The sequence below is a fragment of the Streptomyces sp. NPDC051214 genome, assembly GCF_040682375.1.
Taxonomy (GTDB): Bacteria; Actinomycetota; Actinomycetes; order Streptomycetales; family Streptomycetaceae; genus Streptomyces.
This window is the reverse complement of sequence record NZ_JBFBAT010000008.1, coordinates 55994-283848: the sequence shown is the minus strand read 5'-3', so window position 1 is coordinate 283848 and position 227855 is coordinate 55994. Positions and strand designations below refer to the sequence as shown.

Annotated in this window: 199 protein-coding genes and 1 pseudogene (2 of these 200 running past the window's edge); 99 read left to right on the top strand and 101 right to left on the bottom strand. The window is 70.9% G+C overall.

Going from position 1 to position 227855, the window contains the following annotated elements; genetic code table 11:
- The 4 genes in view from AB0M70_RS22680 to AB0M70_RS22665 are tightly spaced (at most 15 nt apart) and all read right to left on the bottom strand, a layout consistent with a single transcriptional unit that may run on beyond the window.
- Positions 1 to 1578: the 5' portion of an ABC transporter ATP-binding protein gene (locus AB0M70_RS22680; protein ID WP_365822017.1), read on the bottom strand. It extends 465 nt beyond the left edge of the window; the window shows 1578 of its 2043 coding nt (coding positions 1–1578); its start codon is at positions 1576 to 1578; its stop codon lies beyond the left edge, outside the window.
- A gap of 15 nt (positions 1579 to 1593) precedes the next feature.
- Positions 1594 to 2508 (bottom strand): ABC transporter permease, encoded by a 915-nt coding sequence (locus AB0M70_RS22675; RefSeq protein WP_365822015.1) that lies wholly within the window; start codon positions 2506 to 2508, stop codon positions 1594 to 1596.
- Complete coding sequence (locus tag AB0M70_RS22670) at positions 2505 to 3455, bottom strand: ABC transporter permease (RefSeq protein WP_365822013.1); 951 nt, start codon at positions 3453 to 3455, stop codon at positions 2505 to 2507. Before AB0M70_RS22670 ends, AB0M70_RS22675 begins: the two co-directional genes overlap by 4 nt.
- Positions 3452 to 5293 (bottom strand): peptide ABC transporter substrate-binding protein, encoded by a 1842-nt coding sequence (locus tag AB0M70_RS22665; RefSeq protein WP_365822011.1) that lies wholly within the window; start codon positions 5291 to 5293, stop codon positions 3452 to 3454. The genes AB0M70_RS22670 and AB0M70_RS22665 overlap by 4 nt, the downstream gene beginning before the upstream one ends.
- Positions 5294 to 5463: 170 nt before the next feature.
- On the opposite strand from AB0M70_RS22665, the gene AB0M70_RS22660 reads away from it, so the two are divergent.
- The 6 genes from AB0M70_RS22660 to AB0M70_RS22635 all read left to right on the top strand — a co-directional run bounded on the left by AB0M70_RS22660 (position 5464) and on the right by AB0M70_RS22635 (position 13240).
- Positions 5464 to 6681 carry an ROK family transcriptional regulator gene (locus tag AB0M70_RS22660; protein WP_365822009.1) on the top strand — a complete coding sequence of 406 codons (1218 nt, stop codon included), beginning with the start codon at positions 5464 to 5466 and terminating at the stop codon, positions 6679 to 6681.
- Positions 6678 to 8255, top strand: coding sequence for a M81 family metallopeptidase (locus tag AB0M70_RS22655; RefSeq protein WP_365822007.1), 1578 nt, complete (start codon positions 6678 to 6680; stop codon positions 8253 to 8255). The genes AB0M70_RS22660 and AB0M70_RS22655 overlap by 4 nt, the downstream gene beginning before the upstream one ends.
- Before the next feature lie 75 nt (positions 8256 to 8330).
- Positions 8331 to 9161, top strand: coding sequence for a transporter substrate-binding domain-containing protein (locus tag AB0M70_RS22650; RefSeq protein WP_365822005.1), 831 nt, complete (start codon positions 8331 to 8333; stop codon positions 9159 to 9161).
- 93 nt (positions 9162 to 9254) lie between these two features.
- Positions 9255 to 10766 carry a hypothetical protein gene (locus AB0M70_RS22645; RefSeq protein WP_365822003.1) on the top strand — a complete coding sequence of 504 codons (1512 nt, stop codon included), beginning with the start codon at positions 9255 to 9257 and terminating at the stop codon, positions 10764 to 10766.
- Positions 10767 to 10800: 34 nt separating this feature from the next.
- Entirely contained in the window at positions 10801 to 11871 is a 1071-nt protein-coding gene (locus AB0M70_RS22640) for a hypothetical protein (RefSeq protein WP_365822001.1), read from the top strand.
- Positions 11858 to 13240 (top strand): hypothetical protein, encoded by a 1383-nt coding sequence (locus tag AB0M70_RS22635; RefSeq protein WP_365821999.1) that lies wholly within the window; start codon positions 11858 to 11860, stop codon positions 13238 to 13240. The genes AB0M70_RS22640 and AB0M70_RS22635 overlap by 14 nt, the downstream gene beginning before the upstream one ends.
- Positions 13241 to 13480: 240 nt before the next feature.
- Here AB0M70_RS22635 and AB0M70_RS22630 read toward each other — a convergent pair whose 3' ends face one another.
- The 4 genes from AB0M70_RS22630 to AB0M70_RS22615 all read right to left on the bottom strand — a co-directional run bounded on the left by AB0M70_RS22630 (position 13481) and on the right by AB0M70_RS22615 (position 18870).
- Positions 13481 to 14236 (bottom strand): BTAD domain-containing putative transcriptional regulator, encoded by a 756-nt coding sequence (locus AB0M70_RS22630; protein WP_365821997.1) that lies wholly within the window; start codon positions 14234 to 14236, stop codon positions 13481 to 13483.
- 143 nt (positions 14237 to 14379) lie between these two features.
- The gene (locus AB0M70_RS22625; protein WP_365821994.1) at positions 14380 to 17211 is read right to left on the bottom strand and encodes an AAA family ATPase; all 2832 of its coding nucleotides are present in this window, start codon (positions 17209 to 17211) and stop codon (positions 14380 to 14382) included.
- Positions 17212 to 17366: 155 nt separating this feature from the next.
- Positions 17367 to 17606: a hypothetical protein gene (locus AB0M70_RS22620; RefSeq protein ID WP_365821992.1), complete on the bottom strand. Its 240-nt coding sequence runs from the start codon at positions 17604 to 17606 to the stop codon at positions 17367 to 17369.
- Positions 17607 to 17772: 166 nt separating this feature from the next.
- Complete coding sequence (locus AB0M70_RS22615; protein WP_365821990.1) at positions 17773 to 18870, bottom strand: NADH:flavin oxidoreductase/NADH oxidase; 1098 nt, start codon at positions 18868 to 18870, stop codon at positions 17773 to 17775.
- Positions 18871 to 19030: 160 nt separating this feature from the next.
- On the opposite strand from AB0M70_RS22615, the gene AB0M70_RS22610 reads away from it, so the two are divergent.
- Positions 19031 to 19396, top strand: a complete 366-nt coding sequence (locus AB0M70_RS22610; RefSeq protein ID WP_365821988.1) for a helix-turn-helix transcriptional regulator — start codon at positions 19031 to 19033, stop codon at positions 19394 to 19396.
- Positions 19397 to 19481: 85 nt separating this feature from the next.
- On the opposite strand, the gene AB0M70_RS22605 is transcribed toward AB0M70_RS22610, so the two are convergent.
- Positions 19482 to 20831, bottom strand: coding sequence for an FAD-dependent oxidoreductase (locus AB0M70_RS22605; RefSeq protein WP_365821986.1), 1350 nt, complete (start codon positions 20829 to 20831; stop codon positions 19482 to 19484).
- Between the two features lie 214 nt (positions 20832 to 21045).
- Between AB0M70_RS22605 and AB0M70_RS22600 the strand changes: the two genes are divergently transcribed.
- A complete protein-coding gene (locus AB0M70_RS22600; protein WP_365821984.1) occupies positions 21046 to 21456 on the top strand; it encodes a DUF6214 family protein in 411 nt (136 codons plus the stop codon).
- Positions 21457 to 21481: 25 nt separating this feature from the next.
- On the opposite strand, the gene AB0M70_RS22595 is transcribed toward AB0M70_RS22600, so the two are convergent.
- Positions 21482 to 22411, bottom strand: a complete 930-nt coding sequence (locus tag AB0M70_RS22595) for a LysR family transcriptional regulator (RefSeq protein WP_365821982.1) — start codon at positions 22409 to 22411, stop codon at positions 21482 to 21484.
- 139 nt (positions 22412 to 22550) lie between these two features.
- On the opposite strand from AB0M70_RS22595, the gene AB0M70_RS22590 reads away from it, so the two are divergent.
- Positions 22551 to 23789 carry an MFS transporter gene (locus tag AB0M70_RS22590; RefSeq protein WP_365821980.1) on the top strand — a complete coding sequence of 413 codons (1239 nt, stop codon included), beginning with the start codon at positions 22551 to 22553 and terminating at the stop codon, positions 23787 to 23789.
- Here AB0M70_RS22590 and AB0M70_RS22585 read toward each other — a convergent pair.
- Positions 23767 to 24420 carry a DUF305 domain-containing protein gene (locus tag AB0M70_RS22585; RefSeq protein WP_365821978.1) on the bottom strand — a complete coding sequence of 218 codons (654 nt, stop codon included), beginning with the start codon at positions 24418 to 24420 and terminating at the stop codon, positions 23767 to 23769. The two genes, AB0M70_RS22590 and AB0M70_RS22585, sit on opposite strands and share 23 nt — an antisense overlap.
- 177 nt (positions 24421 to 24597) lie before the next feature.
- Between AB0M70_RS22585 and AB0M70_RS22580 the strand changes: the two genes are divergently transcribed.
- Positions 24598 to 26100, top strand: a complete 1503-nt coding sequence (locus tag AB0M70_RS22580; RefSeq protein ID WP_365821976.1) for a hypothetical protein — start codon at positions 24598 to 24600, stop codon at positions 26098 to 26100.
- On the opposite strand, the gene AB0M70_RS22575 is transcribed toward AB0M70_RS22580, so the two are convergent.
- On the bottom strand, positions 26088 to 26792 hold the full coding sequence (locus tag AB0M70_RS22575) for a helix-turn-helix domain-containing protein (protein ID WP_365821974.1): 705 nt from the start codon (positions 26790 to 26792) through the stop codon (positions 26088 to 26090). The genes AB0M70_RS22580 and AB0M70_RS22575 overlap by 13 nt on opposite strands.
- Positions 26793 to 26984: 192 nt before the next feature.
- Between AB0M70_RS22575 and AB0M70_RS22570 the strand changes: the two genes are divergently transcribed.
- Entirely contained in the window at positions 26985 to 27230 is a 246-nt protein-coding gene (locus tag AB0M70_RS22570; RefSeq protein ID WP_365821972.1) for a DUF2630 family protein, read from the top strand.
- A gap of 54 nt (positions 27231 to 27284) precedes the next feature.
- Here AB0M70_RS22570 and AB0M70_RS22565 read toward each other — a convergent pair whose 3' ends face one another.
- The 4 genes from AB0M70_RS22565 to AB0M70_RS22550 all read right to left on the bottom strand — a co-directional run bounded on the left by AB0M70_RS22565 (position 27285) and on the right by AB0M70_RS22550 (position 30489).
- Complete coding sequence (locus AB0M70_RS22565; RefSeq protein ID WP_365821970.1) at positions 27285 to 27986, bottom strand: HAD-IA family hydrolase; 702 nt, start codon at positions 27984 to 27986, stop codon at positions 27285 to 27287.
- Positions 27987 to 28055: 69 nt separating this feature from the next.
- Entirely contained in the window at positions 28056 to 28754 is a 699-nt protein-coding gene (locus tag AB0M70_RS22560; RefSeq protein ID WP_365821968.1) for a phosphatase PAP2 family protein, read from the bottom strand.
- Between the two features lie 95 nt (positions 28755 to 28849).
- Complete coding sequence (locus AB0M70_RS22555) at positions 28850 to 29785, bottom strand: M56 family metallopeptidase (RefSeq protein ID WP_365821966.1); 936 nt, start codon at positions 29783 to 29785, stop codon at positions 28850 to 28852.
- A 134-nt stretch (positions 29786 to 29919) separates the two neighbouring features.
- Positions 29920 to 30489 carry a DUF5134 domain-containing protein gene (locus tag AB0M70_RS22550; protein ID WP_365821964.1) on the bottom strand — a complete coding sequence of 190 codons (570 nt, stop codon included), beginning with the start codon at positions 30487 to 30489 and terminating at the stop codon, positions 29920 to 29922.
- Positions 30490 to 30779: 290 nt separating this feature from the next.
- Here AB0M70_RS22550 and AB0M70_RS22545 point away from each other — a divergent pair, with 290 nt between their 5' ends.
- Together AB0M70_RS22545 and AB0M70_RS22540 are read left to right on the top strand one after the other, a co-directional pair.
- Positions 30780 to 32405 (top strand): FUSC family protein, encoded by a 1626-nt coding sequence (locus tag AB0M70_RS22545; RefSeq protein WP_365821962.1) that lies wholly within the window; start codon positions 30780 to 30782, stop codon positions 32403 to 32405.
- Between the two features lie 35 nt (positions 32406 to 32440).
- On the top strand, positions 32441 to 33028 hold the full coding sequence (locus AB0M70_RS22540) for a MarR family winged helix-turn-helix transcriptional regulator (protein WP_365821960.1): 588 nt from the start codon (positions 32441 to 32443) through the stop codon (positions 33026 to 33028).
- A 32-nt stretch (positions 33029 to 33060) separates the two neighbouring features.
- Here the strand turns inward: AB0M70_RS22540 and AB0M70_RS22535 are convergent, their stop codons facing one another.
- A complete protein-coding gene (locus tag AB0M70_RS22535) occupies positions 33061 to 33837 on the bottom strand; it encodes a FadR/GntR family transcriptional regulator (protein WP_365821958.1) in 777 nt (258 codons plus the stop codon).
- A 158-nt stretch (positions 33838 to 33995) separates the two neighbouring features.
- Here AB0M70_RS22535 and AB0M70_RS22530 point away from each other — a divergent pair, with 158 nt between their 5' ends.
- From AB0M70_RS22530 to AB0M70_RS22510, 5 genes are all read left to right on the top strand, one after another.
- Positions 33996 to 35252 carry a M20 family metallopeptidase gene (locus AB0M70_RS22530; protein ID WP_365821956.1) on the top strand — a complete coding sequence of 419 codons (1257 nt, stop codon included), beginning with the start codon at positions 33996 to 33998 and terminating at the stop codon, positions 35250 to 35252.
- Positions 35249 to 36688, top strand: a complete 1440-nt coding sequence (locus tag AB0M70_RS22525; protein ID WP_365821954.1) for an aldehyde dehydrogenase family protein — start codon at positions 35249 to 35251, stop codon at positions 36686 to 36688. Before AB0M70_RS22530 ends, AB0M70_RS22525 begins: the two co-directional genes overlap by 4 nt.
- A gap of 104 nt (positions 36689 to 36792) precedes the next feature.
- Positions 36793 to 37593 carry an SDR family oxidoreductase gene (locus tag AB0M70_RS22520; RefSeq protein ID WP_365821952.1) on the top strand — a complete coding sequence of 267 codons (801 nt, stop codon included), beginning with the start codon at positions 36793 to 36795 and terminating at the stop codon, positions 37591 to 37593.
- A gap of 43 nt (positions 37594 to 37636) precedes the next feature.
- Positions 37637 to 38005, top strand: coding sequence for a DUF3311 domain-containing protein (locus AB0M70_RS22515; RefSeq protein ID WP_365821950.1), 369 nt, complete (start codon positions 37637 to 37639; stop codon positions 38003 to 38005).
- Positions 38002 to 39537: a sodium:solute symporter family protein gene (locus AB0M70_RS22510; RefSeq protein ID WP_365821948.1), complete on the top strand. Its 1536-nt coding sequence runs from the start codon at positions 38002 to 38004 to the stop codon at positions 39535 to 39537. Before AB0M70_RS22515 ends, AB0M70_RS22510 begins: the two co-directional genes overlap by 4 nt.
- A gap of 8 nt (positions 39538 to 39545) precedes the next feature.
- Here AB0M70_RS22510 and AB0M70_RS22505 read toward each other — a convergent pair whose 3' ends face one another.
- Positions 39546 to 40151, bottom strand: coding sequence for a chemotaxis protein CheB (locus AB0M70_RS22505; RefSeq protein WP_365821946.1), 606 nt, complete (start codon positions 40149 to 40151; stop codon positions 39546 to 39548).
- A 143-nt stretch (positions 40152 to 40294) separates the two neighbouring features.
- On the opposite strand from AB0M70_RS22505, the gene AB0M70_RS22500 reads away from it, so the two are divergent.
- Positions 40295 to 42640, top strand: a complete 2346-nt coding sequence (locus AB0M70_RS22500; RefSeq protein WP_365821944.1) for a penicillin acylase family protein — start codon at positions 40295 to 40297, stop codon at positions 42638 to 42640.
- On the opposite strand, the gene AB0M70_RS22495 is transcribed toward AB0M70_RS22500, so the two are convergent.
- The 6 genes from AB0M70_RS22495 to AB0M70_RS22470 form a co-directional block, all read right to left on the bottom strand.
- Entirely contained in the window at positions 42610 to 43689 is a 1080-nt protein-coding gene (locus AB0M70_RS22495) for a DUF917 domain-containing protein (RefSeq protein ID WP_365821942.1), read from the bottom strand. The two genes, AB0M70_RS22500 and AB0M70_RS22495, sit on opposite strands and share 31 nt — an antisense overlap.
- The gene (locus tag AB0M70_RS22490) at positions 43682 to 45262 is read right to left on the bottom strand and encodes a hydantoinase/oxoprolinase family protein (protein WP_365821940.1); all 1581 of its coding nucleotides are present in this window, start codon (positions 45260 to 45262) and stop codon (positions 43682 to 43684) included. The genes AB0M70_RS22495 and AB0M70_RS22490 overlap by 8 nt, the downstream gene beginning before the upstream one ends.
- Positions 45263 to 45633: 371 nt before the next feature.
- On the bottom strand, positions 45634 to 47022 hold the full coding sequence (locus tag AB0M70_RS22485) for an NAD(P)/FAD-dependent oxidoreductase (protein WP_365821938.1): 1389 nt from the start codon (positions 47020 to 47022) through the stop codon (positions 45634 to 45636).
- Positions 47023 to 47156: 134 nt separating this feature from the next.
- Positions 47157 to 47969: an MBL fold metallo-hydrolase gene (locus AB0M70_RS22480; protein WP_365821936.1), complete on the bottom strand. Its 813-nt coding sequence runs from the start codon at positions 47967 to 47969 to the stop codon at positions 47157 to 47159.
- Positions 47966 to 48574 carry a TetR/AcrR family transcriptional regulator gene (locus tag AB0M70_RS22475; RefSeq protein ID WP_365821934.1) on the bottom strand — a complete coding sequence of 203 codons (609 nt, stop codon included), beginning with the start codon at positions 48572 to 48574 and terminating at the stop codon, positions 47966 to 47968. Before AB0M70_RS22475 ends, AB0M70_RS22480 begins: the two co-directional genes overlap by 4 nt.
- A 79-nt stretch (positions 48575 to 48653) precedes the next feature.
- Positions 48654 to 49046 carry a VOC family protein gene (locus AB0M70_RS22470; protein WP_363206463.1) on the bottom strand — a complete coding sequence of 131 codons (393 nt, stop codon included), beginning with the start codon at positions 49044 to 49046 and terminating at the stop codon, positions 48654 to 48656.
- Positions 49047 to 49139: 93 nt separating this feature from the next.
- On the opposite strand from AB0M70_RS22470, the gene AB0M70_RS22465 reads away from it, so the two are divergent.
- The gene (locus AB0M70_RS22465) at positions 49140 to 49712 is read left to right on the top strand and encodes a GNAT family N-acetyltransferase (RefSeq protein ID WP_365821932.1); all 573 of its coding nucleotides are present in this window, start codon (positions 49140 to 49142) and stop codon (positions 49710 to 49712) included.
- Between the two features lie 12 nt (positions 49713 to 49724).
- On the opposite strand, the gene AB0M70_RS22460 is transcribed toward AB0M70_RS22465, so the two are convergent.
- From AB0M70_RS22460 to AB0M70_RS22450, 3 genes are all read right to left on the bottom strand, one after another.
- Entirely contained in the window at positions 49725 to 50408 is a 684-nt protein-coding gene (locus AB0M70_RS22460; RefSeq protein ID WP_361048193.1) for a glycerophosphodiester phosphodiesterase family protein, read from the bottom strand.
- Between the two features lie 67 nt (positions 50409 to 50475).
- Positions 50476 to 50610, bottom strand: coding sequence for a hypothetical protein (locus tag AB0M70_RS22455; RefSeq protein WP_365821930.1), 135 nt, complete (start codon positions 50608 to 50610; stop codon positions 50476 to 50478).
- A 77-nt stretch (positions 50611 to 50687) separates the two neighbouring features.
- Positions 50688 to 51335 carry a PadR family transcriptional regulator gene (locus AB0M70_RS22450; RefSeq protein WP_365821928.1) on the bottom strand — a complete coding sequence of 216 codons (648 nt, stop codon included), beginning with the start codon at positions 51333 to 51335 and terminating at the stop codon, positions 50688 to 50690.
- A gap of 79 nt (positions 51336 to 51414) precedes the next feature.
- Between AB0M70_RS22450 and AB0M70_RS22445 the strand changes: the two genes are divergently transcribed.
- The 3 genes from AB0M70_RS22445 to AB0M70_RS22435 are packed head-to-tail and all read left to right on the top strand — an operon-like array spanning position 51415 to position 54097.
- On the top strand, positions 51415 to 52938 hold the full coding sequence (locus tag AB0M70_RS22445) for a phosphatase PAP2 family protein (RefSeq protein ID WP_365821926.1): 1524 nt from the start codon (positions 51415 to 51417) through the stop codon (positions 52936 to 52938).
- 46 nt (positions 52939 to 52984) lie between these two features.
- The gene (locus tag AB0M70_RS22440; protein WP_365821924.1) at positions 52985 to 53668 is read left to right on the top strand and encodes a M23 family metallopeptidase; all 684 of its coding nucleotides are present in this window, start codon (positions 52985 to 52987) and stop codon (positions 53666 to 53668) included.
- Positions 53669 to 53722: 54 nt separating this feature from the next.
- On the top strand, positions 53723 to 54097 hold the full coding sequence (locus tag AB0M70_RS22435) for a hypothetical protein (RefSeq protein ID WP_365821922.1): 375 nt from the start codon (positions 53723 to 53725) through the stop codon (positions 54095 to 54097).
- On the opposite strand, the gene AB0M70_RS22430 is transcribed toward AB0M70_RS22435, so the two are convergent.
- On the bottom strand, positions 54094 to 55329 hold the full coding sequence (locus AB0M70_RS22430; protein WP_365821920.1) for a metallophosphoesterase: 1236 nt from the start codon (positions 55327 to 55329) through the stop codon (positions 54094 to 54096). The genes AB0M70_RS22435 and AB0M70_RS22430 overlap by 4 nt on opposite strands.
- A 192-nt stretch (positions 55330 to 55521) precedes the next feature.
- Here AB0M70_RS22430 and AB0M70_RS22425 point away from each other — a divergent pair, with 192 nt between their 5' ends.
- Entirely contained in the window at positions 55522 to 56715 is a 1194-nt protein-coding gene (locus AB0M70_RS22425) for a CoA transferase (RefSeq protein ID WP_365821918.1), read from the top strand.
- On the opposite strand, the gene AB0M70_RS22420 is transcribed toward AB0M70_RS22425, so the two are convergent.
- Positions 56705 to 57949 carry an amidohydrolase gene (locus AB0M70_RS22420; protein ID WP_365821916.1) on the bottom strand — a complete coding sequence of 415 codons (1245 nt, stop codon included), beginning with the start codon at positions 57947 to 57949 and terminating at the stop codon, positions 56705 to 56707. The two genes, AB0M70_RS22425 and AB0M70_RS22420, sit on opposite strands and share 11 nt — an antisense overlap.
- Positions 57950 to 58102: 153 nt before the next feature.
- On the opposite strand from AB0M70_RS22420, the gene AB0M70_RS22415 reads away from it, so the two are divergent.
- Complete coding sequence (locus tag AB0M70_RS22415) at positions 58103 to 58549, top strand: SRPBCC family protein (RefSeq protein WP_365821914.1); 447 nt, start codon at positions 58103 to 58105, stop codon at positions 58547 to 58549.
- A 3-nt stretch (positions 58550 to 58552) separates the two neighbouring features.
- Here the strand turns inward: AB0M70_RS22415 and AB0M70_RS22410 are convergent, their stop codons facing one another.
- Together AB0M70_RS22410 and AB0M70_RS22405 are read right to left on the bottom strand one after the other, a co-directional pair.
- The gene (locus AB0M70_RS22410; RefSeq protein WP_365821912.1) at positions 58553 to 60151 is read right to left on the bottom strand and encodes a carboxylesterase family protein; all 1599 of its coding nucleotides are present in this window, start codon (positions 60149 to 60151) and stop codon (positions 58553 to 58555) included.
- A gap of 92 nt (positions 60152 to 60243) precedes the next feature.
- Positions 60244 to 60855, bottom strand: coding sequence for a TetR/AcrR family transcriptional regulator (locus AB0M70_RS22405; RefSeq protein WP_365821910.1), 612 nt, complete (start codon positions 60853 to 60855; stop codon positions 60244 to 60246).
- A 203-nt stretch (positions 60856 to 61058) separates the two neighbouring features.
- Here AB0M70_RS22405 and AB0M70_RS22400 point away from each other — a divergent pair, with 203 nt between their 5' ends.
- Positions 61059 to 62045, top strand: coding sequence for a chlorophyllase (locus AB0M70_RS22400; RefSeq protein ID WP_365821908.1), 987 nt, complete (start codon positions 61059 to 61061; stop codon positions 62043 to 62045).
- Between the two features lie 33 nt (positions 62046 to 62078).
- Here the strand turns inward: AB0M70_RS22400 and AB0M70_RS22395 are convergent, their stop codons facing one another.
- Positions 62079 to 62651: a dihydrofolate reductase family protein gene (locus AB0M70_RS22395; RefSeq protein WP_365821906.1), complete on the bottom strand. Its 573-nt coding sequence runs from the start codon at positions 62649 to 62651 to the stop codon at positions 62079 to 62081.
- 570 nt (positions 62652 to 63221) lie between these two features.
- Between AB0M70_RS22395 and AB0M70_RS22390 the strand changes: the two genes are divergently transcribed.
- The gene (locus tag AB0M70_RS22390; RefSeq protein ID WP_365821904.1) at positions 63222 to 64457 is read left to right on the top strand and encodes a hypothetical protein; all 1236 of its coding nucleotides are present in this window, start codon (positions 63222 to 63224) and stop codon (positions 64455 to 64457) included.
- Positions 64458 to 64483: 26 nt separating this feature from the next.
- Here AB0M70_RS22390 and rox read toward each other — a convergent pair whose 3' ends face one another.
- Positions 64484 to 65914: a rifampin monooxygenase gene (gene rox / locus AB0M70_RS22385; protein WP_365821901.1), complete on the bottom strand. Its 1431-nt coding sequence runs from the start codon at positions 65912 to 65914 to the stop codon at positions 64484 to 64486.
- Positions 65915 to 66108: 194 nt separating this feature from the next.
- On the opposite strand from rox, the gene AB0M70_RS22380 reads away from it, so the two are divergent.
- Both AB0M70_RS22380 and AB0M70_RS22375 read left to right on the top strand, forming a co-directional pair.
- The gene (locus tag AB0M70_RS22380) at positions 66109 to 67293 is read left to right on the top strand and encodes an acyl-CoA dehydrogenase family protein (protein ID WP_365821899.1); all 1185 of its coding nucleotides are present in this window, start codon (positions 66109 to 66111) and stop codon (positions 67291 to 67293) included.
- Positions 67294 to 67506: 213 nt separating this feature from the next.
- Positions 67507 to 68064 (top strand): TerB family tellurite resistance protein, encoded by a 558-nt coding sequence (locus AB0M70_RS22375; protein WP_365821897.1) that lies wholly within the window; start codon positions 67507 to 67509, stop codon positions 68062 to 68064.
- Between the two features lie 113 nt (positions 68065 to 68177).
- On the opposite strand, the gene AB0M70_RS22370 is transcribed toward AB0M70_RS22375, so the two are convergent.
- A complete protein-coding gene (locus AB0M70_RS22370) occupies positions 68178 to 69149 on the bottom strand; it encodes a hypothetical protein (RefSeq protein WP_365821895.1) in 972 nt (323 codons plus the stop codon).
- Between the two features lie 537 nt (positions 69150 to 69686).
- Between AB0M70_RS22370 and AB0M70_RS22365 the strand changes: the two genes are divergently transcribed.
- From AB0M70_RS22365 to AB0M70_RS22330, 8 genes are all read left to right on the top strand, one after another.
- On the top strand, positions 69687 to 70883 hold the full coding sequence (locus AB0M70_RS22365; protein ID WP_365821893.1) for a S1 family peptidase: 1197 nt from the start codon (positions 69687 to 69689) through the stop codon (positions 70881 to 70883).
- Between the two features lie 178 nt (positions 70884 to 71061).
- Positions 71062 to 72192 carry an LLM class flavin-dependent oxidoreductase gene (locus AB0M70_RS22360; protein ID WP_365821891.1) on the top strand — a complete coding sequence of 377 codons (1131 nt, stop codon included), beginning with the start codon at positions 71062 to 71064 and terminating at the stop codon, positions 72190 to 72192.
- Positions 72192 to 73244: an alpha/beta hydrolase gene (locus AB0M70_RS22355; RefSeq protein WP_365821889.1), complete on the top strand. Its 1053-nt coding sequence runs from the start codon at positions 72192 to 72194 to the stop codon at positions 73242 to 73244. Before AB0M70_RS22360 ends, AB0M70_RS22355 begins: the two co-directional genes overlap by 1 nt.
- Positions 73245 to 73325: 81 nt before the next feature.
- Positions 73326 to 74741, top strand: a complete 1416-nt coding sequence (locus tag AB0M70_RS22350; protein WP_365821887.1) for a DUF6421 family protein — start codon at positions 73326 to 73328, stop codon at positions 74739 to 74741.
- 26 nt (positions 74742 to 74767) lie between these two features.
- Positions 74768 to 75508: an SDR family NAD(P)-dependent oxidoreductase gene (locus AB0M70_RS22345; RefSeq protein ID WP_365821885.1), complete on the top strand. Its 741-nt coding sequence runs from the start codon at positions 74768 to 74770 to the stop codon at positions 75506 to 75508.
- Between the two features lie 29 nt (positions 75509 to 75537).
- Positions 75538 to 76608 carry a low specificity L-threonine aldolase gene (locus AB0M70_RS22340; RefSeq protein ID WP_365821883.1) on the top strand — a complete coding sequence of 357 codons (1071 nt, stop codon included), beginning with the start codon at positions 75538 to 75540 and terminating at the stop codon, positions 76606 to 76608.
- Positions 76609 to 76694: 86 nt separating this feature from the next.
- Positions 76695 to 77291 (top strand): transglutaminase family protein, encoded by a 597-nt coding sequence (locus tag AB0M70_RS22335; RefSeq protein ID WP_365821881.1) that lies wholly within the window; start codon positions 76695 to 76697, stop codon positions 77289 to 77291.
- A 27-nt stretch (positions 77292 to 77318) separates the two neighbouring features.
- Entirely contained in the window at positions 77319 to 78026 is a 708-nt protein-coding gene (locus AB0M70_RS22330) for a phenylalanine--tRNA ligase beta subunit-related protein (RefSeq protein WP_365821879.1), read from the top strand.
- A 5-nt stretch (positions 78027 to 78031) separates the two neighbouring features.
- On the opposite strand, the gene AB0M70_RS22325 is transcribed toward AB0M70_RS22330, so the two are convergent.
- The gene (locus tag AB0M70_RS22325) at positions 78032 to 78760 is read right to left on the bottom strand and encodes a lysophospholipid acyltransferase family protein (protein ID WP_365821877.1); all 729 of its coding nucleotides are present in this window, start codon (positions 78758 to 78760) and stop codon (positions 78032 to 78034) included.
- Positions 78761 to 78960: 200 nt separating this feature from the next.
- Between AB0M70_RS22325 and AB0M70_RS22320 the strand changes: the two genes are divergently transcribed.
- The 4 genes from AB0M70_RS22320 (at position 78961) to AB0M70_RS22305 (ending at position 82085) form a co-directional block, all read left to right on the top strand.
- Positions 78961 to 79323, top strand: coding sequence for a thioredoxin family protein (locus AB0M70_RS22320; RefSeq protein ID WP_365821875.1), 363 nt, complete (start codon positions 78961 to 78963; stop codon positions 79321 to 79323).
- Positions 79324 to 79545: 222 nt separating this feature from the next.
- Complete coding sequence (locus AB0M70_RS22315; protein ID WP_365821873.1) at positions 79546 to 80055, top strand: flavin reductase family protein; 510 nt, start codon at positions 79546 to 79548, stop codon at positions 80053 to 80055.
- A 230-nt stretch (positions 80056 to 80285) separates the two neighbouring features.
- Positions 80286 to 81071 (top strand): electron transfer flavoprotein subunit beta/FixA family protein, encoded by a 786-nt coding sequence (locus AB0M70_RS22310; RefSeq protein ID WP_365821870.1) that lies wholly within the window; start codon positions 80286 to 80288, stop codon positions 81069 to 81071.
- Positions 81072 to 81122: 51 nt separating this feature from the next.
- Complete coding sequence (locus AB0M70_RS22305) at positions 81123 to 82085, top strand: electron transfer flavoprotein subunit alpha/FixB family protein (RefSeq protein ID WP_365815360.1); 963 nt, start codon at positions 81123 to 81125, stop codon at positions 82083 to 82085.
- 60 nt (positions 82086 to 82145) lie between these two features.
- On the opposite strand, the gene AB0M70_RS22300 is transcribed toward AB0M70_RS22305, so the two are convergent.
- Positions 82146 to 83042, bottom strand: coding sequence for an endonuclease/exonuclease/phosphatase family protein (locus AB0M70_RS22300; protein ID WP_365821868.1), 897 nt, complete (start codon positions 83040 to 83042; stop codon positions 82146 to 82148).
- A 220-nt stretch (positions 83043 to 83262) separates the two neighbouring features.
- Between AB0M70_RS22300 and AB0M70_RS22295 the strand changes: the two genes are divergently transcribed.
- Both AB0M70_RS22295 and AB0M70_RS22290 read left to right on the top strand, forming a co-directional pair.
- Positions 83263 to 84555: an aldolase/citrate lyase family protein gene (locus AB0M70_RS22295; protein WP_365821866.1), complete on the top strand. Its 1293-nt coding sequence runs from the start codon at positions 83263 to 83265 to the stop codon at positions 84553 to 84555.
- A 75-nt stretch (positions 84556 to 84630) separates the two neighbouring features.
- Positions 84631 to 86328 carry a protein kinase gene (locus AB0M70_RS22290; protein ID WP_365821863.1) on the top strand — a complete coding sequence of 566 codons (1698 nt, stop codon included), beginning with the start codon at positions 84631 to 84633 and terminating at the stop codon, positions 86326 to 86328.
- A 27-nt stretch (positions 86329 to 86355) separates the two neighbouring features.
- Here the strand turns inward: AB0M70_RS22290 and AB0M70_RS22285 are convergent, their stop codons facing one another.
- On the bottom strand, positions 86356 to 87342 hold the full coding sequence (locus tag AB0M70_RS22285) for a LacI family DNA-binding transcriptional regulator (protein ID WP_365822380.1): 987 nt from the start codon (positions 87340 to 87342) through the stop codon (positions 86356 to 86358).
- Between the two features lie 235 nt (positions 87343 to 87577).
- Between AB0M70_RS22285 and AB0M70_RS22280 the strand changes: the two genes are divergently transcribed.
- Positions 87578 to 88543: an ROK family protein gene (locus AB0M70_RS22280; protein ID WP_365821861.1), complete on the top strand. Its 966-nt coding sequence runs from the start codon at positions 87578 to 87580 to the stop codon at positions 88541 to 88543.
- Between the two features lie 122 nt (positions 88544 to 88665).
- Here the strand turns inward: AB0M70_RS22280 and AB0M70_RS22275 are convergent, their stop codons facing one another.
- Complete coding sequence (locus tag AB0M70_RS22275; RefSeq protein ID WP_365821859.1) at positions 88666 to 90738, bottom strand: NPCBM/NEW2 domain-containing protein; 2073 nt, start codon at positions 90736 to 90738, stop codon at positions 88666 to 88668.
- A 267-nt stretch (positions 90739 to 91005) separates the two neighbouring features.
- Between AB0M70_RS22275 and AB0M70_RS22270 the strand changes: the two genes are divergently transcribed.
- From AB0M70_RS22270 to AB0M70_RS22255, 4 genes are all read left to right on the top strand, one after another.
- Entirely contained in the window at positions 91006 to 92274 is a 1269-nt protein-coding gene (locus AB0M70_RS22270; RefSeq protein ID WP_365821857.1) for an ABC transporter substrate-binding protein, read from the top strand.
- Positions 92275 to 92322: 48 nt separating this feature from the next.
- Positions 92323 to 93237 carry a sugar ABC transporter permease gene (locus AB0M70_RS22265; RefSeq protein WP_365822377.1) on the top strand — a complete coding sequence of 305 codons (915 nt, stop codon included), beginning with the start codon at positions 92323 to 92325 and terminating at the stop codon, positions 93235 to 93237.
- A complete protein-coding gene (locus tag AB0M70_RS22260) occupies positions 93234 to 94163 on the top strand; it encodes a carbohydrate ABC transporter permease (protein WP_365821855.1) in 930 nt (309 codons plus the stop codon). The genes AB0M70_RS22265 and AB0M70_RS22260 overlap by 4 nt, the downstream gene beginning before the upstream one ends.
- A 113-nt stretch (positions 94164 to 94276) precedes the next feature.
- A complete protein-coding gene (locus AB0M70_RS22255) occupies positions 94277 to 94453 on the top strand; it encodes a hypothetical protein (RefSeq protein WP_365821853.1) in 177 nt (58 codons plus the stop codon).
- Positions 94454 to 94569: 116 nt separating this feature from the next.
- Here the strand turns inward: AB0M70_RS22255 and AB0M70_RS22250 are convergent, their stop codons facing one another.
- Positions 94570 to 94947: an STAS domain-containing protein gene (locus AB0M70_RS22250; RefSeq protein ID WP_365821851.1), complete on the bottom strand. Its 378-nt coding sequence runs from the start codon at positions 94945 to 94947 to the stop codon at positions 94570 to 94572.
- 303 nt (positions 94948 to 95250) lie between these two features.
- Here AB0M70_RS22250 and AB0M70_RS22245 point away from each other — a divergent pair, with 303 nt between their 5' ends.
- Positions 95251 to 96294 carry an NUDIX domain-containing protein gene (locus AB0M70_RS22245; RefSeq protein WP_365821849.1) on the top strand — a complete coding sequence of 348 codons (1044 nt, stop codon included), beginning with the start codon at positions 95251 to 95253 and terminating at the stop codon, positions 96292 to 96294.
- A 9-nt stretch (positions 96295 to 96303) separates the two neighbouring features.
- Here the strand turns inward: AB0M70_RS22245 and AB0M70_RS22240 are convergent, their stop codons facing one another.
- Positions 96304 to 97665, bottom strand: a complete 1362-nt coding sequence (locus AB0M70_RS22240) for a dipeptidase (protein WP_365821847.1) — start codon at positions 97663 to 97665, stop codon at positions 96304 to 96306.
- A 135-nt stretch (positions 97666 to 97800) separates the two neighbouring features.
- On the opposite strand from AB0M70_RS22240, the gene AB0M70_RS22235 reads away from it, so the two are divergent.
- On the top strand, positions 97801 to 99003 hold the full coding sequence (locus AB0M70_RS22235; RefSeq protein ID WP_365821845.1) for a geranylgeranyl reductase family protein: 1203 nt from the start codon (positions 97801 to 97803) through the stop codon (positions 99001 to 99003).
- Between the two features lie 31 nt (positions 99004 to 99034).
- Here AB0M70_RS22235 and AB0M70_RS22230 read toward each other — a convergent pair whose 3' ends face one another.
- Complete coding sequence (locus tag AB0M70_RS22230; protein WP_365821843.1) at positions 99035 to 99523, bottom strand: nitroreductase family deazaflavin-dependent oxidoreductase; 489 nt, start codon at positions 99521 to 99523, stop codon at positions 99035 to 99037.
- 174 nt (positions 99524 to 99697) lie between these two features.
- Here AB0M70_RS22230 and AB0M70_RS22225 point away from each other — a divergent pair, with 174 nt between their 5' ends.
- From AB0M70_RS22225 to AB0M70_RS22215, 3 genes are all read left to right on the top strand, one after another.
- The gene (locus AB0M70_RS22225) at positions 99698 to 100396 is read left to right on the top strand and encodes a TetR/AcrR family transcriptional regulator (RefSeq protein ID WP_365821841.1); all 699 of its coding nucleotides are present in this window, start codon (positions 99698 to 99700) and stop codon (positions 100394 to 100396) included.
- A gap of 107 nt (positions 100397 to 100503) precedes the next feature.
- Entirely contained in the window at positions 100504 to 101760 is a 1257-nt protein-coding gene (locus tag AB0M70_RS22220) for a sensor histidine kinase (protein WP_365821839.1), read from the top strand.
- Positions 101757 to 102422 carry a response regulator transcription factor gene (locus AB0M70_RS22215; RefSeq protein WP_365821837.1) on the top strand — a complete coding sequence of 222 codons (666 nt, stop codon included), beginning with the start codon at positions 101757 to 101759 and terminating at the stop codon, positions 102420 to 102422. Before AB0M70_RS22220 ends, AB0M70_RS22215 begins: the two co-directional genes overlap by 4 nt.
- Here AB0M70_RS22215 and AB0M70_RS22210 read toward each other — a convergent pair.
- Both AB0M70_RS22210 and AB0M70_RS22205 read right to left on the bottom strand, forming a co-directional pair.
- A complete protein-coding gene (locus AB0M70_RS22210) occupies positions 102383 to 102658 on the bottom strand; it encodes a DUF6332 family protein (RefSeq protein WP_365821835.1) in 276 nt (91 codons plus the stop codon). The genes AB0M70_RS22215 and AB0M70_RS22210 overlap by 40 nt on opposite strands.
- 76 nt (positions 102659 to 102734) lie before the next feature.
- Positions 102735 to 104267: an MFS transporter gene (locus AB0M70_RS22205; RefSeq protein WP_365821833.1), complete on the bottom strand. Its 1533-nt coding sequence runs from the start codon at positions 104265 to 104267 to the stop codon at positions 102735 to 102737.
- An 89-nt stretch (positions 104268 to 104356) separates the two neighbouring features.
- Between AB0M70_RS22205 and AB0M70_RS22200 the strand changes: the two genes are divergently transcribed.
- The gene (locus AB0M70_RS22200; protein ID WP_365821831.1) at positions 104357 to 104803 is read left to right on the top strand and encodes a MarR family transcriptional regulator; all 447 of its coding nucleotides are present in this window, start codon (positions 104357 to 104359) and stop codon (positions 104801 to 104803) included.
- 12 nt (positions 104804 to 104815) lie between these two features.
- Here the strand turns inward: AB0M70_RS22200 and AB0M70_RS22195 are convergent, their stop codons facing one another.
- Positions 104816 to 105550 carry a maleylpyruvate isomerase family mycothiol-dependent enzyme gene (locus AB0M70_RS22195; RefSeq protein ID WP_365821829.1) on the bottom strand — a complete coding sequence of 245 codons (735 nt, stop codon included), beginning with the start codon at positions 105548 to 105550 and terminating at the stop codon, positions 104816 to 104818.
- Positions 105551 to 105590: 40 nt separating this feature from the next.
- Entirely contained in the window at positions 105591 to 106826 is a 1236-nt protein-coding gene (locus tag AB0M70_RS22190) for an MFS transporter (RefSeq protein WP_365821827.1), read from the bottom strand.
- A gap of 321 nt (positions 106827 to 107147) precedes the next feature.
- Between AB0M70_RS22190 and AB0M70_RS22185 the strand changes: the two genes are divergently transcribed.
- Positions 107148 to 108380, top strand: coding sequence for an ROK family protein (locus tag AB0M70_RS22185; protein WP_365821825.1), 1233 nt, complete (start codon positions 107148 to 107150; stop codon positions 108378 to 108380).
- A gap of 15 nt (positions 108381 to 108395) precedes the next feature.
- Here the strand turns inward: AB0M70_RS22185 and AB0M70_RS22180 are convergent, their stop codons facing one another.
- From AB0M70_RS22180 to AB0M70_RS22160, 5 genes are all read right to left on the bottom strand, one after another.
- On the bottom strand, positions 108396 to 109658 hold the full coding sequence (locus tag AB0M70_RS22180; RefSeq protein ID WP_365821823.1) for an MFS transporter: 1263 nt from the start codon (positions 109656 to 109658) through the stop codon (positions 108396 to 108398).
- 213 nt (positions 109659 to 109871) lie between these two features.
- Positions 109872 to 110468 (bottom strand): TetR/AcrR family transcriptional regulator, encoded by a 597-nt coding sequence (locus AB0M70_RS22175; protein ID WP_365821821.1) that lies wholly within the window; start codon positions 110466 to 110468, stop codon positions 109872 to 109874.
- Between the two features lie 82 nt (positions 110469 to 110550).
- Complete coding sequence (locus AB0M70_RS22170) at positions 110551 to 111474, bottom strand: phosphotriesterase (RefSeq protein WP_365821819.1); 924 nt, start codon at positions 111472 to 111474, stop codon at positions 110551 to 110553.
- Between the two features lie 29 nt (positions 111475 to 111503).
- Positions 111504 to 112112, bottom strand: a complete 609-nt coding sequence (locus AB0M70_RS22165) for a DUF4865 family protein (RefSeq protein WP_365821817.1) — start codon at positions 112110 to 112112, stop codon at positions 111504 to 111506.
- Positions 112113 to 112242: 130 nt separating this feature from the next.
- Entirely contained in the window at positions 112243 to 112815 is a 573-nt protein-coding gene (locus AB0M70_RS22160; RefSeq protein ID WP_365821815.1) for a TetR/AcrR family transcriptional regulator, read from the bottom strand.
- Between the two features lie 244 nt (positions 112816 to 113059).
- Between AB0M70_RS22160 and AB0M70_RS22155 the strand changes: the two genes are divergently transcribed.
- Genes AB0M70_RS22155 through AB0M70_RS22145 form a run of 3 tightly spaced genes read left to right on the top strand, consistent with a single transcriptional unit; the run spans position 113060 to position 116786 of the window.
- Positions 113060 to 113359, top strand: a complete 300-nt coding sequence (locus AB0M70_RS22155; RefSeq protein WP_365821813.1) for an SHOCT domain-containing protein — start codon at positions 113060 to 113062, stop codon at positions 113357 to 113359.
- On the top strand, positions 113356 to 114219 hold the full coding sequence (locus AB0M70_RS22150) for an ABC transporter ATP-binding protein (protein ID WP_365821811.1): 864 nt from the start codon (positions 113356 to 113358) through the stop codon (positions 114217 to 114219). The genes AB0M70_RS22155 and AB0M70_RS22150 overlap by 4 nt, the downstream gene beginning before the upstream one ends.
- A complete protein-coding gene (locus tag AB0M70_RS22145; RefSeq protein WP_365821809.1) occupies positions 114216 to 116786 on the top strand; it encodes an FtsX-like permease family protein in 2571 nt (856 codons plus the stop codon). The genes AB0M70_RS22150 and AB0M70_RS22145 overlap by 4 nt, the downstream gene beginning before the upstream one ends.
- A 38-nt stretch (positions 116787 to 116824) precedes the next feature.
- On the opposite strand, the gene AB0M70_RS22140 is transcribed toward AB0M70_RS22145, so the two are convergent.
- Both AB0M70_RS22140 and AB0M70_RS22135 read right to left on the bottom strand, forming a co-directional pair.
- Positions 116825 to 117364: an ATP-binding protein gene (locus AB0M70_RS22140; protein ID WP_365822375.1), complete on the bottom strand. Its 540-nt coding sequence runs from the start codon at positions 117362 to 117364 to the stop codon at positions 116825 to 116827.
- Positions 117365 to 117586: 222 nt separating this feature from the next.
- Entirely contained in the window at positions 117587 to 117916 is a 330-nt protein-coding gene (locus AB0M70_RS22135; RefSeq protein WP_365821807.1) for a hypothetical protein, read from the bottom strand.
- 330 nt (positions 117917 to 118246) lie between these two features.
- Here AB0M70_RS22135 and AB0M70_RS22130 point away from each other — a divergent pair, with 330 nt between their 5' ends.
- The gene (locus AB0M70_RS22130) at positions 118247 to 119341 is read left to right on the top strand and encodes a PLP-dependent cysteine synthase family protein (RefSeq protein ID WP_365822373.1); all 1095 of its coding nucleotides are present in this window, start codon (positions 118247 to 118249) and stop codon (positions 119339 to 119341) included.
- A 24-nt stretch (positions 119342 to 119365) separates the two neighbouring features.
- Here the strand turns inward: AB0M70_RS22130 and AB0M70_RS22125 are convergent, their stop codons facing one another.
- Both AB0M70_RS22125 and AB0M70_RS22120 read right to left on the bottom strand, forming a co-directional pair.
- Positions 119366 to 119854, bottom strand: a complete 489-nt coding sequence (locus AB0M70_RS22125) for an SRPBCC family protein (protein ID WP_365821805.1) — start codon at positions 119852 to 119854, stop codon at positions 119366 to 119368.
- Between the two features lie 65 nt (positions 119855 to 119919).
- Entirely contained in the window at positions 119920 to 120813 is an 894-nt protein-coding gene (locus AB0M70_RS22120) for a DeoR/GlpR family DNA-binding transcription regulator (protein ID WP_365821802.1), read from the bottom strand.
- A gap of 280 nt (positions 120814 to 121093) precedes the next feature.
- On the opposite strand from AB0M70_RS22120, the gene AB0M70_RS22115 reads away from it, so the two are divergent.
- Positions 121094 to 123391, top strand: coding sequence for a hypothetical protein (locus tag AB0M70_RS22115; RefSeq protein WP_365822371.1), 2298 nt, complete (start codon positions 121094 to 121096; stop codon positions 123389 to 123391).
- Here AB0M70_RS22115 and AB0M70_RS22110 read toward each other — a convergent pair.
- From AB0M70_RS22110 to AB0M70_RS22095, 4 genes are all read right to left on the bottom strand, one after another.
- A complete protein-coding gene (locus AB0M70_RS22110; protein ID WP_365821800.1) occupies positions 123351 to 125774 on the bottom strand; it encodes a right-handed parallel beta-helix repeat-containing protein in 2424 nt (807 codons plus the stop codon). The genes AB0M70_RS22115 and AB0M70_RS22110 overlap by 41 nt on opposite strands.
- A gap of 187 nt (positions 125775 to 125961) precedes the next feature.
- Positions 125962 to 126567: a hypothetical protein gene (locus AB0M70_RS22105; RefSeq protein ID WP_365821798.1), complete on the bottom strand. Its 606-nt coding sequence runs from the start codon at positions 126565 to 126567 to the stop codon at positions 125962 to 125964.
- Positions 126568 to 126708: 141 nt separating this feature from the next.
- Positions 126709 to 127533: an MOSC N-terminal beta barrel domain-containing protein gene (locus AB0M70_RS22100; protein ID WP_365821795.1), complete on the bottom strand. Its 825-nt coding sequence runs from the start codon at positions 127531 to 127533 to the stop codon at positions 126709 to 126711.
- A gap of 46 nt (positions 127534 to 127579) precedes the next feature.
- The gene (locus tag AB0M70_RS22095) at positions 127580 to 128005 is read right to left on the bottom strand and encodes a DUF6643 family protein (protein WP_365821793.1); all 426 of its coding nucleotides are present in this window, start codon (positions 128003 to 128005) and stop codon (positions 127580 to 127582) included.
- Positions 128006 to 128298: 293 nt separating this feature from the next.
- Between AB0M70_RS22095 and AB0M70_RS22090 the strand changes: the two genes are divergently transcribed.
- The gene (locus AB0M70_RS22090; RefSeq protein ID WP_365821791.1) at positions 128299 to 129603 is read left to right on the top strand and encodes a TerD family protein; all 1305 of its coding nucleotides are present in this window, start codon (positions 128299 to 128301) and stop codon (positions 129601 to 129603) included.
- A 9-nt stretch (positions 129604 to 129612) separates the two neighbouring features.
- On the opposite strand, the gene AB0M70_RS22085 is transcribed toward AB0M70_RS22090, so the two are convergent.
- The gene (locus AB0M70_RS22085; RefSeq protein ID WP_365821788.1) at positions 129613 to 130788 is read right to left on the bottom strand and encodes a glycosyltransferase; all 1176 of its coding nucleotides are present in this window, start codon (positions 130786 to 130788) and stop codon (positions 129613 to 129615) included.
- Between the two features lie 58 nt (positions 130789 to 130846).
- Between AB0M70_RS22085 and AB0M70_RS22080 the strand changes: the two genes are divergently transcribed.
- Both AB0M70_RS22080 and AB0M70_RS22075 read left to right on the top strand, forming a co-directional pair.
- Positions 130847 to 131632 carry an aspartate/glutamate racemase family protein gene (locus tag AB0M70_RS22080; RefSeq protein ID WP_365821786.1) on the top strand — a complete coding sequence of 262 codons (786 nt, stop codon included), beginning with the start codon at positions 130847 to 130849 and terminating at the stop codon, positions 131630 to 131632.
- A gap of 74 nt (positions 131633 to 131706) precedes the next feature.
- Positions 131707 to 132261 (top strand): hypothetical protein, encoded by a 555-nt coding sequence (locus tag AB0M70_RS22075; RefSeq protein ID WP_365821784.1) that lies wholly within the window; start codon positions 131707 to 131709, stop codon positions 132259 to 132261.
- Here AB0M70_RS22075 and AB0M70_RS22070 read toward each other — a convergent pair.
- On the bottom strand, positions 132218 to 133285 hold the full coding sequence (locus AB0M70_RS22070; protein WP_365821782.1) for an O-antigen ligase family protein: 1068 nt from the start codon (positions 133283 to 133285) through the stop codon (positions 132218 to 132220). The two genes, AB0M70_RS22075 and AB0M70_RS22070, sit on opposite strands and share 44 nt — an antisense overlap.
- Before the next feature lie 220 nt (positions 133286 to 133505).
- Here AB0M70_RS22070 and lnt point away from each other — a divergent pair, with 220 nt between their 5' ends.
- Both lnt and AB0M70_RS22060 read left to right on the top strand, forming a co-directional pair.
- Complete coding sequence (gene lnt, locus AB0M70_RS22065; protein ID WP_365821780.1) at positions 133506 to 135122, top strand: apolipoprotein N-acyltransferase; 1617 nt, start codon at positions 133506 to 133508, stop codon at positions 135120 to 135122.
- A gap of 10 nt (positions 135123 to 135132) precedes the next feature.
- On the top strand, positions 135133 to 135606 hold the full coding sequence (locus tag AB0M70_RS22060) for an NUDIX domain-containing protein (RefSeq protein WP_365821778.1): 474 nt from the start codon (positions 135133 to 135135) through the stop codon (positions 135604 to 135606).
- 18 nt (positions 135607 to 135624) lie between these two features.
- On the opposite strand, the gene AB0M70_RS22055 is transcribed toward AB0M70_RS22060, so the two are convergent.
- From AB0M70_RS22055 to AB0M70_RS22045, 3 genes are read right to left on the bottom strand one after another with little or no spacing between them, the layout of a single operon-like run.
- Positions 135625 to 137187 (bottom strand): GMC family oxidoreductase N-terminal domain-containing protein, encoded by a 1563-nt coding sequence (locus tag AB0M70_RS22055; RefSeq protein WP_365821776.1) that lies wholly within the window; start codon positions 137185 to 137187, stop codon positions 135625 to 135627.
- 22 nt (positions 137188 to 137209) lie between these two features.
- A complete protein-coding gene (locus AB0M70_RS22050; RefSeq protein WP_365821774.1) occupies positions 137210 to 138802 on the bottom strand; it encodes an APC family permease in 1593 nt (530 codons plus the stop codon).
- Positions 138799 to 140268, bottom strand: coding sequence for an aldehyde dehydrogenase family protein (locus AB0M70_RS22045; protein ID WP_365821772.1), 1470 nt, complete (start codon positions 140266 to 140268; stop codon positions 138799 to 138801). The genes AB0M70_RS22050 and AB0M70_RS22045 overlap by 4 nt, the downstream gene beginning before the upstream one ends.
- Positions 140269 to 140395: 127 nt before the next feature.
- Between AB0M70_RS22045 and AB0M70_RS22040 the strand changes: the two genes are divergently transcribed.
- Positions 140396 to 141595, top strand: coding sequence for a methyltransferase (locus AB0M70_RS22040; RefSeq protein ID WP_365821769.1), 1200 nt, complete (start codon positions 140396 to 140398; stop codon positions 141593 to 141595).
- A gap of 31 nt (positions 141596 to 141626) precedes the next feature.
- Here the strand turns inward: AB0M70_RS22040 and AB0M70_RS22035 are convergent, their stop codons facing one another.
- Entirely contained in the window at positions 141627 to 142457 is an 831-nt protein-coding gene (locus AB0M70_RS22035; RefSeq protein ID WP_365821767.1) for an oxidoreductase, read from the bottom strand.
- 127 nt (positions 142458 to 142584) lie between these two features.
- Between AB0M70_RS22035 and AB0M70_RS22030 the strand changes: the two genes are divergently transcribed.
- Both AB0M70_RS22030 and AB0M70_RS22025 read left to right on the top strand, forming a co-directional pair.
- Positions 142585 to 143517, top strand: coding sequence for a LysR family transcriptional regulator (locus AB0M70_RS22030; RefSeq protein WP_365821765.1), 933 nt, complete (start codon positions 142585 to 142587; stop codon positions 143515 to 143517).
- A 151-nt stretch (positions 143518 to 143668) separates the two neighbouring features.
- A complete protein-coding gene (locus tag AB0M70_RS22025) occupies positions 143669 to 144784 on the top strand; it encodes a glycoside hydrolase family 43 protein (RefSeq protein WP_365821763.1) in 1116 nt (371 codons plus the stop codon).
- Here the strand turns inward: AB0M70_RS22025 and AB0M70_RS22020 are convergent.
- The 3 genes from AB0M70_RS22020 to AB0M70_RS22010 form a co-directional block, all read right to left on the bottom strand.
- Entirely contained in the window at positions 144781 to 146097 is a 1317-nt protein-coding gene (locus tag AB0M70_RS22020; protein ID WP_365821761.1) for an FAD-binding protein, read from the bottom strand. The two genes, AB0M70_RS22025 and AB0M70_RS22020, sit on opposite strands and share 4 nt — an antisense overlap.
- Positions 146098 to 146129: 32 nt before the next feature.
- Positions 146130 to 147332, bottom strand: coding sequence for a histidinol-phosphate transaminase (locus AB0M70_RS22015; RefSeq protein ID WP_365821759.1), 1203 nt, complete (start codon positions 147330 to 147332; stop codon positions 146130 to 146132).
- A 106-nt stretch (positions 147333 to 147438) separates the two neighbouring features.
- The gene (locus AB0M70_RS22010; RefSeq protein WP_365821757.1) at positions 147439 to 149370 is read right to left on the bottom strand and encodes a beta-L-arabinofuranosidase domain-containing protein; all 1932 of its coding nucleotides are present in this window, start codon (positions 149368 to 149370) and stop codon (positions 147439 to 147441) included.
- Between the two features lie 168 nt (positions 149371 to 149538).
- Here AB0M70_RS22010 and AB0M70_RS22005 point away from each other — a divergent pair, with 168 nt between their 5' ends.
- On the top strand, positions 149539 to 150195 hold the full coding sequence (locus AB0M70_RS22005; protein ID WP_365821755.1) for a ThuA domain-containing protein: 657 nt from the start codon (positions 149539 to 149541) through the stop codon (positions 150193 to 150195).
- A gap of 77 nt (positions 150196 to 150272) precedes the next feature.
- On the opposite strand, the gene AB0M70_RS22000 is transcribed toward AB0M70_RS22005, so the two are convergent.
- Together AB0M70_RS22000 and AB0M70_RS21995 are read right to left on the bottom strand one after the other, a co-directional pair.
- Entirely contained in the window at positions 150273 to 150770 is a 498-nt protein-coding gene (locus AB0M70_RS22000) for a peptidylprolyl isomerase (protein WP_365821753.1), read from the bottom strand.
- A 127-nt stretch (positions 150771 to 150897) separates the two neighbouring features.
- The gene (locus tag AB0M70_RS21995) at positions 150898 to 153381 is read right to left on the bottom strand and encodes an alpha-L-arabinofuranosidase C-terminal domain-containing protein (protein ID WP_365821751.1); all 2484 of its coding nucleotides are present in this window, start codon (positions 153379 to 153381) and stop codon (positions 150898 to 150900) included.
- A gap of 263 nt (positions 153382 to 153644) precedes the next feature.
- Between AB0M70_RS21995 and AB0M70_RS21990 the strand changes: the two genes are divergently transcribed.
- The 4 genes from AB0M70_RS21990 to AB0M70_RS21975 are packed head-to-tail and all read left to right on the top strand — an operon-like array spanning position 153645 to position 158353.
- A complete protein-coding gene (locus tag AB0M70_RS21990; RefSeq protein ID WP_365821749.1) occupies positions 153645 to 154997 on the top strand; it encodes an extracellular solute-binding protein in 1353 nt (450 codons plus the stop codon).
- Positions 154994 to 155941 carry a sugar ABC transporter permease gene (locus AB0M70_RS21985; RefSeq protein ID WP_365821747.1) on the top strand — a complete coding sequence of 316 codons (948 nt, stop codon included), beginning with the start codon at positions 154994 to 154996 and terminating at the stop codon, positions 155939 to 155941. Before AB0M70_RS21990 ends, AB0M70_RS21985 begins: the two co-directional genes overlap by 4 nt.
- Positions 155938 to 156801, top strand: coding sequence for a carbohydrate ABC transporter permease (locus tag AB0M70_RS21980; RefSeq protein ID WP_365821745.1), 864 nt, complete (start codon positions 155938 to 155940; stop codon positions 156799 to 156801). The genes AB0M70_RS21985 and AB0M70_RS21980 overlap by 4 nt, the downstream gene beginning before the upstream one ends.
- Before the next feature lie 34 nt (positions 156802 to 156835).
- Positions 156836 to 158353: an alpha-N-arabinofuranosidase gene (locus tag AB0M70_RS21975; protein ID WP_365821743.1), complete on the top strand. Its 1518-nt coding sequence runs from the start codon at positions 156836 to 156838 to the stop codon at positions 158351 to 158353.
- Between the two features lie 17 nt (positions 158354 to 158370).
- On the opposite strand, the gene AB0M70_RS21970 is transcribed toward AB0M70_RS21975, so the two are convergent.
- The gene (locus tag AB0M70_RS21970) at positions 158371 to 159354 is read right to left on the bottom strand and encodes an arabinan endo-1,5-alpha-L-arabinosidase (protein WP_365821741.1); all 984 of its coding nucleotides are present in this window, start codon (positions 159352 to 159354) and stop codon (positions 158371 to 158373) included.
- Between the two features lie 375 nt (positions 159355 to 159729).
- Here AB0M70_RS21970 and AB0M70_RS21965 point away from each other — a divergent pair.
- The 3 genes and pseudogenes from AB0M70_RS21965 to AB0M70_RS21955 all read left to right on the top strand — a co-directional run.
- Positions 159730 to 159891: pseudogene (locus tag AB0M70_RS21965) on the top strand (glycoside hydrolase family 48 protein); the annotation flags it as partial.
- Positions 159892 to 159977: 86 nt separating this feature from the next.
- Entirely contained in the window at positions 159978 to 162320 is a 2343-nt protein-coding gene (locus AB0M70_RS21960; RefSeq protein WP_365821739.1) for a xyloglucanase, read from the top strand.
- Between the two features lie 119 nt (positions 162321 to 162439).
- Entirely contained in the window at positions 162440 to 163465 is a 1026-nt protein-coding gene (locus AB0M70_RS21955; RefSeq protein WP_365821737.1) for a LacI family DNA-binding transcriptional regulator, read from the top strand.
- 76 nt (positions 163466 to 163541) lie between these two features.
- On the opposite strand, the gene AB0M70_RS21950 is transcribed toward AB0M70_RS21955, so the two are convergent.
- Positions 163542 to 165443 carry a rhamnogalacturonan lyase gene (locus tag AB0M70_RS21950; protein ID WP_365821735.1) on the bottom strand — a complete coding sequence of 634 codons (1902 nt, stop codon included), beginning with the start codon at positions 165441 to 165443 and terminating at the stop codon, positions 163542 to 163544.
- 332 nt (positions 165444 to 165775) lie between these two features.
- Between AB0M70_RS21950 and AB0M70_RS21945 the strand changes: the two genes are divergently transcribed.
- From AB0M70_RS21945 to AB0M70_RS21925, 5 genes are all read left to right on the top strand, one after another.
- Positions 165776 to 166447 carry a hypothetical protein gene (locus AB0M70_RS21945; protein ID WP_365821733.1) on the top strand — a complete coding sequence of 224 codons (672 nt, stop codon included), beginning with the start codon at positions 165776 to 165778 and terminating at the stop codon, positions 166445 to 166447.
- A gap of 30 nt (positions 166448 to 166477) precedes the next feature.
- Positions 166478 to 167137 carry a pentapeptide repeat-containing protein gene (locus AB0M70_RS21940; RefSeq protein WP_365821731.1) on the top strand — a complete coding sequence of 220 codons (660 nt, stop codon included), beginning with the start codon at positions 166478 to 166480 and terminating at the stop codon, positions 167135 to 167137.
- 181 nt (positions 167138 to 167318) lie between these two features.
- On the top strand, positions 167319 to 167852 hold the full coding sequence (locus tag AB0M70_RS21935; protein WP_365821729.1) for a SigE family RNA polymerase sigma factor: 534 nt from the start codon (positions 167319 to 167321) through the stop codon (positions 167850 to 167852).
- Positions 167852 to 168730, top strand: coding sequence for a hypothetical protein (locus tag AB0M70_RS21930; protein WP_365821727.1), 879 nt, complete (start codon positions 167852 to 167854; stop codon positions 168728 to 168730). Before AB0M70_RS21935 ends, AB0M70_RS21930 begins: the two co-directional genes overlap by 1 nt.
- A 95-nt stretch (positions 168731 to 168825) precedes the next feature.
- Positions 168826 to 169680, top strand: a complete 855-nt coding sequence (locus tag AB0M70_RS21925; protein WP_365821725.1) for a pectate lyase — start codon at positions 168826 to 168828, stop codon at positions 169678 to 169680.
- 63 nt (positions 169681 to 169743) lie between these two features.
- Here the strand turns inward: AB0M70_RS21925 and AB0M70_RS21920 are convergent, their stop codons facing one another.
- The 12 genes from AB0M70_RS21920 to AB0M70_RS21865 form a co-directional block, all read right to left on the bottom strand.
- Positions 169744 to 170850, bottom strand: a complete 1107-nt coding sequence (locus tag AB0M70_RS21920; RefSeq protein WP_365821723.1) for a pectinesterase family protein — start codon at positions 170848 to 170850, stop codon at positions 169744 to 169746.
- Between the two features lie 71 nt (positions 170851 to 170921).
- On the bottom strand, positions 170922 to 172148 hold the full coding sequence (locus tag AB0M70_RS21915) for a polysaccharide lyase family 1 protein (protein ID WP_365822369.1): 1227 nt from the start codon (positions 172146 to 172148) through the stop codon (positions 170922 to 170924).
- A gap of 89 nt (positions 172149 to 172237) precedes the next feature.
- The gene (locus AB0M70_RS21910) at positions 172238 to 173050 is read right to left on the bottom strand and encodes a rhamnogalacturonan acetylesterase (protein ID WP_365821721.1); all 813 of its coding nucleotides are present in this window, start codon (positions 173048 to 173050) and stop codon (positions 172238 to 172240) included.
- Entirely contained in the window at positions 173047 to 174423 is a 1377-nt protein-coding gene (locus AB0M70_RS21905) for a sugar ABC transporter substrate-binding protein (protein ID WP_365821719.1), read from the bottom strand. Before AB0M70_RS21905 ends, AB0M70_RS21910 begins: the two co-directional genes overlap by 4 nt.
- A gap of 77 nt (positions 174424 to 174500) precedes the next feature.
- Entirely contained in the window at positions 174501 to 176057 is a 1557-nt protein-coding gene (locus AB0M70_RS21900; protein WP_365822367.1) for a family 43 glycosylhydrolase, read from the bottom strand.
- 11 nt (positions 176058 to 176068) lie between these two features.
- The gene (locus AB0M70_RS21895) at positions 176069 to 176923 is read right to left on the bottom strand and encodes a PmoA family protein (protein WP_365821717.1); all 855 of its coding nucleotides are present in this window, start codon (positions 176921 to 176923) and stop codon (positions 176069 to 176071) included.
- 7 nt (positions 176924 to 176930) lie between these two features.
- Entirely contained in the window at positions 176931 to 178205 is a 1275-nt protein-coding gene (locus AB0M70_RS21890) for a Gfo/Idh/MocA family oxidoreductase (RefSeq protein ID WP_365821715.1), read from the bottom strand.
- The gene (locus AB0M70_RS21885; protein ID WP_365822365.1) at positions 178202 to 179077 is read right to left on the bottom strand and encodes a carbohydrate ABC transporter permease; all 876 of its coding nucleotides are present in this window, start codon (positions 179075 to 179077) and stop codon (positions 178202 to 178204) included. Before AB0M70_RS21885 ends, AB0M70_RS21890 begins: the two co-directional genes overlap by 4 nt.
- A 32-nt stretch (positions 179078 to 179109) precedes the next feature.
- Positions 179110 to 180066, bottom strand: a complete 957-nt coding sequence (locus AB0M70_RS21880; protein WP_365821713.1) for a sugar ABC transporter permease — start codon at positions 180064 to 180066, stop codon at positions 179110 to 179112.
- A 107-nt stretch (positions 180067 to 180173) separates the two neighbouring features.
- Positions 180174 to 181889 carry an L-arabinonate dehydratase gene (gene araD / locus AB0M70_RS21875; protein ID WP_365821711.1) on the bottom strand — a complete coding sequence of 572 codons (1716 nt, stop codon included), beginning with the start codon at positions 181887 to 181889 and terminating at the stop codon, positions 180174 to 180176.
- Positions 181886 to 182812, bottom strand: coding sequence for a dihydrodipicolinate synthase family protein (locus tag AB0M70_RS21870; RefSeq protein ID WP_365821709.1), 927 nt, complete (start codon positions 182810 to 182812; stop codon positions 181886 to 181888). Before AB0M70_RS21870 ends, araD begins: the two co-directional genes overlap by 4 nt.
- Entirely contained in the window at positions 182809 to 183453 is a 645-nt protein-coding gene (locus AB0M70_RS21865; RefSeq protein WP_365821707.1) for a GntR family transcriptional regulator, read from the bottom strand. Before AB0M70_RS21865 ends, AB0M70_RS21870 begins: the two co-directional genes overlap by 4 nt.
- A gap of 301 nt (positions 183454 to 183754) precedes the next feature.
- Between AB0M70_RS21865 and AB0M70_RS21860 the strand changes: the two genes are divergently transcribed.
- The 5 genes from AB0M70_RS21860 (at position 183755) to AB0M70_RS21840 (ending at position 190464) form a co-directional block, all read left to right on the top strand.
- The gene (locus AB0M70_RS21860) at positions 183755 to 185056 is read left to right on the top strand and encodes an extracellular solute-binding protein (RefSeq protein ID WP_365821705.1); all 1302 of its coding nucleotides are present in this window, start codon (positions 183755 to 183757) and stop codon (positions 185054 to 185056) included.
- Complete coding sequence (locus AB0M70_RS21855) at positions 185056 to 186057, top strand: sugar ABC transporter permease (protein WP_365822363.1); 1002 nt, start codon at positions 185056 to 185058, stop codon at positions 186055 to 186057. Before AB0M70_RS21860 ends, AB0M70_RS21855 begins: the two co-directional genes overlap by 1 nt.
- Positions 186054 to 186920 carry a carbohydrate ABC transporter permease gene (locus AB0M70_RS21850; RefSeq protein WP_365821703.1) on the top strand — a complete coding sequence of 289 codons (867 nt, stop codon included), beginning with the start codon at positions 186054 to 186056 and terminating at the stop codon, positions 186918 to 186920. Before AB0M70_RS21855 ends, AB0M70_RS21850 begins: the two co-directional genes overlap by 4 nt.
- Before the next feature lie 39 nt (positions 186921 to 186959).
- Positions 186960 to 187505, top strand: coding sequence for a hypothetical protein (locus tag AB0M70_RS21845; RefSeq protein ID WP_365821701.1), 546 nt, complete (start codon positions 186960 to 186962; stop codon positions 187503 to 187505).
- Positions 187506 to 187734: 229 nt separating this feature from the next.
- The gene (locus tag AB0M70_RS21840; RefSeq protein WP_365821699.1) at positions 187735 to 190464 is read left to right on the top strand and encodes a Tat pathway signal sequence domain protein; all 2730 of its coding nucleotides are present in this window, start codon (positions 187735 to 187737) and stop codon (positions 190462 to 190464) included.
- Here the strand turns inward: AB0M70_RS21840 and AB0M70_RS21835 are convergent.
- From AB0M70_RS21835 to AB0M70_RS21815, 5 genes are read right to left on the bottom strand one after another with little or no spacing between them, the layout of a single operon-like run.
- Positions 190461 to 191174 carry a hypothetical protein gene (locus AB0M70_RS21835; protein ID WP_365821697.1) on the bottom strand — a complete coding sequence of 238 codons (714 nt, stop codon included), beginning with the start codon at positions 191172 to 191174 and terminating at the stop codon, positions 190461 to 190463. The two genes, AB0M70_RS21840 and AB0M70_RS21835, sit on opposite strands and share 4 nt — an antisense overlap.
- Positions 191171 to 193210 (bottom strand): beta-galactosidase, encoded by a 2040-nt coding sequence (locus AB0M70_RS21830; protein WP_365821695.1) that lies wholly within the window; start codon positions 193208 to 193210, stop codon positions 191171 to 191173. Before AB0M70_RS21830 ends, AB0M70_RS21835 begins: the two co-directional genes overlap by 4 nt.
- Before the next feature lie 9 nt (positions 193211 to 193219).
- Positions 193220 to 194146, bottom strand: coding sequence for a carbohydrate ABC transporter permease (locus AB0M70_RS21825; protein ID WP_365821693.1), 927 nt, complete (start codon positions 194144 to 194146; stop codon positions 193220 to 193222).
- Positions 194143 to 195177, bottom strand: a complete 1035-nt coding sequence (locus AB0M70_RS21820; protein WP_365821691.1) for an ABC transporter permease subunit — start codon at positions 195175 to 195177, stop codon at positions 194143 to 194145. The genes AB0M70_RS21825 and AB0M70_RS21820 overlap by 4 nt, the downstream gene beginning before the upstream one ends.
- A gap of 1 nt (position 195178) precedes the next feature.
- A complete protein-coding gene (locus AB0M70_RS21815) occupies positions 195179 to 196864 on the bottom strand; it encodes an extracellular solute-binding protein (RefSeq protein WP_365821689.1) in 1686 nt (561 codons plus the stop codon).
- A gap of 241 nt (positions 196865 to 197105) precedes the next feature.
- Here AB0M70_RS21815 and AB0M70_RS21810 point away from each other — a divergent pair, with 241 nt between their 5' ends.
- The 3 genes from AB0M70_RS21810 to AB0M70_RS21800 are packed head-to-tail and all read left to right on the top strand — an operon-like array spanning position 197106 to position 203100.
- Complete coding sequence (locus AB0M70_RS21810; RefSeq protein ID WP_365821687.1) at positions 197106 to 199973, top strand: glycoside hydrolase family 3 C-terminal domain-containing protein; 2868 nt, start codon at positions 197106 to 197108, stop codon at positions 199971 to 199973.
- Complete coding sequence (gene yicI, locus AB0M70_RS21805) at positions 199970 to 202237, top strand: alpha-xylosidase (protein ID WP_365821685.1); 2268 nt, start codon at positions 199970 to 199972, stop codon at positions 202235 to 202237. Before AB0M70_RS21810 ends, yicI begins: the two co-directional genes overlap by 4 nt.
- A 32-nt stretch (positions 202238 to 202269) precedes the next feature.
- Positions 202270 to 203100: a pectate lyase gene (locus AB0M70_RS21800; protein WP_365821683.1), complete on the top strand. Its 831-nt coding sequence runs from the start codon at positions 202270 to 202272 to the stop codon at positions 203098 to 203100.
- 72 nt (positions 203101 to 203172) lie between these two features.
- Here the strand turns inward: AB0M70_RS21800 and AB0M70_RS21795 are convergent, their stop codons facing one another.
- The 7 genes from AB0M70_RS21795 to AB0M70_RS21765 all read right to left on the bottom strand — a co-directional run bounded on the left by AB0M70_RS21795 (position 203173) and on the right by AB0M70_RS21765 (position 211529).
- Entirely contained in the window at positions 203173 to 204327 is a 1155-nt protein-coding gene (locus AB0M70_RS21795) for an aldose epimerase family protein (RefSeq protein WP_365821681.1), read from the bottom strand.
- A gap of 33 nt (positions 204328 to 204360) precedes the next feature.
- The gene (mmsB, locus tag AB0M70_RS21790; protein ID WP_365821679.1) at positions 204361 to 205590 is read right to left on the bottom strand and encodes a multiple monosaccharide ABC transporter permease; all 1230 of its coding nucleotides are present in this window, start codon (positions 205588 to 205590) and stop codon (positions 204361 to 204363) included.
- A 10-nt stretch (positions 205591 to 205600) separates the two neighbouring features.
- Positions 205601 to 207160 (bottom strand): multiple monosaccharide ABC transporter ATP-binding protein, encoded by a 1560-nt coding sequence (mmsA, locus tag AB0M70_RS21785; protein WP_365821677.1) that lies wholly within the window; start codon positions 207158 to 207160, stop codon positions 205601 to 205603.
- On the bottom strand, positions 207157 to 208275 hold the full coding sequence (gene chvE / locus AB0M70_RS21780; protein ID WP_365821675.1) for a multiple monosaccharide ABC transporter substrate-binding protein: 1119 nt from the start codon (positions 208273 to 208275) through the stop codon (positions 207157 to 207159). Before chvE ends, mmsA begins: the two co-directional genes overlap by 4 nt.
- Positions 208276 to 208278: 3 nt before the next feature.
- On the bottom strand, positions 208279 to 209247 hold the full coding sequence (locus tag AB0M70_RS21775; protein WP_365821673.1) for a hypothetical protein: 969 nt from the start codon (positions 209245 to 209247) through the stop codon (positions 208279 to 208281).
- A gap of 105 nt (positions 209248 to 209352) precedes the next feature.
- On the bottom strand, positions 209353 to 210372 hold the full coding sequence (locus AB0M70_RS21770) for an alcohol dehydrogenase catalytic domain-containing protein (RefSeq protein WP_365821671.1): 1020 nt from the start codon (positions 210370 to 210372) through the stop codon (positions 209353 to 209355).
- A complete protein-coding gene (locus AB0M70_RS21765) occupies positions 210369 to 211529 on the bottom strand; it encodes a mandelate racemase/muconate lactonizing enzyme family protein (RefSeq protein WP_365821669.1) in 1161 nt (386 codons plus the stop codon). The genes AB0M70_RS21770 and AB0M70_RS21765 overlap by 4 nt, the downstream gene beginning before the upstream one ends.
- A gap of 254 nt (positions 211530 to 211783) precedes the next feature.
- On the opposite strand from AB0M70_RS21765, the gene AB0M70_RS21760 reads away from it, so the two are divergent.
- Entirely contained in the window at positions 211784 to 212551 is a 768-nt protein-coding gene (locus AB0M70_RS21760) for an IclR family transcriptional regulator (RefSeq protein WP_365821667.1), read from the top strand.
- Here AB0M70_RS21760 and AB0M70_RS21755 read toward each other — a convergent pair.
- Entirely contained in the window at positions 212548 to 213066 is a 519-nt protein-coding gene (locus AB0M70_RS21755) for a methylated-DNA--[protein]-cysteine S-methyltransferase (protein WP_365821665.1), read from the bottom strand. The genes AB0M70_RS21760 and AB0M70_RS21755 overlap by 4 nt on opposite strands.
- Before the next feature lie 351 nt (positions 213067 to 213417).
- Here AB0M70_RS21755 and AB0M70_RS21750 point away from each other — a divergent pair, with 351 nt between their 5' ends.
- Both AB0M70_RS21750 and AB0M70_RS21745 read left to right on the top strand, forming a co-directional pair.
- Positions 213418 to 215439, top strand: coding sequence for an NADPH-dependent 2,4-dienoyl-CoA reductase (locus AB0M70_RS21750; protein ID WP_365821663.1), 2022 nt, complete (start codon positions 213418 to 213420; stop codon positions 215437 to 215439).
- Between the two features lie 59 nt (positions 215440 to 215498).
- Positions 215499 to 216050 carry a PadR family transcriptional regulator gene (locus AB0M70_RS21745; protein ID WP_365821661.1) on the top strand — a complete coding sequence of 184 codons (552 nt, stop codon included), beginning with the start codon at positions 215499 to 215501 and terminating at the stop codon, positions 216048 to 216050.
- A 92-nt stretch (positions 216051 to 216142) separates the two neighbouring features.
- On the opposite strand, the gene AB0M70_RS21740 is transcribed toward AB0M70_RS21745, so the two are convergent.
- Together AB0M70_RS21740 and AB0M70_RS21735 are read right to left on the bottom strand one after the other, a co-directional pair.
- Positions 216143 to 216655, bottom strand: a complete 513-nt coding sequence (locus AB0M70_RS21740; RefSeq protein ID WP_365821659.1) for a hypothetical protein — start codon at positions 216653 to 216655, stop codon at positions 216143 to 216145.
- Between the two features lie 211 nt (positions 216656 to 216866).
- Complete coding sequence (locus tag AB0M70_RS21735; RefSeq protein ID WP_365821657.1) at positions 216867 to 217865, bottom strand: fibronectin type III domain-containing protein; 999 nt, start codon at positions 217863 to 217865, stop codon at positions 216867 to 216869.
- A 212-nt stretch (positions 217866 to 218077) separates the two neighbouring features.
- Here AB0M70_RS21735 and AB0M70_RS21730 point away from each other — a divergent pair, with 212 nt between their 5' ends.
- Entirely contained in the window at positions 218078 to 218812 is a 735-nt protein-coding gene (locus tag AB0M70_RS21730) for a glycoside hydrolase family 75 protein (protein WP_365821655.1), read from the top strand.
- A gap of 10 nt (positions 218813 to 218822) precedes the next feature.
- Here AB0M70_RS21730 and AB0M70_RS21725 read toward each other — a convergent pair whose 3' ends face one another.
- The 3 genes from AB0M70_RS21725 to dhaK all read right to left on the bottom strand — a co-directional run bounded on the left by AB0M70_RS21725 (position 218823) and on the right by dhaK (position 220922).
- Entirely contained in the window at positions 218823 to 219233 is a 411-nt protein-coding gene (locus AB0M70_RS21725) for a PTS fructose transporter subunit IIA (protein ID WP_365821653.1), read from the bottom strand.
- Positions 219226 to 219834, bottom strand: coding sequence for a dihydroxyacetone kinase subunit DhaL (gene dhaL / locus AB0M70_RS21720; protein WP_365821651.1), 609 nt, complete (start codon positions 219832 to 219834; stop codon positions 219226 to 219228). Before dhaL ends, AB0M70_RS21725 begins: the two co-directional genes overlap by 8 nt.
- A 95-nt stretch (positions 219835 to 219929) precedes the next feature.
- Positions 219930 to 220922, bottom strand: coding sequence for a dihydroxyacetone kinase subunit DhaK (dhaK, locus tag AB0M70_RS21715; protein WP_365821649.1), 993 nt, complete (start codon positions 220920 to 220922; stop codon positions 219930 to 219932).
- A gap of 578 nt (positions 220923 to 221500) precedes the next feature.
- On the opposite strand from dhaK, the gene AB0M70_RS21710 reads away from it, so the two are divergent.
- The 6 genes in view from AB0M70_RS21710 to AB0M70_RS21685 are tightly spaced (at most 32 nt apart) and all read left to right on the top strand, a layout consistent with a single transcriptional unit that may run on beyond the window.
- Positions 221501 to 222850, top strand: a complete 1350-nt coding sequence (locus AB0M70_RS21710) for a hydroxymethylcytosylglucuronate/cytosylglucuronate synthase (protein ID WP_365821647.1) — start codon at positions 221501 to 221503, stop codon at positions 222848 to 222850.
- Positions 222843 to 223829, top strand: a complete 987-nt coding sequence (gene blsE, locus AB0M70_RS21705; protein ID WP_365821645.1) for a cytosylglucuronate decarboxylase — start codon at positions 222843 to 222845, stop codon at positions 223827 to 223829. The genes AB0M70_RS21710 and blsE overlap by 8 nt, the downstream gene beginning before the upstream one ends.
- Entirely contained in the window at positions 223817 to 224743 is a 927-nt protein-coding gene (gene blsF / locus AB0M70_RS21700) for a CGA synthase-related protein (RefSeq protein ID WP_365821643.1), read from the top strand. The genes blsE and blsF overlap by 13 nt, the downstream gene beginning before the upstream one ends.
- 32 nt (positions 224744 to 224775) lie before the next feature.
- Positions 224776 to 225951 (top strand): arginine 2,3-aminomutase, encoded by a 1176-nt coding sequence (blsG, locus tag AB0M70_RS21695; protein ID WP_365821641.1) that lies wholly within the window; start codon positions 224776 to 224778, stop codon positions 225949 to 225951.
- Positions 225948 to 227126, top strand: a complete 1179-nt coding sequence (locus tag AB0M70_RS21690; RefSeq protein ID WP_365821639.1) for a DegT/DnrJ/EryC1/StrS family aminotransferase — start codon at positions 225948 to 225950, stop codon at positions 227124 to 227126. The genes blsG and AB0M70_RS21690 overlap by 4 nt, the downstream gene beginning before the upstream one ends.
- Positions 227123 to 227855: the 5' portion of an ATP-dependent carboxylate-amine ligase gene (locus AB0M70_RS21685; protein WP_365821637.1), read on the top strand. The gene runs 512 nt beyond the window's last position; only the first 733 of its 1245 coding nucleotides appear in the window; the start codon lies at positions 227123 to 227125; the stop codon falls past the right edge of the window. Before AB0M70_RS21690 ends, AB0M70_RS21685 begins: the two co-directional genes overlap by 4 nt.

The window sequence follows — 227855 nt, the reverse complement described above, 5'->3', positions numbered from 1 at the left end:
GTCCGCCACCACCAGGTCGGGGGAGAGGGTCAACGCCCGCGCGAGGCCCAGGCGTTGGCGCTGTCCGCCGGAGAACTCGTGGGGGTAGCGGTGCACGGCGCCACGCGGCAGGCCCACCGAGTCCAGGAGTTCGGCGATCAGTCTCTCCTGCTCGGCACGGGTGCCGACGCCCTGGATGACCAGGGGCTCCCGGAGGATCTCGCCCACCCGCATCCGGGGGTCCATGGCGGCCGTGGAGTCCTGGAACATCAGCTGGACGCGCCGCCGGTGCGCCCGCCGCTCGGCCCGTGACATCCGCGCCGGGTCCTGGCCCTCGAAGCGCACGTGCCCGGCCGTCGGCTCCTCCAGGCCCGCGACGATCCGGCCGAGCGTGGTCTTGCCGCACCCGGACTCGCCGACCATGCCGAACGTCTCGCCCTTGCGGACCTCGAGCGTGACCCCGCCGACCGCGCTCACCGTACCCCGGGTGCGCGAGAAGGCGCCGCCCTTGAGCGGGAACTCCTTCACCAGGGAGTCGAGTTCGAGGAGTACGTCACCGGGCGCGCGCGGCGCGGGCACGGCCGGCGGCACGACGACCTCGTCCACCGACGCGTCGTCGGGCACCGGGTGGAAGCAGGCGAACCGGTGCCCGGCGCCCCGCACCTCGTCGTCCGCGAGCTGCGGCTCCTGTGCACGGCACTCGTCCGTGGCGAAGGTGCAGCGCGGCGCGAAGCGGCATCCGGTCGGGCGCACCGCCAGGTTCGGCGGCAGGCCCGGGATCGTGTGGAGCGCGGTGCCGTTGTCCGCGGCCCGCTCGGGGAGCGAGGCGAAGAGTGCCTCCGTGTAGCGGTGCCGGGGTCTGGCGAACAGGGCGCGTACGTCGGCCTGTTCGGCGACCTTGCCCGCGTACATCACCGCGACCCGGTCGACCCGGTTGGCGATGACGCCCAGGTCGTGCGTGACCAGGATCATCGCCATGCCGAGGCGTTCACGCAGGCCGTCGATGAGTTCCAGGATCTGGTGCTGCGTCGTCACGTCGAGGGCGGTCGTCGGCTCGTCCGCGATGAGCAGCTTCGGCTCGCAGACCAGGGCCATGGCGATCGCCACGCGCTGGCGCATGCCGCCGGACAGCTGGTGCGGATACGCCTTCATCCGCTCGGCCGGCTGTGGCATGCCGACCAGGCGCAGCATCTCCTCGGCCCGCGCCCACGTCTCCTTCCTGCTCAGCTCGGGGCGGTGCAGGACGAGCGGCTCGGCCACCTGCGCGCCGATGGTCATCGTCGGGTTGAGCGAGGTGAGCGGGTCCTGGAAGACCATGCCGATGGTGTTGCCCCGTACGCCGTGAAGGACCGGCGCGGGGGCCGCGGCCAGGTCCTGGCCGTCGAACAGGACACGTCCGCCGGTGATGTCGCCGCCTGGCGGGAGCAGGCCGAGGACGCTGAGCGCGGTCATCGTCTTGCCGCAGCCCGATTCACCGACGATGCCCAGGGCCTCGCCCGGGGCGAGTGCGAGGGAGATGCCGTCGAGGGCGTGGACGGTGCGCTCGCGCGAGGTGATGTCGACGCGCAGGTCGTCGATCGTGAGCAGAGGCTCGGTCATGGTGTCGGTTCTCCCTTACTTCCGCAGCCGTACTTCGAACGCGTCCCGCAGCCCGTCACCGATGAAGTTGAACGCGGCGACGACCAGGACGATCGCGATGCCCGGCGGGAAGATCAGCCACCAGTAGCCGTTCTGCGTGTAGGTGATGCCGGCCGAGAGCATCGAGCCCCAGTCGGCCGACGGCGGCGGGATGCTCAGGCCGAGGAAGGCCAGATAGCTGACGTAGAGGATGGCGTCGGCGATCTGGAAGGTGCAGTTGACGATGACCGTGCCGATCGCGTTCGGCACGATGTGCTTGAACACCGCCCGCGCACCACCGCCGCCCATCATCCGCATCGCCTGCACGTACTCGCGGTCGCGCAGCGAGAGCGCCTCGCCGCGCACCAGGCGGGCGGGGGAGAGCCAGGCGACCGAGGCGATGATGACGATGAGGACGCCCTTGCTGGGCGTGATGATCGCGGCGACCACGACGAGCAGGAACATCGCAGGGATGGCGAGCGCCGCGTCCGTGATCCGCATCATGGCCGCGTCCACCCAGCCGCCGAAGTACCCGGCGACGGCGCCGTACACGGTGCCGAAGAGCGTCGCCAACAGCCCGGCCGCGAGGCCGATCTCGAGCGACGTCTGCCCGGCGACCATCAGCCGCCCGACCATGTCGTAGCCGAGGTCGGTGGTGCCCAGGAGATGGCCGGAGCTGCCCGGTGCGAGGTTGGCCTGGGACAGGTCGGTGTGCGTCTGCTCGGTGGAGTACAGGAGCGGCCCGAGGTAGCTGAAGGCAAGGAGCAGCACCAGGACCACCACGCCCGTCAGGGCGAGCTTGTTGCCGGTGAAGACCTGGAGTGTGCGGCGGGCCAGCGAGGGCGTGGCCTGCGCCGCCGCCTCGTTCCCCGGGGCTGCCCCGGGGGTGACGTCTGCGGTCGCGGTACTCATGCCACGCTCCGGATCCGGGGGTCGAGGACGGCGTACAGGATGTCGGTGAGCAGCGAGCCGACGACGGTGGCGACGCCGACGACGAGCGTCACGCCGAGCAGGACCGGGAAGTCGGAGCCCTGCGCCGCGTTCCAGAACAGCAGCCCCATGCCGGGGTAGTTGAACATCGACTCGACGACGAGCGCGCCGCTGAAGAGCGTCGGCAGGTAGAGGCCGAGGAGTGTGGCCAGCGGAATCAGCGCGTTGCGCAGGACGTGCCTGACCATGATCCGGCGGCTCGACTGGCCCTTGGCCATCGCCGTGCGGACGTACTCCTCGGTGAGGTTGTCGAGGACCGCGGAGCGCATGTAGCGGCTGAACATCGCCACGATGCCGAACGCCATGGTGACCACCGGGAGCACCAACCCCGTGAAGTCGCCCAGGAGTTCGCGCACGCTCTCGCCCTGGGGCGCCTCCGCCGGGAGGATCGGCATCACCTGCGCGAACAGGATGATCATGATGAGGCCGAGGAAGAACACCGGCGTCGCGTAGAGGAGGAAGGCGAGTCCCGTCAGCGCGTAGTCCGACGCCTTGCCGCGCCGCACCGCCTGGAGCAGGCCGAGCGGGACGGCGATGACCACGGCGAGCGCGGTGGAGAGGACCGTCAGGAGCAGTGTCTTCGGCAGGCGCTGCTTGAGCAGGTCGAAGACCGGCGAGTTGAGCTTGAACGACTCGCCGAGGTCGCCGGTGAACAGCCGCTTCAGGTACATCACGTACTGCGCGGGCAGCGAACGGTCGTAGCCCTGCTGGTGGTTGAAGGTCTCGATCTGCTGCGGTGTGCCCTTCGGGCCGAGGATGGCGCGTGCGGGGCCGCCGGGCAGCATGTGCAACAGCGTGAAGACGATGATCGAGACCAGGAACAGCACGACCAGCGCCTGAAGGAAGCGCTTGACCAGAAAGCCGGTCACTTCTCGGCTCCCTTCTTCTTGACGTAGTACCAGTCCTGCGGTGCGAAGGTGACCGTCGGGTTCTGGCTGACGCCCCGCAGGTCGTTGCGGATCACGGAGACCTGGTAGGCGGGATTGGGCATCCACATCACCGGCAGCTGCTCGGCCAGGTACGCGCCGTACGCGTGCACGGCCTTCATGTCGGGCGAGTACTGCACGGCGCGGATGATCCGGTCGGCCTTCTTGTCGCTGTAGTTGCCGAAGTTGGCCGAGGCGCCCGTGGAGAAGAGCTGCTCGCCGCTCGGGTTGAGCGGGTAGTACCAGCTGCCGGCCGTGCCGAAGAACGACATGTCCCAGTCGCAGCCGGGATCCTTCGCCTTGCAGGGCACGGAGTTGCCGAGCACCGAGTTCAGCGGCTGCTGACGCACGGTCAGGTCGATCCCGCCCTTGGAGAGCGAGGACTTGAGCTCCTGCATCATGTTCGTGGTCTCGGTGGAGCCGGACTGCGAGAGCAGGGTCAGTTCGAGCGGCGCGTTCCTCGCGATGCCCTTGCCGCACTCGTCGGGCCCTGTCCCGGGGCGTACGCAGCGTGCGGTGCCGTCCTGCGTCCGCCAGCCGTGCTCGGCGAGGAGCCGCTGTGCCCTTCGCACATCGAAGGGGTACCGGTTCTTCTCCATCGCCTTGGACAGGTACTGGCTCTTCGGCGTCACCGGCACCGGACCGAGCGTCGGCGTGGCGCTGCCCTGCCAGATGACGTCGCTCATCGCCTTCTGGTCCACGAGGTGCTGCATGGCCTGGCGGATGTAGAGCTGGTCCATCATCGGGCCCGCGTGCGTGGAGTTGAAGTTGTAGACGATGTACGTCGCCGCCCAGCCCTCCCAGGGGTCGGTGCGGTAGCCCTTCTCCTCGAACTTCTCCTTCTGCGCCATGACCGACGGCGGGATGTAGCCGTAGTCGACGCCTCCGGAGCGCAGGACGTTGTACTCGGAGTCCGCGGTGGTGAAGGGCTTGAAGACGACCTTGTCGAGGTGCGGGCGCTGCGACTTCGGGCCGGTGTACTTCTCGTTAGGGACGATGGTGACCTGGCCGCTGTCGCGCCAGCCCGCCAGCTTCCAGGGGCCGTTGACCGTCTTCCAGAGCGGGTCCGAACCGTACGAACCGAGGCTCTTGGCGTGCCGCGTGAGCCGCGCGAAGACGGTCTTGGCGCCGGACGTGGTGCGGTCCCAGTCGCCGACCTCGCCGCCGTCGGTCTTGGCGTCCCAGGCGTGCTGGGGCAGGGCGCGCATCAGGGTGAGCTGGTTGGCGGTGAACCAGTCCGGGTTGTACGCGCGGCTCAGGTGCAGGCGCACGGTGTGGTCGTCGACGGTCTCGAACCGCTTGACGTTGTCGGGCATCGTGCCGACCGAGTAGTTGCCCCAGCTCGTCTTGTTGGCCTTGACGAGGTTGAACCAGAACTCGATGTCCCGCGAGGTGACCGGCTTTCCGTCGGACCACGTCACGCCCTCGCGCAGCGACACGGTCACCGTCTTGTTGCCGTCGCTGAACTTGGGCTCCCGGCCGAGCGTGCTCGGGCCGTGCGTGGTCAGCTCGTCCTTGTCCTTGTCCTGCACGGCGTCGTACACCGGCATGTAGAGCAGCGACTGGATGCCGTAGTTGTACGAGGCCCCGTAACCGGGGGCGCCGATCGGGAAGATCCAGTTCGGCGTCGCGGCGGGCGGCAGGGCCATCGTGGCGGTGCCGCCCTCGACCGGAGTGCCGCCCGTGGGGCCCATGTCGACGCGGCCGCCCTCCTGCGTGCAGCCGGTGACCGCCGCCGCGAGGACGAGCAGCGCCGCCGCCGCGGACCTGAATGAGCGCATGGCGATGGGCCTCCAAGGGGTACGGGGCCGGCCCCGTACCGGAGAACGACGAGGCGGCGCCCGAACGCTAGGCCGCACGAGAAAACCAAGTCAATAGCTTCATTCGGCAAGAAGTCTTAAAGTCGGCAAGGCTGGCCAACTTGCTTCGAAGAGGCCTAGTGTTCCTCCCGATGTCGAACGAACTGATCGAAGCAACTGGGGGCGGCATGGCAGGAACACCGCACGGCGAGCCGGGGTCGGCGCAGCACATCCTGCAGCTGGTCTCCTCGGGCGCCGCGTCCTCCCGGGCCGATCTCGTACGGGAGCTGGGGCTCGCCCCCTCCACCGTGTCGCTGCGCGTACAAGAACTCGTCACCGCAGGCGTGCTCACCGAATCCGGCGAGGGCGCCTCACGCGGTGGCCGCCGCCCCCGGCTCCTGCGCGTCCGGGCACAGGGCGGCGTCGCCCTCGCCGCCGACCTCGGCAGCCACCACGCGCGCATCGGCGTCGTCGACCTCGGCGGCACCGTCCTGGACGCCGTCGACCTGCCGCACGACATCACCGCCGGGCCCGAGTCCGCCGTCGACTGGCTCTGCGGCCAGGTCGCCGAACTCGGCGCCCGGCAGCGCGAGGCGGGCCGCACCGTCCGCGCCCTGGGTGTCGCCTTCCCCGGGCCCGTGCAGCCCGCCGAAGGCCGCGTCCTGAGCCCTTCCCGCATGCCGGGCTGGCACCGCTACCCGCTGCGCGACGTCCTCGCCGAACGCCTCGGCATCCCCGTCACCGTCGACAACGACGCCACGATGATGGCCGTCGGCGAGCACCGCACCGCACGCCCCGGACTCGACCACATGGTCGTCGTCAAGGCGGGCCGCGGCATCGGCAGCGGCGTCATCGTGGCGGGCCGCCCGCACGACGGCGCCAATGGCTCCGCGGGCGACATCAGCCACGTACGCATCGAGGCGGCGGGCGACCGCCCGTGCAGCTGCGGCAACATCGGCTGCCTGGAGACCGTGGCCAGCGGCGCGGCGCTCATCCGTGAACTCGCCCTGCAGGGCGTCGAGGTGGAGGACACCACCGAGCTTCTGCGGCTCGTCGCCGACGGCGACCCGCAGGCCACGACGCTCGTGCGCACCGCGGGACGGCACATCGGCACGGTCCTGTCCGTCGTCGTGAACTTCTTCAACCCCCAGGCCGTCGCCCTCGGCGGCGTCCTCGCCACCGCCGAACCGCTCGTCGCGGCCGTACGCGGTGTCCTCTACGAGCGCTGCCTGCCCCTGGCCACCGCGGACCTGGAGATCACCACCACCGTGACGGGCCGCGACGCGGGCCTCCTCGGCGCCGGACTCACCGCCCTGCGCCAGAACCTCCCGACGACCCCGGCACCCCAGGAAGAGAGCGTCCAGGCATGACCACCCCCGCGACCGTCCAGCGCCGCCTCCGCATCGGCATCGGCGGCATCGGCATCGAGTCCTCCACCTTCTGCCCGCACCGCTCCACCACGGACGACTTCCGCCAGACCCGAGGCCAGGACCTCCTGGACCGCTACACCTGGACGCGGCCGGAATCCGACCTCGCGTACACGGTCGAATGGGTGCCGCTCCTGCACGCGACCTCGCTGCCCGGCGGCCCGGTGGAAGCGGAGTCGTATCTGATCCTCAAGGACGAACTGGTCACGCGCATACGGGAAGCGGGCCCCCTGGACGGCCTGGTCTACGACATCCACGGCGCGATGAGCGTCATCGGCCTGACCGACGCCGAGGCCGACCTCACGGAAGCGGTCCGCGCCGCACTCGACGCCGTCGGCACCCCCGACGGCGGCCGCCCGATGATCTCGACCGCCATGGACCTGCACGGCAACGTCTCGCGCCGGTTCGCCGAGCCGATCGACCTGCTCACCGCCCACCGGCTGGCCCCGCACGAGGACGCCTGGGACACCCGCGAGCGCGCCGCACGCAATCTCGTGCGCTGCCTGCGCGAAGGGGTCCGGCCGCACCGCGCCTGGGTACAGGTGCCGGTGCTGCTGCCCGGCGAGAAGACCAGCACCCGCCTGGAGCCCGCCAAGTCCCTCTACGCCTCGCTCGCCGACATCGAGAGGCTGCCCGGCATCCTCGACGCCGCGATGTGGGTTGGCTACGCCTGGGCGGACGAACCGCGCTGCAAGGCCGCGATCGTCGTCACCGGCGACGACCCCGAACTGGCCGCCGCCGAGGCCGAGAAGCTGGCCCGCCGCTACTGGGACGCGCGCCGCGACTTCGTCTTCGTCGGACCGACGGGTGGCGCCGAGGAATGCATCGAGAAGGCCGTGGCCTCGGACAAGCGGCCCTTCCTGATCAGCGACTCCGGCGACAACCCCACGGCGGGCGGCGCCGGCGACCTCGCGTACATGCTGGGCAAGCTCCTGGAGAACGAGGACATCCGCTCCGGGAAGGTCACCGCCGTCCACCCCGGCATCACCGACCCGGTCGCCGTCACCCGCTGCTTCGCGGCCGGAGTCGGCGCCGAGGTCACCCTGAGCGTGGGCGGCAAGGTCGACGCACAACACGGCGGCCCGTACGAACTCACCGGCACCGTCGTGGCGTTGCAGCGCGCGACCGAGCAGAAGGACCGGGCGGAGGGCGGCGCCTACGACCGTGGCGTCGACATGGCGGCGGTGCGGACCGGTGGGGTGACCGTGATCCTGGTCGAGCGCCGCAAGCCCTTCCACACCCTCGCGGACTTCATGGGCCCGGCCGACGGCGGCCTCGGCATCGACCCGCGCACCTTCGACCTGGTGGTCGTCAAGATCGGCTACCTGGAGCCCGAGCTGCACGACATGGCCGCCGACTGGCTGCTCGCCCTCACCCCCGGCGGCGTCGACCAGGACCTGCTGCGGCTCGGCCACCACCGGGTGGAGCGCCCGCTCTACCCCTTCGACGAGGACGCGTACGACGACGGGGCGGGACCCGACCTGACGCCCACCCGGCTGGGGTCGCTCGGCAGGTGAGAAGGGGCTTCACCGACCGGATCGCTTCTGCGAAGGTGATCACTCCGAGCCGCGAACCCGTCCGGAGGAGCCCCCGTGAAGCGTGCCGCCACCCTGTCCGCCCTGGTCTGTCTGCTCGCCGTCACGGCCGCCGCGCCCGCGTCACCCGACGCCGGGCGCGGCAAGGACCGCCACCACGGCAGCCTCCTGGACGCCGTGCCGAAGTCGGGCGTCCTGAAGGTCTGCACGACCGGCGACTACCGCCCGTTCACGCACCTCGACCCCGCCGACAAGACGTACAGCGGCGTGGACATCAAGATGGCCGAGGACCTGGCGGACAGCCTGGACGCCAAGCCCACCTACGTGCACACCACCTGGGCCAACCTCACCAAGGACGTCGCGGCGGGCCGCTGTGACATCGCGGTCGGCGGTGTCTCCATCACCCTGCCGCGCGCCCGTCAGGTCTACTTCAGCGAGCCGACCCGCGAGGACGGCAAGACGCCGATCGTGCGCTGCGCCGACAAGGAGAAGTTCGGCGAGGGCACCCTCGAGGACATCGACAAGCCGGGCACCACCGTCATCGTCAACCCCGGCGGCACGAACGAACAGTTCGCGCGCGAGAACATCAAGCAGGCCACCATCAAGCAGCACCCCGAGAACACCACGATCTTCCAGGAGATCATCGAGGGCCGCGCGGACGTGATGATGACCGACGCGAGCGAGACCCGCTACCAGTCCAAGATCCATCCCGAGCTCTGCTCCCTGCACCCCGACAAGCCCTTCACCTTCTCTGAGAAGGCCTACGCGCTGCCCCGCGGGGACGACGAGTTCAAGGCCTACGTCGACCAGTTCACGCACCTGGCCACGCACGACGGGACGTACGCGGGGTACGAGGCGGAATGGATGGGTCCTGCCTCGGGGTCCTAGTCGTTCCGGTGGTTCCCGGCCGTCGCCGGTCCGGGGTTATCCCTGAGCCCGCCCCCGATGTCGTGACGGTGGCGCCGCCCTACCTTCCTGGGCATGACTTCCTACCGTGAGCGGTGCATCCACAGCCGGCAGGGCGGCCGACTCGCCTCGACCACCACCGCCGACATCGACGAGCTCGTGGCCGGGCTCAAGGACCGGCGGCGTGTGGTGCTCCACTTCCACGGTGGACTCATCGACGACACGCTCGGCTTCGCCACCGCCGCGCGGCTCGCGCCCGTGTACGAGGCGGCGGGCGCGGAGCCCGTCTTCTTCGTGTGGAGCAGCGGGCTCCTGGAGACCTTGCGGGGCAATCTGCCGCAGATCCTGAACGAGAGCGTCTTTCGTACGCTGCTCAACCGGGTCACCCGTTACGCCACCGGCACCGTGTTCCGGGAGCCGGGACAGCGGGCCTTCGGGGCGGTGACCGCGCCCGCCCCGAGGGCCGTGGCAGCCGAACTCGCCCAGGTACGGGCGGGACAGGAGCCCTACGCGCGGCTGACCGCCCCGCCCGATGTGCCGCCCCTGAACGAGGACGAGCAGCGGCAGATCGCCGCCGAACTCTCGGCGGACACCGAACTGGCCGAGCGCACCCGGGAGATCGTCAACTCGGTGACGCCGCAGGCCGGGCCCACCCCCGCAGAGCCGGCCGCCGCGGCGCGAGACGTTGTCGGGGGGCGTGCCGCGGCGGCCACACTGATGTCACCGGACGTCGTGGCCGACCTCGCGGACCGGGCGGCCACCGGGGAACGCGCCCTGGTGAGCACCGCGTTGATGGTGCGCAAGACGGTACGCGTCGTGGGCGCCGTCGTCGGCCGCTTCCGGCAGCGCAACGACCACGGGCTCTACACGACCGTCGTCGAGGAGATCCTCCGCGAGTTCTACCTCGCCAACGTGGGCGCCGCGATCTGGGACGCGATGAAGCGGCAGACCGCGGACACCTTCGCCGCCGCGGACGACGAGGTCCGTGCCGGACGCTACTTCCTGGACCGGTTCGCCGAGCTGCTCGCCACGGGCACCCGCCCCCAGGTGACCGTGGTCGGCCACAGCGCCGGCGCCGTGTTCATCGGCAACCTCCTCGAGGACCTCGTGCGCAGGCGCGCCGCGGTCGACGACCCGCTCCCCGCCGACTTCAGGCTGCGGGACGTGGTGCTCCTCGCGCCGGCCTGCACGGTGGGACAGCTCGCGCCGGTGGTCCGCCGCCAGGCCGAACTCTTCGACCGGCTGCGGATGTTCACCATGACAGACAGGGCGGAGCAGGCCGACCACCTCGTGCCGTTCCTGTACCCGAGGTCGCTGCTGTACTTCATCTCCGGCGTCCTGGAGCGCGGCCCGTCCCGGCAGTCCGCCGTCATGCCCGTCGCGGGCCTGCAGCACTGGTACCTCGACACGGCCGCCCTCGGCCCCGACTCCGACGACCTGCGCGGCTTCCTGCGGGCGGACCCCGCGCGCACGGTGTGGTCACCGGGCGAAGGCGGCCCCGGCCTGAGCGCGGGGGCGCTCAGCCACGCCGCGTTCGACGACGACCCGCAGGTCCTGGCGAGCGTGGCGGCGATGCTCGCGGACTGACGGCGCGAGGACGGAACGTAGGGGGAGAGTGGCGATGAACGACCTGCACTACGCCGTGGTCGTCGGCATCAACCGTTATCCGGCCATCAGCGACCTGCAGGCCGCACGGGGTGACGCGGTCCGCTTCCGTGACTGGCTCGTCGACCCCGAGGGAGGCGATGTGCCCGAGGACAACGTCACGCTGGTGACCGCGACCGAGGAGCAGGAACGCACCGCGGACTTCATGACCGCCGTACCGACCAGAGAGAACGTCGACCTGGCGCTCTACCGTGCCAACAGGGCGGTCCAGCAAGCGATGGAGGACCGGCCCGAGGAGGAGTGGGAGGCCGCGAGGCAGCGCACCCGGCTCTACTTCTTCCTCGCGGGACACGGCTTCCTGACACCTCCCAACAGCACCGCGCTGCTGATGGCCAACGCCGCCTTCGACCTGCTCGGCAATCACCTCGCCGTGGGCCAGTACCTGGACTGGTACGAGTCGTCGTCGCCGTTCCGCGAGATCGTCTGCTTCGCGGACTGCTGCCGTACGAGCAGCGGCAACGGCTCCATGTTCCCCTTCGGGCCGCCCTTCACCACCACGGCGGCCCCGCTGGAGAAGGTCGACTGCTTCGTGGGGTACGCCACCTCGCAAGGCGACCCGGCCTACGAGGAACAGAACGCCGACCCCGACCTCGCGCGCGGCCATTTCACGACCGCGCTCCTCGACGGCCTGGCCGGCCGCAGCGCCGACCGCAAGGGGGTCATCACCTCCGACAGCCTCGCGGACTATGTCGTACGGCATGTGGAGGACCGCACGAAGCACCTGCTGGTCCCGCAGCAGCCCAGGTTCGTCAAGGGCAGCGCTCCGATGGTCTTCGCCCGTGACGTGGAGAACGGGATGCCCTCCGTCACGCTGCGCTTCCCGGACGGGTTCCGGGGCTGGGTGCAGCTGCGCGGCGGCGACCCCGACGAGCCGCCGCTGAGGCTGCTCGTCGACGCCACGGAACGCGTCGAGAAGCTCGCGCCGGGGCTGTACCGCGCGACGCCGGAGAGCTGGGCGGCGGACGACTTCCGCAACGGTGGATTCTTCGAGGTAATGACGGGCGGTGGCAATGGTGTCCAGCTCTGAAGAGCGGCGGCGCGCACAGGAGACGAGGGCGAAGCAGGTGCCGTTCGTCGTCATCCCGGACACCCCGTCGGTCCTCGTCACGGTCACGGACTCCGCGTTCCGCGAGGTGGCGCACGCGATGGGCACCATCGACACGACGCTGCCGCCCGGCATCTACCGCATCGAGCAGCGCTTCGGCGGAGAGGTGGAGAGCCACTTCGTCGAGGTCGGCACCGAGCCGTTCACCGAGCGCCTCGCCCTGCCCCGCATGCCCACGGCCACCCCGGTCGAGGGCACGCCCACCACCCGGCAGGACCACCGCGCGGCCGCGATGCGCTGGAGCACCGAGGCGACGCACGGCGGCGGGCCGCCGACCCTGATGGTCCTCGTCCGCAACCTGCGCCGGGGCTGGCAGCTCGACCCGTTCGCCCTGGAGATCGCCGACGAACGCGGTGCGCCCGTGGACGGCGGCGCCGGGGGCTGGGAGCCGTCCGGCGGGCAGGAATGGGCGGCCTGGAGCGGTGAACTGCCGCCCGGAGGCTACCGGTTGAGGACGCGCAGGCAGCCCGCGGACGGGCTGTCCCTCGCGCAGGCGCTGCACGTGCTCGACGGGTGGACGACCCTGGTGTTCGTGAGCAACGGCCCGCAGGGACCGCAACCGCAGTTCGCCTCGATCCAGCTGGTGCCCCACGGCGTGGGCTGGCAGCCGGCCGACCGCACCCAGGATCTCGCCATGGAGGCCGCCCTTTCGGGGCTGCGGCAGGGCATCGACCTCGTGTCGACGCGGCAACTGCACGGCCTGCTCGACGCGCGCGACGTCAACCCCTTCCTCGGCATCATCGGGGCCCATGCGCTGCTGCTGCACCCGAGCCCGGACCTGGGGCGGATCGGCGGCATCCTGGAGCGGCTCGTCGAGTACGCCGCCGTCCAGCCGGACATCGCCGCGCTGTGCACCCTGCTGGACGAGCCGGTGCCGCCGGTCGAGACGCCGCCCATGCTCGCGGCCTCCTGCCGTCTGCTGGTCCGGGCGGACTCCGCGGACCCGGGGATACTCCGGGACGGTTCGCCGGCCGAGAGCGCGGCCGGACACCTGGTCGGGCGCGGGGTCTGGACGACGTGGCTCGAGCAGGAGCCCCGGCCGGGCCTCGCGGCGCGCGGCGGCCTCGTCCCGCAGGTGGCGGCGGACGCTCGCGTTGCGGGGCGCTCACGGGCCGTCGATCCGGTCGACCGGGTCCAGCGCTACGTGCACGAGATCGCGAGCGTCGAGGACCGAAGCGTCGACGACGTCCTGAGCACCATGGAGCCGAAGGACCTGTCACGCAGGACCGGGCTGCCGCACAGGGCGGTCGACCAGGCGATCGAGAAGCTCAGGCGCCCGCAGGGGGAGTGAATCCGCGGAGGGAGTGAACGGGGGACGGTGACGGCTCCGGGAGGCATCGCCTGCCGGAGCCGCCACCGTGACCGGCGTCCCCTGCCGCGCTCGGCACCCCCGTGACCGTGCGTGGCGCAACGCCGGTGGCCTGCCGGCCGCGTCCCCCAACGCGGCCGGCAGTGGCGGGTTGGCCGGCCCGAGGCCCGTGCACCCCCGAACGCGCACGGACAGCCGGGCCGGCGGTGACGTGGTGGCACGTCACCCGTTCTCGGGAAACCCTCGCCGCACCATCGTGCGGAACTGATCCGAGGGCTCGATGCCGAGCTCCGCGCGGAGCAGCCCGCGGAACGCCTCGAAATGGCGTACCGCCTCCACGAGGTTGTTCTCGGCGAGGTGCACCGTCACGACCGCACGGTGCGCGCTCTCGCGCAGCGGATCGATCCGGGTGCTCTCCAGCGCGGCCTCCAGGGCGGGGGCGTACTGCCCGTGCACGACGAGGCGGGCGGAAAGGGCTTCCAGCGCGTGCAGCCGCAGCTGATGCAGCCGCTCGCGCTCGAACACCACCCAGTCCTGGTGCCAGCCGGGCAGCAGTTCCCCCGTGCCCAGCAGGGAGGAGCACGCGACCCCGGTTCCCTCGGCCGGGGCCGCGAGTATGTGATGTGCCGTCGCGGTGAAGTCCTGGATGTCCATCCGGACCCGCCGGCTGAGCGCGAGCACCCCGGGCCGGGGGCCGCCGACGGCCGAACTCGCCGCGTTCAGGCGCCAGATGGAGGTACGCAGGCACGCCCGCGCCCGCTCCTCGGTGACGTCGGGCCACAGGGTGCCCGCGAGCACCGAACGTGTCGCGGGACCCCGCAGCCCGAGGAGGGCCAGCAGCTGCTGTCCGCCGGCGGGCACGTCGACCTGTCCGCCGCCGTCACCCTCGCCGCGGCTGAGATGAAATCCCCCCAGCAGCCGCAGACGCAGGGCCGGTGGTGCGTCGCCGCGTACCGCCGGACATTCCGTGACAGCCATCTGTGCACCCCCAGTTGTGCATCCCATCCCCTGACCAGCCAAGAAACTACGCCGGGCGGGGCAGGGGTGCCTCAGGGAACCGCCCAGGGATAACCCCGGTGTGCCGGGGCTCCGGCCAGGGGAGTGCGCCAGGTCTGCCGGGTCTAGGACGACGTGCGCCGGTCCTGGGGGGCGAAGTGCTGTACGAGCCCGATACGCGAGGTGATGCCGAGCTTCGTATAGGTGTGGCCCAGGTGGTACTCGATGGTCTTGACGCTCAGCGCGAGCGCGGTGGCGATCTGCCGGTTGGTGAAGCCCTGCGACGCGAGGCGCGCCACGGCCAGCTCCTGCGGGGTGAGGCCTTCGGCGGCGGAGTCGACGTCCGCCGTATCGTGCGCGGGCCGCGGGGGAGCAGCCCGCCCGCAGGCGTCCAACTCCCGCTCGCAGCGCGCCAGATAGGGCGTCGCCTCCAGTTCGTTCATCGTCGTGTACGCCGCCTGGAGCTGGGCCACGGCGACCGAGCGGCGGCCGATCCTGCGCAGGAACGCGCCGTGGTCGAGCTGGACGCGGGCGCGGCCGAACGGGGAGGGGATCTGGGCCGCCTGGTCGTGCGCGCGCAGGAAAGCCGCCTGGGCGCGGTCCGTCTCCCGGCGCGCCGCGTGCAGATTGCCGCGCACCCGGGCCGCGGCGGACAGCGCCCCGTGCTGCCCGCGCGCCTGCGCCCGCTCCTCGTAGGGCAGCAGGACCGCCTGGGCCTCGTCCAGGTCGCCGAGCTGGATCAGCGCGTCGACGAGCAGCTCACGCCAGGACACCACGCCCGGTTCGTTCACCCCGTCGTGCGAGGCGAAGTCCAGGAGCGGCCGCAGCGCTTCGACGACCCGCTCCGGCTCCGCGCGGGCCTCGGCGTAGGCTCCGTGCGCCGACGCCGCGTACGCGTAGGCGAGGGCGCTCTCGTCGCAGCCCGGCGCGTCCAGGGCGAGCCGCAGGTGCGCCGACGCGCGTTCCCACGAGCCGCGCGCCGAGAGGATCCAGCTGGCGATGGCGTGGGTGACGGGCTTCAGCCACGACTGCTCGCTGTCGTCGGCGATCGAGGCGGATGCCTCGGCGTGGATCAGCGCCTCGTCCCAGTCGCCGAGCCGGTGCAGGGTCTGCGCGAGCGCGGACGCCGAGAGCAGCCGCAACGGCACCGTACCCCTGCGGCAGTTGGCGACCGCGCCGAGCAAGTCGGCCCGAGCGCCGAGCAGGTCGTCCGACCAGAGCCGCAACTGACCGCGCGCAAGAAGCAGATCGATGTCCGACGGTGGCACGAGCAGCGGATCGGGAAGGTCGCCGGCGAGTTCGATGGCCTTCTTGGCGGAGCCGCTGAGGCCCAGCGCCAGGAGGTGGTTGAAGCGCAGCATCCGGCTCGGACCCTGGAGGGTGGAGAGCCGCTGGGCACGCTCTGCCCACCGGGCGGCGTCGGAGGAGCGCCCGCGCATCACGGCGGCGTAGCTCAACTGCTCCGCCGCGCGTGCCGCCAGCGAGGGGTCGCTCTCGTGGTCGCACTGGTTCCAGGCGTCCACGAGCAGGGTCTGGGCCTGCTCCATGCGGCCCTGGACCCGTGCCACGTATCCGCGCACGTAACCGCGCAGCGCCGGGTCCGCGCCGGGCGGCAGGCCCGCCGCGAGTTCCGCGGACTCGTGCACCCGGCCGTCGAGCAGCAGCGCCTCGACCGCCTCGACGGCGAGCCGGTCGCGCTCCAGGTCGGTCGTCGCCACCCGTGAGGCGTGCCGCAGGTGGGTGCCGGCCACCGCCCACTGGCCGGTGGCCGCCTCGCGCCGCGCGCAGGCGGCCAGGGCGGCGGCCAGATGCTCGTCGGGGCCCGTGGCGGCGAGCACCCGGTGGCGCAGGCTCGCGTACTCGTCGTCGACCAGGGCCGCGGCGCGCGTGTGCAGGTCGGCGCGGTGGGCGGGGCCGATGTCCTGGTAGACCGCGGCGTGGACGAGGGGGTGCGGGAAGGCGATCTCGGGCGCGGCGCCCGGGTGCGTCTCCTTCAACAACCCGGCCTTGACGGCTCGCTCGAGCGCGGGCAGGGGCGCGGTGACACGGGCGAGGGCGGCGGCCACGCTCAACGGGCAGGAGAGGCCGAGCACGCTGACGGCCTGGACGAGCCGCAGCGCCTGGGACCCGCACTCCGCGAGGTTGGCGAGCACCAGCATGGCGTACGAACGCGGCGCGGGCAGCGGTGTGGTGACGTCCCGCAGGACGTGCGCGGGCACCTGGTCCAGGAGCGCGCGGGCGTGCAGCGGATTGCCGTGCGTGTGGTCCCGCAGGCGGACGGACGCGGAGTGCGGCAACCGGTTGTTGCCCATCTGCGCGCTGAGGGAGCCGATCTCGTCCGGGCTGAGACCGTGCAGCGGGATGCGCCGGGTGCGCACGTCGGCCAGCAAACGGCGTATCCCGTCGGGCAGTTGAGGGGCCTGCGGGTCCCGGGCCGTGACGATCGCGAGGACCTTGTCGACGCGCAGCCGCCGCAGCGCGAACGTCAGCGCGTTCAGCGACGCCGAATCGGCCCAGTGGGCGTCGTCGAGCACCAGGACGACGGGGCCCTTGTCCTGCAGTTCGCTCAGCAGGTCGAGCAGTCCGAATCCCGCCGCGAGCGGTGGCAGGGTGCCGGGCGCCGAGCGGGGTGTGCGGACCAGCGAACCCAGCGAGTCCGGCAGCGGGAGCGGGCTCTGCCCCACGAACTGGGCGAGCACCCCGCAGGGCAGCGCGCTCTCGTTCTCCTCGCCGCTGGCCTGGAGCACACAGGCGTCGGCCGCCGTGTCCAGGAACCTGCGCACCAGCGCCGACTTGCCGATGCCGCCGGGTCCGTCGATCAGGACGAGCCGCGGCGCGCCCTCGCGCGCCTGGCGGAACTCCTCCTGGAGCGCGGCGAGTTCGCGCGTGCGACCGGAGAACGCCTCATGGGGCGCCGGTGCCTGGACGTGGCTGTTCAGTGTGTCGCCGGACGTCATCACCGCCCCCACCTGTCGGCACCCGGTACGGACGCCCGGACTGTGCCGGCGCAACGTGCCGGGCGCGTGGCCCTGAGCGTCCACGATGATGCCGAAACCGTTCTCGGTACAAGTGGATTCGCCACTCCCGAAGAGCCGGATCCCGCAAGGCGGCATCAGGCGCCACAGGAGTCGTCACCCGCCGCGCACGCACCGTCTCCGGACTCGGTGAGTCCGGACTCGACGGATCCGGTCTCCGTGGACGCGGCGTCCCCGGGCGGTTCGAGCAGCGAGAGCAGTTCGAGCCAGCCGTGGAACTGCGTGCGGTGGCCCGTGTCCCCTTCCTCGCAGCTTTCGCCCACCACATGGCCGTGCACGCCCCCGGGGGAGCGGAACACCTCGATGACGTAGCGCACAACGTCCTCCCGAGGGCCGGTACGGGCCCCGAACCGTGACACATCGCGACAGCGCCACGGTACGAACCCCGGACCGGCCACCGCTTCGGGGTGTCACCTAGGGATGACCCCAGTCCCCACCCTTGGCCAAGGCTGTCGGACGGGGAGCGGCGGCGTGCGGCGGGGCTCAGACCATGCGGTGGTACTGCTGGGGTGTGGCGACATCGCCGCCCAGGTCGTTCGCCGCGTGGCGGGCCCAGGAGGGATTGCGCAGGAGCTCGCGGCCCAGGAGCACGGCGTCCGCCTCACCGTTGGCGAGGATCTTCTCGGCCTGCTCGGGCTCGGTGATCAGGCCGACGGCCGCCACGGGCAGCGAGGTCTCCGCCTTCACGCGCGCCGCGAACGGGACCTGGTAGCCGGGGCCGGCCTGGATGCGGGCCCTCGGGGCGTTGCCGCCGGTGGAGACGTCGAGCAGGTCCACGCCGTGGGCGTGCAGTTCCTTGGCGAGCCGGACCGTGTCGTCGGCCGTCCAGCCCTCCCGCTCGTCCTCGGGGTTCTCCGTCAGCCAGTCGGTCGCGGAGATACGGAAGAAGAGGGGCAGCTCCTCGGGCCAGACGGCGCGGACGGCGTCGACGACCTCGAGGGCGAGCCGGGAACGGTTCTCGAAGGAGCCGCCGTACTCGTCCGTGCGGTGGTTCGAGAACGGCGAGAGGAACTCGCCGATGAGGTAGCCGTGGGCCCCGTGGACCTCGACGACCTGGAAGCCGGCGTCCAGCGCGCGCCGGGCCGCGTCGGCGAACTGGCCGACGACACCGCGGATCTCGTCCGTGGTGAGTTCGTGCGGCAGGTGGTGGCCCTCGTCGAAGGGGAGCGCGCTGGGCGCCACCGGCTGCCAGCCGTGCTCGTCCTGGCCGACCGGTCCGCCGCCCTTCCAGGGACGGTCGGTGGACGCCTTGCGGCCCGCGTGGGCGAGCTGGATACCCGGGGTGGTGCCCTGGGTCTTCAGGAAGCCGGTGATGCGGCGCAACGCCTCGACCTGCGTGTCGTTCCATATGCCGAGGTCCGCGGGGCTGATGCGGCCCTCGGGGCTCACGGCGGTCGCCTCGACGAGGATCAGGCCGGTGCCGCCGGTGGCGCGTGCCCCGTAGTGGGCGAAGTGCCAGTCGGTGGCCACACCCGCGTTCGGCCCGAACACCTCCGCCGAGTACTGGCACATCGGCGCCATCCACACACGGTTGGGGACGGTCAGCGATCGCAGGGTGTAGGGCTCGAACAGCGCGCTCACGGCGGACTCCATTCGTCATGGACTTCGGTACGGCTCGTACGATAGACCTCGTAGTACGGCAGATGTCAAACTACGATGACTCTCGTACTATGGAGCCCTTCGAGAAGACGTGAAGCCAGACGTGAAGCCAGACGTGAAGCCCCGACGAAGTGGAGCCGTCATGACGACCGCCGCACCCATCAGCAGCCGTGCGCTGGACCATCCGACGCGCGCGGAGATCCGGCTCGAGGGTGTGCTCCACGCGCTTTCGGACCCGATGCGCCTGCGCGTCGTGCGGCAGCTCGCCGGGTGCGAGCCGGGCCTCGACGGGCTCTCGTGCTCACAGATCGACCTGCCCGTCACCAAGTCCACGAGCACCCACCACTTCAGGGTGCTGCGCGAGAGCGGCGTGATCCAGCAGATCTACCGCGGCACGGCCAAGCTCAACGGCTTGCGCCGCGAGGACCTGGACGAACTGTTCCCGGGCTTGCTCGACTCCATCCTCGCCGCAGCCACAAGCCAGGCGCAGCGCACGGGGCCCGCGTAGGGCGGCCCCGTAGGGGGCGCGGGGAACTGCGCGACCAGCCCCCACCGGCCCGCGGTCAAAGATCGGCCGGTCCGCCACTCACCCCTCACCCCTCGCCGCCGCGCGCAGCGGCAAGGAGTCCCGTCCAGTCCGGGATCTTCACAGGCCCACGGCCTAGCGCAGCGCCAAGCTCCGCCTCCGCACGCTCGATCCCCAGCCAGCCCTGCCACTCGACGGGACGCAGACCGGCCTCGCGCAGAGCCCGCAGCGGATCCTCGGGCACGCCTTTGCGTACGAGAGCGGGGGCGTCCTCGAGAAGGGAGAGCACCGTCTCCTTGGCGCACGGGCGGTTGGTTCCGATCACGCCCGTCGGCCCCCGCTTGATCCAGCCCGCCACATACTCGCCGGGGGACGCGGCGCCCTCCCGCTGCACCCGCCCCGCCACATGCGGCACCGTGCCGAGCCCGGGGTCGAACGGCAGCCCCTCGATGGGCACCCCGCGATAGCCCACCGAGCGCAGGACCAGCTGCCCCGCGATGTCCTCGTACTCCCCGCAGCCCGTCACCCCGCCGCGGCCGTCCGGCAGCGTCCGCTCGAACCGCACCCCGCCGACGCGTCCCGCGGCCTCCGTCACGGCCACCGGCCGCAGGAAGAAACGGAGCCGGATGCGGCGCGGCAGATTCCGCGCGGGGCGCTCGGCCCAGCCGCGCATCACCTCGATGTTGCGGCGGCCCACCGCGGGCAGCCCCGAGGGGTCGGCGTACGCGGGGTCGAGGGCCAACTCCGCGGGGTCCACGACGACTTCGGTGTCCGGGAGTGAGCCGAGCTCGCGCAGTTCCTTGGTGGTGAAGCGTGCCTGCGAGGGGCCGCGCCGCCCCACCATGTGGACCTCGCGCACCCGGCTCCCGGCCAGCACGCCGAGCGCCGCCTGGGGCATGTCGGTGGGCCGCAGCTCGGACACGCCGCGCGCCAGCATCCGGGCCACGTCCACCGCGACGTTCCCGACGCCGATGACCACGGCGGACTCGACGCCCGCGACGAAACCGTCGGCCGTCGCGTCCGGGTGCGCGCTGTACCAGGACACGAACTCCGTGGCCGAGTGGCTGCCCGGCAGGTCCTCGCCCGGCACGCCAAGCCTGCGGTCCGCCGCGGCGCCCACGCAGTAGACCACCGCGTGGTACAGGTCGAGCAGCCGCTCCGTGGGGAAGCCGCCGGGGCCGATCTCGATGCCGCCGAGAAAGCGGACGCGGTCGTGTTCGAGGACCGTACGCAGGTTGTTCTGCAGGGACTTGATCTTCTCGTGGTCGGGCGCGACACCGTAACGGACGAGGCCGTACGGGCAGGGGAGCCGGTCGATGACGTCGACGCGCACCCCCGGCACGAGATCCTGCCGGATCAGGGACTGCGCGGTGTAGACCCCGCTCGGGCCCGATCCGACGACGGCGACCTGCAGCACGGCGGTGCTCCTTCCGCGAGGCGGCCTCGGGGGATGACCTCAGCATCGCACCCCTGTGCGTGAAGGGGGAGACGCCGTGAGGGGCGCGTCGATGCGGGCGTCGGTCCGGGCATCGATCCGGGTATCGATCCGGCCTCCCGCTCCCAAGCCGGTCGCCGCGCGGGCCCTGCGTGCCGTTCGTGACCTAATGCGATCGCACGGCTACCTTTTGATTGTGCTGGAGAGCCCCTTTCTTGGCGTTTCTGATCACTATCGACCGCATGTCGCCGAACCGCCCTCCTTTCACGTACGGCTGACCTTCGGTGACGGAGCCGCCATCGACGCGCGGGCCGTGGTGACGGAGGGGCGGATCACCCTGGAGGGCCTGCACGCTTCGCCTGCGCAACCGGGCGGCGCCTTCCCCGACGACCCGCCGCCCGCCGTGCACCGTGCCCGCCCGGCCTGGCCGCGCGGACGCGAGGGGCGGCTGAAGGCGGCTCAGGAGTACCGCGCGGCGCAGGCCGAGGGGCGTGATCCCGTCCTCGCGGTGATGCGGGCGACCGGCCGCAGCCGCCGCAGGTCCCTCAAGCTCATCGCGGCCGCCCGGGACGCGGGCGCGCTGCCCGCACGCCACCACCGCCGCTGAGCCACCGCCCCGACCGCCGCGCCGGTCACCACGCCCAGGCGGGCGTCCACGTCTCGCCGCCGCTCTGGGCCGACCGTGCCGCCGCGAGGTGGTCGCGCAGGGCGGCGAGCGCGGGATGCGGGTTGTCCCGGCGCCAGATCAGCGAGTGCGGATAGACCGGCGTGGGGCCACGCACCGCGATGCGCCGCAGGTCGTCATCGGCGGGCCAGTTGAGGCGGGTCTGCTCGCCGACGAAGGTGGACAGGGCGGGGGAGTCCGCGATCGTGTCGAGGAGGGGCTCGGTGCCGAACTCGGGTCCGGTCGCCTCGACGGTGAGCCCGAAGGCGGCGGCCAGCGCCTCGTAATAGGCGGCCCACTCGGTGCCGGCCACGAGACCGGGCATCCAGATCGTGTGCCCTGCCAGCTGCGCGGGGGTGATCGCGCGAGCGGCGGCGAACGCGTGGCCCGGCCCGGTGAGCAGCTGCACGGGCTCGTCGTACACGCGGGCGGCCTCGACACCGTCGGGCAGTTGCCGCGCGGGCAGGGTGAGGGCGCGGAACGACGCGTCGATCGTGCCCGCCCGGACGGCCGACAGGGCCGCGTCGGCGTCGAACAGTGTCACCACGTCCAGCTCGGTGCCGGGATGCGCACGGCGGAAGCCGCTCAGGAGCCCCGCGGGCGCGAGCCGCCGTCCGATCACGTCGACGCGCAGGGCCCTGCGGCCGGGCCGCACCGACGCCGCCGCCCGCTCCTCGGCCCGCAGAAGATCGCGGGCGTGGGGCAGGAACGCCTGCCCGTCGACGGTGAGCCGGGCACCGCGCGCGGTCCGGGTGAACAGCCGCACCCCGAGATCCTTCTCCAGCGCGGCCACGCGCTTGGAGACGGCCTGCTGCGTCACCGCGAGCGCGGCCGCCGCGGACTGGAACTGTCCGGCGTCGGCCACGGCGACGAAGGTGCGCACGGCAAGGAGATCCACGCACGCCATCCTAGAAGTACAACCATCGGTTGTGGCTGCTCGCGCCCAGCGGTTGTTTGACCTGCGGGCCCGTCGCCGGTTTGGATGCCGCAGGTCATGGAGGGCGGGTTCGAGGGCGAGGCGAGGGGTGGCACCGGGCATGGAGGTCAGAGGGTCCCTCGGGCGGCAGTTCGGATGGCTGTGGGCGGCGTACACGGTCAGTGCCTTCGGTACCCGGCTCGCATTCGACGCCTTCCCTCTGATCGCGATTCTGGCCCTGGACGCCGGGCCTACGGAGGTGTCGGTCCTCGCGGCTGCGGGGTTCGCGGTGGGTGCGGTGGTGGCGGTGCCGCTCGGGCCGTGGGTGGAGTTCCGCCGCAAGCAGGCGGTGATGATCGCGATGGACCTGGTCCGGTGCGCGGCGCTGCTCAGCATCCCCGCCGCGTACGCGCTCGGCCTGCTCGGCTTCGGCCAGCTCCTGCTGGTGGCGGTCGTCGTCGGCGCGGCCGACATCGCCTTCGGTGCGGCGAGCGGCGCCTGCCTCAAGGCGCTCGTACGGCCGGATCAGCTGCTCGTCGCGAACGGCCGCCTGGAGTCCACGAGTTGGACCGCCCTGATGCTCGGGCCGCCGCTCGGCGGAGCCGCGATCGGTCTCTTCGGCCCGGTGATGACAGTGGTGGCCGACGCGGTCAGCTATCTGCTCTCGGCCCTCGGGGTCCGCGCGATCGGCGGCAAGGAGCCGCACCCCGAGCGCACCGGACGGGCGACGGGCTTCCGGGCGGGCGACCTGCTCGACGGGTGGCGTCACATCCTGGCGGGCCCCGTGCTGCGCCCGCTGTTCTTCAACACGGTGCTGAACAACGGCCTGATCATGGCGACCTCGCCCCTCCTGATCGTCCTGATGGTCGGCGAACTCGGCTTCGCGCCCTGGCAGTACGGCCTGGCCTTCGCCGCGCCCTGCGTCGGCGGCCTGATCGGCTCGCGGCTCGCGGGGCGGCTCGTCGAGCGGTTCGGGCGGCACCGGGTCCTGCGCACCGCGGGGACACTGCGGGCGTGCTGGCTCATCGGCCTCGTCTTCATCGGCCCCGGTGCCGCCGGGCTCGTACTGGTCATCGTCGTCGAGTTCGGCCTGATCCTGTGCTCAGGGGTGTTCAACCCGGTGTTCGCCACCTACCGGCTCGATCACACCCCGGCGGACCGCGTCGCCCGTACCTTGTCCGCATGGTCGGTCACCAGCAAGCTCTCCATCGCGGCCATGACCGGCCTGTGGGGGCTGCTGGCCGGTGTCACGGGGCCGCGCACCGCGGTCGGGATCGCCGGGGTCCTCATCCTCGCCACACCGCTGCTGCTTCCGCGGCGCGACCACGAGCCGGACCTCACATCTTCCGCATCCTCGTGATCTCCGTCGTCTGCTGCGCGATCACGTCGTTGGCCATCTCCTCGACCTGGATGTTGTTGCCGTCGGAGAGCACATCCGTGGCCATCGTGACGGCGCCGTTGTGGTGCGTGATCATCAGTTTCAGGAAGAGCTCGTCGAACGTCTTGCCCTTCGCCGCGCGCAACTGCTTCAGCTGCCCCGCGGTGGCCATGCCCGGCATCGTGGAGTGGTCGTGACCGGCATGCTTCCTCGCGCCGCCGTGGTTCTTCAACCAGCCCTTCATGGCGCCGATCTCGGGGCGCTGCGCGGCCGAGATGCGATCGGCGAGGCGCTTGATCTTCGTGGATTGCGCACGTTTCGGGGCGAGTTCGGTCATCTTCAGGGCCTGGCCGTGGTGCGTGATCATCATCTGGGTGTAGGTGAAGTCCGCCGAGTTGGGGGCGTCGTCGTCGGTTCTCTTCTTGGCGGCGTCCTCCGCGGACATCGTCGCCGCCGTCTCGCCCGGTTTGCCGGGAGCGATGACGGAGGGCCCGGGGGCCGCCTTCTTCTCGGGTTGTGAACCAGAGTCCGAACCTCCCGAATCGCAGGCGCCGAGCGCGAGAACGGCGGCCGTGAGGAACACGGCGACGGCGGGCGTACGACGGTGGTGCACGGCTGCCTCCTGTGGCGCGCGGGGGAGTTGGGAACCGTCCTAGCACGCTTACGTGCGAGGTTGATCAAAAACTTTCATTACAGATGCGTTGCCATCTGTTGATCTGTGCATGCTGAGCACGATACTGCGGGGTGTCCGTGAACCGTTCAACTACGAACGGCGACTAGGGAGGACGCAGTGACCCTGTTGAACAATCCCCGAACACGGCGCAGACGCTTCGGCGTCGGCGCGGCCGCGCTCGGTCTGATTGCCGCGCTGTTCAGCGCAGCGCCCGCCGGAGCGACGCCCGACCCGGGCGACTCGCCCGCCGCGCCCAAGAGTGTGTCGAAGAGTGACGCCGCCGAGGCGAGGGAGGCCGTCAAGAGCGGCGAGATACCCGCGCCCGACGAGATCGTGCACTCGGCCAACATCAAGCATCTCGCCAACATCCCCAAGGACGCGCTGCCGGGGTTCAACACCGACCTCGCCTTCCAGGGGAAGTACGCCTTCGCGGGCAACTACGACGGCTTCCGCATCTACGACATCAGCAACCCGAAGAAGCCGCGGACCGTCTCGCAGGTCCTGTGCCCCGGTTCGCAGAACGACATCTCCGTCTCCGGGAACCTGCTCTTCCTCTCCACCGACTCCTCGCGCAGCGACAACTCCTGCAGCAGCACCACGCAGCCCGCGACGGAGAAGGCCTCGTGGGAGGGCATGAAGGTCTTCGACATCAGCGACAAGGCCAACCCGAGGTACGTCTCCGCCGTCGAGACCGCCTGCGGCTCGCACACGCACACGCTGGTGCCGGAGAAGCGCAACGTCTACGTGTACGTCTCCTCGTACTCGCCGAGCGCGACGTTCCCGGACTGCCAGCCCCCGCACGACGGCATCTCCGTCATCAAGGTGCCGCGCAAGGCCCCGCAGAAGGCGGCGGTCGTCGACTTCCCCGTGCTCTTCCCGGGTGAGGGCCCCGACGGCGGCGGCAACCCGGGTGGTCCCACCAACCCCGGCGTCTCCAAGACCACCGGCTGCCACGACATCACCGTGCTGCCCTCCAAGGACCTGGCCGCCGGCGCCTGCATGGGCGACGGAATCCTCTTCTCCATCAAGAACCCGGAGAAGCCCAAGGTCATCGACCAGGTGCAGGACAACAAGAACTTCGCGTTCTGGCACTCGGCGACCTTCAACCAGAAGGCGAACAAGGTCGTCTTCACCGACGAGCTGGGCGGCGGAGGCGGCGCGACCTGCGACGAGGCCACCGGCCCCGAGCGCGGCGCCAACGGCATCTACGAGGTCAAGGGCAAGGGCGACCACCGCAAGCTCGTCTTCAAGAGCTACTACAAGATCCCGCGCCACCAGGCCGCGACCGAGAACTGCGTCGCCCACAACGGCTCGCTGATCCCGGTCAAGGGCAAGGACCTGATGGTCCAGGCGTGGTACCAGGGCGGCGTCTCCGTCTGGGACTTCACCAACTCCTCGAAGCCGAAGGAGATCGGCTACTTCGAGCGCGGTCCGCTCAGCACGGACACGATCCAGACCGGCGGCTCCTGGTCGGCGTACTACTACAACGGCTACATCTACTCGAACGACATCGCCAAGGGCTTCGACGTCCTGAAGATCGACGACAAGCGGACGGACCCCGCCGAGCGGGTTCGCGTCGGTGAGCTCAACGTCCAGACCCAGCCGGACTACTTCGACTGACCGGACTGTCGCGTGAATCGCTGCGCGGAGCGCCTCGGGGACCGAGTCTCCTGCGCGGCCTGATCGGCGACGCGCGCATGTGTCCCGCCGGGCGGTTCGTCGCCCGGCGGGACCCCGAGCTCCCAGGCGAGCCCGTACCGCTGGAAGAGCTCGGCCCGCAGCGCCGACGGCGGCATCGGCGCCCCCGGAAGCAGCACCGCGAAGACCGCGCCCATCAGCAGGGCGCGCAGCAGCGGATAGTCGGTGTCCACGTCGGGCGAGCCATGGCGTACGACGGTGTCGCGGAGCAGCTCGGCGAGGTGCTGCTGCTCGGGGCAGCGCACGAATCCGTCCGCCTGCAGGATTCCCGCCATGTGCGTGCGCATCAGGAGGGGCTGGTCGCGGGCCAGGCCCAGGATCGCGTCGATGGCGCGGGCCAGGAGCTCGTCGCCGTCCGCCGTCCGCGGCTCCCGTTCGAGGGCGTCCTGGAGCGTGCGGTGCATCAGCCGGTGCACCGCTGACTGCAGGAGCTGGCGCTTTCCGGGGAAGTAGTACGACACCAGGCCGCGGGCCGAGCCCGCGCGGTCCGCGATGTCGCCGAGTGTCGTCGCCTCGTACCCGCGCTCGCTCACCAGGTCGACCGTGGCCTGCAGGAGCCGTTCCCTGGAACGCCTTCGCAACTCTTCATTGACCGATGCGCTACGCGGGGACATCCTGTAACTCCTGCGTTGACTGGCTGAGAGCCAGTATACTCAGTGTGTCGCGGACCAAGACCCTCAGTGGTCGTCTCATGGTCCGGTGCGACCTGGGGCAGGCAACACCGCGGGGGAGTGTTGCCTGCTCACAGGTGCCGATCGGCCGAACCCTCCTTACAGTGGGCCGGGGGGCCGAGGAGGCGTACTGAGATGGATCAAGAGCAGATTCTGTCCCGGATCTCGTCGATGGTCGACGACGAGCGGACGCTGCGGGAATCCCTTGCGGCGGGCGCGATCGACGAGGCGACGGAGCGCGCGAGGCTCGGCGCGCTGGAGCGTGAACTCGACCAGTGCTGGGACCTGCTGCGTCAGCGGCGCGCGAAGGCCGAGTTCGGCGAGAACCCGGACGAGGCGCGGGTCCGCCCCGCGACCCAGGTCGAGGGCTACCGCTCATGAGGCGCCCCGCACCCTGACGCGCACCGCTGCCCAGCCTTCGAGGCACGCGACATCTCAGCCCCCGTCGACGAGACCGAGGACGGGGCGCAGTCCGTCCGGCCGCCGGTCCACGGGCAGATGGTCCACGAAGTGGACGGCGCAGCCGAGTGCGGAGGCGCCTGCGTCCGCGTGCCGGTCGTCGCCCACCATCAGCGCGTCCGCGGGATCGACGCCGAGCGACTCACAGGCGTGCGCGAAGAGGCGTGGGTCGGGCTTCTGGATCTCGTGCTCGTACGACAGGGTGTACGCGTCGACGTACGGGTCCAGGCCGTGGGCGCGGAAGACGGGGCGCAGGTCCCACCCGATGTTGCTGACCACCGCGACACGGATGCCCCGCTCGCGGAGCCCGGAGAGCACCTCGGCCGCGTCGGCGTAGGGGCGCCAGGCCTCCGGCCGCATATGGCGGTCGTACAGGGCGTCGTGCAGGAGCGGATCGGGCAACGGGACCTGGCGCGAGAGGCCGGTGAACGCGGCGCGGTGCTGTGCCGCGCTGCGGTCGCGCTGGGACCACAGCTCGGCAAGGCGTTCGGGGACGTGGTCCGGCCGCGCCCCGCCCGGCAGCGCACCGGCCCGCTCGAGTCCCTCCGCCAGCCGCTCGAGCTCGGCCGCGGGAAGCGGAAGCCCGGCCTCCAGGAGCACCGCGCGCAGCCAGGACCCGGTGGACTCGATGCGGAACAGGGTCCCGGAGAAGTCGAAGAGCGCACCCTTGATCGTCATGCCAGGGATCCTCCGGGACGGGCGGAGGGGTGGTCAAGAGTGCTTTGCGGCGGGGGTGTTGGAGGGGGGCTAGGTGGTCGTGGGGGTGCTGGTGGCCGGGCGGTGTGTGTACGTGGCGATCGCGAGGGCCACCATCAACGTGCCGAGCAGCCAGCCGCCGACGACGTCCGAGGGCCAGTGCACGCCGTTCCAGACGCGGGTCACGCCGACCCCGACGACGGAGACCGCGGCGATCACGACGGCCGCGCGCCACACGGCGGCTCCGACGCCGTACAGGCGCAGCAGCCACAGGAGCAGTCCGCAGACGACCGTCGCCGTCATGGCGTGGCCCGAGGGGAACGCCGCGAAGTGCGCGGAGTCCACCGGGTCCGGCCAGCTCGGGCGCGGCTTGTCGACCGCGGCCTTGAGGCCCTGCTGCACCAGGGTGCCCACCGCGCAGGTGACCGCGAGCCACACGGCCGGGCGGTTCTCCCGGCGGTAGAGGAGCCACAGCACGGTCGCGGTGATCAGCAGGCGCATCGTCCACGGGTCCCACACCCAGTCGGTCAGGATGCGGCTGGCCTGGGTGAGGCCGTCGTGCGCGACCGCCCAGCGGTGCATGGTGCGCGCGATGTCACCGTCGAGGGTGCCGAGCGGGCCCCACTCCAGCTCGACCAGGAGGATCAGCAGGAGCGAGAGGCCGCCCAGGAGCGCGGCGACGAGCGGGGCGCGGGGCCTGCGGGGGCGGGGCGGACCGGGTGGCGAGTCGAGGGGTGCGGCGGGGTGCATGGAGAGATCCTCGCCGACGGGCGGTGCCGGGGGCCATCCCGGGGTGGTGTCCCGTGGGGTGCGCCCCGGCTTCCTCGGCCTCCGGCGGCAGGCCATCACCCCAGCGCGCGCAGCCCCGGCACGAACGTCACCAGGAGCGGGACCACCGGCACGAGCGCCGCGGCGGCCGTCAGGCGCAGCCGCCGCCCCGCGGTGAGCCGTGGCCGCGCGGACAGCAGCCGGTGCACCCGCTGCGGCACGTGGGCCTGCGGGGTCGGGCAGGGGCCGAACACGCCCCGGTCCTCGTTGAGCTCGACCAGTGCGAGGGCGATCGTCAGGCGCCCGAAGCGCCGCGAGGCCACGTCGTCGGCGGCCAGCTCGACGAGGCGGTGCATCTCGTCCCGGAACGCGGCGAAGACCGGCACCTGCGGGAACCCCGTGGCCAGCGCGCCCGAGCAGTGCAGGAGCCAGTCGTGCCGTGCCTGCGCGTGCCCCTGCTCATGGGCGAGCACGGCATCCAGCTGACGGCCCTTCAGGCGGCGCAACGCGGCGGTGGTGATGACCAGTTGCGGGGCGGACCCCGGCAGCCACCAGGCGTCGGGGCGCTCACCCTCGAGCACGACGAGACGGTCGGCGCCGGGCTCCTCGCCGGGCAACAGCGGTGCGCGCAGGCGGAGTTCGGTGCGCCCCTTGCGGCGCCTCGCCCGCGCCCGGACGATCTCGCGGGTCAGCATCGCGGCGGTCCACACGCCGCCGAGGGCCAGCGCCACGGCCGTCGCGGGAGCCCAGGAGCCGCCCGCCCCGAGCGCGTACGCGTCGACCACGTCGTGCGGCGCGGGGGCGAAGACGTGACCGCGCACGGCCTGCCATGCGGCGGCGGCGCTCAAGGTCATCGACAGGGCGCAGCACATGAGCACACCCGCCACGACGCACTGCCACGCCCACAGCGCGACCACCGGTTCACGCTCCGGCCAGTCGGCGCGTGCGATGAGGCGCGGGGCGACGACGGCGGCGAGGGCGCCCAGCAGCAACAGCGCAACGGGGAGCAACATGTGTCAAGACTATGAGGGCCGCGCCGTCGGAGGGTATGGCCTATCGCCGCAAGTGACGCACGCCACGGCCGTTCGCGGGGGTATCACCCCCTTACGGCGGCCGGGCTCGCCTCTCGCCCAAGGCCCGCGGCGGCCTACAGCGTAAGCAGCATCGCGATCATGGCGATCCCCATGGACAGGCGGCACACCATCGCCAGTTCGGTGCGGTCGCCCCACCCCATGACCGCGCCTCCGCCCCCGCCTCCGCCTTCCGCCGTCGCGAGCGTGGGCACGGGCAGCAGGCGGGCGCCCGACCACAGCACGTACCCGGCGAAGTAGAGCAGCAGTGCCCCGGTGAGCGCCGGGGCGCCCCCGCCGCCGTGGCCCGCGTGCGCAGTGGGCGTCGCGGCCATGGCCACCGCCATGTAGACCATGGCGCCCGCGCCGACCAGGTGATGCAGGTGGTGGCGGTCGCGTCGGGCCGACCACAGGGCGCGCAGCGCCGCCGCGCCGAACACGGCCGCGTACCCCAGCCAGGCCCAGCGCGGCGGGGTCAGGAGGGCCGCGGGCACCGCCATCACGGCCATGCCGAAGCCCATCAGGGCCTCGCCGCCGGCCGTCCGGCGCTGTGCCTCGATCCTGCTGCGCATCCGCAGCAGGCAGTAGGACCCGGTCGCCGCGCACAGCGCGACGAGCAGCCAGCCGGCCTGCGCCGGTCCGTGCACCGCGCACCTCCCCCATCGACGGTGTCCGCCCCTGGGGTCGATGCCCTCGCGCGGCGCGTCGTATGCGAGCGCATGGGTGTACGCGGGGAGCGCGGAGGGGGCGGACGCGGCGTGACGGACAAGACTTCCGAGGTAAATCGTTTTCGAGTAAAACACTTGCTAAGGTTCTGGGTATGAGCAGTGCACCACCCCCTTCGCCCCGCCCCTCCGAACCCTCCGGTCCCTCCGAACCCTCTGGGGCGTCTGGGCTCTCCGGCCCCTCTCGTGTCCGTCGACTCCCGCTTGCCGGTGTGCTGCGTCCGGGGAAGCCGTCCGACATCTGGTTCAAGCCCGCGTCGAGCGTGGTCGTCGCCACCGCGCCACCGAATCTGACGCTCCTCGCGCTCGGCCGCCTCGATCTGGTCATGTACACGATGGCCGGATCGTTCTGCGCCCTCTACACGCACAACCTCCCCTACGCCGCACGGGCCCGCGCCCTCGCCGGAGTCGTCGCCGGCATGCTGGCCAGTGTCGGCATCGCGATGGTCGCCGCCTCGCTCACCACGTCGGCGGCGGTGCTCGTGGCGGTCGGGGCGCTGCTCGCCGCCGCACAGAAGACGCTGTGCGACGCGACCCGCATCGGGCCGCCCGGACATCTCATCTTCACCTTCATCAGCTCCGCCACGCTGTTCGCGCCGCAGTCCATCGGGCAGGTCCCCGGTCACCTCGCCCTGACGCTCGGCGCGGGCGCCGTGGCCTGGCTGGTCGGCATGGCTCCCGCCCTGGTGCGGCCGCACGGCCCCGAGCGCCGGGCCACCGCGCGGGCCCTGCGGGCGGCCGCCGCGTACGCCGAGGCATCGGGCCCCGGCCGTGAGCGCGCCCGCCCCGCGGCGGCCGCGGCCGTCCACGCGGCCTGGCAGTCGCTGCTCGCCACCGGAGCCCGCACGGCGGCGCGCCGCGCCCTGGAGCGCCTGGTCATCCGGGCCGAGGACGCCCTGGCGGCACCCTCGTCGGCGGACCCGGCCCAGCTGCGCTCCTGGGCGACGGGCCTGCGCGGCACCGGCGCCGTGCCGCGCCCCGGCGGCGTACGGACCGACGAGGACGACGAACTCCTGGGCGTGGACGTGGAGTTGGCGGCAGAGGCGGCCAGGCCTTCCCTGTGGCGGCGGCTGGGCCCCGGATCGCCGCTGCTGCCCATCGCGCTGCGCACGGCGGTCGGCTGCGCGCTCGCCGGGTACGCGTCGCTGGCCCTGGGCGTCGGACGCCCCTACTGGGCGCTGGTCACGGCGGCGTCCCTCTATCAGGCCAACGTGACGCTCACCTGGAACCGGGGAGTGCAGCGCGTGGTGGGCAACCTCGTCGGCGTGCTCGCGTTCGCCGCGATCGTCCCGCTGGCCCACCTCAACCACGCCGCGCTGATCTTCTGCTGCCTGGCGCTCGCCTTCGGGGCGGAGGCGCTGATCGGCCGCAACTACTGGCTCGGCAGCGTGTGCGTCACTCCGATGGCGCTGCTGGTCACCGAGTTCGCCCGGTTCCAGGAGCCCGGCGAGCTGATCCTCGACCGGGTCGTGGACACGGTCGTCGGCGCGCTGCTCGGCATCGTCGCGGCGATGCTCGTCACCAACCGGCGCGCCGCCGACCACATAGAACTGGCCATAGACGCCACGGACCGGGCCCGTACCCGCGCCGAACAGGCCTTGGCCTCTCCGGCCCCCACCCCGGCCGCCCTGCGCCCGGCGCGCCGCGGCCTGACCGCCGCGCTGGTGGACCTGCGCACCGCCCACGACGCGGCGGCGGGCGAGTGGTGGCAGCGCGCCCTGCCGGACCAGCGGGTGATGATCGCCGAGCAGGCCGGACACCGTACGCTCGCGGCGACGGTACGCGGCATGGAGCAGGACGCACACGTAACGGATCAGGGCGCACACGTACGGGCGTGAAGGCCGGGCACGACGGAAGGCCGAGGACGGGGCACATGAGGGACGGCAGCAAAGGGGACCTGACGGGCGAGACGGGGACCCCTGCGGGGGGAGGGGGCGGCGCCGACGCCCCCCGCGACACCGTCGCCGCCGTCGTGCGGCAGTGGCAGGCCGTGCGGCCGGATGTCGACACAGGGCCGATGGAGGTCATCGGGCGCATCAACCGGTGTGCGGCTCTCCTGCAGCAGGCCGAGGACGCGCCGTTGCGTCGCGTGGGGCTGACCCGTCCGGAGTTCGATCTTCTCGGCGCGTTGCGCCGGACCGGACACGAGCTGACCCCGGGTGAACTGGCCCGCGAGACCTTCTCCTCGGGGGCCGCCGTCACCAAGCGCCTCAAGCAGCTCCAGGAGCGTGATTTGGTCGACCGGCGTGCCGACACCCGTGACCGCCGTGTCTCGCACGTCGGCCTGACCGACGCGGGCCGCGACCTGGTGGACTCGATCCTGCCCGACCAGCTCGCCTACGAGACCGTGGTCCTTGGCGGCCTCGACGAGGACGGTCAGGCGCAACTCAGCTCGCTGCTCGGGGAATTGCTCGGACAGCTCGAGGGCCGGCTCGGGCCGGCTCCGGGGTTCCGGGGGTGACGGGCGGCTGATCGGGTGGCGCCGCTGTCCTCTCAGTGGTCCTCGACCGACGCCGCCAGCAACTCCCGTGCCTCCGGCTCCACATGGTCCGCGTAGTACTCGTGCAGGGCCGTGCGGCCCAGCCGGGCGGCGAGAGGGCCGTCCCCCGCGGTGATCGCCGCCAAAACCTCGCGGTGGTGGGCTATGGAGCGCTCCATCCAGGCCGTGGTGTCCGTGACCCCCGCGATCTTCTTCTCGATGACCTCCACCACCGCCTCGTGCACGGCGCGTGCGCACAGGCCCAGGAGGGAGTTGCCGCTCGCCTCGGCAATGGCCCGGTGGAAGAGCGCGTCCGCCTCGCTGAACGCGTGCAGGGAGGCCGGGCCACCACGGCTGAGCGCTTCCATGCGGGTGATCTGTTCGCGCATCCGGGCGAGATCCTCCTCGCCGTGCAGGCGGGCGGCCAGACGATTGCTCTCCGCGTCCAGCACCATGCGGAACTGCACCAGTTCACCGAGCGTCGCCACGCTGGAGCGGGTCAGGCGGCCCAGGGCCTGGCTGAGGTTGTCGGGCGAGACACCGAGCACCTCGGCGCCCAGCGGGTCGCCGGGGCGGGAGCGGATCAGGCCCGCCGACTGCAGGACACGCAGCGCCTCGCGGACGGTGGAGCGGCCCACGCCGAAGCGGTTGACCAGCTCGCGCTCGGCGGGCAGCCGGGACCCCGGCGGCAGATCGCCGCTCAGGATGCGCTCCTCGATCTGCTCGGCCACCCGTTGATAGGCGCGGACCGGTGTGACCGGCCGGAACAGGTCGGCGTCGTCGGCGGCCATCGGCCCGCCCCCTCCACGGTACGTAGCTGACACGCGGTGCCGGCGCGGGAAATCCAAGATCTGGTGGTTGACCCGGCCGTGAACGTGGAGGCAGAGTACGGGAACTCAACTGGTCTGACCAGTCGACTGGCCTCGTGGTCGGCCGACTTGGAGGTTCCATGCACACCAGCTCACGTCACACCAGCTCACGTCACACCAGCTCACGCCATCCCGATGTGGCCGTCGACTCCGACGCCGTCGTCGCCTTCACCCAGGATCTGGTCCGCCTGCGTACCGTCAACGCGGCCGGGGCCACCGTGGTGGAGCAGCCCGCAGCCGACCTCGTCGCCGGGCTCTTCACCGAGTTCGGCTGGACATACGACGTGGTGGAGGTCGCGCCGGGACGCCCCAACACCATCGCCGTCATCGAGGGCGGAGGGGGCGACGGGCCGACCCTGATGTTCGAGGGGCACATCGACGTCGTCACGGAGGGGGACCCGGGCGACTGGAGCGTGGACCCCTACGGAGCGGAGATCCGCGACGGCAGACTGTGGGGGCGCGGCTCCGCCGACATGAAGTCCGGCGTCGCGGCGATGATCTACGCGGTGCGGGCCCTGCAACTGGCCGGCCCCTTCCCGGGCCGGGTCGTCATCGGCGTGCTGTGCGACGAGGAGGGGCTGATGCTCGGCGCGAAGGCGTTCGCCGCCACCCCGCTCGCGCGTGAGGTGGACGGGGTCATCGTCTGCGAGCCCGAGGGATACGAGGTGTGCACCTCGGCCCGTGGCGGCATCCGGCTCCGGCTCGATCTCGACGGGGTCATGGCCCACGGCGCCATGCCGCAGGAGGCCAAGAGCCCGATCGTCGCCGGGGCGCGCATCGTCGAGGCGCTCGCCCACGTGCAGGACTGGGCCCAGCAGCGGTACGGCACCCACCCGCACGCCGGGAGCGTGACGGTCACCCCGACCGTCCTGCACGGCGGAGACCCGGACCAGCTCAACGTCATCCCCGCACATGGGCTCGTGGGCATCGACGTACGCACGATTCCCGGCACCGACCACACCGAACTCATCGAGCGGGTACGGGAGTCCGCGATCGAAGCGGCCGGGACCGTGGGGGTGGGCGTCGGGCTGACCGTCGTCGACGACCGGCCCGCCGTCGAGATTCCCGACGACCACCCGGTGGTCACCGCGCTCGTCGAGGGGCACCGCCAAGTGCACGGCGCCGCACCGCCGTTCGGGGCGGTGCCCGGCACCACGGACGGCACCATCCTCACCCGCGACGCCGGCCTGCCGACCGTCGTCTACGGGCCAGGCGGGAAGTGGATCGCGCACCAGAAGGACGAGTTCGTCGAGGTGCGCGAGATCGTCGAGTACACGCGGGTGTACGCCGCGGCGGCGCGCTCGTTCCTGAACGGCGCGACCGGAGGTGCGCGATGACCTGCCCCGAAGGGCTGCCCGTCGGGGACGGCTGGGTGACCGCGCCCAGCAGCGGCCTCGTCCGCTTCCCGTACGACGGCGGTGTGATCGCCGAGGCGCCGATCGGCGACGCGGACCTCGCGGCACGGGCCGTCGAACACGCTGCCACGGTACGCGTGCAAGTCGCCGAGCTGCCCGCGGGGGTGCGGCGGCAGGTGCTCGCCGGGGTGGCCGGAACGCTGGCCGAAGCGGTGCCGGAACTGGTGGACCTCCTCGTCCTGGAGACCGGGAAGCCGCGGGTCGACTGCCAGGTCGAGATGGCGCGGGCGGTGGCCACCTGGCAGTCCGCCGCCGACGAGGTGGCCCATCTGCACGGCGAGACCGTGCCGTTGGACCTCCAGCCGTCCGGTGAGGGCCTCTTCGGCTACTGGACGCGGCGGCCCGTCGGCGTGGTGGTCGGCATCGCGGGCTTCAACTACCCGGTGCTGCTGGCCTCCCACAAGATCGCACCGGCGCTCGCCGCGGGGTGCCCGGTGATCGTCAAGCCGGCCCCGGCGACACCGCTCGCCACCCTGCGGCTCGTCCATCTCGTACGGGAGCAGCTCGTGGCGGCGGGTGCGCCCGCCGGAGCGGTGCAACTCGTCACGGGGGACACGGAGGTCGGCCGTACGCTCACCACGCATCCGGAAGTCGCCGCGGTCTCCTTCACCGGGTCGGCGGCGGTCGGCCACCGCATCGCGCGGGACGCGGCGCCCCGCAAGGTGGTCCTCGAACTCGGCTCCAACGCCGCGCTCGTCGTGGCCGCGGACGCCGATCTCGACGCGGCGGCCGACGCGGTCGTGCGGGGCGGGTTCTACGCCTCGGGGCAGGCCTGCATCTCCGTACAGCGGGTCGTCGTGGTGGCCGCGGTCGCCGAGGAGTTCGAGAAGCGGCTCGCCGAGCGGCTGCCGGACGTGGTGGTCGGCGACCCCCGGGATGCCGGGACCCGGGTGTCGGCGCTCATCGACGAGACGGCGACGGAGCGGGTCCTCGACTGGGTCGCACGCGCGCGGACGGCGGGTGCGCGGCTGATCGCCGGGGGAGTCCGCGACGCGGGGGGCCGGTGCATCGTCCCGACGCTGCTCGCCGACGTCCCCGACGGGGAGCCCGCCTGGGACGAGGAGATCTTCGGTCCGGTCGTCTGCCTGCGCACGGTGCCGGATCTGGACACCGCGTACGACCTCGTCAACGCGAGCCGCTACGGCCTGCACGCCGCCGTCTACACCAGCGGTCTGCGGGCCGCGCTGGAAGCGGTGGAACGCCTGGAGGTGGGCGGCGTGGTGGTGAACGAAGTCCCCGGCTACCGCAGCGACATCGCCCCCTACGGCGGCGTCAAGGACTCGGGCATCGGCCGCGAGGGCCCCAGGTTCGCGATCGAGGAGATGACGGTGACCCGGATGGCGGTCATCAGGCCTTGAGCCGGGTCGACCGTCCCTGCCCCCCGCAACGCTCTGAACCCGCAACGCCCCGCACCCACAACCGCCCCCAACCCCGGCCGCCCGGCCAGAGAGGCAGCAGCACCATGGATTACGGCAACCTGTTCCGGCTCGACGGCCGGCGCGTCGCGGTCGTGGGTGGTGCGAGCGGCATCGGTCGTGAGGCCGCCCGCGCCCTGGTCGCCCAAGGCGCGCACGTCATCGTCGCCGACCGGGACACGGAGGGCGCGGAACAGACGGCGGCGCTCGCGGTGCGCCCGGGTGATGCGGCGGACCCGCGCCTCGGTACGGCCGTCACGCACCCCCTGGACGTCCTCGACCCCGACGCCGTCCGCAGCGCCGTCGCCGCGTGGGGGCCGCTCGACGGGCTCGTCGTCACCGTCGGGGCCAACGTGCGCAAGCGCCTCGTGGACTACGGCCTCGACGAGTTCGACCGGGTCATCGCCCTGAACCTGCGCTCCTACCTCACGCTCATCCAGGCGGTCGCCCCCGGCATGGCCGAGCGCGGCCGGGGGAGCGTGGTCGGGTTCGCCTCGATGCGGGCCTTCCAGGTGGAGCCGGGGCAGGGGCCGTATGCCGCGTCCAAGGCGGGGCTGATCCAATTGCTACGGACGGCGGCCGCTGAATGGGGGCCGCAGGGCGTGCGCTTCAACGCTGTCGCGCCCGGTGTCGTCCGTACGCCGCTCACCGACCAGATCGCCGCCGACCCCGCATGGTTCGATGCCTACGCCCAGGCCTCCGCGCTCAAGCGGTGGGCCCGTGCCGACGAACTCGCCGGCGCCGTCGCCTATCTCGTGTCGGACGCGTCCACCTTCGTCACCGGCACCGTGCTGAGTGTCGACGGCGGCTGGACCGCGGTCGACGGCCGTTACGACCCGTCCGTGTGATCTGTGCCGTCGTCCGTACGCCGCCCCTCTAGGAGTTCCCCCCATGCCCCCCACAGCTGATGACGGCGCGCGACCAGACGCGCAGGACGGCGACCCGGCCGGCCCCCTGGACGGCCTTCCCACCCTCCGTGGCGTGGCCCGCCCCTCCCTCTGGCTGCTCCTCGTCCCCGTCCTCCTCTACGGCTCGGCCCCCTTCGTCGCCAACCGCATCGAGCCACGCGTCCTGGGCGTCCCCTTCCTCCTGGCCTGGGTCATCGCCGCCACGGTGATCAGCCCCCTGGTCATCTGGCTCGCCGCCCGGCTCGATCCGGCGTACCGCACGAATGCCGTCGAGCCCCTCCCGGCAGACGATCTCGCCGACGGCCTCGTGGGCACCGACACCGGCACCGACCCCGAAGGAGGCCGCCGATGAACGGCTCCGCAGCCGTCGCCACGACCATCTTCGGGCTCGCCATGGTCGCCACGATCCTGATCGGGGTGTGGAGCGCCCGCGGCCGGTCCAAGGGCCTCGCCGAGTGGTCCGTGTCCAGCCGCGGGCTCGGCGTCCTGTTCATCTGGCTGCTCATGGCCGGCGAGACGTACACGAGCTTCTCGTTCCTCGGCACCGCGGGCTGGTCGTACTCGTTCGGCGCGCCGATCCTCTACCTGGTCGCCTATCTGACCGTCGGTTTCGCCGTCGCGTACGTCGTGGGGCCCGCCCTGTGGACGTACGCGAGCCGGCACGGCCTCATCTCCATTGCGGACATCGCCGAATTCCGCTTCCGTTCACGGCCGGTGGGGATTCTCGTCGCCGTCGTCGCGACGGTCTTCATCGTCCCCTACATCCAGGTGCAGATTCAGGGCATGGGCGTCGTCGTGAACGCGATGACGTACGGCAGCGTCGACCTCAAGGTCGCCGCCGTCATCTCCTTCGTCGTGGCGGAGGTGTTCATCCTCGTGTCGGGCCTGCGCGGCTCGGCGTGGGTGAGCGCGCTCAAGGACATGCTGGTGATCGTCGCCGTCGTGTTCCTCGCGGTCTATATCCCCATGCACTACCTCGGCGGGGTCGGCGACTTCATGCAGCGCATGGTGACCGAGAAGCCCGAGTGGCTGACCTTCCCCGGGCACGAGTCGGGCGGGCGCAACGCCATGTGGTTCCTGAGCACCGTGGTGCTCAACGCCGTGACCATCACGATCTTCCCGACCACGGTCGCCGGTTACCTCAGCGCGAAGAGCCCGAACGCGCTGCGCCGCAACGCGCTGCTCCTGCCCTGGTACCAACTGCTCCTGTTCGTTCCGATGGTGGTCGGCGCGACGGCCCTGTTCGTGATGCCGACCCTGGGCAATCCCGACCTGGCCCTCTTCAGCCTCGTCACCGATTCGCTGCCCTCACCCGTCGTCGCGCTCATCGGCGTCGCGGGCGCGCTCTCGGCGATCGTGCCGATGAGTGTCTTCATGCTCTCCATCGGCACGCTGTGGGGCCGCACCGTGCTCGGTGGAGGCAACGGCGCCGACCCGCGGGCGCGCCGCCGAGCGCCCGGCAAGGCCGGTGACGCGAACGACATGCGGGCCAAGCGGCTCTCGCAACTGGTCTGCGTGGTGGCCGGGTTGATCGCTCTCGCGGGCAGTCTCTTCTACCCGAACACCCTCGTGGAGCTTTCCGTCCTGTCGTATGAGGGTCTGGCGCAGCTCGTGCCGGTCGTGCTTCTCGCCCTGTTCTGGCGGCGGTTGACCGCGCGCGCCGCGGTGGCGGGGATGCTCACCGGGCTCGCGGTGATGACCGCGCTGTGGGCCACCGACAACGACCCGTACCACGGTGTGAACGGCGGCATCATCGCGCTCGCCGCCAACCTCCTCGTGCTGCTCGCGGTCGTCTGGCTCGCCCCGGGCCCCGGGCCCGCCAAGGCATCCGCCACCGGCCCCGCTGTGCCGGACGAGAGCGCGACACAGGCGGGGGCCCGATGAGTGGCCCCTCAGCTCTGGTGCTGCCGCACGAGCAGATGGAGGCGGGAAGGGATGTGGTCGGCGTCCAGCACGAAGTCCACCCGGCCGGTCTCGATCGCGGACTTGGGCATCCCGTGGAACTTGGCCGTGGCCGGGTCCTCCACGATGACCGTGCCGCCGCCCTCCTTCACCGCTTCCACCCCACGGGCGCCGTCGCTGTCGGCCCCGGTGAGGACACAGGCGATGAGCAAGGGCCCGAATGTCTCGGCCGCCGACTCGAAGAGGGGGTCGGCGGCGGGGCGGGACATGTTGACCGGGGCTTCCTGGGACAGCGCCAGTCGGCCGTCCTCACGGACGCACAGATGGTGATCGGGCGGGGCGACGTACACCGTCCCGGGCTCCGGCAGCTCGCCTTGCTCGGCCAGCTTGACGGTCAGTGTGGTGTGGCGGGAGAGGATGGCGACGATGCGCGTCTCACGGGCACGCCGGAGGTGATGGGCCACCAGCACCGGCGCCGGGAAATCGGCGCCGAGGCCGCCCAGCAGCGCCTGCAGCCCCTCGATGCCCCCTGCGGAGGAGGCCACCACGACCGTGGCGCGCCGGGCCTGCGGCTCTTGCGGATATTCGCTGCTCACACGCGAACCCTAACTCTCCGCGGCGGCTCCTCGCGCGATGCCGCGTTCGGTGAGCCCTGCCGCGGAGGGGTTCGCCGAGCTGCTCCTGAGGGCCGTCGCGGAGGGTGCCATCCTCGTGTCGGACGACGGACGTGACCCGGCTCATGAGTGAGGCAAGCATGGCGGACAGGGACGAATTCGAGGTGCCGGGGCTCCGGGAGGCCGTGGAGATCCGGATCGACCGGTGGGGTGTCCCGCATCTGTACGCCGCGTCCCAGGACGACCTCTTCCTGGCCCAGGGCTTCAACGCGGCCCGCGACCGCCTCTTCCAGCTCGACCTGTGGCGGCGGCGCGGACTCGGGCTGCTCGCCGAGGTATTGGGGGAGCGGTACGCCGAACACGACCGAGCGGCACGGCTGTTCCTCTACCGCGGCGACATGGCCGGGGAATGGCGCGCGTACGGCGACGACACGGAGCGGGTGACGACGGCCTTCGTCGACGGCATCAACGCGTACGTGTCGCTTTGCCGCGCCGATGCGACACAACTCCCGCCCGAATTTGCCCTGTTGAACTACGAACCGGCGTACTGGCAGCCCTCCGACGTGGCCCGCATCCGCAGCCACGGCCTGCAGTACAACCTCCGCGACGAGGTCGCCCGAGCGCTCACCCTCCGCGACCACGGCCCCGAGGCGGAGGAGCTGCGCCGCCGCCGCGAGCCCGCCCCGCACCGGCTGCGCGTCCCCGAGGGCCTGGACCTCTCCGTCATCCCGGCCGACGTCCTGCGCGTGTACGACATGGCCACCACGCCCCCGTGGGCGGCGGACGCCGCACCCCGCCAGGGCCTTGACGGCTCCAACAACTGGGTCATCGCGCCGTCGCGCACCGCCACCGGACGCCCCCTCCTGGCCAACGACCCGCACCGCGGGATCGCCCTGCCCGCGCTGCGTTACCTCGCGCATCTCTCGGCACCGGGCATCGACGCCGTCGGAGCGGGCGAACCGGCCCTTCCCGGCATCTCCATCGGCCACAACGGGCACGTCGCCTTCGGCCTGACGATCTTCCCGATCGACCAGGAGGACCTGTACGTCTACCGTACGAACCCCGAGAATCCCCACGAGTACTGGTACCAGGACCGCTGGGAGCCGATGACACAGGTCAGGGAGTCGATCCCGGTGCGTGACGGCGACGCGGTCCCGGCCGACCTGTGGTTCACCCGCCACGGCCCGGTCATCCGCGAACTTCCGGAGCGGAACGCGGCGTTCGCGGTACGCGCCGCCTGGCTCGGTCCCGGCATGGCCCCCTACCTGGGCAGCATGGACTACATGCGGGCGGCGAGCCCCGACGCGTTCGTGGCGGCGATGCGACGCTGGGGCGCTCCCGGCGAGAACCAGGTCTACGCGGCCCCCGACGGCACGATCGGCTGGCGGCCCGCCGGACGCGTCCCCGTCCGCCCCAACTGGGACGGCACGCTCCCGGTGCCGGGCGACGGTCGCTACGAATGGGACGGCTTCCTGGACGTGGAGGAACTCCCCTCCGTCCGCGACCCGGCCCAGGGCTGGTTCGCCACGGCCAACCAACTGAACCTGCCGCCGACGTACCCGAACGCGGAGAAGACGGTGACGTACGACTGGTACGCACCGACCCGCCACGACCGCATCACGGAAGAACTCGGCTCGCACAGCTCCTGGACGGTCGAGGACTGCGTACGCCTGCAGACGGACTACGTGAGCCTGCCGGGACGGCGGATACAGGGGCTGCTCATGGGCCTTGAGGACAGCCGGGCCGATGTCGCCACCGCCCTCTCCCTCCTGCGCGCCTGGGACACCCGTCTCACCGCCGACTCATCTGCCGCCGCCCTTTTCGAGGTCTGGTACCGGCGGCATCTGCGGCCCGCGCTTTTGGTGCGGGCCCTCGAGGGGGTCGTGGGTGAGGAGCAGCGTGACCGGGCCCTGGCGTGCGTTCTGCCCGCCGAGGACGCGGCGGCGGATGCCCGCGTCGATCTGGAGCTTCTGGACGGTGACCCGGACCCCGGCCTGCTGCTCGGCACGCTCTCCGCAGCCGTGGACGAGCTCGTCGGGCTGCTGGGGGACGACCCCGGCGCCTGGTCCTGGGGCGCCCTCCACCACGCCCACCCGCACCACCCCATCGCCGCGCTGCTCGCCGGGCCCGCCCCGGAGTGGGCCGCCGTGGGGCCGGCCCCGCGTGGCGGCAGCGGGGACACCGTGGGAGCCGCCGCCTACGGGCCAGGGTTCCGGCAGACCGCGGGGGCCACCTTCAGGATCGTGGTGGACGTCGGCTCCTGGGACGACTCCGTGGCGATGAACTCGCCGGGGCAGTCCGGCGTTCCGGGCAGCCCGCATTACGACGACCTGTTCGCGAGCTGGGCCGCCGACGGTTCCTTCCCGCTCCTCTACTCGCGGGAGGCGGTGGAGAAGCACACGCGGCGGACGATCACCCTGCGACCGTCCGCCGCGGACGGTCAGGGGCCCGCCGACCCGAAGGGCAGGTAGTCCTCCTCGTATCCGAAACAGCGTGGGCCGGTCAGCGCGAGGCCGCCCGGAGTGATCCAGCGCGGATCGCAGCGGGCGGCGACGACGCTGACGCGCTGGCCGTACCGCAGGCCCTCCGTGGTCACCGGGTCGCCGGTCTCACTGTCCAGGACACAGATCAGGTCGGGCGTGGTCGCCACGGTCACCCCGTCGCGCGTGGCCATCAAGTGCTCGTTCTGGAAGCCGAGTTCGAGCACGCGGCCCGCGTCAGCGCGCGTTCCCTCGATGCGGGCGTGACCGCGGGCGAAGCCGCCCTCCGTGCGGCGCGCCACGTCGGCCACCCGGCCCGCCAGGAGGGGGATGCCGTTCAGGAGCGACCGGGCGGCCGCCACCGGATCACCGTGCACGGCGCGCGCCTCGCGCACCACGGCACCCAGGCGACCGGCGAGCGTCAGCGTCGCAGGGACCAGGCCGTCGGCGAGCTGATCGCCGCGCAGCACCGTGTCCGCGCAACTGATCTGGCAGCCGAGCTCCACGCACACCGCGCGGGCGATCCGCTCGGCGGCGTGGTTGTCGACGGCCTCGACGACGATGGTGTTGCCCTTGTCGTCGGCGAGCGCCATCGGCGAGTTGGAGATCCCGGCGAGGCCGGGCAGCACCATCTGCGCCTCGGGGAACGCCCGCCCCATCGCGTCCCCGTCCACCAGCGGCAGCCCGGCCCGCGCGGCGCACGCGATCGGCAGCATCGAGTTGACCCCGCCGACCTCCAGCGGCGTCAGGTGCGTGGCCCGGCGCCCGAGGTGTCTTTCCAGGGCACGCAGCGCGTCCAGGTGTTCCCGCCCGTTGGGCACCCGTTCCAGAAGGACGGTGGGCGCGCCCATGCCGGAGATGGGGACCACGGTCGCGTCGGCGTCGACCTCGTCGATGGCGACGACCCGCACCGGACCGTGCGCGCGGATCGCCTCACGGGCGAGCAGCTTGCCGATGTACGGGTCGCCGCCCCCGCCCGTGCCGAGGATGCCCGCGCCCCGCGCGATGTCGTCGAGGTTGCCGAGGGTGATCTCACGCATGGGTGACCGCCCCGGCGCCGGGCGCGCAGGCCCCACCGAGAAGCCCCAGGTCCAGATCGCCCACGGCCCTGACCCGGATGCGGGTGGCGCCGCCGGGCAGATAGGCGAGCGGCACTTCCTCGATGTCGACGACGCGTACGCTCCCGGCGCGGGCCCCGGCGTCCAGCGCACGCCCGACGGCCTCTTCCCGGGCCCCGGCGAGCACCGTGTCCCGGTGGCCGTCGGGGACGCGGAAGACCCGGTCGACCTCGCCGCCGACCTGCGCGATCGCCGCGCCCACCGCGTTGGCCACGTCGAAGTGGGCCGGCCGGCGCACATCGGTGAAGCCGGGCAGCGCGTCGGGCAGGAGGATGGAACCGCCGCCCACGACGACCACCGGCAGCATCGCGGCGGAGGTCCGCATCCGGTCCACGCCTTCGGCCAGCCGTTCGTCGACGCGGTCCAGGGCGCGTGCGGTGAACTCACGTGCCAGGTGGGCGACATGACGCCCGTGCCCGATGTCCGCGCGGCCCGCGGCCACCGCGAGATCCGTGGCCGTCAGCCGCCTGCCGCCGAAGACGAGCGCTTCCCGTGTGAGCAGATGGCCCACCGACCGCGGTCCCGTCTCGCCGTCGCGCGACACCAGGGACCCGCCGCCGATGCCGAGCGAAAGGACGTCAGGGATACGGAAGTTGGTGCGGATCCCCGCGGCCTCGCTCTCGCTGCCCGCCTCCCGCGGATAGCCCCCGCTCAGGACGCCGATGTCGGCGGTCGTGCCGCCCACGTCGACGACCGCGCAGTCCCCGATCCCGGAGAGGAGCGCCGCACCCCGCATCGAGTTGGTCGGCCCGGACGCGAACGTCGCGACGGGGTAGGCGCGCGCGAAGTCGACGTCCATCAGCGTCCCGTCGTTCTGCGACAGGAAGAACGGCGCGGTGATCGACATCTCGGCCAGTGCCTTGCCGAACGACTCGACGATGACGGTGGCCAGATCCCGCAGCGACGCGTTGATGATCGTGGCGTTCTCGCGCGCGAGGAGCCCGACCCGGCCGAGATCGTGCGAGAGCGAGAAGTGCACGCCCTCGCCCAGCTCCTCCCGAAGGATCTCGGCGGCGCGCCACTCGTCCGCCTCGGCGACCGGCGAGAAGACCGATGACACGGCGACCGAGGTGAGACCGCGTGCGGCGATGTCGGCGGCCGTCCGGCGCAGCTCGTCCGGGTCGAGGGGCGACAGCGGCCGCCCGTCGAACTCCCGTCCGCCGTGGCAGAGATAGCCGTGCCCGCCGACGGCGGCCCGCTGCCGCTCCGGCCAGTCCGCCATGGGCGGCAGGGCGGCGGTGGCGGGAAGGCCGAGGCGTACGGCGGCGACCGGGGTGAGCCGGGCGCCCTCGACGAGCGCGTTGAGGAAGTGCGTGGTGCCGATCATCACCGAGGTGATGGATTCGACGGGTGGTGCGAGGCTCCGGATCGCGCTGGTGACACCGGAGGTGACGTCGGGCGTGGTCGGGGACTTGGCGGCCGCGAGCACGCGGTCGTCGGGCCCCAGAAGGGCGGCGTCGGTGTTGGTCCCACCGACATCGATGCCGATACGCATGGTGGTGGAGTCCTTTGTGTGGCGACAGGCGGGCGGGTGATGCGTAGTACGGACGTGACGCGCGCCGTGATCAACCAGACGGCGAGACGGCGGGCTCCGGGGCGTCTCGCGGCCATCTGGTGGCTGCATCGACCTTCAGACGGCGTCCGCGTCGTTCCGGAACCCCGGAACATCGGCCTTTCGCCGTCCTGTCCAGGATCTCGGCACGCGGAAGCGGCGCCTACCCCACCACTGGTAGTCGCCGCCCGCCCGAACGACCAGGGAGGAATCCGCTGCCCCGGCGTGCGCGCGGCACCCTGCCGTGCTCCCGCGCGAAGGCCGGCGCTCGCAGCTCGCGAGCACCGGCCTTCGTGTGCACCCTGTCTGTGGCCCTACGGGAACAGCGGCTTCTCCGGGGCCATGGAGCGCGCCGCCACCTCCGACGTCATCCGCGCGTGGATCTCGTCCGGCGAGAGATAGACGTCCGTCTTCTCGAAGTCCGCCAGTGTGGCGGGCCGCTGGGACTGGAAACCGGTGCGCACGTAGTCGTCGCCCGCGAGCGCGTTGAGCCCCCAGTTCGCGGCCGTACGGAAGCGCGCGGTGACGGTCCGCAGGGCCCCCAGGTGGTAGCCGCGCGCGACGATCTGAGCGGGCAGCCCGGTCAGCTGCACGCCCAGCGGCTTCGACACGGCCTGGATGCCGCCGAGGTCCACGACCAGGCCCATGTCCTTGTGCCGGTAGGGGGTCAGGGGCGTGCCCCGCAGGGCCGCGGTGACGTTCTTGGCCGCCGCCCACCCCTGGCGCATCGCGTGCTGCGCGGTCGGCGGGCAGATCGCGTCGCCGCCCTTGGCGAGGTCCGGCACGGCCGCCGCGTCACCGAGCGCGAACACGCCGTCCATGCCCGGAACCGTCAGCTCCGGGTCGACGACCAGGCGTCCGCGGTTGGTTTCCGCGCCCAGCGTGGCGATGAGCGGGCTCGGCGCCACACCGGCGGTCCAGATCAGCGTCCGGCAGGGCAGCGCGCGCCCGTCGGTGAGGGTGACGGTGTCCTCGGTGGCCTTGTCCACGGTCACCCCGAGGGACACCTCGACGCCACGCCGCCGCATGATGTCGAGCGCCTTCTCGCCGAGCCGGTCGCCCAGTTCGGGCATCAACTTCGGTGCCACGTCGACCAGATGCCACTTGATCTCCGCGGGGTCGAGCCCCGGGTACCGCTTGGCCGCCGCGCTCGTCAGGCGGTGCAGATACGCCGCCGTCTCCGTCCCGGCGTACCCGCCGCCGACGACCACGAACTGCAGCCGGGACTCGCGCTCGAGCCGGTCCGAGCTCGCCGACGCCAGGTCGAGCTGCGAGATCACGTGGTCGCGGATCCAGGCGGCCTCGGCCAGCGTCTTCACGCCCACGGCGTGCTGGTCGACTCCGGGGATGTCGAACTGCCGGGTCACGCTGCCCGGGGTCAGGACGAGGTAGTCGTAGCGCTCCACGACCTCCTCGCCGTTGATCTTGCGTACGATCACGGCCTTCGCGCTCGGGTCCACGCCGATGGCCCCGCCCGGCACGATCGCCGTACGGCGCAGCATGCGGCGCAGCGGCACGGCGACCGACTGCGGGGTCAGCACGCCCGACGCGACATGGGGGAGCAGGGGCAGATACAGCTGGTGGTCCTGGGGGCTGATGAGCCGCAGTTCGGCGTCCTGCGCCTTGAGCGTCCGCTCCAGCTTGTGCGCGCACTCCATACCGGCGAAGCCACCGCCGATGATCAGAATCCGGGGACGTTGCATACGAGATCGCTCCAGGGTTGGGCGAGGGGTCCGGTCAATCCTCCGACGAGGGGCGGCCCGGCGCACGTCGGGTGCGCCGGGCGGGGAGCCCGAGTACCCCGCGACCGCCGGACGAATACCCCCGGACCGTCGAATCAGCCGCCTGCCCCGGCGAGCCGCAGATAGTCCCACGGATCGTGCGCGTTCAGGACGGTGAACTCCGCCGTCCGGGTGGCGATCTCCCGCAGCCGCCCCTGATTGGCGACCCGCAGCTCGGCGTCCACCTGGGCGTCGAGCTGGATGATGTCCATCAGGGGATGCGAGTGCGGGGCCTCGGCGGCGATCTCGCGGTGGTAGAAGTACGCGTCCCCGGCGTGCACCAGCCACCGCCCCCGGTCGCGCACGGCGACGGCGGCGTGCCCGGCGCTGTGCCCGCCGAGCGGCACGATGAGGAACTCCTCGCCGAGTCCCGTCAGTTGCCGGACCCCGGAGAAGCCGGCCCAGTCCTCGCCGACGCCCTCCTCGTACGTCTCCCAGCGCGGGCCGTGCGCCCAGTGCGCGGGCCGGTAGCGGCGGCTCGGCGCCTCGGTGAGAGCCGCGGTCAGCTCGGCGGCCATGAGGTGCACGCGCGCCTCGGGGAAATCGGGAAGGCCGCCGCTGTGATCGACGTCCAGGTGTGTGAGCGCGATGTGCCGTACGTCGGACGCCGCGTATCCCAGCCGTTCGACCTGCGAGAGGGCCGTCTCGGCGAAGTCCAGTTCCGGCGCGGCGAATTCGGTCCAGTCGGGGTCGAGGGACGCCAGCGGACTGCGTACGTCGTCCCGTCCGAGCCCGCTCTCGACGAGGACGAGCCCCTCCGTGTCGGTCTCCACCAGCAGGCAGTGACACACGGCGTGCAGGGGCGGCGGCCCGTCGTAGGTGGGCTCGATCTTCAGCATGGAACCGCAGTTGAGGTGATGGACCTTCACGCGCCGCTCACCGTCCCCTTCGGGTTTTCCAGGCTTCGCGCCACGACGGAGGCGACGCGTCGGGCCACCGACGTGATGACCGCGGTGTCACGCCGCACCTGCGCCAGGAGGAGAGCTCCCTGCAAGGACGACATCACGAGTTCGGCGAGTTCGGCCGCCTCGTCATCGGCGGCGCCCCAGCCGCGAAAGGCCTCCGCGAGCCCCGAGAGCCAGGAGTCGTAGGTGACCTGGCAGACGTCGCTGATGGGCCCCTCGCCACCTGCCTGTTCCAGCGCGACGGTGGCGACGGGGCAGCCGTCCCGGAAGCCGGACTCGCGCAGCCCGCGCGCGAGGAGCTCCCCGACCCCGAGGACGGCGTCCTCGGCTCCGCCCGCGCCGCCCACGACGGAGGCCATGCGCGCGCCCATCTCGCCCCCGGCGAGCGCCACGGCCTCGGCGGCCAACTGTTCCTTGCCCTGCGGGAAGTGGAAGTACAGCGACCCCTTGGGGGCGCCGCTCTCCGCGAGCACCTGATTGAGGCCTGTGGCGCCGTAGCCCTGCCGTTGGAACAGCTCGGCTGCCGTGCGCAGGATGCGGGCGCGGGTCTCTCCGCGTGTCTTGGTCACACCCGAGACAATAGACCGACTGGTCTAGAGAGAACAAGAGGTCGCACGCATGGCCGAGCGCGTACGGGCGGCCCCTGCGTCAGATTCCTGGCCGGTACCGGATCGGATGGTCCTCCGGCACCTCGACGATGACGATCTTCACGCCGTCCGGGTCCGCGATCCACATCTCGACAAGACCCCACGGCTCCTTCAGCGGCTCCCGCACCACCTCCACCCCCCGGGCCACGAGTTCCGCGTGCGCCGCCCGCGCGTCCGCCACCTGCAGCCACAACTGGAGGCCCGGAGCGGGCGGGGTCTCCGAGCGCCCGGAGACCTCCAGGTGGCCGCCGCCCAGGAAGTAGACGGTGCCGCGGTCGGGGCCCGTGCCGAACTCGCGGTAGACGGCGAGGCCGAGCGCCTCGCCGTAGAACGCGCGCGAGCGCTCGGGGTCGGTGGGCCGGAGAAGGGTCCTGCTGCTCAGTACATGCACCATGCAGCCGCACCTTAGTGGGGGGATACGCTCGACCGTGCCTCGCCCACGCCGCGTCCGACAGCGGCGGGCCAGAGAGATCGGAGAACCCGCCCCATGGACACCGCCCCGCGCCCCAGCACGAGCGACCTCACCGTCACCGCGAGCGACCTCACCTTCCGGGACGCCACCGACGCGGACGTCGACGCACTCGTCTCGCTGATCCAGTCGGCGTACCGCGGTGACGCGAGCCGGGCCGGCTGGACCACGGAGGCGGACATCCTTCAGGGGCAGCGGACCGACCCGCAGGGTGTCGTCGATGTCATCAAGTCATCCGCGAGCAAGCTGCTCACGGTCGAGCGGGACGGCGGGATCGTCGCCTGCTGCCAGCTCGAACACCGCGGGGAGTACGCCTACTTCGGCATGTTCGCGGTGAGCCCGGCGCTCCAGGGCGCGGGCCTCGGCAAGGTGATCATGGCGGAGGCCGAGCGGCGGGTCCGCGAGGCGTGGGGGGTGCGGGAGATGCACATGACCGTGATCTCCGTACGCGACGAGCTCATCGCCTGGTACGAGCGGCGCGGCTACCGCCGTACGGGAAAGATGACTCCCTTCCCGTACGGCGACGAGCGCTTCGGCGTTCCACAGCGTGACGACCTGCAGTTCGAGCTGCTCGTCAAGCCGCTGGTCTGAGCGGGGGCCGGCTCACGCCGTGAAGCGGCCCGTCCGCTTGATCTCCGGGTAGTCCGTGGTCGCCCCGTCGAGCTGCAGCGCGCGTACGAGCCGCAGATCGTCCTGCGTGTTCACGACCCAGCCGATGATGCGCAGGTCGGCCTTCTTGGCGCGCTCCACGATCTCCAGCGTCAGCCGCCTGATGTTCAGGACGAGGGTGGTGGCACCGACCGCCGTGGCGCGCTCCACGACGTCGGTGCCGTAGCGGCTGGCGACGAGAGCGGTGCGCACGCCGGGGACGAGGCGGGCGATCTCGGCGATCGCCTCGTCATGGAAGGAGATCACCTCGACGCGGCCGACCAGATCGCGCCGGTGCATCACCTCGGCGAGGGCGCGGGCGGCGGCCACGTCCTTGATCTCGGCCTGCAGCGGCGCCTTCACGGCGTCGAGGACCTCTTCGAAGACGGGGATGCGCTCCCCGCGCCCCGCGTCGAGCTCCCGCAGCTCGGCCAGGGTCTTCTCGGCGATCGGTCCCTTGCCGTCGGTCGTACGGGCCACGTCCGCGTCGTGCATGACGACGAGGGCGCCGTCCTTGCTCAGATGCAGATCGAGCTCGATGAGATCGAGGCCCGCGGCTTGCGCGGCGATGAAGGACCGGAGGGTGTTCTCGGGTTCGACACCCATGACCCCGCGGTGACCGATGGTGAGGAAGTTCAAGGGTTACTCGCTTCCGTCGACGGCGGCTCGGTGGCCGCGGGGAGGTGCCACGCGGCAAGGTCGCAGCCTAACGGCCCGCCTCCGCGAAGAAACCGCCCCTACGGGGGTGCCCGGCCGAATCGGAGTCGTCCGCTCTGCTCCCCACGATCCCGAGCAGAAGGCCGGTGATGACGGCGGCGACAAGGACGGCGCGGGTGGTCACAGGTGCACTGCTCCATACGGCGGGGTCGGCTGACCCCGCCCGTCCTACCGGCTCGGGCCCCCGCGCCGCGAGCCACGTCACCCCTGGGTGGGCGAGTCCTCCGGGGGTTGACCGAGGGGAGCGGAGGCGCCCATCTCCGTGAGGTCGACGAGCATCGCCTCGGCCAGCTCGATCTCCGCCTCGAGGCGCCGCCCGCTCCAGCGCAGGGCGATCTGCGGGTGCGTCCAGGCCGCCTCGCCGTCCGCCGCCGCGAGCGCGTCGTGCACCTCCTTGAGCTCGCCCCGCGTGTGCGCGATGTGCTCGGCCACCAGGGCCCGCAGGTGCTCCGGCGCCGCAAGGTGCCCGAGCCAGACCCGCAGGAGCAGCGGGTGCTTCAGCACGGCGGGGCCCGCGTCCCCGGCGCCCCCCGCCCAGCCGATCAGCGCGGCACGCCCCTCGGCGGTGATGGCGTACGACCGCTTCGCGCGAGGCTCCTCCGGACCCGAGCGCCGCGACGTCGCGTACCCGAGTGCCTCGAGGCGGCGCAGCTCGGCGTAGATCTGGCTGATGGCGGGGGACCAGTAGAAGTGGCGCAGTGAGGCGTCCGCCCACTTCTTCAGTTCGTATCCCGTGCGCTCCCCGGGGAAGGAGAGCAGGCCGAGGACGGCCCACGCGGTCGGCGGCAGCTCGGCGGGCCGACGCGAGGAAAGGGGACCCTGGGGGGAAGTGGAGCGGGCGACTGCCATATGACTGATTGAAGTGAACGTCACAGTCCCGGCGCAAGATGTGTGCGGTGCGAAGGACATGCGCGGGTATAGGGGGTTCATGAGTGATCTCCCGACGTCGCACCTCCGCCGACTGCTGGGCGCCACGGACCGCCTGGCGTTCCACCGTGTGGCCGCCCGGTCCTGGCCGGCGGCTCAGCCCGTCCTGCCCCGGCTGAGCCGGGCGGCCGACCACGGTCTTCTGTGGTTCGGCATCGCGGCGGGCATGTGGGTGTTCGGCGGCGCACGCGGCAGGCGCGCGGCGGTGCGGGGCGTCTCCTCGCTGGCCCTCGCCTCGGCCACGGTCAACACGCTGGGCAAGAGCGCGGTGCGCCGCTCCCGGCCGGTCCTGGACACGGTGCCGGTGATAAGGCACCTGTCGCACCAGCCGATCACCAGCTCCTTCCCCTCCGGGCACTCCGCGTCGGCTGCCGCCTTCGCCACGGGCGTGGCCCTGGAGTCGCGGGGACTCGGCGCGGCCGTCGCCCCGATCGCGGCGTCGGTGGCCTTCTCCCGCGTCTACACGGGCGTGCACTACCCCAGTGACGTCCTGGTCGGCGCGGCCCTCGGCGCGGGCGCCGCCTACGCCGTGCGCGGCATGGTGCCCTCCCGGTCACAGCTGCCGCCGCCCGCCCGGCCACGGACGGACGCGCCCGCGCTGCCGGAGGGCGAGGGCCTCGTCGTCGTGGTGAACCCCTCGTCCGGGGCCCAGCCGCAACTCATGGACCCGGTGCGGCAGTTGAAGATGGCCCTGCCCCGCGCGGAGGTGATCCTCTACGAGGAGGAAGCGGGGCCGCTGCCCAAGGTCCTGGAGGAGGCCGCCAGGGACGCCGCCCGGCGCGGCGGGGTCTTCGGCGTGTGCGGCGGGGACGGCACGGTGAACGCCGCCGTGACCCCGGCCCTGCGCTTCGACGTGCCGCTGATGGTGCTGCCCGGCGGAACGTTCAACCACTTCGCCGCCGACCTGGGCGTCGACACGGTCGCGGACGCCTGCATCGCCCTCGCCGAGGGCAGCGCCGTGCGGGCCGACGTCGGCCGGGTCAAGCCCCTGGCCGGGATCGGTCCCGACGGCAAGACGTACTCCGAGCCCGTGTACTTCCTGAACACCTTCAGCCTCGGCTCCTACCCCGAACTCGTCCGCATCAGGGAGGAATGGTCCCCGAAGATCGGCGGTCCGCCCGCGGCCCTGCTCGGCGTCGCCCAGATCCTGCACACGGGACGGCCGCTGCGCGCGGTGGTGAACGGCAAGGCCCGCTCGATGTGGATGCTCTTCGCGGGCAACGGCGCCTACCGCAGCACCGGAATCGCCCCGGTGCGCAGGCACGACCTGGCCGACGGGCTGCTCGACGTCCGCATCGCGCACGGCGGTCGCTTCGCGCGCAGCCGTCTGCTGGCCGCGGCCGTCGTCGGCCAGCTGACCAAGACCCGCCTGTACGCCTCCGCCAAGGCTCAGCGCCTGGTCATCTCGGGCCTGCCCGAGGGCACACAGATGGCGTACGACGGTGAACTCGCCCCCGCGCCCGCCGCGCTGCTCCTGGACAAGCTCCCCGAGGCGCTCACCGTGTACCGGCCGACCCGCGACTGACCGCGGGACGGGCCCGTGAGGCGTTACGCCAAGCGGAGCACTCGGGGTGCGGGCCGCTTCCGTCACCAGTGTGCTGGCCTTCATGGGCTACGACATAGACAGCCCGCGTGAAGCGGGCAGCACACGACGCGACGTACTCGGCGTCGCCGCGGTCCTCATGGCCGGCGGCGCCCTCACGGTGGCGGGACCCGCGCCGCACGCCGCCGCGGAGACGGACGGCGGCTGCGGCCTCGGCTACGACGAGGAGTTCGAGGAAGCCCTCGCCGAGGCCGACGAGGCGGTCCCCGAGAACCGGGCGCTCGTCCCGGAGAAACCACGGCGCAAGTTCGTTCTGCCGATCCGCCGGCGCTTCCGCGTCTCCGCCCGCTACGGGGTGCGCGGCAACTGGCTCGCCGGACACCACACCGGTATCGACCTCGCGGTCCCCACGGGAACCCCGGTGCACGCCGTCGGCGGCGGCACCGTGGTCCTGGCCCGCTGGTCGGGCGCGTACGGCAAGGCGGTCACGGTGCGGCTGCGGGACGGGCATTACGCCGTGTACGCGCACCTGTCGCGCATCTCCGTGCGCCAGGGGTCCCGCATCGGCACCGGCGACCGTATCGGCAGCAGCGGGTCCACGGGCCGGGCCACCGGCCCGCACCTCCACCTGGAGATCCGGGCCGAGCGCGGCTACGGAACGGACGTCAATCCGGTCAAATATCTCGCACGGCGGGGCGCCCGGCTGTTGTGAGGCCGTGATTACCGTCGAGTAAGGTCTGCCTCCCGCACACCCTCAGGAGGCAGCATGCCCTCGGCGTCCCGTTCCCCCTTGCTCCTGGCCGGTCTGCTGGCCGGGGCCGGAGTCGCGCACTTCGTCGCACCGAAGCCGTTCGACGCCACCGTGCCGCGCGCCCTGCCCGGTTCGCCGCGCACCTGGACGTACGCGAGCGCCGTCGTAGAGCTGGCCCTCGCGGCCGGCGTGGCGGCGCCCCGCACCAGGCGCGCCGCCGCGCTGGCCACGGCGGCGTTCTTCGTGGGCGTGTTCCCCGCCAACGTGCAGATGGCGGTGGACTGGCGTCACCGTCCCGCGCCCCAGAGGGCGGCGGCCTTCGGCCGCCTGCCGCTCCAGGTTCCGCTCGTGCTGTGGGCGAGGAACGTCGCCGCACGCGCCGGGTCCTAGCCGACGCCGACGCCGACGCGGCCCGCGACCGGGGTGGCGGTCGTCGTGGTGTGGGCCAGGCGCGCGGTGCGGGTGGGGACGTCGACCGTGTACGTGTCCACGGTCATCGCCCGCCCGGAGACCTTCAGGACCATGAACCCCACGTCGGAGAAGTTCTGCCAGGCGGCGGGGTGGTCGAAGTGGGCCCTGCCGTCGCCGGACTTGGCGGCGGCCCCGCAGACGATCTGCCGGGTGCCCGCCGTGCGGGTGGTGGGCTCCAGGATCTGCAGGGTGTGGTCGTGCCCGGACAGGATCAGGTCGGCGCGGCCGCACACCACCTGCTCGTACAGCTCCTTGAGGTGGATCCCCCGCGTGTAGTGGCCGATGAGGAAGCCGTCGTACGAACCGGCGCTGCCGTGCTTGCCGTTGTTCAGGTAGGGGTGGTGGCCGAGCACCACTTTCCAGCGGGCCCGGGACGCGGCGAGGGCGGAGTCCAGCCACTGGCGCTGGGCGCGCATGTAGGGGCCGTCCCACTGGTAGTGGCGCGAGGTCTGGGCGACGGTCGAGGCCACGGGGTTGGTGTCGAGGGCGAAGAACTCCACCACCGGGTCGCTGCCCTCCGCAGCCGACGGCAGGGCGACGTTGTAGTAGCGGCTCGGCATGTACCAGCGCGGGGAGGTGGTCGCGTAGGAGACCTCGCGGTCCCCGCGCGAGGGGTCGCCGCCGCTGCCCGGGATCAGACCCGAGCAGTCGTGGTTGCCGAGCACCATGAGCCAGGGGACGTCGATGCCCGTGTTGGGCGTCTCGAACTTGTCCCGGAACTCGGAGTCATGGTCGGACTCGGGCCCGTTCTCGTAGATGTTGTCCCCCAGGCCGACGGCGAGGGAGATCCCCTCATCGCGGCACACCCGCCGGGCGGCCTCGGTCACGGCGAGCTGTTCCTCGCCACCGGTCCCGGAGTCCCCGGTCACCAGGACGGCGAACTCCCCCTTGTGGTTCGGCGCTTCGGGGAGAGGGAACTTCGCCGCGCCCCGGGCTGACGCGTCCGGCGCCGCGGCGGCCTGCCCCGCGCCGAAGGGCAGCGCGGCGAGCGCGGCCCCTGCGGCGGCACCGCCGAGCAGGGTGCGCCGGTGCAGGGTGAGGGGCCCTGGTCCCCACCTGTCGGCGAGGGTCCGGGCGAGCGGCGCGTCGTCCCGCAGCCACTGCTGCTCGGTCAAGTCCGCCCGGGGCGGTATCAGTTCGTCATCGCACATCCGAGCGTTCTCCCATATCGGCGCGGCCAGGGGAAGACGATCAGACGAATTGCCGGTGGCGGCGCGGCCTCGAGTCGCTGACCGGCACCGTAAGGTCACCGGCGCCCCGGATCCACACCGCCCTGGACCACCCGGCCTAACTGACCGAGGGTGGTCAGGTCCCGCTCGCCCTGGCCAAGGAGGTCCCCGTACATGCCCGACGAGCCCCGCCCCGCTTCCCCCCTGGCCGGCACGAGGGTCGTGGACCTGTCCAAGATCCTCGCCGGCCCCTACGTCACCATGTCCCTCGCCGACCTCGGAGCGGACGTCATCAAGGTCGAGCACCCCCGGGGCGGCGACCCGACCCGCGCCTGGGGCCCGCCCTTCAACGGCCCCGATGCCACCTACTACCTGGCGGCCAACCGCAACAAACGCTCGGTGACCCTGGACCTCAAGTCCCCCGAGGGGCAGGAGGCCGTGCACCGGATGCTCGCCGACGCGGACGTCATGGTCGAGAACTTCCGCCCCGGCAGCTCACTGGCCGACGTCTTCGACTACCGCACCCTCAGCGAGCGCTACCCCCGCCTGGTGCTGCTCCACATCTCGGCGTTCGGCGACACCGGACCGCTGCGCGACGAGCCCGGCTACGACATGGTCGCCCAGGCGAGCGCCGGACTGATGTCCCTCACCGGCGAGCCCGAAGGACCGCCCGTCAAGGCCGGTTACGCGATGGGCGACCTGGGAGCCGCGCTCTTCGGCCTCATCGGCGTCACCTCGGCCCTCGTCGAACGCGAGCGCACGGGACGCGGCCAGTACGTCACGACCTCCCTGTACGAGTCCCAGCTCGCCCTGCACATCAACTGGGCCACGGGTTACTTCGCCACCGGGGAGCGGCCCACCCGCCTGGGCTCGGGCCACCCGAGCCTCGTCCCGTACCAGGCCTACGCCGCCTCCGACGGGTACTTCGTGATCGCGGTCGGCAGCGACGGGCTCTTCCGCCGCCTGAGCGAGACGCTCGGCCACCCGCAGTGGGCCGACGACCCGCGCTTCGCCACCAACCGCGCCCGCGTCACCCACCGCAAGGCCCTCAACGCCAAGCTGGAGGCCGTCCTCGTCGACGACACGGTGGCCCACTGGTGCGGCCTGCTCAAGCAGCGCGGCGTACCCGTCGCCCCCATCCGCACCCTCGACGAGGTCTACGACTGCCCCCAGACCGAGGCGCTCGGGATGGTCCAGAAGGTCGACCACCCCGACGTGGGCCCGCTCCAGCAGGTCGCCTTCCCCGTCAGCTTCCGCGGCGAGCGCCCCGCCGTACGCACCGCGCCGCCCACCCTCGGCGCGCACAGCAGGGAGGTGCTCGCCGAACTCGGCTACGACGAGGCGGAGATCGACCGCCTCAGCCGTTGAGCTTGTGCAGCGCGGCGCCCACCAGCGTCTGTACGCCCGGCAGCAGGACCGAGAGGTCCGGGGCGAACAGGGGACTGTGGTTGGCCGGCACCGCGGTGATCTTCTCGCCGAGTTCCTCGCCCGGTGCCGCGTGCCAGGCGTCCCGCGGTGTCGAGGCCACGAACCAGAAGTCGTAGGGCACCCCGGTGGGCACGAGGAGCGAGAAGTCCTCGCTGCCCATCGCGGGCCCGAAGTCGAACACGCCTTGGGCGCCCAGCAGTTCGCGGTGCACGGCCGCGATCTCCGCGTCCAGTGCCGCGTCGTTGACCGTGGCGGGGAAGCCGGCGCCCAGGTTCACCTCGGGCGGCGTCGGACACCCGGCGGCCTGGCATTCCCCCTCGACGATGCGGCGGACGGCGGCCAGGACCCGCTCGCGCACCTTCACGTCCTGCGTCCGGAGATTCAGGCCGAGTCGGGCCTCCGCGGGGATGATGTTGGGTCGCTGGCCGGCGTGGAACTGCCCCGTGGTCAGCACCACCGAGTCCGCCGCCGAGACCTCGCGGGACACGACGGTCTGCAGCCGGGTGACGATGTACGCGGCCGTCACCACCGGATCGACGCTCGCCTCGGGCCGCGAGCCGTGTCCGCCGACCCCCGGCACCACGATGTGCACGTCGTCGGCGGCCGACATGATCAGCCCCGGTGTGTGGGAGACGAAACCCGCGGGACCGGGGGCGACATGCTGGCCGAAGACGGCGTCGGGGCGCGGGAAGCGTTCCTGGAGCCCGTCGGCGACCATGGCCCGCGCTCCGCCGCCCGCCTCCTCGGCGGGCTGCCCGATCACCACGAGGGTGCCCGACCAGGTGTCCCGTGCGGCCGCGAGTGCTTCGGCGGCGAACGTCAGCCAGGTGACGTGCATGTCGTGGCCGCAGGCGTGCATCACTCCGTCGACGGTGGAGGCGTACGCGAGCCCCGTGGTCTCGGTGACCGGCAGCGCGTCCATGTCGCCGCGCAGCCACACCACGGGCCCCTCGCCGTTCTCCAGGACACCCACGACGCCGGTCCCGCCGACCCCGGTGGTCACCGCGTACCCGGCGGAGCCCAGCCGTCCGGCGAGGATTCCGGCCGTGCGGTGCTCCTGGAAGGAGAGCTCGGGATGGCGGTGCAGGTCCTGGTACAGCTTCTCCAGATCTGGTGTCTTCAGCCCTGAGGTGAGGTCCAGGGCCAGACTCGCTGCGGCGGCTGCGGTGGGCATGCGGCTCCTTGCGCTCGAAGCATTCGAGGGACGGAATCACCCTTTCGGTCACCCTCGCACAGGGCGCGGCGCCCGGCATCGGCCGCTTCGGAAGGTGCGGCAGATCGCAAAGTGCAAAAATCGGCCCATACCCCCACTAGGAGTGTGGTCAGCGTGTCCCGGAACCGCCGTCTGATCCTGGCCTCACCGGCCGAGGTCTGGAGTCTGCTGTCCGACGGACGCCGGTACGGGGAGTGGGTGACGGGGACCCAGGAGGTTCTCGCCGTGGACCCGCACTGGCCCGCGGTGGGCGCCCGCCTGAAGGTCCGGGTCGGCGTCGGCCCGCTGGTCCTGGACGACACCTGCGTCGTCCGCATCAGCGAACCGGAGAGCCGCCTGCAGCTGGAGGCGAAGGCGGGCCCCCTCGGCGCGGCCCGCATCGCCATGAACCTGGTCCCCTGGGGCGAACACACCCTCATGATCCTCGACTGGCACCCGCTGCGGGGCCCCGGCACCCGGATGCACGGGCTCCCCGTGGACTACGTGATCGGGGTCCGCAACGGCATGATGCTGACGAAGCTGGCCAGGGTCGCCGTGGGGGAGCACGGCCGGAACGTCTGAGGCTCAGCCCAGCGACTTCCAGAAGGCGTACTGATGGTCCTCGGCGAAGTCCACCGGGTGGATGCCGCCGGGTCCCGAGGCCAGGGACTGTGTGTTCGGGGCGCTGGGAGTGGTGGGTTTCCAGGAGGCCTTGCCGGTGCGGGCGAAGTCCGTCCAGATGCGGATCATCGCGTCGGACAGGCCGCGCTGGGCCACGTCGAGCTCTTCGTAGTCGTCGAGCTCGAAGAGGTAGGGCAGCTCGAAGAGGTGCCCGGCACCGGCCGGGAAGCCGGGCTTTGGGTACATCGGGTCCGCGTACCAGGGCGTCCCCTTGTCCGCGAACTCGTAGGAGTACGTGGGGACATGGCGGGCGAGTGCGCGGCCGGTCTCGATGGCGGGCTTGGCGTAGAGGGCGTCCGTGAGGGGGGCGGCGAGCGCCAGGGCGGGGGAGTCGTCGTAGGCGTGGACGGGGTAGCGCTCCAAGACGGTCGCGGCCTTCTTCTTGCCGAACTCCTCCTCCAGGCGGGCCCGATGGTCGGCCGTGTCGATCGTCGCGCCGGGGTCGCCGGTGGCCTGCTTCTTGGCGAGCTCCATGCCGTAGACCATCGACCGCATTTCGTCACGGTTGGTGCCCTGGAGGACCGGGACCTTGTTGAACCGGCCCGTGGCGAACGCCTGCTCGGGCGTCAGGGGCAGCAACTCGCCCCCGTAGACGGGGGAGTAGCGCGGGCCCTGGCCGAAGGGGTGGATCAGGTGCTCGACGGGCGCCTTGCGCCAGCCCTTCACGCCGGGCTTCTTCTCCAGGGCGGCGGCTGTCTCTCTGCCCTGCCGCAACGCCGCCTCGCGGTCGGTCTTGCCGTCGTCGCTCGTGCAGGGGCCGCTCTGCGAGATGACCCGGTCGAAGAGTCCGGCCGACGAAGGGGCGACCAGATGGGCGCAGGTGCTGTGGGACCCGGCGGACTCCCCGAAGAGGGTGACGTTGCCGGGGTCGCCGCCGAAGGCGGAGGCGTTGTGCCGCACCCAGCGCAGGGCCGCCTGCTGGTCGAGGAAGCCGTAGTTGCCGGACTCGCCGCGCCGTGTGCTCTTCTCCAGGCCCGGGTGGGCGAGGTAACCCAGTGCCCCGAGGCGGTAGTTGACGGTCACGACGACCACGTCTCCTTGCGCGGCCAGCCGTTTGGCCCCGTGCATGGCACCCTCGCCGTCCGTGTGGTCACCGCCGTGCAGATAGACCATCACCGGGCGGGGCCGGGTGGGTTCGGCGCGTGGGGTGGTGACGTTGACGAAGAGGCAGTCCTCGTTGTCGGACGCGGGCCCCGCCGGCGGGACGAGACCGGTCTGCGGGCAGCCGGAGCCTGGCTCGGTCGCGTCCTTGACGCCCTGCCACTTCTTCGCGGGCGCGGTGGGCGCCCAGCGCCGCTCACCGGTGGGCGGGGCCGCGTAGGGGATGCCCTGGAAGGTGCGCACGTCGGAGGTGACGGTGCCGCGTACGGCGCCCTTGTCGGTCCGCACCACCGAACGCCCGGTGCTGCCGCCGGAGTCGGCGGTCGCCGTGCAGGTCAGGGCGGCCATGGTGCCGATGGCGAGCGTGCCGGTGATTGCTGCGTGTGCTGTTCGCTTCAACATGTAGACGAGCGTATGGATCGGGAGATCGGGCGAGCAGCCGGACAGCCACCGGTTGCGGGGTGGTGCCTGCCCCACCCCGTGGGGTGGGGGAGTCAGGAAGGCTGTGTGCGTCGAAGTCCCCGGAGGAGCAGGGCGATCAGGCGGCGGGAGTCGTAGCGGTCGGGGTCGCTGTCGTGCCCGATGCAGAGGTTGCCGATGCCGCGCATGAGTTCGTAGGCGCGGGTGCCCGGCTCGATCTCGTCGGCGTCGGCCGCAGCTTGGAGCAGTTGCTCGCAGACGGGCACCAGACGGTCGAGGAAGTACGTGTGCAGCGCCTCGAAGCCGCTGCTGTCCGACTGCAGGGCGTTGGCGAGCCCGTGCTTGGTGACCAGGAAGTCGACGAAGAGGTCGACCCACTGGTGGAGCGCGGTCAGGGGGGAATCGGCATCCGCCAGCAGGGCCGGGCCCGCCTCGGCGCACGCCTCGACCTGGTGGCGGTAGACGGCGACGACGAGATCGGACCGGGCGGGGAAGTGGCGGTAGATCGTCCCCACCCCGACGCCCGCCCTGGCCGCGATCTCGCGGATCGGTGCGTCGACACCGGAGGTCACGAACACCGCGGCGGCGGCGGCAAGCAGCGCCTGTTCGTTGCGCTGTGCGTCGGCCCGCTTGCTTCGGGGCGCGCTTCGGGCCGGCACCTCTCCGGAGTTGCTTGCGGCGGGCATCGCGCTCTCCTTCCCGGGGTCCGGGGGATCGTTGACAAAGCGGAACGCTGTTCCGTATCGTCGGAGCTGTAATCGGAACGGCGTTCCGCTTGCAGCATATCCGAAGCCGGACGCTTCTCGCCGTCCGCCTCCCCGCCTCCCCGCCTCCCTGACCGCCGTCCCGCACGGGCCCGGCAGCGAAGGCCACCGAAGGGACCCGCACCATGAGCGCATCGAATGCCACGACTGCTACCGCCGCTGCAGCCGACACCGCCGACATCCTCGGCTCGCCCAGCCCCGTCCTCTCCGTCAGCCCCGTGGTCCTTCCGGCGCCCGACCGGGCCGTCGACCTGGAGGTCCGGGTCTCCGCCCCCGTGACCGGGAGCGACCTGCCGGTCATCCTCATCTCGCACGGCCAGGGCTTCTCGAACCACCTCTCCTCGCTGAACGGCTACGCCCCGCTCGCCACCTTCTGGGCGGCGCACGGCTTCGTCGTCATCCAGCCCACCCACCTGAGCTCACGCACGCTGAGCCTGGACCCCGACACCCCCGGCGCGCCCCTGTTCTGGCGCTCGCGCGCCGAGGACATGAAGCGCGTCCTCGACCAGCTCGACGTGATCGAGACCGCCGTCCCGCAGCTGCAGGGGCGCGTCAACCGCGACAAGGTCGCGGTGGCCGGGCACTCGATGGGCGGGCACACCGCGAGCCTGCTCCTCGGCGCCCGGCTCACCGACCCGGAGGACGGGACGGAGGTGGACCTGTCCGACCCGCGCGTCAAGGCGGGCGTCCTGCTCGCCGCGCCCGGCAGGGGTGGTGACGCCCTCACCGAGGAGGTGGCCAAGAGCTACCCGTTCTTCTCGACCACGGACTTCTCCGGGATGGCGACACCGACGCTCGTGGTCGCGGGCGACAAGGACGACTCCGCCCACCTGACGGTCGCGGGCGCGGACTGGCACGCCGATCCGTACGCCCTCGCTCCGGGACCCAAGGCCCTGCTCACCCTGTTCGGGGCGGAGCACGGGTTGGGCGGGATCTCCGGGTACGACGTCGCCGAGACGACGGACGAGAACCCCGCGCGCGTGTCCGCGGTCCAGCGCCTCACCTGCGCCTATCTCCGCAGCGAGCTCCGCCCCGGGGACACCGCCTGGCAGACGGAGCGCGAAGCGCTGGCGGCCGCCCCCGACGCGATAGGACACATCGTGTCCAAGTGAGTCCGTGGGGGGCGGCCTTCGGGGCTCGCGGCCTCAGCGGACGACGTCGAAGACGTTCTTCTGCAGACCGTTGGCGTAGGCCTCGTGCTCCACGAGCCGCAGCTTCTGGGCGTCCTTGTCCGTGTCGCTGAACAGGCGCTTGCCCGCGCCGAGCAGCAGCGGGAAGACGAGCAGGTGGTAGCGGTCGATCAGACCGGCGTCGGAGAGGTTCCGGTTCAGGGTGGCGCTGCCGTGCATGATGATCGGGCCGCCCTCGGTCTTCTTCAGGGCGGCCACCTCGTCCAGCGAGCGCAGGATCGTGGTCCCGCCCCAGCCCGACACCAGGTCCCCCTCGGCGAGGCTGGTGGAGACGACGTACTTCGGCATCTCCTTGTACTCGGCGAACTCCTCCATGCCCGGCCACACGGGGCTGAACGCCTCATAGCTGACCCGGCCGAACAGCATCGCCGTGGCCTCCTGCTGCTCCCGGCCCTTGATCTCATATGCCTCGGGGAGGAACTCCACGTCCTTGAAGGTCCACCCGGAGTTCCGGTATCCGGGCTCGCCGCCCGGCGCCTCCACGACACCGTCGAGCGAGACGAAAGCGGTGCTGATCAACGTACGCATCTGAGGCTCTCCTGAAAGTCCGGTCGTGGTCGCCGCTTCATCATCGCGGTTACGGGGGTACTGACCGCGGCTCCCACAAAAACTAATCGGCCACCCTCCGGAACCCGGGCGGGGGCAAGGTCAGGACAAGGTCATCCCGGAGGGTGGAAAGGCGTTGTCCGGCTCTGCCTGCTCGTTCTACCCTGTCGCCGAGGCCAGCCCCCAGCCCCCGGACCGGCCCGACCGCTCGGCGACTCAGGCTGCCGGGTCCGTACTTCCTTGCAGCGGACGCATGGACACCGGCTCGTCCCGCCGGCCGTCGCGTCAGGGGGCCACTCCCGCGGTTCCCGGGCGCCGGTCGGTGCGGACACCCGCTCCTGGGGTACCAGGGGGAGCCTGCCCCCAGGAGCGCCGCGGCCGCCGCCGCCGAAACCGGCGGCGGCCGCAGGCTCCGGCACTGTCCGGAGCACCCCCCTCCTTACCCGCCTTGCATGCCCCGACACCCCCGCTGCCACAGATCGCGGGTCCAATGCGCGCCCGTTTTGGGGGAGTCGGCGGGGTGAAAGGGGGAACACCGCTGCCGCCCCCAAGATGAGCAGCGGATACGGTGCTCTGGTGACTGATGGGGAGGGGACGGTGCCCGGGACCGCGCTGCTGATTGCGGCGGCGCCGGTCGGCAAGGCCCGTATGGTGGATGCGGCTTCCGTGCTGCCCGTGCTCGCCGCGGTGTCTCCGGCGGTGCTCGCCGGTACCGCGACCGCGAGTGTCGTGGAGCTCGCGGACCCGCTTGATCCGCAGACCGTGCTGACCCGGCTGCGTGCGGCCGCGATGGCGCCGGGGCCTTTGACGGTGTACCTGGTCGGCCAGCTGCATCTCGATCGCCGTCAGCGACAGCAGCATGTCGCCCTGGCGCGGACCACGGCGGCGACGGTGCGCTACACCGGATTCCCCTGGCACTGGATCGCCCAGGAGCTGCGGCTGCGCCCGCCCGGCAGCACGACCGTCATCGCCGATCTGCATGCCGACGCCGACAGTTGGCAGCAACTAGGGCAGCGCCCCCTGGACGTGGGCGCGGGCGTGGCGCTGTACGGGCGCGTCGCACCGCCGCCCGGTCGGCGTGCCGTCGCGGTGCCCTCGTACATGAAGGCGCTGGCGACGGTCCTGCGCAGCGGGCACCGGCCGCCGCTGCCGGAGCTGCATCAGCACGTCGCGTCCCAGACGGCGGAGGAGGGCGCGGCCGACGTCATGCTGCTCAGCGCCGACCCCGCCCTCCGGGCCTTCCCCGTCGGCGCCTACGGAGGCATGCACGACCGTGCGCCATCGCCCGCTCAACAAGTGACGGTGCCCGCCCAACAGCAGGCGCCCGCCTCCGCACCCGCTGCCGTGCCGGAGGTGCCCGACGCGGACCCGCACGCGGCGATCACCAAGGCCGTGGAGGCGGGACGGCACGGCGAGGCGGCGGCCATGGCAGCCGCCTGGGAGCAGGAGGCGCTGCGTACGCACGGGCCCTCATCGCCCGAGGTGGTGCACTGGATGGAGGTCCGCGGGCATCTGGCGATCTTCGCCAAGGACCCGGGACGCAGCTGCGAGATCTGGCTCGCCGTGGTCTCCACCCGGCTCACCGCGGGCCAGGCCCCCGACGCCCCCGACGTCGAGGCCGCCGCGGATCTGGCCCACCACCAGTGGGAACAGATCCGCGACCCGGACACCGTCCGCGAACTCGGCCCCGCCCTGGTCGCCTTGCGGCGCCGCGTGCCGGGCCGTCAGCGCGGCACGGTGAACCTCGTCCAGCAACGCCTCGTGCAGTTCCACACGCAGGTCGGCTGAGGACCGGACGAGTTCACCGCGTACGCCTACGCGGTTGTCGGCGCGCCGAACCACTTGGGCAGCAGGTCGAGCAGCTCCTGCTGGTCCTCACCGACCCACGCCACATGACCGTCCGGCCGCAACAGCACGGCGGGCACGTCCAGTTCCTCGGTGACGTCGACGACATGATCGACCCGGTCGGCCCACCCGGCGACCGAGAGCCGGCCGGTCTGGTCGAGCAGCACCCCGCGGCCTTCATGCATCAGCCCGTACAGATGCCCTTGCTTCAACTGCACGTCCCGCAGGCGCCGCCCGAGGAGTTCATGGCCCTCGCCGAAGTCGTAGCTGACATCGACCGCGGTGATCATCCCGGTCACGTACCGGTTCACCTCCTCGAAGTCCATCAGCTTGGCGAACAGCTCCCGCAGCGCCGTCGCACCCGGATCGGACCCGAGCATCGCGATCTGCGCCCGGGTGTTGTCAAGGACGCGGGCGCCCACCGGGTGCCGTTCCGCGTGGTAGGTGTCGAGGAGCCCCTCCGGCGCCCAGCCGTCGACCGCCGCGGCCAGCTTCCAGCCGAGGTTGAACGCGTCCTGCACCCCGAGGTTGAGCCCTTGACCGCCGGTCGGCGGGTGGATGTGTGCCGCGTCGCCCGCCAGCAGCACCCGGCCGACCCGGTAGCGCTCGGCCTGCCGGGTGGCGTCGCCGAACCGGGAGAGCCAACGCGGCGAGTGCACGCCGAAGTCGGTCCCCGCGTGAGCCCGCAGCTGCTGCTTGAAGTCGTCGAGGGTCGGCTCCATCGCGCGGTCCTCGGTCACCCCGTCGGCCGGGACGACGACGCGGTACACCCCGTTCTCGCCGGGGCTCAGGCCGAACCGCAGCTGCGTCTTGTGGACTTCGGCGACGGCGGCGTCGATGGTCGCCTGATCCGCGGTCACCTCCATCTCGCCGAGGAGGGTCTCGACCGAGGCGGGCACGCCGGGGAAATCGACGCCGAGCAGCTTGCGCACGGCACTGCGGCCGCCGTCGCACCCGACGAGGTAGCGCGAGCGCAGGTGGGTGCCGTCCGCGAGCTCGGCACGCACCCCCTCCTCGTCCTGGCTGAGCCCGACCACCTCGCAGCCGCGCCGGATGTCGGTGCCGAGTTCGACCGCGCGCTCGTGGAGCAGCCGCTCGGTGACGGGCTGCGGAGTGGCCACCCCGAACGGGTGCGCCGTGTCCAGCTTCTCCGGCCACGGCTTGATGATGCCGCCGAACAATCCACCGACCTGGAACTTCTCATTGACCGCGAGGAACCGGTCAAGGAGGCCACGCTGGTCCATCACCTCGACACTGCGCGCGTGCAGGCCCTGCCCGCGGGACTGCTGGGTGGGCTGCGCCGTCTTCTCCAGGACGACCGTGTGTACACCGTGCAGCCGAAGCTCGCTCGCCAGCATCAATCCGGTCGGTCCGCCGCCGACCACGATCACGTCAATCATTGTTCTCATTTCGCTGAGTTCCGGCTGAGATCGATGATTCTGCGGTACGACCGGGGCCTTGCCGCAAGGCCCCCCATGCGCTATATGTTGAGCATGGCAAGGAGTTCGCACACTCCTTGCCTTTGTCGTTGCCTCTGTCGTGCGGCGCGCGCGTTCCGGTACGGGCTTGGCTTGTCGACGAGGAGCGTCCCTGCATGAGTACGCTCGACATCCTTTCCGAGGACGAGCGATGCGTCGTCACAACGGTGCGGGAATTCGTCGAACGCGAAGTGCGCCCGGTCGTACGGGAATGGGAGCACTCCGACACCTACCCCGAAGCCCTGATCGAGCAGATGAAGCGCCTCGGCATCTTCGGCCTCGCCGTCCCCGAGGAATTCGGCGGCACACCGGTCTCCATGCCCTGCTACGTCCTTGTCACCGAGGAACTCGCCCGGGGCTGGATGAGCCTGGCCGGTGCGATGGGCGGCCACACCGTGGTCGCGAAACTGCTGCTCCACTTCGGCACGGAGGAACAGCGGCGCCGATACCTGCCGAAGATGGCCACCGGGGAGATCCGGGCGACGATGGCGCTCACCGAGCCGGGGGGCGGCTCGGACCTGCAGGCCATGCGTACCTCCGCCCGCGGGGAGGCGTGCACCGGTCCCGACGGTGGTGGATACGTCATCAACGGGTCGAAGACCTGGATCACCAACGCCCGCCGGTCCGGGCTCATCGCCCTGATGTGCAAGACCGATCCGGCCGCCGAACCCGCCCACAAGGGGATCTCGATCCTGCTCGTCGAGCACGGTCCCGGCCTGACGGTCGCGCGTGACCTGCCCAAGCTCGGCTACAAGGGCGTGGAGAGCTGCGAGTTGTCGTTCGACGACTACCGGGCGCCGTCCGACGCCGTGCTCGGCGGGGTCGAGGGCAAGGGCTTCGCCCAGATGATGAAGGGCCTGGAGACCGGGCGGCTCCAGGTCGCGGCGCGCGCACTGGGGGTGGGCCGGGCCGCGTTCGAGGACTCCCTCGCCTACGCCCAGGAGCGCGAGGCCTTCGGCGAGCCGATCTGGAGACACCAGTCGATCGGCAACTACCTGGCCGACATGGCCACGTCACTCACCGCCGCCCGCCAGCTCACCCTGTACGCCGCCCGGGAGGCGGAGGCGGGCCGCCGCGTGGACATGGAGGCAGGCATGGCCAAGCTCTTCGCCTCCGAGACGGCCATGCAGATCACGCTCAACGCCGTACGCATCCACGGCGGTTACGGCTACTCCACCGAGTTCGACGTGGAGCGCTACTTCCGCGATGCCCCACTGATGATCGTCGGCGAGGGCACGAACGAGATCCAACGCAACGTGATCGCGAGCCAGTTGATCCAACGAGGTGGCCTCGACGCGTGAGCGTGGGCGGTCCGGTAGCCCTCTCGCCCGCGGCGCTTCTGAAGCTGACCGCGGCCCGCGACCGCGCCGGGAACGACAACAGGCTCCTTCGCCCTCGTGTTCGAGTCGCCTCACCCCGGTGTCCGTGACGGAACTTCGTGGGGTGGGGAGGCGTTGGCAGGGTGACGCGTGGAACGCGCGCGGACGAGCTAACAGGTAGCCGAGGTGGCACGGATGGCGATGTGGGACCGGATCAAGGACCAGGCCAAGGGTCTGCAGCAGCAGTCGCAGGGGGGACGCAGCAGCTCCGGCGGTCACGGACGCCCGGGTTCGGGGTCGGGGTCGGGCGGCTCCAAGGCGCAGCTCGTGGGCGTGCTCAAGTCCCAGCTCGCCTCCCTCAAGACGGAGCTCAAGAGCGGTTCCTACCGCGACGCGAGCATGGCCATGTGCGCCCTCGTCGCCGCCGCTGACGGCTCGGTCGACCCGGCCGAGCGCCGCCACGTGGAGTCGCTGATCCTGCAGAACGACGTCTTGAAGAACTTCCCGCCGGAGCAGCTGCAGCAGCGGTTCAACAAGCACGTCGACCAGCTGTCGTTCAACTTCCAGCAGGGCAAGACGGAGGTCATGCAGGAGATCGCCAAGGCGGCGAAGAAGCCGACGGAGGCCAAGGCGGTCGTGCAGACCGGCTTCGTCGTCGCCGGCGCGGACGGGTACATCGCCCCGGCCGAGGAGCAGGTCCTGCGCGAGGCGTGCGCGGCGCTCGGCCTCTCCCCGCAGGAGTTCGGCCTCTGATCCACAGGCCGCACGCGCAGTGCGTGACGTGACCCGGGGTCCGCACCCACCGTGGTGTGGACCCCGGCCTGCGAAAGGCCCGAAAGGCGCGCGCGGAGGACACAGAAGAGGTCCTACGAGACCTCGTCCGGCCACTGCCAGCTCATGCCGTAGATGCCCTGCCGGCACTGCGCCGCGTACAGGTGAGCCGCCCCGGAGGCGTCCACGGTCAGGGGGCGCACCTTGCGCTGCTGGGCGGAGGCGTTCTCCCGGTAGTAGGAGTGGCAGATCGCCGGCGGCCGCTCGTGGGGGAAATGGACCTGGAGCAGATAGGCGTCCTGGTTGCCGCGTATGCCCCGCTCGTGCAGCGTCGTCGGGTGCCCCTGCGGCGCGGTGTGGATCTCGTAGTCGACGGTCGTGGTCTCGCCGAACGACAGCGGACGGCCGAAGCCGATCTGCAGCATCACTCCGCCCGAGACCGCGTCCTGCCGCATCGATTCCAACTGGCCGCAGTGGACGATCGCTTCGGGCGGCCCGGCGTCGGGATCGTCCAGGAAGTGCAGATTGATCAGCCGGTCGGGACCGTCGCAGACGGCGCGGACCAGGTGGTTGATGGTGAGTCGGCTGACGCAGCCCTGCCGGTCCAGGTGCAGGACCTCGCGGGTGAGGAGTATGGCGATCCCCTGGTTGAAGCGCGGGAACGCGTCACCGAGCGCCTGCTCCTGCCGGGACGCGCGCCCGTAGAGACGGCGCGTCGCGTGCTCGTCGACACGTACGGCCGGACGGCGCCCGCGCGGACGCTGGGATCGCAGCAGACCGGAGAGTTCTCCGGGCGCCAGGTCGAGGATGCTCTCCAGCGCGACCACGGCGCGCAGTGAGTCCGAGCGCTCGGGGCGGGTGCGGTCGCGCTGCCAGTAGCTGAGGGTCGCGGGCGTGAGCCGGATGCCGCGGGCGGTCAGCCGCTCGCAGATCCGGTCGAGGGGGAGCCCGCGGCGGCGCACCGCCTCGCGCAGGGCCACGGCGAACGGAGCGGGCGAATCCGTCGAAAAGGCCGCCCCCGTACCGGATTCCGCGTCGTCCGACGTCAGCTCGGATGAGACCGTCACGAATTTCGCCTCCCGGCATGACAGATGACGAGCCGCACTCCCGGAGCAGATGCATCTGCCCGATGAATGCCGTTGTGCGTCACGCCTGGGCATGGCCGGACACGGGCGGCGACGGACATAAAGAATGCGCGGCCTGACGCCTCGCCTACCAAACATCGCCGGACCGCGTACGTCAATATCCGTCACGCCGATTCCGCATCACGTATCGGCGTCGTCACGTATCGGCATCGGGCGATCGGCAGCTCAGAGACGGTCAACTCCCGCTCCCGAGCGCTCCGCTGCGCACGCGAAGGGGGTTCCGCTTCCCACGCTCCACGCCCGTGGACGCGCATTAAGTGTTTACCCCTTTCGCCTTAAGGGCCGGTGCCTCGCCATGCCTTGTGCGGCCACCCGAAGGGACGGGATGGTTTCGCCCAACGGCGCGGTCCGGGAAATCCCGCGTACGGCGCCGATGGATGTTCGGTGCACCAATTGACCCCACCCCGGTGCACCGAACCTCCATATGCCACCCCCCACTTACCCTTGGAAGGCATTCCCATGGCGCATGTTCGGCATTACCTCCTCGCTGCCGCGGCAGCCGGGGCCCTGGTGGTCACGACGGGTGCCCCCGGCGCACAGGCCGACGCCACCCCGACGCCGCGCTACGAGCCGCAGATGATCGAGGCCCTGGCGGACACGCTCGGTGTCAGCGAGGCCGCCGCCGTACGACGCCTCGACGAACAGGCGGACCAGCAGCGGAGACTGGACCGGCTGAAGCGGGACGGCGTCCGGACGGACGGAGCATTCTTCGACGCGAAGGGCGAACTGACCGTCAACGTCGGCGCGTCCCGCGCGGCGGCCCAGGTGAAGGCCACCGGCCTGACCGCCCGCATACCGAGCCGCGGGGAGGCGGAGCTGACGCGCGTCACCGCCGCCCTCGACGAGGCGGCGGCCGAGCGGGTCCCGACCGGCATAGCCTCCTGGGAGGCGGACCTGGCCTCCGACACGGTCAAGGTCACCGTGGCCGACTCCACCACCCCGGCGGCGCGCGCCTTCCTCAAGGAGGCCCGCGCGTTCGGGGACACCGTCCGGGTGGTCAAGGGCGCGCAGGACCTCGAGGCGAAGGCGGCCGTCGCTCCGGGCAGCCGGATGAACATCAACAACCAGCCCGGTTCGTGGTGTTCGGTCGGCTTCGGCGCACGCAACGGCTCAGGCCGGCAGTACCTCGTCACGGCCGGCCACTGCGTGGTCGGGAACCCGGGTCTCTACTTCAACGGCTCGAAGTTCGCGACCGGCTCCACGACGCGCTTCGCGCTCGGCCAGAACAGCGTGGACATGGGCCTGGCGACGATCCAGTCGGGCTCCTCGATCACCACGGCGGTCGGCACCTGGGGCAACGGCGCCTCGGTCCCGGTGCGCGGCAGCCAGCGCGCGGCGGTCGGCGCGAACCTGTGCAAGTCGGGCTCGACGACGGGCTGGACGTGCGGACGGGTCGGCGCTTACAACGTCAGCGTCACCTACACCGACCGCAACGGCGGTCCGGACACCGTGGTCAGCGGGCTCGGCCGGTCCACGGTGTGCGTGGAGGGCGGCGACAGCGGCGGCGCGTACATCGCGGGCAACCAGGCCCAGGGCATGACCTCGGGCGGCCCGACGAACCAGTCGTGCGGCGGGGTGAACGACCAGGGCTCCTCGTACTTCCAGCCCCTGGACGACACGCTGCGGTACTACGGCCTGACGCTCAACACGAACTGACCTCCTGCGCCTGAGGATCACGCATCCCCGGGAGAGCCGTCACGGCTCTCCCGGGGATTTCTTCTGCGCGCTGCCGCGTTCTCTTGCAAGTTCGAGATCTGACGACTAGTCATATGACTGTTTGAAACAAGGGTGCCACCCGTGGCGGCACACAGCGGCTCAACCCCCTGGAGGGCACGTGAAGTTCTCCGTCATCTTCGAAGCACAGCTCGCCGACCCCACCGTCGAGCGAGAGCACCAACTCATCCGCGACAGCGTCGAACAGGCAGTACTGGCCGAGGAGATGGGGTTCGACCGCGTCTGGGCCGTCGAGCACCACTCCCTCAAGTGGTACGCCCACATGAGCGCCCCGGAGATCTTCCTGACCTGGGTCGCCGCCCGCACCAGCACCATCCGCATCGGCCACGGCGTGGTCTGCATGCCGTTCGCCTTCAACCATCCGGCGCGGGTCGCCGAGCGCGCCGCCATGCTCGACCTGCTGTCCGGCGGGCGGCTCGACCTCGGGGCGGGGCGCGGCGGAACGCTCCAGGAGACCTCGCTCTGCGGCGTCGACAAGGAACGCACGACCCAGGAGGTCGAGGAGGCGCTGCAGATCATCGGCAAGGCGTGGGATAGCGAGGAGCTCGAGCACCACGGCGCGCTGCTCGACATCGATCCGCACCCCATCCTGCCCCGGCCGCGCCAGACCCCGCACCCCCCGCTGTTCCTCGCCTGCAGCAGGACCGAGACCCTGACGCAGGCCGCCGAACTCGGCATCGGTGCCCTGGTGATGGGCTTCGCCGGGCCCGATGCGATCGCCGAGATGCGGGCCGCGTACGACACGGCGATCGCGGGCCGCAGCGACGCGCGCTTCGTGTCCCGCGTCGTCAACGACCACTTCTCCGTGCTCTGTCCGACCATCGTGCTCGACGACCGCGAGAGCGCCCGGAGCGTCGGCATCCGTGGCCAGCGGTTCTTCGCGCAGTCCATCGGACACTGGTACGGCGGCGCCGGCATCCCCGACGAAGCCGTGGTCGAGGGCGCTGACGAGGCGGCCGCGATGCGGGAGGCCGCCGAGCAGGTCGTCGCGCGGCTGCACGAGCACGACATCCCGGTGCGGCCCACCTCCACGGCCACCTTCAACGCCGAGCACGCCTATGGAACGGCCGACGACGCCATCGCGTACGTGGAACGGCTCCGCGACGCGGGCGCCGACGAGATCATGTGCCTCATCCAGATGGGTACCGTCCCGCAGGAGGCCTGCATGGAGACCCTGCGGCAGTGGGGCGAGAAGGTCATCCCCTACTTCCGGGCCCAGGAGGCCGGGTGATGGCGGCGCGCACCGACGGCGACCCCCTCGCACCTGGCACGCGTCCGCATCCCGCGAGAACGGACGGCGACCGCCTCGACCCGGCCGCTCGGCCCCTCGTGGACGCGCTGAGCGCCGCCTTCCCCGACCTCGGCGGCACCGTCACCGAGGCCGCCGAGGCCCGCCGCGTCCTCGCCGCGACGCCTCCCACCGGGAAGGCGTCGCCGAGCGTGGGTGCTGTCGAAGACCGGAGCATCCCCGGCCCCGCGGGCGCCCCTGACCTGCCCGTACGCGTCTACCGCCCTCCTGGGCGGGCCAACCCCCGGCCCACCGTCGTCTTCTTCCACGGCGGTGGTTACACCCTGTGCGACCTGGACACCCACGACGCCACGGCCCGCACCCTCTGCGCGCGGTCAGGAGCCGTCGTGGTCTCCGTCGCCTACCGTCTCGCCCCCGAGCATCCCTTCCCCGCGGCCACCGAGGACGCGTACGCGGCCCTGTGCTGGGCGGCGGCCCAGGCCGCGGCGGGCGGGCTCGGCAGTGATCCGGGCGCCGTGGTGACGGCCGGGGACAGCAGCGGGGGCGGTCTCGCCACCGTGGCGGCCCTGATGGCGCGGGACCGGGGAGGCCCCGCCGTGGCGCTCCAGGTGCTGATCTACCCCATGCTCGACGCGGGGCAGGGCAGCGGTTCGTATACGACGAACGCCACCGGCTACTTCCTCACCGCCGCGCACATGCGCTGGTTCTGGGAGCAGTACCTCGGCCCGGACGGTGACGGCACCCACCCCTACGCCTCGCCTCTGGGTGCGGACGTCAGCGCGCTGCCGCCCGCGCACATCGTCACGGCGGGCTGCGATCCGCTGTGCGACGAGGGTGCCGCGTACGCGGTCAGGCTGCGTCGGGCGGGGGTTCCGGTGACACGGGGGCACCGTCCGGCGATGTTCCACGGGTTCCTGGGTTTCCCGCGGCTCCTGGACGATGCGCGGACCGCGGTGGCGGAAGTGGCAGAAGCAGTCGCCTCAACGATGTCCGGCAGGAAAATCAGCGGTGATGTTGGGGGTGTCACAGGATAATTTCCCGAGCCTCCTCTTGTGGTGGAGAACCTCGCACACATACGGTGTTCTGACGCGAGGTTCTCCCGTGGAGGTTGACAAGTGACGGAAATTCTTGTGCAGAGGGTTACGGAAGGTGCGGTTCCTCCCGTGAGTGGGGGTGCCCCCATGGGAAGGGTCGTGGAGCACCCGGCTTGGCCGATGCTCAAGGAAGCCGTGGAAGAGATCCGCCCGTGGCAGTCCGCGGACGGCTCGATCGACTTCGACGCGGAGGGCGCCCCGGCGCGTTCCGTGGCCGAACTCACCGTCGACCGCGTGATATCCGGGATCGAACAGCTCGCCCCGCTCCTTCCGCACGACGCCGCGTACCACCGGGCGCTCGGCGCCGACCTGCGGCGCTGGGCCGACGGCGGTTTCCAGGTGCCGGACTTCCTCGACTCGCTGCTCGCCTTCCAGCCCGCGGCCCACCGCGAGGACGGCCTGCAGCACCTCGTGGTCTTCCCCATGTACACGCAGAACGGCAACCCGGACCGCAATTTCGAAGCGGTCGTGCTGCGCATGGTCTGGCCGGAGTGGCTGGCCGAGCTGGAGCGCACGCGCTATGACAACCCGCTGTTCTGCGGGATCACCTTCGAGGACTTCACCGCCGGGTACGACACGAACTCGGCCGTGCTCTTCCCGGAGACCATCGCCGTGCGCGAGGCCCCCGAGCGCTTCAGCTGGGGCGGCATCTTCTGTGACCGCGAGGCGGCCCGCTTCCGCCGCGTCACCGAGGCCTCCGTCGACATCCTCGGGCTCGACCTGCCCGCCGACATCCGCGAGATGATCGGCGACCAGGACCGCTGCCAGCAGGCGTTCGTCCTGTGGGACATGGTCCACGACCGCACCCACAGCCACGGCGACCTGCCCTTCGACCCCTTCATGATCAAGCAGCGGCAGCCGTTCTGGATGTACGGCCTCGAAGAGCTGCGTTGCGACCTCACCGCCTTCAAGGAGGCCGTGAAGCTGGAGGCCGAAGGCATCCCGCAGGCGCGCGACGTGCAGTACGCCGTCCTGTTCGACCGGATGTTCCGCTTCCCGGTCACCGGAGACCGCGTCAAGAACTACGACGGTCTCGGCGGCCAGCTGCTCTTCGCGTACCTGCACAAGCACGACGTCGTCCGCTGGACCGACAACAAGCTCAAGATCGACTGGGAGCGCGCGCCGCAGGTCACCAACCAGCTGTGCGCCGAGATCGAGGAGCTCTACCGCGCGGGCATCGACCGCCCCAAGCTCGTGCACTGGTTCGCCGCGTACGACCTGGTGTCCCAGTACCTCGCGCCGCACCCCGGATCGCGCTGGGCCAAGGGCCCCGACGCGCTGGATGTGCAGCTTCCGCCGAGAAAACTCGTCGACGACGTGCTTCCTGACGAGTTTCCGCTCAGCATGTTCTATGAGGCGCTCTCCAAGAAGCTCAAGCACGTGATCGCCGAAACCAAGGGCATCACCGCCGCGAGCGTCGAGCAGGTCGCCGCGTGAGCAACCGCACCAAGGAGGCGAGGACGATGTCCGCACTCGATGGAGCCGTGGTCGCGGTCGCGGGGGCAGCCGGCCCGGCAGGCCGTGCCACCCTGCTCAGGCTAGCCGAGGCCGGTGCCACGGTCGTGGCGTCCGACGCCGACGCGGCCCGCCTCGCGGAAGCCGTGGACGCCGCTCGGTACGCGCACGGCGGGGCCACCGTCATAGGCGACACCGTCGACCTGCTGGATCTCGGCGCGACCCGGGAGTGGGCCGTCCGCACCGAGAAGGAGTTCGGGCGGATCGACGGCCTGGTCCACCTCGTGGGCGGCTGGCGCGGCAGCAAGAACTTCGCCGAGACCGACCTCGCCGACTGGGAGCTGCTCGAAAAGCTCCTGATCCGCACCGTGCAGCACACCTCGCTCGCCTTCCAGGACGGCCTGCAGCGCAGCGACCGCGGCCGCTACCTCCTGATCAGCGCGGCCGGCGCCTCCAAGCCCACGGCGGGCAACGCGGCGTACTCCGCGTCGAAGGCCGCCGCGGAGGCGTGGACCCTCGCCCTCGGCGACGCCTTCCGCAAGGCGGGGGGTGAGCAGGGCCCGTCATCGGCGGCTGCGATCCTGGTGGTCAAGGCGTTGGTGCACGACGCGATGCGCGAAGAGCGGCCCAACGCGAAGTTCGCGGGCTTCACGGACGTCACGGAGCTGGCCGAGGCCATCGCCAAGGTCTGGGAGCAGCCCGCCGGAGATGTGAACGGAAAACGCCTGTGGCTGACCGAGACGCCGTGACCGCTCGCGACACCCGTGACAGAGAAGCCGTGAACCCTCCGAAGACCGACGCACGCCGCCACCACGACCCGGACGTACGGGGATTCGCGAGCGACAACTACGCGGGCGCCCACCCGGAGGTGCTCGCCGCCCTCGCCCTCGCCAACGGCGGTCACCAGATCGCGTACGGCGAGGACGACTACACGGCCAACCTCCAGCAGGTCATCCGCGGTCACTTCGGCCCCACCGCCGAGGCGTTCCCGGTCTTCAACGGCACCGGGGCCAACGTCGTCGCGCTCCAGGCGATCACCGACCGCTGGGGCGCGGTGATCTGCGCCGAGTCCGCGCACATCCACGTGGACGAGGGCGGTGCCCCCGAGCGCATGGGCGGCCTGAAGCTGCTCACGGTGCCGACGCCCGACGGCAAGCTCACGCCGGAGCTGATCGACCAGCAGGCGTTCGGCTGGGACGACGAGCACCGGGCGATGCCGCAGGTCGTCTCGATCGCGCAGAACACCGAACTGGGCACGCTCTACACGCCCGACGAGATCCGCGCCATCTGCGACCACGCGCACGGGCTCGGCATGAAGGTGCACCTCGACGGCTCGCGCATATCCAACGCCGCCGCGTCCCTGGACGTCCCCATGCGGACGTTCACGAACGCGGTCGGCGTGGACATCCTGTCCCTGGGCGGCACGAAGAACGGCGCGCTCTTCGGGGAGGCCGTCGTCGTCCTCAACCAGGACGCCGTCAGCCACATGAAGCACCTGCGCAAGCTGTCCATGCAGTTGGCCTCCAAGATGCGCTTCGTCTCGGTGCAGTTGGAGGCGCTGCTCGCCAAGGACCTCTGGCTGCGCAACGCCCGGCACGCGAACGAGATGGCGCAGCGCCTTGCCGAAGGGGTCCGCGCCGTCCACGGCGTGGAGATCCTCTACCCGGTGCAGGCCAACGCGGTCTTCGCACGCCTCCCACACGACGTGAGCGAGCGGCTGCAGAAGCAGTACCGCTTCTACTTCTGGGACGAGGCGGCGGGCGACGTCCGCTGGATGTGCGCGTTCGACACGCGCGAGGAGGACGTGGACGGTTTCGTCGCGGCCCTCAAGGAGGAGATGGCGCGCTGATCGGCGCCACTCGGTGGCTGCATAGATATACGACCGACCGCAATTGCATTGACGTGCGGTCGGTCGTATTCCTATGCTCCCGTGGCATGCAGCTGATCCAGGAAAACCCTGACCTGTCGGCGTACTTGGCCGCCGACGACGTGGTCGACCACCACCACCCGCTGGTCCGCGAGACGGCGACGGTCCTTGCAAAGTCATCCGCCGATACGTACGAGTACGCCCGCGCCGCCTTCGAGTTCGTGCGCGACGCGATCCCGCACTCGCAGGACTCCGGCCGCATGGAGGTCACCTGGCGCGCCTCCGACGTCCTTCGTGAGCGCACCGGCATCTGTACGGCGAAGTCCCACGCCCTGGCCGCCCTGCTGCGCGCCGAGGACATCCCCACGGCGTTCTGCTACCAGCGGCTGCGGGACGACAACACCAGCGGATACTCCCTGCACGGCCTCGTCGCCGTACGCCTCGACGGCGGGTGGCACCGACAGGACCCGCGCGGGAACATTCCGGCCGGGGTCGACGCGCAGTTCCGTCTCGGCGAGGAACGGCTGGCCTGGCCCGTGCACCCACAGTCCAATGAAGTGGACTATCCGGTCCTGTACGCTGAACCGAGTCCAGTGGCGCTCGGCGCGCTCAAGCAAGCCCGCGACCGGCCGCACCTCTGGCAGATCTACCCCTCAGAACTGTGACGCACGAACTGTGAGGCACGACGGACCATGACCATCGACCTGACCGTCTCCGACGAGGTCCGCGCCCTCGCGCCCGGCTTCACCCACGTCGCCGTCGAGGCCCACGGCCTCGTCAACGGGCCCAGCACCGACGCGACCTCGGCCCTGCTCGACGAGTCCGCGCGGCGCCTGGCCGAGCGGCTCGGCGACCGCGCCCCGCACGAGGACCCGCACATGGTGGCCTGGCGCGCGACCTACACCGCCTTCGGCGCGAAGCCGTCCCGTACGCGCAACTCCGCCGAGGCGCTCGCCAAGCGCGCACTCGCCGACGGCGGCCTGCCGCGGATCAACGCCCTCGTCGACGTCTACAACGCGATCAGCGTCGCCCATCTGATCCCGGTCGGCGGTGAGGACCTGGACCACATCAAGGGCGGCATGCGCCTGCTGCGGGCCGACGGCACCGAGGACTTCGTCACCATGGCCGCGGGGGAGCAGGCCGTCGAGCACCCGGACGCGGGCGAGGTCGTCTGGTGCGACGACGAGGGCGTCACCTGCCGCCGCTGGAACTGGCGCCAGGGGCCGCGCACCCGCCTCACGGAGGAGTCGGTCAACGCCATCTTCCTGCTCGAGGGGATGGGGCCGGACTCCGGCGTCGAGGAGGCGGGCGCCGAACTCGCCGAGCTGCTGGCCAAGTTCAGTCCCGGCGCGCGGCTCACCGTCCACGCGCCGGAGCGGGCGTCACAGCGCCCGGAGTAATCGATTCAGCTCGCCTCGGCGGCCTTCACCTCGGCCGGAGTCGGCGCGGTGCCGCCGAGGTGCGCCGGCATCCACCACGTGTCGTCCGGGCCCTTGGGGCGCACGGGATAGGCACGCTGCGCGGCTTCGAGGAGCTCCTGGCAGCGCTCGCGAAGGCGCCGGGTGATCGCGCCCGCGAACTGGTCCTTCGGTGCCTCGACCGGCTCACCGACGCGGATCGTGATCGGGATGTGGCTGCGCCGGAAGTTGCGCGGCTGGCCCTTGGTCCACAGCCGCTGCGTGCCCCACAGCGCCATCGGGATCAGGGGCACGCCCGCCTCCTGGGCCAGGCGCGCGGCACCGGACTTGAAGGTCTTCAGCGTGAACGAAGGCGAGATCGTCGCCTCCGGGAAGACGCCGATGATCTCCCCGGCGCGCAGCGAGTCGAGCGCGTGCTGGTAGGCCGTCTCCCCCTGCTTGCGGTCGACGGGGATGTGCTTCATCCCGCGCATCAGCGGACCGGACACCTTGTGCCGGAACACCGACTCCTTGGCCATGAAACGCACGAGACGCTTCTGCGGCAGGGCCGCAAGGCCGTCGAAGATGAAGTCGAGATAGCTGATGTGATTGCTGACCAGCACCGCGCCGCCGGTGCGAGGGATGTTCTCCGACCCCTTGCAGTCGATCTTCAGGTCCCACGCCTTGAACAGCGTTTTCGCGGCACCGATGACCGGACGGTAGACAAGCTCTGCCATGGGAGGGGATGACCCTTCGTTTCTGCCTGGGGAGGGGGTTCCCGGCGGGAAGTTACGCAGCCGTAGGTTTTTCGGCGTTGCGCAGATCGTGCCCCAAGAACGGACGGCTGACCACCCATCGTGCCCGGCAGGCGCGAGATTCTCGTCACGTCGGGAATGTTTCCGTGCGCCGGGACGCTGAAGTCGGGGACGGTTGGATCATGACGCAGGGGCGGGAGGCTGACGTGCGGATACGCGACGCGGGAGACCGGATCGCCCCGTCGGGACCGGGCGCGTGGGCGGGTCACCAACTGGGGGAGCGCGCCACGCTCGTGCAGTTCTCCAGCGCCTTCTGCCAGCCCTGCCGGGCGACCCGCCGTGTCCTCTCCGAGGTGGCCGACATGGTGCCCGGCGTCGCCCACGTGGAGATCGACGCCGAAGCCGAACTCGATCTCGTACGGGAACTGCGCATCACCAAGACGCCGACCGTGCTGGTGCTCGACGCGGACGGACAGGTCGTGCTGCGCGCGACCGGGCAGCCGCGCAGGGCCGATGTGATCGCCGGCCTCGGCAAGGCCGTGTGAGACGGCGGGGACGGGGGAGGAGGGCCATGACCCGAGGACGTCTTTCACATCGCGGAACGGACTTGACTGCACCCCGCACCTATCGCCAGCCTGCTCCCATGCCTCCGGAGCTCCTTCTCTACGAGCGCGTCCACGTGGACCTCGCCCGTCATGCAAGTGCGCGCTGTCCGGGCTGCTGAGCAGCCACGGAACCGCTCGTACCTCCTGCAGAAGGACAATTCCATGACGGCCACGCCCGATCTCCGCACCCCTCAGCTCGCCTCCCCCGACCTCCTGCGCTCGGTCTTCCGGCAGCACGCGGCCGGGGTCGCGGTGATCACCGCCCAGGGCCCCTCCGGGCCCGTCGGCTTCACCGCCACCTCGCTCGTCTCGGTCTCCGCCGAGCCCCCGATGCTCTCGTTCGGCATCGGTACGGGGGCCTCCAGCTGGCCCGCGGTCTCCGAGGCCGAACACGTCGGCGTCCACATACTCGGCGAGCACCAACTGGACCTCGCCACGACCTTCGCGCGCAGCGGCGCCGACCGCTTCGGCGGGGACACGCGCTGGTACGAGGGGCCCGAGGGAGTGCCCGTGCTCGACGGCACGCTGGCCTGGCTGGTCTGCAGGGTGGCGGCGCGGGTGCCCGCCGGAGACCACCGGATCGTCCTCGCGGAAGCGGTGGTGGGCGACCCCGCAGGGGCCGGTCGGCCGCTGCTCTACCACCAGGGGCGCTTCAACGCTCTGCGTGACTGAAAGTTCCCGGCGGGCCTTCCCGGCGCCCGATTACAGAGCGTTGGGAAGGTCACAGTTCAAAGCGCTTGCTTAGTGGGAATGCAATAGGTGTACTGGCGAGTAATATTCTGGTGGGAGCGCGGGCCGCCCCGACCGGGATCCGCCCCTTCAGGCGCCTATGCTGCCTGCAAGAAGGCAGTGGCCAGAGCAAGGCAGCAGCCCAGTAAAGACGATGCAGTAGGAGAGCCGGCGTGAGCTTGAGGATCGTTGTCACCGTGAAGTACGTGCCTGACGCCACCGGCGACCGGCACTTCGCCGATGACCTGACCGTCGACCGGGACGACGTGGACGGCCTGCTGTCGGAGCTGGACGAGTATGCGGTCGAGCAGGCGTTGCAGATCGCGGACGAGGCGGACGACGCGGAGATCACCGTGCTGACGGTGGGTCCGGAGGATGCCAAGGACGCGTTGCGCAAGGCGTTGTCGATGGGTGCGGACAAGGCCATCCATGTCGAGGACGACGACCTGCACGGCACGGACGCGCTGGGTACGTCGCTGGTGCTGGCCAAGGCGATCGAGAAGGCCGGCTATGACCTGGTGATCTCGGGCATGGCGTCCACCGACGGGACGATGGGTGTGGTGCCGGCGCTGCTGGCCGAGCGTCTGGGTGTGCCGCAGGTGACCCTGCTGTCCGAGGTGTCGGTCGAGGACGGGCTCGTCAAGGGCCGCCGGGACGGGGATGCGGCTTCCGAGCAGCTGGAGGCTTCGCTGCCGGCGGTGGTGTCGGTGACCGACCAGTCGGGTGAGGCGCGCTACCCGTCCTTCAAGGGGATCATGGCGGCGAAGAAGAAGCCGGTTGAGGCCTGGGACCTCTCCGATCTGGACCTGGAGGCCGAGCAGGTGGGCCTGGAGGGTGCCTGGACGAAGGTCGAGTCGGCCACCGAGCGTCCCGCGCGTACCGCGGGCACGATCGTCAAGGACGAGGGCGAGGGCGGCAAGCAGCTGGCTGAGTTCCTCGCGGGCCAGAAGTTCATCTGAGCCCGGCCGTCCCCCTTCCGCTTCCTCGTCTTCGTAAAGGATTGCAATCCCATGGCTGAAGTTCTCGTCTATGTCGACCACGTGGACGGTGCCGTCCGCAAGCCCACCCTGGAGCTGTTGACGCTGGCCCGCCGCCTCGGTGAGCCCGTCGCCGTCGCGCTGGGCAACGGCGCGGCGGACACCGCTGCCGCGCTGGCCGAGCACGGCGCGGTCAGGGTGCTGACCAACGACGCCGCCGAGCTCGCCGACTATCTGGTGGTGCCGAAGGTGGACGCGCTGCAGGCCGCCTACGAGACGGTGTCCCCGGCCGCCGTGCTGGTGCCCTCCTCGGCGGAGGGCAAGGAGATCGCGGCGCGTCTCGCGCTGCGCATCAAGGGCGGCATCATCACCGACGCCGTGGACCTGGAGGCCTCCGATGAGGGCCCGGTCGCCACGCAGTCGGCGTTCGCCGCCTCCTACAGCACCAAGTCGCGTGTCTCGACCGGCACTCCGGTCATCACGGTCAAGCCCAACAGCGCCGCGGTGGAGGCCGCCCCGGCCGCCGGTGCGGTCGAAGCCCTCTCCGTGTCGTTCTCGGCGCAGGCCACCGGCACCAAGGTGACCGCGCGCACGCCGCGGGAGTCGACCGGGCGTCCGGAGCTGACCGAGGCCGCCATCGTGGTCTCCGGTGGCCGTGGCGTGAACGGCGCCGAGAATTTCCACCTCATCGAGTCGCTCGCCGACTCCCTGGGGGCGGCCGTGGGGGCCTCGCGTGCGGCGGTGGACGCGGGCTGGTATCCGCACTCCAACCAGGTCGGCCAGACCGGCAAGAGCGTCTCGCCGCAGCTGTACATCGCCTCGGGTATCTCGGGTGCGATCCAGCACCGGGCGGGCATGCAGACCTCCAAGACGATCGTGGCGATCAACAAGGACGCCGAGGCCCCGATCTTCGACCTGGTCGACTACGGCGTGGTCGGCGACCTCTTCGACGTCGTCCCCGCCCTCACCGAAGAGGTCAACACCCGCAAGGGCTGAGCCTGTTCGAACGTACGAGGCCCTCACCCCGCACCGAGCGGGGGCGAGGGCCTCGCCGCGTCACAGGGTCAGTGAGGCCTGCACCGGCAGATGGTCGCTCGGGAACTGCCCGCCCTGCGAGAACGTGTTGATCACCGCCGAGTGGACCCGCACACCGGGCGTCGCCAGGATCCAGTCGATCCGGTCGCCGTCCGGCACCAGCGGCCGGTAGCCGTGGAAGGTGGCGTACGCCTTGCTGCGCTCGTCCGCCGCGTCCCATGTGTCGACGAGACCGGAGCCCAGCATCGTGTCGTAGACCGCGTTCTTGTGTGCCGCGACATTGAAGTCACCCGTGACCAGGAGCGGCAGGGACGGGTCGAGACGGGTGATCCGTTCGGTGATCAGACTCGCGGCACGCGCGCGTGCGTACTGACTCGCGTTGTCCAGGTGGGTGTTGAGAACGTACAGCTCGGTGTCCGTGCGCAGGTCGTGGAAGCGGACCCAGGTGACCATGCGGATGGAGCCGCCGCCCCAGGTGTTCGAGCCGATGACGTCCGGGGTGTCGGAGAGCCAGTAGTGGTCGTACTCGATGGGCGCGAGTCTGCGGGTGTCGTAGAAGACGCTCATGAACTCGTCGCGGCTGCCGCCCGCACGGCCGGTGCCGATCCAGTCGTAGTGCCGGCCCAGATCCTCGGCGATGTCCTGGACCTGCTGGTAGAGGCCTTCCTGAGTGCCGATGACATGAGGGCGCGCGCGGCGAAGGAGTTCCCGGGTCACCGGGCGGCGGTCGGCCCAGGTGTTGGGCGGCGTGGTGCTCGCGTAGCGGAGGTTGAACGACATGACCTCCAGGCGGCGCCCCGAGCGTTCCACGCCCTGGGCGGGCGATGCGGCCAGCGCGGTGGTGAACAGGGGCACGGCCACCGCGGCGAGCGCGGTCTGCAGGCCGAGGCGGCGCGTTACGCGGGTGTCGTTCGGCACGCGGTCTCCTTCAGTGGGTGTCGGTCAGGATGAGGTGCGGGCACGCGAGTGCGGAAGCAGGATCTGAGACAGGGGTGAACGGACGCGGTCCGGCAGACGAGAGGGTGTTGACCAGCGGGAAGGTCGCCGGATAACTTCGCCATACGGATTGTTGATTCCGTGGAGCGGAAACATCGAGTGGTCCTGAGTGTGAGGACCCGATCGTGTGGAGGGTGCAGGAATGGGTCAGCAAGAGAAGGTGGCAACGAGCCTCGCGGGCGCGGTCAGCGAGGGCATCAGCGCTTCCCTCGCCCCGGTGGACGCGGAGCTCGAGCGCCGCTACCCCGGCGACCCGGGCACCCGCCAGCCGGTCCACACCGTGTACGTCCCCGGTGAGCTCTTCGGCGCCGACACCATCCGTACGTGGGGTGACCAGGCCCTGAAGGCCCTCGACGAGCACGCTCCGGACGCCGCCTCCTTCGCGTCCGTCCTCGGCCTCGGCGACGACCTGGCCGCACCGGTCTACGACCGCGTGCGCGCCAAGCTGGAGCGCGAGCCGATCGAGGACCTGCGCATCGACTTCGAGGACGGCTACAAGGGCGCGGACGAGGACCAGGACGCAGCCCGCGCGGCCCGCCTGATCTCCGAGGCCTACAAGAACGGCACCGCGGCCCCGTACATGGGCATCCGCATGAAGTGCTTCGAGGAGAACGTGCGCGACCGCGCCATCCGCACCCTCGACATCTTCCTGTCCGGCCTCATGGAGGCCGGTGGCCTGCCCGACGGCCTCGTCCTGACGCTGCCCAAGGTCACCTACCCCGAGCAGGTCACCGCGATGGTGCGCCTCCTGGAGGAATTCGAGAAGGTACGCGGCCTCGAGCCGGGCCGCATCGGCTTCGAGATCCAGATCGAGACCAGCCAGTCCATCCTGGCCACCGACGGCACCGCCACCGTGGCCCGCATGATCGGCGCCGCCGAGGGCCGCGCCACCGGCCTGCACTACGGCACCTTCGACTACAGCGCCTGCCTCGGTGTCAGCGCCGCCTACCAGACCAGCGACCACCCGGCCGCCGACCACGCCAAGGCGATCATGCAGGTCGCGGCGGCCGGCACCGGCGTACGCGTGTCGGACGGCTCCACCAACGTCCTGCCCGTCGGCAGCACCGAGAAGGTCCACGACGCCTGGCGGCTGCACTACGGCCTCACGCGCCGCGCCCTGGCCCGCGCCTACTACCAGGGCTGGGACATGCACCCCGGCCACATCCCCACGCGCTACGCCGCCGTGTTCGCCTTCTACCGCGAGGGCTTCGAGCAGGCCGCCGCGCGCCTGTCCGCGTACGCCGCACACCGCGAGGGCGGCGACGTGGCGGACGAGCCGGCGTCGGCCAAGGCGCTCGCCGGATACCTCCTGCGCGGCCTGGACTGCGGCGCCCTCGACGTCGGCGAGGTCACCCGGCTCACCGGCCTGACGCTGGCCCGCCTGCAGCACTTCTCGGGCCCGCGCCGCGGGGACCTCACGCCCCACGGCAAGTAACTCCCGGCACGCGCTGTCACCCCTGCCCCGTAGTCTGTGAGCCACGCACAGTGGTGTCACAGGAACGGGGCAGCGGTGACTTCGGGGGATCAGGAACAGACCGGCGGTGTGGGGCGCCTGCTCGCCGGGCGCTATCGCGTGACCGCGCAGCTCGGACGCGGCGGCATGGGCGTCGTCTGGCGCGCCGTCGACGAGGTGCTCGGCCGCGAGGTCGCCGTCAAGGAACTGCGCACGTACACGGACGCGGCCGGGCCCGAACTGGCCGACCTGCGCGTGCGGATGCAGCGCGAGGCCCGCGCGGCCGCCCGGGTGCGCCACCCCGGAGTCGTCGCCGTGCACGACGTGGCGGAGGTCGACGGGCGGCCCCTGATCGTCATGGAGCTGGTCGAAGGACCCTCCCTTGACGACGTGCTGCGGGAGCGTGGCACCCTCGACCCCCGTGAAGCGGCGACCATCGGCGCCAAGGTCATGGAGGCGCTCGCCGCCGCCCACCGCGCCGGGGTCCTGCACCGCGACGTGAAGCCCGGCAACATCCTTTTGGAGACCGGTGGCCGCGTCGTCCTGACCGACTTCGGCATCGCCACGATGGACGACCCGGGCGACGGCTCCGCCACCCACCTCACCCGCAGCGGCGAACTCGTCGGCTCCCTGGACTACTTGGCGCCCGAGCGCGCCCAAGGCCAGGACCCGGGCCCCGCGTCCGACGTGTGGGCCCTGGGCGCCACTCTCTACGCGGCGGTGGAAGGCGCGTCCCCGTTCCGTCGTACGTCGACCTGGTCCACGCTCACCGCGATCGTCACCGACCCGCTTCCCGAGCCGCAGCGGGCCGGTCCCCTGATCCCCGCGCTGCGACAGCTGATGCACAAGGACCCGCAGGCACGCCCGGACGCGGGGCAGGCGGCCCTGATCCTCGCCGACGCGGCCGACGGCGCTCTCACGGCCCCGCCGGGCGAGCCCGCGCCGCGGCCGAGGGAGGCCACCGAGCGCAGCATCCCCAGCGGCCCACCGCCGGGCTTCGGACCACCGCTCGCCGCCGGGGCGGCGCCCTCCGGGGCCGTGCCGCCGCCCACCGCCACATCCCCCGAGCGTCGACCGCGCCGCGGCCGGGCGCTGCTCGCCGCGGTCGCCGTGGCCGTCGTCCTCGCGGCGACCGGCGTCACCGTCGCCCTCCTCAACGGCCGGGAGGACAGCGGAAACCAGGCCGGGCGAGCCACCGCCTCCGGAGGAGCCGCCGAGCCGGAAGCGGACAGCAGCCGGGGCGCGCTGGAGGGCGCGGGCGGGCCCAGGCCCTCGAAGCAGGGCGACGAGAAGTCCCGCAAGCCGGAGGCGAAGCCCTCCGCGGGCAAGGACGACGACCCCAAGTCCACGGACAGACCGACGACCCGTCCTCCCAAGCCCTCCACCGAGCCCACGGGGGACGGCGGCACGAGAGGCGGCGGATCCGACGGCTCCGGAGGCACGACGGGCGGCGGCGACGATCCGGCCCCCGAAGCCGCCTGCCACGCCGCGGGCGGCGGCAAGTACGACTGCTCGGTCTGGCGTACGGCGACGTCGTACACCGCGTCGGGCGCCGAGGCGGGCGTCCTGAACGCGGGCACGAACTACTTCTACTGCCAGCAGAACCTGGGCCGCCGCGAGACGCACGGCGAGTGGACGAACGTCTGGTGGGCCAAGACGGACGACGACAGCGGCAACACCGGCGTCTTCATCAGCGACGTCTACATCAAGGGCGGCGACAACGACAAGCCGCTGCCGGGCCTTCCCGTCTGCTGACCGCGCCCGCACTCCGCCCGCCGGCCGTCAGCCCGCGGGCGGCAGTTCGCCCGATCCGCGCTTGATGAGCCGCGTCGGGAGTTCGATGCGCTCCGGGGCGTCGGACGCGCCGTCCAGCTGACGGAACAGGCGCTCCGCGGCGGTCCTGCCCAGCTGCGCGGCGTCCTGGGCGACGACGGTCACGCCCGGCTGCAGCAGGTCCGCGAGCTCGATGTCGTCGAAGCCGACCAGGGCGACGGGGCGGGCGAGCCCGGCGAGGACGCGGACGACGGTCACCGTCACGCGGTTGTTGCCCGCGAAGATCGCCGTGACGGGGTCGGAGCCGCCCAGCATCGTCCTGGTGGCCTGCTCGACCCGGTCGGGGGCGGTGGGGCCGAGCGACATCCACTCGTCCTCGACGGGGATGCCCGCGTCCTCCATGGCGGCGCGGTACCCGCGCAGGCGTTCTATGGCGGTGTGGATGCGTGGCTGGTCGCCGATGAAGCCGATGCGGCGGTGGCCGTGGGCGATGAGGTGGGCGACGCCGTCGCGCGCGCCGCCGAAGCTGTCGGAGAGCACGACATCCGCGTCGATCTTCCCCGCGGGCCGGTCGACGAAGACGGTCGCGACACCCGCGGCGATCTCCGGCTCCAGATAGCGGTGGTCGTCACCGGCCGGAATGACGACGAGACCGTCGACCCGGCGCGCGCACAGCGCGAGCACCAACTCCTGTTCGCGGTCCGGGTCTTCGGCGCTCGAACCGTTGATGAGGAGCGCGCCGTGGGCGCGGGCCACCTCCTCCACGGCGCGGCTGAGCGGGCCGTAGAAGGGGTCGGCGAGGTCTTCGAGTACGAGGCCGATGCTGGCCGTGCGGCCCTTGCGCAGGACGCGCGCGCTGTCGTTGCGCCGGAAGCCGAGGGCGTCGATGGCCTCCTGCACGCGGCGCTCGGTGTCCGGGGTGACGCCCGGCTCGCCGTTCACGACACGGGAGACCGTCTTGAGGCCGACTCCGGCGCGGGCGGCGACGTCCTTCATGGTCGGACGGTTGCCGTAGCGGGGTTCGGGTCGCTCGGGTCGGCTGGCGGTCTCGGCCACGGTGCGCTGTCCTGTCGTCGACGAAGGTGAGCTGAAAGTGGTGCTTAAGTGATGTGGCGTCGAGCATAGAACCTGGACAACGTTGTCAGATGCAAGAGAGACTGTCCATCACATTCTCCGGCCTGCCCTTTCACCAGATGAGCGGCCTGCCCATTCACCAGGAGATCTGACACTGATGCACACGGACCTCGTCGCCGCGCTCGACATCGGCGGCACCAAGATCGCCGGCGCCCTGGTGGACGGGCGCGGCCGGATCCTGCTGCGCGCGCAGCGGCCCACGCCCGCGCGCGAGGACGGCGACACCGTGATGCGGGCGGTCGAAGAGGTCATCGGCGAGCTCACGCGTTCCCCGATGTGGGGCAGGGCGCGCGCGGTGGGCATCGGCAGCGCGGGCCCCGTGGACGCGTCGGCGGGGACGGTCAGTCCCGTGAACGTCCCCGGCTGGCGCGGCTACCCACTGGTCCAGCGGGTGCGCGCGGCGACGGGCGGCCTCCCGGTCGAGCTGGTCGGGGACGGCGTCGCGATGACGGCGGCCGAGCACTGGCAGGGTGCGGCCCGCGGGCACGACAACGCCCTGTGCCTGGTGGTGTCCACGGGCGTCGGGGGCGGACTGATCCTCGGGGGCAAGCTGCACCCGGGCCCCACCGGGAACGCGGGGCACATCGGTCACATCAGCGTCGACCTGGACGGTGACGCCTGCCCGTGCGGGGCGCGCGGGTGCGTGGAGCGCATAGCCAGTGGGCCCAACATCGCCCGGCGTGCGCTGGAGGGCGGCTGGCGGCCGGGGCCCGACGGCGACACGTCCGCCGCAGCGGTGGCCCTCGCCGCGCGCGCCGGTGACCCGGTCGCCGTCGCCTCCTTCGAGCGGGCGGCGCAGGCGCTCGCCGCGGGGATCGCCGCGACGGCGACGCTCGTCGAGATCGACGTCGCGGTCATCGGCGGCGGGGTGGGCAAGGCGGGGGACGTGCTCTTCGACCCGCTGCGGCGCTCCCTGAAGGACTACGCCACGCTCTCGTTCGTGCGCCAACTGACCGTGGCCCCGGCCTTGATGGGCACGGACGCGGGCCTTGTGGGGGCCGCGGCCGCCGCGCTCAGCCAGGAGGAGAGGGCCGCGGACCTGCGGCCCGCGGTGGGCAGCTGACGGCTTGGGGCCGAGGGGGTACGTTCTCGTGACCACGGTCGGGACTTACGCCCCTGCCGCTGCGGGCCGGGCTGAAGTGCTGCAGCCCGGCCCGCAGTTGCCGCTCACGCCCGCTGGTCGGTTCAGCAGCTGAGAACCGGCTCCGCCCAGTCGGCGTGGTCGGAGTCCCTGCCGTCGCCGGCGTCCGTGACGACGAGGCGTACGACCTGGGCGCCGGTGACATCGGCCGAAATCCCCTGTGCGGCATCGGCGTTGGTGAGGACGCCGGTGGACGCGGCCTTCTTTCCGTCCGCCCAGATCTCGAAGGTCACGGAGCCCTTCGGGTCCTTCTCGTCGTCCACGCCCACCTGCGCGGTGAACCTCTCGCAGGACGCGCCGGTGTAGTACTCGACGGCGCTCGCGGCGTGCACCCCGAGCCCCTTGGCGTGGACGACCCCGCCGATGGTGAGCGGATTGCCGTCGCCCGCCGCGCTCTCGCCGTTGCTGGTGTCCTTCTCGACGGGGCCCCAGCCGTTGACCGTCGACATCCAGGGCAGGTCACTGACCGCCGAGTTGCCCGCGGGCGGCGCCACGACGACATGCGCCGTCAGCGGCAGCACGCTGTCGGCACGGGTGCCCGCGGGGGAGCGGTAGGTGGTCCTGAGCGTCAGGTCGTACGCTCCCGGGGCCGTGCCCTGCGGCGCGGTCACCGACCACGACGTGCTCAGCGTCTGGTCCGTACGCAGGGAGCTCGCGGTCGAGGGGGACGCGGCCTCGATCCGCCAGCCGGAGGGGCCGGTGAAGGAGGTGGACACCTTCCGCGCGGGGGTGCGGCCGAGGTTGGTGACCTTCGACGTCAGCTTCGCGGACTTGCCGGCCTCCACCAACGGGTCACCGCTCAGGCCGAGTTCGACGGCGGGCGGGTTCTTGGCCCACTTGCCGTCCGCCGCGACGCGCAGCAGTACGGTGCCGTGCGCGGGGACGGTCGCCGCGATCTTGCCCGCGGTGTTGTAGCTCTTGTGCTTCCACAGGTCCCGCAGCGTGTACCCGTCGGCGTCGGGGAGCCCCACGGCCTGCGCCGACGTGGCGATCGACTGGGCGGTGCCCGTCTCGTTGAAGAGCGCCACCGCCCGGCTGCCGTCCTTCATCTCCTTGGCGACGACCCAGCGGCCGTCCTCCGAGGACAGGACCTCGCCCTGTTTGCCCAGGGGGTCCTGGTCGACGGCGATGACTTCCTTGTTGCCGATGATCTCGAAGGTCTCGGGTGTGGCCTTGCGCAGGTCGGAGCCGATGAGCAGCGGCGCGGCCATGATGGACCACATCGAGAAGTGCGTGCGGTACTCGGTGTCCGTCATGCCGCCGTTGCCGACCTCGAGCATGTCCGGGTCGTTCCAGTGGCCCGGACCCGCGTGCTCGGCGAGCGGCAGGTTCTGCTTCATGATCGACAGCATCGACGACCAGTTGTCGCTGATGTCGCCGGTGGTGCGCCACAGATGACCGACGTCGGCGGCCCACTCCCAGGGCTTGTTCTCGCCCCATTCGCAGATGCTGTAGACGATGGGGCGGCCGGTGGCCCGCAGCGCGTCGCGCATGGCGATGTACCGCTTCTTGGCGTCGACGCCTTGGTTGTTGCAGTTGTCGTACTTGAGGTAGTCCACGCCCCAGTCGGCGAACTGCCGGGCGTCGCTGACCTCATGGCCGAGCGCGCCGGGGAAGCCGATGTCGCTGCAGGTCTTGGTGCCCGCGCTGGTGTAGATGCCGAGCTTCAGTCCTTTGGAGTGCACGTAGTCGGCAACTGCCTTGATTCCGTTGGGGAATCGCTTGGGGTCGGGCACCAGCTTGCCGTTCGCGTCCCGGTCGGGAAGCGCCCAGCAGTCGTCGAGGTTGACGTACTGGTAGCCGGCGTCCTTGAGGCCCTTCTCGACGAAGATGTCCGCGATCCCTTTGACCATCGACTCGTCGAACTCGGCCCTGCAGTGCGTGGAGTTCCAGTTGTTGAAGCCCATGGGCGGGGTGAGGGCGAGGTTGCCGGGGAGCTTCGCCCCAGTGGCGCCGGGAGGCTTCGCTCCGGCGGCCTCGGGAAGCTTCGCTCCGGCGGTCTCGGCTCCCGCGGCCGGTGCCGCGAGGCCCGCGGCGCACAGCAGTGCGGCGGCCAGCGATCCGACGACTCTTCGACGCGTGGTGCGGGATGAGATGCGGGGGGTGCGTTGACGCATCGTTACATTCCTCCGTACTCGCAGAAGTTGGGGGCTGCATGTACGTGTCAGAGGTGCGCGCTTACGGTAGGGCGTGTTGGACTCTGTTGGAAGAGGTGCCGTAACGGTTCGAGCACCCGGACGCCGAAACCCTTGACTGCGGTGACGCTTGGGAGTGGGATCGCAACCCTTGCGTTCGGTTGTGTTCGTTTGCACCCCGAGGAGGGGGACATGGCACAGTCATCGTTCATGGGTCCTGCCACGCCTCGCAGCATGTCAGGACATCGGATGTCACGACGGAATGTCCTGCGTGGTGCCGCTGCCGGAGCCGGAGCGGTCACCCTTCCGGCCCCGCTCACGGCGTGTGGTGACGGTCCGGGCGGCAACAAGGACGAAGTCTCGATGGGGTCCAATTCCTCGGACGCGGTGCCCAAGAAGGCGTTCGCCGCCGCCTTCGACGCCTATGAGAAGAAGTCGGGGAAGACCGTCGAGGTCAACACGACAGAGCACAACGAGTTCCAGCAGAACATCACGCGCTATCTCCAGGGGACGCCGGACGATGTCTTCATGTGGTTCGCCGGCTACCGCATGCAGTACTTCGCCGAGAAGGGCCTGCTGACCGAGATCAGCGATGTCTGGAAGGGATTCAAGGGCTTCTCGGACGCGCTGCGGGAGCAGTCCACGCACGAGGGCAAGCAGTACTTCGTGCCGTATTACTACTACCCATGGGCCGTCTTCCACCGCAAGAGCCTCTTCGAGAAGCACGGCTACGAACAGGCCAAGACGTGGGACCAGTTCATCGCGCTGGCCAAGAAGACGAGCAAGGACGGCATACCGGTCGCCTTCTGCGACAAGGACGGCTGGCCCGCCATGGGCACCTTCGACTACATCAACATGCGCCTCAACGGATACGAGTTCCACAAGAGCCTGATGGCCGGCGAGGAAGCCTGGACCGACCCGAAGGTGAAGAAGGTCTTCGACTTGTGGCGTGAACTCATGCCGTACTACCAAAAGGGCGCGCTCGGCCGTACCTGGGAAGAGGCGGGCCAGGGACTGCAGCAGCGCAAGACCTCCATGGCCGTCTTCGGAATGCCGCACCCCGGCCAGCAGTTCCCGGCGGACGAGCGCGACGACATCGACTTCTTCGCCTTCCCCGAGATCGACCCGGCGCACGGCCAGGACGCCGTGGAGGCGCCCATCGACGGATTCCTGGTGGCGAAGAAGTCGAAGAACGTCGACGGCGCCAAGGAACTCCTGAAGTGGCTCGGAACACCGAAGGCCGAGGACGTCTACCTGGCCGGCGACCCCAACAACGTCGCGGTCAACGAGGGTGCCGACACCAGCAAGTACAGCCCGCTGCAGAAGAAGTCGGCCGAACTCGTCTCCGGCGCCCGGCAGATCTCACAGTTCCTCGACCGGGACACCCGCCCCGACTTCGCACAGACCGTCATGATCAAGGCGCTGCAGGACTTCATCGACAATCCCAAGGACGTCGACGGTCTGGTCAACAGCATCGAGCGCCAGAAGAAGGACATCTTCTCCTCGGACGTCAGCTGAGTAGCGGGGACCGCGCTCGTGCCGCAGAAAACCGTGCCGCGAAAAACCGTGCCGCAGAAGACCGCTCGGCGCGCCGGACGGCGGGGACCACGGCGTTTCACACGCCGTGACATCGCCGTGCTCGGCGTCCTTCTGGGAATTCCCGTCCTCCTTGACATCTTCATCATCTGGGGCCCGACCCTGGCCTCCGTCGGCCTGTCCTTCACGTCCTGGGACGGCATAGGCGACGTCCGGTGGGTGGGCGGAAAGAATTACGAGAACCTCGTCGACAACTACCCGGCGTTCTGGCCCGCCGTCCGCCACAACCTGCTGTGGATCGCCTTCCTCGGCCTGGTGGCCACGCCTTTCGGGCTGCTCCTCGCGGTCGTCATCGACCGCGGGGTCCGCTTCAGCCGCTTCTACCAGTCCGTGCTCTACATGCCGGTGGTGCTCTCGCTCGCCGTCGTCGGATTCATGGCCCAGCTGATACTCGGCACCGACCAAGGCGTGGTCAACACCATCCTGAACAATCAGAACGACCCGATCGACTGGCTCGGGAACTCCGACATCAACATCTGGATGATGATGCTGGCCGCGAGCTGGCGGCACACGGGATACGTCATGATCCTTTACCTGGCCGGGCTGAAATCCGTCGACCCCGCCCTGAAAGAGGCCGCGCAGATAGACGGCGCGAACGCCCGCCAGACGTTCTTCCGCGTCGTCTTCCCGACACTCCGGCCCGTGAATGTCATCGTCGGCGTCATCACCGTCATCGAGGCACTGCGCGCCTTCGACATCGTCTACGCGGTCAACAAGGGCCGCAACGGCCTGGAGCTGCTCTCCGTCCTCATCACCGACAACATCATCGGCGAGGCGAGCCGCATCGGATTCGGCTCCGCCATCGCGGTCGTACTCCTGACCGTCTCGCTCGGATTCATCGTGACGTTCCTGGTCCAAGAGCTGCGAGGTGCGCGCGACCGATGACAGCCGACACCCACACCACCACGCCGCTCGACGAAGACCCCGCGCCCCTCGCCGAAAAGACCGCACGCCGCAGCCGCCGCCCCGGCCGTTTCGGGGTGCACATCTTCCTCATGGCGGTGACCCTCGGCTTTCTCGCGCCCCTGCTCCTCGCCGTCTACGCCTCCTTGCGCCCGTACGGGGAGACGGCGGAGCACGGCTATTTCTCGTTCCCCAAGAGCCTGTCGTTCGACTACTACCGCCAGGCCTACAGCGATTCCGGGATGGGCAAGTACTTCACCAACACGCTGCTCATCGCCGTGCCCGCGGTCCTGATCACGCTCTTCTTCGCGGCGTTCGTGGCCTTCGCCGTGTCCCGCCTGAGAACCCGCGGCTCAATGGTCCTGCTGATGCTCTTCACGGCGGGAAACCTGCTGCCGCCCCAGGTCCTGGTCACCCCCCTGTACGTCCTCTTCCTCAAGATCCCCCTCCCTTGGTGGATGTCCGATTCGCTCACCCTGTACGACTCGTACTGGGCGATCATCATCGTCAATGTGGGGTTCCAGGTCGGTTTCTGTGTCTTCGTGCTGTCGAATTTCATGCGGACGCTGCCGAAGGAAATCCTGGAGGCGGCGATCGTGGACGGCGCGGGAGTGTGGACGCAGTTCTGGCGTATCACGCTGCCCCTGTGCCGCCCCGCGCTGGCAGCGCTGGGCACCCTGGAATTCACCTGGATCTACAACGACTTCCTCTGGGCTCTCATCTTCATCTCCAACCCCGACAAACTCCCGATCACGTCATCCCTGAACAATCTGAGGGGCCAGTTCTTCACCGACTACAACCTCCTGGCGGCGGGCTCGGTCCTGGTGGCGCTCCCCACGGTCCTGGTCTTCCTGCTCCTGCAACGGCACTTCATCGCGGGGCTGACGCTGGGGTCCGGCAAGGGGTGAGCCGTCCGCATGATCCGGCCCGTGTCATGGGCTGTCATGTCCCGCGCTGACCAGCGGGATTGAGAGTGTCGGTGCGTGGCCACCGACAACACTCGGCAGACGGAGCGCTCCACATGAAAGCCCCGAAGTACGCCCGCGTCATCCCCGGCCTGTGCTGGGACGAGAGGCCCGGTGATGTCCTGCACTGCACCCTCGGGCAGGACCACGCCGGCGACCACTTCCACGCCTACACCCGGACCAGGTGGCCCAACCGTGCCCGCGCGTCCCGGCCCGCCGCGAAGCCACGGTGAGTGCCCCGTTCACACGGGGTGTGAACGGAACGCATATATGCACCGTGCGCGCCTGCTCCCGGCAACGGCGTCCGCGAGGCAGGCTTTTGGTGCTGCCCGGACCCCGCAGCACCCACTCACTCCTGGCGCAGTGCCTCTTCCAGCGTGGAGACCGGCGACAGCATCGAAGTGAGGCCCGTCAGACGCAGGACGCGGAGCGTCAGGGCGTCGGTGCAGACGACGGCGAGGCGGGCGTCTCTGGCCTTCGTGCGGCGGCGCGCACGGACCAGCAGACCGAGGCCGGAGCAGTCGAAGAACGTGGTCTGGGTGAGGTCGATGACCACGGTGCTCGCCGTGCCGCCGGTGATGGGGTCGAGGAGCGGAACGATCTGCTGATAGGCCAACAGGTCGACCTCGCCGTGCAGTTCGACGACGACGGCGCCGTTGTGGCCGTACACGCGGGGCTGGTGATCGGAGCCCTCGTAGGCGAATTCGTTCAGTGCATCGAGTTGCACGTGTCCCCCAGTGTCGAGCATCGGCCGGATCCTCGCGTGAGCGGGGCGCATCGGAAGAGCCGGATTCAGGAGGTCACCAGGGGCTGGGGCGCCTGGCGGATCACGCTAGCGGGGGTGGGCCTGCCCCGCAGTGAGGGAACGATTCATGCAGGGTGACTGCCACCCGATGGGGTGAAGTGCGTGCGAATCGCTTGACAGTTGAGGGCGCCTTTCGGTCCAAGAAATGGCGGCCTCATCAGGGCCTGGTTTCCGTGGCAGGGTGTTGCGGGCAAGCCACAGGGGGCCAACAGAAGAGGGGGAACCGTGATCGTCTGGGTCAACGGCGCGTTCGGTGCGGGCAAGACCAGCGCCGCACGGGAACTGATCGAGCTGATCCCGAACAGCACACTCTTCGACCCCGAGGTCATCGGCGGCGGACTGCACGAACTGCTGCCCGCCAAGCGCCTCGCCGAGGTGAGCGACTACCAGGACCTGCCGCTCTGGCGCCGGCTCGTCGTGGACACGGCGGCAGCCCTGCTCGCCGAGGTCGGCGGCGTCCTCGTGGTGCCGATGACCCTGCTCCGGCAGGACTACCGCGACGAGATCTTCGGCGGCCTCGCCTCGCGCAGGATCGCCGTACGCCATGTCGTCCTGACCCCGGATGAAACGATCCTGCGCGAGCGGATATCGGGACGCCCTCTGCCGGACCTGCCGGAGGGCGACACGCGCGTACGGCAATGGTCGTTCGACCACATCGAGCCGTACCGCGCCGCGCTCGCGGGCTGGCTCGGCGCCGACGCCCACCGCATCGACACCGGCGCCCTCACCCCCTGCGAGACCGCCGAGCGCATCGCCGACGCCGTACGCACCGGAGCGGCGTCCGTCTGCGACATCGTGCAGACCCCCGAGCCCACCGCGGAAACCCTCGCGGCCGGCGTGCTGCTCTTCGACGAGCGGGACCGGGTGCTGCTCGTCGACCCGACGTACAAGGCCGGCTGGGAGTTCCCCGGCGGTGTCGTCGAACCGGGCGAGGCGCCCGCGCGCGCGGGCATGCGCGAGGTCGCCGAGGAGACGGGCATCCAACTCGCCCAAGCCCCCCGGCTCCTCGTCGCCGACTGGGAGCCGCCACGGCCGCCCGGCTACGGAGGCATGCGGTTCCTCTTCGACGGCGGGCGCCTCGACAGCGCCGAGGCGCGCCAGATGCTGCTGCCGGGACCCGAGCTGCGCGACTGCCGCTTCGTCACCGAGGAGGAGGCGGCCCGGCTGCTGCCCTCCGTGCGCTACGAGCGGCTGCGCTGGGCCCTGCGCGCGCGGGAGCGCGGGGTCACCCTGTACCTGGAGGCGGGGGTCCCGGTCGGCCCCGAATGATCTACGGGCTCAGCCTGCCGTCGCCGCGTACTTCCGGAGGAACAGCGCCTCCGCGACCGAGAGGCGCTCCAACTCCTGGGGTGACACGCTCTCGTCGACCGCGTGGATCTGCGCCTCCGGCTCGCTCAGGCCGATCAGCAGGATCTCCGCACGGGGGTACAGCGCGGCGAGGGTGTTGCACAGCGGGATAGAGCCGCCCTGCCCCGCGTACTGCATCTCCTCGCCGGGGTACGCCTCGCCCATCGCCTGAGCCATCGCCGCGTACGCCGGGCTCGTGGTGTCCGCGCGGAACGGCTGGCCCTGCCCGATCTGCTCGGTGGTCACCTGCGCGCCCCAGGGGGTGTGCGTCTCCAGGTGCGCCTGAAGCAGCTTGGTGGCCTCGGCCGCGTCCACGCCCGGCGGCACCCGCAGGCTGATCAACGCACGTGCGGCCGCCTGCACGGACGGGGTCGCGCCGACCACCGGCGGGCAGTCGATGCCGAGCACGGTGACCGCGGGGCGCGCCCAGATGCGGTCGGCGACCGTGCCCTTGCCGACCAGACGTACGCCGTCGAGGACCTTGGCGTCCTTGCGGAAGTCGTCCTCTTCGTACTGAAGACCGTCCCACACCTCGTCGCCGGTGAGCCCGTCGACCGTCGTCGAACCGTCCTCGGCACGCAGCGAGTCGAGCACCCGCACCAGCGCCGCGAGCGCGTCGGGCGCGGCGCCGCCGAACTGTCCCGAGTGCAGATTGCCCGCAAGGGTGTCGATGCGGACGCGCACCAGGGTCATGCCGCGGAGCGTGGCGGTCACCGTCGGCAGGCCGACACGGAAGTTGCCCGCGTCGCCGATGACGATGGTGTCCGCGGCCAGCAGGTCGGGGTGCTGCTCGGCGTACCGCTCGAGACCGCCCGTGCCCTGCTCCTCGGAGCCCTCGGCGATCACCTTGACGGTCACCGGGACACCGCCGTTCGCCTTCAGGGCGCGCAGCGCGAGCAGGTGCATCAGGACGCCGCCCTTGCAGTCGGCGCTGCCGCGTCCGTACCAGCGGCCGTCGCGCTCCGTCAGCTCGAAGGGCGGGCTGGTCCAGGCCGCCTCGTCGAGCGGCGGCTGCACGTCGTAGTGCGCGTAGAGCAGCACGGTGGGCGCGCCCTCGGGGCCCGGCAGCAGGCCGTACACCGACTGCGTGCCGTCCGGGGTGTCGAGCAGCGCCACGTCCTGGAAGCCCTCGGCGCGCAGCGCGTCCGCCACCCAGTTCGCGGCGGCCTCGCTCTCGCTCCTGGGGAACTGGTCGAAGTCCGCCACCGACTTGAAGGCCACCAGTTCGGCGAGCTCCGCCTTCGCCCTCGGCATGAGTGAGGCGATGGTCTCGGTGATCGGATCCGGCGACATGGGCACGCTCCTCGTGGGTGCGACGTTGTACGTACGTGGGTGTGGTGATCCTCCCACAGCAGGGTGCCCGAGGTGCCCGCCGTAGGATGCCCTGGAAAGCGCGGCCAACAGCTGGATCGGGAGCGGTAGACCAACGTGAGCAGCGAGAACTCAGCGGACGACGCGCAGTACGTATGGGACGTCGTCGTGGTGGGAGCAGGGCCCGCGGGGGCGTCGGCGGCCTACGCGGCGGCCGTCGCGGGACGCAGCGTCCTCGTCCTGGAGAAAGCCGAACTGCCCCGGTACAAGACGTGTGGCGGCGGCATCATCGGCCCCTCGCGTGACGCGCTCCCGCCGGGGTTCGAGCTCCCCTTCAGGGACCGGGTGCACGCGGTGACGTTCTCCCTGGACGGCAAGTTCGCACGTACGCGCCGCTCGAAGCAGATGCTCTTCGGGCTGATCAACCGCCCCGAGTTCGACCAGCAACTGGTCGAGCACGCGCAGAAGGCGGGCGCCGAGGTGCGCACCGGCGTCACCGTCGCGCGCGTGGAGCAGCACGGCTCCGTGGTGCCCGACCGGCGGACGGTCGCGGTGGTCCTGCAGGGCGGCGAGACGGTGCTGGCGCGCGCGGTCGTCGGGGCCGACGGCAGTGCGAGCCGCATAGGAGCACATGTCGGCGTGAAGCTCGACCAGGTGGACCTGGGCCTCGAGGCCGAGATCCCGGTGCCGCAGAGCGTCGCCGAGGACTGGGCGGGCCGCGTCCTCATCGACTGGGGCCCCATGCCGGGCAGTTACGGCTGGGTGTTCCCCAAGGGCGACACCCTCACCGTCGGTGTCATCTCCGCACGCGGCGAAGGCTCGGCCACCAAGCGGTATCTGGAGGACTTCATCGCCCGCCTCGGGCTGGCGGGTTTCGAGCCGAGCATCTCCTCCGGCCATCTGACGCGCTGCCGCAGCGACGACTCGCCGCTCTCGCGCGGCCGGGTCCTGGTGTGCGGCGACGCGGCCGGCCTGCTCGAACCGTGGACCCGCGAGGGCATCTCCTTCGCGCTGCGTTCGGGGCGCCTCGCGGGGGAGTGGGCGGTGCGGATCGGTGAGGCGCACGACGCGGTCGACGCCCGTCGGCAGGCCCTGAACTACGCCTTCGCCGTCAAGGCCGGCCTCGGCGTCGAGATGAGCGTGGGCAAGCGCATGCTCGCCGTCTTCGAGCGCCGTCCGGGCGCGCTGCACGCGGCGATCACCGGGTTCCGGCCCGCGTGGAACGCGTTCGCGAGGATCACCCGCGGTTCGACGACGCTCGGCGAACTGGTGCGCAACCACCCGCTGGCGGGGCGGGCGCTGAGCGCCTTCGACCGGTAGTCGCGGCCCGCCCGCCCGTGTGCGCCCGGCCTCACTTCGTGAGGGTGACGCGGAAGACGGGGTGGTCGCCCGCGGCCGCCTCGATCTCCGCGTCCGTGGACTTCGCGGTGACGCCCTTGAAGTACTGGTTGACCTCCCAGCCCCACTTCTCCAGGTAGCCGCGCAGCAGCGGCAGCTTCTGCGCGTCCGGGACCTCCGCGACCGTGAACGCGCGCACCTTGCGGCCCACGCGCAGCTCGCCCCCGCCCGCCGCGCGCATGTTGCGCACCCACTGCGAGTGACCGCGCGCCGAGACCAGGTACTGGGTGCCTTCGTACGTGAACGGGTTGACCGGGATGCGCTGCATCTGGCCGCTCTTGCGGCCCCGCACGTTGAGCTCGGCCGATCCCGCCAGGCTGATCCCGTGCCGCGCCAGCCAGCCGATCACGCTGTTCAGCCGCACGGCGAGCGGACTGCCCTTGAGGTAGTAGGGGGTGGAGCCCGAGGGAGAGGAAGCGGAGGAGGAAGCGGAGGGAGACATGGTGACCGCCAGAGTCGGGAGAGTTTCCGAGAGCACTGCTCTCGCTTAAGAGCAGTGTGCACGAGACAGGTGCTCCATTTCAAGAGCAGTGCTCTCTAATTTGTGCGGGGCTCACTTCACGGTGCGCTGCTCACGTTTTGGTGCACTGCTCCGAACTCGTGGCACACTGCCCGTATGAGCAGCGCCACCAGCGGGGCCAGGGCCCGCGCCCGAGTCGAAGTCACCGCCGCCATCAAGGACGAGGCCCGCAGACAGCTCGCGGCCGACGGGGCGGCCAAGCTCTCGCTGCGCGCCGTCGCCCGCGAGCTCGGCATGGTCTCCTCCGCCCTCTACCGCTACTTCCCCAGCCGTGACGACCTCCTGACCGCGCTCATCATCGACGCGTACGACTCACTCGGCGCCGCCGCCGAGACGGCGCACGCCGAGGTCGCGTCGGCCGAGCCCGTGCGGCGCTGGACGGTCGTGTGCGAAGCCGTGCGGACCTGGGCGCTCGCGCATCCCCACGAGTACGCCCTCATCTACGGCTCGCCCGTCCCCGGGTACAGTGCGCCCGCCTCCACGATCGAAGCCGCCGCCCGTGTCGGGCTGCTGCTCATCGGGATCGTGCGCGACGCCCACCAGGGGCGCGGGATCGCCGCGCAGCCGCTGCCAAAAGGGCTGCGCACGGAGGCCGAGCGCATGGCCGCCGACCTCGCGCCCGACCTGCCGCCGGCGGTGATCACGGCCATGGTCGCGGCCTGGGCCCAGCTCTTCGGACTCGTCGGCTTCGAGGTGTTCGGGCAGTTCAACCGCGTCGTCGAGGACCGTACGGAGTTCTTCTCCTACGCGGCTACGCAACTCGCCCGCGGGGTCGGGCTGTTGCAGCAGAGATGAGCCTTCGCGATCAGGGTTCCCCTCAGGGAGCTACTCCCGCGGGAGTACGCGTGATCGCCACGCCGGGGTGACGACCGGCGGCCCCCTCTCGGTCTAGCGTTGCCGCCATGGATGAGCAGCGCGAACGCGGGCGCGGCGGTCCGGCCCCGGCCTGGGGCGGACCGGCGATGTGGCGGCAGGGGCCGCCCTGGTGGAACCGGCGGGAGGACGCCGAGGGCGCCGGCAGGCTGCCGTGGCTGACGACGCTCGCGATCACCGTGTTCGTGCAGGTCGGCTCGAAGTACGCGGCAGAGGGCCAGCTCGACCGGGAGCCGCTCGATGTCTACGCCAGGCTGATCCTGCTCGTCGGCACGGCCTCGCTCCTGCTGCGTCACCGCCACCCGGTCCCGGTCGCGTACGTCACGGCCGGGACCGCGCTGGTCTATCTCGGGGCGGGGTATGCGTACGGGCCCGTCCTGATCACCGTCGCCGTCGGCTGCTTCGCCGCGGTCGTCTCGGGGCACCGGCGTGCCGCGTGGGGCGCCGTCGGCATGCTGTGGGCGGGGCATCTGCTGGTCGCCCACTGGCTCTACGCGTGGTTGCCGCCGGACGGCGACAACGCACGGACCTGGGGCGAGGAAACCGTCGTCGCCGTCTGGGTCGTCGCCATCATCGCCGTGTCCGAGCTGGCCCGCGTACGACGTGAGCAGTGGATGAAGGAGCGTGCGGAGCGCGCGCAGGCCGCCAGGCGGCGGGCCGACGAGGAGCGGCTGCGCATGGCCCGCGAGCTGCACGACGTCCTCGCGCACAGCATCTCGGTCATCAACGTCCAGGCGGGCGTCGGCCTCGCGTTGCTCGACTCCGATCCCGAGCAGGCCCGCACCGCCCTGACCACCATCAAGGCCGCGAGCAAGGAAGCCCTGGGGGAGGTCCGCCAGGTCCTCGACACCCTCCGCACGCCCGGCGACGCGCCACGCGCCCCGGCCCCCGGGCTCGACAGGCTGCCCGAACTCGTGCAGCAGGCCGCGAGCACAGGGCTCACCGTCGAGGTCGACACCCAGGGGTCCGGCAGGAGACTGGCGCCCGGCGTCGATCTCGCCGCCTTCCGCATCGTCCAGGAGGCCCTCACGAACGTCGTGCGCCACTCCGGCTCACGCCACGCGCGCGTGCTGGTGCGGTACGAGACCGCGACGCTCACCCTGCGGGTCGACGACGACGGCCCGGCCACCGGCGCCGACGCGGGCGGCAGCGGCAACGGACTCGCCGGAATGCGCGAGCGCGCCGCCGCCCTCAATGGCACGATCGACGCGGGCTCGCGCCCGGACGGGGGCTTCCGGGTCACCGCCGTACTGCCCACGCGCACGGCACCTCAGGAGGACCAGTGATCCGTGTACTGCTCGCCGACGACCAGTCGCTGGTCAGAGCCGGGTTCAAGGCGCTGCTCGACGCCCAGCGGGACATCGAGGTCGCTGGAGAGGCGGCGGACGGCGAGGAAGCCGTGCGCAAGGTGCGTGAACTGCGCCCTGACGTCGTCCTGATGGACATCCGCATGCCGCTGCTCGACGGTCTCGCCGCGACCCGGAAGATCACCGAGGAGCCGGACCTGAACGACGTCAAGGTGGTCATGCTGACCACCTTCGAGCTCGACGAGTACGTCTTCGAGGCGATCCGCTCCGGGGCCTCGGGCTTCCTCGTCAAGGACACCGAGCCCGAGGAGCTGCTGCGTGCGGTGCGCGCGGTGGTCGGTGGTGACGCGCTGCTCTCACCCGGTGTCACGCGCCGCCTCATCGCCGAGTTCGCCGCCCGCTCCAAGGAGCCCGCGAGCGCAGAGCCGCTGGGCGAGCTCACCGAGCGCGAAAGGGAGGTGATGGCGCTGGTCGGCATCGGCCTGTCGAACGAGGAGATCGCCCGCCGCCTCGTGGTCAGCCCGCTCACCGCGAAGACGCACGTCAGCCGCACGATGGTGAAGCTCGGCGCCCGCGACCGCGCCCAACTGGTCGTCCTGGCCTATGAGTCGGGTCTGGTCCGCCCCGGATGGCTCGGCTGACGCAGCGCGCGCCGGTGACGTACGAGAATCGTCACCAGGACCGCGACGAAGACGACGATCCCCACGATCTTGCCGGCCAGGACCAGCGTGCCCTGGCTGGGGGACGTCACCCCGAAGAAGAACGCCGGTGAGGCCACGGCCAGCATCGTGGCACCCGCCAGGGACGTCGCGGCGAAGAGCGCGAAACCGATCTCCACAGTGTTCGCGTCGCGCTCGGCCTGTGTCCTTCGCCCCATCTTCGAAGTGTGCGGGGCGGGCTCCCGGCGAGCAAGCAACTGCGCGCCGGGAGCGATCCGTTGATGGCCCGTCCGGTCAGTCGATGACGGCGACCGCCTCCTTCTCCGCCTCCTTCTGGACCGACTCCTCCGCCACCTTCTGGGGAGCCGACTTCGTGACGACGACGGTCTTCTGCGCCCGCCCTGCCGGCCCGGCCCGCCGCGTCCGCACCCCGGTGAGGGTGATGAGCAGGCCCGCGACCGCGATGGCCGTCACCACGATCAGGCCGGGCCGGTAGCTGTCGAGCACCGCCTGCGGTGAGGCGTCGGCGCCGTGCGAGGACGCGGTGATCACTGCGGTGACGACGGCGAGGAAGATCGCGCCGCCCACCTGGATCGAGGTGTTCAGGAGGCCCGACACCATGCCCTGCTCGTCGTCGTCCACACCGTTGGTGGCCTGGATGTTGAGCGAGGGGAAGACGAGGGCGCACGCGAAGCCGAGCAGGATCATGGACGGCAGCACCATGGACGCGTACGACGGGGTGAGGCTGACGTGCAGGAACAGCACGTACGAGGCGACGAGCAGGACGAAGCCCGCCACGATGACCCGCGGTGTGCCGAACCGGTCGATCACCGAGCCGACCTTCGTGGACGACAGGGCGACCAGGGCGCCCGCGGGCAGGAAGGCGAGCGCGGTCTCCAGGGCGGACCAGCCGAGCAGCGTCTGGAAGTACTGCGTGGCCAGGAACTGGAAGGAGACGTAGCCGCCGAAGAAGGTCATCGCGCCGATCTGCGCCCGGAGTTGAGGCCCCGAGCGCAGGACGCCGAGGCGGATCAACGGGCTCGCGGAGCGCAGTTCGATGCGTACGAAGACGGTGAGCAGCACGGCCGTGGCCAGGAACGACAGGAGGGTGCGGGCCGATGCCCAGCCGGCCTCCGGTGCCTCGACGACGGTGAAGACGAGCAGCAGCATCGCCGCCGTGCCGGTGACGGCGCCCGGCACGTCGTAGCCGCCGACGTTCTTCTCGCGTGCGCTGCGCGGGATCAGCTTGAGTCCGGCGATCAGCGCGATGACGGCGATGGGCGCCGGCAGCAGCATCGTCAGGCGCCAACTGGCCTCGGTGAGCAGCCCGGAGAGGACAAGGCCCATGGAGAAGCCGGTGGCGGCGCAGGTGGTGTAGATGGTGAGCGCGCGGTTGCGGACCGGGCCCTCGGCGAACGTCGTGGTGATGATGGAAAGGCCGGCGGGCGCGGTGAACGCGGCGCTCAGGCCCTTGATGAAGCGGCTGGCGATCAGCAGCGGCCCCGAGTCGACGAACCCGCCGAGCAGTGAGGCGAGCGCGAACACGGCGAGCGCGATCAGAAAGACGCGGCGCCGCCCGAGCAGGTCGGCCGCTCGGCCGCCCAGGAGCAGGAGGCCGCCGTAGCCGAGGATGTAGCCGCTGACGACCCACTGGAGGGTCGCGGTGGAGAGGTTCAGTTCGGAGCCGATGGAGGGCAGCGCGACGCCGACCATCGATACGTCGAGTGCGTCGAGGAACATCGCGGCGCAGAGCACGAGAAGAGTGCCCCACAGACGTGGGGACCAGCGCTCCGGGGACGCGGAGGCAGCTGTGAGCGGAGAATTCATGCGGAGCACAGTACATGCGCGTGCATTGACTGCAAGTGCATTTAATTCCGATGCAACAAAGGGCGGATTCTCTGCTACCGTGCGATGTCATGGCGGCGAAAAAGGCCGAGCAGGAGCTCAGGACGGCCGAGCAAGGGCTCGGGACGGCCGAGCAAGGGCTCGTGGACCAGTGGCGCGACATCCTCGCGGTGCACGCGCGCACCCTGTGCGAACTCGACGGCGCCCTGCGTGAGCACGGCCTCGGGGCGAGCGACTTCGAGGTCCTCGACGTGCTGTCCGAGGGCGCCGCGGCGGACGGCGACTGCGCCTACCGCGTGCAGGACATCGCGGGCCGGATCCATCTGAGCCAGAGCGCGCTGTCCCGCCTCATCGGCCGCCTGGAGAAGGACGGCCTGGTGGAGCGCGCGATGTGCAGCGAGGACCGGCGCGGGGTGCGGGTCGTGCTCACCGACAAGGGGCGCGACCTGCACGCGGAGGTACGGCCGCTGCAGCGTGCGGTCCTCGAGCGGATGCTGGCACGGCCCGAAGCCCGCTGATCCCCTCCTGCCCTACACGCCCGACTTCTCGCTCCACAGAGCGCTCAGCGCGGTGTCACCGGTGACAAGCGGGAACGCTGCGCGATTCCACAGCGCCAGATAGAGGCGCTCCGCGGTCCCCGACACCTCGCAGTCGGCCCGCCCGTCCTCACCCCGCTCCGTGACGGGCGGCTCCTGCGAGAGGCGTACGGTCCACACCGCGCCCGCTCCCGCGTCCGTTGCCCGCACCCGCAGAACCCGCGGTTCCTCCGTACGCACCCGGCTGCGTTCACGCGCGTGGAACCCGCACAGCAACTCGTCGATCCCGTCCGCGGCGAACTCCGTGCCGATCGGCGACGGCGCACCCCCGCGCGCGGACTCGGCGTCCACGCGATGGATCGTCGTCTCGTTCGCCTGTCGCCGCGCCCAGAAGGCGAGCGGCGACGGTGCGGGCAGGAAGGCCCAGCACCGCAGCTCGGGCGCGGCGGCACGGAGCGTCGTGACCAGGTCGGCGTGCGCCTGCCGGTACCAGTCGAGCAGGGCGGCGCCGTCGAGCTCCGGCGGTTCGCCCATGGGGCGCGGCGAGGCATGCTCATCGGCGACGAACGCCGCGGCCCAACGGTGCACCGTGCCCGTGTGCGACAGCAGATCGCGCACCGCCCAGTCGGGACAGGTGGCCACCTTGGCGTCCGTCCCGGCCGCCTCGGCGGCGCGGGCCAGCAACTTGCCTTCCGCATCAAGAACTTCAAGGTGCTCGGAGATCTCCATGGGCGGGATTCTGCCCGATGGAGTGGGATCGAGGGGAGGGTCAGCGGCGGGTCGTGTACCCGATGGCGGCGGCGAGACCCGCGAGGACGGCGACGCTGGTGAGGGCGATCGGCAGGGTGAACCAGTCGGCCATGAAGCCGATGGCGGGCGGGCCGAGGAGCATGCCGCCGTAGCCGAGGGTGGAGGCGGTGGCGACGCCGTTGGGTCCTGCCAGGGTGCCCGCGCGTTCGACGGCGACGGGGAAGATGTTGGCGAGGCCGAGGCCGGTGATGGCGAAGCCGACGAGGGCGAGCCAGACGGTGGGGGCGAGCGCGCCCAAGAGCATGCCGGCGGCGGCCGTGGTGCCACCGCCGACGAGTATCGGGGTCTGGCCGAGGCGTTCGAGCAGGGTGGTTCCGCTGAGGCGGCCGATGGTCATGGCGAGGGCGAAGCAGGAGTAGCCGGCGGCGGCGATGCCGGGGTGGGCGGCGAGGTCCTGTTCGAGGTGAAGGGCGCCCCAGTCGGCGAGCGCTCCTTCGCCGAAGGCGGTGCAGAGGGCGATGAAGCCGAAGACGATCACCAGGCGTCGGGTACGGGTGTCCGGGCGCCGCGGTGCACTGGCCTCGGGGTGGGCGCCGCTCGGTGAAGCCGCTGGAGTCGCCGGAGTCGCCGGAGTCGCCGGAGTCGCTGGGGTCGGCGGTTCGAGGCGCAGGAGGGTGCGGCCCGCGACGGCGGTGACGACCAGGCCGATCACGGTGAGGCCGAGGAGGTGGCGCGTGGGGGAGAGGGACCCGGCGATCAGCCCGCCGAGCCCGGCGCCGACCATGCCGCCCAGGCTGAACGCGGCATGAAAGCTGGGCATGATCGGGCGCCGCATGGCGGCCACCAGGTCGACGGCGGCGCTGTTCATGGCGACGTTGATGCCGCCGTAGCCGGCCCCAAAGATCAACAGCACGGCACCCAGCGCTAGCGCCGAGTGGGTCAGCGGCGGCAGTGCCACGCTGAGTGAGAGCAGTACACCGCAGACCACCGTTACCGGGTGGCTGCCGAAGCGGCGGCAGAGCCGTCCGGTGAGCGTCATCGTGATGACGGCGCCGGCGGACACCCCGAGCAGCGCGAGCCCGAGGTCGCTGGCCGACGCGCCGGTCTGTTCCTTGATGGCGGGGATGCGGACGACCCATCCGGCGAAGATGAAGCCGTCGAGCGCGAAGAAGACGGTGAGCGCGACACGGAGCCGGACCAGGCCCGGGGGAGTGGCCCGCGACGCTGCGGACGTGGTTTTGTTTACTAGCGGCACAAAGTCAGAGTAGAGGTGTGCCCCCGTGGCGTACAAGACGGTTCGCGTGAGGTGGCGGTCACCTGTGGGTGGAGGGGTCTGATGGGTGCGGAGTGCGGAGTGCGGAGTGCGGAGTGCCGGTGGGCCGCCAGCGGCGGGAGGCTTGCGGGTGAGTCGATGCTGTCCGGAGGTCGACATGCAGAAGATTCCCGGTTCGCAGCTCGGCGGACCGGTGTCGGGTGGGATTTCGTCGCGGCAGGGGAAGGGAAGTGGGCGGGCGGTGTACGGGCAGATGACGGCTGAACGGCGAGGCGACGTACGGATCATGGGAGACTCGCCCTCATGAACGGCAAGGCTGCCCCCCGCGTCGACGGGGATCTGTCCACGCGTACGCGCCTGGAGCGAGGGCGCGGAGCGCTCGGGCCCGCTCTCGAGCTCGTCCACACCGGGCGCGCCCCGACCCGTGCCGTACTCACCGCCGAACTCGGCGTCACCCGTGCCACGGCGGGCGCCGTCGCCGCCGAGCTGGAGGCGCTCGGCCTGATCAGGATCGACGCGAGGCCGAGCGCGCCCGCGGGGTCCCAGGGCCGCCCCTCGCACGGCCTCTCCATCGCGGAGGACGGTCCTGTCGCGCTCGCCGCGCAGGTGCACTCCGACGGTTTCCGGGCTGCGCTCGTGGGGCTCGGCGGCCGGATCGTCGCCACCGCGCCCGGCTGCGAGACGATCGACGCCGACCCCGCGCAGGTGCTCGGCTCGGTCATCGACGCGGGTGCGCAACTGCTGCGGGAGACCGGCAGGCGGTGCGTGGGCGCGGGCCTCGCGGTGCCGTCGGCCGTCGCCGAGCCGGAGGGCACCGCGCTCAACCCGCTGCACCTGGCGTGGCCCGCGGGCTCGCAGGTGCGCCAGATCTTCGCCGATTGCGTACGGGAGGCGGGGATCGCCGGACCCGCGTTCGCCGCCAACGACGTCAACCTCGCCGCGCTCGCCGAGCATCGGCACGGCGCCGGGCGTGGCGCGCGCGATCTGCTGTGCGTGGCGACCGGACACCGCGGGGTCGGCGGCGCGCTCGTGCTCGACGGGCGCCTGCACACCGGCAGTTCGGGCCTTGCGCTCGAAGTCGGCCACCTCACCGTCAATCCGGAGGGCCGCCCGTGCCACTGCGGCAGCCGGGGCTGCCTGGACGTCGAGACGGACCCGCTGGCCTTCCTCACGGCGGCGGGCCGCGAGCCGGGCCCCGAGGGGCTGTTGCTGCAGGCGCGCGAGCTGCTGCGTGACGGGGGCGGGGACCCCGCGGTCCGCGCGGCGGCCGAGGAGCTCATCGACCGCCTCGGCCTCGGGCTCGCGGGCCTGGTGAACATCCTCAACCCGGACCGCATCATCCTGGGCGGCCTGCACCGCGCACTCCTCGAGGCCGACCCCGAGCGGCTGCGCGCCGTCGTCGCCGACCGGAGCCTGTGGGGACGCAGTGGCGGCGTACCGATCCTCGCCTGCACGCTGGACCACAACAGCCTGGTGGGGGCCGCCGAGCTGGCCTGGCAGCCGGTGCTCGACGACCCCCTCGCGGCGTTGGGCTAGGGCCTTCAGAAGGTCTCAGGTGCGAGCGGCGGTTTCCTTCGCCTTCGCGGGAGCCGCGCCCCGGGGTCCGGTGGCCGGCTCCTGGGCCCCAACTCCGGTCGTGGCGGCTGAGGTTCGCTCCTCACGCAGCCGCCGCAGGTCGGGCAGCAGCGTGAGGAGGCCGAGCGCCGCGAGACCGGCGCCGATCCAGAGCGGCGCCCGCAGGCCGAACGTATCGATGGCGGGCCCGCCCACGGACGTCGCGATGATGATGCCGAGGGTGATGAACGAGGTGTGGACGGTGTTCACCAGCGGCCGGGCGTTGCCCGTGCGCTGTACGCGGGTCACCAGGGCCGGGTTCATGGTGACCCCGACAAGGCCGATGCCCATCATCAACACCACTGCCGCCACGCTCAGTTGGGCGAATATGGCGAAGCCGGCGAGGAACGCGAGGTTGAGCAGCAGTCCGGTGAGCAGGACCGGCACGGTGTGCTTGTCGGCGAACCGACCGACGACGGTGTTGCCGATGAGGGTGGCCGCTCCGTACGCGATGAGCAGGAGCGGGACGGTGCCCGTGGAGAACCCGGTGACCTCGGTGAGGATCGGGTTGAAGTAGCTGAAAGCGGAGAACGTGGCGCCGATGACGAAGGTGCTGGTGGTGAGCGTGAGCCAGAGCCGGGGGCTGCGCAGGGCGCCCAGTTCCTGGCGCAGACCGGGGCTTGCCCCGCCGCCGGCGCCCTCGGTGCCGGCGCGTTCCGTGCGGGGCACTCCGGCGAGGGTGGCGAGCGCGGCGATGACGGTCAGGCCGGTGATGGCCCAGAACGCGGCGCGCCAGCCCAGGTGTTCACCGATGACGGTGGCCAGCGGCAGCCCGAGAAGGGTGCCGAGCATCAGCCCGTTGAGGGCCACCGAGATGGCCCTGCCCCGCACTTCGGGGCGGGTGAGTTCCGAGCACATCGAGATGGCCACGCCGAAGAAGGCCTGTGACGCGATGCCGGTGATGATGCGGGCAACCAGCATGGTGCGATAGTCCGGGGCCAGAGCGGCGAGGACGTTGCCTGCCAGGAAGACCCCGAACAGGACCATCAGGGCCGACTTGTGACGCACCTTCAGCAAGGCGATCGTCAGGAAGGGCCCGCCGAGAGCCATCGCCGTGGCGAAGGCGGTGATCAAGTATCCGATCTCCGGAATCGTGGCGTCGAGTCCGTCGGCCATCTGCGGCATCAGACCGGCGACCACGAACTCACTGGTCACCATGGCGAAGATGCCGAGGGCCAGTAGATAGACGGCGCGGGGCATGGGGGCTCCTGTCGGGGATGGGGTGGCGGGTAGTTATGAATTGCTCAGTACAAAACTTATGGACTGGTCGGTGCAAAACGAGGGTGTGCGCATGCGGGGGGTGGCTCAGGGGCGAAGGGGGAGGGGGCTGAGGGGGTGGTCCGGCGGGTCGAACGAGTCAAGCCGCCAAGCTGCCAAGCCGCCAACCTGTCAAGCAGTCAGAACGTCAAAGCGTCAAACCTTCAACGCGTCCAAGGCGGTCTCGGCGATGGCCGTCAAGGCCGCGCGGTCGACGCCGCCCTGTGCGGAGATCCGCATACCGCCGATGACGGCGTTCAGGAAATGGGCCAGCTCGCCCGCGTCCCGCGTGGAGGTGATGTCGCCGCCGACCTGCCCTGTACGGATCACGGCGCTGATGGCGGCCAGCCGGACCGCGAGGTCGCCGGCGAGCATCTCGGCGGCCTCGGGGTCGCGCCCGGCCAGCTCCACCGTCGTGTTGACGGTCAGGCAGCCGATGCTGTGTCCGTCCTCGCGGCACGCGAACTCGGTGTCGATGATGTGCTCGAAGAGGGCGCGAAGGCGCGCCATCGGGGGGCGTTCCGCGTCCTCCAGGATCTCGACCTGGACGGACGTCATCGAGTCGATGTAGCGGGCCAGGGCTCGCCGGAACAGTTCGTGCTTGCTGCTGAAGGTGTTGTAGATGCTGCTGCGGCCCAGGCCGGTGGCTTCGCACAGGTCCTGGGTCGAGGTGGCCTCGTAGCCATTCGCCCAGAAGGCGTGCATCGCCGCGTCCAGGGCCCGTTCCTCGTCGAAGGTTCTCGGTCGGGCCATGTCCGTACCGTACAAGTTTTGGAACGCTCAGTGCAATATGCGAGCAGGTGGGTCTCGTCCACCCTGGCGTGCCGCGCGATCCCTACGCCCACTCCACCGCGAACGCGCGAGCCGGGTTGTCCCGCAGAATTCTTTCGACCAGCTCTTCCCCCACGGCGAGTTCGAGCCGTGGGCGCACCCTGCGCAGCAGATACGGCAGCCCTGGCCCGCCGTTCACCGCGCGGGCTCCGGCCGTCGTCGTGTCGCCGCCTAGGAGCAGCTGGTCGACGAAGCCCGCCTCGGTCAGGGCCTGTACCGCTTCCGGCATGCGCCAGTCCGTGGCGTGGTGGGCACGGGAGGGTCCGTCGAAGGCGAGGTACACGCCGGCTTCGGCCGCCTGGCGGTGGACCGCGAGGTCGGGGGAGCGGTTCAGGTGGCCGAGGATCAGGCGGTCGGGCGGGACGCTCAACTCGCCGCACAGCAAGTCGAGTACGTCCAGTGCGCCGGTGCCGAGCTCCAGGTGGACGGCGATGGGCGCGCCGGTCGCGTGGTGGGCCTCGGCCGCCGCTTTCATCGTCCAGCGGGCGTGCGCGTCCAGACCGTGGAACCCGCCCGCGACCTTGATCAGCCCGGCCCGCACGCCGGTGTCGGCGATGCCCTTGCTGATCTCCCGTGCGAAGAGGTCCGCAAGCCCGACTGTGCGGAGACGCTCGAGCAACTCCGGGGTGTAGTGCTCCGCTTGGTGCAGACCCGTCGCCGCGACAAGTCGTACGCCCGACGTCCGAGACAGCTCGGGCAGCTCGTCCGCGCGGCGCCCCATGCCATGCGGTGTCCACTGGATCAGGCTCTCGCCACCGGCCTCCCGGAAGGCCGCGAGCTCCTGGGCTGCCGCGGCCGGCGAGTCCAACTCCTGTCCCGGTAGCTGAGGACTCGACAGGAACAGGTGGTCGTGGGCGTCGCAGGTGCCGAGGACCACCGGATCGACGTCCCCGAGGACGGTGCGGACCGTGCGGACCGTTCGGGCCACACCCGACGCAACCGCCACACCCGCCGCGCTCACCACTGCTGCCCCCGGGGGAGTACGTGCCGCTCCGGCGCGGACAGGTGCAGCACCTGGAACACATCGCCTTGGCCCTGGCCATGGCGCTTGCCCTCGGGTGACGCGTGGTCCCAGACGGAGAAGTGCACGGCCTCCCACGTCCGCGGATCGATGGCCGCGGCCGCGTAGACAGCTCCGTCCTGGCGCGCCAACCGCCCGGTCTCGCGGACGAGTTCGACGGCCAGGTCGCCGACGTGCGTGCCTGCGGGGATGCGCGTGCGACGACGTATCGCCGCTTTCGCGGACGACCCGGCATTTGAGGCGACCCCCTCCACGAACGCCAGACCCGTCCAGTGCTGTACCTCCGGGCGCCCGAAGTCATCGACGATGCCCTGGAATCCGGGGCCCCAGAGGAAGGAGTTCATGCCCGCCGGGGTGTTCCAGAGGTAGAACGGCGCGTACTGGTTGACGGGGGAGCCGTCGACGCCGCGTTCGCGGATCAGGTACGCCTTGGTGCCGAGGCCCGGGTAGTTGTCCAGCAAATGCCCTTTGGATGCGACCCTGTTGCGGATGACGGTCATGTCGTAGTCGGCCGGAAGCGTGATCTCGTATTGCATCGCGTGCATGGTGGTTGGTAGCTCCTCGCGCTCAGGCCGTCGGGTACTCGTCGGCGCCCACATGGGCGTCCCAGTGCTCGGCGGGGCCTGCCTGGCTGTCGGGCCGGCTGCGTGTGATGTGCACTGCTCTTCAACTCCGCTACGGAGTAGGGCTGGTGGCGGCGAACAGCAGCGCGAGCAAGCCCCGCACCCCGGCGTCGAACGCCGCAGGTGACCCCGAGGCGCGGGCCAGCACGTAACCGCCCTGGACCGTCGCGACGACCGTCGCCGCGATCGCCTGCGCGTCGAGCGTTGCCGCGAACTCGCCCCGGCCCTTGCCTTCTTCGACGATCCCCGCGATGCGGTCCCGCAGCCAATCGAGTGTCTCGGTGACGGGTGCGCGCAGTTCGGCGCTCGCGATGACGTCCGGGTCCATGGTCAGCCGCCCGATCGGGCAACCGCGCAGGACGTCGCGCTCGCGCAACAGGTACGCCTCGATGCGTTCGTACGCCGATCCCGTGCCGCCGAGTACGCCCTCGGCCGTGGCGCGCATCTCGTCCGCCGTACGCCTGATCGCGGCGAGCGCCAGGTCGGGCTTCCCGGCGAAGTGGTGGTACATGCTGCCTTGCCCGGCGCCCGCGTGCTGCTGGATGGCCTTGGGGCTCGTGCCGACGTAGCCGCGCTCCCACAGCAGTTCGCGAGTGGACTCGATCAGACGCTCCGGGGTGCTCATGAAATCACTGTACATACTAGTAGGTACAGAGGTCTAGGTGGCGGGCTCAGCCCACCCCGGGAGCAGCCCCGCAGGCCCCGCGTACTCCCGCAGTGGTACGCGCACTGCCGCTGGCCGTACGACGACTCGGACCCCCTCGGCGCGCGAGTCTCAAGACACCGAAGACACCGCAAGACGCCGGCCAGTACACCGCAGGCACTCGCTCCCACCGCAGGCATCGCTCGCTCCCGAGGAGATGGACACCATGAACACCCTGGCGCACTTCGACGGCGGGCCCGGCCCGTGGATCCTGTTCTTCCCGCTCATCTGGGCGGCCGTCGTGATCGGCGGCGTCACCCTCCTTCGCCGCACCGTCTGGCGGGGCCGCCGCGCGCCGTGGCAGCGGGGCGGCGGCGAGCGGAACGTACGCATCGACGAGCATTCGCCCATCGCCGTGCTCGGCCGCCGCTTCGCCTCCGGCGAGATCGACGAGGACGAGTACTGGCGGCGCCTCTCCGTCCTGAACGAGGAGTTCGGACGCACCTCCAAGGGCGGTGCGGCATGACCACCCCGGCCGGAACCGGAGGCCCAGGCGCGACCACCACCAGCACCACCATCAGCACCACCACCGACAACGCCGCCCGCGTTACCGACGCCGTCAAGGTCTACGGCCGCGGCGACACCGCCGTACGGGCCCTGGATGGGGTGAGCGTCGGCTTTCCCGCCGGGCGCTTCACCGCGATCATGGGTCCGTCGGGCTCCGGCAAGTCCACCCTGATGCACTGTGCCGCGGGCCTCGACACCCTCACCTCGGGGGCTGCCCTAATCGGCGACACCGAGCTGGGCTCGCTCGACGACCGGCGGCTGACCCTCCTGCGCCGCGACCGCATCGGCTTCGTCTTCCAGGCCTTCAACCTGGTGCCGACGCTGACCGTGGCCGAGAACATCACGCTCCCGATGGACCTCGCGGGCAAGCGCCATGACGGTGCGTCAGACGAGTGGACCGACGCTCTCATCGACGTGGTGGGGCTGCGTGACCGGCTCCACCACCGGCCCGCCGAACTCTCCGGCGGACAGCAGCAACGCGTCGCCGTGGCAAGGGCGTTCGCGGGCCGGCCCGACGTGGTCTTCGCCGACGAGCCGACCGGCAACCTCGACTCGCGCTCCGGTGAGGAGGTGCTGCGCCTCCTCGGCCGCGCCGTACGGCAGATGGACCGCACCGTCGTCATGGTCACCCATGACCCGGTGGCCGCGGCCCACGCCGACGAGGTCGTCTTCCTGGCCGACGGCCGCCTCGTGGACCGGATGGCGGACCCGACCGCCGACAAGGTCCTCGACCGGCTCAAGGCCTTCGACGCGAAGGCCGCCGGTCCCCAAAACCCCCGTACCGCATCCGCATCTCACGCCGAGGGAGCCCCGTCATGAGTTCCCTCAGCGCCTCCACGCGCATCAGCCTGGCCTCGCTGCGCGGCCACAAGCGGCGCTTCGCGGGTACGTTCCTCGCGGTCATGCTCGGTGTCGCCTTCCTGGCGGGCACGCTCGTCATGGGCGACACCCTGCGCGGCAGCTTCGACACGATGTTCGGCAACGCGACGCGTGGCACCGATGCCGTCGTGCGCAGCGCCGACACCATCACCACCCCCGACGACAGCCAGGGCACCCGGCAGCCCGTCAAGACCTCGCTCGTCGAGAGAATCGAGCGGACCGACGGCGTCGCCGCCGCCGCGCCCGCCATCCAGGGCGCCGGCCAACTCCTGGGCAAGGACCGCGAACCCATCGGCGGTGAGGGCCCGCCCACGCTCGCCGGCAACTGGATCGACGACAAGGAGCTGAACGCCTACCAACTGGCCGAGGGCCGCGCCCCCGCCAAGTCCGGCGAGGTCGTCATCAACCGAGGCGCCGCGAAATCCGGCGACCTGAAGATCGGCGACACGACCACGCTGCGCACCCCCGACCCCGTCCAGGTGACGATCGTGGGCCTCGCCACCTTCGGCGGCGAGGACGGCATGGCGCAGACCACCTTCACCGGCATGACGCAGGCCGACGCCGAGAAGTACCTGACGCCGAAGCCCGGCGAGGCCGCGACCATCCAGGTGCGGGCCGGGCCCGGCGTGAGCGAGCAGGAACTCGTCGACGCGCTGAGTCCCGTACTGCCCAAGGGAGTTGAGGCGATCACCGGTGAGGCGTCGGCCGCGGAGAACACGGACGACATCTCCGGCCAGTTCCTGACGCTCTTCACCAGTTTCCTGCTGGTCTTCTCCGGGGTCGCCCTGCTCGTCGCCACCTTCAGCATCCACAACACCTTCGCGATCGTCGTCGCCCAGCGCACCCGCGAGAACGCGCTCCTGCGCGCGCTCGGTGCCTCCCGCCGGCAGGTCACGGCGGCCACCCTGGTCGAGGCGAGCGTGGTCGCCGTGATCGCGTCCGCCGCGGGCCTCGCCGGTGGCATCGGGATCGCGGCCGGGCTCCAGGCGCTCTTCCCGGCCATCGGATTCCCCTTCCCCGAGGGCGACTTGGTGATCAGCGGCCTGTCGATGCTGCTGCCGCTCGCCGTCGGCATCGTGGTGTGCCTCGGCTCCGCCCTGCTGCCCGCCGTGCGCGCCGGGCGCACCGCACCCCTGGCCGCGCTGCGCGAGACGGCGGTGGACCACTCCGGGGCCTCGCGGGGACGTGCGGTCTTCGGCACGCTCCTCGCGCTCACCGCCGTGGGTCTCTCGCTGATCGGCGTCCTCGTCAGCCCGTCCGTGTGGCTGGCCGGGGCCGGGGCCGTCCTCGCGCTCGTCGCGTTCGTGGTGCTGGGGCCGGTGGCGTCCTCGCGGGCGGTACGTGTTCTCGGCGGGCCCCTGGACCGGCTGCGCGGTGTCACGGGCGGACTCGCCCGGCGCAACGCCCTGCGCAGCCCCAAGCGCACCGCCGCCACCGCGAGCGCCCTGATGATCGGTGTCGCCGTCGTCTCGCTCTTCACGGTCTTCGGCGCCTCGCTGAAAGCGACCATGGACCAGACGGTGAACCGCTCCTTCGCCGGTGACCTCGCCATCAGCACCCCCGGCTTCGGCGCGGGCGGCAGCGGACTCAGCCCCAAGCTCGCCCCCGCGCTCGCCGAGCGGCCGGAGGTGGCGACCGCGGTCGGCCTCGGCAAGGGCGCGGCGGAGGTCGACGGGAAAGGCCGCGCCCTGACGGTGACCGACCCGGGCCCCTTCGCCAAGTCCTTCGACCTCGGCAAGGTCGACGGCACGCTGGACGGCCTCGGCACCGACGGCATCGCGATCACCCGGGAGGAGGCCGAGAAGCAGGACCTGAAGGTCGGCTCCAGGACCGAGCTCGCCTTCGCCGACGGCAAGAAGGCCACCTTCACCGTCCGCGCGCTGTACGGCCGGTCGGAGCTCGCGGGGGACTACGTCATCACCCGCGAGGCCTGGGCGCCGCACCGCATGCAGGACGCCGACAGCCTCGTCTCCGTGAGCTTCAAGGCAGGAGTGAGCGCGGACGAGGGCAAGGCCGTGGTCTCCGAGGTCGCCCAGGAGTACGGGAATCCGGATGTGCAGACACGTGGTGAGTACGCGCAGTCCGCGGCGGGCGGCATCGACATGATGCTCACGCTGGTCTACGCCCTGCTCGCGCTCGCCGTCCTGATCGCCCTGCTCGGCATCGCCAACACGCTCACCCTCGCCGTCCACGAACGGACCCGTGAGCTGGGCCTGTTGCGTGCCGTCGGGCAGACCAGGGCGCAGCTGCGGGCCATGGTCCGCTGGGAGTCGGTGCTCGTCGCCGCCTTCGGCACGGCCGGTGGCCTGGTGCTCGGCGGCTTCCTCGGCTGGGTGCTCGTCAAGGCTTCGGACGGCGCGACGAGCAGTGCCTTCGCGTTCGCGGTGCCACCCGTGCAGTTGACGGTGGTCGTCCTGGTGGGCCTGACGGCGGGAGCCCTCGCGGGTCTGCGTCCGGCACGGCGGGCCGCACGCCTGGACGTGCTGCGTGCCATCGCCACCGAGTGACGTAGGACGCGCGCTCCATGGGGGCTGTCACCGCCCGGTCAGCCGACAACGGCCGACCGGGCGGGAGCATGTCCGGGCGCGTGCCCGTCGGCGAGGGACCGCGGCCCCGCACCCAGGTCCGCGAAGGGACCCGCGGTGGCCGCGCCGTACACCGGGTGGGTGGACGGCAGTGCGACGGCCGGCGTAGGGGCCGGGAGGGTGAACCAGACGACCTTGCCCGTGTCGCCGTGCGGGCGCACCCCCCAGCTCTCGCTGACGGCGGCGACCATGGCGAGCCCGCGGCCACAGGTCGCGAACGGCTCCGCGTCGTTCACCTCGGGGAGGCGGGGATCGTGGTCGTGCACGGAGACCGTGAGGCGGTCGAGCAGGAGCTCGATCTCCACGGTGCACACCTTGTCCGGCTGTGCGTGCCGGTGCACGTTGGTCAGGAGCTCGGTCACACCGAGCGCGGCCTGGTCTATCAACGGATCGAGATGCCAGTAGCGCAACTGCGCCGATACGATTCTGCGGACCTGGCCGATCCGCGACGGCAGAGCCTGAAGCTCCACCGTGCAATATCTGCTTGGCTGGCTGATCACGACTGCGGCTCCCCGAATTGTGGTCCGGAAGAAGACGACGATCGGATCCAGCAGCGGCCGCGGGGTCTGCCGGTCGCTGTATGTGACCGGCGGGCTGGTTCGCAGCGTCATCGCCGATGAACCCAGAGTGATGTGAGACCAGAGTGACTCAGGGGGTGCGGGCGTGCAACTCGCACCGTCCCGGCCGGGAGCGCGTGGGCCCCTGCGGCGCGTGTCCTGCGGTCAGGCGGTCGCCCTGTGACCCTTGGCCCTGCGCACCGCGTCGATGAACTTGCGGACCGTGGGCGGCCCTGCCTTGCCGGGCGCCGGATCATGGTCGGCGAGGGTGAGGCGATAGCGCGTGCCGTTCAGTTCGGCAAGGGCCCGGTCGTCGGCGGCGAACCATGGCTTGCCGGCTCGCACCGTCTGTACGGGCGCGCTGTCGATCTCCCTGCCATAACTGGTCAGCAGCTCGAACCTGCCGTCGGTGATACGGATTTGACCCGCCCGGGTGAGGGAGCGCAGCCGTCGTCCGATCCGCACGCCTGTGGCCGTGAACTCCGGCTCCGCCATGACGTTCCGCCCCCTTGAGCGCTTCGGTATGTCGTTCCGTACGGGACCGCCTTCCCGTGCGGTGCAGTCTGCACGCACCTGACGTCGAGCACCAGTGCGTATGAAGACGTGGTCATAACCGGACCACATCCTCTCCCCAGTGTGCGGTGCCCCGGTGCCAGTCGGTTGTGCCAGGTGTGCCTTTGAGGGTCTCAAAGGTGTGTTTATGCAGGTGAGAAGCGTGCGGAAGGTGCCTATGATCGAGGTGTCCGGCCCGCTCCGAGCGCGGCCAGGTTGACGCCAAGGAGCCGCGCGGTGAGCACCACACAGCAGGATCAAGCCGACGAGCCGATGACCACGCTCGACGTGGACCGCAGCGACGCGGAGTACCGGGCCTGGCTCAAAGAAGCCGTGCGCAAGGTGCAGGCGGACGCGAACCGTTCCGCCGACACGCACCTGCTGCGCTTCCCGCTGCCGGAACAATGGGGCATCGACCTGTATCTCAAGGACGAATCGACCCACCCGACCGGCAGCCTCAAGCACCGCCTCGCCCGCTCGCTCTTCCTCTACGGACTCTGCAACGGCTGGATCCGGCCGGGACGGCCGGTCATCGAGGCGTCCAGCGGCTCGACGGCCGTCTCCGAGGCGTACTTCGCCAAGCTGATCGGGGTGCCCTTCATCGCGGTGATGCCCCGCACGACCAGCGCCGAGAAGTGCCGCCTGATCGAATTCCACGGCGGCCGATGTCACTTCGTGGACGACTCACGCACGATGTACGCCGAGTCGGCCGCCCTCGCCGTCGAGACCGGCGGTCACTACATGGACCAGTTCACCTACGCGGAACGGGCCACGGACTGGCGGGGCAACAACAACATCGCCGAGTCGATCTACCAGCAGATGAGGCTGGAGCGCTACCCCGAGCCCGCGTGGATCGTCGCCACGGCGGGCACGGGCGGTACGTCGGCGACCATCGCCCGCTACGTCCACTACATGCAGCACGACACCCGGCTCTGTGTCGCCGACCCCGAGAACTCCTGCTTCTTCGACGGCTGGACCCACCACGACCCGGACGCCACCAGCGACTGCGGCTCCCGCATCGAGGGCATCGGCAGGCCGCGCATGGAGCCCAGCTTCGTGCCCGGCGCGATCGACCGCATGATGAAGGTGCCGGACGCGGCGAGCGTCGCCGCCGTGCGCGCCCTGGAGCAGGCGATCGGCCGCAAGGCGGGCGGCTCGACCGGCACCGGCCTGTGGAGCTCCTTGAAGATCGTCGCTGAGATGGTGGCCGAGGGCCGCACCGGCAGCGTCGTCACCCTCATCTGCGACCCGGGCGACCGCTACCTGGACAAGTACTACTCGGACGCGTGGCTGGCCGAACAGGGGATGGACATCACGCCGTACTCCGCCGCGATCAAGTCGCTCCTGGCGAACGGGACCTGGACCTAGAAGGCCGCAACTCCGGTACGGGACTCAGGCGTTGGCCGCGGTCAGGCGGCGGTCCAGGGCGGTGACGGCGTCGCGGAAGGCGCGGCCCATGCCCGGCCTGCCGAGCTTCAGGGCGAGGCGGAACGGCGCGACGCCGTCCGCGGCGAACGTCCACTGCACGCGGGTGCCGGTCCCGGCCGGGGTGAGCCGCCACTCCTCAAGGAGGGCGCGCAGGCCGGGGGCGTTCGTCTCGTCGACGCGGTAGGCGTACCGCCGGGAGGCCTCGGCCGCGACGATCGTCTCCCAGAAGCGCGTGCCGCCCTTGAGCTGGACCTCGCGGCCCTTGGCGCCGTCCGCGCAGTCGATGGGCCGGCACAGCGTGACCGCCGTGAACCACTCGGGCCAGGCGGTCATGTCGTCGGCGAGCGCGCGGTACACCGCCTCCAGGGGCGCGCTCACCTCACGCGCGAAGACCAGACGCAACGGAGCGGACTCGACGAACCGCAGTCCCACGGGCTTCAGTCGGCGTGCCATCGAACTCAAGCCCCCAGGCGGAATCGGGTCGTTGACCGGGCACCGACACCATAGCTGGCGGCTCGTCAGATGTCTGCGGTGCTCCCGGCGTTCTCCGCCCGCCCCGCGTCCACGCCGTTTCCGAGCCGCTCGTCGGACCCCGGCTCCTCGGGCTCGCCCGTGATCACCAGACGCCGCAGACGCTCGGAGATCTCCGTACGCGCCTCCGCGGGCAGCCCCGCGTCCGTCACCAGCGTGTCGACCTGATCCAGGCCGGCGAACGAACTGAGGCCCACCGTCCCCCACTTGGTGTGGTCGGCGACCACGATGACGCGGCGCGCCGACTGCACCAGGCGCCGGTTGGTCTCCGCCTCCGCGAGATTGGGCGTGGACAGACCGGCCTCCGCCGATATGCCGTGCACACCCAGGAAGAGCACATCGAAGTGCAGCGCGCCGATCGCCTGGTCGGCGACCGGGCCGACCAGCGAGTCCGACGGGGTGCGCACACCGCCCGTGAGGACGACGGTCGCCGCTCCCTGGCGCTGGCCCGAGGTGCGCTGCGCGGAGTGGAAGACGTCCGCGACCCGCACCGAGTTCGTCACCACCGTCAGGTCCGGCACGTCGAGCAGATGATGGGCCAGTGCGTACGTCGTCGTGCCGCCGGAGAGCGCGATCGCCGTGCCCGGCGCCACCAGGGAGGCCGCGGTGCGCGCGATGTCCTCCTTGGCGTTCAGCTCGAGGCCCGACTTTGCCTCGAAGCCCGGCTCGTGGGTGCTCGCCTCCACCACCGGGACGGCGCCGCCGTGCACCTTCTCCAGGACACCCTGGCGGGCGAGGGCGTCGAGATCGCGGCGGACCGTCATGTCCGACACACCCAGCTTGCGGGTCAGTTCATTGACACGGACCCCGCCCCGGCGGCGTACCTCATCGAGGATCAAGGCGCGGCGCTGCTCCGCGAGGAGGTTCTGATTCTCACTCACGTCCGTCCCGGCCCTTCTGCCTCGTCACACCCGTCGCGCCCGTCCATCACGCTGCCTCATCCTCGCATGTGCCGCCGACAGGCGGTCCACCGCCCGATTCCGCGCGGTCACCCAGAACGGGGAGATTACGTGATGGCTGGTGTGGACGAGGTCAGGAGTGGAGATCCTTCTCCCCTGACCACGCGCACATCGGGGGAAGCGAACAGTGGCAGCTGACCACAGAGAAGAGACGGCTCTCGAACTCCTCGTCCATGGGGTGGGGGGCACGACACCCGAAGAGATGCTCGGCGATCCGCGGACCGTGCGGATCTCCGGCGACGAGACGGCGGCCGTGTTCCGCCGCGCCGAGGACGCCGACGCCGAGAAACGCCCGGACGACTACCGGGGCAAGCCGGTCCCGGAGGCGTACGTCTGGTGCAATCTGACCTCAGGCAACGGCTCGCGGGCCCTGTGGCTCCTGCTCCTTCCGTTCATGGTGGTCAACCTCGCGCACTGGATGCGCCCCACGTCACGACGCATGCGCAAGACCGTGCGGACGTACGGTCTCCTGGTGCGCCTGACCGGGCTCACCCTCACCGTCCTGCTGGTCGCCGCCGCCTGTGAGGTCGCCGTCGACCTGATCGCCTGGCAGTGCGCGGGCACTCCGGAGTGCGCCGCCGAACGCTCCTGGCTCGGCTTCCTCGCGACCGACGCCTCCGGGCACGGCGGCTGGTGGAGCCAGCCGGGACGCCGTCTCGCCTTCGCCGCCCTGCTGCCGGCCGCGCTCACCGGGCTGCTCTGGTACCTGTCCCAGCGCACCTGGAGCGCGTACGAGTCCCAGACGCCGCTGCCCCACCAGGACGACCCGGAGGAGGAGCCCGGCCGCACCGCGCTCGGCAAGCCCGGCTTCTGGTACGGGCGCCGCCTCGTGGCCCGCCTGCGCGCCGCGCACACGGCCGCCGGGTTCCTCACGGTGGCCGCCGCGGTCGGCGCCGCGGCCGCACGCCACGACCGGAAGCCCGGTGGCCCCGCGCTGTTCGACGCCCTCGGCTGGCTCCTCGTCGTGACGCTGCTCCTCGGCGGCGGCTTCGTCGCCCTGGTCGTCTGGCGCAGGGGCCGCAGCGAGAGCAGGCTCGACCGGCACCTGGACGCGAAACTGATCCGCGCGCTGCCCCTCGGCGCGCTCACCCTGCTCGTCCTGACGCTTGTGTACGCGGGATGGTCACGCCCCGGCTGGACCTCCGACGGCAGGCTCCCGGGCAACGCGACCTTCGGCGGCATCGCCCTGGTCCAAGGGCTCCTGGTCATCGCGCTCGCGGTGGCCGCCCGCGCGCTCTACCGCACGGCCCCCGACCCGCGCACCGCCCTGCGGGGCTTCGCGGGCCCCTCCGTGGCCATGCTCGCCTGCGCGCTCGGCGGCGTGATGTCCGGAGGCGGCGCCCAGCGCGTCGCCGACTGGCTCGACGGCGCGGGAGAGCCGGGCTCCGGCGGCACCATCGACGGCCCACCCGTGCTCCTGACCTGGCAGGCATCGGTCATCCCGCCCCTCCTCGTGGTCGTCGCCGCACTCTGCGGCTGGCTCGGCGTCCGCACCTGGCGACGGGCACGCCGCGACCGGGAGACCATCCCGCTCGAATACCCCGGCGAGCCGAAGGACGCGGCCCGCAGCCGCCGCATCGCGGGCACGCGCGCGCGTGCCGCCCTCACCGACCGTGCCCCCCTTCTGGTGGGCATCACCTCGGCGGTGACGCTGCTGCTCGGCGCGGGCGCCCTGGTCGGCGCCTGGGTGAGCGAGGAGGTCCCGAGCAAGGCCGCGCAAGGGCTGCCGCTCTTCTTCGAGGGCGCGGCCGAGACCTCGCAGGCGCTTGGCTCCTGGCTGATCGGCTTCGGTTTCATACTGTTCGTGACGTGGGGCCGCCGCGCCTACCGCGACGCCTCCGCACGGCGCACCATCGGCATCCTGTGGGACGTCGGCACCTTCTGGCCGCGCGCCGCCCACCCCTTCGCCCCGCCCTGCTACGCCGAGCGTGCCGTCCCCGACCTCACCTGGCGTATGCACACCTGGACCCGCGCGACGCGCGCCACCGGGGGCAGGCTCGTCATCTCAGGCCACTCGCAGGGCAGTGTTCTCGCCGCCGCTGCCGCCTGGCAACTGTGGCCCTCGGTCCGCAAGAGGGTCGCCCTGCTCACCTACGGCTCACCCCTGGAGCGCCTCTACGGCCGCTGGTTCCCCGCCCACTTCGGCCCGGCCGCCCTCGACTCCCTGCACCGCGAGGTCGACTGCTGGCGCAACCTGTACCGCAGCACCGACCCGATCGGCGGTCCCGTACGGGTCCAGGCCGAGGACGACGGACCGAAGGTCGACCACGACGCGCTCAAGGACCCCCTGGTCTACGGACGCACGGAGGAACACCCGCTGCCCGCACCGATCCTGGGCCACGGCGACTACCGGGCCGATCCCGCCTTCGCCGAGGAGCGGGCGAAACTGCTCGCCCGGCTCAAGCCCGCCGTGCCGGCCCCGCGCGCCCTCGAACCCGCAGCCGAGCCCGTGGCCGCGGTCACGGCAGCTCCGGCAGATCCTCCGGATACAGCAGGGTGAGGTCGTCCTTGCTCGGTTCCTCGAACTGGGCGACGCGGCCCGCGTGCCGCTCCACCATCGCCTCGAACGTCTGGCGCGCGGTACGGCCGTTGCCGAACGCGGGACCCTTGGGAAGCGCCGTGAAGTACTTCAGGAGGGCCTCGCCCGTCCCCGTGTCGAGGTGGTACTCATGCTCCTCGGCCTGCTGCTCGACGATCCGCAGCAGCTCCTCGGGGGCGTAGTCGCCGAAGGTGATGGTCCGTGAGAAGCGGGAAGCCACACCGGGGTTGACCGAAAGGAAGCGCTGCATCTCGGCCGTGTAGCCCGCGACGATCACTACCACGGCCTCGCGGTGGTCCTCCATCAGCTTCACCAGGGTGTCGATGGCCTCCCGGCCGAAGTCACGCCCGGAGTCCTCGGGCGAGAGCGCGTACGCCTCGTCGATGAACAGCACACCGCCGCGCGCCCGGTCGAACGCCTCCTGGGTGCGGATCGCCGTCGACCCGATGTGCTCGCCCACCAGGTCGACCCGCGACACCTCGACGAGATGCCCGCTCTCCAGGACGCCGAGCGAGGCCAGGATCTCGCCGTAGAGCCGCGCCACGGTCGTCTTGCCGGTGCCGGGAGAGCCGGTGAACACCAGATGGCGGCGCACGGACGCGGCCTTGAGCCCGGCGAGCTGCCTGCGCCGCCCCACCTCGATCATGTCGGTGAGGGCGCGCACCTCGCGCTTGACGCTTTCCAGGCCGACCAGCGTGTCGAGTTCACCGAGCACGTCCTTGGAGGAGCGGGACGGCGGCTCGGGGGCCGTGGTCGTCGCGGGCGCCAGATCCGCGCGCTGACCGGGGATCGCGCCGAGCAGCCCCACGGACTGCTTCGCCGTCTGCGGAGCCGCCTCCGGCGCCGCGGCAGCCGAGGCCGCCGCGGTCCGTACCCCGCCGCTCTCGTCGCTCGTGCAGTCCTCGACGAGCGGCCCGTCCTCCGCGAACTCGAAGCCGCCGCGCGCGCACCGCTCCGTACGGCACTTCTTGAGCGTCGTACGGCAGCCGTCGATGACGTGGAAGCCGTACCCTCCGCTGTCAGTCACCCGGCAGCCGTGCAGGCTGCCGCGGCCGCCCGCCGAGACGTAGAACCCCGCCTCCGCGGGTGAGGTGACCGTGCAGCGCTCCAGGGTGGGGTCGGCGCCCTTGGTGACGATGACGCCCGTCTGGACGCCGTCGACCGTGCAGTTGGCCAGGGTGCCGCCGCTGCCGTGGTCGCGGAACCACGCGCCGGTGGCGGCGTCGCGGATGCGGCAGTCGTCCAGCTGCGCCGTCGCGCCGTCGCTCACGGACACCGCCGTGTTGCGCACCTGGGAGAGATCGCTGTCGACGACGTCGGCGCGCGAGCCGCGGTCGAGGACGAACAGGGCGTCCGGCACGTCGTGCACCCGGCAGGACTCCAGGACGGCCGTCGCGCCGTCGCTGACCCACACCGCGGGGTAGTCGCCCGTGCTGTCGTGGATCTCGCACTGGTTGGCGTCCACGCGCGTGCCCGGGTCCCACACCGAGAGGCCGTTGCGCCCGAACTGGCGCACGGTGGAACGCGTGAGGGTCAGGACCGAACGCGAACGCAGGTCGATCGCGTTCTCCGGGATGTCGTGGATGCGGCAGTCGGCGAGCGTGAGGACCGCGTCCGTGTCGAGCGTGACGCCGTCCGACGTCGTGCGGTGCACGTCGCAGTCCGTCAGATGCGCCGCGGCCCGCCCGGTGATCTGCACGCCCGAACCCTTGACCTCGTACACCTCGCAGCCGATCGCCTCCAGGCCCGAGTGCTCACCGGTCACCGAGAGCCCCGCGCCGGACGCGTGATGCACCCGGCAGCGCTCGAGACGGGGGTGCGCGCCACCGCGCACCGCTATGCCCGACTGCCCGGCCGCGACGACCTCGCACTCCTCGAAGACCCCGCCCCCGCCGTCGAGCACGGCGATACCGATGCCACCCGGATTGTCGACCGTGCAGCGCCGCACGGTGGGCCGTGCTCCGCCGCGCACCTCGATGCCGCTGGCGGAACGGGTCACCACGCGTACGTCGATGAGTTCGGGCGCCCCGTCCTCGACGAGCAGCGCGGGCGCGGCCGAGTCCTGGCCCTCGACATGCAGGTCCTGCACCACGGCGGACGACCGGACGGTGAGCGGCACCCCGTCGGCGGGCGCGATGCGGACGGAGCCGGGGGAGCCCTCGGGGCCGCGCAGCGTCACCGCCCGCTGGACGACGAGGTTCTCGCGGTACGTGCCGGGGGCGATGGTGAGGACGTCCCCGTCGCTCGCGGCCTCCAAGGCGGCAGCGAGCGATGCGTACTCACCCGTGCGGCGCCGCCACCGCGAGGTTCCGGTGTGCGTCACCTGGACCGTGCCCTGTGCCATGGAGTTGCTCTGCCCCCACCTTGTCGTACGCGGGTCCTCACGACCTCGCGCAAGGCGCCGAAGAGTTCGGCCGGTCCACCGTAGCGCGCGCGGCGAGGGCGAGTTGACCCGATCGCCAGGCTCTCACCTGGTCATCGCCGCTCTCTCACCGGACCCGGAGGTCCATAGGGGTGCCCCGATTAGGGCTTCATGAGCCGGTGCCGGTCCGTCCCCAGTCCGGCCCCGCCTTCTCCCAGGCCTGGTCCCAGCGGTCGTGACGCCGCACCACGATGCGCCAGACGACGATCCGGCGGGCTCCCTCGATCAGTCCGGCGACCGCCGCGGCGGCGCCGATCCCGGCCAGTGCCGCGTGCGTTCCGGCGGTCGCGTCGTCCAGCGGGCGGCCGACCACCTGACCGTGCTCGTCCGTCCAGAGCCGGAATCGGTCGCCCGGGTCGGGGGACTGGAGGGCGGCCACCACCGCACCGGTGTGCGCCGTGCCGTCCGGGGCGGTCCATTCGGCGAGCACCCGGCTGTGCCGGTCGCGCGCGGAAGACGTCTCGGGATCGGGGTCGACCGGGGGGCCCGAAATCTTCTTGATCACCATGCCCGCGACCTCGTGCCGCACCTCTCGCTGTTGCCGCACCGACTGGAGCAGGGCGTCCCGCGAGGCGTCGCCGACCGCGAAGCCGGCCAGCGGCACGGAGACGGCGATGAGCAGCACGGCCACGAGGGCCAACCAGGCTTCGACGAGGTCGGTCCTGCGGCGCAGCGGATTGTGCCGCCAGCGCCAGAGCCCGACGAGTGCTCGCACAGTCCTGCACCCCCTTCCGCGTCCGTGATAACCGCAAGCGGCACGGCCCACGCGCCGACGGGAGAAAGAGAGAGCCACATCACCCTTCTCATCCACGCTCAACGACCGTGCCGGGCCTTCGAGTTCCCGAGCCGGCGTCTCTCAATCGAGGACGGTGAACGCGTCGCCGATCCGGATCGATCCGGTCGTCTCCGGCACCAGATTCTGGCCGAAGACCAGCTGGTCACCGAAGCGGCGGTGCTTGGCGAGCGTGCGCAGCGGCTCCTTGCCGCGCTCCGCGCTGCGCTGGTCGGTGGTGGTCACGACACAGCGGCCGCAGGTCTTGGCCACCCGGAAGGTGACCTCGCCGATGGCGACGCGCGACCAGTCGTCCTCGGCCCAGGGCGCCGTCCCGTCCACGACCACATTCGGCCGGAAACGGTTCATGGGCAGCGGCCCCTCGTCGGAGTGGTCGCCCTGGGCGATGAGCGAGTTCAGGGCGTCGAGGGAGGAGAGCGTGGTCAGGAGCAGGGGATACCCGTCGGCGAAGGAGACGGTCTCGCCGTCCTTGGCGTACGCCGGGTCGATGGGGCGTCTGGTCGCGGGGTCGTCGAGGTGGACGAGCCGGGCGTCCGTGTCCAGGTAGGCGCTGAACCAGGCGTGCGCCGCCGCGTCCGCGGGCACCGCCTCGACCATGTCCTTCCAGATGTCCACCGTGACGGTCTGGCCGGGCGGCGGCACGGCGACCGTCAGCGGCTCCCGGCCGGGCGCGGACATGCGTATGCCGCCGCCGGGCAGGAGCTCGGCGGCGGCCAACGCCAGCCGCGGATGCGGTCGTTGCGTGATGATGCGTCCGTCGCTGTCCACCAGGAGCCACCGCCGGTCACCCGCGAGCCCCCAGGGCTCGACGACGGCCTCACGCGGAGCGTGTCCCCCGACCGCCTTGAGCGGGTAGAAGTGGATCGAGTGCAGCGCTGGATTCGGCATGACGCCATCCTGCCAGCAGCCACTGACAGGGACGCATGCGGCCGAATCAGTAGCCGCGGTAGGGGCGGTTGTACGGGTCCTCGTACGTCGCCGGGGCCGGGCGGGGTGCCGCGGGGCGCATGGCCTCGTAGCCCGTTCCGGCCGGGGGACGCTGTTGATGCTGCTGGGGGCCCGGGTAGCCGCGCGGTGCCGACGGCTGCTGCGGGATGTACGGCGCGGGCGCCTGCTGCAGCGGTGCGGGCTGCTGCGCGTAGCCGTACGAGGGGTTGTGGTGGGACGGAGCTGCGGGCAGCGCGGGCAGGGCCGACTGCAGCGCGGGCAGGTGACTGCCCGTGTCGTACGCGGAGGGGACCCGGATCGGGGCGATCTGAGGAGTACCCCGCTCGGCGACAAGGGAGTCGTAGATCGGGGTGTCCGGGAAGGACGGCGCGGAGTAGTAACCGCCGCCATAGGTGGAGCGGGGGGAGGTCATGACACATAAGTTAAGCCCTTGATGTGCTGGTTGGGGAGACCGATAAGAGGGTTGTTTTACGTGTCGGTAGTGACCGGACGTCCCCAATGCGAGCGAACTTAGGAAAAATCGGTCGCGCAGCCGCGTAGGGATCCTGTACAAGCCAAGCTCCGTACGGGTTACCGGCGGTTGACGCACGGTTGACGTGAAGGCCGGGCGGCAGGGTGTCGAGGGTGGCCATGGGCCTGCCGGGGGTCCGGGTAATAGGTTGGTCATGAACGGGACGGCGGCCTGGCCGGACGTGGCGACTTGCGATGGGGGCGGACATGACAATGCCTAAAGGATCGAATGTTCCCGTGCCGGCACCTGCCGTGCGCGTCGAACTGGGGTGGGCCTCAGGGGCGGGGGTGCCGGACGCCGACGCGTCGGCCTTGCTGCTCGCCGCTTCCGGGAAGGTCCGCTCGGACGACGACTTCGTCTTCTACAACCAGGCGGTCCACACCTCCGGTGCGGTGCGCCACGAGGGCAAGAAGACCGATGGCGGCCGGGTGACCGACGCGCTCGTGGTGGACCTCGCGCGCGTGGAGCCCGCCGTGGAGACCGTGGTGCTCGCCGCCTCGACGGACGGCGGCACGTTCGGGCAGGTCCCCGGCCTCTTCATCCGGGTCGTCGACGCGGCGAACGGCGCCGAGATCGCGCGTTACGACAGTGAGGACGCGACCGTGGAGACGGCGTTCGTCCTCGGCGAGCTCTACCGCCGCCAGGGCGCGTGGAAGTTCCGCGCCGTCGGGCAGGGGTACGGCAGCGGACTCCAGGGCCTGGCCACCGACTACGGGATCTCGGTGGACGAACCGCAGCAGGGGCCCGCCCCTGCCCCGGCCGCGGTGCAGCCTCCGCCGGCCCCGGCGCCGGTGGCTCCCGCGGCCCCCGTCCAGGCCCCGCCGCCGCCCGCCGCGTCCCCCGCACCCGCGGGCCCGCCCGTGCGCCTGACGAAGGTCACGCTCACCAAGGACGCCCCGTCGGTCTCGCTCACCAAGCAGGGCGGCACCTCCGGCGCGATGCGCGTGAACCTCAACTGGGAGGTGCGCAAGCAGTTCAAGGGCTGGGCCAGCAAGCTCGGCCGGGCCGTGGCCATGCACGCGGACCTCGACCTCGACCTGTGCGCCCTGTACGAACTGAGCGACGGCCGCAAGGGCGTCGTCCAGGCGCTCGGCAACGCCTTCGGGTCCCTCGACCAGCCCCCGTACCTGCTGCTCGACGGCGACGACCGCACCGGAGCCGTGGCCAGCGGCGAGAACCTCACGGTCAACCTCGACCACATCAAGGATTTCAAGCGCATCGTCATCTTCGTGACGATCTACGAAGGCGCGCGCAGCTTCGCCGACCTGAACGCCACGGTGACCCTGCAACCGCAGCACGGCGCCTCCATCGACTTCTCGCTGGACGAGTGCACGGTGCCCTCCACGGTGTGCGCGCTCGCCCTGCTCACGAACAACAACGGCGACCTCTTCGTCCAGCGCGAAGCCCGCTACCTGGTCCCGGAGCGTGGCGTGAGCCCGCAGCGCACCATCGACCACGCGTACGGCTGGGGCATGAACTGGACGCCCGGCAGGAAGTAGCGGGGGGTTTCAGTTCTGCTCGGGAGCGGGGTCGGGGCGGGTGTAGGTCCGCCCCTTCCACGCCGCCCCGCGCCCCCTGTAGTGCTGCACCGCCGAATCCACCGTCATGAGGAGGTAGAGGAAAGCGGTGAACGGCAGCAGGGGAGCGAGCCAGAGAGTCTGGCGGTAGTAGCGCAGCATCGGGACGTACGTCGCCGTCATCACCAGCCACGCGATGCCGCCGAGCACGGCCGGCCACGCGCTGCCCGTGGCAAGCCCGCCCAACAGCGCGACCGGGGGCAGCAGATAGATCAGGGCGAGCCCCAGGACCGTGCCGAGCAGGATCAACGGGTTGTGGCGGAGCTGGGCGTAGGCGCTGCGCGAGACCATCCGCCAGAGGTCGCCGAGCCCGGGGTAGGGGCGCACGCTGTCGACGCGCTCCGCGAGCCCCAGCCAGATGCGGCCGCCCGACCGCTTCACCGCACGGGCCAGCGTCACGTCGTCGATCACCGCGTGCCGGATGGCGTCGGGGATCGCCGCGCGCTCGGCGGCGGCCGTGCTCAGCAGGACGCATCCGCCGGCGGCCGCGGCCGTGCGCGAGCCCTTCTTCGCGATCCAGCGGAACGGATACAGCTGCGCGAAGAAGTAGACGAACGCCGGGACGACGAGCCGCTCCCACATGCTCGCGACGCGCAGCCGCGCCATCTGCGAGACAAGGTCGAATCCGGCCGTCTCCGCCGCCGCGACCAACTCCCGCAGACTGTCCGGCTCGTGCGCGATGTCCGCGTCGGTGAGCAGCAGATAGCGGGGCGTACGCGCGCGTGCCAGGCCGATGCCGTGCCGTACGGCCCACAGCTTGCCGGTCCAGCCCGGCGGCGGCTCACCCGGTGAACCGACGGTCAGCGGCAGGCCTCCGTGCCGGTCGGCGAGGGACCGGGCCAGCGTCCCGGTGCCGTCCGAACTCCCGTCGTCGACAAGGAAGATCTCCGCCTGCCCCGGGTAGTCCTGGGCGAGGAGCGAGGGCAGGCTCTCGGGCAGCACGGCGGCCTCGTCGCGGGCGGGCACGACGACGCAGACCGAGGGCCAGACGTCCGGCTCGCGGCGCGGCGGCAGACGCAGGTCGGTGCGCCAGAAGAAGCCCTGGCCCAGCAGCAGCCACAGCCAGGCGGCAAGCGATGCGGCGGCGGTCCACACTACGGCGCTCATCCGCCGCAGTCTGCCCCACGCCGCCGGGCCCAGAAGGCCGATCGACTATGGTGACCGGGTGAAGATCGCGCTCATGGACTCCGGTATCGGCCTGCTCCCCGCCGCGGCGGCGGTACGTCGTCTGCGGCCGGACGCCGATCTCGTCCTCTCCTCGGACCCCGACGGACTGCCCTGGGGGCCGCGCACCGCACAGGACATCATGGAGCGCTCGCTCGCCGTCGCGGAGGCCGCCGCAGCACACCGGCCCCAAGCGCTGATCGTGGCCTGCAACACCTCGTCCGTGCACGCCCTGCCCGCCCTGCGCGCCCGCTTCGAACCCGGCCTGCCCGTCATCGGGACCGTACCGGCGATCAAGCCGGCCGTGGCCGGCGGCGGCCCCATCGCCATCTGGGCCACCCCCGCCACCACCGGAAGCCCCTACCAGCGCGGCCTCATCGAGGAGTTCGGCGGCGGCGTCGCCGTCACGGAGGTGCCCTGCCCCGGCCTCGCGGACGCCGTGCAGTCCGCCGACGAGGCGGCCATCGACAGGGCGGTCACCGCGGCGGCGGCACTCACTCCGCGTGATGTAAGTGCCGTCGTCCTGGGCTGCACCCATTACGAGCTGGTCGGGGAGCGTATCCGCGCGGCCCTCCAGCAGCCCGAGCTGCCGCCCCTGGTCCTGCACGGCTCCGCCGGAGCGGTCGCCGCCCAGGCGCTGCGCCGGGCCGGAGAGCTGCCGGGCCCCGGCAGCGGCACGGAAGGCGGCCTCACGGTCATCCTCAGTGGCCGCGCCGCCGAGCTGCCCCTCGCCGCCCACACGTACGCCGAGGGCAGGCTCCTCGCGGCGGCCACTCCCGCACGCTGAGTCTGCGGACGACCGGAGCGGTGACGCTCCGCGATGCCGTGCCTTCCCACCGGAACGTCGGTACTCTTCGTCGCATGAGGGACCACACCCACGGCGAGCGGGGCAGCACAGCCGACGCCCCGCCGGAAGTCTGGACCGGAAGCGCGACCAACCGCGTGCAGTGGCTGCTGGCTCTGGCCGGCGCCCTCTGTCTCGCGCTGGGGATCGAGCTGGCCGTCGACAACATGTGGACGTCCGGGATCGCCGCCCTCGCCATGTCCGTCGTGGGGTGCATCGCCGCCGGGCTGCTGATCCTGTTCGGCACCCTCGCCTTCGTCCATGTGGCCGTGACGGTCGACAAGGACTGCCTGGAAGTGCGCTGCGGGCACATGGGCCTGCCGCGCCGCCGCATCCTTCTCGCCCACGTGGTGGGGGCGGAATTCGCCCAGGTCGTCTGCCCCCGGCAGTGGGGTGGCTGGGGCTACCGCTCGCGCCCCGAGCTCGGCACCGCCGTCGTCGTCAGGCGCGGTGAGGGCCTGGTCCTCAGCCTGGGCGACGGCCGGAAGTTCACGGTCACCGTCGACGACGCCGAAGCGGCCGTACGGATCATCCGCCACCGGCTGTCCCTGGCGGGGCGCCAGGCGGTCTGATCTGCGCCGGTTCATCGCCCAGCGGTCGTGCCGTGGCGATGCCCGCGAGATAGCCCGCGCCCGTCGTCACCGCCGTGAGGCTCAGCGCGTTGCCGACCGACGCCACCGCGGCCAGCGCCGTCAGGGCCGCGCCCGCCGACAGGACGACCTGGGTGGAGCGCGGCGAGCGGTACAGCGCGTACAGAAGCCAGCAGAAGACCGCCGCGAGAAGGACCACGCCCACCAGGCCCTGCTCGGCCACCTGCTGCAACGGCGCCGAATGGGGCTTGCCGTCGGTCAGGAGATGCTCGGCCACCGTCGGGCTGGCATCGGCGAACCGGCCGGGACCCACGCCCACCGCGGGTTCCTGGCCCGCGAGCGCCAGCGCGTCCTGCCACAGCTCGACCCGGTAGCCGTCGAGCTGGCCCTCCAGGGACGCGCTCAGCCCCTCCGGCAGTACGTCATCGGCGATCGCCCAGGTCAGACCGGTCACCACTGCCGTGGCCAGGGCGAGACCCGCCAGGCCCAGGACCCTGCGCCGCATCAGCGCGGTCGCCAGCGAGCACAGCAGGATCCCGGTGCAGGCGATGACGCCGGCCACGGAACCGAGCGCCGCCGCGGCCACCGAGATCCCCACGGCAAGGAGCCGCATCGCCAGCCGCGCCGAGGCGCTGCGGGCCGCCCATGCCGCGGAGCAGGCCGCCCCCGAGGCCAGGATGAGGAGCGCCGCGGTGGCGCCGGTGTGGCCGAGCGGCGCCGCGCTGACGGGGCCCGGCGAGAGCTGCGGGGCCGCCGCGGCGAGGCCCACCCCGGCCAGCGCACCGGCACAGGGCGCGGCGACCGGCAGCAGTGCGCCGCAGATGCGGCCGCCCGCGTAGCCCGCGGCCACGGCGAGCACCGCCAGCAGCACCCCTTCGGGTTGGCCCCCGTGCACCCCCGCTGTGATCAAGGTCCAGGCTGCGCACACGCCGAGCAGCGCGCAGCCCGTCGCGTCGGACGCGCTGCGCCGTTCGTATGCCCCTGGTGGCCCGGCCGTAGCGGCCATCCCCGTTGTCCCCACCCCGTCGCCCCCCGCCGTATGACGGGCCCCGAACGCTGTGGCTCGATCCGGCCGCAGGTCAGGGACTCGGGCACACCGTAGTCGCTGGAACCGTGAGATGTGGACATCTTGCGCAGGAACGATCCGGCACTCGCATGGACAAGGCCCCCGCGAGCGGGCACGACCGTCCTGTCTTTGTCCAAGTGACGCGCCGTACACTCCCCGAGTGACCGCCACCACCACCTCCGTAGACGAGTCGGAGCAGCTCGGGCCGCGGCCCGAGCCCGTTTCGCGCAAGGCCCGCTTCCTGCGAGCGCTCGTCCCGGCCACCGCGGCGGCACTCTCCGGAGTGCTGCTCTACGTCAGCTTTCCGCCACGCACCCTGTGGTGGCTGGCCCTCCCCGCCTTCGCGGTGTTCGCGTGGTGCCTGCACGGCCGCGGCTGGAAGGCGGGCCTCGGGCTCGGCTATCTCTTCGGCCTCGGCTTCCTGCTGCCGCTCCTGGTGTGGACCGGCGTGGAGGTCGGGCCCGGACCCTGGCTGGCGCTCGCCGCCATCGAGGCGATGTTCGTCGCCCTCGTCGGAGCGGGCATCGCCGCCGTCTCCCGGCTGCCGGGGTACCCCCTCTGGGCCGCCGCCCTGTGGATCGCCGGTGAGGCGGCACGCGCGCGGGTGCCGTTCAGCGGTTTCCCGTGGGGGAAGATCGCCTTCGGGCAGGCGGACGGCGTCTTCCTGCCGCTTGCCGCGCTCGGCGGCACCCCGGTGCTCGGGTTCGCGGTGGTCCTGTGCGGCTTCGGCCTCTACGAGATCGTCCGGCTGGCGCGCGACGCCCGTGACCCACGCGCCGTACGACGGGGTGCGGCGGCAGCGGCCCTGCTCAGCGTGCTCGTCCCGGTCGCCGGTGCCTTCGCCGCGCGCCCGCTCGTCAGCGACGACGCCGAGGACGGCACCGCGACCGTCGCGGCCATCCAGGGCAACGTCCCGCAGGCGGGTCTGGAGTTCAACGCCCAGCGCCGCGCCGTGCTCGACCACCATGTGCGCGAGACCGAGCGGCTCGCGGACCGGGTGAAGGCGGGCAAGGCGAAGCAGCCCGACTTCGTCCTGTGGCCGGAGAACTCCTCCGACATCGACCCGTTCACCAACCCGGACGCCCGCGAGGCGATCGAGCGCGCGGTGAAGGCGATCGGCGCCCCCATCTCGGTGGGCGGGGTCGTGGAGTCCAAGGACGGCAAGCTCTTCAACGAGCAGATCCTGTGGGACCCGGAGAAGGGCCCCACGGATACCTACGACAAGCGGCAGATCCAGCCCTTCGGCGAGTACATCCCGCTGCGCGGCGTCGTCGGCTTCTTCAGCAGCGACGTCGGCATGGTGCGCCAGGACTTCAGCCGCGGCACCGAGCCCGGCGTCTTCACCATGGCGGGCACCGAGGTGGGCCTCGCCACCTGCTACGAGGCCGCCTTCGACTGGGCCGTGCGCGACACCGTCACCCACGGCGCGCAGATCATCTCGGTGCCCAGCAACAACGCGACGTTCGACCGCAGCGAGATGACGTACCAGCAGCTGGCCATGTCGCGGATCCGCGCCGTCGAGCACAGCCGCACCGTCACCGTCCCGGTGACCAGCGGCGTCAGCGCGATCATCCGGCCGGACGGCCATGTCTCGCAGAAGACGAAGTGGTTCACCGCCGACTCACTCGTCGAGGAGGTGCCGCTGCGTTCCTCGCAGACCCCGGCCACCCGGTTCGGCACCCTGCCCGAGGGCATCCTCGTGCTGATCGCCGCGGGCGGTCTCGGCTGGGCGGTGACGGTCGGCGTACGGGCCAGGCGCACCCGGCAGGGCCGTTAGGGTCGAGGGCATGGCAACTCCTGACTTCATCCGCACGATCCGGGCCGACGCCGGTCACCAGCTGCTCTGGCTCCCCGGGGTCACCGCCATCGTCTTCGACGACGAGGGCAGAGTGCTCCTCGGGCGGCGCTCCGACAACGGCAAGTGGTCGGTCATCGGCGGCATCCCGGACCCGGGGGAGCAGCCCGCGGCGTGCGCCGTGCGCGAGGTCTTCGAGGAGACCGCGGTGCACTGCGTCGCCGAGCGCGTCGTGCTCATCGAGGCCCTGGAGCCGGTGACCTACCCCAACGGCGACACCTGCCAGTTCATGGACATCACCGTGCGCTGCCGCGCCGTCGGCGGCGAGGCACGCGTCAACGACGACGAGTCGCTCGAAGTGGGCTGGTTCGCGCTCGACCGGCTGCCCGACCTGCACGAGGCCGGGGTCTTCCGGATCAAGCAGGCCATGGCGGAGGACCAGCCCACCTGGTTCGACCGGAGCTGACGGGCGCAGCGGGCCGGCTCAGCTCGCCTTGATCATGTCGGCGCACTTCTCGCCGATCATCATGGTCGTGATGCACGGATTGACCGCGGGCAGGAACGGCATGACCGAGGCGTCGGCTACCCGGAGCCCGGTGACGCCCTTGACGCGCAGTTGCGGGTCGAGCGGCGAGTCCGCGTCGTCCGTCGCGCCCATCCTCACGGTGCCCGCCGGGTGGTAGACGGTGTTGTGGGTCTGGCGGATGTAGGCGAAGAGCTCGTCGTCGGTCGTGGCGTTCGGTCCCGGAGCGAGTTCGGCGCCCGCCCAGTCCGCCATCGGGGCCTGCGCCGCGATCTCCCGGGCGAGCCGGAGCCCGTACGTCATGACGCGGATGTCGTGCTCGTGCGTGAAGTAGCGCGGGTCGACCTTCGGCTTGTCCCGGAAGTCGCGGGTGCGCAGCCGGACCGTGCCCATCGAACGGGCCCGGGTGACGTTCGGGGTGAGGCAGAAGGCGTTGTCGGTGGTCGGGTAGCCGCGCCGGTAGGTGTTCATGTCGAAGGGCACCGAGCCGTAGTGGAACATCAGGTCCGGGCGGTCGAGGCCCGGTTCGGTGTCCGCGAAGATGCCGATCTCCCACCACTGGGTGGAGGAGGTGACCATCGGCTGCTTCGCCTCCCACATGATCACGCCCTCGGGGTGGTCCTGGAGGTGGGCGCCGACGCCGGGGGAGTCCACCCGCACATCCACCCCGCACTCCCGCAGATGCCCGGCGGGACCGATGCCCGACAGCATCAGGAGCTTGGGCGAGTCGATGGCGCCGCAGGCCACGATCACCTCGCGGCGCGCGCTGACGCTGTCGCTGTGGATGGTGTCGGGCTGCAGGAACTCGACGCCCGTGCAGCGCCGGTTCTCGTCGAACAGCAACCGCCGTGCCTGCAGGCCGGTGCGCACCTCCAGGTTGGGCCGCTTGCCGAGGATCGGGTGCAGATACGACACCGAGGCGGATGAACGGGTGCCGTCCGGACGGGAGTTGATCTGGAACCAGTGCGCGCCGCGCTTCACCGTCGTGCCGGTGTTGAACGGGGTGGTGGGGATGCCGGCCGCCGCGCACGCCTCCAACAGGGCTGTTCCGCAGGGGTCGTTCGGCGGCACGCTCATGATGTTCACCGGGCCCGAGCGGCCGTGGTGGTCACCGGGCGCGTCGTTGGTCTCCAGGCGCTGATAGAGGGGGAAGCAGTCCGCCGCGCTCCACCCCGTGCAGCCCAGCGAGCCCCACTCGTCGAGATCCTCGGCGGGGGCCCAGAACGCGATGCAGGAGTTGTGCGAGGAGCAGCCGCCGAGCACCTTGGCGCGGGCGTGCCGCATGAAGCTGTTGCCGTTCTCCTGCGGCTCCACCGGATAGTCCCAGTCGTAACCGGACTCCAGGAGGGCCATCCAGCCCTCGAGGCGCAGGATGTTGTCGTCGCCGACGTCCGAAGGCCCGGCCTCCAGGACGCAGACGCTGACGTCCGGGTCCTCGGTCAACCGGGCGGCGACGACCGCGCCTGCCGTACCGCCGCCGACCACCACGTAGTCGTACTCGGACCGAGAGCTCTCTGCGGGCATGGTGACTCCAGATCAGCGGGGTTCAGGGGGCGGCCGGGGGCGTCGGGGGAGTGGTGGGGTCGACGGCCTCTTCTTCGAAGCGGTGCTCGGCGAGTACGCCCGCCTTGTGCCGCTGCACGAACCAGTAGTAGGCGAAGCCGCCGCAGGCCACGATGCCGATGAAGAGGAACGCGCCCCAGCGCAGGTACCAGTGCTGCGGGCCCGTCGCGTTGTAGACCTCCGCGCGGGGCCAGGCCAGGTTGAGGGACATGGCCGCGCCCCAGAGCACGGCCAGGATGTTGACGGGCAGCCCGAACCTGCCGAGCGAGAACTTGCCCTCGACGGGCTGCCACTGGCCGCGCAGACGCCTGATCAGCATCGGCAGGGTGACCAGCAGATAGGCCAGGTAGATCATGATGATCGCGATGCTCGTGATCACCGAGAAGATCTGCGGCTGGTTGATGTTGATGACCAGGATGGCGACGCCGACGACGCCGATGACGATCGCGGGCAGTACGGGGGTCTTGAATCGCGGGCTGACCTTGGCGAGCAGCGAGGAAGCGGGCAGTGTGCCGTCGCGGGCCATGGCGAACGCGAGCCGGATGCCCGCCGCCTGCACGGCGAGTTCGCAGACCGTGATGGCGACGACTACGCACCACAGCACGATCTCGCCGATCGTGGAGCCGAGCGTGCTCAGGACCACGTACTGCAGGCCGTCCACGGACAGTTCCTTCGCGTGCAGATCCGGCACGGCCAGGAGGGCGAACAGCAGGATGAGCCCGCCGATCAGGAACGAGAAGATGAGCGCCCGCAGGATCGCCCGCGGGGCGTTGCGGCTCGGGTCGAGCGACTCTTCGCCGAGCGAGGACGCGGTGTCGAAGCCGTACATCACGTACGCCGAGGCGAGTGACGCCGTCAGGAACGCGCCGAAGTAGCCGAGGTTCTGCCCCTGGCCCAGGCCGCCGGTCTCCGTGATGGCGCTGGGGCCACGCGTGATGTGGGCGGCGAGCAGCACGATCAGGACGACGGCCGCGATCAGTTCGATGAGGACGCCCGCGGAGTTGATCCGCGCCATGAGCTTGACGCCGAACGCGTTGACCAGGGTGGTGAACAGGATCAGCACGGAGCCGAGCAGCACCGCGTTCTTCGCCGCGTCGGTCGTACCGCTGCCGTCCCCGATGAACTGGAACGTGTCGGAGATCTGCGGCAGCGTGATCTGGTACGCGAGGGCGACCGCCGCCAGGGACACCATGGTGGCCGTCAGCATCATCCAGCCGCCGAGCCAGCCGATGTGCTTGCCGCCGAGCTGCTTGGCCCAGTTGTAGACGGACCCCGCGACGGGGAAGCGGGCGGCCAGCTCGCAGAAGCAGAGCGCCACCATCAGCTGGCCGACGAAGACCATCGGCCAGGACCACCAGTACGCGGGGCCGCCGAAGCTCACACCGAAGTAGAAGAGCTGGAAGGTGCCGGTCAGGATCGAGATGTAGCTGATCCCGGCGGCGAAGGTGTGGAAGTTGCCCAGGGTGCGCTTGAGTTCGGGTCGGTAGCCGAGCTTGCCGAGCGCGTCGTCGTCGTCCTGGTGCTGCTGCCGGGCGGCATCGGCGGCCTCGGCACCCTTGCCGGGATCCGTGCTCATTCGAACCACCTCTGCGGGGTCGGGGCGAGGTTGCGCCAGATGTGTTTGGCCTCCTGGTACTCGGCGAGACCGGCAGGCCCCAGCTCGCGCCCGAAGCCGGACTGCTTCATGCCGCCCCACTCCGCCTGCGGCACATAGGGATGGAAGTCGTTGATCCACACCGTGCCCGCGCGCATCCGGGACGCCACCCGGTGCGCCTTGCCGCCGTCCTGCGTCCAGACGGCGCCCGCGAGCCCGTAGACGGTGTCGTTGGCGAGCGCGACCGCCTCGTCCTCCGCCCGGAACCGCTCGACGGTGAGCACAGGGCCGAACGACTCGTCGGTGATCACGGACATGCCGGGCGTGCACTCGTCGAGCACGGTCGGCGGGTAGTAGTAGCCCTCCGAGAGAGCCGGGTCGTCGGGCCGCGCGCCGCCGCACCGCAGCACCGCGCCCTCGGCGATGCCCGCCGCCACGTACGCCTCGACCTTGTCGCGGTGTGCCGCGGAGATCAGCGGCCCGGTGCGGGCGTCGTCGTCGAAGGGGCCGCCGAGCCGGATGCGCTGGGCGCGTGCGACCACCTCGTCGACGAACCGGTCGTGCAGCGCGTCCTCGACGAGGAGCCGTGCCCCGGCCGAACAGACCTGGCCCGAGTGCAGGAAGATCGCCATCAGGGCGTAGTCGACGGCCGCCTCGAAGTCGGCGTCGGCGAAGACGATGTTGGGGTTCTTGCCGCCCAGCTCCAGGGCGACCTTCTTCACCGTGGGGGCCGCGGCGGCCATGATGCGGCGCCCGGTGACGAGCCCGCCGGTGAACGACACCATGTCGACCCGCGGATCCTCGCTGAGCGGCGCGCCCGCGGTGGGGCCCGCGCCCAGGATCAGGTTGGCGGCACCGCCGGGCAGCCCGGCCTCGGTGAGCAGGCGCATCAAAATGATGGCGGTGTGCGGGGTCAGCTCGCTGGGCTTGAGGACGAAGGTGTTGCCGGCGCCGAGCGCGGGGGCGACCTTCCAGGCGGTCTGCAGCAGCGGATAGTTCCACGGCGTGATCAGCGCGCACACGCCGACCGGCTCGTGCACCACCCGGCTGTCCACCTCCGGGCTGCCGGCGTCGACGACGCGGTCGGTGCCGCCCGCCGCCGTCAGGTTGCCGAAGTAGCGGAAGCAGTTCGCGATGTCGTCCATGTCGTACTCGCTCTCCACGAGCCGCTTCCCGGTGTCCAGGGATTCGGCGCGGGCGAGTGCGTCCTTGTCGCGTTCGAGTAGGTCGGCCACGCGCAGCAGCAGGCGGCCGCGTTCGGCCGCAGGGGTGCCGGGCCACGGCCCGGTGTCGAAGGCCTCGCGTGCGGCGGCGATCGCCGCGGCGGCGTCCTTCGGCCCTGCTTCGTCGACGGTGGCGACCAGGGTGTTGTCCGCCGGGCAGCGGATCTCCCGTGTCTGCCCGTCCACGGCAGTGGTCCATGTTCCGCCGATGAACAGCTCCGGCATGACGGCTCCTCGGGGGGATGGGATGCGCGGGTGCTCCACCAATGGACGCTATGGAGAACGGCCCGCACGCGCACCACAGGAGCCGCTGATCGGGGCAGCCGTCCCACTCCGTTAGCCTGAAGGCACGATGAACCGGCTGAGCACGTCATGGGGCGCGTACGACCTCACACGATTTCCCGAGGACCCTCGCGACCCGCTGCGCGCCTGGTCCGCCGCCGACGCCTACCTGCTGCGGTATCTCGCGGGCGAGGACGGCGGGCCCGTCGGGGCGGAGGAAACGGGCAAGCCCGTCGACCTCTCCGGCACCGTGGCCGTCGTCGGTGACCGCTGGGGCGCGCTGACCACCGCGCTCGCCGACCACGGGCCGACGCTGATCACCGACTCGTTCCTCGCGCGGGAGGCGACGCGGGCCAACGTGGCGCGCGCCGGTTTCGCGCCGGACGCGGTGCGCCTGGCGACCACCGGCGACGCCCCGCCGAGCCGGATCGACGTACTCCTGGTCCGCGTGCCGAAGAGCCTCGCGCTCCTGGAGGACCAGCTGCACCGGCTCGCGCCCGCCCTGCACGCGGGCACGGTCGTCGTCGGCACCGGCATGGTCACCGAGATCCACACCTCGACGCTCGACCTTTTCGAGCGGATCATCGGTCCCACGCGGACGTCGCTGGCCCGGCAGAAGGCGCGGCTGATCTTCAGCACGCCGGACCCGGAGCGCGACGCCGGCCCCAGCCCCTGGCCGCGCAGCTACGTCCTCGACGACGACTCCGGAGCGGGCGCGGGGCTGACGGCCGTCAACCACGCCGGGGTGTTCTGCGCCGAGCGGCTCGACATCGGCACCCGCTTCCTCCTGCAGCACCTGCCGGCCGGCAGGGGAGCCGCGGGGGCCGCCGCGCACGTCGTGGACCTGGGCTGCGGCAACGGCGTGCTCGGCACGGCCGTCGCCGTCGCCGATCCCGAGGCCACGGTCACCTTCATCGACGAGTCGTACCCCGCCGTCGCCTCGGCACAGGCCACCTTCCGCGCCAACGCCGCCGAGACGGCGCGTGCGCGGTTCATCGCGGGCGACGCGCTGGCGGACGTCGCGGCGGGCACGGTGGACCTCGTCCTGAACAACCCGCCCTTCCACACCCACCAGGCGACATCCGCCGCGACCGCCTGGCGGATGTTCAGCGGGGCACGCGCCGCGCTGCGCCCCGGGGGCGAGCTCTGGGTCGTCGGCAACCGCCATCTCGACTACCACGTGAAGCTGCGGAAGCTCTTCGGCAACGCTCAAGTCGTCGCGGGCAACCCCAAGTTCGTGGTCCTGCGGGCGGTCAAGCGCGACCGCTGACACCGGCCACGGCCTGCCCCCTTCGACCGCCTCAGGCGTCGAAGGCGGTGGCCCGGGTCACCTTCTCCCAGGCCGCAATCTCCGCACGGACCGAGTCGAGGTGGCCGACGACCGCGTCCACGGCGTCCTCGCCCAGCGGCAGGCGCAGCGGGGTCTCGTCGGCGTCGAGCGCGGTGATGATCGCCGCCGCGGCCTTCGCCGGGTCGCCGGGCTGCGTGCCGTCGCCGCCCGCGACCATCGTCCGCGTGGCGCCCGCCGTCTGCGCGTAGTCCGGGATCTCCACGGGGCTCGCGCTGGTGTTGCCGAACAGGCTCGTGCGGAACGCGCCGGGCTCCACGACCAGGACCTTGATGCCGAGCGGCCCCACTTCGGCGGCCAGCGCCTCCGACATCCCCTCGAGGGCGAACTTCGTGCCGCTGTACGCGGAGAAGCCCGCGAAGGACATCTGCCCGCCCATGCTGCTCATCTGCACGATCGCCCCCGAGCGCCGGGCCCGCATGTGCGGAAGGACGGCGCGGGTCAGCGCGGCGGGACCGAAGACGTGCACGTCGAACAGGGCGCGCAGCTCGGCGTCGGAGTCCTCCTCCAGGGCGCCGACGTGGCTGCGGCCCGCGTTGTTCACCAGGACGTCGATGCGGCCGTGCCGGTCGGTGACATCACGCACGGCGGCCTCGATGCCGGCCGTGTCCGTCACGTCCAGGGCGAGGGCCTCGACCTGGTCGGGGTGGGCCGCGACCAGGTCGTCCAGGGAGGAGGCGTTGCGCGCGGTGGCGACGACCACGCCGCCCGCGGCGACGGCCGCCTCGGTGATCGCCCGGCCGAAGCCGCTGTTCGCGCCTGTCACGAGCCATACCTTCGTCATGCCGAACTCCCTTTGTATGTAGGCCGGTTCACCGTATGTGAGCCGGTTCGCTCCTCTCCGGCTCTGTGGATCATCCTGCGGCAGAATCGGGTGGCCCGTCCAAGATCTGACGTGATAGCTGATGGTTATGGACTCACTCGGCAGGGACTCGCACGGCAGGGACGTACACAGCAGGGACCTCCGCTACTTCGTCGCGGTCGCGCAGGAGCTGCACTTCACGCGGGCCGCCGAGCGGCTCTTCGTCTCGCAGCCCGCCCTGAGCAAGCAGATACGGGCCCTGGAGCGGCAGTTGGGCGCCGACCTGTTCGTACGCGAGAGCCGAGGCGTGCGCCTCACCCGCGCGGGCGCGGCACTTCTGCCCTACGCCCAACAGGTCCTCGAGCACTGGCGGTCGGCGGTCGGAGCGGTGGAGCACGCCAAGACCGAGGAGCGGGCGACGCTCCGCGTGGGCATGAGCACGCGACCGGCCCGCGGGGGCCTCCTGCCGGCGGTACGCTCCCGCTTCGGCGACGCCCACCCGCAGGCCACGGTCCGCCTCCGGCAGGTGAGTTGGGAGGACGCCAGCGCCGGCCTCGCGGACGGCGCGGCGGACGTCGCCTTCGTCTGGCTGCCGCTTCCGGACATGGAGCGCTACGGCTGGGTCGTGGTCGCCGAGGAGCCGCGCCATGTCGCCCTCCCCGCGACGCACCGCCTCGCGGACCGGGACGAGATCGACTTCGCCGACCTCCTCGACGAACCCTTCCTCGCGCTGCCCAAGAGCGCGGGCGCGCTACGGGACTACTGGCTCGCCCTGGATGCCCGCGCGGGCCACCCGCCGCGCATCGGCGCGGAGATCGCCAGTACCGACGAGACGTACGAGGCGCTGGTGGACGGCCGCGGAGTCTGCCTGGCCGCCGCGGGCAACGCACCCCTGATCACACTGGGCGGCGTCGTCACGCGTCCGGTCCGCGGCATCACGCCCAGCCGGTTCGCCCTGGCCTGGCGCGTGGGCGACGACCGGCGCCCGCTGGTGGCCGCGTACATCAAGGCGTGCGGGGAGGCGCTCGGGCGGGCGGAGTAGGGCGGAGCAGGGAGGCGCGTCGGCCCGCCCGGCCTTCCGCGGCCTCATCTCGCCGCAACCGTTGACCTTGCCCCAACACCCCCTTACCGTTTCGGCGTTCGGAGTATCAGATGGCGTTCGAAATGGCGAACGTCGGCGCGAGGGGAGCCGCATGAACCACAGTGAAGTACCCAGCCGCAGAACGGTGTTGAGGGGGACGCTGGCCGCCGGCGCACTCGCCGCCGCACCCGCGCTCACCGCCACGCCCGCGCTCGCCCAGGCACCCGCCCACGCGGCCTCCCGGGCCCCGGCCTACCGCAACCCGCTGGTCGAGCAGCGCGCCGACCCGCACATCCACCGCCACACCGACGGCCACTACTACTTCACGGCGACGTCCCCCGAGTACGACCGCATCATCCTGCGTCGCTCACGCACCCTGCGGGGCCTGACGCGCGCGGACGAGTCCGTCATCTGGCGGCGGCACACCAGCGGCGACATGGCCGCGCACATCTGGGCGCCGGAACTGCACCACATCAACGGCAAGTGGTACATCTACTTCGCCGCGGCCCCCGCCGACGACGTGTGGAAGATCCGCATCTGGGTCCTGGAGAACGCCCACGCCAACCCCTTCAAGGGGACATGGACGGAGAAGGGGCAGCTCACCACGGCCTGGGACACCTTCTCCCTCGACGCCACCACGTTCACGCTTCCCCAAGCTCGCAACTCCGTTCGAGCAGGGGAGACCCCATTCGGCAGCCGCTACCTCGCCTGGGCGCAGTACGAGCCCGGCATGGACAACAACACCGCTGTCTTCCTCTCCCGCATGGCGAACCCATGGACCCTGACCGGCCCTCAGATCCGCCTGACCACACCTGAGTACGACTGGGAGTGCGTCGGCTTCAAGGTGAACGAAGGCCCCAGCGTCATCCAGCGCAACGGCCGCGTCTTCCTCACGTACTCGGCGTCGGCGACCGACTTCAACTACTGCATCGGGCTGCTCACCGCCGACTCCCGCAGCGACCTCATGAACCCCGCGTCCTGGTCCAAGTCGCCGGCCCCCGTCTTCACCAGCAACGACACCACCAAGCAGTACGGCCCCGGCCACAATTGCTTCACCGTGGCCGAGGACGGCCGCACCGACGTCCTCGTCTACCACGCCCGCCAGTACAAGGACATCGTCGGCGACCCCCTGCACGACCCCAACCGCCACACCCGCGTCCAGAAGCTCGGCTGGAAGAAGGACGGCACCCCGGACTTCGGCATCCCGGTCGCCGACGCCTCCTCCTAGAGCAGCGGCCCGAGGAAACGCCGCACGAAGGCGTTGCGGAACTTCCCCGCCGGGTCGAGGCGACCGGCGAGGGCCGCGAAATCGGCCGCGTGCGGATACCGGGCGCCCAGCTCGGCGGGGTCGGCCGCGAACACCTTGCCCCAGTGCGGCCGGGGCGAGAGCTGGGCCAGGTGCTCCTCGATGCGTGAGACCACCGGGAGCACGGCCGCCGCGTCGGGAACCCAGGTGAAGTGGAACGCCACGGTGTCGCGGCCGTGCGCGGGGCTGAGCCACTGGGTGTCGGCGGCGACCGTGCGCACCTCGCACACCTGGAGGACGGGCGCCACCTCGTCCCTGAGGGAGTCCAGGATGTGCAGGGCCGTCAGGGCGTGCTCGCGCGGCAGCAGATACTCCGACTGGAGCTCGGCGCCGCTGCTCGGCGTGAACTCGGCCCGGAAGTGGGGCAGCCGCTCGTGCCACGGACCCGCAACGCCCAGCTGCTGGGTGCAGTTGACGGCGGGCATGCCCGGCACCGGATGCTGCGGCGCGGACGCGGGCGCGGCCCAGGGAAAGCCCACGGGGGACTTGCCGCGCTGCTTGAGCCACACCTGGTTGAAGCGCGGCCCGCGCCAGTCGGTGAACAGGCTCACGCTGTACGCCGCCGATGTCACCGCTTCGAAGTCGAGCCCTGACAGGGGGAGTTCGCCGAACACGTGCTGGCACACTCCGAAATCCGGCTCGAGGTCGAGAGTGAGCGAGAGGACGACGCCGAGCGCGCCGAGCGAGACGACGGAGCCGTCGAACCCGTCGTCACCGCGCTGCAGGACCACCGTCTCCCCGTCGGCGGTCACCAGCTCCACCGCACGGACGCTCTCGGCGAGCGACTGATTGCCGTTCCCCGAGCCGTGCGTCCCGGTGGCGACCGAACCGGCCACCGAGATGTGCGGCAGCGAGGCCATGTTCGGCAGCGCGAGCCCGAACGACGCCACACGGCGGGCGAGTTCGGCATACCGCACGCCTCCCGACACGCGCACGGTACGCGCCGAGGTGTCCACGTCGACGGACGGCTCAAGAGCGGAGAGGGAGAGGAGCGCCGCGCCCGCCGCGTCAGGGTCCACGTCGGCGATCCGGTTGAACGAGTGGCCGCTGCCGAGCACCCGCACCTGCCGACTGCCCGCGACGAGCGCTTGCAGGGCCGACAGTGACGCGGGCCGGTGCAGCTCACGGGCCGAGAAGGTGATGTTCCCGGCCCAGTTGGTCACGGCGCCCCCGGTGCCGTCCCGGCCGGTGGTCGTGCTGCGTCGGCTGTCCGCACCTGCCCCCGCTGTTTCCATGGTCACGATGTTACGGCTCGGAGTCGGCGGCCTCAGGCCCGCATCACCAGCCGGTCCACCGCCGGGTTCCCCGAGCCGTAGGGCACCGGCAGCAGGCCGGGGTCGCCGCCCCCGGTCGCGTACAGCGCCTGTTCCAGGCCGCTGATCAGGGGCTGTACGTCGACCGGCGGGCGGACCACGAGGCGCAGGAAGCGGCTCGAACTGCCGATCTTGTTGCCGCACTCGCGCACCAGGATGCCGTGCTCCGCGAGCAGCCGGTCGCGCAGGAGCGCTCCGTCGACCCCGTCGGGCAGGCGCACGTACACGAAGTTGCCCTGCGAGGGATAACTGGTCAGTCCGGGGAGCCGGCCGAGGTGCCAGATCATCTCCTGGCGGTCGCGGCGCACCTGACGCAAGCTCAGGTCATAGGCGTGGCGGTGCTGTCGCAGCATGAACACCACCGTCTCCGCGAAGGAGTTGAGGTTCCACTTCGGCAGCGCGGCGCGCACCCGGCCCGCGAGCCCTGGGTTGGCGACCAGGTAGCCGAAGCGCACGCCGTGCAGTCCGAAGTTCTTGCCGAGGCTGCGCAGCACGATGACATTGGGCCGCAGGACCGCCTCGTCGGCGACGCTCGACTCCGGTCCCGCGTCGGCGAACTCCAGGAACGACTCGTCCACGACCACCAGGTCGAGGTCCTGCAGCGCGTCGAGCAGCGCGAGCACCGAGCGGCGCGGCAGCATGCCTCCGTCCGGGTTGTTGGGGTTGCAGATGACCGCGGTGCGGGAGCCGCGAGCCCGTACGAAGTCGACGAAGGCCGCCGGATCGAGCACGAAGCCGTCGGCCTCCGGAAGGAGGTACATGTCGACCCGCTTGCCGGTCTCCATCGACTGGTCGGTCCACCGCCCGAACGTCGGCACGGGCACCGCGAGCGCCTCGCGCACCAGCAAGTGGTCGATCCAGGTGATGAGTTCGGTCGATCCGTTGCCCATCACGACGGTCTGCGGGTTGAGCCCGAGCACGGCGCTGAGCTCGGCGGTGATGGTGTCCGCGCCGCTCGGGTAGTACGTGAGGATGTCCCGCAGCCGGCCGCCGAGCTCCTCGTACATCTCGGGCGTGGGGAAGTACGGATTGCACGGGATGCAGAAGTCGACGAGCGGCCGCCCGTTGTCCGCCGCCGCCCTGTTCAGCGCGGAGTACGAGGGGGTGTGCGCGGTGGACGCGCGGAAAAGGGCGGTGACGTTGCCCGCGTCTGCCATGGGAGGACTCCGGATGGGGAAGAGTGGTGTCTCCCGTACATACGTACGCGGGTGAGGGTGCGCTCAACTGCTGGGGCGGGTGGGCCGGGGGATCTGCTGGCGTCCGTCAGCTCCGTGGAATCCAGACCCGCATGGCCCCCTCGTCCCGGTGTGCCCACGCGTAGTAGGGCACCGCCGTCAGCGGGGCCGGTGTCCCGTCCGAGCGGCGCCGGCCGGTGGTGGTGACGACCGTAACGCCGCCCAAGAGGTCCGGGCGATGCTCGGCGACGGTGCGCGCGTCGGTTATCAGAGCCACCGCGTCCAGGCGCAGGCCCACCGGCTGATCAGCGCTTTCCAGGCAGTACACGAGGGGTCCGCGCTCGATGGCGAGGCAGCCGCGCACGGCGTCCACCCGTGGATCCGGCTCCGTGAGGCGTACGTCCAGGGCGAGGTCGAGGACGACGCGCTCGCCGGGCAGCCAGCGGCGGCGTATCCGCAGCCAGCCACCGTCCGCTTCGGTGCGGTCCTGCCGGTCCGGCGCGGCCACCGTGAACTCGGCGCACCAGGAGGGGATGCGCAGCGAGAGCGTCCAGTCGCGGTCGGCGGGCGCCGCGTCGACGGTGACCGTGACGCGGCCCTTCCACGGGTAGTCCGTCCCGACCGTGACGGCACCGCCCGTGTCCGTCGCGTACGAACCCGTCGCGTACTGGTGCAGTTGCAGGCCGTCCGCGTCGCCGCTCGCCACGTAGTGGGGGAGCGAGGCGAGCAGCCGCATGACGTTCGGCGGACAGCACGCGCAGCTGAACCAGGGGGTGCGGCGGGGCGCCTGGTCACCGGTGCGGATCTCGTGATCGTCGCGCACCTGGAGCGGGTTGACGTACAGCCAGCGGTCGCCGTCGAGGGCGACCCCGGACAGGAAGCCGTTGTAGAGGGTGCGCTCGACGAGGTCGGAGTACCGGGTCTCGCCCGTGAGCAGCGCCATCCGCCAGGACCACTGCACGGAGGCGATGGCCGCGCAGGTCTCCGCGTACGCCCGGTCCGGCGGCAGCTCGAAGGGTTCGCCGAACGCCTCGCCCTCGTGGCGTGCGCCGACACCGCCCGTGAGGTAGGTCTTCGTGCCGGCCATCGAGTGCCAGAGCCGCTCCAGGGCCTCGCGCAGGGTCGCGTCGCCGGTCTCCATGGTCAGGTCGGCGGCCCCCGCCAGGAGGTACAGCTGACGCACGGCGTGCCCCGTGACGGTCGGCGCCTTCCGCAGCGGCAGGTGGTCCTGCCAGTACGCCGGGCCCGGATCGCGGGCGCGGTCGATGCCCTGCGCGAGCAGTCCGTGGCCGCGGCGGTCGGTGAGGTGGCCCGCGAGGTCGAGGAAGCGCCGCTCGCCGGTCTCGCGGTACAGCTCGACGAGGGCGGTCTCTATCTCGGGATGGCCGCAGATCCCGTGCTTCTTCGCCGCTCCTTCGCTGGTCGTGTCCGGTCCGAAGAGGGAGTCGATGTGCGCGGCGAACCGGACGGCCACGTCCAGGAGTTCACGGCGTCCGGTGGTCCGGTGGTGGGCGACGGCGGCCTGGATCAGATGGCCCGCGCAGTACAGCTCATGGCCCCAGTCGAGCTCGCTCCAGCGCCGGTCGGGGCGGGCGACCTGGTAGTACGTCTGGAGGTACCCGTCGGGGTCCTGGGCGGCGGCGACGAGCGAGACCAGCCTCTCCACCTCCGCGGCGAGACCCTGCGGGCCCGGCTCGTCGGCCAGCTGCCAGGAGGCGGCCTCCAGCCACTTGTGGACGTCGGAGTCCTGGAACGGGAAGTCCCCGGTGAAAGCTCCCGCACCCTGCGCCGCGGCGCGCAGGTTCGCCAGGTTGCCGGCCTGTTCGAGGCGCGCGGGCCCCTGCGGGATGCTCACCGAGGCGTTGGTGTGGCGCCGGGCGGCCCAGAAACCGCCGGTGATCCGTGCGGTGGCCGCCGGGCGCAGAGCGTTGTGGGCGGGGGAGCGAAGGCGGATGGGCCCTTGCGAGCCCTGGGGCCCCTGAGGTCCCTGGGGTGCGGACGGGGGCGTGAGATCGGGCATACGTGCCATTCCTCGGTGCCATGTGCGTTCGATATCTAGAACATCGTTCGGATATCTGCTACTGGCGCAGACGCTACCGTGGGCCGCGGGGCGCGGGGGAGTGGTCGGCCGCATCCGGCACGTTCCCCTCACGCCCGGCCGCGGTCGAGGCTCCTACGATCGAGGGCCATGAGCCTCCGTCTGCTGATCTACAGCCGAACGACCGCATACCGGCACGCGTCGATCCCCGCCGGGGTCGCCGCCCTGTCTGAGCTCGCCGCCGGGATGGGCTGCGCGGCCGACGCGACCGAGGACCCGGCCGCCTTCGAGCAGGACCTTTCCGGCTACGCGGCGATCGTCTTCCTCTCCACCAGCGGCGACGTCCTCACCCCGGCCGGGCGGTCGGCGCTGCGCGCACACCGGTCGGCGGGCGGCGGTTTCCTGGGCGTCCACGCCGCGGCCTGCACCGAGTACGACTGGCCGTACTACGGAGAGCTGCTCGGCGCGCGCTTCGCCCGCCACCCCGCGCTCCAGCCCGGCCGCCTGATCATCGAGGACCACGCGCACCCCGCCACCGAACACCTCCCCGCCACCTGGGAGTTCACCGACGAGTGGTACGACTTCCGGGCCTCGCCGCGCGGTGCGGTACGGGTCCTGGCGTCCGCCGACGAGACCTCGTACGAGGGAGGCGGCATGGGCGCCGACCACCCCCTGGTGTGGTGCCATGATCACGGCGGCGGCCCGGTCTTCTACACCGCCCTCGGTCACGCCGACGAGGCGTACGCGGACCCCGTCTTCCGCGACCACATCCTGGGCGGCCTGCGGTATGTGACCGGCGTCGGCTGACTGGCCCGCGCATGGGTGAGCCCCCGCCCGGTGGGGGGCGGGGGCTCATGCACCAGGTGCCAGAGGTACCAGGGGTGCTAGAGGGTGCCGGAGGCGGAGATGGCGACCTCGGCCTTGGTGGCGCCCGACTGCGAGCCGAAGCTCTCGATCTTCTTGACGAGGGCCATGCTGTCCTCGTCCGCGACCTCGCCGAAGACGACGTGCTTGCCGTCGAGCCAGCTCGTGACGACCGTGGTGATGAAGAACTGCGAGCCGTTCGAGTCGGGGCCCGCGTTGGCCATCGAGAGCAGGCCCGGCTTGGTGTGCTTGAGCTGGAAGTTCTCGTCGGGGAACTTCGCGCCGTAGATGCTCTTGCCGCCGGTGCCGTTGCCGGCGGTGAAGTCGCCGCCCTGGAGCATGAAGTCCGGGATGACGCGGTGGAACTTCGAGCCCGCGTAACCGAAGCCCTTCTCGCCGGTGGCGAGCGCGCGGAAGTTCTCCACGGTCTTCGGCACGACGTCGTCGAAGAGGTTGAACGTGATGCGGCCCTCGGGCTTGCCGTCGATGGTGATGTCGAAATAAGCCTTGATTGTCATGGTCCTCATCCTGTCATTGCCCTGTCCCCACTCGCCAACCGAACCCCCCGAAGAGCCTGCCTTTACCCGTTTGACCAGGCATGACGGCGTTTGTGCCCCGGGCGCGCGCCGCGCCGGACGATCTTCTTCAGCCGGTTCTGACCCGCATGAAGGTGATCGAGTTCGCCGGGAACGTGTACGAGAACGTGTCGGACACCCCCCTGAACGTCGAGGTCACCGGCTTGACCGGTGTCGCGTCCTTCGTGTTCTCCGCGGCCGGGTCGGCGGCGAGCGTGGTCACCATGGCGCTTGAGTCCACCTTCGTGGCCGTGCCGAGGGTGATCTTGGTGCGCGCATCCGAGCCCTGTGCGTTGACGACCTTGACGATGAGGTCACCGGTGGCCTTGTCGCGGGTGACGACCTGCCGGAACGGCTCGGCGGGCTTGTCGTCCGTGAAGGAGCCCCACTTCTTGCCGTCGAGGAAGAGGGACACCTGCCGCCCGCGCACCTCTACGCGCAGGTCGTAGCTGCGGCCCGTCTCGATGGTCGTCGAGTCCTGGACCATGGTCTGCTTCGCGCCGTCAACGCTCTTCTCGACCGCTGACTGGGTGTTGTTCCAGCCGCCCAGGTTCCACCAGTAATGGTTGCCGGTGTCCTTGACCCCGAAGGCGACCATGAAGCCTTCCTTGCCGGACTTCTTGGTGGCCTTCACGTTCAGGTCGTAGTTCTGCCAGCTCTTGTCGCCGGCCGTGACCAGGGTGTTCTCGGCGGCCTCGTCGGACTGGACGTACGCACCGTCCTGGACGGCCCACGTGCCCTTGTCCGCCGCCTTGCTCCACTTGCCGTCACCGCCGGAGAAGTCGTCGCTCAGGAGCGTCCCGCCGTCCTCGCCGGTGACCTTCACGTCGTCGTACGCGGCGCTGGTCGCCCAGGTGGACAGGCCGACGGCGCCGGTGATGGGGCCGGACGTGGCGGGGGTGCCGGATGCCGTGGACGGCACGACCTCGTCGCCGACGTTGCGCATGAAGAGCTTCTGCGTCTCGTAGTTGGCCGAGCCCCATGACTGGTCGTTGTCGTACCAGATCATGTTCGGCTTCCACTGCACGTAGTCCTCGTTGGCGAGCAGCGGGGCGTACGAGGCGAGCTTGACGACGTCCGCGTTGCGCTCCAGGCCCGTCATGAAGGCGGCTTCGGAGAGGGCGTTGGAGAACTTGTTGCCCTGCGAGGCGTACTCACCGAGGAAGACCTTGGGGCCCTTGCGGTCGTAGGAGTCGTAGCGGTCGTTGTTCTCCAGGAACCACTGCGGGCTGTTGTAGTAGTGCTCGTCGACCATGGCTACGCCCGCGTCGCGGTTCAGCTGCCAGGCCTTGTCGAAGATCGAACCGCTGTCGTCGGGGCCGGAGTTGGAGATGACGGTGATGTCCGGGTGCTTCGCCTCGATGGCCGAGCGGAACTCCTCGAAGCGGGCGAAGAACTCCTCGGGGAGGTTCTCTTCGTTGCCGACCTCCAGGTGGGTGAGGCGGAAGGGCTTGGGGTGGCCCATCGCGGCCCGCTTCTTGCCCCACTCGCTGGTCGCCGGGCCGTTGGCGAACTCGATGAGGTCCAGGGTGTCCTGGATGTGCCGCTCGAGGAGAGCCGGGTCGTCGGTGGCCTTGTTCTGGCCGCAGCCGGTGACCAGGGCCGGCACCACGGGCAGCGGCATGGCGCCGGTGTCCTCGGCGAACTGGAAGTACTCGTAGTACCCGAGCCCGTAACTCTGGTTGTAGCCCCAGAAGTTGGCGTTGGTGGCACGCTGCTCGACGGGTCCGATGGTGTCCTTCCACTGGTAGGAGCGTTTGCGCTGCCAGCCGGACTTCTCGTCGTACGCCTCGTGGGAGCCGGTGTTGACCAGGCAGCCGCCGGGGAAGCGCAGGAAGCCGGGGTCGAGGTCGGCGATCTTCTGGGCGAGGTCCTTGCGCAGACCGTTCGCGCGTCCCTTGAAGGTGTCGCGCGGGAAGAGGGAGATCTCGTCGAGCGCGACGGAGGCGCCCGAGGTCACCGCGAGCCGGCCGGTGGCGGAGGTGCGGCCCGCCGTGAAGGACGCCTTGTACTTTGCCCAGCCGCCACGCGCGGTGACACGGCGGGCCGGAGCGAGCTCGCCGGATGCGTCGCGCAAGGTCAGAGTCAGCGGTGCCTTCTGCGCCCCGCTGGTGCGGGCCCAGACCGAGAAGTCGTAGCGCTTGCCCTTGGTGACCGCGATGCCGGTGTTGTAGCCGGAGTTGGTGACGGTCGAACCGGCGTCCAGGGAGAGGTAGTTGCGGTTGCGGGTGTTCAGGCGGCCCGCGTCGTTCACCACCTTGGCGGCGCCGGACGTGTCCCAGGAAGTCAGCGGCGTATAGGCGGTGTTGTCGGCGGTGGAGTACTCGAAGGAGCGGTTCTGGAGGAGCTCGGCGTAGAGGCCGCCGTCCGCCGCGCGGTTGATGTCCTCGTAGAAGACGCCGTACATCGAGTCGTCGATCTTCGCGCCGGTGCGGGCCGGGTCGACGTCGATGGTGTAGTCGGTGGGTTCGGCCGCGGCGGTGGGTCCCGCGGCGAGCGTTCCGGCGAGCAGGGCCCCCAGGGTGAGCCCGAGCCTCCAACGTCTGCGTGCCATGCGTACCCCAGTCCTGTGCGGTATATCGAACGTTGGTCAATGGGTCGAACGGAAACTTAGGTAGCGGAGAGCGGCGCGTCAACGCCTGGCACAGGAAGCGGCCGAGGTGGGTGCCGGGGTTCGTGATCTCGAACAACTGCCGTGAAATTCGGGGGACTTCGCCCCAGGCTCTGTCCGAACCGTTGACTGGCCCCGCGTTCGACCTTACGGTCCCGTTCGAAGTTGCGAGCAGCATTCGAAATATCGAACAGAAGTGAGCCGCAATGTCACCACCCCTCCCGAGCCGACGAGGTGTGCTCGGCGGCATCGGAGCGCTCGCCGTCGCGGGCAGCTTCGGACTCGCCGCCGCGAATCGCAGCGCGTCCGCGATCGCGTCGGACGCGGACGTACGGGTCCGCTACTGGAATCTGTTCTCCGGCGGCGACGGCGCCAACATGATCGCGATGCTCGACGCGTTCCGCGCCGCGAACCCCCGGGCCGACGTCAAGGACTCGACCCTGCAGTGGGGCAACCCGTACTACACCAAGCTCGCCATGGCCGCGTCGGGGAACCGCGCCCCCGACCTCGCGGTGATGCACCTGGGCCGGATACCCGGCTTCGCGCCCGGCCGGCTCCTCGACCCCTGGGACGTGCGGCTGCTCGCCCGGTACGGGGTGCGCGAGGCGGACTTCGACCCGGTGCTGTGGAAGCGCGCCGTGGTCGACGGCAAGCTGTACGGCCTGCCCCTCGACATCCACGCCCAGCTCTGCTTCTACCGCCGGGACGTGTGCGAGAAGGCGGGTCTGCTCGACGCGGGCGGCGACCTCGCGCAAGTCACCTCGACCGAGGACTGGTTCAAGGCGCTCAAGGCCGCGAAGAAGGCCGTCAAGGGCGACGTGCACACCATCGGCATCAAGGCCGACGAACCCAACTTCTCCTGGTGGTTCTTCCTGTCCTTCTACACCCAGCTCGGCGGCACCGTCCTCAGCGCCGACGGACAAGGCGTCACCCTCGACACCGACAAGGCCACCCAGGTCCTGGAGTTCCTGCGCCGGCACCTGACCGACGGCTACTCCACCGCGATCGGCATCGCCGACGGCGAGGCCTTCGTCAACGGCGGCGCCTTCACCTGGGAGGGCAACTGGTCGGTGCCCGTCTTCAGCGGCGCGAAACTGAAGTACGGCGCGACCCCGCTGCCGCCCGTCTTCGGGAAACCCGCCACCCACACCGAGTCGCACTGCTTCGTCCTGCCCCACCAGTCCCGGCGCGGCGGCGCCACCAACGAGGGCGCGCACCAACTGGCCGCGTACGTCGTCAAGAACGCGACGGCCTGGGCGCGCGGCGGGCACATCCCCGCCCATCTGCCCACGCTCGACGACAAGAAGTACCTGGCACTCAAGCCGCAGTCCGAGTACGTGTCCGCCATGGACCACATGGCGGTCGAGCCGCCCGCCTGGTTCGCGGGATCCACCGGCCTGCTCGCCCAGCGCATCGGACCCGTGATCACCTCCTCCAACGTCGGCTCCGCCAGACCCGACGCCACGGCGCGCCGCATGAAGGACGTACTCGAAAAGCTGGTCGCGATGAAGAACCCGATGGAAGGCAGAGCCGCCACCGAGGGAGGGTCCGCCGCATGAGCGCCGTCGACACCGCGGTGGCCCCGGCCGCCGTACGGTCCGCCCCGGCGGCGGACGCCGATTCGCTGCGGGCCCGGCTGACGCGTCGCGTGCAGCACGGCGGCTGGTTCGTGGCCCCGTTCCTCCTCCTGTTCGCGCTGTTCGTGCTGCTCCCGATCGGCCGCGGGCTGTGGCTGAGCTTCACCGACGCCAACATCTCCGGCACGGGCGAGAGCTTCGTGGGCCTCGACAACTACCGCGAGGCACTCGAGAGCCCACTGCTGTGGGACTCCCTGGGCCACAGCGCCTACTTCACCCTGCTCGTGGTGCCCTGCATCGTCGTCCTCGCGTTCCTCCTCGCGATGCTCGCCCACCACATCGAGCGCGCCACATGGCTGTGGCGGCTGTGCTTCTTCGCCCCCTTCCTGCTGCCGTCGACCGTCGCCGGCAACCTGTGGCAGTGGCTGTTCAACCCGGGCACCGGAATGATCAACCACGTCTTCGGCCTCGACACGCCCTGGCTGACCCAGAAGTCCACCGCCATGCTCGCCGTCGTGATCACCACCCTGTGGTGGACGGTCGGCTTCAGCTTCCTGCTCTTCCTGGCGGCGCTGCAGAACATCCCGAAGCACCTGTACGAAGCTGCCGCGCTCGACGGCGCGAACGCCTGGCACCGCCTCGTGCACATCACCCTGCCCATGCTGCGCAACATCACCGGCCTGGTGATCACGCTGCAGATCCTCGCCTCGCTCCAGGTCTTCGACCAGGCCGTGGTGATGCAGGACTTCGGCCCCGGGCCGGAGGAAAGCACCCGGACCTTCGTCCAGTACACCCTCGAAGAGGGCTTCACCGCCTACCGCGTGGGCTACGCCTCGGCGATCTCCATCATCTTCTTCGTGCTCATCGCGGCCGTCGCCCTCGGCCGGATGTGGCTTCTGCGCAAGCGTGAGGAGGGCGTGCGATGAGTGCCACGGCCCCGGGCAGAACCGCCGTACGCAAGAAGAAGTGGACGCCGAGCCAGATCGTGCTCACCACGCTCGGCGCCGCCGTCTCCGCGCTGTGGATGACGCCCCTGCTGTGGGCCCTGTTCACCTCACTGAAGTCGGAGACCGAAGCCGTCGAGGTACCCACCCACTGGGTGCCCGAGGAGTGGACGGGCCAGGCGTGGAAAGCGCTCTTCGAGAGCGGCAACATCACCAACTGGTTCGTGAACTCACTCGTCGTCTCGGTCTGCGTCACCTTCGTCGTGGTGTTCGTCAGCGCGCTCGCCGGGTACGGCTTCGCGCGCACCGAGTTCCGCGGCAAGAACGTGCTCCTCGGCCTCGTGATGGCGGGCCTGATGGTGTCGCCCGCCGTGCTCGGCGTCCCGCTCTTCACGACCGTCCAGTCCATGGGGATGGTCGACACCTACTGGGGCATGATCCTGCCGCAGTGCGCGCCCGCCGCGATGGTCTACATCCTCTACAAGTTCTTCCAGTCGATCCCGCACGAGCTGGAGGAGGCCGCGTACATCGACGGCGCCGGACGCTGGCGGGTCTTCTTCACGATCGTCCTTCCGCTGTCCAGGCCCTCGCTCTCGGCCGTCGGGATCTTCACGTTCATCGCGTCCTGGAACAACTTCCTGTGGCCGTACATGGTGACCAACAACCCCGACCTGATGACGATGCCGAACGGCATCGCGACCGTCATGAACTCCTACGGCATCCAGTGGGCGCAGCTCATGGCGGGCGGCCTCATGGCCGGCCTGCCCCTGATCGTCGTCTTCGTCTTCTTCCAGCGCCAGATCGTCAGCGGCGTGGCCCACACGGGCCTGGCCGGACAGTGAGCCCTCTTCCTGCAGCCCCGTCGAAAGGTCACGCATGGCCCCCCGCACCGCCCGCTTCACCCTCGACCCCGCCTTCACGGTGGGCGACGTCGACCCCCGGCTCTTCGGCTCCTTCGTCGAGCACCTCGGCCGCTGCGTCTACACCGGCATCCACGAGCCGGGCCACCCCACGGCCGACGAGGACGGGCTGCGCACCGACGTGCTCGACCTGATCCGCGAGCTCGGCGTGACCGCCGTGCGTTACCCCGGCGGGAACTTCGTCTCCGGGTGCAAGTGGGAGGACTCCGTCGGCCCCGCCGACGAACGGCCGCGCCGCCTCGATCTGGCCTGGCACTCCACGGAGACCAACCGCTTCGGGCTCTCCGAGTACATCGCGTTCCTGCGGAAGATCGGCCCGCAGGCCGAGCCGATGATGGCCGTGAACCTCGGCACGCGAGGCGTCGAGGAAGCCCTCGAACTCCAGGAGTACGCCAACCACCCCTCCGGCACCGCCCTTTCGGACCTGCGCGTCGCGCACGGCGACAAGCGTCCCTTCGGCATCCGCATGTGGTGCCTGGGCAACGAGATGGACGGGCCGTGGCAGACCGGCCACAAGACCGCCGAGGAGTACGGACGCCTGGCCGCCGAGACGGCTCGTGCGATGCGCCAGGTGGACCCGGACGTCGAGCTGGTCGCCTGCGGCAGCTCCGGCCAGTCGATGGAGACCTTCGCCGCGTGGGAGGCCACGGTCCTCGCCGAGACCTACGACCTCGTCGACCACATCTCCCTGCACGCCTATTACGAGGAGACCGACGGCGACCGGGACTCCTTCCTCGCCTCCGCCGTCGACATGGAGGCCTTCATCGAGAACGTCGTCGCCACCTGCGACCACGTGGGCGCCCGCCTGAAGTCCAAGAAGAAGATCAACCTGTCCTTCGACGAGTGGAACGTCTGGTACCAGTCCCGGCCGCACCCCGAGGTCGAGGAGAGCCTGCGCGACTGGCCCGAGGCACCACGCCTCCTGGAGGACAACTACACCGTCACGGACGCGGTGGTCGTCGGGTCGCTCCTGATCGCCCTCCTGCGGCACGCCGACCGGGTGGCCGTCGCCTGCCTGGCCCAGCTGGTCAACGTCATCGCGCCGATCCTGACCGAGCCCGGCGGCCCGGCCTGGCGGCAGACCACCTTCTTCCCCTTCGCGCAGGCCTCGCGGCACGGCCGCGGTCAGGTCCTCGACGTACGCGTCGACTCACCCGCGCACGACACATCGAAGTTCGGTGAGGTGCCCCTGCTGCACGCCACGGCTGTCCGCGCCGACGACGGCACCGTCACCGTCTTCGCGGTCAACCGCAGCCAGAGTGATTCGCTGCCGCTCGAAGTCGCCCTCCACGGCCTCGAGTTGACGTGTGTCATCGAGCACAGTGCCCTCGCCGACGCGGACCCCGACGCGCGCAACACCCTCGCGGAGCCGGAGCGCGTGACCCCGCACGGCGTCACCGGGACAGTGCTCCAGGACGGCACGCTGAGCGCCGTACTGGAGCCACTGTCCTGGAACGTGATCCGCCTGGGCTGAGTGCCGTACGCCTGGGTTCAGTAGGCGACGGGCCACCCCGAGCTCCAGTTCAGGAGGTTGACGCCGAGCTTCGGGGTGCCGTTGTCCTGGCCGTCGTAGTAGTGGTAGACGAGCAGGTCGCCGTCGGTGTCCTTCATGACCGACTGGCCGCCGGGGCCGATGTACCGGCCGTGGCTCTCCTGGACCGGGGTGCCGCCGTTGTTCATCATGCCGACGCCGTTCTTGTCGACGTACGGCCCGGTGACTTTCGCGGAGCGGCCCACCTTGATCTTGTACGTGGAGCTGGTGCCGGCGCAGCAGGTGTCGTACGACGCGAAGAGGTAGTAGTGGCCGCCGCGCTTGACGATGTAGGGCGCCTCGACGGCCTTGGTGCCGGTGGGGCGCGAGGCGAGCGAGCGGCGGGCGGTGTCGCCCGCGTACTGCTTGCCGGTCGAGGGGTCGATCCGGATCATCTTGATGCCGGTCCACCAGGAGCCGAAGGACAGCCACCACTTGCCGTCGTCGTCCACGAAGAGATTCGGGTCGATGGCGTTGTAGTCGCTGGAGGTGGCCGAGGTGTAGACGGCGCCGTAGTCGGTCCATGAGCCGGGCTCGCCGGTCGTGGAGGCCGCGAGACCGATGGCCGACTTGTTCGAGCCGAACGACGAGACGGAGTAGTACATGAGGTACTTGCCGCCGTGGTGCGAGATGTCGGGCGCCCACACGTCCCCGGTGGAGTTGTAGTTGCTCCACCAGCCCGGCCGGGTGGGGAAGGCGGAACCGCTGCGGCCGAAGGCGATCCGGTCGGTGGAGGTACGCAGCTGCAGGCCGTCGCCGGTCGAGTAGAGCAAGTACGTGCCCGATGAGGTGCGGGCCAGGGTCGGGTCGTGCACCACGATGTCGCCGGTGACCTGACCGGGGTTCGGGTAGGCCGTCGCGCTGCTCGGGACGAGGGCGAGCAGGGCGGCGGCGGGCAGGGCGACGAGGGCTCTGCGGCGGAAGGTGGTGGGGGTAAGGCTCACTCCGGTCTCCTTGGGATGGGGGGAATCAGCCGTCGAGCGCGAGCAGTTGAGCGTCCTGGGCGCACGCGAAATCGGCGCCGGAGCGTGGGCCCGAGGATTTGGCGCGCCAGCAGGAAGTCGCCCCCGGGAAGGGAAAGGTTGCCGCGTTTCTCAGATTCTTCGAGTCGCCTCTGTCGAATTAATTCGACAACTCCCTTTCGTGTGGGGGCCCTTGACATCGGGCCCGTACGCCTGAATTTTGGGAGCGCTCCCACTTGTGCTCCCGCTGGTGCTCTCACTGGTTACCCGGCTCCCCGCGCGGAGCTCACCCCCCATCGAGCCGTCAGGAGATCTCCCCGCATGTCCGCATTCCCCCCGTCCCCCCGCTCCGGCCCCTCCAGACCCGCGAACGGCTATGTCTCGCCGGACGGTATTCCCTACGACTCGACGCGTTTCAACACGCCCTGGGAAACCATGGAGAAATTCATGATCCCGTCCCATGCCGACCAGTCGACGAACAGTTTCCACAATGTGGCGAAACCAGCCACGTACGCCCCCGGCATGCACTGGTTCCAGGACGTCGAGTTCGAGCACGGCGGCAGGAACGGCTACGCGGAGCTCCTCGAACCCGGGGCGGGGTCGCGATGACGGGCCGTATGACGCGCGCCGGGAAACTGCTCGGCGCCCTCGGCCTCATTCCGGGGCTGCTGCTCGCGGCCGCCCCGTCCTCCGGGGCCGACGACGCCACCAAGAAGAAGCCTTCGGCCGCGTACACCTGGAAGAACGTCCGCATCGACGGCGGCGGCTTCGTCCCCGGCATCATCTTCAACCGTGCCGAGAAGAACCTCGCCTACGCCCGCACCGACATCGGCGGCGCCTACCGCTGGCAGGAGTCGACCCGGAGCTGGACCCCGCTGCTCGACTCCGTCGGCTGGGACGACTGGGGCCACACCGGAGTCGTCAGCCTCGCGTCCGACACCGTCGAACCCGACAAGGTGTACGCCGCCGTCGGGACGTACACCAACGACTGGGACCCCGGAAACGGCGCCGTCATGCGCTCGGCCGACCGGGGCAGGACCTGGAAGAAGGCCGGCCTGCCCTTCAAGCTCGGCGGCAACATGCCGGGCCGCGGCATGGGCGAACGCCTCGCCGTCGACCCGCACGACAACCGCGTGCTGTACCTGGGGGCGCCGAGCGGCCACGGCCTGTGGCGCTCCACCGACTCCGGGGCCACCTGGTCCGAGGTGACCGCGTTCCCCAACCCCGGCACCTATCGGCAGGACCCCTCGGACACGACCGGCTACGCCTCCGACAACCAGGGCATCGCCTGGGTCACCTTCGACGAGTCGACGGGGGCATCCGGCGCCCGCACCAAGCCCAGCACCAAGACCCGCATCAAGCCCCGTACCAAGACCCTCTACGTGGGCGTCGCCGACAAGGACAACGCCGTCTACCGCTCGACGGACGCGGGCGCCACCTGGACCCGCCTCGCGGGCCAGCCCACCGGACTCCTCGCCCACAAGGGCGTGCTCGACGCCGAGAACGGCTACCTCTACCTCGCCTACAGCGACAAGGGCGGCCCCTACGACGGAGGCAAGGGCCAGGTGTGGCGGTACGCGACCCGTACCGGCGAGTGGAAGAACATCAGCCCCGCCACCGAAGCCGACACCTACTACGGCTACAGCGGACTGACCGTCGACCGGCAACGGCCGGGCACCGTCATGGTCACCGGCTACAGCTCCTGGTACCCGGACACCCAGATCTTCCGCTCCACCGACAGTGGCGGCAGCTGGACCGGCGCCTGGAACTACGGCGCCTATCCCGAGCGCGCCAACCGCTACACCATGGACATCTCGTCCGTGCCCTGGCTGTCCTGGGGCGCGAACCCGGCGCCGCCCGAACAGAGCCCGAAACTGGGCTGGATGACCGAGGCCCTGGAGATCGACCCCTTCGACTCCGACCGGATGATGTATGGCACCGGGGCCACCGTCTACGGCACCAGGAACCTTCGGCAGTGGGACAGCGGCGGCAAGTTCACCGTCACCCCGATGGTCAAGGGTCTCGAGGAGACCGCCGTCAACGACCTCGCGGCACCCGCCTCCGGAGCGCCCCTGCTCAGCGCGCTCGGCGACATCGGCGGCTTCCGGCACACGGACGTCACCAAGGTGCCGCCCCTGATGTACACCGGGCCCAACTTCACCACCACGACGAGCATCGACCACGCCGAGGCCGAACCTGACACCGTGGTGCGCGTCGGTCAGCTCGACAGCGGGCCGCGCATCGCCTTCTCCGGTGACAACGGCGCCTCGTGGGCGGCGGGCAAGGAACCCGCGGGGGTCTCGGGCGGCGGCACGGTCGCCGCCTCCGTCGACGGCAGCCGCTTCGTGTGGAGCCCGGACGGCGCGGGCGTGCACACCAGCGGCGACCGGGGCGCCTCGTGGACGGCGGCCAGCGGCATCCCCCAGGGCGCCGTCGTCGAGTCCGACCGGGCCGACCCGAAGACGTTCTACGGCTTCAAGTCCGGCAGGTTCTACGTCAGCAGGGACGGCGGGGCGACCTTCGCCGCAACGGCGTCCACCGGTCTGCCCGCCGAAGGAGCGGCGCGTTTCAAGGCCGTACCGGGAGAAGCGGGGGGCATCTGGCTCGCGGGCGGCAAGTCCGGCGGGACGTACGGCTTGTGGCACTCGACGGACTTCGGCGCGAGCTTCACCCGCGTCCAGGGCGTCGAGGAGGCCGACACGATCGGCTTCGGCAAGGCCGCGCCGGGCTCCGCCCACCAGACGCTCTTCACCAGCGCGAAGATCGGCGGGGTGCGCGGCATCTTCCGCTCCACCGACGCCGGAAAGAGCTGGGTGCGCGTCAACGACGACACCCGCCAGTGGGGCTGGACCGGGGCGGCCATCACCGGCGACCCCCGGATCTTCGGGCGGGTGTACGTGGCCACGAACGGCCGTGGCATCGTTTACGGGGACAACTCCCGCCGCTGAGCGACCAGTCGAAGCGCTTCGACAGATCTATGGACAGCACATGGGTGTCCCTCTAGGGTCAAGAAGGCCCCAAGTCGAAGCGCTTCGCCACCGCCTCCAGACCTGCCCAGGAGAGCCGCATGGTCACCCTTGCCGAGGTAGCCCACCACGCCGGAGTCTCGGCCAGCACGGTGAGCTACGTACTCAGCGGCAAGCGGTCCATCTCCGCCTCCACCAAGGACCGCGTCGAGCGGTCCATCCGCGAGCTCGGCTACCACCCGAACGCCGGCGCCCGCGCCCTGGCCAGCAGCCGGTCCAACATCATCGCGCTGATGGTGCCGCTGCGCACCGACATGTATGTGCCGGTGATGATGGAGATAGCCATCGCCGTCGCCACCACCGCACGCACCCACGGGTACGACGTGCTGCTCCTGACCGGCGAGGAGGGCCCCGAGGCGGTCCGCCGCATCGAGGGCAGCGCGCTTGCCGACGCCATGATCCTGATGGACGTGGAGCTGCACGACGAGCGGCTCCCGCTGATCCGCGAGACCGACCGCCCCACGGTCCTCATCGGCCTGCCCGCCGACCCCACGGGCCTGACCTGCGTCGACCTGGACTTCACGGCGACCGGCGCTCAGTGCGTGGAGCACCTCTTTGGACTCGGCCACCGGGAGATCGCCGTGATCGGCGAGGCGCCCGCCGTGTACGAGCGGCACACCGGGTTCGCCGAGCGCACCCTGGAAGGGCTGCGCACACGGGCCGGGGAACTCGGCGTGCGCGTGCTGCACCGCCCCTGCGAGGGGACGTACGACGCGCTCGCCGCGACCCTGGCCCGCATCTCCGACGAACGCCCCGGCACGACGGGTTTCGTCGTACAGAACGAATCGGCCGTCGAACCCCTCCTGAGCCTCCTGCGCCAACAGGGCCGCGCCATCCCGGAAGACGTCTCCGTCATCGCCGTCTGCCCCGACCAGGTCGCCACCCAGGCATCGGTGCGCCTCACGTCGGTGGCCATCCCCGCCCAGGAGATGGGCCGCGAGGCGGTGGAACGGGTCGTCGCAAAGCTGCGGGGGCAGGGGGTGAACGAAGTCGCCTTGCTCGCACCGGAGTTGACGGTACGGGCCAGCACGGGACCCGTGGCAGGAGTCGAGAAGGTGCGCCCATAGGGCGGCGGCGACTACGGCCCCAACAGCGGCGGCTTCGACCAACTGGGCTTCGGGACGCTGCTGTACGCGCAGTAGCTCAGGGGGTGATCACGGCGGGACGCGGCGCCTTCGGCATGCCTGAGCCGATAAAGAAGCTCGGGTGTGGGGGCTGGTTGTATGCGGTGTTTTGCCAGGCCAGCGCTGTGCGGTACTGGATGTCGTGGAGCAGTGTGGTGATCTTCGCTCTTGTCTCGTGCGGGGTGGAGTAGATCCGTAGCGCCTTGTTGTCCGACGTGCGCCATACGACCTCCTCGCGCCAGTCGCCGAGGATGTCTCCGGAGAGCGCGGGGGTCGCCTTCGTGCCGTTGTTGGACGCGACCGAGGCGCCGGTCAGGAGGCGGGTCTCGCCGGATGTGCCGTACTTGTCGATGTGGGTGCCGTCGAGGAGTTCGCGCGTGGTGTCGCCGTCCCACCAGTTCACGAAGTTGACGCTGGACGGCTCGCGGCCGACCGATGTCCCGGACGGCGAGCGCAGGGTGTTGTCGGCCGCGGACCAGGACTCGGCGCCGCCCGAACCGGCGTAGATGTCGGCGGACACGCCCCGGCCGTTGTCGGAGCCCGAAGCCGTGGTCCACAAGCGTTGGCCCGTGCGGGCGTCGGCCATCCAGGAGCCCGGCTTGGAGCTGTCCTCGGAGACCTTGAAGTACTCCAGGCCCGTGTGTGAGGGGTCGAGGTCGCCGACGTGCCCGGCGTCGCCGTGACCGAGCTTGGTAGTCCACAGGCCGCTGCCGTTGTCGTCGACGGTCATCGCGCCGTAGACGATCTCGTCCTTGCCGTCGGCGTCGACGTCCGCGACCGAGAGGCTGTGGTTGCCCTGGCCGTCGTATCCCTTGCCGGTGTTCGTCGAGGAGTTGGTGTCGAAGGTCCAGCGCCGGGTGAAGGCGCCGTTGCGGAAGTCCCAGGCGGCGATGACCGAGCGCGTGTAGTAGCCGCGCGCCATGATCAGTGAGGGCCTGCTGCCGTCGAGGTAGGCGGTGCCGGCGAGGAAGCGGTCCACGCGGTTGCCGTAACTGTCGCCCCAGCTCGCCACGTTGCCCCGGGCGGGGACGTAGTCGACCGTGTCGAGCGCGGCGCCGGAGCGGCCGTCGAACATGCTCAGGTACTCGGGACCGGCGAGGACGTAACCGCCGGAGTTGCGGTGGTCGGCCGAGGCGCTGCCGATCACCTTGCCCGCGCCGTCCTTCGTGCCGTCCGCCGTCTTCGTGGCGACCTCGGCCCTGCCGTCGCCGTCGTAGTCGTACACCTGGAACTGCGTGTAGTGCGCGCCCGAGCGGATGTTCCTGCCCAGGTCGATCCGCCACAGCCGGGTGCCGTCCAGCTTGATCCCGTCGATGATCGTGTTGCCGGTGTAGCCGGACTGCGAGTTGTCCTTGGCGTTGGTGGGCTGCCACTTCAGTACGAAGTCGAGCGCGCCGTCCCCGTCGAGGTCGCCGACGGACGCGTCGTTGGCCTCGTAGGTGTACGTCACGCCGTCCGGGGTCGTGCCCCCGGCGGGCGGCGTGATGGGCACGTCCTTGTACCCGGCGCGGAACTGCACCGCGTGCACGGAGTCGCCCTGCTCGGTGCCGTCGACCACCGCGCGCACCGTGTAGTCGGCGCTGTTCGGGGCGCCCGCGTGGAAGTAATTCGTCGAACCGGTGACCGGGGACGAGTTGAGCTTCGTACCGCCTCGGTAGACGTTGAAGGCCACGTCGTCGTCATCGGTGCCGAGCCAGCGCCAGCTGATCAGATTCCCGGCGCCGGTGTGCACGCTGACCACGCCCCGGTCGAGGGCTTCCGCCTGGCGGGTGGTGGCCGCGGACGAGGTCGACGACAGGGCGATGAGCCCTCCGGCGGCGAGTGCGCCCGCGACGACGGCGGTCACCAGGACCCGGCGGCGGGCCCGGTGTGCTCTTCTGCGCCCGCGACGCTGGTCATAGTTGTGAGGGTTCTCGGCCATGGATGCTCCTGCGGGGAGAGGGAGTGCCTCGGCTGTGTCGCCACGGGACGCGGTAAAGGTTGCCGGGTACACGTCATCTTTGCCGGGGGCGAGGAGGAGTGCCCCCGGGCACGCGGTCCTGTCGATGCCGCCGGTGCCGGAGGCTGCCGCGCACCCGCAGTGCCGCTCACCACGTACGTGCCGCCTGTCCCCCGCGTGGTCGACAGAGCGCTCGAACGTCGACCGGACGGCGGCGCGCCAGCGATCCTGGTCAGTGAGCCACACCCCAACTTCTGCGCTGGGAAGGCTTGTTCACCGTATGGCACCCGGCTCGGGCGGACATCATGCCGGACATGAGCCTCGCACGCGTCGTCGACTGGATAGAACCGGGGCACCTGCCGCCCACGCTATTCGTGATCGCTACCGTCACTCTCGCTGTCGTCCTCGTTCGCGCCTACGTCGATCGCGCGAAACCTGCAGAGGACGACGAAGCAGAGACCACGGCGAAAGCCCAGCGTCGTCTCAAACGCTCGATCGTCGGCATCGCGGCAGGCGGAGTCGCCTTCGTCATCGCCGCCATCTGGGCGCCGTGGTGGATCGAGGACCGCCACCTGCGCGACAAGCGCGGTGACCTCGTCGCCAGTGCCGGGATCATCGTCACCGGCTTCCGCACCACGCTGGTTGCCGTCGCCGCGGGCGGCCTCACCGCCGCCGGCCTCTACTTCACACGCAAGAAGCACGACCTCGAACAGGAGCAGTTCCAGCACGCGCAGAAACAGTTCAAGGAGAGTCAGGCGCAGTTCGAGACCACTCTTCGAGAAACACAGGAGCGGGACATACGCCAGGACCGGATGACCCGGGAAGGCCAGGTCACAGGCCGCTATGTCGAAGCCATCAAGCTCCTCGGATCAGAGCGCGAGCACGAAGTCCTGGGAGGGATCTACTCGCTCGAACGCATCATGATCGACTCTGAGGACGACCGCTCCACCATCGTCGAAGTCCTCGCAGCCTACGTGCGCACATGACTCAACGGACAAGCCAAGGAAATCGAGGAGTTGAGGCAATCCCTCAGCCCCGGTCTTGTGCCGCAACTGCCCCTCAAGGAAGACATTCGTGCCGCCCTCCATGTCTTGGCCCGAAGCTGGAGGCGCGACGGTTCGAAGGCAGACCTGCGATCTGTCGACCTTTATGGGTGGATCGCCGGCGAGGCCGACTTCACGGGCGCCAATATGCGCCGCGCGCAACTGCAGTCGGCAGCCCTGTCCAGAGCCGGACTGCAGCACGCGCAATTGCAGGGAGCAGACCTCTCGGACGCCGTTCTTTCGGATGCGTTCTTGAGCGACGCCCTTCTCCCTGACGCGGTCCTCAACAGGGCTCAGCTCCAGGGGACATGCCTGCGGCGCGCCAATTTGCGTGGCGCCCTCCTCAAAGAGGCGAAGCTGAATGGAGCACACCTGCAGGGTGCGGACCTCCACAGCGCTGACCTGCAGGACGCGGATCTCACGCGAGCCGACTTGGATCGCGCCAAGCTCGCCGACGTGTTCATGCTGAATGTCGGACAGGTCTGCAGCGCCAACGTCTACGATTCCACCGAACTTCGCGCCGCCTTGGCCTCGGATCCAGACGTGCGGTCCCGCATCGCGGCATGCGAGGAAGCCCGTGCGCAGGGCAAGCCTCCACCGGACGCCGATCCCACCCAATTCTGGGCCAGTTAGACCAAAACGCATCGCCCTTGAGCCGGTCAGCGGTTCGGAACGGGGCCACAGACCCGCCTGAAATTCCGCACGTTGTTCGATCTCTCGCACGGACGTTGCTATGCTCGCGCACCGCGCTTCGGCGGTACGGGGGCCATCCAGCGCGTGGGTAGAGCCGCGCAAGCACAGAAAGAGGTCACCCGTGGGGACAGCCGTCGATGACGCCGCCGCCGCGGAGTTCCACGACTTCTTCGAGCGGCACTACAACGAACTCGCGCGCCTGGCGCACATGCTGACCGGTGAGAAGGACGCCGCGGACGATCTGGCGGCCGACGCCCTGGTCGCGCTCTGGAACCGGTGGGACCGCGTCAGGGCCGCCGAGCACCCGGCCGCGTACGCCCGTGGTGTCGTCGCCAACATGGCGCGCAGCCGCATCCGCAGCGCCGTGCGGGAACGCCGCCGTGTGGCCCTGTTCTGGGGGCAGCGCGCGGAGGGCGTCGACGACCCCGACGTACCCGCTGTGGTCGACGTCCAGGAGGCGTTGCGTACGCTGCCGTTCCGTAAGCGGGCCTGTGTGGTCCTGCGGCACGCCTTCGACCTGTCGGAGAAGGACTGCGCGCTCACCCTCGGGATATCGGTCGGTACGGTGAAGAGCCAGACGTCCAAGGGGATGGCGGAGCTGCAACGGCTCCTGGGTGAGCGGGCCGCATCACAACTCGTGGGAGGGAGGCAGTGATGGACGACGTACGCAAGCAGCTGCGCGATGCCGCGGCCGAGCACCGCCCCGACAGGGAACGGATGCTCGCTCGCGTCGAGCGCGGCATGGAGCGTGACGCCGTCGATCAGCTTGGTGCCGCCTCCCGCGGCAGGCCGCGCCGGCCCGCCCCCTGGCTGCGGATCGCGGGCGCGACCGCCGCCGTGGCCGGGGTCTTCGCACTCGGCGGATACGCCGTCGCCTCCCTCGTCCAGGGCGAGGACCCGCCGCCGAGCACCGTGGGCACGCCCGCCGCCCCCGATTCCCCGGCCGGGCCGAGCCCCTCCGCTTCCACGCCGGACGACGAGAACGCCGGGCCCAGCGCGCCGGCGGAGCCCGCGCAGCCGTCGGGCAAGGCCACGAAGGGCACGCCCGGCAAAGACGCGGCCCCGGACACGAAGCGGCCGCCGAAGAAGTCCGACCCGCCGCCCTCCACGCGGCGCCTGGCGCCGGACGCCAAGAGCGTCGAGGACGGTTATCTGTGGAGTGACGGCTCCGTCGACCCGCAGAGCAACGACTTCTGGGCGCAGAGCACCCTCACCTTCAAGACCGGCGAACCGCTCACCGCGCTCAGCGTCGAACTGCGTGTCGCGCAGACCGGCGGAGTCGCCGACACGGGCAACTGGCGCTCATTGCCCGCCGACGACTTCACGGTCTCCGTACGCGAGGAGGGCGATGAGCTGGTCTACCGCTGGACGCTGAAGGCGGGGCGGACCGTCCCGGAGGGTGAGCACGTCTTCGCGGGCCAGTACAACCACGCCGAAGGCGGCAGGGACGCGGGCGAGGACACCTACGCGGCCGAGGCGACCGCCTCGGGCCGGAAGGCCGCGGTGCGCGGCGACTTCGCCCGCACTTCCTAGCGAATTCCCCGCGGGGCGGCAACCTTCCGCACCCGGGCGGAGACCAGCAGACGCAAGGTCCGCAAGGTCATCCCCCCAGCGAAAGAGCGGTCCCCATGACCACGCAACCGACCCCGCAACGAGCCGAATTGCGCAGGAGCAACAAGCGCCGCCTCACCCGCCGCCGCGCCGTGGGCACGGCGGGCGGCGCGCTCCTGCTGACCGGCGCCACCCTCGGCGCCAGCGCGCTCCTCTCCCCGGCGGGAGCGGCGACCGCGGCCGCCGCCTGGCCGACCCCCACCGGCAACAAGCCCGTCACCAAGACCATCGAGGTGTCCGGTACCTACGACGGCGGACTCCAGCGCTTCTACGGCAGCGGAGACCTCGGCGGCGACGGCCAGGATGAGGGCCAGGACCCGATCTTCAAGCTGAAGGACGGCGCGGTCCTGAAGAACGTCGTGCTCGGCAAGCCCGCCGCCGACGGCGTGCACTGCTCGGGCAGCTGCACCCTCCAGAACGTGTGGTGGGAGGACGTCGGCGAGGACGCGGCCAGCTTCAAAGGCACCTCGTCCGGCGCGACGTACAACGTCACCGGTGGCGGCGCGAGGAAGGCCGACGACAAGGTCTTCCAGTTCAACGGCGCGGGCAAGCTGAACATCAGCGGCTTCCAGGTCTCGGACTTCGGCAAGCTGGTCCGCTCCTGCGGCAACTGCTCCCAGCAGTACAAGCGCACGATCATTGTCAACGACGTGGACGTGACCGCACCCGGCAAGTCCCTGGTCGGCATCAACACCAACTACGGTGACACGGCGACCCTGCGCAAGATCCGCATCCACGGGGACAGCAGCAAGAAGATCAAGCCCTGTATCCGCTACACCGGCAACAGCTCGGGCGACGAGCCCAAGGAGACGGGCAGCGGCCCCGACGGCACGTACTGCAAGTACAGCGCGTCGGACATCAGTTACCCGTAGCCGTCACGGCGGACCACCAGTGACCACGTTCCGGTCCCTGGTGGTCCGTTGTCGTCCGTGCTCTCAGCGGAGCCGAGGTGTCCAGTCCCCCAGGTAGGCGCCACGGGTCGCGGACCGGGCCTGGGCGAAAGTGAGTTGGGGACGGTTCTCCGGGACGGTGACTGCCGCGCCCGGCCCCTTGTTGTGGTATTCCGCGAACCGCTGGGCCTGCCAGGGGTGAGCGTCGCGCATGTTCGTGTACGGGGAAACGGCGTCGATGCCGGGTCCCAGGTGGGTGTCGCGCACCGTGAGCATGGGGCGGGCCGTCGTGTCGGAGCTGGGGACCCAGGGGCGGGCCAGCTTGTAGTACGCGTCCGGGGCGCCGCTCGTCACCCGGCCGCGGGTGACGAGGTAGCCGCGCGGATTGGCGAGGGCGGTGGACGGCGCGAAGACGAAGCCGTACGGCGCCGCCGCCAGGTCGCCGCGGGTGAGGGTGTGGAAGCGGCAGCGCTCGAAGACGGCGGTGGCCCGGCCGAAGACGAAGTCGACGTCGCCCTCCACGTAACAGTCGCGGAAGTACTGGCGGGCGAAGACGCCCAGGTCCACGGTGTCGGCGTAGAGGGTGTCCTGGTGGCCGAGGAACCGGCAGCGGAAGAACGCCGAGCGGTCGCCCATGACCTTGAGGGCGACCGCCTGTGTGCCGGTGTACTCGGGGTGGTCGGCGCGCAGCCAGTCGTTGGCGAACGTGATCGCGTGGGCGGTGAGACCGGCGGCCCGCACGGTCGTGGTGGCCGAGCCGCTGGTGCCGTAGGTGCCGGACCCGTCGGGCTTCGGGGTGCCCGCCGCGTTGTCGTACACGATGACCGTGTCGCGCGGGTCACCGCTCGCGCCGACGAGCGTGAGTCCCGTGCTCGTCTCGGGAACGGTCACCGTCTCGCGGTACGTCCCCGGAGCGAGGACCAGTGTCCACCCAGGGCCGGAGGCGGCGTCCACCGCGGCCTGGACCGTGGTGTGGTCGCCGCCGCCCGCCGGGTCGACGTACAGCGTCCGGCGGGTGGGGCGCCGCTCGGCGGCGCGGGCGTCCGGCGTGCGGCCGAGGGCGAGAGCGGCCCCGGCGCCCGCGCCCGCGGTGAGCAACGTACGCCTGCTGACGGGGGAGTTGAGACGGACAGGGGAGTGGTGCGAGGGCATGGCTGCTCCTTCGCCGTGCGGTCAGGAGAGGGGAGGTGGGGAGACGGGAGGTGGGGAGAGGGGGAGGCGGCTCAGCGGCGCTTGCCGGCGCCCGCGTGACGCGCGAGCAGTCCCGGCAGCTTGCGCGGGTCGTCCACCCGCGTCCGGAGGCTCGGCGTCCAGCCCGCACCCGACGGGAGGGTCTCCTCGGGGATCTCCGCGTTGTGCACGGCGATGAGATCGACGCGCTTGCCGTTGACGTAGTTGGCGTCGGCGGTGACCGGCGCCTCCTTCCACTTCTTGAGGATCTTGGCGGCGCTGACGCCGGGCGGGAGCGTGAACGCGTTCTTCTGGGCGACGAGTTGAGACTCCTGGCCGATCCCGAAGGAGTACTGGTAGCCGTTCGCGGGGACCACATAGTGGTTGTTGTAGGCGTCGACCTGACCGAAGCGGACGCGCGGCGCACGCTCGACGATGTCCCTGAAGACGTTGTGGTGGAGGGTGACCCGCAGCTTGCCGCGGTCGGTGGCGCCCGCGCTGTCACTGTTGCCGATCATCAGGGTCTTGTCGTGGTCGGCGAAGACGTTCCAGGAGGCGGTGACCAGATCAGCGCCGCGTACGACGTCCAGTTCGCCGTCGTGCTGCTGGTAGATCTCGCCGTAGTAGGACGGCAGCGAACTGTCGGGGTGCTCGCCGTCGGTGAACGTGTTGTGGTCCACCCACACATGCGTCGAGCCGTACACGACCATGCTGTCGTACTCGGAGTTCCAGGCACCCCTGTCCCCGTCCGTCGGGTCCCACTGCGGGAAGCAGTCCAGCGGGCTCTCCAGGGTGAGGTTCTGGACGACGACGTTGTCCACGCCCTGGATCTGCAGGCTGCCGCCGACGATCCCGGCGTTTCTGCCGACGCCCACGATGGTCGTGTCGGCGGGTACGTACGCCTTGATCGCCGCGGCCTGCCGCGTCGCCGACGCCGCCCGCAGGTCCTCCTGTACGCCACTGACCGGCGTGTCACGTCCCCACACGGCGGGGTCGTAGTCGGCGAGATAGCGGTCGAAGTCGTAGCCGTCGGCCTCGAACGCGGCGCAGCCCGTGGCCGTCGCGTTCAGCGTGCCCTCGACCTTGATGACGCGGGGAGCGCCCGCGTCGTCCGCGAGCGCGGCCCGCAGTTCCTCCCAGGTGGTGACGGTGTAGGTGTGCGCCGCGTCGGCCGCGGCGCCGCCGGTGGTCCCGCCGTCGGCCGACGCCCACCCGTCGCGCGGCGGCAGTACGTCGTGCCGGGAGCCGGTGGCCGAGGCCGGGGCACTGGTGACCGCCATCACCAGGGCGGTGCATCCGGCGAGCGCTGCCAGGGATCTGCGCGCGGCCACTCCGGTCGTGGTTCTCGTCGTTCTCGTCGTCCTCATCGTCACGGTCCTTCCGGCCAGGTGATCCAGGATGGGGGTATCGCGGCGTCCAGCCGCCGCACGTCCCGCGGCGCGAGCACCTTGTGGTGCAGCAGCCCGGCAGCCACCAGGCGGGCCACTTCGATCGCGCCCGGCGGATTGAAGTGTGTGTTGTCCTGCTCGGTGGCGGTCCAGTTGAAGTACGCCTTGGTCGCCTCGACGCCGAGCTTCTGCCACAAGGCGAGGGACTCGGTCTGCACGTCGAGCAGCGGCACGTTCTCCGCCGCGGCGAGCGCGCGCATCGCCGCCGGGTACGCGCCGTGGGTGGGCAGCGCGGTGCCGTCCGCGTCGAACTTCCTGCGCTCCACGGCGGTCACGAGCACCGGCCGTGCGCCACGGGACCGCGCCCCGTCGACGTACTGCCTGAGGTAGTCCTGGTACGTCGACCACGGTTCGGTGTAGCGGGTCGGGTCGGCGCTCTTCTCGTCGTTGTGCGCGAACTGGATCAGGAGGCGGTCGCCGGGCCTGATCGTCTGCAGGATCACCGCGAGCCGGCCCTCGTCGACGAAGCTCTTCGAACTCCGGCCGTTCGTAGCATGGTTGGCGACCCGCAGGCGGTCGCGCAGGAAGAAGGGCAGAGCCATGCCCCAGCCGGTCTCGGGCGCCGCGTCCGCGTACTTCTGTGCGGCGGTGGAATCTCCGGCGATGTAGAGGGTGGGCCTGGTGTCCGACGGGCGGGCGAACGCCGCCGGGGCCGCGGCCGCCGCGAGCGGAAGGCTCGCGAGGGCCGCGACCGCACGGCGTCGGCCGACGCCGTGCGCGGGGCGCGCTGTCACTTGTTCTGTTCGTTCCACTCGGCCTGAGCCTCGTTGAGCTGCTCGGCGAGGGTGTCGAGGAAGTCCTTCGCGGACATCTTGCCGAGCAGGACCTTCTGGTAGTTCGGCTCGTTGTCGGCCTTGCTGATGGTGTTCCAGTCGGGCAGGTAGTACGGCAGCTGCACGATCTTCAGGGAGCCGTCGTTGAGCGCGGCGGCGGCCAGCTTCGTGGGCTCGGCCTCGTTCACCCAGGCGTCCTTGGAGGCCGCGGTGTTGGCGGGGATGGCGCCAGCGGACTTGTTCCACTTGCTGTTGGACTCGTGCGAGGCGGCGAACTCGATGAACTTCCAGGCCGCGGCCTTCTTCTTGCTGGACTTGAACAGGCCGAGCCCGTCGACGGGGTTGGAGACCTGGACGCGGATGCCCGCGTCGGTCGTCGGGTTGGGCAGGCCGCGGAACTTGCCCTCACCGAGCGCCTTCACGTGGTCGGTGTAGGAGCCGAGGTTGTGGCTGAGCATGCCGATCTGGCCCGTGTCCCACTGGGCGTTCATCTTCTTGAAGTCGTTGTTGACGTCGGCCTCGGGGGTGTTCTTCTTGTAGAGCCCGACGTACTTCTCCAGCGCCTTCACGTTCTTCGGGTCGTTGACGGTGGTCTTCTCGCCGTCCCAGAACGATCCGATGCCGGACTGGCCGTAGGCCGCGTCGAGTGCCTGCGCGATGGAACCCTCGCCGCCGCGGATGGTGTAACCGAACTTGTTCGCGTCCTTGTCGGTGAGCTTGTCGGCCGCCTTGTAGAACTTGCTCCAGGTGGTGGGGGCCTGCAGGCCGGCGGCCTTGAACAGGTCGGTGCGGTAGTACAGGACGCCGTTGCTCGCCGACGTCGGCACCGTGAAGAGCCGGTTGCCGCCGCCCGCGGCCCGGACGCTGTCCACCATGCTCGGGTTCAGCTTGCCCTCCAGGGAGCTGCCGCTGAGCCGGTCGTCCAGCGGCTCCAGGGCGTTCTGCGCGGAGATCCCGGCGAGCATCGCGGCACCGACGCCGCCGACGTCGGGCAGGCCGCCGCCCTGGATCGCGGTGTCGTACTTGGACTGGACGCTCTCCGCGGGGATCGGGACGTACTTGACGTGGATGTCCGGGTTCTTCGCCTCGAAGTCCTTGATGATCTCCTTCCAGACGTCGGTGCGGACACCGCCGTTGTTGTCCCAGAAGGTGATCTCGCCCTTGCCGGAGCCCTCCTTGCCCTTGTCTCCGCCCGCCCCGCTGCCGTCGTCGCCGCAGGCGGTGGCGGTCAGCGCGAACGCGGCGGTGAAGGCCACGGCGGCCACCGCGCGACGGCTTCTGCTTCTGCTTCTGTTTCCGATTCCGCTTCTGTTTCCGCGGAGGGTGAGGTTCATGGTCGGCTCTCTTCGTCGGAGTACGGGTGGTGCGAGGTGATGTGCGGTGATGTGGGGTCAGGGGGTGCGGTCCGGATTCAGTGCGTGGTGATCCGGAAGTGCGTGAACAGGGCTGTCCCGGCCCCGTTCCGTCCTGCGGGGGCCGTGGCGAACAGGCCGAGCAGCGCGCCCACCCATCGCCATGGCGTCGCGGCGAAGACCTGGCCCGAGGGGCGGAAGCCGTCGCCGGTGTCGGCGGAGAAGCGGCAGCGGGCGCCCTCCGCGACGTCGATCCGCAGCCGTGCGGTGCCCTCGGGGGCGGGGCGCGGGTGTGCGGCGTCGCGCTCGCGTTCCGCGACCGCCTCCGCGAACCGGTGGACCAGGCGGACCGTACCGTCGTCGCCGCGCTCCAGGCCGATCCAGGCGAAGGCGTCGCCGAGCACGGCGAGCCCGGCCCTGGCGCCGTCGGCGGAACCGTCGAGCCGCAGCCCGACCTCGACGGTGCACGGCGTGAGCGGAAGGCGCTGGGTCAGGACGTGTGGCAGGCGGCGCAGGTCGTGGGCTGCCGTGGACCTGACGCAGGCCAGCCGCAGCCCGTCCGCCCCGTGCGAAGTGGCCCACCCCTCGGCGGGGTTGGCGGACCACTGCCACTGGCGGCCGTGCCGGCCGCCGGGGAAGTCGTCGTCGGTGGCGGGCGCGGACACGGGCTGCGGGGGCAGGTCGGGCTTCTTGTGTACGGCGACGGGGGCGCCGCCGTCCCCGATCACCGGCCAGCCGTCGGTGTCCCAGCGCATCGGCTGGAGGTGGACGACCCTGCCGTACGCGCCGCGCTGCTGGAAGTGCAGGAACCAGTCGTCGCCGGACGGGGTGCGCACCCAGCCGCCCTGGTGCGGGCCGTTGACGTCGGTGTCGCCCTGCTCCAGGACGATCCGCTCCGCGTAGGGGCCGTGAAAGGTTTGGGAGCGGAAGGCGCCCTGCCAGCCGGTCTCCACGCCGCCTGCGGGGGCGAGGATCCAGAACCAGCCGTCGTGGCGGTACAGCTTGGGGCCCTCCAGCGTGAACCAGCCGGGAAGCCGGTCGGCGTCGATCAACACCCGGCCTTCGTCGAGGAGTTCACGGCCGTCGGGGCTCATGCGGTGACCGGTGAGCCGGTTCTTGATCCCGGAGCGTGACTTGGCCCAGGCGTGCACGAGATAGGCCTCGCCGTGCTCCTCGTCCCACAGCGGGCAGGCGTCGATGAGGCCCTTGCCCGCCTTCACGAGGTGCGGCGCGCTCCAAGGCCCCCGGATGTCGGGGGAGTTGACCTGGAAGATGCCGTGGTCCGGGTCGCCCCAGAAGATCCAGAACCGTCCCTCGTGGTGCCGGATCGACGGCGCCCACACCCCGCAGTCGTGCCGTGGCGCGGCGAACGACTCCGCGGGCTCGAGGCGGTCGAGGGCGTGCCCGATCAGGGTCCAGTTCACCAGGTCGCGGGAGTGCAGGAGCGGCAGCCCCGGGGCGCGCCCGAAGCTGGACGCCGTGAGGTAGAAGTCGTCGCCGACCCGGACGACGTCGGGGTCGGACCAGTCGGCGGCGAGAACGGGATTGCGGTAGGTCCCGTCGCCGAGGTCACCTGTGCGGCCGGTGAGACCACCGGGTTTGTCCGGGCCGCTCATCCGGAGCGCGTTCACGCCGTCACCGCCTTGCGGACGAGCCCCGCGGCCTCGGTCCGGCTCGGGCGGCCGTCGGAGACGACGGTGATGACACGGCGTACGACGGTCTCACCGGGGCCGATCGGCAGGCGCCGCGCGTGGGCGAGCGAGGAGCCGACGCCGGGGTACTCCACGGTCCGCACGAACCACGGGTCACGTCGCGTCTCGGGCGTGGCCCCGGCGAAGACGAGCGTCCAGCCCTGACCGCAGAGGGCCACCCAGTCAGCCGTCGCCCCGTGCGTGGCGGCCTCGCCGTCGGCGTCCGCGGTGAACACCTCGGGCGGCCTCGTCTCCTTGGGGGCGCGCCAGAAGAAGCCTCCGTAGGCGGCGCCGGGGCGGCCGTTGGTGGCGGGGCTGCCGATCGAGATCTCCGTCGCGGCCGGATTGGTGAGGGAGAACGTGAAGTCGAGGGCCCAGGCGGACGGGGTGAGGGGGGTGACGGCGACGGTGCGCCGCTCGTGCAGCAGCTCGCACTCACCGTCGAGCCAGCCGATCTCCTCGACGAAGCCGTCGGGGTCGCGCAGCTTGAACTCCAGATGGCGCTGTTCACCGTGGTTGTCGAGCTCGGTGGGCCCCTGGTCGCGCACATAGGTGCGCCCGCCCCAGAAGTTGCGGCCCGCCACGTCGGGCACGGCGACGCCCACGCCGAGGTGGTGCGGGTGGTCGGCCGGACCGTACTCGGTGACGGGCAGGCCACCGAAGGTGCGGACGGGGTGGAGGTAGGGGCGGGGCGCGAGGCGCGGGCCGGCCGAGGGGTGGATGACGTAGCGGCCGACGGGGCGGCCCGAGCAGCGCAGCATGAGCGCGGTGTCGGTCGCGGTTCTGTTCATGGCGTACTCACCTCGGTGGGGTCTCGGCGGTGGCGGAGCGAGCGGTTTCGGAGGGAGCGGTGGAGGGGTGTGGGGTGGCGGAGTGAGCGGTGGAGGGTGCGGGGCCGGGCGGGCCGGGCAGCGCCCAGAACGTGCCGAGCTCCGCGAAGCCGCACAGCGTGTCGGCGCTCGCCGCGACGAGCCCGTCGATGCCGTGCACGACCCGGCGCCGCACGCCTTCGTGCTCGCCGGGCACCGAGCGCCAGGCCTCGTCCGGCAGGGGGAGTGGATCGGGCGCCGTGCGGACCGCCTCGACGACCTTCATGAAGGCGCCCGTCGACACCGGCGGAACCAGCAGTTCGGCATCGCCAACGAGGTGACCGACCAGGTTTTCGAGGAGATCCGTCCGCCCGTGAAGGACCTCCTCGGGCCCGTGCCCGGCGCGCTGCACGAGCACCCGGTCCTGCTTGTACCAGAACGTGATGCGGCCCCGGGAGCCGTGGACGATGACGTACGGCTCGTCGGGTCGCTCGGCGCAGAGGGTCGCGGCGACAGTGATGCGGCCGCCGCGCGCGGTCCTGATCCCCACGAACGAGGTGTCGTCCGACTCGATGGCGTTGGCGCGGAACAGCTCCGTGGCCACTTCTGCGATGTCCTCGGCCCGCGTGGACCCGTCCACCGCCAGAGCGGTGGCGACGGCGTGCGCGAGGGGGTTGGTCAGGACCCCGTCCACGACGTCCACGCCGTCCAGGCGGCGCCGCCCCGCCCACGGCGCGCGCCGGTAGTACGCCTCGTCGCGGGCCCAGGCACCCGCCGCGCCGACGCCCATCGGCTCCCCGACCGCGCCGTCGGCGACCAGGGCGCGGATGGCGGGCACGGCGTGCGAGCCGAGCGACTGGAAGCCGACCTGGCAGACCACGCCCCCGGCGGCCACCGCGTCGGCGATCCGCCGGAACGCGGCGTACGAAGGGGCGGGCGGCTTCTCCAGGAGCAGGTGCACGCCCCGCTCGGCGGCGGCCACGGCCAGGTCGGCGTGGGTGGGGATGGGCGTGCAGATGACGGCGACGGCGGCTCTGGTGGCGTCGAGCAGTCCCGCGAAGTCCGCGGACTGCGCGGGCGCGCCGAGCCCGTCGAGTTCGCCGGTGCTCAGCGGTGCGAGCTCGCTGATCCCCACGAGGCGTACGAGACCCGCCTGTTGGAGGCGCCGGATGTTCTCCAGGTGCCATCGGCCGTGCCCGCGCGCTCCGGCGAGGACCAGGGGCAGCGGGGTGCGGGGCGCCTTCGGGCCTGGGCCGGGGTTCATCCCTTCACCGCCCCGGCGCTGAACCCGGTGACCAGCCACTTCTGGATGAAGGCGAAGACGATCACGACGGGCAGGGCGGCGATGACGCCGCCGGCCGCGAGCGCGCCGAGGTCGACGCTGTCGGCGCCCATCAAGGTGGCGAGGCCGACCGGGATCGTCTGCTTGTCCTGGTTGGAGAGGAACATCAGGGCGAACAGGAAGTGGTTCCAGCTGTGCACGAAGGCGAAGGAGCCGACGGCGATCAGACCGGGTCGAAGGAGCGGCAGGACGACGGCGCAGAAGGCGCGGAAGCGTCCGCAGCCGTCGACCCAGGCGGCCTCCTCCAGGGAGTAGGGCACGTTCTTGATGAATCCGCTGATCAGGATCATCGAGAGCGGCAGCTGGAAGACGGCCTCGGCGATGATGACGCTGCCCAGCGAGTTGATCATCTGCAGGTTGGCGAAGATCTGGAAGAGGGGCACCAGCATCAGCGCGCCGGGGATGAACTGCGAGCACAGCAGCGCCAGCATGAAGCCGCGCTTGATCTTGAAGTCGAAGCGGGCCAGGGCGTAGCCGCCGGCCAGCGCGACGACCGTGGTCATCAGCATCGAGAGGACGCCGACGATGAGGCTGTTCTGGAAGAAGAGGCCGAAGCTGCGCTCGGTCCACACCTTGTCGAAGTGCTCGAAGGTGATCGGCCAGGGGAGCAGCGAGGTCGAGCCCGCCGGGCGGATCGCGAAGAGCAGCATCCAGTAGAACGGGATGAGCGTGAAGAGGAGATAGAGGCCGAGCGGGAGGTAGATCTGCCAGCGGGGGGCCTCGTCCCAGGGGCGCCGCTTCGGTGTGCGCGGGCCGCCACGGCGGGTCTCGGCGGTCGCGGTGATGTCCGCCATGGCGGCTTCCCTGTCCAGGTGCTGAGTGGTGGTCACTTCTCCTGACCTCCGAACTTGCTCAGCCGCAGATAGACCATCGAGCAGAAGAGGAGGATCACGAACGCGATGGAGGTCAGCGCGGAGGCGTAACCGAAGTCGTGCGAGTCGACGGCGATGGAGGCGATGCGCAGCGGCAGGGTCGTCGTCTCGCCCGCGGGTCCGCCGCCTGTGAGGGTGTAGAGCAGGTCGACGTTGTTGAACTCCCACACCGCGCGAAGCAGCGTGGAGAGGATGATCGCGTCCTTCAGGTGCGGCAGCGTGATGTGCAGGAACTGCCGGAAGCGGCTCGCGCCGTCCACCTCTGCCGCCTCGTACAGGTCCTTCGAGACGGACTGCAGGTCGGCCAGGATGAGGATGGCGAAGAAGGGGACGCCGCGCCAGAGTTCGGCGACCACGACGGCGGGGAAGACGGTGCTGGTGTCCGAGAGCCAGGACGTCCCGTACGAGCCGATGCCCATGTCCGCGAGGTAACGGGTGATGCCTGTCTGCGAGTTGAAGATCAGCAGCCAGATCGTCGAGGTGAGGACGCCGGAGACGGCCCACGGCGAGAAGACCATGGCGCGGGCCATCGCGCGGCCGATGAAGGTCTGGTTCACGATCAGCGCGAGCCCGAGGCCCAGGAGCAGTTGCAGGACGACCTCGACGACGACCCACTGGAGGCTGAAGCCGAGCGTCTGCCAGAACTGCGGGTCCTCGGTGAACGCGGTGACGAAGTTGTCGAGGCCCGCGAAGCCGTCGCGCCAGGGCTTGGTCGGGTTGTGGTGGCGCAGGCTGTAGTAGAAGACGCTGATGACGGGGTAGGCGATGAAGCCCACCATCAGGAGTCCGGCCGGCGCGATCAGCAGATACGGGAGCCTGCGCGGGGTCGCTCCCGTTCGGCGCCGGTGCGCACCCGGCATGCGGCGCCGGGGCGGTGGCTGCGGTGGCGCTTTCGCCACAGCTGAGGCCATGTCTGCTTCTCCGTTCTCAGGGGCGTCACACGGTCCGCGAGATGAAGCGCTTCGCAGACGTCGTTCGAGATCTCGTACAAAGAGAGAGCTGGGCACAGAGGCGGCGTTCAGCCCACGTACGGGTCGGGGACCTCGCCGTCGCGGGCCAGGAACGCGAAGTCGCAGCCGGTGTCGGCCTGGGTGATCTGCTCGTCGTAGAGCGCGCCGTAGCCGCGTCCGAAGCGGGCGGGCGGCGGCGTCCACGCGGCCCGTCGCCGGGTCAGTTCCTCGTCGGACACGTCGAGACTGAGGGAGCGCGCCTCGACGTCCAGGGTGATCAGGTCGCCCGTGTGCACCAGGGCGAGCGGCCCGCCCACGTGCGACTCGGGCGCGATGTGCAGCACACACGCGCCGTAGGACGTGCCGCTCATCCGCGCGTCGGAGATCCGCACCATGTCGCGTACCCCCTGCTTGAGCAGATGGTCGGGGATGGGGAGCATGCCGTACTCGGGCATTCCGGGGCCGCCCCTGGGGCCCGAACCCCGCAGCACGAGGACGTGGTCGGCGGTGATGCCGAGCTCCGGGTCGTTGATGGTGCGCTGCATCTGCCGGTAGTCGTCGAAGACGACGGCCGGGCCGGTGTGGCGCAGCAGGTGCGGCTCGGCGGCGATGTGCTTGATGACGGCGCCGTCCGGGCAGAGGTTGCCGCGCAGGACCGCCACGCCGCCCTCGTCGGCCAGGGGCTTGGTGCGGGGCCGGATGACCTCGGGGTTGTGCACGACGGCGCCCGCGAGCTGCTCGCGCAGGCTGTCATGGGCGACCGTGGGCCGGTCCAGGTGCAGGACGTTGGTCAACTGGGCGAGGAACGCCGGGAGTCCGCCCGCGAAGTGGAAGTCCTCCATGAGGTACTGCCCGCCGGGGCGCAGGTTGGCGAGCACCGGCACGGTCCGCGCGATCCGGTCGAAGTCGTCGAGCGTGAGCCGTACGCCGCTGCGGCCCGCCATGGCGATCAGGTGGATCACCGCGTTGGTGGAACCGCCGAGCGCGAGCACGGTGGCGACCGCGTCCTCGTAGGCGTCAGCGGTCAGGAACCGCGACAACTTAAGGCCCTGGCGGACGAGTTCGACGATCCGCAGGCCGGACGCGGCCGCCATCCGGTCGTGCCCGGAGTCCACCGCGGGGAGGGAGGAGGCGCCGGGCATCGTCACGCCGAGGGCCTCGGCCGCGGCGGTCAGCGTGGAGGCGGTGCCCATGGTCATGCAGTGGCCGGGGGAGCGGGCGAGGCCGTTCTCCAGCTCGGCCAGTTCACAGTCGCCGATGAGGCCGGCGCGCTTGTCGTCCCAGTACTTCCACATGTCGGTGCCGGAACCGAGCACCTCGTTGCGCCAGTGGCCGGGCAGCATGGGTCCCGCGGGCACGAAGACCGTCGGCAGGTCGACGCTCGCGGCGCCCATGAGCAGGGCGGGCGTCGTCTTGTCGCAGCCGCCCATCAGGACGGCGCCGTCCACCGGATAGGACCGGAGCAGCTCCTCCGTCTCCATGGCGAGAAGATTGCGGTAGAGCATCGGCGTCGGCTTCTGGAACGTCTCCGAGAGCGTGGAGACGGGGAACTCCAGGGGAAAGCCGCCCGCCTGCCACACCCCGCGCTTGACCGCCTGGGCGCGGTCGCGCAGGTGGACGTGACAGGGGTTGATGTCGGACCAGGTGTTGAGGACCGCGATGACGGGCTTGCCCAGATGCTCCTCGGGCAGATACCCGAGCTGGCGGGTGCGCGCCCGGTGGCTGAAGGACCGCAGGCCGTCCGTGCCGTACCACTGGTGGCTGCGCAGCTCGTCGGGCCTCATGCCGACCACGCCTTGACCAGGGACGCTATCTCGTCGCGCCGCTCCTCGGGCAGCACCCGGCTCGGCGGGCGCACCTCGCGGCGGCACAGACCGAGCGCCGCCAGGGCTTCCTTGACGACCGTGACGTTGTCCGCGGACTGGTCGGCGGCGCGCAGTTCCTCGAAGCGGCGGATCCGCTCCCAGACCTCCATGGCCGCCGGATAGTCGCCGGCCCGCAGCGCACGCAACATGCTCAGCGACACCTCGGGCGCGACATTGACCAGACCCGAGGTGAAGCCGGTGGCACCGACGGCCCAGTAGGCGGGCGCGTACAGCTCGGCGAGCCCCGCCACCCACACGAACCGGTCGAGCCCCGCGTCCCGCGCGAACGCGGCGAAGGCGGCGGCGTCCGGCGTGGCGTACTTCGCGCCGATCACGTTGGGGCACAACTCGCCCAGATCCGCGAGGCGTTCGCCGGTGAGGCGCGGGTTGCGGATGTAGGGGACGATGCCGAGCTCGGGCACGGCGTCGGCGATGGCGCGGTGGTAGTCGACCCAGCCGTCCTGGGACACGTACGGATGCACGGGCTGATGGACCATCACCATGTGCGCGCCGGCGTCCCGCGCGTGCCGGGCGGCGACGATCGCGGTCGGCAGGTCATGGCCGACGCCGGCCAGCACGAAGGCGCCGCTGCGGCTCGCCTCCTCCATGGTCAACTCGGTGACCAGGCGCCGCTCTTCGGGGTCGAGCGCGTAGAACTCGCCGGTGTTCCCGTTCGGGGTGAGAGTGCGCACGCCCCCGTCGGTGAGCCGCCTGACCAGGGTGCGGTAGGTGTCCTGCTCCACCGATCCGTCCTCGGCGAACGGTGTCACCGGGATCGCGACCACGTCGGCGAGCGCCGAACGCAGTGCGCCGAAGCGGGAGTCGAGGATCGGGCCGGTCATGAAAGCTCCCCTTCCGGGAACGCGCGCCGCACGAACGAGGCGATGTGGTCATGGAGTCCGCGTGCCGCCGCGTCGGCCTCGCCCGCGAGGGCGAGCCGCAGGATCTCCCGGTGCTCGGCCGCCTCCCGCTCCCAGGAGGGCAGCGTCGCCCAGGCGACGGCGGAGACCAGGGCCGCCTGGTCGCGCACCTCGTCGAGCATCCGGGAGAGCAGCGGGTTGCCGCACGGGACGTAGAGAGCGCGGTGGAACTCCCGGTTCGCCAGGGAGCGTTCGGCCGCGTCGGCGGCCGAGTCCGCACGCTCCAGTGCGTCGCGCGCCTCCTCCAGGAGGGCGCCGCTGCGGACGGTGCGCCGCAGGGCCTCCGGTTCGAGGAGCAGGCGTACGTCGTAGACCTCCTGCGCCATGGCCGCGTCCACCGTGCGCACGGTGGCGCCCTTGTACTGGCTCATGACGACGAGGCCGGTCCCGGCGAGCGTCTTCAGCGCTTCCCGTACGGGTGTCTTGGAGACCGCGAATTGGGCGGCGAGCTCGGTTTCGACGAGGGGCTGGCCGGGCGCCAACTGCCCGGTGAGGATGCGGTGCTTGACCGCCTCGAGCACGTACTGCGTGCGCGAGGGGATGGGGTGGGGCGCAAAGTTCATCGATGCTCTCAAGTCGTCGTGCGGCCGTGGTGGGGTCATCGCCCCGGGCCGTCGTGCAGTCATCGCGTATCGCGTCTCATATATGACGTACGAAGTACGACGCGATGAAGCTAGGGCGCCGCTCGCCCCGCGTCAACGTTTCGCGCAAGAAAACTCGTTCGAAATATCGGAGTTGGGAGCCGTCGGCTCGAAGCGCTTCGACTGTTATCGCCCGGACCGTTGACGTACTTACCGCGGCTCCCTACCTTGTCCCGGCAAGCGCTTTCCTAAAACGATTCAATCGCGTAGCGGAGGACGAACTGTGCCGACGAATGGGGAAGTTGACAGGCGCGGCCTGTTGAAGCTGGCCGGTGGCTCCTTGGCGGCCCTCGGGCTGACCGCGGCGGGCTGCGGCGGCGGAAGCGGATCCGGGGACGGGACCGTCACCATCCGGTACGCGTGGTGGGGCTCCGACGACCGCGCCCAGCGGATCAACCGCACCATCGAGCTCTTCGAGAAGAAGCACCCGAAGATTAAGGTCAAGACGGACTTCCAGCCCTACCTCGACTTCTGGAAGAAGTTCAACACCCAGGCGTCCGGCGGGAATCCGCCCGACGTCTTCCAGAACGCGATCGGCTTCCTGCGCAAGTACGACAAGCGCAACGTGCTGCTCGACCTGAACGCGCAGGCCAAGGCGGGCAACCTGCGCCTCGACGGGTTCCGGGCGGGCCTGGAGAAGTTCGGTGAGGTCGACGGCAAGCTGCTCGGCGTCCCCGTGGGCAGCAACTCCATGGCCCTGGTGATCGACAAGCCGGTCTTCGAGAAGGCCGGGGTCACCCCGAAGCCGGGCTGGACCTGGGACGACTTCCACGCCGCGATGGAGAAGATCCACAAGCAGGGCAGGGCGGGCGACAGCGGACTCTACGGCGTCATGTACCTCTACGACCCCTACCTGCGCCAGCAGGGCAAGGCCTTCTTCACCGAGAAGGGCCTGGGCTTCGACGAGGCCGACCTCGAGGAGTGGTGGACCAAGGGGTACGCCGGGGTGAAGTCGGGGATCTACGCCGACCCGAAGAAGGTCGCCCAGATCAAGCCCAAGTCGGCCGTGGCCGCCGAGATCGCCGCGTCCGAGTTCACCTGGGACAACTTCACCGTCCGCTACAGCGCCGAGGGCAAGAGCGAGTACGGCCTGGCCCCGCTCCCGACCACCGACGGCAAGAAGACGGGGCAGTACCTCGGCTCGCTGATGCTCAGCGGCTCCAAGCGCACGCAACACCCCAAGGAGGTCGCGCAGTTCATCGACTTCATGGTGCACGACCCCGAGGTCGCCAGGATCATGGGCTACGACCGCGGTGTGCCCACCACCACCGCGCAGTACGAGGCGTACAAGCCCGCCGATGAGAAGGACAAGGCGATCGCCTCGGTCAACAAGGAGATCGCCGCCTACGAGGAGCAGCTGGTCGACTCCGGCGTCCTGGAGACCATCACGCCGCACCCGGCGGGCGCGGACGTCTGCGAGGCGGCGTTCCTGCGCATCGCGGAGGAACTGGTCCTGGGGGAGCGGTCGGTGGACGAAGCGGTGAAGCAGTTCTTCACCGAGTGCAAGACCGCGCTCGGTTCCTGATGGGCGGCACGATGGCGTCCCTCCAGACTGCGGTGGCCGCGCCCGCCCCCGAGAAACCCTCGCCGCCGGGCGGCCGACGCCTCCCCGAAGCCGCCCGGCGGCGACGGCGGGGCGAGAACATCGCTGGGTTCCTCTTCATGTCGCCGTGGCTCGCCGGTTTCCTGCTGCTCACGGCAGGGCCCATGGCCGCCTCGCTCTACTTCGCGTTCACCGACTACAACCTGTTCGACGCCCCGAAGTGGATCGGCCTCGACAACTTCACCGAGATGTTCGGCGACCCGCGCTGGCGCAAGTCGGTGGAGGTGACGCTCTGGTACGTCGTCGTCGGCACCCCGCTCAAGCTGGCGGCCGCCCTCGGCGTGGCGCTGCTGCTCAACCAGAAGCGGCGCGGACAGGCCTTCTACCGGGCCGCGTTCTACGCGCCGTCCCTGATCGGGGCCAGCGTCTCGATCGCCGTCGTCTGGAAGGCGATCTTCTCCGACGACGCCATCGTCGACCGTACGCAGCGGGCGATCTTCGGCGTGGACGTCGGCGGCTGGACCGGCGACCCGCAGTGGATCATCTACAGCCTGGTCGCGCTCACCGTCTGGCAGTTCGGCGCGCCGATGGTCATCTTCCTGGCCGGCCTGAAGCAGGTGCCGCGCGAGCTGTACGAGGCGGCGGAGGTGGACGGCGCGGGCACCTGGCGTCGGTTCTGGAACATCACGCTGCCGATGATCTCCCCGGTCCTCTTCTTCAACGTCCTCCTGGAGACCATCCACTCCTTCCAGATCTTCGCCTCCGCGTACATCGTCGGCGGTGGAGCGGGCGGCAACGCCTGCGGGCCGGCGGACGGTTCGCTCGTCTACACCTGCTATCTCTACGTCCAGGGCTTCGAGAACAGCCGCATGGGCCTCGCGTCGGCCATGGCCTGGATGCTGCTGCTCGCGGTGGCGCTCGTGACGGCGGTCCTGTTCTGGTCCCAGAAGCGCTGGGTGCACTACGAGGAGGGCGCCCGATGACCGCGCCGCACACACAGCCCGGTCGCCGACGGCGTTCGGCCGGTTCGCTCGCCTGGCACATCGGCTCCCTGGCGGTCCTCGCCGTGGTCCTCTACCCGGTGATCTGGGCGCTCGGCGGTTCCTTCAAGCCGAACGACGAGATCGTCGGAAGCCTCGACCTGTTCCCGACCGACCCCGTCGTCGCGAACTACGCCGGTCTGGCCGACGGGATCGCCGACATCTCCATCACCACCTTCTTCTCCAACTCCCTGTTCCTGGCGCTCGGTTCGGTGGTGGGAGTGCTGTTCTCCTGCTCGCTCGCGGCCTATGCCTTCGCACGGATCAAGTTCGCGGGCCGCAATCTGCTGTTCGCCCTGATGATCGGCACCCTGCTCCTTCCTTACCACGTGCTCCTGATCCCGCAGTACGTCCTGTTCCAGAAGATGGGCCTGATCAACACCTATACACCGCTCCTGCTCGGCAAGTATCTGGCGGTCGACGCCTTCTTCGTCTTCCTGATGGTGCAGTTCATGCGCAACCTGCCCAAGGAACTGGACGAGGCGGCACGGCTCGACGGCTGCGGACACCTGCGGATCTACTGGTCGATCGTGCTTCCGCTGTGCAGGCCCGCGCTCATCACCAGCGCGATCTTCACCTTCATCAACTCCTGGAACGACTTCATGGGGCCGCTGATCTATCTCAACGACCCCTCGAAGTACACGGTCTCGCTCGGCCTGAAGATGTTCGTCGACCAGGAGGGCCTGGCCAACTACGGCGGCATGATCGCCATGTCCCTCGTCGCGCTGCTGCCCGTCCTCGCGTTCTTCCTGGCCTTCCAGCGCTATCTGATCGACGGCATGGCCACGTCGGGTCTGAAGGGCTGAGGCCGCGTGAGCGGGACATCCATCAGAAGGTCCGTCTCCATGGACCGCTTCGGCGCCTTCGCCGAATGCCTGCTGACCGGGGTGTGGATCGCGCTCGCCGCCCTGCCCCTGGTCACACTCCCCGCCGCCTTCGCGGCGGGCTCCCGGCACCTGAGTCGGCATCTGGCCCACGAGACCTCCGGGTGGCGGGAGTTCACCGCGGATCTGCGTGCGGCGGCCCGGCGCGGCTGGCTGGTGGGACTCGCCGGCTGGGCGGCGCTCGCCCTGCTCCTCGCTGACATCGCGTTCGTACGGGCGGGGCTTCCCGGTGGCACGTTCGTCGGCGCGGTCGGGGTCGTCGCCTTCTTCGTCCTGGTCGTCGCGGTGCTGCGGGCTGCCGCGAACTGGGGTCCCGGGGCATCGTGGCGCGCGCTCCTGACCGGGGCGGTGCGCCGCACGCTGCGGGACCCGGCCGGTTCGCTGGTGATCGTGTGTGGCTTCGCGGTGGTCGCGGTGTCCGCCTGGTTCGCCACGCCGCTGGCGGCTCCCGCGCTGGGGATGGTCGCGGCGGCGGCACTGGCCGTCGAACGGCGCGCCGTGCCCTGAGACCGGGCCGGTGAATCTCGCCGGGACGTGGCGGCGGGCTTCCGCCCCCCTTCCGCCTGGGCTCGCGCGGGAGGAGACCCCCCACGCCCTACCCCCGACGCCTTGTCGTCAGCTGCCGGGCTCCGGCCGGATCGCCGGACGGGTCCCAACTCCCGGCCCACCCCGGGCCGTCGGCGGATGCCGACGAGCCCTCGTCCGTCATGCCATCGAAACGACAGTGAGGACAGTCATGTCTCCGATCCCGCGCAGATCCGTGCTCAAGGCCGCTGCCGTCGCAGGCGCTGCCGCCCAGTTCAGCTGGGTGCTCGGCCGGCAAGATGCCCAGGCGGCGCCCCGGGCCGCCGAGCCGGACGACGGCCCCGTCACGATCGGCTGGCTGGAGAAGGGTGGGCTCGGTGCCGCGCCGGGCTCCACCTTCGGCGTCCCGTGGCCCAAGGGCGCCCACCCCGCCGGGCAGACGTTCGCCCTCGCCACCGCCGACGGCAAGGACGTCCCCGTACAGACGTGGACCACCGCCCGCTGGCCCGACGGCTCGCTCAAGTGGACCGCGCACGCGGTGGGCCCGGCGGCGGCAGGCGCCGAGAAGTTCACCCTCAGGACAGGGGCGCCCGCCGCACCGGACAAGAAGATCAAGGTCACCGAGACCCGCAAGGCGATCACCGTCGACACCGGCGTCATCAAGGCCGTCATCGCCAAGGACGGCGAGCGGCTCGTCGAGTCCGTCACCCGCGACGGCGTGCGGATCGCCACCGACGGGCGGCTCGTCCTCCTGCGTCAGGGCGACCTCGACGACGGCGACCGTGGCAGCGCCAAGTGGGACCGCTTCGACGGCGAGATCAGCGGAGCCAAGGCCGAGCAGGACGGTCCCGTGCGCGCCGTGGTCCGCATCGACGGCAAGCATCGCAAGGGAAGCCGCAGTTGGCTGCCCTTCAGCGTGCGGCTGTACTTCTACGCGGGCGCCGACTCCTTCCGCATGGTGCACACCATCACCTACGACGGTGACGCGGAGAAGGACTTCGTCCGCGGCCTGGGTGTCCGCTTCAGCGTGCCGATGCGCGACGCGGCGTACGACCGGCACATCCGCATCGCGGGCGAGGGCAAGGGGTTCCTGACCGAGGCGGTCAAGGGGATCACGGGCCTGCGCCGCGACCCGGGCGCCGCGATCCGCACCGCCCAGGTCAAGGGCGAGAAGCTGCCGGACCCGGCGACCTGGGACCAGCGGGTCACCACCCGCCTGCAGTACATCCCCACCTGGGGCGACTACACCCTGGCCCAGCTCTCGGCGGACGGCTTCACCCTGCGCAAGCGGACCAAGCCGGGGCACACCTGGATCACGGCCGGAGGCGGCGGCCGGGCGAGCGGATTCGGGTACGTGGGCGGGGCCGGCGGCGGGTTCTCCTTCGGCCTGCGCGACTTCTGGGAGAAGCACCCCGCCCAGCTCGACATCCGGGGCGCCGCCGGTGACGAGGCCGAGGTCACCCTCTGGCTCTGGTCGCCCGAGGCGCAGCCGATGGACCTGCGCACGTACCACGACGGCATGGGCCAGGCCACCTATCCCGAGCAGCTCGAGGGCCTCAACATCACCTACGAGGACTACGAACCCGGCTTCGGCACCCCGTACGGCATCGCCCGCACCAGCGAGCTGATGTTCTGGGCCAACGCGGCCACCCCCTCGGCGGCCACCCTCGTCGACCAGGCCGCCGCCGTCCGCACCCCGCCCCAGCTGGCCGCCGCCCCCGAACACGTGACGAAGACAGGCGTCTTCGGCGGTCTCTTCTCGCCCGTCGACCGCTCCACGCCCGCCAAGGCGACCATCGAGGACCACCTCGACTTCCTCTTCACGTACTACAAGGACCAGGCCGAGCAGCGCCGCTGGTACGGCTTCTGGGACTACGGCGACATCATGCACACCTACGACGAGGACCGGCACCAGTGGCGGTATGACGTCGGGGGCTACGCCTGGGACAACTCCGAGCTCTCGCCCGACCTGTGGCTCTGGTACGCCTACCTGCGCTCGGGCCGCGCCGACATCTTCCGCTTCGCCGAGGCCATGACCCGCCACACCGGCGAGGTCGACTCCTACCACCTCGGCAAGTGGGCGGGTCTGGGGACCCGGCACGGCGTGCAGCACTTCGCCGACAGCGCGAAGCAGCAGCGGATCTCCACGGCCGTCTACCGCCGCCCCTACTACTTCCTCACCGCCGACGAGCGGGTCGGCGACCTGATGCACGCCCTGGTCGACTCCGACGAGACGTTCCTCGTCCTCGACCCCCTGCGCAAGATCCGCACCGAGCCGTACGAACCCGACCGCAACGCCCTGTCCATCGGCTTCGGCACCGACTGGAGCGGCCTGGCGGCGGCCTGGCTCACCGAATGGGAACGCGGCGGCCCCAAGGCGGCCAAGGCCGAGGCCCGCCTCCGCTCCACGATGGAGACCATCGCGGCCCAGCCCAACGGCTTCGTCCAGGGCAGCGGCCTCTACGACCTGGACACCGGAAAGTTCGCGGTGGCCGCCGAGCCCGCCGTGAACGTCTCGCACCTGTCGGCGATGTTCGGCCTGGTCGAGATGTGCGCCGAACTCATCGACCTCGTCGACCAGCCGAAGTTCAAGGACGCTTGGCTGGACTACTGCCGCTACTTCAACGCCACCAAGGCCGAGCAGAAGGAGCGCTACGGCAAGGACTTCGGCAGCCTGCTCCTCTTCCAGGGGCACTCCCGCCAGGACGCGTACGCCGCTTCTCGGCTGAAGGACGAGAAGCTCGCGGCACGCGCCTGGCAGAAGTTCCACGACAGCGATGGCTACACGAAGGCGATGAGCTGGGCCAAGACCGACCTGGAGGGGCCTGCCGTCCTGGAGCCCGGATACGAGAACCTGCGCGTCAACACCAACGAGACCGCGCTGTTCGGGCTCGCCGCCATCCAGAACCTCGCCCTGGTCGGCGACGAACTCCCCGGCTAACCGCCGGACACCGTCAGGGAGTTGGTGGTGAAGTCCAGGCCGCCGGCCGAGCCGCTGATCTCGTAGCCGAACTGCACGTCGCCGATGGTCTCGTTGCCCATCCAACCCTTGGTGTTCTTGATCCACTTGAGGATCGGGAGGATGTCGACGGTCCCGGACGAGGAGTCGGAGGTGCGCAGGAACGAGAACACCTCGTTGGCGCCATTGGTGCCCTTGTAGACCGCCCAGGTGTGACCTCCCAGGCTCACCGTGCCCTGGGCGGTCCCGAGGGGGCCGACGTTCCCGTTGTAGTTGACCCAGAGCATGATCTCGTAGTCGTAGTCGGTGTCCCAGATGTCGTACGAGGAGTTGTAGTCGCCCGCGGACGGGACCTTGACGTTGTACGAGCTCTTCAGCGAGGACAGCGAGTCGACGGGCTTGCCGATGACCTTCTTGGAGTTGGGGTAGGACTTGATCCCGCTGGTGTTCGGGTGGTCGGCGCGCACGCTCCACTTCGTGCCCGAGTCCGCGGATATGCACTGGCTGCCCGCGCCCGAGCCCCAGATGTTGTTGTAGAGCGTGTAGCCGTTCAGGCTCGTGTTGCCCCACTGGTCGCAGGAGCTCCAGACGGCGGCCTGGGCGGGAGCGGCGGCGAGGCCGAGTGCCGCGCCCGCCGCCAGGGCGGGGGCGAGCAGCAGGCGGGTCAGGGTACGGCGGGAGTGTCGTGTCATGTGTCGTCTCCAGGGTGGGGGGAGAGGTGCCGCGGGCCCGGGGCGGGCGCGCGGTCGTCCGGTGCGGTGGGGCGCAGGACGGCCACACCGTGGCGGCCCAGGGTGATCGCACCCTCGGCCGCGCGGCCGGTCAGCAGATCGAGGTGCCGGCCTGGCAAGGGCACGGTCACCTCGTTGAGGCCGTGGTGCAGGAGGAACAGGAGAGCGCCGCGGCGTACGGCCTCCACCGCGCGGGGGAGGCCTGACAGCGGGGGCCGTACGCCTGCTTCGGCGGCCACGCGTGCGAGCAGGTCGCGCAGGGCCTCGGACTCGGGGAGCGTGGACAGGTACCAGGCGCGGTCGCGGCGCAGCAGTGCGGGAAGACCGTCGAGTTCGCCGCCCCGGTAGGCGGCGACCGTCTTCGCGCTGTCGTCGGCCTGCAGCTCCTCCGACCAGAGCGTGCCGGTGAACTCCCCGCAGTCCACGCTCTCCCCGGCCTCCAGCGGCCACCATTCGTGCACGGTGCGGATGCCGAACAGGGCGCGGAGCCGGGCGTCCATCCCGCCCGGCCGCACCCGGTCGTCCGCGTCGGCGACGCCGGTGAGGAAACCACAAATGAGGGTGCCCCCTTCGCGCACGTACGTCAGGAGGTTCTCGATCGCGGCGTCGGTGAGGAGATAGAGGTGCGGCACGGCGACCAGGCGGTACGGGGTCAGATCGTGTTCGGGGTGGGCGAAGTCGACGGGGGTGTTCGCCTCCCACAGGGCGCGGTGCCAGGCGCCGAGCACCTGCGCGTGGTCGACCAGGGACGAGGGGCGGCCCTCCTGTCCGCTCGCCCACCAGGAGTCCCAGTCGTGCAGGACGGCGACCTCCGCGGTGACGCGGGTGCCGGCCACCTCGGGACCCACCAGGGCCAGCTCGGCCCCGAGCTCCTTGACCTCCTGGAAGGTGCGGCCGTGCTCGCCCGCGTGGCTCAGCATCCCGGAGTGGAACTTCTCCGCGCCCTGCCGGGACTGGCGCCACTGGAAGTAGCAGACGGCGTCCGCGCCGCGCGCCACCGCCTGCCAGGACCAGAGGCGGTTCAGGCCGCGCGGCTTGGGATGGTTCACGCCGCGCCAGTTCACCGGCCCCGCGGCCTGCTCCATCAGCATCCACGGCCCGCCGCGCGCCTGGGAGCGCGTCATGTCCTGGACCAGCGCGCCCTGTTGGGCGCCGAGCGGATCTTTTGGGTCCGGGTAGATGTCGACCGAGACGACGTCCTCCTGCGCGGCCCACATCCACGCGTCCTGCCCCGACCACATCGGCATGAAGTTCGTGGTGACCGGCAGGTGCGGGGTGTGCGCGGTGACGATGTCCCGCTCGGCGCGGAAGCACGCGAGGAGGGCGTCGGACGTGAAGCGCTTGAAGTCGAGGACCTGAGCGGGGTTCTTCAGGTAGTGGGCGCGGCGGGGCGGCAGGATCTCCGCCCAGCTGTCGTAGCCCTGACCCCAGAAGGCGCTTCCCCAGGCCGTGTTGAGCGCGTCGATGGAGGGGTACTTCGCCCGGAGCCAGCGGCGGAACGCGACCGCCGCCTCGTCGCCCCAGTCGTAGGTGCAGTACTCGTTGTTGATGTGCCACATCGTGAGCGCGGGGTGGTGCGCGTACCGGGCCGCCAGGTCCTCGGTGATCGCGGCGGCGTAGCTGCGGTAGACGGCGCTGGAGTGCGCGAAGTGCTGGCGCGATCCCCACCACTCCACCTGCCCGTTCTCGTCCCGTGGCAGCGTCTCGGGGTGCAGCCGGCCGAGCCAGGGCGGGGGAGCGGAGGTCGGCGTGGCGAGGACGACTCCGATGCCGTGCGCGTGCAGCAGGTCCATCAGCCGGTCCAGCCAGCCGAACTCCCGGGCACCCGGCCGTGGTTCGAGTCTCGCCCACGAGAAGACCCCGATGGTGACGGAGTTGACCGAGGCCTCGCGCATCAGGCGTACGTCGTCGGACCAGACCTCCTCGGGCCACTGCTCGGGGTTGTAGTCGCCGCCGAACAGGATGCGGCCGCGGGTGGTGTCGTCGAGGGAAGGCATCGGTCGGGGTCAGCCCTTCACTGCGCCGGTGAGCATGCCCTGCTTGAAATGCCGCTGCACGAACGGGGAGAGCACGGCGACCGGCAGCAGCGCGAGGACCATCACCGCCATCTGGATGGCGAGCGGCGACAGATGTCCGGTGTTGATCGCCTGACTCAGGCCCGTCGGCCGCTGCTGCTTGATCACCAGCTGCTGCATGACGTTCTGCAGCGGCATCATGTCCGGGTCGCTGAGATAGATCGACGCGTTGAACCACGCGCTCCAGTACCCCACCGCGTAGAAGAGGGTGATGACCGCGATGACCGGGCGGGACAGGGGCATGACGATCCGCCACAGGATGCGCAGGTCGCCGGCCCCGTCGATGCGGGCGCTCTCGATCAGCTCCTGCGCCGTGCCCATGAAGAACGCGCGAAGGACGAGGATGTTGAAGACGTTCAGGGCGCTCGGCAGGATCAGCGACAGATAGGTGTCCGTGAGACCGAGGCCCTGCACCACCAGGTAGGTGGGGATGAGCCCGGCCCCGAAGAACATCGTCGCGACGATGAGCAGCAGGATCGGGCGGTGCAGGACCGACCCGGGGCGCGAGAGGCCGTACGCGCACAGGACGGACACCACCATGCTGAAGAGCGTGCCGACGACCGTGACGCCCACGCTGACCAGGGTGGCCCGCGACACCTGGCCGCCGCCCAGCAGCTCCTGGTAGTGGACGAAGGTGACGCCCCGGGGGATCACCACCAGGCCGCCTGTCTCGGTGATCGTCCTGACCGAGGAGAGGCTGGTGACGACCACGACCCACACCGGGAAGAGGACCGCCAGGCAGACCAGGGTCAGTGTCACGCCCTTGGTGGCGAGGCCCGCCCGGGTCGGGGGCTCCTCCCACACCGGACGCAGACCGGTTCGGCTGCCCGGCTTGATGCCGAAGTTGAGCACGCTCACCGCTTGTACACCCCCTGCTCGCCCATGAGGTGGGCGGCCTTGTTGGCGCCGAGCACCATCAGGAGGCCGAAGACGCCCTTGACGATGCCGATGGCGGCGCCGTAGCCGAAGTTGCCGTTGTCCAGGCCGGTGTTCCACACATAGGTGTCGAGGACCTCGGAGGCCGTGGGGCCCACGGCGGTGCGCTGGAGCAGGATCTGCTCGAAGCCGACCGTGAGCGCGTTGCCGACCTGGAGCACGAGGAGCAGGGCCACCACCGGTCGCAGGGCGGGCAGTTGGATGTGCCACATGCGCCGCCAGCGGTTCGCGCCGTCCATCGCCGAGGCCTCGTACAGGTCGGGGCTGACGGCGGCGAGCGCGGCGAGGAAGACGATGACGCCCCAGCCCGCGTCCTTCCAGACCATCTCGAAGGTGACCAGGAATTTGAACAGGCCCGGGTCGGTCATCAGGTCGAAGCCCTCGTGCCCGTGGTCCCGCAGGACCTGCGCGACCAGGCCCGCCCCGCCGAACATCTGCTGGAAGACCGTGATGACCAGGACCCAGGAGAAGAAGTGCGGCAGATAGAGGATCGCCTGCGCGACCGCGCGCACACGAGGGCGCACGAAGCTGTTGATGAACAGCGCGAGCGCGATCGGCAGCGGGAAGAACAGCGTCAGCTGGATCGTGAAGATCGCCAGGGTGTTCCTGACCGCCTGCCAGAACAGCCGGTCCTCGACCATGTGCCGGAAGTGCTCGACGCCGATCCAGGGGCTCTGCGTCATCGCCTGGAACGCGTTGTCGGCGATGTACGGGTCGTAGTCCTGGAAGGCGACGACGTTGCCGATCAGCGGCACGTAGTTGAAGACGAGCAGGAGAAGCAGCGCGGGCAGCACCATCAGGAGCAGTACGCGGTCGCGCCGAAGGCGGTGGCGCAGCGGGACGCGGGCAGGGGTCTTCTTCTTGGTGGGGAGCGCGCCCCCCGCGGCCTCGGCGGGCTCGGCGGGTGCCCGCCCGGGGGTGCTCTCGCGTGCGTGAGCAGTGCTCTGCGCCATGTCAGGACGCCGAGTCGCCGGTCGCCCCGGTCTCGTCGAGCAGCTTCTTGTACCAGTCGCGCAGCTTGTCGCCGCCGCCCGACTTCCAGTCCGAAGCCGCCTGCTGCATGTCGGAGACCTTCTTGCGGCCCCGCACGATGTCCTTCTCCAGGTCCTCGAACTCGGCGTTCAGCTCGGTGTACCGGGTCGGCTCGATGATCATCATGCCGTGGAAGAGCGGCTTCTTGGTGTGCGCGCCCTGGCGCTGCTGCCACCCGACCATGCCCTCGGTGACGTCCGGCAGATCGGGGTAGGCGACGAAGGGCGCGGGCGACGCCAGATACTCGTACGTCGAGAAGACCTCGTTGTTGCCCCTGCCGTTCTTGGTGAGGACGCCGTCCTTGTACGTGTGGTGGACACCCTCGACGCCGTACATGCGCAGGCGCTGCTCCTTGGAGCCGTAGGGCGCGGCCGTGAAGTTGGCGAGGGCGAGGATGTCGCGGACGGTCTTCTCGTCGGCCTTCTCGCTGATGAACGTCCAGATGTCGGCCGGCGGACGCGCGTACAGCGTGGGGGCCCCGCCGTCGGGGGCGAAGTAGTCGAACGCCTCCATGCGGAACTTCTTGTTGTCCACGCGCTGCACGGCCGCCTTGCCGTACCAGTCGGAGAGGTCCTGGCAGTACATCCACACCTTGCCCGCCGCGCACAGGTCACCGATGCTGCCGGTCTCGGCCTTCGCGTCGGGGTGGACGAAGCCGGCCGAGTAGAGCTTGCGCGACCACTCCAGGGCTTCGAGGTACTCGTCGGTCTCGTAGCGGTTGACCAGTTTGCCGCCGACGCGCTTCCAGTAGTACGGCTTCTCGGGCAGCACCCCGAAGATGTTCCAGGCGGCCCAGGACATGTCACCGCACGCCCACACCTTGCTCTTGGGGGCGTTGAGCTGCTTGCACAGGTCGTAGAACTCCTGGGCGCTGGTGGGAGCTTCGAGCCCCTCCTTCTCGAAGAGGTCGGTGCGGTAGAAGGGCGCGATGTTCGGGGTGGTCGCCGAGGGCATCGGCAGGCCGCGCAGCTTGCCGCCGAAGATGGAGCGCTGCCAGGCGCCGCTGGGGATCGCCGCGAGGTTCGGGTACTCCTTGACCTTGTCGCCGCTCAAGTACGGCCCGAGGTCGAGGAACTTGTTGGCGACGGCGCTCGGTATCTTGCCGGTCAGTTCCCAGCCGGGCACGACCACGGCGTCCGGGACTCCGCTGGAGGCGAGGACGGCGCCCAGCTTCTGGCCGTACGTGTCGCCCTGCTGGTTCTGCCACTTGACGCGGACACCGGCGGCCTTGTCCATCGCCGTCCAGTAGGGGTTGCCCTGCTTTGGCACGTTCCCCCAGATCGGGGCCATGACGGTGAACTCGCCGCCCTTGCCCAGCTTTTGGGGCACCGAGGTCTTCAGCTCGGACGCGGGCAGGGCCTTGATGAAGCCCGCGGCCGAGCCGTTCTTGGCGGGGATGTCCGGGCTGACGAGCTCCGACGCGGTGTACGCGGGGAGCAGGTCCTTGAGCTTCTTCCCCGTCGTGGTGCCCTCGTTGTTCGACCCGCTGCCCCCGCAGGCCGTGAGCAGAGGTGCTCCGCCGGCCACCGCCATCGCGGCGAGGCCCGAGGAGGCGAGGAAAGATCTCCGGCTCGAACGAGAGCTGCTGGAGAGGGAGTTCGGCGTCATTGCGTCAACCCTTCGTGGCGCGTGCCCGGACACACGGCGGTCACCGCCGGTCGGCTTTCGAAGCGCTTCGATATTGCTGCGAGGTTAAGTGAAGGCATGGGCTGTAACAAGGGGTGTCGCGCGAATGCTGCCTTGACATCGGCTGGAGCTGCGCCGAGCATCGAAGCGCTTCGAAGAACACGTCGAAGAATGACCACGAGTGCCTTCCGCCGTGCCCGCCGCTCGCCAAGGGGATCCGCACGTGACCGCAAGCCCGCCACCTTTCCGTGACCCCGAACTGCCCCTGGACCAGCGCGTGGACGACCTGCTGTCCCGGCTGACCACCGACGAACGTGTCGCGCTCCTGCACCAGTTCACGCCCCGCGTCGAAAGACTCGGCATCGCACCGTTCCGCACCGGACAGGAGGCCCTGCACGGCGTCGCCTGGATGGGCCCCGCCACCGTCTTCCCGCAGGCCGTCGGGCTCGGGGCCACCTGGAACGACGACCTCGTGCGCCGCGTCGGCGAGGCCGTCGCCACCGAGGCACGCGCCATGCGCGCACGGGACGACCGTGTGGGCCTCAATCTCTGGGCGCCCACCGTGAACCTCCTGCGCCACCCGCTGTGGGGCAGGAACGAGGAGGGCTACTCCGAGGACCCCTGGCTCACCTCCGCGATCGCCGTCGCGTACACCCGGGGCCTGCGCGGCGACCATCCCCGCCACTGGCGCACCGCTCCCGTGCTCAAGCACTGGCTGGCCCACAACAACGAGACCCGCAGGGACACGTCGTCCGCCTCCGTGCGCCCGCGCGTCCTGCACGAGTACGACCTGCGGGCCTTCCGTGCCGCCGTCGAAGCGGGTTCCGTGGCCGGGGTGATGCCCGCGTACAACCTGGTCAACGGCCGCCCCAACCACCTCTCGCCCTACCTCGGCGAGCACCTGCGCACCTGGACCGGCCAGGAGCTCCTTGTCTGCTCCGACGCGGGCGCGCCCAGCAACCTCGTGGACTCCGAGAAGTACTTCGACACCCACGAGGAGGCCACCGCGGCGGCCCTCGTCGCGGGCGTGGACAGCTTCACCGACCACGGCACCGACGCGAGCATCATCACCGGACGCATACAAAGGGCCCTGGAACAAGGCCTGTTGACCCAGCAGAACATTGACACGGCGGTCCGCCGCCACCTGTCCGTCCGCTTCCGGCTCGGTGAGTTCGACCCCGGCCAGGGGCCGTACGCGGACCCGGCGACGCACGCCTTCGACACCCCCGGACACCGCGCGCTCGCCCAAGAGGCGGCCGAGCAGGCCGTCGTCCTGCTGAAGAACGACGGGCTGCTCCCGCTGGAGGAGGGAACCCGGATCGCGGTCGTCGGACTCCTCGCCGACGCGTGCAAGACCGACTGGTACAGCGGCACCCTGATCCACCGCTCCACGCCCCTCGACGGACTGCGCGACCGGTTCGGCGCCGAAGGCGCGGACAGGGTCACCTTCACCGAGGGCGTCGACCGGGTGCGCCTGAAGTGCGCGGCCGGCTGGCTCCACGTGCCGCCCCACGCGGAGGACGAGCGGGTCGGCGGCGCCGAGATCGCCCTGGACCCGGCGCTGCTCGCGGGCCGCACCGACCTGCCGCCGCTGACCTGCGGCCCCGAAGCCACCGAGTTCGCCCTCGTCGACTGGGGATGCGGCGCGTGGACGTTGCGCGCCCCCGACGGCCGCTATCTGTCGGTCGCCGACGACGGCTTCGTGCGCGCCTCGGCGGACCGCCCCGGCGGCTGGGTCGTACAGGAGACATTCGCGCTGGTCGGACACGGGGAGGGGTACCTCATCACGCACACAGGGACGGGTGGGTACGTCTCTGTCGCCGCCGACGGCGTGAAGGTTGCCGACGAGCCGGAGGTCTTCACCATTGACCTCGTGGAACGCGGCGAGGACGCCGTGGCCCGTGCCGCCGCGCAGGCCGACACGGTGATCGTCGTCGCCGGGAACGACCCCCACATCAACGGCCGCGAGACCGAGGACCGCACCACGCTCGCCCTGCCGCCCCACCAGGAACGCCTGTGGCGCGCGGCCCGCGCCGCCAACCCCCGCACCGCGCTCGCCCTGGTCTCCGCCTACCCCTACGCGGTCGCCGACGCCCAGGCCGAGCTGCCGGCGCTGCTGTGGAGCGCGCACGGCGGACAGGCCGCGGGCACCGCGCTCGCCCGGGTGCTCGCAGGCGACGTGTCCCCGGCCGGGCGCCTCCCGCAGACCTGGTACGCCGCCGACACCGACCTGCCGGACCTGCTCGACTACGACATCATCGGCTCGCGGCAGACCTATCTCTACTTCGACGGAGGCCCGCTCTACCCCTTCGGGCACGGCCTGGGCTACTCCTCCTTCAATTACGAGGATTTGGTGGCCGAGCGCGAAGGGCACGTGCTCCACGTCGCGTTCACCGTCACCAACACCGGGCCCCGCGACGCGGACGAGGTGGCCCAGCTCTACACCCGGGCTCCCCAGGAGGCCGCCTCGCTCTTCGCCCTGCCGCACCGGCAGCTCGCGGCGCACCGCCGCGTCCACCTCGCGGCCGGCGCCTCCTGCCGTCTGGAGTTCCGACTGCTGCTGGCCGACCTGGGGTTCTGGGACGTGCGGCACGACCGCTGGGCTTTGGCTCCCGGTGCGTACGAGATCCTCGCCGGGGCCTCCAGCGCCGACATCCGGCTCAGCGCCACCGTGGACGTCGACGGTGCCCCGATCGCCGCGAGGCCGGTGCGGCGAGCGGGCCTCGCGGTGACCGGTTACGACGAACAGCGCGGCACCGACATCGTCGACCGCGCCAGGACGTCGGGTGACGCCGTACGGCCACTGGACGACGCAACGGGTGAACTCCTGTTCCGTGCCTGCGACTTCGGCGAGGGGGTGAGCGGTGTGTCGGTCGAGGCCGCGGGGTCCGGAGCCGTCGACCTCATCTCGGGCAGCACCGCCACCACCGTCACCGTCCCCGCGACCGGCGGCACCTACGACTACGCCACGCTCACCTCCGGGTTCACCGTCTCCGGAGTGCGCGATCTGCGCGTGCGGCTGCGCGGCCCCCTGCGGCTCGCCCGGCTCGCCTTCACCGCCACCACCGCCCGTCCGAGGGAGACCGCATGAAGTTCACCGACGGCTTCTGGCTGATGCGTGACGGGGTGCGCGCCTCGTACGCGACCGAGGTGCGCGAGGTGCGCGAAGGCGAGGGGCGGTTCACCGCGTACGCCGCCGTCCACCGGGTCCGCGAGCGCGGCGACACCCTCAACACGCCGCTCGTCACCGTCGAATGCTTCTCGCCCGCCGAGGGCGTGATCGGCGTACGGGCGACGCACCACGCGGGAAAGGCCGCCCACGGGCCGGAGTTCGGCCTGAACGCCACCGAGGGCGCGGGGCTCGTCAAGCGCGAGGGCACGGTCACCGAACTCACCAGCGGACCGCTCACCGTACGCCTCGACAGCGACGAGCCCTGGGGCCTCACCTTCCTCGACGCCGACCGGCAGCGACTGACGGCCGTCGAGCGCAGGGGCACCGGATTCGCCACCGCGCCCGACGGCAGCCACCACATGATCGGTCAACTCGCCCTGGGAGTGGGGGAGTACATCTACGGACTCGGTGAACGCTTCACCCCGTACGTCAAGAACGGCCAGATCGTCGACATCTGGCAGGCCGACGGCGGCACCAGCAGCGAGCAGGCCTACAAGAACATCCCCTTCCACCTCTCCTCGCGTGGCTATGGCGTCTTCGTGAACCACCCCGGCAAGGTCTCGTACGAGATCGGTTCCGAATCCGTCGGGCAGGTCCAGTTCAGCGTCGAGGACCAGACGATCGAGTACTTCGTCATCGCCGGGCCCACCCCGAAGGACGTCCTGCGCCGCTACACCGCGCTCACCGGCCGCCCCGCGCTGCCGCCCGCCTGGTCGTTCGGACTGTGGCTGACGACCTCCTTCTGCACGCCCTACGACGAGGAGACCGTCACCGCCTTCGTCGACGGCATGGCCGAGCGTGACATCCCGCTCGGTGTCTTCCACTTCGACTGCTTCTGGATGCGCGAGTACCAGTGGACCGACTTCCGCTGGGACCCCGAGGTCTTCCCCGACCCCGAAGGCATGCTGCGCAGGCTCCGCGAACGCGGCCTGAAGATCAGCGTGTGGATCAACCCGTACATCGCGCAGAGATCCGCGCTCTTCGCCGAGGCCGCCGAACAGGGCTACCTCGTCAGACGGCCGAACGGCGACATCTGGCAGTGGGACCTCTGGCAGCCCGGCATGGCCCTGGTCGACTTCACGAACCCGGCCGCCCGCGAGTGGTACTCGGGCCACCTGCGGACCCTGCTCGACCAGGGCGTCGACTGCTTCAAGACGGACTTCGGCGAACGCGTCCCCACCGACGTGGACTGGCACGACGGCTCGGACCCCGCGCGCATGCACAACTACTACGCGCAGATCTACAACAGCACGGTCTTCGAACTCCTGGAGAAGGAACGCGGCCCCGGGGAAGCCGTCCTCTTCGCCCGCTCCGCGACGGTCGGCGGCCAGCAGTTCCCCGTGCACTGGGGCGGCGACTGCTTCGCATCCCTTGGCGCGATGGCCGAGTCACTGCGCGGCGGCCTCTCCCTCTCGCTGTCCGGCTTCGGCTTCTGGAGCCACGACATCGGCGGCTTCGAGGGCACCCCGGACCCGGCGGTCTTCAAACGCTGGCTCGCCTTCGGCCTGCTCTCCTCGCACAGTCGGCTGCACGGCAACGTCTCCTACCGGGTGCCGTGGGCGTTCGGTGACGAGGCCGTCGAGGTGGCCCGGAAGTTCACGCGGCTCAAGCACCGCCTCATGCCGTACCTGTACGCGGCCGCCGTCGAGGCCCACCGCACGGGCGTCCCCGTCATGCGTCCGATGCTCCTGGAGTTCCCTGCCGACCCCGCGTGCCGCACCCTGGACCGCCAGTACATGCTGGGCCCCGACCTCCTGGTCGCCCCCGTCTTCACCGCCGAGGGCGACGTCGAGTTCTACGTGCCCGAAGGCACCTGGACCCACCTCCTGACCGGCGAGACGGTCCAGGGTCCGGGCTGGCGTCGGGAGACCCACGGCTTCGACAGCCTCCCCCTGTATGTGCGCCCCGGCGCGCTGCTCCCGCTGGGCGCCGACACCCGGCGGGCGGACGGCGACTGGCTCCAGGACCTCACGCTCCTGCTCACCCCGGAGGCGGAGGGTACGCAGATCACCGTGCCGGACCTGGCGGGGCGGCCCGCGGCCGTCTTCCGTGCCGCACGGGACGGCGCGGAGGTCGAGGTCACCGTGGAGGGGAGCACACGCCCCTTCACCGTGCGGACGGCGACGAACTGGCCGGACCTGGGCGGCAACCCTTCGGCGAGCGGCGGCGACAAGGAAATGTAAGCCGACCCTCACCGAAGGAATGAACCGGGAACATGACCCCACGAGCGAACAAGCGCAGCCGTCATCGCCGAGGTCTCACCAAGCGCCGTGCCGTCGTCGGCGGCATCGCCGCGCTCGGCATGACCGGCGCCGCCCTCCTCACCACCACCATGATGCCGACCGCGGGGGCGGCGACCGCCTGGCCCGAGGCCAAGGGCCAGAAGCCGACGTCGAAGACCATCGAGGTCTCCGGCACCTACGACGGCGGCCTCAAGCGCCACTACGGCACCGGTGCCCTGGGCGGCGACGGCCAGGACGAGGGCCAGGACCCCATCTTCAGGCTGAAGGACGGCGCGACACTCAAGAACGTCGTCCTCGGCTCCCCGGCCGCGGACGGCGTCCACTGCTCGGGCAGCTGCACGCTGCAGAACGTGTGGTGGGAGGACGTCGGCGAGGACGCGGCCACCTTCAAGGGCACGTCGGCGGGCTCGACGTACACCGTGTACGGCGGTGGCGCGAAGAAGGCCGACGACAAGGTCTTCCAGTTCAACGGCGCGGGCAAGCTGGTCGTCACCAAGTTCCAGGTCTCCGGCTTCGGCAAGCTGGTGCGGGCCTGCGGCAACTGCTCCAAGCAGTACCAGCGGAACATCATCGTGAACGACGTCGACATCACCGCCCCCGGCAAGTCCATCGTCGGCATCAACACCAACTACGGTGACACGGCCGCCCTGCGCACCATCCGCGTCCACGGCGACAGCGGCAGGAAGATCGCCACCTGCGACCGCTTCACCGGCAACAACACCGGCGCCGAACCGCGCAAGACGGGCACGGGCCCCGACGGCAAGCACTGCAGGTTCACGTCCGCGGACATCAGCTACAAGTAGCGGAAACGGACACGGACAGGGACACAGCGATGCGGCACGGCCCCACCGGGCCGTGCCGCATCGCCTTTAGGCTCAGCGTGCCGAGAAGCTGTGCACCGTGCTCGACCGGTAGGTCTGGCCGGGGCGCAGCACCGTCGAGGGGAACTTCGGCTGGTTGGGGGAGTCCGGGAAGTGCTGGGTCTCCAGGCACATGCCGTCCCCCTGCCGGTAGGTGCGCCCGGAAGGCCCGGTGAGGGTGCCGTCCAGGAAGTTCCCGGAGTAGAACTGCACGCCGGGCTCGGTCGTGGCGATCTTCAGGGTGCGCCCCGACCCCGGGTCCCGCAGCGTCGCGAAGTGTTCGGGGCGCCGGGTGATGCCCTTGTCCAGGGTCCAGTTGTGGTCGAAGCCCTTGGCGGTCACCAGCTGGGGGTGGGAGACGCGGATGTCCTCGCCGACCTTCTTCGCGCGCCGGAAGTCGAAGGGCGTGCCCGCCACCTTCGCCAGCTCGCCCGTCGGGATGAGACCGGCGTCGGTGGGCGTGAACCGGGATGCGGCGAGGGCCAGTTCGTGGCCCATGATGTCGCCGCTGCCCTCGCCCGCCAGGTTGTAGTACGTGTGGTTGGTCAGGTTCACCACGGTGGCCTTGTCCGTGGTCGCCGCGTAGTCGATGCGCCAGTCGCCGCGCGCGTCGAGCGTGTACGTGACGGTGACCCGCAGCGTTCCGGGGTAGCCCATCTCGCCGTCGACGCTGGTGTAGCGCATGCGCAGGCCGACGCCGGAGGAGTCCTGGAACGGTTCGACGTGCCACACCCGCGTGTCGAAGCCCTTGGCCCCGCCGTGCAGGCTGTTCTCGCCGTCGTTCACGGAGAGCTGGTGGGTCTTGCCGTCCAGGGTGAAGCGGCCCTTGGCGATGCGGTTGCCGTAGCGGCCGATGAGTGCGCCGAAGAAGGTGGTTCCGGCGACGTACGCCTCGATGGTGTCGTAGCCGAGGGACACGTTGGTGTACCGGCCGTGGCGGTCCGGGAGTTCGAGGGACTGCACGATGCCGCCGTACGAGAGCACCTTCATGCGGGTGCCGCCGTTGGCCAGGGACCAGCGGTACACCTTGGTGCCGTCGGCCAGCTTGCCGAAGAGCTCCTTGGTGGGCGTACGGCCGGAACCCGGTGACGCGTACGCGGTGCCGGCGACGGCGGCGGTGAGGCCGGCGGCTGCGGCCGATGCCAGGACGGTGCGTCTGCTCGTTTCCATGTGCGGCTCCAGACAGGGGAGTTGGGGAGAGGACTAGCGGCCGACCTTGCGCTTGTTCCAGACGTCGAAGCCGACCGCGGCGAGCAGCACGAGCCCCTTGATGACCTGCTGGTAGTCGGTGCCGATGTTCACCAGGGACATGCCGTTGTTGAGGACGCCGAGCACCAGGCCACCGATCACGGCGCCCATCACCGTGCCGACGCCGCCGCTCATCGACGCGCCGCCGATGAACGAGGCCGCGATGGCCTCCAGTTCGAAGTTCAGGCCCGCCTGCGGGGTGCCCGCGTTCAGGCGCGCCGCGTACACACAGCCCGCGAGCGCCGCGAGCACGCCCATGTTGACGAAGATCAGGAAGGTGACGCGCTTGTCCTTGACGCCGGACAGCTTCGCCGCCGCCTTGTTGCCGCCGAGCGCGTAGACGTGGCGGCCGACGACCGCGTTGCGCATCACGTAGCCGAGGGCGATGAGCAGACCGCACATGATGAGAAGCACGACGGGTACGCCGTGGAAGCTCGCGAGGGTCAGCGTGAAGGCGATGACGGCGGCGGAGACCGCCACCAGCTTGGCCACCCACAGGCCCGTCGGCATCACGTCGAGGTCGTAGGCCAACTGCTGCTTGCGGCTGCGCCATTCGCGGAAGAGCAGGAACGCGACCGTCACCGCGCCGAGGAGCAGCGTCGGGTTGTGGTACTGCGTGTACGGGCCCATCTCGGGGATGAAGCCCTTGGCGATGTTCTGGAAGCCCTCGGGGAACGGCGAGAGCGACTGGCCCTCCAGGACGATCTGCGTGAGACCACGGAAGAGCAGCATGCCGGCCAGGGTCACGATGAACGACGGGATGCCGACGTAGGCGATGAAGAACCCTTGCCACGCGCCGGCGACCGCGCCGATGAGCAGCGAGAGGACGAGCGCGAGCACCCAGGGCATGTCGTGCTTGACCATCATCACCGCCGACATGGCGCCGACGAAGGCGACCAGGGAGCCGACGGACAGATCGATGTGGCCGGCGATGATGACGATCATCATGCCGATGGCCAGGATGAGAATGTAGCCGTTCTGCTGGATCAGGTTGGACACGTTGTTCGGCAGGAGCAGCGTGCCGTCGGTCCAGATCTGGAACAGGATGACGATGAAGGCCAGGGCGACGAGCATGCCGTACTGGCGCATGTTGGAGCGCACGCTCTGCAGCAGCAGGGCACGCGTGGACTCCTTGGCGGACGGCGTGGACGACGCGTCACGTGGTGGCGTGGTCGTGGTGGTCATGGCGGATGCCTCAGCTTCTGTTCTGGGTCATGTGGCGCATCAGGAGTTCCTGGGTGGCGTCCGCGCGGTCGACCTCACCGGTCAGCCGGCCCTCGGCCATCGTGTAGATCCGGTCGCACATCCCGAGCAGCTCGGGCAGTTCGGAGGAGATGAACAGCACCGCCTTGCCCGAGGCCGCCAGCTTGTCGATGACGGTGTAGATCTCGTACTTCGCGCCGATGTCGATGCCGCGGGTCGGCTCGTCGAGGATCAGGACCTCGGGGTCGGCGTGGATCCACTTGCTCAGGACGACCTTCTGCTGATTGCCGCCCGAAAGCCGCCCCACCTGCTCGAAGACGGTGGGGGCCTTGATGTTCATCGACTTGCGGTAGCGCTCGGAGACCGAGCGTTCCTTGTGCTCGTCGACGAAGCCGTCCTTGCGCCGCATGCCGGAGAGCGAGGCCAGGGAGATGTTGCGGTTGATGTTGTCGATGAGGTTCAGGCCGTACTGCTTGCGGTCCTCGGTGACGTACGCGATCCCCGCGTCGACCGCGGCGGGCACGTTCTTCGTCACGACCTCGCGCCCGCCGACGGCCACCGTCCCGGTGACGTACTGGCCGTAGGAACGCCCGAAGACGGACATCGCGAGCTCCGTGCGGCCCGCGCCCATCAGGCCCGCGATGCCGACGATCTCGCCGCGCCGCACCGTCAGGGACACGTCGTCGACGACCTTGCGGTGGTGGTCGACCGGGTGCCGCACCGTCCAGCCCTCGACGGACAGGGCGAGGGAACCCGCGTCCTCGCCCTCGTAGGGCGTGCGGTCGGGGAAGCGGTGGTCGAGGTCGCGGCCGACCATGCCGCGGATGATGCGGTCCTCGGACAACTGCGGTGCGGAGGACGGCGTCTCACGCACCGTCAGGGTCTCGATGGTCTGCCCGTCACGCAGGATCGTCACCGAGTCGGTGATGGCCCTGATCTCGTTCAGCTTGTGCGAGATGATGATGCAGGCGATGCCCTGCTCGCGCAGCTCCAGGATCAGGTCCAGGAGTTTCGCGCTGTCCTCGTCGTTCAGGGCGGCCGTCGGCTCGTCCAGGATGAGCAGCTTCACCTCCTTGGACAGAGCCTTGGCGATCTCGACCAGCTGCTGCTTGCCCACCCCGATGTCGGCCACCGGGGTCTGTGGCTTCTCCTTCAGGCCGACCCGCTTGAGCAGCGCGCTCGCCCTGCGCAGGGTGTCGTTCCAGTCGATGAAGCCCCGGGTGCTCTGTTCGTTGCCCAGGAAGATGTTCTCGGCGATGGACAGGTACGGGACGAGCGCAAGCTCCTGATGGATGATCACGATGCCGTGCTTCTCGCTGGCGCGGATGTCCTTGAAGGCCATCCGCCGGCCCTCGAAGTGGATCTCGCCGTCGTAACTGCCGTGCTCGTGGACGCCGCTGAGGACCTTCATCAGCGTCGACTTGCCCGCGCCGTTCTCGCCGCAGATCGCGTGGATCTCCCCGGGGCCCACGGTCAGGTTCACGTCGGAGAGCGCCTTGACGCCGGGGAACGTCTTGGTGATGCCGCGCATTTCAAGCACGGGCCCGCTCATGAGAGCTGCCCGGCCTTGAAGTAACCCTCGTCGACCAGGAGTTGGGTGTTGGACTTGTCGATGCTGACCGGGTCGAGCAGGAAGGACGGCACGGTCTTCTTGCCGTTGTTGTAGTCCTTGGTGTTGTTCACCTTGGGCTTCTTGTCGTTCAGGACCGCGTCCCCCATGGCCACCGTCTGCGCGGCCAGCTTGCGGGTGTCCTTGAACACCGTCTGCGTCTGCTCGCCGCGGATGATGGACTTCACCGACGCGAGCTCCGCGTCCTGCCCGGTGATGACCGGCAGGGGCTGGCTCTTGGAGCCGTATCCCGCGCTCTTCAGCGCGGAGATGATCCCGATCGAGATCCCGTCGTACGGCGAGAGGACCGCGTCGACCTTCGCGGAGCCGTAGTTCTTGCTGATCAGGTCGTCCATGCGCTTCTGCGCGGTGCCGCCGTCCCAGCGCAGCGTGGTGGCCTGGTTCATCTTCGTCTGCTTGCTGCGGACGGTGAGCTGACCGCTCTTGAAGTACGGTTCGAGCACCTTCATGGCGCCGTTCCAGAAGTACTTGGTGTTGTTGTCGTCCGGCGAGCCCGCGAACAGCTCGATGTTCTTCGCGTCGCCGCCCTTCTCGGGCTTGCCCAGCTTCAGCTTGTCGACGATGTACTGGGCTTCCAGGCGGCCGACGCGCTCGTTGTCGAACGACGCGTAGTAGTCGACGTTCTCCGTGCCGAGGATGAGGCGGTCGTACGAGATCACGGGGATGTTCGCGTCGGCCGCGCGCTGCAGGACCTCGGTGAGCGCGGAGCCGTCGATGGCCGCGACCACCAGGAGGCTGCGCCCCTTGGTGATCATGTTCTCCAGCTGGGCGATCTGGTTCTCGACCTTGTCGTCGCCGTACTGCAGATCGGTCTTGTAGCCGGCCTTCTCGAACTGCTCGGCCATGTTGTTGCCGTCGGCTATCCACCGCTCGGAGGACTTGGTGGGCATCGCGAGCCCGATGGTGCTGCCCTTGCCCTCGTCCGGTTGGTAGCGGCTGCCGCCCTTGGCCTCCTGGCCGCAGGCGGTCAGTGAGCCGAGGAGTACGACGGTGGCCACCGCGGCGGTGAGCCGCAGGCGGGATATGCGGGTTCTCATGGATCAGTCCCCTTCCGGGACGGGGAAGCGCTGGAGCTCGCCGGGCAGGCGCGAGCCGAGCGGAGACATCCCGCCGTCCGCGCCGTGCCGGGCGAGCAGGTCGAGGGCGAGACGGCCACGGCGGACCCGCTCGCGGGCGGTGTCCAGGGTGCGGTCGCGCAGGTGGGCACCGTAGGGGTAGATGCCGGGGGACTTGCTCAGGCCGAACTTGAGGTAGAGCGGGGCGCCGCGCCGGATCAGCTCGGCGGCCTCGTACATCCGGACGTAGCCGCCGAGGTCGTCGGGCGCCTCGACGTACAGGTCCATCGGGGCGCGGCTGGTCCGGCGGATCTCCGTGAAGTGGTCCAGGGTGAGGTCGGACGGGACGTTGAGCGAGTCGGCGCCGAGCCGCTCGTAGACCGCGTAAGAGGCCGGGTTGACCGGGCCGATCAGGGCCGACACCTTGAACGTGGTGTCGGCGGGGAGCACACCGGCCACCCGCAGCCGGTGCAGCGTCCACAGCACGCCCTCGTCGGCGACGAGGAGGCACTTCACGCCCAGCTCGGTGGCCCGCACGGCGTCTTCGACGCAACCGGCGAGCGCGTCATGGCCGCGCGAGCGCAGGCCCCCGCCGCCGGAGTCGGTGCGGGTCGCGGCACCGATGTCCCAGGTGCCGCGCGGCCCGGTGAACAGGCACAGCTCGATGTCCCGCTCGGCGCAGGCCTCCACCATCTCGGTGATCTCGACGTCGGAGAGCATCCAGATGCCGCTGCCCTGGCTGATCCGGTGGACCGGCACATCGAGCCGTGAGCTCTCCTTGAGGACGACGGCCAGCGCCTCGGGGCCCTCGACGGAGGGGATCTCGGTGCGCCAGGTGCCGCCGTCGGGGAACGCGTGCGGGGACGCGTCGGCCGGATCGACGGCGGGTACGGGGTGCCCGATGCGGGCGAGGGCGTCGACGCCGGGGCGGCGGGGTGCTGACGGGCTGGTCACGGGACTCCCATACGCGGTGAATGCTGCTGTGAACTGTGCGGTGAACTCTGCTGTGTTCGATATTTCGGACAGTGGTCGGATCGGTGGGTACGACTCAGGCACGTCTCAGGGACGCAGCAGCACCTTCCCGGTCTTCGGATCGCCGCCGCCGACCAGCGCCACCGCCTCGCCGAACTGCTCCAGCGGGAACTCGTGCGTGATGAGCGGCGCCGGGTCGAGCAGCCCGAGCCCGAACGCGCGGACCGCGTCCGACCAGGCGCGGGACGGCGCGCCGAAGACGCTGCGCACCTGAAGCTGACTCAGCGAGAGATGCACCGGATCGATACCGGCCGCGCCGGGCGTGAACATGCCGGTCAGCACGACCCGGCCGCCCCTGCGCGCGAGCAGACAGGAAGCGGCGGCCGTGCTCGGCGCCCCCGCGGTCTCCACCACGAGGTCGAAGCGGCCGTGGTACCCCTCGGCCTCGGCGGGCGTCAGGCTCTCGCTCGCCCCGAAGTCAAGCGCCTGGCGGCCGCGCTCGGTTCGGGGGTCGATCACGACGAGCTCACCGGGCGAGGCCGCGGCGAGGAGCTGCACCGCCAGCATCCCGAGGGTGCCCGCGCCGACCACCGCGATCCGCTCGCCGGGCCTCGGCCGCCCCGTCCGCACCGCGCCCGCGATCACCGCGGCGGGTTCGAGCAGGGCCGCGGCTGCCAGGTCCGCGTCCGCGGGCAGGAGGTGCAACAGCCGGGCGGGTACGACCACGTGGTCGGCGAAGGCGCCGGGCTCGGTGAAGCCGGTCTCCGCGTAACCGCCGCCGCACAGGCTCGTCTCGCCCTCGCGGCAGCGCTCGCAGGTGCCGCAGGCCCTGAACCCCTCGGCGACGGTCCTGTGCCCGGCGAGCGCCGGGTCGACGCCCTCGCCGACGGCCTCGACGGTGCCGGACCACTCGTGCCCGGGGATCACCGGATAGCGCACGTAGGCGGGGTCCCGGTGGCCGTCGTACACCTCGCGGTCGCTCATGCAGATCCCCGCCGCCGCCACCCGGACCAGGACCTCACCGGGTCCCGGCTCGGGGCGCGCCCCGACCGTGAGCCGGTGCGCGCCCGGACGGTCGACGACGATCGCGCGTGAGTCGCCGCTCACTTGACGGCCGCCTTGGGGGCGCGCTTCTCCCAGCCCTCGGCCCACAGGTCGAACCGCGCCTGCTGCTGCGGGAACTCGGCCGCCGCGTCCGTGTCGAGCTCGACGCCGAGGCCCGGCTCGTGCGACACCTCGAAGTAGCCGTCGACCACCTGGGGAGCGCCCTTGACGACCTTCTTGATCTCCGCGTCCGCGAAGTCGTTGAAGTGCTCCAGGATCTTGAAGTTGGGCGTGCAGGCGGCGACTTGGAGCGAGGCCGCCGTCAGCACCGAGCCGCCGACGTTGTGCGGCGCGACCAGCGTGTAGTGCGTCTCCGCGGTCGCGGCCAGCTTGCGGGTCTCCAGGATGCCGCCGATGTGGCCGACGTCCGGCTGGATGATGTCGGCGGCCTGCGACTCGAAGAGCTCGCGGAACTCGATCCGGTCGTGGATGCGCTCGCCGGTGGCGATCGGCATGTCGACCTTGGCGGCGACCTTCTCGAGGGCCTTGAGGTTCTCCGGCGGCACCGGCTCCTCGAGCCAGGCCGGCTTGAACGGCGCCAGATCCCGCGCGAGGCGCACGGCGGTGGACGGGCTGAACCGGCCGTGCATCTCCAGCATCAGCTCGGCGTCCGGGCCGATCGCGTCCCGCACCGCCTCGATCAGCGAGACCGCGTACGAGGTGCCCGCCTGGTCGAGCTCGTAGTGCCCGGTCCCGAACGGGTCGATCTTCAGGGCGCGGTAGCCGCGCTCCATCACGGCCTGGGCGGCCTTGTGGTAGGCCTCCGGTGTGCGCTCGGTGGTGTACCAGCCGTTCGCGTAGGCCTTGACCTTGTCGGTGACCTTTCCGCCCAGGAGCTGCCAGACCGGCACCCCGAGAGCCTTGCCCTTGATGTCCCAGCAGGCCATCTCCACACAGGCGATGCCCGACATGACGATCTCGCCGGCCCGGCCGTAGTCGCCGTACTTCATCCGCCGCACGAGGTCCTCGACCGCGAACGGGTCGGACCCCACGACGTGGTTGGCCGCCGCCTCGTGGAGGTAGCCGAGCAGTGCGTCGGTGTGGCCGAGCATGCGGGTCTCGCCGACGCCGGTGAGCCCTTCGTCGGTGTGTACCTGGACGTAGGTGAGATTGCGCCACGGCGTCCCCACCACGTGCGTGCTGATTCCCGTAATACGCAAGGCAGTTGCCCCTTGGTTGTTCGGTATTTCGTCACACGTTCGAAATGTTGGCGTGACCGTATTCACGCAGGCGGCAGGGTGTCAATGGGTCGCGCGAAACGGTCTTGGGCCGACCGGTGGCCCTCGGGCCGTTGCGCGCCGAACGTCGCTGTGTCTAGCCTGTGTTCGTCATATCGATCGTTGACCGAAGTTTCGGACGCGTCTGCAGGCCTGACGCGGACGCGATTTCGGCCGCACGGGGTGGGAGGCCGACCATGGGACGACTCGTTCCCGCGGTGACCAGGGCGCTGGACATACTGGAACTGTTCCTGGAGGGCGACGGCACGCTGTCCGCCCCCGAGGTCACCCGCAGACTCCGGCTGCCGCGGACCACCGTGCACGAACTGCTCACCACCCTTGCCGCCCGCTCGTACCTTGTCCAGATACCGGACCAGTCGGGCCGCTACCGCCTCGGCGTACGCGCCTACCAGCTCGGCAGCCGGTACGCGGAGCAGCTCGACCTCGCCGCGGAGGGGCAGCAGGTGGCCCGCGAGGTCGCCGAGACCTGCGACGAGACGGTCCACGTGGCGGTCCTCGAGGACGCGGACGTCATCTACATCGCCAAGGTGGACTCCACGCACGCCGTGCGCATGGTCTCCGCCGCGGGCCGCAAACTGCCCGCCCACTGCACGTCGGTCGGCAAGATGCTGCTCGCCTCACTGCCCCAGACGGAGCTCGAATCCCGGCTCGCGGGGCGGGAGCTTGTGGCGATGACGCAGAACAGCATCACGGAGCCGGACGCGCTGCTCGCCGCGCTCGCCGACATCCGGGAGCGCGGTGTCGCGGCCGAACACCGCGAGTCGAACCCGGACGTCAGCTGCGTGGCCGCCCCGGTCCGTGACAGCGCGGGTCACGTCGTCGCGGCGCTCTCCATCTCCGTGCCGATGATCCGCTGGAGCGAGCAGCGTGAAGAGGAACTGGCCGAGCTGGCGGCCAAGGGCGCGGGCGACCTCTCGGAGCGCCTCGGCCACCGCGGACGCTAGTGCGCCGACTCCAGGTCCAGGAGCCGCCGCTTGGCCTCGAGGCCGCCCGCGTACCCGGTCAGCGAGCCGTCGGCGCCGATGACCCGGTGGCAGGGGCGGACGACGAGCAGGGGGTTGCGCCCGATCGCCGTGCCCAGGGCGCGGACCGCCACACGCGAGAGGCCGAGCTCTGCGGCGAGCTTCCCGTACGTGGTGGTCGTGCCGTAGGGGAGCGAGTCGAGGGCCTGCCAGACCCGCCGCTGGAAGTCGGTGCCGACGCCGCTCGCGTACTGGATGTCGAAACGCGTCAGCGTCCCGGCGAAGTACGCGCGCAGCTGCCCGGCGATCACGGCGAAGGCCTCGTCGTCGCGCACCCACCCGTCCTGGACGACGACGCCGCCCTTCTGCCCCGGCAGGGACAGCGAGGCCAGCGCGGTGCCGCCGTGCGCGGTGGCCGACTCCTCGCCGACCAGCAGCAGCTCGCCCAGCGGGCTCTCGACGGTCGTGTAGACGGCCTTGGTCATGACCTTGCTCATCAGATGCTCCCTCTCACCCCGGCGACCTGTCCCCGGTGACGTCCCCAAGTGTGCGGGGTGCGGGGGCGCGCGGCTGGCGGGAATCGGACCTGGCGCTCATGAGGGTGTCAGGGTCAGACGGGCGCTCGACGACGAAGGCGACCTCGGCCCGTTCGCAGGGGGCCGGCTTGACGCCTGGCGACCGTTTTGCCGCTTTCGCCGCGGCGGCCAGGCCTGAACCTGCGGCGAGGAAGCCACGTCGACGGCGGTCGAGTCGACGTGGCGCCCGCCACGTCTTTATGCAACTAGTTGCACAAGGGGTCGGCGTCCTCTAGAACTGTCCCGACGACACATCGCGTACGGAGGGCCCGCATGAGCCGCTACCCCAACCTGCTGAACCCCCTGGACCTGGGCTTCACCACCCTGCCGAACCGGGTCCTGATGGGATCCATGCACGTGGGCCTGGAAGAGGCGCCGGACGGTTTCCGGCGGATGGCGGAGTTCTACGCGACCCGTGCGCGCGGCGGAGTCGGCCTCATCGTCACGGGCGGCATCGCGCCGAACGAGCTCGGCCGCCCCTGGGACGGCGGTGCCAAGCTGACCACCGAGGCGGAGGCCGAGGAGCACGCGGGCATCACGGCCGCCGTGCACGCCGAGGGCGGCAAGATCGCCATGCAGATCCTGCACTTCGGGCGGTACGCCTACCACGAGGGCCTGGTCGCGCCGAGCGCGATCAAGGCGCCGATCAGCCCCTTCGTGCCGCGCGCCCTGGAGGACGCCGAGGTCGAGCAGACCGTCGAGGACTTCGTGCGGGCCGCCGAGCTCGCCAAGCTCGCGGGCTACGACGGCGTCGAGGTCATGGGCTCCGAGGGCTATCTGATCAACGAGTTCATCGCGGCCCCCACCAACCAGCGCGACGACCGCTGGGGCGGCGCCTACGAGAACCGCATCCGCTTCCCCGTCGAGATCGTCCGGCGCATACGCGAGCGCGTCGGCGCGGACTTCATCATCATCTACCGCCTCTCCATGCTGGACCTGATCCCCGGCGGCTCGACCCTCGAAGAGGTCGTCCACCTGGCCAAGGAGATCGAGGCGGCGGGCGCCACGATCATCAACACCGGCATCGGCTGGCACGAGGCACGCATCCCCACCATCGCCACGTCGGTGCCGCGCGGCGCCTACACCTTCGTCACGAAGAAGGTCATGGGCCAGGTGTCCGTGCCGCTCGTGACCACCAACCGCATCAACACCCCGGAGATCGCCGAGCAGTTGCTCGCCGACGGCGCCGCCGACATGGTCTCCCTGGCCCGCCCGCTCCTCGCCGACCCGGACTTCGTCGCCAAGGCGGAGGCCGAGCAGGCCGACGCGATCAACACCTGCATCGGCTGCAACCAGGCCTGCCTGGACCACACCTTCAACCTGCAGATCACCTCCTGTCTGGTGAACCCGCGCGCCTGCCACGAGACCGAGCTCGTCCTCGCCCCGACCCGCACCAAGAAGCGCGTCGCGGTCGTCGGCGCGGGCCCGGCGGGACTCGCCTTCGCGGTGTCCGCGGCCGAGCGCGGCCACGACGTCACGCTCATCGACGCGGCGTCCGAGATCGGCGGCCAGCTCAACGTCGCCCGCAAGGTGCCCGGCAAGGAAGAGTTCGACGAGACCCTGCGCTACTTCCGCACCCAGCTCGAACTGCGCGGCGTGGACGTGCAGTTGAACACCCGCGCCACCGCGGAGAGCCTCGCGAAGGCGGCGTACGACGAGGTCGTCGTGGCCACCGGAGTCACCCCGCGCACCCCCGAGATCCCCGGCATCGACCACCCCAGCGTGGTCGGCTACCTCGACGTGCTGCGTGACAGCGCGCCCGTGGGGGAGCGCGTCGCGATCATCGGCGCGGGCGGCATCGGCTTCGACGTCGCCGAGTACCTCACCGACAGCGGCGACAAGGCCAGCCTGGACCCGGCGACGTACTTCCGTCAGTGGGGCGTCGACATGGACTACAAGGACCGCGGCGGCCTGACCGCGCCCGACCGCCCCACCCCGCCGCGCCAGGTCCACCTCCTGCAGCGCAAGACCTCCAAGGTCGGCCAGGGCCTCGGCAAGACCACGGGCTGGATCCACCGCACCGAGCTGCGCCACCGGGGCGTCACGATGGTCGCGGGCGCGAGCTACGACCTCATCGACGACGCGGGCCTGCACATCACGGTCGACGGGCAGTCCACGGTCATCCCCGTCGACACGGTCGTCCTCTGCTCGGGCCAGGACCCGCGCCGCGACCTGTACGAGGAGCTGCTCGCCGGCGGGCACAGCGCGCACCTCATCGGGGGCGCGGACGTGGCGGCCGAGCTGGACGCCAAGCGTGCCATCAAGCAGGGCACGGAGCTGGCCGCGGCGCTGTGACGCCCGTGGTTCCTTGACGCCCGGCGTCCGCTGTGGACGCCGTACTTAGGATGGCCGCCATGTCACTCCCGCACGCGATCCTCACGGCCCTGCTGGAAAAGCCTTCGTCAGGGCTCGAGCTGACCCGCAGGTTCGACAAGTCGATCGGCTACTTCTGGTCGGCCACGCACCAGCAGATCTATCGCGAGCTGGGAAAACTGGAGCGGGAAGGGTCCATCCGCGCCCTTGAGCGGCAGCAGGCCACCCGCGGGCAGAAGAAGGAGTACGAGGTCCTGCCCGCGGGCCGCGCCGAGCTGGCCCGCTGGACGGCCGCGAGCCAGGACCCCAAGCCGCTGCGGGACACACTCCTGCTGCGCCTGCGGGCGGCCGCGGTCGTCGGCACGGAGGGCATCGAGGCGGACCTGCACCGCCATCTCGCCCTGCACCGGAGTCAGTTGGCCGAGTACGAGGAGATCGAGAAGCGCGACTTCCCGCCGGGCAAGGACGCGGTGGAGGACCGCCTGCGGCATGTGGTGCTGCGGGCCGGGATCGACCTGGAGACGTTCTGGACGCAGTGGCTGGAGCGGACCCTGGAGGAGCTCGGGGCGCCCGACGCCTCAGGTGACGCCTGAACCCCTGACGCCCTGACGCCCACCCGAACGACGGCCGCCACCGGCCCGACGAGAGTCGGGACCGGCGGCGGCCGCTTCTTCGTGGCCCTGGATCAGAGCCGGTGCTGCGCACCCCGGCGACGCAGGTACCAGGCGCCGCCACCGCCCGCGGCCAGGACCACGAGGGCCCCGCCCGCGACGAGGGTGGTCGTGCCGTAGTCCTCGCTGCCGCCGCCGAGACCGCCCCGGACGCCGCGCGCGGGCGCCGTCGTGGACGCGGTGGTCGGCGACGCCCCGACGGTGACCGTCTGGGAGCCGGCCGTCGTGCCGTCCTCGCAGATCACCGCCACCGTGTGCAGGCCGGTGCTGACGTTCTGCCAGGAGGCGCTGCCGCCCGTCAGTTCCATCTGCCTGCCCTGGGCGAAGCTTGCCTGGCCGTTGCTCATCAGCGAGGCGTTGCCTCCGTCGGGGCACGCCGCCGTGGTCACCGTGACCGTCGATCCCTTGGCGGTGACCGTGATTCCTCCGGCGGCGGCGGACGCCGACGGAGCGGTCAGTGCCATCGGAAGCGCAGCCGCGGCGGCGATGGTCAGGCCGGAGCGGACGAATATCTGAAGTGTGCGCATGAGTCTGCCCTCCGGTGGCACGGGAGGCGGTACATCCCATGCGCCGCCGGGGGTAGGGAAGCGCCCGTGCTACCTGCCGATGAGCCAACGTGCCATCCGGCAAGGCCGCATGCGGACAGCCACCGGGCAGGTGACGGAATCCTTCGTACGGCCGACAGCCGACGCTCCGGCCGGCGGCCGGCCTGGTGCCGACCCCGCGGCTGACCCGGCGTCAAGGGCGCGGGCCCGTGGTGACCGTCCGCTCGGGGGACCAGCCGCCCCACGTCCCGTCGGGAAGCTTGGCCCGGAGCTTCACGCGGTGGGTGTCGCCCGGCTTCCTGCCCACGTAGAAGCCGTGCTTGGCCTTGTCCCGTGGCGCCGTGCCGCCGAACACCAGCGAGGTGGCGATCTTCCCGTCGAGATGGATCTGGTACTCCGCGACCGCGCCGCCGGTGTGCGGCGGCGTCCACGCCAGGTCGATGTAGTACGCCCCCTCGTCGAGGCGCGTCGTCGCGCGGAAGTCCGTCGGTGCCGTGCCGCTCCCGTCGTCCCGGCCCGCCGCCGTGGTGAGGCGGACGACGCGGCTCGCGGGGGACGCGTTGTCGGCCGCGTCCAGGGCCTTGACGGTGAAGCGGTAGGCCGTGCCCGGCCGCAGCCCCGTGACCAGGGTCCCGCGCTCGTTCCCGCCCACGCTGTGGATCTTCGACGAGCCCTGGTAGATCTCGTACGAGGCGACGCCCTTGTCGTCCCTCGCGGCTCCCCAGGACAGCGTCACCGCCCGGCTTCCCTCGACCGTGCCGCGCGGGGACCCGGGGCGGGAGGGCGGCTCGCGGTCGGCGGATGCCGCGGCGGGTGTGGTGACCGTCAGCTTCTTGCTGGCCGGTCCGACGTTCCCCTCGGCGTCCCGGGCGCGGACGGTGAAGGTGTAGGCGGTCGACGGCTTCAGGCCGACGACGTCCACCATGTGCTTGCCGCCGGGCACGCGTTTGACCCTGGTCGCGCCCCGGTAGACGTCGTAGCCGGTGACCTTGGTGTCGTCCGTCGCCTGGTTCCACATGACGTGGGCGGTGGTGGCGCTGCCCGCCTGGACCGTGACGCCGCGGGGTGCGGCCGGCGGCTGCACGTCCTTCGCGTCCTCGTCGCCGCCCCATGTGCAGGAGGTGAGGGTGCCGGCGGTGAGGGCGCAGGCGGTGACGGCCAGGAGGGCGGACAGGTGGGGGGTCCGTCGCACGGTCGTGCCTTCCGTTCGGGCGGCATTGGTCCGGACCTATTTGACACAGGTGTCGGGTGCACATCAAGGGGTCCGGCGTGCTCCGTCCCTGCCGGGGCGGTGGCCGAGGTGTAGGACCCGGGACAGATTGGCATGTCTGGTCAGGTGTTCCAGGCGGTCGGCCCCTTGCATCCGACCGGCCGTCAGTCCCTCCCCACGGAAGGCCCTTTCTCGTGCGCACCAGAATTCCGGCGCTCGCCGTCGCCGCCGTCGCCACCCTGATCGCCCCCGCGTCCCTGCCCGCCTCGGCGCATCCCCAGGAGAGCGAAACGCCTCTCAAGGCCGTGCAGAACAGCGGGAGTTCGGCCGACCGGGCGCAGGAGGGATCGGTGTCCGCCGCCGCTCTCCTCACTAAGGCGGCGACCTGCGAGCAGGTCTCCCAGGGCAAGTTCCGTACGGACGAGGGAGCCGGCGCGGACATCCCCGTCTGCGGGAAGCGGGGCGCGGTGTTCTGGAAGGCCGACATGGACATCGACTGCGACGGCCGACCGACCAAGGCCTGCAACCGGCTCACTGACCCGCTGTTCCAGGACGCCACCGCGTTCCAGGAATCCAACGGCCGCCAGCTCAGCGCGGAGCACCTCCCGTACGTCGTCGTGCCGGGCCCGAGCAGCCGCTGGAACTACGCGAAGCACGGCATCACGGGCGGCTCGGTGGTCGCCGTGATCCATCAGGACAAGGTCCTGTACGCCGTCGTGGGCGACACCGGGCCCACCGAGCTCATCGGCGAGGCGTCGTACGCGGCGGCGAAGTCGCTCGGCATCAACCCCGACCCCAGGACGGGCGGCACCGCCTCGGGTGTCACCTACATCGTCTTCGACGGTCCCAGGGCCTCCCCCATCGAGAGCCACCAGGCCGCGGTCACCCGGGGTGACGCGCTGGCCCAGCAGTTCCTCCGTGAGAACTGACCTCCCGGCCTCACACCTTCCGGTAGGAGTACGCCTCAGCCGCCGCGGCCTCCACCGCCGCGAGGTCGGCGCCCGCCGACGCGGTCACCACGGCCGCGACCGCGCCCTCCACGAAGGGGGCGTCCACCAGGCGGGCGCCCTCCGGGAGCTCGTCGCCCTCGGCGATCAGCGCCTTCACGGTGAGGACCGCGCTGCCCAGGTCGGTGAGGATCGCGACGCCCGCGCCGCCGTCCACCTTCGCGGCCGCCGCGGAGATGAGCTCCGCGCTCGTGCCGAGGCCGCCGTCCTCGGTGCCGCCCGCGGCGGCCACGGGCGCGGTCGACCCGCCGCCCGCGAGCCCCGTGGCAAGGGCGGCGACGGCTTCGGCGACGGGGCCGCTGTGCGAGACGAGCACGATGCCGACCAGCTTGTCGTCACTCACGGCCGGCCTCCGCGGTCTGCGCGAGCGCGTCGAAGAGCAGTGCCGATGAGGTCGCCCCGGGGTCCTGGTGGCCGATGCTGCGCTCGCCCAGATAGCTGGCCCGCCCCTTGCGTGCCTGCAGCGGTGTCGTGGCCAGGGCGCCTTCGTTCGCCGCGGTGCGCGCCGCCGCGAACGACTCCCCGAGCGCGTCGACCGCGGGGACCAGGGCGTCCAGCATGGTCTTGTCGCCGGGCGCCGCGCCGCCGAGCGCGCTGACGGCGTCCACGCCCGTGCGCAGCGCGTCGGCGAACTCCTGCTCGCTGACCTCGGCGGCGTCACCGAGAGACTTGCCGGTGCGCCGGAGCAGCGTGCCGTAGAGCGGCCCGGACGCGCCCCCCACGGTCGAGATCAGCTGCCGTCCGGCCAGGGTGAGCACGGCCCCCGGCGTGGCCGGCGCCTCCTTCTCCAGCGTGGCCACCACGGCGGCGAACCCGCGCTGCAGATTGCTGCCGTGGTCGGCGTCGCCGATCGGCGAGTCGAGCTCGGTGAGCCGCTGCGCCTCCCGGTCGACGAGTGCGGCGGCCGAGGTCAGCCAGTGACGGAAGAATGCGGCATCGAGCACGGAAACTCCTTGCGCGGTAGAACAGTTGGGCAAAGTGGCACGAGCGGTACGTGGGGCGCGAGCGGGGTGTGGTGAGGGCGGGATACCGGTAGGGATCAGATACCCCAGCGAAGCCCCGCCGTACGCACCGGGGCGTTCCAGAGCCGCAGCAGCTCCTCGTCGACCTGGCACAGCGTGACGGAGGCCCCGGCCATGTCCAGCGAGGTCACGTAGTTGCCGACCAGGGTGTGTGCCACGACGACCCCGCGCTCGGCGAGGACACGCTGGACCTCGGCGTTGAATCCGTACAGCTCGAGCAGGGGAGTGGCCCCCATGCCGTTGACGAGCACGAGCACCGGGTTGCGGGGGCTGAGGTCGTCGAGCACCACGTTCACGGCGTACTCGGCGATCTCGCTCGACGTCATCATCGGGCGCCGCTCACGTCCGGGCTCGCCGTGGATTCCGACCCCCAACTCCAGCTCGCCCGAGGGAAGATCGAAGGTGGGGCTGCCCTTGGCGGGCGTCGAGCAGGCGCTCAGGGCGACCCCGAAGCTCCGCGCGTTCTCGTTCACCTGCCGGGCGATCGACTCGACCCGTTCCAGCGGCATGCCCTCGTCGGCGGCGGCTCCCGCGATTTTCTCGACGTAGAGCGTTGCACCGGTGCCGCGGCGTCCCGCCGTGTAGAGGCTGTCGGTGACGGCCACGTCGTCGTTGACGAGCACCTTGGCGACCTGGATGCCCTCGTCCTCGGCGAGCTCCGCGGCCATGTCGAAGTTGAGGACGTCCCCCGTGTAGTTCTTCACGACGAACAGGACCCCCGCCCCGCTGTCCACGGCGGCAGCCGCCCGCACCATCTGATCCGGCACGGGTGAGGTGAACACCTCGCCGGGGCAGGCGGCGGAGAGCATCCCCGGCCCCACGAACCCGCCGTGCAGCGGTTCATGGCCGGAACCACCGCCGGAGACGAGGGCCACCTTCCCCGCGACGGGAGCGTCCCTGCGCACGATCACGCGGTTCTCCACGTCGATCGTCAGATCGGGATGCGCGGCCGCCATGCCCCGCAGCGCGTCCGCTACGACTGTCTCCGCGACGTTGATCAGCATCTTCACGGGTACCTCCTGGTGACATCGGCAAGGCTGGGTGTCGCTGGGACCCGGGGTCCCGAGGTCAGTATCAAGGCAGTGGCGTAAAGATGCGCGAAGCTCGGACGAAGGTGCCCGTCGGCCCTGCGGAGCGGAGCCCCGGGACACCCCTCGCACGGCATGTGCCAGTGGCCTCTTTCGGCCGTTGTTCCGGGTCGTCCCCCTGACCGCCCGCGGTGGCCAAAACGGCTTGTTGGAGAGGGTGTCGGGCGCCTCCGCGATCACGCGCGCACTCCGTGCGCCCTTGGGATGCCGGTACTCGGAGCGTGTCATTCGGGTGAGTCCGGGCGTGGCGCGTGCGCGTCTTATTGCAATCGGTTCGCAACTACTTATGGGTGGCTAGAAGGTGACAGGGGGGCCTTTGCGCCGCCTGGGGACAGGGGTGATCGTGTGGGAAGCGGAGGGACCCCCTCTGCGCCAGGGCCACCGTGGACGACCGCCGCGGCGCGGCCCGAATGCACCCGACATCCCGACGTGACATTCCCTCCCCGCACTCACCCGACGGGGGCCACACCCCGGCCCCGGCAAGGGAGTTGGACAGACCGATGCAAGGTGTACGCCCTCCGGACCCGCCGGACGTCCGCGAGAAACCCGCCCCCGCCCCCGCCCCCGGCGCACCCGCCACGACCACCGCTGCCGAACCCGTCACCGTCGCCGTCGCGGGCGCCGAGTTCGGCTGGGGAAGCTCGGGCAAGCTGAGCGCCGTCCTCGCCGCGCTGCGCGAATGCTCCGCTCGTCCGCTGAGGTTCGTCGGCCTCGCGTCCGGCCTCGGACGGCCACTGCTTGCCCGGCACGGAGTCGACCGCTGGTACGACCTGCCGGCCGGGGGGCCTGCGGGGGAGAGCGCCGATGCCGTGGCGAAGGTCGTGGAGGCGGAGCGGATCGATGCCGCCGTCGTCGTGCTCGACGGGCCGGCGGCGATGGCCCTGGAGGCGGCGGGCGTGCCGACCGTGTTCGTGGACAGCCTGCCGTTCCTGTGGACCGAGGGTGACCTGCCCGACCTTCCGCTGAAGGTCTCCGTCTACTGCGCGCAGCAGTGCGTCGAGTTGCCGCAGGAGTGCCTCGGCGTCCTGGCCTCCGTACGCGAACTGCGCTGGGTCGAGGCCGTGATCGGCGCTCCCCCCGACCCGCCGGCGCCCCGGCTGAGCCGGCCACAGCCCTTCCGGAGCGCCCTGGTGAACCTGGGCGGCCTGCGCGCCCCCGGCCTGGCGGACTGGACGCGCTATCCGGAGATCGTCGTGCCCGCGGTACTGGAGGCCCTCGCGACGTACGGGGTCGATGAGGCGCATGTGGCCGGCAATCTGCCCGTCGATCTGGCCGAGCGGCTCTGCGCGGCGAGCGGCGCGGGCCTGCGCGTCACGGCGGGCCCGCTCTCCCACGGCGAGTTCCTCCACCGGCTCGCGGCCTGCGACGTGCTGCTCACCTCGCCGGGTCTGACCACCCTGCTCGAGGCCGGCAGCCTTTCGGTGCCCACGGTCTGCCTGCCCCCGCAGAACCTCAGCCAGATCTTCAACGGCCGTTTCCACAGCCGGGCCGTGCTCGCCGACGTCAGAGTCGTCTGGCCGCCGTCGGTCTTCGCCGAGAGCGAGGTCCTGGCCCATCGCGCGCAGGGCGAGGATGCGGCACTGCGCGTCATCTACGGCGGGATCACCGCCGCTGCCGGGGCACGCGAGGCCCCGGGCAGTCTGACCGCCGTGCGCGAGGGCGTGCTCGAGGCCCTGCGGCGCGCGTCGGAGGGCGCCGTGTGGGGAGGACTCGCCGCTCACGTCGGCATCGGCGGCGCCGCCCAGGTGGCCGACGCCCTGCTCGGCGTACTCGACAGGGAGCCGCTGCCCGGCCCCGCCCGGCCCCCGGCTCCGCGGACCCTCCAGGAAGGCATCGACGTACATGACTGAGCGTCAGCGCTATCTCTTCATCAGGATCCTGGAAGCCTGCAACGCGGACTGCTTCATGTGCGAGTTCGCGCTCTCCCGCGACACCTTCCGCTTCTCGCCGGAGGACTTCGCCGACCTGCTGCCCAAGGCCCGCGAGGCCGGAGTGGCGTACGTACGGTTCACCGGCGGCGAACCGCTCATGCACCGGGACGTCGTCGACCTCGTGCGGGCGGGCACGGAGGCGGGCATGAAGATGTCCCTGATCACCAACGGCATGATGCTGCCGAAGAAGGCCGCACGCCTCGCCGATGCGGGCCTCGCCCAGGTGATCGTCAGCCTCGACGGCGGATCGGCCGCGACGCACGACGTCTACCGGCGTTCCCCTGGCATGTTCGACAACGGCCTGCAGGGGCTGCGCGACGCCGCGGCCCTCGGCGTCCTGCCCCGGGTCAACACCGTGGTCGGGCCGCACAACTACACCGAGATGCCGCAGCTGCAGAAGGTCCTCACCGAGGCAGGCGTCAAGCAGTGGGAACTCTCCGCCCTGAAGCTGGAGCGCTCCATCACCTATCCCGACCCCGACCACGTCCGCGCGGTCTGCGACCCGATCTACGACGCCGACCCCGCCACCCACCTCGTGCCCCTGGGCAAGCGGTTCTACGGGGACACCCGCGAGGAGCAGGACCGCTACTTCGCCGAGTCGCTGACCCCGCGCGCCTCCGAGCCCCTGTGCCACGTCGTGGACGACGTGATCTACATCGACGGCAAGTACGGGCGCATGTACGCCTGCAGTTGCCTCCCGCACCGGGAGGGGGAAGACCTGGGCGGTGCCCCGCTGCGCGAAGGCGGCGCCATCCACCTGGACACCCCGGTCTTCCGCAGCCACGCGGACTTCTTCCGCGAGCGGGGCCCCGACATGTGCGGCGGCTGCTCCACCACGGCCGCCGGTTACAGCGACGACGTCGCGCGGCTCGGGACGGCGGCGCCGTGGCAGTACTGAGGCCCGGCGGGCCCGCCGCCCCGCAGCCGTCAGGGCCCGCCCCGCGCAGGGTGCTGCTCGTGACGCGGGACGAGGAACTCGACTCGCTGCTCGCCGGGCGGCGGATCGCCGCCCACCTGACGGACCTGGAGCCCACCGCGGGCGACGGGCCGCCGCCGGACGTGGCCCTGGTCTGCGACGACGATGCCGCCACCCGCCGGCTGCTCGACCTCGGTGTGCCGGTGGTGCGGCTGCGCTCGGGACACCGGACCACCGCCGACCCCGTGGTCGACGGCGCACTGCACCGGGTGCACCGTCCGGGATGGCTCCCGGGGCCGTGGCCCGCGACGCCGGGCGGCGCGCGCGCCACCGGGATGCTCGCCCCCGTACGGACGGCTCGCGGGCGGCAGCGCGGCGGCAGTCTGCTGCTGCTCTCGCTGTGGGGCGTACCGGCCGGGGAGGCGGACGCGTTCACCTCCGGGCCGCTGCGCGAGCTCGCCGCGGAGGCGGTGCGCCGCACACAGCGGTGCGAGGTGGTGTGCGACATGCGCGTCGAGAGTGTGCGTGCCACGCTCGAAGGGCTCGACGGCGTACGCGTCCGACGCGCCGCCGACACCGATGTCGACGCCCTGCACGCCGACGCCGAACTGCTCCTCGCCGCGCCCACCCTGGGCGCGGTGGCGCTCGCCCAGGCCCGTCGGGCGCCGCTCGCCTTCCTGCCGCCGCTCGGTGACGGCCAGCGTGACCTCGCCGACCGGGTGGCCCGCGTCGTCCCCGTCCCGGTGGCCGCCGATCCAGACGATCCGTCCCTCTGGTCCCCCGGGCAGCCGGGCGCACCGGACCCGTGGTCCGCGCTCGACGGCGCCGCGGACGACCTGCGGGGCGCCCAGCGCGTCGCCCGCACCCTGCGCCAACTCTCCCTCGCACCCCTGTGACAGGTCACTCACCCGCAGAACCTGGAGACACCATGCCCCGCACTCCTGGAGCCACAGACGCGGACCGCCACCCCCTACCGGACCGGCCGGGAATCCCCGAGGTCACCGAGGCGGAGTGGAACGACTGGCGCTGGCACATGCGCAAGCGTGTCACCAACGTCGACAAGGCACGGCAGTGGATCAACCTCACCGCCGACGAGGAACAGGCCATCGACAAGTCAGCGGGCAAGTACCGCTGGAGCGTCACTCCGTACTACGCGTCCCTCATGGACCCGGACGACCCCACCTGCCCCATCCGGCAGCAGGCCGTGCCCGCGCTCGGCGAGCTCGCGGAGTTCAGCGGCGCCGAGGTCGACCCCGTGGGCGACATGTTCTACCGGAAGACCAACCGGGTGGTGCACAAGTACCCGGACCGCGTGATCATGCTGATCACCGAGGCCTGCCCGGTCTACTGCCGGCACTGCACGCGCAAGTTCCACACCACCGACGTCGAGGGCAGTTACTTCCGCGACAACGAGGGCGAGTCCTTCGAGGAGGACCTGCGTTACATCGCCGAACACCCCGAGATCCGGGACGTGTTGCTCACCGGCGGCGACCCGCTCTCCTATCGCGACGGCAAGCTGGAGGAGATCATCTCGGGTCTGCGGGCGATCCCCAGCGTGGAGATCATCCGTATCGGCAGCCGCTTCCCCGTCCTGCTGCCCCAGCGCGTCACGGACGAGCTCTGCGAGATGCTCGCGCGCTACCACCCGGTCTGGCTGAACACGCACTTCAACCATCCGAAGGAGATCACCCCGGAGTCCGCGGCCGCGGTCGACCGGCTGCTGCGCCACGGCATCCCGGTGGGCAACCAGACCGTCCTCCTGCGCGGAGTCAACGACGACGTCACGACCATGCGCACCCTGATGACCGAGCTCCTGCGGATCAGGGTCAGGCCGTACTACCTCTACCACTGCGACAACGTCACCGGCGTGTCCCACTTCATGACCTCCATCGAGAAGGGCTGGGAAATCATGGAGGGCCTGCAGGGACACATCACCGGCTTCGGCGTACCGCAGTACGTGCTGACGACGAAGATCGGCAAGATCCCCATCGCCCAGCCGTACTTCTCCCGCGTGCCCGAAGGCCTGCTGCTCCGCAACTACCGAGGCCAGGAGATGGTCGTCGACGCCTCGGTGCACCCCATCACGGAGGCTGACGCGACATGACCCTCGACAAACGGCTCGGACTGCGCTTCCTCCCCTACGGCGCCAACTACCTCGACTGGCCCGACATGCACGAGCTGCGTGCCGCGATCGAGCACGGGGTCCTCTTCCGCTACCAGACGGAGACCGAGAGCGTCGCCTCGCGCCTGGAACGACGGGTCGGGGAGCGGCTCGGCGCCGGCCATGTGCTCGCGGTGCACAACTGCACGGAGGCGCTGCGCCTCGCCCTGGTCTCCACCCGCCCGCGCGTCGGTGACGTCGTGCACATACCCGCGGTCACGTTCGTCGCGGTGGCGGGCGCCGTCCTGTCCAGCGGCCTCATCCCGGTCCTGGTGGACGTCGACGAGTCGCTCTCTATGGACACCTCGCTGATCCCCGAGGGCGCCCAACGGGTCATCGTCGCCCACATGGAGGGCACGGTCGCGCCGCTGCCCGACGGCGTCCCGTACGTCATCGAGGACAGTGCCCAGGCGCTCGGCGCCACGTTCCCCGACGGGCGGCACACCGGGACCCGTGGGTACGCGGGCACCTTCAGCTTCCACCACAACAAGGTGCTGACCTCGGGGGAGGGCGGGCTGCTCGTCACGAACGACCCGGCCGCCTGGGAGACCATGCGCTGCTATCACGACCACGGCTCCGCACGGGTGCCAGGCCGCTATCCCACCTGGAACGAGGACGCCTACTACGGCGAGAACCTCGTCACCAGCGAGGAGGTCGCCGCCATCCAGTACCAGCAGTTCCGCCACCTCGACGAGGTGCTCTCCGGCCTGGAGCGCCACCACGCCATCGCCATGGAGGAGCTGCCCGACCGCGCCGGACTCGACATCCTGCCCAGAGCGGCGGGCGACGTGAAGATCAGCCTGCGATTCCGGTGCGAGAGCCGGGAGTTACGCGACGCGGCCGTGTCCGCGCTCACCGAGCGGTCCATCGCGAACTGGACGCTCAACAAGTATCTGCTGCCCGACCACCCCGTGGTCGCCGGACGGCGTTCCCTCTACGCCGACGGCTTCCCCTGGAACCTCGCCCCCGACACGACGCTCGCCCTCAGCCGCGACGGGTTCGCCCGCACCAGGGACCTCCTGGACCGCACCCTGTGCGTGCCGCTCTCACCGGAGCTCTCCGAGGCCGAACAGGTCCTCGCCGTCAAGGCGGTCCGCCAGGCGCTGGAGAGCGTGTGAACGCGCCGCCGGTGCTCCTGATGGCGGACGACCGCGCCTCCTCCTTCACCCGGTACGCCGTGGACGCCCTGCCCGGCCGCCTCGTCCTGCTGCGGTTCGCCTCAGCCCGCCAGGACCTCTCGGAGGCATACCTGCGCCAGACCGCGCACGTGCCCGCGTTCTGGGTGAACGAGAGCCTTCCACTGGAGGCCGAGGCGGCCCGCTACCGCGCCTGGGCCGCACAACTCCCCGCCGCGCCCACCCGGTTCTGCAACCCCTCCGAACCGCGCCAGGACATCGCCCAGCGCTTCGCCGCCCTGGCAGGGCTGCCCCACATGACGGAACGTCAGGTGAGCTGGGTGCGCGACAAGGCGGCGATGAAGGACAAGTTCCGTGAGCTGGGCCTGCTCACCGCCCGGTACGCGCGCGTCTCCACGGCGCGGGAGATCGAGGAGTTCGCCGCGCGGTGCGGCTGGCCCGTCGTGCTGAAGCCCGTGGACTCCTTCGCCTGCGTCGACACCTTCCGGCTCACCGGCCCCGGTCAACTGGCCGACGTGGCCCTGGAAGGCCGCTCCTGGCTGGTCGAGGAACACCTGGGCGGCACCGAGTGGGAGGTGTGCGCGCTCATCCACGCGGGCGAGGTGCTCGACGCGTGGCCGAGCGCGATGCCGTGCCGTCCGCTGGACATCGTCGACGGCGCGATGAACGCCAACATCAGTGTCGCCACCGACGAGGGCCCGCCGTTCGACC

Bases quoted from the DNA above. Each gene is read 5' to 3' on its own strand.
- AB0M70_RS22675 (WP_365822015.1), bottom strand. From the start codon at position 2,508: ATGAGTACCGCGACCGCAGACGTCACCCCCGGGGCAGCCCCGGGGAAC.
- AB0M70_RS22665 (WP_365822011.1), bottom strand. From the start codon at position 5,293: ATGCGCTCATTCAGGTCCGCGGCGGCGGCGCTGCTCGTCCTCGCGGCG.
- AB0M70_RS22660 (WP_365822009.1), top strand. From the start codon at position 5,464: ATGTCGAACGAACTGATCGAAGCAACTGGGGGCGGCATGGCAGGAACA.
- AB0M70_RS22655 (WP_365822007.1), top strand. From the start codon at position 6,678: ATGACCACCCCCGCGACCGTCCAGCGCCGCCTCCGCATCGGCATCGGC.
- AB0M70_RS22645 (WP_365822003.1), top strand. From the start codon at position 9,255: ATGACTTCCTACCGTGAGCGGTGCATCCACAGCCGGCAGGGCGGCCGA.
- AB0M70_RS22640 (WP_365822001.1), top strand. From the start codon at position 10,801: ATGAACGACCTGCACTACGCCGTGGTCGTCGGCATCAACCGTTATCCG.
- AB0M70_RS22630 (WP_365821997.1), bottom strand. From the start codon at position 14,236: ATGGCTGTCACGGAATGTCCGGCGGTACGCGGCGACGCACCACCGGCC.
- AB0M70_RS22625 (WP_365821994.1), bottom strand. From the start codon at position 17,211: ATGACGTCCGGCGACACACTGAACAGCCACGTCCAGGCACCGGCGCCC.
- AB0M70_RS22610 (WP_365821988.1), top strand. From the start codon at position 19,031: ATGACGACCGCCGCACCCATCAGCAGCCGTGCGCTGGACCATCCGACG.
- AB0M70_RS22590 (WP_365821980.1), top strand. From the start codon at position 22,551: ATGGAGGTCAGAGGGTCCCTCGGGCGGCAGTTCGGATGGCTGTGGGCG.
- AB0M70_RS22575 (WP_365821974.1), bottom strand. From the start codon at position 26,792: ATGTCCCCGCGTAGCGCATCGGTCAATGAAGAGTTGCGAAGGCGTTCC.
- AB0M70_RS22570 (WP_365821972.1), top strand. From the start codon at position 26,985: ATGGATCAAGAGCAGATTCTGTCCCGGATCTCGTCGATGGTCGACGAC.
- AB0M70_RS22565 (WP_365821970.1), bottom strand. From the start codon at position 27,986: ATGACGATCAAGGGTGCGCTCTTCGACTTCTCCGGGACCCTGTTCCGC.
- AB0M70_RS22560 (WP_365821968.1), bottom strand. From the start codon at position 28,754: ATGCACCCCGCCGCACCCCTCGACTCGCCACCCGGTCCGCCCCGCCCC.
- AB0M70_RS22555 (WP_365821966.1), bottom strand. From the start codon at position 29,785: ATGTTGCTCCCCGTTGCGCTGTTGCTGCTGGGCGCCCTCGCCGCCGTC.
- AB0M70_RS22540 (WP_365821960.1), top strand. From the start codon at position 32,441: ATGAGGGACGGCAGCAAAGGGGACCTGACGGGCGAGACGGGGACCCCT.
- AB0M70_RS22535 (WP_365821958.1), bottom strand. From the start codon at position 33,837: ATGGCCGCCGACGACGCCGACCTGTTCCGGCCGGTCACACCGGTCCGC.
- AB0M70_RS22530 (WP_365821956.1), top strand. From the start codon at position 33,996: ATGCACACCAGCTCACGTCACACCAGCTCACGTCACACCAGCTCACGC.
- AB0M70_RS22525 (WP_365821954.1), top strand. From the start codon at position 35,249: ATGACCTGCCCCGAAGGGCTGCCCGTCGGGGACGGCTGGGTGACCGCG.
- AB0M70_RS22520 (WP_365821952.1), top strand. From the start codon at position 36,793: ATGGATTACGGCAACCTGTTCCGGCTCGACGGCCGGCGCGTCGCGGTC.
- AB0M70_RS22515 (WP_365821950.1), top strand. From the start codon at position 37,637: ATGCCCCCCACAGCTGATGACGGCGCGCGACCAGACGCGCAGGACGGC.
- AB0M70_RS22510 (WP_365821948.1), top strand. From the start codon at position 38,002: ATGAACGGCTCCGCAGCCGTCGCCACGACCATCTTCGGGCTCGCCATG.
- AB0M70_RS22500 (WP_365821944.1), top strand. From the start codon at position 40,295: ATGAGTGAGGCAAGCATGGCGGACAGGGACGAATTCGAGGTGCCGGGG.
- AB0M70_RS22495 (WP_365821942.1), bottom strand. From the start codon at position 43,689: ATGCGTGAGATCACCCTCGGCAACCTCGACGACATCGCGCGGGGCGCG.
- AB0M70_RS22490 (WP_365821940.1), bottom strand. From the start codon at position 45,262: ATGCGTATCGGCATCGATGTCGGTGGGACCAACACCGACGCCGCCCTT.
- AB0M70_RS22485 (WP_365821938.1), bottom strand. From the start codon at position 47,022: ATGCAACGTCCCCGGATTCTGATCATCGGCGGTGGCTTCGCCGGTATG.
- AB0M70_RS22470 (WP_363206463.1), bottom strand. From the start codon at position 49,046: ATGGTGCATGTACTGAGCAGCAGGACCCTTCTCCGGCCCACCGACCCC.
- AB0M70_RS22465 (WP_365821932.1), top strand. From the start codon at position 49,140: ATGGACACCGCCCCGCGCCCCAGCACGAGCGACCTCACCGTCACCGCG.
- AB0M70_RS22450 (WP_365821928.1), bottom strand. From the start codon at position 51,335: ATGGCAGTCGCCCGCTCCACTTCCCCCCAGGGTCCCCTTTCCTCGCGT.
- AB0M70_RS22445 (WP_365821926.1), top strand. From the start codon at position 51,415: ATGAGTGATCTCCCGACGTCGCACCTCCGCCGACTGCTGGGCGCCACG.
- AB0M70_RS22435 (WP_365821922.1), top strand. From the start codon at position 53,723: ATGCCCTCGGCGTCCCGTTCCCCCTTGCTCCTGGCCGGTCTGCTGGCC.
- AB0M70_RS22430 (WP_365821920.1), bottom strand. From the start codon at position 55,329: ATGTGCGATGACGAACTGATACCGCCCCGGGCGGACTTGACCGAGCAG.
- AB0M70_RS22425 (WP_365821918.1), top strand. From the start codon at position 55,522: ATGCCCGACGAGCCCCGCCCCGCTTCCCCCCTGGCCGGCACGAGGGTC.
- AB0M70_RS22420 (WP_365821916.1), bottom strand. From the start codon at position 57,949: ATGCCCACCGCAGCCGCCGCAGCGAGTCTGGCCCTGGACCTCACCTCA.
- AB0M70_RS22410 (WP_365821912.1), bottom strand. From the start codon at position 60,151: ATGTTGAAGCGAACAGCACACGCAGCAATCACCGGCACGCTCGCCATC.
- AB0M70_RS22405 (WP_365821910.1), bottom strand. From the start codon at position 60,855: ATGCCCGCCGCAAGCAACTCCGGAGAGGTGCCGGCCCGAAGCGCGCCC.
- AB0M70_RS22400 (WP_365821908.1), top strand. From the start codon at position 61,059: ATGAGCGCATCGAATGCCACGACTGCTACCGCCGCTGCAGCCGACACC.
- AB0M70_RS22395 (WP_365821906.1), bottom strand. From the start codon at position 62,651: ATGCGTACGTTGATCAGCACCGCTTTCGTCTCGCTCGACGGTGTCGTG.
- AB0M70_RS22390 (WP_365821904.1), top strand. From the start codon at position 63,222: ATGAGCAGCGGATACGGTGCTCTGGTGACTGATGGGGAGGGGACGGTG.
- rox (WP_365821901.1), bottom strand. From the start codon at position 65,914: ATGATTGACGTGATCGTGGTCGGCGGCGGACCGACCGGATTGATGCTG.
- AB0M70_RS22380 (WP_365821899.1), top strand. From the start codon at position 66,109: ATGAGTACGCTCGACATCCTTTCCGAGGACGAGCGATGCGTCGTCACA.
- AB0M70_RS22375 (WP_365821897.1), top strand. From the start codon at position 67,507: ATGGCGATGTGGGACCGGATCAAGGACCAGGCCAAGGGTCTGCAGCAG.
- AB0M70_RS22365 (WP_365821893.1), top strand. From the start codon at position 69,687: ATGGCGCATGTTCGGCATTACCTCCTCGCTGCCGCGGCAGCCGGGGCC.
- AB0M70_RS22355 (WP_365821889.1), top strand. From the start codon at position 72,192: ATGGCGGCGCGCACCGACGGCGACCCCCTCGCACCTGGCACGCGTCCG.
- AB0M70_RS22345 (WP_365821885.1), top strand. From the start codon at position 74,768: ATGTCCGCACTCGATGGAGCCGTGGTCGCGGTCGCGGGGGCAGCCGGC.
- AB0M70_RS22335 (WP_365821881.1), top strand. From the start codon at position 76,695: ATGCAGCTGATCCAGGAAAACCCTGACCTGTCGGCGTACTTGGCCGCC.
- AB0M70_RS22330 (WP_365821879.1), top strand. From the start codon at position 77,319: ATGACCATCGACCTGACCGTCTCCGACGAGGTCCGCGCCCTCGCGCCC.
- AB0M70_RS22325 (WP_365821877.1), bottom strand. From the start codon at position 78,760: ATGGCAGAGCTTGTCTACCGTCCGGTCATCGGTGCCGCGAAAACGCTG.
- AB0M70_RS22320 (WP_365821875.1), top strand. From the start codon at position 78,961: ATGACGCAGGGGCGGGAGGCTGACGTGCGGATACGCGACGCGGGAGAC.
- AB0M70_RS22315 (WP_365821873.1), top strand. From the start codon at position 79,546: ATGACGGCCACGCCCGATCTCCGCACCCCTCAGCTCGCCTCCCCCGAC.
- AB0M70_RS22305 (WP_365815360.1), top strand. From the start codon at position 81,123: ATGGCTGAAGTTCTCGTCTATGTCGACCACGTGGACGGTGCCGTCCGC.
- AB0M70_RS22295 (WP_365821866.1), top strand. From the start codon at position 83,263: ATGGGTCAGCAAGAGAAGGTGGCAACGAGCCTCGCGGGCGCGGTCAGC.
- AB0M70_RS22285 (WP_365822380.1), bottom strand. From the start codon at position 87,342: ATGAAGGACGTCGCCGCCCGCGCCGGAGTCGGCCTCAAGACGGTCTCC.
- AB0M70_RS22280 (WP_365821861.1), top strand. From the start codon at position 87,578: ATGCACACGGACCTCGTCGCCGCGCTCGACATCGGCGGCACCAAGATC.
- AB0M70_RS22275 (WP_365821859.1), bottom strand. From the start codon at position 90,738: ATGCGTCAACGCACCCCCCGCATCTCATCCCGCACCACGCGTCGAAGA.
- AB0M70_RS22270 (WP_365821857.1), top strand. From the start codon at position 91,006: ATGTCACGACGGAATGTCCTGCGTGGTGCCGCTGCCGGAGCCGGAGCG.
- AB0M70_RS22260 (WP_365821855.1), top strand. From the start codon at position 93,234: ATGACAGCCGACACCCACACCACCACGCCGCTCGACGAAGACCCCGCG.
- AB0M70_RS22255 (WP_365821853.1), top strand. From the start codon at position 94,277: ATGAAAGCCCCGAAGTACGCCCGCGTCATCCCCGGCCTGTGCTGGGAC.
- AB0M70_RS22240 (WP_365821847.1), bottom strand. From the start codon at position 97,665: ATGTCGCCGGATCCGATCACCGAGACCATCGCCTCACTCATGCCGAGG.
- AB0M70_RS22230 (WP_365821843.1), bottom strand. From the start codon at position 99,523: ATGTCTCCCTCCGCTTCCTCCTCCGCTTCCTCTCCCTCGGGCTCCACC.
- AB0M70_RS22225 (WP_365821841.1), top strand. From the start codon at position 99,698: ATGAGCAGCGCCACCAGCGGGGCCAGGGCCCGCGCCCGAGTCGAAGTC.
- AB0M70_RS22220 (WP_365821839.1), top strand. From the start codon at position 100,504: ATGGATGAGCAGCGCGAACGCGGGCGCGGCGGTCCGGCCCCGGCCTGG.
- AB0M70_RS22210 (WP_365821835.1), bottom strand. From the start codon at position 102,658: ATGGGGCGAAGGACACAGGCCGAGCGCGACGCGAACACTGTGGAGATC.
- AB0M70_RS22205 (WP_365821833.1), bottom strand. From the start codon at position 104,267: ATGAATTCTCCGCTCACAGCTGCCTCCGCGTCCCCGGAGCGCTGGTCC.
- AB0M70_RS22200 (WP_365821831.1), top strand. From the start codon at position 104,357: ATGGCGGCGAAAAAGGCCGAGCAGGAGCTCAGGACGGCCGAGCAAGGG.
- AB0M70_RS22195 (WP_365821829.1), bottom strand. From the start codon at position 105,550: ATGGAGATCTCCGAGCACCTTGAAGTTCTTGATGCGGAAGGCAAGTTG.
- AB0M70_RS22185 (WP_365821825.1), top strand. From the start codon at position 107,148: ATGAACGGCAAGGCTGCCCCCCGCGTCGACGGGGATCTGTCCACGCGT.
- AB0M70_RS22180 (WP_365821823.1), bottom strand. From the start codon at position 109,658: ATGCCCCGCGCCGTCTATCTACTGGCCCTCGGCATCTTCGCCATGGTG.
- AB0M70_RS22175 (WP_365821821.1), bottom strand. From the start codon at position 110,468: ATGGCCCGACCGAGAACCTTCGACGAGGAACGGGCCCTGGACGCGGCG.
- AB0M70_RS22165 (WP_365821817.1), bottom strand. From the start codon at position 112,112: ATGCACGCGATGCAATACGAGATCACGCTTCCGGCCGACTACGACATG.
- AB0M70_RS22160 (WP_365821815.1), bottom strand. From the start codon at position 112,815: ATGAGCACCCCGGAGCGTCTGATCGAGTCCACTCGCGAACTGCTGTGG.
- AB0M70_RS22155 (WP_365821813.1), top strand. From the start codon at position 113,060: ATGAACACCCTGGCGCACTTCGACGGCGGGCCCGGCCCGTGGATCCTG.
- AB0M70_RS22150 (WP_365821811.1), top strand. From the start codon at position 113,356: ATGACCACCCCGGCCGGAACCGGAGGCCCAGGCGCGACCACCACCAGC.
- AB0M70_RS22145 (WP_365821809.1), top strand. From the start codon at position 114,216: ATGAGTTCCCTCAGCGCCTCCACGCGCATCAGCCTGGCCTCGCTGCGC.
- AB0M70_RS22135 (WP_365821807.1), bottom strand. From the start codon at position 117,916: ATGGCGGAGCCGGAGTTCACGGCCACAGGCGTGCGGATCGGACGACGG.
- AB0M70_RS22130 (WP_365822373.1), top strand. From the start codon at position 118,247: ATGACCACGCTCGACGTGGACCGCAGCGACGCGGAGTACCGGGCCTGG.
- AB0M70_RS22125 (WP_365821805.1), bottom strand. From the start codon at position 119,854: ATGGCACGCCGACTGAAGCCCGTGGGACTGCGGTTCGTCGAGTCCGCT.
- AB0M70_RS22115 (WP_365822371.1), top strand. From the start codon at position 121,094: ATGCTCGGCGATCCGCGGACCGTGCGGATCTCCGGCGACGAGACGGCG.
- AB0M70_RS22110 (WP_365821800.1), bottom strand. From the start codon at position 125,774: ATGGCACAGGGCACGGTCCAGGTGACGCACACCGGAACCTCGCGGTGG.
- AB0M70_RS22100 (WP_365821795.1), bottom strand. From the start codon at position 127,533: ATGCCGAATCCAGCGCTGCACTCGATCCACTTCTACCCGCTCAAGGCG.
- AB0M70_RS22095 (WP_365821793.1), bottom strand. From the start codon at position 128,005: ATGACCTCCCCCCGCTCCACCTATGGCGGCGGTTACTACTCCGCGCCG.
- AB0M70_RS22090 (WP_365821791.1), top strand. From the start codon at position 128,299: ATGGGGGCGGACATGACAATGCCTAAAGGATCGAATGTTCCCGTGCCG.
- AB0M70_RS22085 (WP_365821788.1), bottom strand. From the start codon at position 130,788: ATGAGCGCCGTAGTGTGGACCGCCGCCGCATCGCTTGCCGCCTGGCTG.
- AB0M70_RS22075 (WP_365821784.1), top strand. From the start codon at position 131,707: ATGAGGGACCACACCCACGGCGAGCGGGGCAGCACAGCCGACGCCCCG.
- AB0M70_RS22070 (WP_365821782.1), bottom strand. From the start codon at position 133,285: ATGGCCGCTACGGCCGGGCCACCAGGGGCATACGAACGGCGCAGCGCG.
- AB0M70_RS22060 (WP_365821778.1), top strand. From the start codon at position 135,133: ATGGCAACTCCTGACTTCATCCGCACGATCCGGGCCGACGCCGGTCAC.
- AB0M70_RS22055 (WP_365821776.1), bottom strand. From the start codon at position 137,187: ATGCCCGCAGAGAGCTCTCGGTCCGAGTACGACTACGTGGTGGTCGGC.
- AB0M70_RS22050 (WP_365821774.1), bottom strand. From the start codon at position 138,802: ATGAGCACGGATCCCGGCAAGGGTGCCGAGGCCGCCGATGCCGCCCGG.
- AB0M70_RS22045 (WP_365821772.1), bottom strand. From the start codon at position 140,268: ATGCCGGAGCTGTTCATCGGCGGAACATGGACCACTGCCGTGGACGGG.
- AB0M70_RS22040 (WP_365821769.1), top strand. From the start codon at position 140,396: ATGAACCGGCTGAGCACGTCATGGGGCGCGTACGACCTCACACGATTT.
- AB0M70_RS22035 (WP_365821767.1), bottom strand. From the start codon at position 142,457: ATGACGAAGGTATGGCTCGTGACAGGCGCGAACAGCGGCTTCGGCCGG.
- AB0M70_RS22030 (WP_365821765.1), top strand. From the start codon at position 142,585: ATGGACTCACTCGGCAGGGACTCGCACGGCAGGGACGTACACAGCAGG.
- AB0M70_RS22025 (WP_365821763.1), top strand. From the start codon at position 143,669: ATGAACCACAGTGAAGTACCCAGCCGCAGAACGGTGTTGAGGGGGACG.
- AB0M70_RS22020 (WP_365821761.1), bottom strand. From the start codon at position 146,097: ATGGAAACAGCGGGGGCAGGTGCGGACAGCCGACGCAGCACGACCACC.
- AB0M70_RS22015 (WP_365821759.1), bottom strand. From the start codon at position 147,332: ATGGCAGACGCGGGCAACGTCACCGCCCTTTTCCGCGCGTCCACCGCG.
- AB0M70_RS22010 (WP_365821757.1), bottom strand. From the start codon at position 149,370: ATGCCCGATCTCACGCCCCCGTCCGCACCCCAGGGACCTCAGGGGCCC.
- AB0M70_RS22005 (WP_365821755.1), top strand. From the start codon at position 149,539: ATGAGCCTCCGTCTGCTGATCTACAGCCGAACGACCGCATACCGGCAC.
- AB0M70_RS22000 (WP_365821753.1), bottom strand. From the start codon at position 150,770: ATGACAATCAAGGCTTATTTCGACATCACCATCGACGGCAAGCCCGAG.
- AB0M70_RS21995 (WP_365821751.1), bottom strand. From the start codon at position 153,381: ATGGCACGCAGACGTTGGAGGCTCGGGCTCACCCTGGGGGCCCTGCTC.
- AB0M70_RS21990 (WP_365821749.1), top strand. From the start codon at position 153,645: ATGTCACCACCCCTCCCGAGCCGACGAGGTGTGCTCGGCGGCATCGGA.
- AB0M70_RS21985 (WP_365821747.1), top strand. From the start codon at position 154,994: ATGAGCGCCGTCGACACCGCGGTGGCCCCGGCCGCCGTACGGTCCGCC.
- AB0M70_RS21980 (WP_365821745.1), top strand. From the start codon at position 155,938: ATGAGTGCCACGGCCCCGGGCAGAACCGCCGTACGCAAGAAGAAGTGG.
- AB0M70_RS21975 (WP_365821743.1), top strand. From the start codon at position 156,836: ATGGCCCCCCGCACCGCCCGCTTCACCCTCGACCCCGCCTTCACGGTG.
- AB0M70_RS21960 (WP_365821739.1), top strand. From the start codon at position 159,978: ATGACGGGCCGTATGACGCGCGCCGGGAAACTGCTCGGCGCCCTCGGC.
- AB0M70_RS21955 (WP_365821737.1), top strand. From the start codon at position 162,440: ATGGTCACCCTTGCCGAGGTAGCCCACCACGCCGGAGTCTCGGCCAGC.
- AB0M70_RS21950 (WP_365821735.1), bottom strand. From the start codon at position 165,443: ATGGCCGAGAACCCTCACAACTATGACCAGCGTCGCGGGCGCAGAAGA.
- AB0M70_RS21945 (WP_365821733.1), top strand. From the start codon at position 165,776: ATGAGCCTCGCACGCGTCGTCGACTGGATAGAACCGGGGCACCTGCCG.
- AB0M70_RS21930 (WP_365821727.1), top strand. From the start codon at position 167,852: ATGGACGACGTACGCAAGCAGCTGCGCGATGCCGCGGCCGAGCACCGC.
- AB0M70_RS21925 (WP_365821725.1), top strand. From the start codon at position 168,826: ATGACCACGCAACCGACCCCGCAACGAGCCGAATTGCGCAGGAGCAAC.
- AB0M70_RS21920 (WP_365821723.1), bottom strand. From the start codon at position 170,850: ATGCCCTCGCACCACTCCCCTGTCCGTCTCAACTCCCCCGTCAGCAGG.
- AB0M70_RS21915 (WP_365822369.1), bottom strand. From the start codon at position 172,148: ATGGCGGTCACCAGTGCCCCGGCCTCGGCCACCGGCTCCCGGCACGAC.
- AB0M70_RS21905 (WP_365821719.1), bottom strand. From the start codon at position 174,423: ATGAACCTCACCCTCCGCGGAAACAGAAGCGGAATCGGAAACAGAAGC.
- AB0M70_RS21900 (WP_365822367.1), bottom strand. From the start codon at position 176,057: ATGAGCGGCCCGGACAAACCCGGTGGTCTCACCGGCCGCACAGGTGAC.
- AB0M70_RS21895 (WP_365821717.1), bottom strand. From the start codon at position 176,923: ATGAACAGAACCGCGACCGACACCGCGCTCATGCTGCGCTGCTCGGGC.
- AB0M70_RS21890 (WP_365821715.1), bottom strand. From the start codon at position 178,205: ATGAACCCCGGCCCAGGCCCGAAGGCGCCCCGCACCCCGCTGCCCCTG.
- AB0M70_RS21885 (WP_365822365.1), bottom strand. From the start codon at position 179,077: ATGGCGGACATCACCGCGACCGCCGAGACCCGCCGTGGCGGCCCGCGC.
- AB0M70_RS21880 (WP_365821713.1), bottom strand. From the start codon at position 180,066: ATGGCCTCAGCTGTGGCGAAAGCGCCACCGCAGCCACCGCCCCGGCGC.
- araD (WP_365821711.1), bottom strand. From the start codon at position 181,889: ATGAGGCCCGACGAGCTGCGCAGCCACCAGTGGTACGGCACGGACGGC.
- AB0M70_RS21870 (WP_365821709.1), bottom strand. From the start codon at position 182,812: ATGACCGGCCCGATCCTCGACTCCCGCTTCGGCGCACTGCGTTCGGCG.
- AB0M70_RS21865 (WP_365821707.1), bottom strand. From the start codon at position 183,453: ATGAACTTTGCGCCCCACCCCATCCCCTCGCGCACGCAGTACGTGCTC.
- AB0M70_RS21855 (WP_365822363.1), top strand. From the start codon at position 185,056: ATGGGCGGCACGATGGCGTCCCTCCAGACTGCGGTGGCCGCGCCCGCC.
- AB0M70_RS21850 (WP_365821703.1), top strand. From the start codon at position 186,054: ATGACCGCGCCGCACACACAGCCCGGTCGCCGACGGCGTTCGGCCGGT.
- AB0M70_RS21845 (WP_365821701.1), top strand. From the start codon at position 186,960: ATGGACCGCTTCGGCGCCTTCGCCGAATGCCTGCTGACCGGGGTGTGG.
- AB0M70_RS21840 (WP_365821699.1), top strand. From the start codon at position 187,735: ATGTCTCCGATCCCGCGCAGATCCGTGCTCAAGGCCGCTGCCGTCGCA.
- AB0M70_RS21835 (WP_365821697.1), bottom strand. From the start codon at position 191,174: ATGACACGACACTCCCGCCGTACCCTGACCCGCCTGCTGCTCGCCCCC.
- AB0M70_RS21830 (WP_365821695.1), bottom strand. From the start codon at position 193,210: ATGCCTTCCCTCGACGACACCACCCGCGGCCGCATCCTGTTCGGCGGC.
- AB0M70_RS21820 (WP_365821691.1), bottom strand. From the start codon at position 195,177: ATGGCGCAGAGCACTGCTCACGCACGCGAGAGCACCCCCGGGCGGGCA.
- AB0M70_RS21815 (WP_365821689.1), bottom strand. From the start codon at position 196,864: ATGACGCCGAACTCCCTCTCCAGCAGCTCTCGTTCGAGCCGGAGATCT.
- yicI (WP_365821685.1), top strand. From the start codon at position 199,970: ATGAAGTTCACCGACGGCTTCTGGCTGATGCGTGACGGGGTGCGCGCC.
- AB0M70_RS21800 (WP_365821683.1), top strand. From the start codon at position 202,270: ATGACCCCACGAGCGAACAAGCGCAGCCGTCATCGCCGAGGTCTCACC.
- AB0M70_RS21795 (WP_365821681.1), bottom strand. From the start codon at position 204,327: ATGGAAACGAGCAGACGCACCGTCCTGGCATCGGCCGCAGCCGCCGGC.
- mmsB (WP_365821679.1), bottom strand. From the start codon at position 205,590: ATGACCACCACGACCACGCCACCACGTGACGCGTCGTCCACGCCGTCC.
- mmsA (WP_365821677.1), bottom strand. From the start codon at position 207,160: ATGAGCGGGCCCGTGCTTGAAATGCGCGGCATCACCAAGACGTTCCCC.
- chvE (WP_365821675.1), bottom strand. From the start codon at position 208,275: ATGAGAACCCGCATATCCCGCCTGCGGCTCACCGCCGCGGTGGCCACC.
- AB0M70_RS21760 (WP_365821667.1), top strand. From the start codon at position 211,784: ATGGGACGACTCGTTCCCGCGGTGACCAGGGCGCTGGACATACTGGAA.
- AB0M70_RS21755 (WP_365821665.1), bottom strand. From the start codon at position 213,066: ATGAGCAAGGTCATGACCAAGGCCGTCTACACGACCGTCGAGAGCCCG.
- AB0M70_RS21750 (WP_365821663.1), top strand. From the start codon at position 213,418: ATGAGCCGCTACCCCAACCTGCTGAACCCCCTGGACCTGGGCTTCACC.
- AB0M70_RS21745 (WP_365821661.1), top strand. From the start codon at position 215,499: ATGTCACTCCCGCACGCGATCCTCACGGCCCTGCTGGAAAAGCCTTCG.
- AB0M70_RS21740 (WP_365821659.1), bottom strand. From the start codon at position 216,655: ATGCGCACACTTCAGATATTCGTCCGCTCCGGCCTGACCATCGCCGCC.
- AB0M70_RS21710 (WP_365821647.1), top strand. From the start codon at position 221,501: ATGCAAGGTGTACGCCCTCCGGACCCGCCGGACGTCCGCGAGAAACCC.
- blsE (WP_365821645.1), top strand. From the start codon at position 222,843: ATGACTGAGCGTCAGCGCTATCTCTTCATCAGGATCCTGGAAGCCTGC.
- blsG (WP_365821641.1), top strand. From the start codon at position 224,776: ATGCCCCGCACTCCTGGAGCCACAGACGCGGACCGCCACCCCCTACCG.
- AB0M70_RS21690 (WP_365821639.1), top strand. From the start codon at position 225,948: ATGACCCTCGACAAACGGCTCGGACTGCGCTTCCTCCCCTACGGCGCC.